Below are 230686 nucleotides of genomic sequence, written 5' to 3'. Positions count from 1 at the left end.
GCACAGCACCCTGCCGTTCGGTCCTGGTGCAGAACCATTCCAGACTCACACCCGCACAGAGTCCGGCGCGTATGATGCACAGTCCAAGGTGGCCGCCAACGTGAGCGACCAAAGCGCGCCGGTCACCACTACCAAGCAGAGCGTCGAAGGTGCCGAGCAAACCATCGACACCACAAAAGCTAACTCCCAAAAGAACAACTCTCGCCTCATCACCGTCATGGGTGTGACCTGGGAAGGTAAAGGTGAACGCGACGTTCAGTACCGCACGCGCCACACACAGGGTGACAACTGGGGCGACTGGGAACAGATGCCTGTCAGCGATGATGGTAGCGACCCTAACTCTCAGGACCACAGCGAGTCCACCGACGCTGTCGTGGTAGCTCCATATGAAGTCGTTCAGGTGAAGTCCGACGCTCCCGTCACCGTCTCGGTTTCAGTCACGGAGCGCACGCAGGTCGACGACATCATTGCCGGTCACGCGATCGACCGTCCACTGCATGACACTGACACCGTGACCCCAGAACACCGCGACCAAACAGGCGACCTGGAGGCGACCTCGGCGACGAACACCGCCTACAACACCAGCGGCACACACGGCGCATACTCAGCTCAGAACGTCGCAAACGTTGACGGACTCGAATACGTGACCCGCAGCCAATGGGGCGCAAGCAAACCACGTTGCGACATCGACCACGCCAAGCGCAACGAAGGCGTGGTCATCCACCACACCAGCGGTGCCAGCAAGTACTCACAGGGCGAAGTGCCCGGCATTTTGCGCGGTATCCAGGCCTACCACCAGAAGAGCCGCGGATGGTGCGACATCGGGTACAACATGCTCATCGACAGGTTCGGCAAAATCTACGAAGGCCGTGCAGGTGGGCTCGACAAGGCGACTGTGGGCGCACACGCGGTCGCAGTCAACGAAGGTACGTTCGGCGTTGCCGTTATGGGCACGTATAACAAGCCGGCACCTCGGGAAGTTCTTGACTCACTTTCCAAGGTGATTCGCTGGCAGTCACACAAGTGGGGCTGGAAAGTCGACTCTGACATGAAGATCCGTTCCGCCGGTGGCCCTGGCGCTCTCAAACCGGAAGGCGCAATGTTCACACTGCCACGTGTAATTGGTCACCGTGACGTGGGGGAAACTGACTGCCCCGGTGACGGCTTGTACGGCCAGATTCCGGAAATCCGTCGCATGTCGACCAGCAGTCCAATCGACGAGTACGCGAACAAGCACAAGCTTGGGAAGCCCAGCTCGGACGTGAAGACGCTCAAGGACCGCAAGGACACGCAGGCACGCGCATACGGCTCGCGGTTGGTGCTTTCAAACGAACGCGGAACATACCGGATCGAAGGCGCTATTCTCAACGCGTGGAAGAAGATGGGCTGGGAACGGTCTCACGTGGGCCTACCGACTGCTGATGCCGTCTGCGGGCTTCCAGGCGGGGGCTGCTACCAGAAATTCGAAAAGGGCGTTGTCCACTGGTCGAAGGGTTCGGGTGCGCACGCCACCTCTGGCGCGATCCACAACGAGTGGGCCAAGAACAAGTACGAGCGCGGACCGTTGGGCTACCCGATCGCTGAAGAAGTGACCAAGAAGGGCGTGGCTTCTCAAAAGTTCCAGTACGGGTCCATCACCTGGACCAGTAAAAACGGAGCCAAGGTCAAGGTGGCCAAGGTGAGTGGAAACGCGAAATAAGGTCTTAGCACAGCGCTGAAAACACTGAAGCTGGCGAACCGTAAATGGTTCGCCAGCTTCAGTTTTCCCGAGGTGGGAGTCGCCAACGCGCTGGCAATGCGCGTCTATGACATGTGATTAGTTCAGGGCGCTCAAAGCAGCGTCGTAGTCAGGCTCTTCCCCAATTTCTTCGACCTGCTGTGAGTACACGATCTTGCCGTTTTCGTCGATCACGATCACTGCGCGGGAGTACAGGCCTTTGAGAGGGCCGTCGGTCATTTCCACACCGTAGTCGTCACCGAACGGTGAGCGGAATCCGGAGCCGGACACGACATTGTCGATTCCCTCTGCCCCGCAGAACCGGCCTAGTGCAAATGGCAGGTCCTTTGATGCACAGATCACGACCGTGTTCTCAAGTTCCGTGGCTTTTTCGTTGAACGTGCGCACCGACTTTGCACACACCCCAGTGTCGACCGAAGGGAAGATGTTGAGGACCACGCGCTTGCCCTTGTAGTCCGACAGTGCGACTGGTTCGAGGTCGGTTCCGGTCAGTTCAAATTCTGGAGCCGATCCGGTTGGCAGGTTTCCGTTAGTTGTGACTGGGTTTCCTTGAAACGTGATAGTAGCCATACCCCCAGTCTTACGTCCTGCTCTGCTCCACGCAAGAGGGTAAAGTGAACTCGTCACGAACACACTTCACATTCACAGAAGGGGCCCGATGAGTGGTGGTCTTGTAGCTCTACTCGACGACATTGCGGCAATCGCGCGCATGGCAGCAGCTAGCGTCGACGACGTTGCCGTGGGCGCTGCAAAAACCAGCGCGAAAGCGGCAGGCGTGGTCGTCGACGACGCAGCCGTGACTCCGCAGTACGTCTCTGGGGTCGAGCCTGCCCGTGAGCTCCCCATCATCCGCAAGATCGCAACGGGTTCGATTTTCAACAAACTCGTCATCATTCTGCCTTTAGCACTTCTGTTAAGCGCTGTCGCTCCGTTTCTGCTCACCCCACTCCTCATGGTGGGAGGCACGTACTTGTGTTATGAGGGCGCTGAAAAGATCTGGCACAAGCTCACGCATCGTGGCGACGAAGAAAGCTCCACCACTGACCAGGACGCGCACGCAAAGGCTTCACAGGAAAACGAGCAATCGGGCAAGGGTGGTGATGCTGAAAAGCAGCTGGTGCGCTCCGCGATCGTCACCGACTTCATCCTATCGACAGAAATCATGGTGATCTCACTCAACGAGGTCATTTCCGAGCCACTCCTCATGCGCACAGCCATTCTGATCGCCGTCGCGCTTTTCATCACTGTTGCGGTTTATGGAGTGGTGGGGTTGATCGTCAAAATGGACGACATCGGTCTTCGCCTCGCTCAGAAGCCCGCCACGCAGAAGTTCGGAAGGTTCCTGGTGAACGCAATGCCCAAGCTCCTGAGCATCCTGACGATCGTGGGAGTTTTTGCAATGCTGTGGGTGGGTGGCCACATTCTGATCGTGGGGGCCGATGAGCTGGGATGGCACATGCCACTCCAGCTTGCTCACGGCTTAGGTCATCTTTTCATTGACATCCCCGCTGTGGGCGGGGTCCTCAACTGGCTGGGCGAGACCGTTGTCGCAATGATCGTTGGCCTGCTGTGGGGCCTTGTGGTTATTGAGTTGTGGCTGCGGTGAAGGCGACTGTACGAACTTTTCGATCACAATCATGACCACCACGATCACGCCACCTACAAGCATGAGCACCACGGGCCCAGCAACCGGCGCGTAAGGTGCTACCAGCGTTCCAGGCGCGGACGGGTCCGGAGATTCTTGCCATGGCCACAGGGCTCGCACCGACCCCAACATCAGTCCAGCCATAGCCATCAGCGTGACCAAACGGAAACGCTTGAGCAGGAACTGAAGAAGCTGCACAAAGGACGCTAAACCAATGACGGCTCCCAGCATGAAGATGGCGATGTAGCCCCAATCGCGCTGGTGAACTGCCTCAAGTGTGGTGGTGTACAAGCCCACTGCTAACAGGAAGAACGACCCAGATACTCCCGGAATCACCAATGCGCAGATCGCGATAGCAGCTGCTCCAATAACAATCCACGCAGGTGGGTGCGCAACAGCACCTCCGCCTGCCTGACCCACCAAGACAAACGCAACGATCGTTGCAATCACGAATGCGACCGCACCACCTATCCATGTTTTGGCGGTGTTGATGTTCCGCTCAACAGCACTGTCATACGCCATGGAAACAGGAACATAGATCGACACAATCACCAGGCCAAAGAACAGCCCGCGTGCGTGTTCCGGAGAGTTCGTCACAAAAGAACTCATGATTCCAGCGATCGAAAAAACCGCCGTCACCATTCCCAGGAACACCGGAATGAGAAGTCCCCATTGCACATTGCGCAGTTCCTGCATGAACCCTTGAACTCGGACAGGCCCCGTCACCAACCGCTTGACAGCATGGAGAACGGCGACCGCGGAGGCGATGAGTTCATCGTAGATTCCCGTCACAAGGGCAACCGTGCCTCCGGAAACACCGGGAACCAGTTCAACAAGCCCCATAAGGAAACCGCGCACAAAGTCGAACGGCATGAGCTTGATCGATCGTTTGGGCTGCGTCACAGTTGAGCTTTCTCCTTCACCTGTCGCTGAACACGCTTCAGCATTCCGGTCATGCCGTTTAGCCTCAGCGGACTCACCAGAGAGGTGAGCGATAGTTGTAGTGCAAAATCTTCCGGCACTGCCTGGACCTGACGAGCCGTAGCACCGTCCAGCCCTTCCGCTAAGATCCCTGCGAATCCACGCGTCGTAGGAGCTTCGGCAGGGGCGGAAAAGAACAGGGAAACTCGCGCGTCTTCTCCCGTTCCATCGACCTCGGCAATAAAGAAGATTGGTGACTGACACTCCGGAACCGGTTCCAACGCCTCGGGATCATCCGCATACCGCTGCGGCAGGTCCGGAATCTCATCGGAAAACTCGAGCAACAACTCCAACCGTTGTTCCTCTGGCGTTTGTGCGAAATCGCGGACAATGTCGTGCAGTTCCGACGGAACCTCAGCAGAAAGTGTCACGGTCACTCCTCTTCATTTCCGTTCCAACGATAAGCCACTAGGCCGGTTGAACCCCCGCTTTTCCGTACGTGTCAATCGTCACCTGCAAAGAAGAACGCGCGCACAGCATCAACAAACACCTGTGGTTGTTCCGAATGGACCCAGTGCCCTGCATCGCGGATCACAAGACGTACGGCCCTGGGGAAATACTCACGCACAACAGGCAAGAACTTGGGGTCACCGTAAGCGGACTTCTCCCCCACCATCCACAGCACTTTGCGATCGTACGTGGCATCAATTGATGGGAAGTCGCCAATCTCTTTAAGACTGTCAAAAAGGAGGTTGAGGTTTGGTTGCCATTCAAACCCGTCACCGCTCCTACGAAGGTTCTGTAACAAGAAACCACGCACCGACTCATTGGGAATATCTTCAGCGATGCGCTCGTGCGCTTCCGCACGCGAGGTCAAACTGTCCAGGTCAAGCTTCTTCAGGGTGCCCAGCAGGTGAACAAACTCGCCCATGTCGCCACCGGCCTGGGGAGAAATGTCCTCAATAATCAGCTTGTCAACGAGCTCCGGTTGGGTGAGGGCAAGCGTCATCGCCACTTTTCCACCCATCGAATGCCCCAGCAGATACACCGGCGCGTCCGGTTCGATCTCTTTCGCTACCGCCTGTGCCATGTCCGTGTAGCTGAACGTGTCGGTCCACGGCGATTCACCGTGGTTAGGCAGGTCAATCAGGACCATTCGGAAGTCTTTGCTGAGCTCTTTTGCAACCCCAGTAAAGTTCTTCCCACGCCCCATGAGACCATGCAGAAACACCAGAGTTGGGCCTTGGTCCCCCATGCGCGTGACGTTCAGTGTGTCCATGTTTCCCCTCCATGTTTCCGTGGCCTCACGACGCTCCTCGTAGAATGTCACCGTGACCACCACTCCTGCTTATGACCTGTTGCGATGCCCCGTGTGCGCCCGCCGGGGAGAACCAGCAGCGCGTTTGCAGGTGCAGGATTCGCAAGTGGTGTGCAGTCACCGGCACTCGTTTAACATAGCGCGTCAGGGCTACCTTAGTCTGCTTTCTGGCCCCGCTCCCACAAGTGGGGACAGCACAGACATGGTGTTGGCCCGGGACCGGTTCCTCGCCTCCGGCGCGTACACGCCGTTGAAGGATTCCCTCGCCGAGGTCGTCGCGGCTCTGCCTCACACGCACCTTCTGGACGTTGGTTGCGGAACCGGGTACTACCTCGGCGGTCTGATGGAAACCCTGGAGCCACCAACGGTGGGATTGGGGTTCGACACTGCTACTCGCGCCGTGCGGTTAGCCGCCCGCGCCCACCCGAATATCACTGCGTTTACATGGGATGTTTTCCGGGATTTTCCGCTTCTGGACAGCACGATTGATGTGGTGCTCGACGTGTTCTCGCCACGCAATGGAACGGAGTTTCACCGGGTGCTCTCCCCCGGCGGACACACGGTAGTCGTGACACCCGAACCGCAACACTTGCAGGAGCTGCGCGCAAGCACTGACATGGTGGGAATTGATCCGAACAAAGGCGAACGCTTGAACCGGGCTCTGCACATGTTCGAACCCGTGGGTGAATCGGTAGTGTCGTACGACTGCGTGCTCACCCCAGACTTGGCACGCGACCTCATCTTTATGACACCATCTGCCCGGCATTTATCAGCGGAAACGGTCGCAGATTCCCAGCTCCCCACCTCGGCGACGGTAGCCGTGAAAATATCCGTCTGGCGAAAACCTACAGCGCAGCAATAACCCGTTGAGGTTCGGTAACTGGGAACATGTGATCGGCACCTTCTGCGATGTGCAGCTCAGCTCCAATTAGGCGCGCCAGCCGGCGCTGTTTTGCCACAGACACCGCACGGGAAGTCCCTGAGGAGCACACGATGATGGGGCGCAACCTGCGGTCAAGCACATGGTTCGACATGAGCAGTGAACTCAATCGGTATTCCTGTTCCCAACTCGAAAACCACTGGTCCACCACTGTCTGCAGGCCCGGACGAGTCACGTATCGGTGAGTGGCATGCGTGCGTGGCAAGTGGTCGGCCAAGCCGGAAGCGCGGGTAAAGAGGTGTGTGCGGATTTGAGCACCCCACGGTGTGAGAGCCCGGGCAACTTTTTCCACTACCGGGGCCGAATACCGTTCAAAAACGGTTCCGCGCGTAAACCAGCCACCAACGAAGGTCAGGGGCGCAGACGGGTCGAGTAGCACCAGCCGCGTAATGTCACTGGGGTGTTTAAGCGCCCACTCCAGGGCAGTAACTCCACCTACGGAATGACCAATGAGAGCAAACGGTTCACTGGTGTCGACTGCTTTTCTCAGGTCATCAATGTCCCCTGTTGGGTCTTGTTCCCACGCGTCGATCACTTCTACGGGACCGGGAAGAAGCTCACTTAAACCGCTGTAGTCTTCCGGTAAGAGGCTCAGCCCAGGAACGATTACCCACTTCACGGGTCTATTGTAATCCTCGCCACATCCACGGACGTTCTGGCACACAATACGACCCCAGTGTCAGTAAAGTTGCTGTATGACACAGCGCACGTCTCCACGCAAAACAGAAGTCCTGGCACGGGTGTTCATTTGGCTTTACGTTTTAGCCGCTGTGTGGACAACGTTGACGATCCCCATTCGCCTGAGCAATGTAGCCGACGCGGGGTACATTCTCTTTTCGCTGTTCACGGTTCCAGCTGAGCCGTCCTTGGTGGCAGTGGTTTTCCTTATCGCTGTAGCGACCACCGCCGCCCGACGACTGCGGATCGCTCACACTGCCATGCTGGTGGTCGCGTCGCTGGGCGTGCTCGCATCGGTGCTCAACACCAGCGCAGTCATATCGCTGGGACCTAACAGTGAGCTGCACATTTCAGTGACGAGCCCGCTCGACGCACTGTTCTTCAGCCTCCCTTTCAGGATTGCGGGTTTTGTGCTGAACGTCGTGTCGTTAATCCTCATCATCATGATGCGGCCCGCGTTTCCGGGACGAATCCGCAAAGCTAATTTCCTCAAGGCGCTGGGCATTTTGTTGTCCGGGTTGGCTGTGTCGTTTGTGGTCGCACTTATCGCCTCTTCCCTTACCCCGGTTGGGGTAGGTGAATGGAGTGATCGTCTGACATTTGCGCTTTCTGCGGCTTTCGGGTCTACCTCTGGGCTCAGTGCGATCACGGACGGACAGCACCCAACTACGTTCATCGTGTTCTACATCTGTGGTGCCATTTCAGCTATTGCACTGATTTGGGCACTCATTGTGATGTTTCGTATCAAGGCCAAACCGGCCACCGTCACGCCTGATGAAGAGCTCGAAATCCGTCGCATGGTGCTCGACTTCGGAGACCTGGACTCACTGTCATATTTTGCGACTCGACGCGACAAGAGTGCGGTGTTCTCTCCCGATCGCAAAGCCGCCGTTCTGTACGGCGCCGTGGGGAATGTTTTTGTTGCGAGTGGTGACCCTGTGGGGGACCCGGCATCCTGGCCACACGCAATCCAATCGTGGCACTCTCACTGCCGTTCCGTAGGTGCTCGTCCCGTAGTTTTGGCATGTTCACAAGAGTCAGCACGCCTGTACAGGACCTTGGGATTGGCGATCGTTGCGATCGGTGACGAAGCTGTCGTCAACACTGCCGACTTCAATGTTTCTAGCCCCGCGCTCGCTGACATTCGCAAAACCATCAGGCGCATGAACCGTGAGGGCATCACCGCGAAGGTAGCGCGCGTGCGTGACCTTCCTGCTGATCTTGTCACTCAGTTAGAAAACTGCCGCGACGCGTGGCGTAATCACGAGGTCGAACGCGGATTCTCAATGGCGCTGGGGCGAATGGGGGATCCAGCCGACTCCAACTCCGTCATCGCGTTGGCATGCGACAGTTCTGGCTACCCGATAGGGTTTTTAAGCTTCGTCCCGTGGGGGCGTAACGGGCTGTCACTCGACGTCATGGTTCACTCCCCCACAGCCGTCCCCGGAGTGACGGATTTCTTGGTCGCTCAAACTGCCTTGCAGGGCCGGGAGATAGGCATCAAGCAGATATCTTTGAATTTCGCCGTTTTCCGTGACGTGTTCGTCGCCACCGATGAACTGCGCGCCGGACCCCTGACCCGGGCAAGCGACAAGCTGCTGAAGGTCGCATCACGATCCTTCCAGATCGAATCGCTGTACCGGGCTAATCAGAAGTACCAACCACAGTGGTCTCCCCGATGGGTCGCCTTCGACGACACCATGGTTGCCTTCCACGCGCTCTATTCGATGGGTGTCGCCGAAGGCTTCATTCCCCCACCCAGTCTGCGCGCCATCCTCGCCTGGATGTGGGCCAGCGTCACCCAAACCACCCCCACTCCCCTTTTCGGCGCCCAGCCCACGATCACCTCGGCGGACTTCCTCAACCGTGTAAAAGAACTCGACGAGGAATTCATCCGCCCGCCGTCACCCCAGTACACCTGGTCGCCACAACAGCGCCACCGGATAGACCACAAACGCGCGTTGGAGTCAGCGGGCGTCGAGACCTACCCGGTTAAAGGGCCGGTCTCTACCACCTCGGTGTTGGACCTGAACGCGCAGAACCGCCCGGTTCCAGCGCCCGGGACGCTCACCCACGCCGAGGTGACCATCCGTGGCCGTGTCCGGTCACGCAGGCGGTTCGGCGGCTTGGTCTTCATGGATGTCGAACAGGATGGCGCGTTCGTGCAAACCGTGTGGGACCGTTCAGAGGTCAGCGACTGGCATGTGGGGCTACTCGACGTAGGTGACTTTGTGAGCGTCACCGGACGCGTGGGAACCACCGATCACGGTGAGCTGTCAGTGTTCGTCAAACAGGCAACAGTTTTAGCCAAAGCCATCAGGCCCACCCCTGCTTTGGGACACCCGGTGGGAGAAGAGGAGCGCCGCACCAACCGGTCACTTGACCTGCTCACCGATGTGGAAGCGCGCGACATTTTGGTGGCACGGTCATCAGCGATCCGCTCATTGCGCGACACTCTGCATGCACAGTCGTACATGGAAGTCGAAACACCCATGTTGCACACAGTTCATGGAGGTGCGGCCGCCCGGCCATTTACCACCCACATCAACGCGTATGACATGGACCTGTCCCTGCGTATTGCACCCGAGCTGTATCTCAAACGCCTCATGGTGGGCGGCATGGACAGGATTTTTGAGATCGGCCGGAACTTCCGCAACGAAGGAGTAGATGCCACCCACAACCCGGAGTTCACCTCGCTTGAAGCGTACGCTTCAGGGCTGACGTACCACGATATGGAGCGCCTCACGATCGCTCTCATCGAGAACGCGGCACGGGCCGTCAACAGTGAACCGGTTGCCAAGTACCGTGATGCGTCAGGCAAGGTGCAAGAGCTGTACTTGCCCGGCTCGTGGCGGTCCATGACAATCCACGAAGCAGTGTCACACGCCGTGGGTCAGGAGCTCACCTTGGATACCTCTCCCGAGGTGTACCTCGCAGAGTGCGCACGTGCCGGTATTGAAGTTCCTACCGACGCTTCCCAGGCTTACATGCTCATGGAGCTGTACGACGAACTGGTCGAAAAGCAGACCGTTGAGCCCACGTTCTACTACGACTTCCCAGCCGAAAAGTCGCCGCTGGCCCGCCCGGGTCGGCGAGACAGTCGCGTATCCGAACAGTGGGACCTTGTGGCTTTTGGAATGGAAGTTGGAACCGCGTATTCGGAGCTCATCGACCCGATGATCCAGCGTCAACGGCTTACCGAACAGTCGTTGGCGGCTGCCGCTGGTGACCCCGAGGCGATGGAGGTCGACGAAGCGTTCCTCACTGCCCTTGAAATGGGTGCCCCACCTATGGGTGGGCTGGGGCTGGGCGTGGACCGCGTGGTCATGATGCTCACGGCCACGACGATCCGCCAGACGCTCACCTTCCCGTTCTTGAAACCTACAGGAAGCTGACCAGTACTGAAGCGATCACCACTGATCCCGCGCTCACCGAGGTGAAACCTCCTACCAGCATGGGTGGCAGCATCGCTTCGCTCAGGGCCTCACGTTCTTCGTCTGTGCGTCCTACCGAACGCACAACTTCGTTGGTGAGGAGGTAGTCGGCTGGGAAACCGTACATAGCGGTCAGCGCCACCGACATTCCAAGGGTCGTCTTCCATTTGAGGAGCTTGGTGGCGATCGCACCACCAATCATGATGCCCACAGCACCCACTGCCAGAATGACAGCCACTGGTAGCAGAGCAGCCAGAACATCCGACAGGGAGGCCGCAACCAGAGGTGCCATCACAATAGCGACAACACTGGCCATGGCGATTCCGAACGAGCTGGATTTCTCCATTGAGCGTTCTGGAGTCAGGCCAATTGCGGTCGACGCAACACCCAGGACCAGGGCGATGATTGAGGATGGAATGTGCGTGGGCATAGCCAGAAGCGTTGCAAGTGAACCACCCACCAGAATGAGGAACAAGACGAAGAGTTCGTTGTCAACAAGCATGTCGGGAAGCGTGATCAGCTTCTTACCGCTGCCATTTTCCTTTTCGACTTTCTTTTGCTTGCGAGCCAGTTCTTCCAGGTCACCCGAATCACGGAGTGTAATCGCGAACTTGCGCAACAGCAGGTTGGTCAAGGGCATGGACGGCAGGGACTGAAGCATCAGCACAAGGGCTGGCAACACTACGATTGCGGAGTCCACGTTGGCAGCTTTCAAGCCATCGGTGGTCAGACCCGTTGATACGATCCCACCAGCCAGAGGACCAGCTCCGGCCACAACGTACTGGAAGCCAAAGATTGGGCCCACCACTGCAGCGATCATACCCACGGCGACGATCATTCCAGCAATCGAAATCACTACACTGCGCCACTGAGCGAGCATCGTTTTCAAAGGGATCAGCGAACCCATGTGGAACAGCAGAGGCGCTACGAGAATCGCGTAGATCTGTGGGAAGAACGAATCGTCGATGATGGTGTTGGGAATGATCTTGAGTTGAACTGCAATAAACGTTCCCAACATGGCGATCAAAAGTGCCGGGATGCGGGCTTTTGACCACAGGGACATCAGCTCGCCCAACGCAATGAAGGCGAGAATGATTGTTGCGGCGAAGATAGGGGTCATGAGTTGTCACCTCGAACGTTGTACGCCCACGCAATGTGGGCAAGCGCGGCGGCTTGATCAGCCAGCACGGCGTCGTCGAACAGGACATGTGGCGAGTGGTTGTAGGCCGCTGTAGCCGGATCCACCTCGGACGGGCTCGCCTGGAGCATCAGGTATGCGCCGGGCACTTCTTGTAAAACGAACGAGAAGTCTTCTGAGCCCATAACCGGTTCTGCCGGTACTCGAAAGCGTTCCTCACCGAACACCTCGGTCAACGTTGAACGCACAAGCTCAGCTTCTTCACGCGCATTGACCGTGACGGCATAAAAGGTCTCCCAGTCAAAGTCGACTGTGCAGTTATGTGCCTGGGCGATGCTCTCCGCCAATTGCTTAGCGTATTGCGGAAACTTCTCGGTTGTTTCATGTGACAGTGTTCTGACCGTTCCTCCCATTGAGGCAACAGGTGGAATCACATTCAGGGCTTCTCCACCCTGCAGAGTTGTGATGGAGAGAACTACGGGGTCAAAAACACTGAAACGTCTGGTGATCATGACCTGAACGGCCTGACAAAACTCCACAAGCGGTGGTACTGGGTCGGTGGCTGCGTCGGGCCTTGAACCGTGGCCACCTTCGCCGTGGAATGCCACGCGCAGGTAGTTCGACCCAGCCATCGCGGTTCCTGGTCGGCATTCGAATACGCCCTGTTCGCCTGGGAGAACATGAAGTGCGAACGCAACATCGACTGGTGATCCGGCCACGGTCAACAGTCCCTCTTCGAGCATCGGCTTCGCTCCGCCTGGCCCTTCTTCTCCCGGTTGGAACATAAAAACAACAGTTCCTGGAAGTTCTTCTTGGTGGGCGCTTAACAGTCGAACCGCTCCAACCAAGCCTGCGGTGTGGAGGTCATGACCGCACGCGTGCATGTTGCCGTTTGCGGCAGCAAACGGCAGGTTGGTTTCTTCTGCAACGGGAAGCGCGTCCATGTCACCGCGCAGCAACACCGTGGGCCCGGGCTTGCCACCACGCAAAACTGCCGTGATTGAGGACAGCTCCTTACCCAGGGTGATTTCCACAGGAAGGCCTGCCAAAGCATCGAGCACACGTTTTTGGGTACGTGGCAGATCGTTCCCCAGCTCTGGGTCGGCGTGGAGCTCTCTACGTAGCGCAATCAGGTCCGGAGCTATTTCCTTCGCCTCTGCGACAAAATCGATCGTCATCGTACCCCTCTTATCGGTCGGTTCTATAACGTGGCTCACAAATTAGCAGTCCCGAATATGCCTGGTACGCCAGTTTTGCTATATGAAACTCGGGCAGGCTGTTCCCCCTGAGCTGTGAGTGCCCAATACCCGGAGTACTGTTACTCATATGATCGAACGTTTCACTCCTCCGCAGGGATGGGCGACTGCTGCTGGTGAGGTGTTCGGAATCGACCTGTGGCGAATTCCGTTCGTCATCGTGTCAGCAGTCATCATCTACGTCGCATTTCTGGTTCTCGTCAGAATTTTTGGTATCCGCATTTTGGGAACCATGAGTTCCTTCGACGCCGTTGTCATCATCATGTTCGGAGCAGTGGCTGGACGCGTCATCCTGGGCCACCCGCCCACTGTCATGGTTGGGGTGATCGGCTTAGCCACGTTAATGGTGATGGAAGCGATCTTTGGAGCAGTCCAACACACATTTGGTTTTAGGCGTGCTGTGAGTGCTCGCCCGCGCATTGTCATGGCTCACGGCAAGATGATCTCTCATGCAATGCGTCGCGCCCACATCACCGAGGCCAATCTGTATGTGGCAATTCGTGAAGCCGGTATTGCATCCCCGGAGATGGTTCAATGCGTGATCCTCGAAGCGACTGGCCGGCTTTCAGTCATTCAAGAAGGCACACCGATTGATCCGCGTCTTCTGGAAAATGTTGAAGGCCGGGAGTTTGTGCTCAACACTCCCGGCCAAGATGCTGATTAAGTTTCGGCACTAGCGTGACGTCTACTGACCGTCTAATGCCCTGTCGTTAGCCCACTTTTGATAACTGCCTTCCAGCTCTGCGACCTCGAATCCCGCCCGGCGTAGAGCGGATGCCGCAACCGAATTACGCACGCCAGACTGACAGTACGACACGATGCGTGCGTCCTGTGGCAGGTCTTGCGTGCGCCACAGAACACGTCCTCCGTTGATGTTGTGAGCGCCCGGAATATGCCCGGAGTCGAACTCGCCCCGCCCACGCACGTCAAGGAGGTAGTCGTCTTCAGTGACGTTTTCGAATGGAATGACGGTTGGCACGTACTCTGGAAGGCCGTCCATGTCTGTCACGTAGCCAACGACCGTGTCGATTCCCACGCGCACCAGGTGGTCACGCATGTCGTGCGCTTCGTCGAGTCCGCTCGCCAGGATCACCAGCGGAGTCGAGTCCTTTTGCGGATCGTATGCCCACGCACCAAAGCTCGCCGCTTTGTCCGGCCCAGGTATGTTGAGTGATCCACTCACCGCCCCTGCGTGTACGGCACTGTGGTGGCGCGGATCCACAACAACCACCTCGGCGGTTTCTACCAACGGCGCCAATTCCGCCGAGGTGTACTCCACCAAATCTTTGACCTCACCAATGACGGCCGGCCCGTCACGGTTTTCCGTCTTCATACGGGCGAAGTATGCGTGGGCGTCCGGCTGCCCGTCCAGGAGCTGGTTGACGAATCCTTCTCGGTCACCATTCTTGACAAACGGCGCCCACCACGCGTTGTGCTTTTCGTAGCCCACGGTCGATGACGGAACGGCACCCAGGGCCTTTCCGCACGGGCTGCCTGCTCCGTGTGCGGGATACACCTGCACGTAGTCCGGCAAGGTCACGAACTCGCACGCCAGGCTGTCGAACTGGTCTTGCGCACCGCCAAAGCGGGTGTCTTTGCCACCGGCTGCCTCATCTAACAGATCTGGACGGCCCAGATCACCGGCAAAAACGAAGTCGCCGGTGAAGGCGTACCCGGGTTCGTCGGAAAACGCGCCGTCGGTGAGCAGGAACATCAGGTGTTCTGGCGTGTGGCCGGGCGTGTGACGGGCCTCGAGAGTGAGATTACCGATCGTGATGGTGTCGCCGTGGCCAATCAGTTCAGCATCGAACCCGTATGTCCAGTCGACACCGCCTTCTTTGGACACGTACGCGGTTGCTCCCATGTTCTGAAGTTCGCGGGTGCCTGATAGGTAGTCGGCGTGGATGTGCGTTTCCGTGACGGCGACGATCTTCATTCCGCGTCGCTGGGCCAGCTCGGTGTATACGTGGATATCCCGGCGTGGATCGATGACGATCGCCTCGCCCGATGCTTGGCAGCCAATAAAGTAACTGGCGTGCGACAAGTCTTCATCGTAGAAACGTTCAAGAAGCATGTTTACCTTCCAGCTTGACCGAACGGGCCTTCAATCACTCTAACTGACTCTGTGCTCCAAGCCACACGTCTTATCGGTGCGACGGCTGGAACGAGTGAGCGCTGGCGGCGTTCCATGCCTCTGCCCAGGACTCGGGCACATCGCTGAGCAGTTGCCCTTCTCCCACATGGTCAAACAGTTCGTTAAAGCTCACGGTTTGTTTGTGCGAGATGCGCTTACGCAACATGGACCGGTCTAGCTCGCTGGGGTCCTGCACGCCCATAGAAGCCATGAGGTGAACCGCTTGGTACACAGTCGCTTTGTGGTAGCGGAAAACACGCATGGACTTGTCTTCGACATCCAGAGCGCGAGCGCGACGCGCGTCTTGCGTCGCAACACCCACTGGGCATTCGCCGGTGTTGCACACTTGCGCCTGGATACACCCAATAGCCATCATCATGGCGCGAGCCGACATCGTGAAGTCGGCTCCCTGGATGAGGCGTTTCACGATGTCGTTTCCGGCTGCGACCTTTCCTGCAGCGCCTAGTTTGATGCGATTGCGAAGTCCGGTCCCCACGAGTGCGTTGTGGACCGTAGACAGGCCCTCGGTCAAAGGCATTCCCACGTGGTCTTCGAACTCAAGTGGCGCTGCACCTGTTCCGCCTTCTGAACCGTCAATAATGATGAAGTCAGGTGTGGTGCCCACCTCAAGCATGGCTTTGCACACTGCAAGCACTTGGGTGCGAGAAGACACGCACAGTTTGAACCCGGCGGGCTTGCCACCCGACAACTCACGCATACGGGCGATGAACTCGATGAGTTCCACCGGCGTGCTAAACACGCGGTGCATGGCCGGCGAAATACAGTCCTTACCTACCGGAATCCCACGAATTTCGGCGATTTCCTCTGTCACCTTGGGTCCAGGCAACATGCCACCCAGGCCTGGTTTGGCTCCCTGTGAGAGTTTGAGTGAAACGCATTTGATCTGTTCGTCTGCGGCACGGTCGCGGAAACGTTGCGGATCAAAGTTGCCGTCCGCGTCGCGCGCACCAAAGTAACCAGTACCCAGTTCCCACAAGAGATCACCGTTTGCTTCTTGGTGGTAGGACGAGATCGCGCCTTCACCCGTATCGTGCAGGAACCCACCCAACTCTGCGCCCTTGTTTAGCGCGCGGATCGCGTTGTGTGAAAGCGATCCGAAACTCATGGCAGACACGTTCATGAGCGACATGCTGTACGGTTGCGAGCAGTCTTCTCCCCCGACCATGACACGTGGCGGGTCCTCGGGTGTGGCTACTGGCACCATGGAGTGGACTAGGTATTCTGCCCCGATCCGCGACACGTCGAGTTCAGTGCCGAAGGCACCTTCGTCTTCTTCGCCTTTTGCGCGAGCGTAAATCAGACTACGCGTGTCACGGTCGAATGGCCTGCCGTCCCAGTTGCGTTCAATAAAGTACTGCTGGATTTGTGGTCGGATTCCTTCAAGTGCGTAGCGTGCCCGCCCCACGACTGGGTAGTTGCGCAGTAGTGAGTGCTTTTTCTGCAGAATGTCTCGCACTGCGAGTCCGGCGGTAGCTGTTGCCGTCACGGCTGCTGCAAGGCTGATGATTTTTGATCGGGAACCCATGGGTGACCTTCCGTGTGTGCGCTATCCGTTTTAAACATAGCCCTGATGTGACAGGGACGCATGTTCCACACGCGTGAGCGTTGTGAATGGTGCTGTCTAGTCCTTTCCTTCCCTGCTTTGGGGAAGGAAAACCCCGAGGTCGTTCCACCTCGGGGTTGTCACGCCAGTTTTGGTTACAGGACTTTGGCTAGGAAGTCTTGCGTACGTTGGTGCTCCGGCTTGTCGAAGACTTCCTCGGGTGGGCCAGACTCGACGAGTTCCCCGTCGGCCAGGAAGAACACCCGGTCGCAGACTTCGCGAGCGAAGCCCATTTCGTGAGTCACCAGGATCATGGTCATGCCCTCTTTTGCGAGGTCTCGGATCACCTGGAGTACTTCGCCAACCATTTCCGGGTCGAGCGCCGAGGTGGCCTCGTCGAAGAGCATGATCTTCGGTTCCATAGCAAGAGCACGCGCGATTGCGACGCGCTGTTTCTGTCCGCCCGACAATTTGTGTGGACGTTCGTCGGCTTTGTCTGCAAGGCCTACTCGTTCCAGGAGTCGCATCGCATAGTCACGCGCGTCCTTGGAGCTCTTCTTTTTCAACTCAACCGGTGCCAGCATGATGTTCTCAATCACTGTCATGTTGGGAAACAGGTTGAAGTGCTGAAAAACCATTCCAATGTGTTGACGCACCGAGTTGAGATTGGTTGCAGGGTCCGTAATGTCGGTTCCCTCGATCGCAACCTTCCCCGACGTGGGGTCTTCCAAGCGATTCAGCATGCGAAGAATTGTTGACTTACCTGAACCGGACGGCCCAATAAGCGAAATGACTTCACCGTGAGCCACTTCGAAGTCGATTCCTTTAATCACTTCGTTGTCGCCAAACGACTTGCGTAGCCCGCTGACCTTGATTGCAGGTGACTTTTCCTTACTCACTTGTTGAGCCTCCTGTCGACGATGTTGGCAATCCAGGTGAGCACCGTAATGATGACGAAATAGATCACACCCACGATGATGAGCATTTCAGTGGTGCGGAAGTTTGAGGCGTACACCTGTTGTGCTTGGTAGAGAAGTTCAGCAAATCCAATGGTCAGAAGGAGCGAGGAGTCCTTCAGTGTAATGACCAACTGGTTGATGATGGACGGAGTAGCGATCTTCACTGCTTGAGGAACAACGACTTTTTGCATCGACTTGCCCCATGGCAGACCCAACGAACGAGCCGCTTCCATCTGTCCGACATCAACGGCCTGGATACCTCCGCGCACAATCTCGGTGAGGTACGCGCCAGCGTTGAGCGCCAAGGTGGCTACACCGGCGAGGAACACGTCACCTTTAGTGCCCATGAGTTGTGGCAGGCCAAAGTAGAAGAAGAACGCCCAGACCAGAAGCGGGGTTCCACGGAAAATCGCGACGAATGCTGAAGCAATGCCGGTGAGCACACGGTTCTGTGACACCTTCATAAATCCGAAGATCAGACCCAGCACCATCGCAATTGCAAAGGACACGACGGTAATAGCCAAGGTGTTCCACAGACCCTTTGCAAGTGCTGGCCATGTCTGTTGCGCCAGCGAAAAAATATTGCCCGGTTTTGAGTCTTCTTTGCCGGCACCACCTAGGTAGGAGTCGACAATTTTGTCGTACTCCCCTGAGTCCCGCAGGTTTGTAAGCCCTGCGTTAAAAGCCTCAAGAAGTTCGGTGTTCTCGCCTTTCTTAACGGCGAATCCGTACTTGGATCCGGGCACTTTATCGGTCACGATCTTAAGCCCGTTGCCTTGTTCGACGCCGTAGGCAAGCACTGGGTAGTCGTCAAAAACCGCAACAGCGGTTCCATTCTTAACGGACTCGTACATCGTTGCCGACTGGTCGAGTCCCTTGATCTTGAAGTTATGTTCTTCTGCCAGTTCTTTAGCTACCGCTTCGCCTTCGGTCCCCGTTTTAGCAACGACGGTTTTACCCTCGAGGTCCTCATACCCCTTGATCTCGTCGTCGTTTTCGGAAATGGCCATCTGGATTCCGGAGTCGAAATACGGTTCGGAGAAGTCGAACTTTTGTTTGCGTTCGTCGGTGATTCCCATTCCGGCGATCACACCATCAGCTTGACCAGCATCGACCGCAGTGACAGCAGCTTGGAAACCTACGGACTGAATTTCAACTTCGAACCCTTGGTCTTCAGCAATGGCCCTGAGCAGGTCCATGTCGATTCCCGTAAGTTTGCCAGTGGCGGGATCGCGAAATTCAAATGGGGCGAACGTGGTGTCGGTCGCAATGGTGTATTTCTTACCTTGAGCACCGCTAGCTTGAGCCGCTGGCTTCGAAGCGTCCGATTGAGCATATGAGGGAGTGAGCCCTGCGACGGTCAGTACCCCAACAAGAAGCGCCATGACGACCCATGAGAGAGCCCTCGTGAAGCGTCGTTGGATGTGAACGTACACTGTAAATCCTTCTCTGTTTACGTTGCATGAAAGATGTCTCAGAGTCTCCACCATAACGAGTGTGCCCAAAGTCACTTTCACCACCCCCTTGATTGGAGTCTTCCTGCTCAGTACGGGTTGGATTGCGTTGGGCTACGGAATAGCAAGAATCGTAAGAGTGTGTGCGAATTGAAGGAATAGTGTGTGTAGGCAGTACCCTCGAACCATGTCTGAAAAATCACACCCGATTTCCGCGACGAGCACGCGAGCGCCACAATCGCTCGGACGCTCAGTCGCCAACACCCTCAAGGGGTCCGCAGGAAACCTCGTTGAGTGGTACGACGTATATGTCTACTCCGTCTTCGCTAAAGCTTTTGAACACCAGTTCTTTTCAGAAGAAGACTCAAACTCCACCATTTACGTGTGGGCGATTTTCGCCGTCACCTTCGTGATGCGCCCCGTTGGGTCCTGGTACTTTGGTCGCTTCGCTGACCGTCACGGACGCAAGGCGGCTCTGACCTTCTCGATCATGGTGATGGCCGGTTGTTCGTTCGCCATCGCACTAACCCCTACTCGCGAATCAATTGGCGTATGGGCAGCGGTCATTTTGATTCTGTGCCGCTTGATCCAAGGTTTTGCAACCGGTGGTGAATACGGAACCTCTGCAACGTACATGTCCGAAGCCGCCGTTGCTAAGCACCGCGGGTTCCTTTCATCGTTCCAGTACGTGACGCTGGTAGGTGGTCACGTACTTGCACAGACCGTATTCTTGGCCATGTTGCTCTTTGCCGACATGGAATGGATCTCGGGAATGGGTTGGCGTATCGCCTTCCTCATTGGTGGTTTGGGCGCTCTTGTTGTTCTGTGGTTGCGCCGCACCATGGATGAGTCGATGACGCAGGAGTCGATTGATGCCGCGCGCTCCGGTGAGTCGAAGGAATCAGGTTCCCTGAAGGAACTCGTCACCGTGTACTGGCGCGAACTGCTCGTGTGCTTCCTGGTCACCATGGGTGGAACACTTGCGTTCTACGGTTACTCAGTTAACGGGCCCAACGTGGTGAAGGCTTCGTTTAGTGAGGACGCCATCACTGGTTCCGTTATTTCACTTATTGCGTTGACATTGCTTATGATCCTGCAGCCCATTGGTGGAGCGATTTCGGACCGTGTGGGACGACGCACGTTGTTGGTGTTCTTCGGTGTAGGCGGTGTGCTTTTCACCTGGGTGTTGTTCTTGGTACTTCCTGGCGTTACCAACCCGGTTGTGGCTTTCCTTATTCTCGCGGTTGGTTTCGTCATCCTCACGGGATACACGTCCATCAACGCGATTGTTAAGGCCGAGATTTTCCCTGTTCACGTGCGTGCGCTGGGTGTTGGCCTGGGCTACGCACTTGCTAACTCGATTTTCGGTGGAACGGCACCCTTGATCTGGTCGGCGGCAAAAGCTAACCACGCAGGCCTATTCGTGGTGTATGCGACCGTCACGATTGGTCTGTCGCTCATGGTGTACCTGTTCATGTTGCGTAACCGAGGCCTGAACTGGTTGGACAACCCTGAAGAGATGACCGAACGGAAGAACGGCCCGGACCACAAACACTTCCCTATGGGAGTCTGATTCGGCCCACTCAGCTGGGGCTCTTCCTGTTTTCAGGAAGAGCCCCAGTTTTGCTTGAAGCTACACAGCGGGTTTCAGTTCTGTGTCATGCACGCGAATTGCATGCGCCCCAAGCTATCTAGACTCTAAGTATGGCCCGGATCAAGCAACGCTACCTCGACGAGCTCGAACACGAGTTCAACACAACAGGACAAGTGACGCTTCGCGTCCGTCCCATTGCGAAAATCCTTCGCTGGGTTGTGTATTCTCTTGGGGCCCTGGTCGCGTGGCCGGGTTCGGTCATTGCCTTATGGGTAAACTACGTGGAAGGCACGTGGAAAGACCCTCGAACGTGGATCATGCTGGTGTGCATCGTTGCCTTCGCACTCCTAGTTCCAGTGGGCGTCGTGATCGAAATAATTCAGTTTATTAGGCCTCGCCCCCAAGACAGGCTTGAAACTCGCGACTGGGTCATCACACGCGAGGGAATCTGCCCACCGGATGCCGCCCGCACCTCGGAAGAAATACCGCCCCTTTTCTACGCATGGGACGGCATCCACGACATCGATGCCAAGCAGTTCCCGCACAAATGGCCGTGGCCACCATACACAGCGATCATTGCACCAGACGTTCACACGGTTGAAAGAGTTCAAACAGAACGCCCATACATCAAAGGCAAGTGGCTTTACGTCCCGCTCAACGGAATCCCATGGTTTGCCCACTTTTCCAGGACGATACGACCGGACAGCCACATTACCTGGGTACACACGCCAGATGCCCGCACACTGGCAAGCTTCCTGCAAACGTGTAAAAAACGCTACTCACTGTCCGCACAAAACCACTAGGAAACCCACGATGACCCGGATCAAGCAACGCTACCTCGACGAGCTCGAACACGAGTTCAACACAACAGGACAAGTGACACTTCGCATCCGTCCCATTGCGAAAACCGTTAACTGGGTTGTGATGCCCCCCGGAGCCTTGGCCTTGTGGGTGGGTTCCGTCGTCTACTTATGGCTCAACTACGTGGAAGGACCCTCGAAAAACCCTCTCATGTGGTTAGTTCTAGCGTGTTTTGCTGTCTTCGCCATCATGGTTCCAGTGGCAGCCGTGCAAGCGGTAGTTCTGCTTCTTAAGCCTCGTCCCCAAGACAAACTGAAAACAGTGGACTGGGTCATCACACGCGAGGGGGTCTACCCGCCAGACTTCGCTCGCACCTCGGAAGAAATACCACCCCTTTTCTACGCTTGGGACGGCATCCTTTACATCGATGCCCAACAGTTTCCGAACAAATGGCCGTGGCCACCATACACAGCGATCATTGCACCAGACGTTCACACGGTTAAAAGACTTCAAACGGAACGCCCACACATCAAAGGTAAGTTGGCGTACTACTACCTCAACGGAAACATACGATCGGCTCACATCACCTGGCGACACACACGCGATGCTCGCACCTTGGCAAAATTCCTGCAAGCGTGTAAACAGAGCTACTCACTCTCCACACAAGACCACTAGGAAACCCACGATGGCCCGGATCAAGCAACGCTACCTCGACGAGCTCGAACACGAGTTCAACACAACAGGACAAGTGACACTTCGTGTCCGTCCCATTGCGAAAACCTTTAACTGGGTTGTGTTGCCACCTGTAGCACTGGGCATGTGGACGGGTGCGGTTGCCACTTTATGGGTCACCTACGTGGAAGGACCCTCGCACAACCTTCTCGTGTGGTTGAATCCTGACGTGTGGTTGATTCTAGCGTGTCATGCTGTCTGCGCCATCATGATTCCAGTGGCAGCCGTGAGAATGATAGTTCTGCGTCTTAAGCCTCGTCCCCAAGACAAACTGGCAACTCGGGACTGGGTCATCACACGCGAGGGCCTGTACCCGCCTGACTTCTCCCGCATCTCGGAAGAAATACCGCCCTTTTTCTACTCATGGGATGGAATCCTTCACATCGAGGCCCAGCAGCGCTCGGACACATGGCCGTTGCCACTATACACAGCGATCATTGCACCAGACGTTCACACGGTTGAAAGATTTCGAACGGAACGCCCACACATCAAAGGTAAGTTGGCGTACTACTACCTCAACGGAAACATACGATCCGCTCACATCACCTGGAGACACACACGGGATGCCCGCACCCTGGCAGAGTTTTTAAACCGTTGCAAGGCGCAGTATTCGTCCACCACGAGGCGATGATCACGCCCCTACAGACTCGTTACATCCAGTCAGATTTTCGGAAGAAGTAATACAAAAGAACGCCAACTCCCACCATCATCCCGATCGCCATGGGGTACCCAAAGGCCCAGTGAAGCTCAGGCATATGGTCAAAGTTCATTCCATAAATCGCACCAATAAGAGTGGGAGCAAAGAGAATCGCAGCCCAACCTGAAATCTTCTTCATGTCCTCGTTTTGGCGTTGCGACACCAGCGTTGCGTTCACGCTCAGAATCTGCGCAAGAGCATCACGGAGATCAGCCGTCTGCCGAAGCGCATGCAGCAGATCATCTTCGACGTCATCGAGATATGTGCGCAAGTCTTCTGGAATTTCATACTTTTCGAACCCGTCGCGCAATGAGTCAATCACTTCATTCAGAGACGCAATCGTGTGTTGCATATCGATGACCTCTTGGCTCAGACGGTAAATACGTTCCGCAACCGCCGCGTCACCGGAAAACACCTGCCGTTCGATTTGCTCACGGTCAATCGCAATCCCCCGTAGCACTGGCGCGTAACCCACCACAATGGCTGCGAGAAGGCGATAAATGATGGCTTCTGGCCCGTATGACAACATCCCCTGGTTCGCAAGAACGGTCTTGCCGTGTTTGCGTGCAACCAGCGCGTTATACACGTCCATCTGCAAGCCGTCTTCCCCGTCGATCCAACGCCCGTCTTGGCACAAGACAACAACCACGCCATCCTTCATCAGGACGTGAAACTCCGAAAACCTCACCTCTTCTTGTTCGTCGATGTAACTGGCAGCCCGGGCAACCAGGAACATGACGTCACCGTAGCGTTCTACTTTCGGACGTTGGTGTGCATTGAGCAGGTCATCGGTGAGCAGAGGGTGAAGGTCCCACTCGTTTTCAAGCTCACGAATCTCTTCTTTTGTGGGTGACGGGTACAGCAACAGCACCATGTTGTCTGGCGATGAATTGGTCAAATCCATGGCCTGTTTGAGCGACATTTCGCCTTCAACACGGCACGGAACACCGTTGTCAATTTCCGTGACCACAGGAGACTTGGTACGGGCAGGAGCAGTAGTAGTCGTTGCAACGACTTTTCTACTTCGCGGAACGCGGAAACCTCTGCTTAAGCGACGACTAGGCATTGCTTCCTCCTCCCGAGTCCATGGGGCGCAGTGTGCGCGTTAAACACACGCGGTACGTGTGCTCAATGAGAATACCAAGAGCCAGCGTATTTCATCGCTACATCAGTAGGTGCGAACTTGCCTGGTGATGTGGGCTGAGCAAACTGCCATCATGCACGTTGCCGATACATTCCCATAGACTTTCGCATAACCAAGTGCGCAATACGGAAATTCTGCGTACATCTGGCGACATTGGAGGGAGCACAATGACTACACCCGATTTTGAGGTCGACTTAGACTCCGCCGATTCGATCCTGGAAGTCATCGGCCGGTGCCTGCGTGTTGACAGGAAACTCAATCAGCGCAAACCGTGGGATGGCTTTGTGGTTGTGTCCGGTTACGAACCGGGGCATTCGGCGCACCAGGCGTGGCAGTTTATCGGTGGAGAAACTCGGATCACCACGGTGTCCGGGATGAATCCGGCGTTCAACAATGCGCTGATAGCGCGGCTGCGGGAACTCACTGCCGATCCCGAGCGTGGCGATTGGCAGACCTGGATTGCCCGATACGACCTCGCCACCGACAGCTTCGACCACACGTTCCTATGGCCTGGGGAAGACGACGGGTATAACGTGCTTGCCTATGACACCCCGATGTCAACGATCGAACGACTGAACCCAGCCCATCAGGCCAAATAATCTCAACCGGCATACCCGTGACTGTGCTTGAATACAGACATGACTTCAGCGCTTGATGCTATTCGCGACGGATACTCCTTTTCTGAACCAGCAATTGAACTCGGCTCCGCCCTCGACGGTGACAAACCCGTCACCGACGCGCGCGTCCGAATTCCTTTAAGCATGCTCAACCGCCACGGCCTGATCGCCGGTGCGACCGGAACGGGAAAGACCGTTACTCTGCAGGTGCTCACAGAAGCGATCACTCGCGCTGGGGTCCCCGTGTTCGCCGCTGATCTCAAGGGCGACCTCTCCGGTATGGCGTCAGAAGGCGAAGCGTCAGAAAAACTTTTAGCCCGCACCAAGGCAAACGGACAGGACTGGGAGCCTGCCGCCTCGGCGGTCACCTTCTACGCGCTGGGAGGCGAAGGCACCGGAATTCCGATGCGCGCAACCGTCAGCTCTTTTGGACCGCTCCTCCTCGCCAAGGTGCTGGGACTCAACGAAACCCAAGAGTCCGTCCTGGGGCTGATCTTCCACTACGCCGACTCCAACGGCCTGGCCCTGCTGGACTTAAGCGACCTCAAAGCCGTGCTCATGTTCCTCACCTCTGAGGAAGGAAAAGCGGAACTAAAGAGTATCGGTGGGGTGTCAACGGCCTCGGCGGGGGTGATTCTGCGATCCATTGCCAACCTCGAGGCGCAAGGTGCGGAAGCCTTCTTTGGCGAACCAGAATTCGACATTTCCGACCTACTACGCACCGAGGGTCCCGCCGGTGTCGTCTCGATGTTGGAACTGCCTGCGGTGCAGAACCGCCCCGCACTGTTTTCGACTTTCCTCATGTGGCTGCTGGCCGAACTGTTCGAACAACTCCCCGAGGTTGGCGATGCGGACAAGCCTAAACTGGTGTTCTTCTTCGACGAAGCGCACCTGTTGTTCCAAGGCGCGTCGAAAGCCTTCATCGAGTCAGTGACACAAACCGTGCGCCTCATTCGTTCCAAGGGCGTGGGCATTTTCTTCGTCACGCAACGCCCCACCGATGTGCCGGAAGAAATCCTGGCGCAGCTGGGTTCGCGCGTGCAACACCAGTTACGCGCGCACACTCCCAAAGAGGCCAAGGCGCTGAAGGACACGGTCGCGACTTTCCCGGTAACGGATTTCGACCTGGGCGAGTTGCTCACCAGCCTGGGTACGGGGGAAGCGATTGTCACGGTCATGGACCCTGACGGCTCCCCCACACCCGTTGCGCCCACCAAGGTGTTTGCGCCCACGTCAAAGATGGGGCCCACCCCGCCCGAGGTCGTTGCTCAGATGGTCGCAGATTCTCCCCTAAGTGCCACGTACGGCGAGCGCCTGGACCGCGAATCCGCCCGCGAGATCCTGACGCAGCGCTTGGAGGAAGGTGCTGAAGATGACGCCCAGGCGAAGGACAACGCGGCTGACTCTGACGCCCGCTCCACAGAGGAACAACAGCAGCGGATTCCAGCACCACGGACATCGAACGAGTCGTCACAGTCGTCCCAGTCTTCGAAGCGACAAGACAAGTCGCTACTTGAGTCAGTACTGTCATCGTCCGAAGTTCGCACGTTCACGCGCACAGCTGCCCGCGAGATTGCTCGTGGAATCTTTGGGACGGGACGCCGCCGGCGCCGTCGTAGGTAACGTCGCAAAACTAGACAGCACACGCCCTCCCAGTCCCCTCACTAAAAGAGAACCGATGACACTGAACGAATTTGGCCAACCGATCGGCCCGGCACTCCCCCACTGGACCCCGGCGCAGCCGCCGCAACCGGTGACGCTGGAGGGCCAGTCGTGTACGCTTGCCCCACTGGTGGCAGACCAACACGCCAGCGACCTCTTCGACGCGTACGCGCTGGCACCCGACGACAGCGCGTGGACGTACATGAAGGACGGGCCGTTTGCCACCTCGGCGGACTACCTCACCTGGGCACGCAAGGCCCAGGCCAGCACCGACCCACGCCACTACGTGGTGCTCCTCAAATCGTCTGCGGACCAGCCAGCCGCAGAGCCCGCGGGCACTATGGCGCTCATGCGCCAAGACCCCAGCAACGGCGTGGTTGAAGTTGGCACTGTGCAGTTTTCGCCCCTGCTCCAGCGCACCCGCGCAGCAACCGAAGCGCAATTCTTGCTCATGCGTTACGTGTTCGATGACCTGGGTTACCGCCGGTACGAATGGAAGTGCGATGACCTCCACAGCGTGTCACGCCGGGCCGCCACACGTTTGGGATTCACATACGAAGGCACGTTCCGCAACGCTGTCGTGTACAAGGGTCGCAGCCGGGACACTGCCTGGTTCGCCATCACAGACGCAGAATGGCCCGCAGTCCGCGCAGGGTTTGAACGGTGGCTGGATCCCGCGAACTTCAACGCTGACGGTACGCAGGTGCGCACCCTTGCGCAGTGCCGCGAGGAACCTCGCTGCGTGTGAGTAGGCCAGCCCTCATAGACTACAAACATGATCCGTCGCCTCGTCGCCCGCGCATTCTGGTTCTTCTCCAGTTGGAAGCTCCGCACCGCCCCCGCGCCTAAACAGCCCACGATCCTCATCGGCGCTCCGCACACGTCGAACTGGGATTTCGTGCTCATGTTGGGAATCGCGTGGCGTTTGGGTATCCACATGCGGTGGATGGGCAAGCAAGAGCTGTTTACCGGCTGGAAGGGCCCGGTGATGCGCAAGTTGGGTGGGATTCCCGTGGACCGGGCTAATCCTGCAGGGATGGTCGCCGAGGTCGTAGATACCTTACGTAGTGGCGGCAACCTGAGCCTGGTGATTACTCCCGACGGAACCCGCAAAGGGCATTCGCATTGGAAGTCAGGGTTTTACCGGATTGCCCGTGAGACTGGTCTGCCGTTGGTGTTGGGGTATGTGGACCGGACAACCATGACAACTGGCCTGGGTCCCACGGTTGTGCTCACCGGCGATGTGAAAGCAGACATGGACCGGATCCGTGAGTTCTACTCAGACAAATCCGGTTTCTATCCTCAGCACAAAGTGGAGCCCCGCCTCAGAGACGAAGACTCGTTTCAGGGCTAGGTCACTCGTCGTCACCTGAAGCGATGTCGAACGTGACAGGTGTCCCGTGTTCCACAGTGCGCGATACTGTGCAGTACTTGTCATGCGACAAGTTCACCAGCCGTTCGATCATTCCGGTCGCTCGTTGCCCTGCTTCGTCATCCGGGAACGTAATGTCGAAGTTCAGGGTAATGGGACCTAGGCGTGAAGCGTCACCGTCTTCGACGACCTTCTCCGAACGCGCTGTAACCGTGAAGTTTTCAGGTTCAGTACGTCGCGAAGTCACTGTGTCTACGTCGATCGAAGAGCAGCCAGCGATCGCGGCGAGCAGGAGTTCGACGGGTGACATGAGGTCTTCGCCCCGCCCAAATTCGATGTGACCGCCTTTTCCGTTCGTGGCGACGTACCGGTTTTCAGCGGTGCGGGTCAGTTCGATGGCAAAAGGTTTGGGTGCTTCACTATTCATCTATGGTTAGTGCTAACTCTTTTATAAAATCACTTTCTACTCCACCATAATAGAGTTTGTCCTCATCTTTTAGGCTTAATAGTAGAAGTTTAAAGTAGATTATCGTGTAGGTATCTCCTCCCGATATTCTCCTTAATCTTTTTATCCTTTTGTCTGCGAACAATTCTTCTTTTAGTTTTATCCAATAATATCTTTTGTTTGTTGTCATTCCAACCCTCCTTGCAATAAAACCCGAAGCAGATTTATTCTCTACTTCTTCTTATGATTTGTTTTTCATCCTTCGCAAATTCTTTTATAATTTGCTAGCTAAAAATACGATATGCTCTTTATCGTCCAGATGGTATTCACACTTAAATCCTATCTTATTCAATGTTTCTGTAAGATATTCGGGAGAATAAACTTCAAAATCTAGCATATCCGCCCATTTTTTTATGTTTTTATGCTCTCTATATGCTCCTTCGTTGCATATTAGAAACTGACCGTCATTTACTAGAACACGATGGATTTCCCTAAAAGATACTTCTATATTCTTCCAAAAATAAATTGTTTCAAAGGCAGTTACTATATTTATGGATTCATCTTCAAACGGTAGTTTAGCCACGTCTGCTTCAATAATTTTACACCTGCCATCTTTTATAGCTTCGCTATTTACTGAACTTGCGATATCTACACTTGTTTTAGAATAGTCCATTCCATATACTTTTCTAGCCTTTGTTAAGAAGTATTGAACATTACGTCCACCGCCACATCCTAAATCTAAAACTACATCCGAGGTTTTAATATTCAGAAAGGATCTGCCCCATTTCGCAAATTTTTCGTGACCAATGTTCATGCCTTTTACCATGAGGCGACCGCCGAAATTATTTTTCGGATTTTTTACATTTTCAAAGAATTTTCTTAACATTTTCATCTCCTATTGATAACTATTATCAGTGTAGTTCTATCGTAAACTTTATGTTTATTCCATTTTATATCCTATCTACCTTGATATTTCCCAGATTTTCGATAATCGAAGTTCTTGATTTCCGATTTTCGGAATTCTAGACTTCTGCTTTTCGGAAGTCTTGTTATTGTGGGGGTCTAAGGGTGTAACTTATCGTTACTCCCTTAGATTTCTCTGGTCATATATTTTTTTGCTTGGTTTTACTTTTTCTTTTACTTTCCTTTTGACTTTTTCTTTGTCTTATCCTTGCTCTTAGATAGGCCTTTGTATTTCTTTATTTGTTTTAGTATACTCTCTTTTTCTCTTTTATTTTCTTTGGCTATGACTTACTTAAAGGCATATTCCATTACTTTTATGTCTTTGACCTGGAAAATCCTTCATAGTTTTGGGTTTCTTTGTTTTTATAACTGAAAACTTTACTCCAAATTTATTTAGTTCTCTTTTTAAGTCTTTGAGGTCACTTTGATCTATGCTTATATTTTCTAGTTGTCCTTTTTTGTAAGTGCTACCGTCTCGTCATGTTCACCACTCTAGATCGTTAACATGAGTTCATGAGTCCTGAACCTGACGCTGTTTCTCCACGTACAACTACCTCGGCGCGCGCAAACACCCCGTATCACGTGATTGACGACACTGCCCTCATTTTTGAAGGCGGAGGAATGCGAGCGGCATTGACATCAGCGGTTGTTGTCACCCTCATCAAGCGCGGTCTCTACTTCAACTGGGTGGCAGGTGTGAGCGCTGGCGCTAGCAACACTGCCAACTATGTGTCGCGGGACCCTGTACGCGCCCGACGCTGTTTTGTGGACTTTGCCGCCGACCCTCAGTTTGGCAACCTGCGCACCATGCTCGCAGGCAAGGGTCTGTTCAACGCTGAGTACATCTACGAGAACACAAGCCTGCCTCACCAAGCGTTGCCTTTCGACTGGGACACGTTTTCACGCTCAAGCACCCGCATCCGGATTCCCGCTTTCGACGCCGAATCGGGTGATCTGAAGGTGTGGACCGAAGACGATTTCCCTACCATGCGCGACCTCATGGTGCGCGTGCGCGCGTCCTCAACTATGCCGGTGATCATGCCACCCACTCACATTGATGGTCGCACCTACGTGGATGGCGCGTTGGGGCCCGACGGCGGTATCGCTTTGTCACAGGCTCGCGCGGACGGGTTCGAACGTTTCTTTGTAGTCCTCACGCAAGAACGCTCGTACAAGAAAACTCCTCAAAGGTTTAGCGAGTTCTACCGCCGTTACTTCCGACGTCACCCGGCCATCGCTGAAGCCCTCTTGACTCGGTGGAAGCGCTACAACGAAACACGAGAAGAGCTATTTGAACTGGAAAAACAGGGCAAGGCTTATCTGTTCGTGCCGGAACGTATGCCCATTGGAAACGGGGAGCGGAACCTCTCGAAGCTTGCAGCTGTCCATCGCGCGGGGCTGTCGCAGTCACGCCGTGAGTTACCCCAGTGGCTGGAATTCCTGGGTGCGCCCGCTGACCACTAAACACCGGTCAGTCTTCACACACCTCGGGCACCTGTGACTCCACTCACACCACCCGTGTGCCGCCCGACACACTCACAAGAACGCCCGCCTCACCTAAGTCACACTGCAAGACGCCAAATTTCAGCTTGAAAGATTAGGAGTGCAGGGCTTCAGGCCTCACTCACTCGCGACTACACTCATAAGTGAACAGCGATATAACCCCTGTTCATCACCGCAAGTCGGACTCATTCATCGTTAGGAAGTGAATATGAAGGCCGCACGTTACTACGACCAAAAAGATATTCGTATTGAAGACATCCCTGAACCAGAACTTAAGCCTGGCACCGTAGCAATCGACGTTGCTTGGTGTGGAATCTGCGGAACCGACCTTCACGAATACCTCGAAGGCCCCATTTTCGTTCCACCTAAGGGCAAGCCACACCCAATTTCCGGCGAAGAAGCCCCTGTGACTTTGGGCCACGAATTCTCCGGCACCATCACCGCCTTGGGAGAAGGCGTGACCGGACTCGAAGTTGGCCAGAATGTTGTCGTTGAACCCTACATTGTGGGCGAAGACGTCGACACCGGCGAAGGCTCCAACTACCAGCTTTCCGAAAACATGAACTTCATCGGCCTCGGTGGCCGAGGTGGTGGCCTGTCTGAGAAGATCGTCGTTGAGCAGCGCTGGGTACACCCTGTTGGTGACATCCCGCTGGACGAAGCAGCTCTTATCGAACCCCTGTCCGTGGGTCACCACGCATTTGTACGTTCGGGTGCCGGCGAAGGCGATGTCGCAATCGTTGGTGGAGCTGGACCGATTGGTCTTCTCACCGCTGGTGTTCTCAAGGCTTCTGGACTCACCGTTTACATTTCCGAACTGTCTGAAGCACGCAAGGAAATGGCTCGCACAACTGGCGTGGCTGACGAAGTCTTTGACCCACGCGAAGTTGACGTTGCCGAAAAGGTGAGGGAACTTACCGATGGCAAGGGCGCAGACGTTGGCTTTGAATGCTCATCAGTACCTGTTGTTCTGGACATGCTCATCGATGCTGTTAAGCCAGGCGGTGTGATCGTGAACGTGTCCATTTGGGGTCGTAAGCCAGAAGTCGACATGCCAAACCTGGTTCTCAAGGAAATCGACCTGCGTGGAACGATCGGTTACTCGAACGACCACCCAGCAACCATCAAGCTGGTGCAGGAAGGCAAGCTGGACCTGTCCAAGTTCATCACCGCCCGCATCAAGCTTGACGAACTGGTTGACAAGGGCTTCGACCAGCTCATCAACAACAACGAAAAGCACGTGAAGATTTTGGTGAACCCTAACGCCTGATCTGCTCCAGTAGCGCACCGCGCTCGAACATAGAAGATCCGGCCCGGCAGGAAACCTGAGTGGTTTCCAGCCGGGCCGGATCTTTGTATTAGACAGTCACCGGCAGTAGGCCAGTGCGTCCGCGCTGTTTTAGCGCCGAACGTATTGCAGGGTTTTCACGACTTGTTCTGTCGTTTCGCACCATGCGAGCGCACCTGCGTCAACTTCTTTCAGCGGGTGAACAATGTCGGCTGAGTGTAGCGTGATGTAGGGCGTGCCCAGCGCGGCCGCATACCCGGCGTCAAACGCCGCGTTCCACTGCTTGTACTTGTCGCCAAAGCGCACAACCACGAGGTCTGCTTTTTCAATGAGGGTGCGCGTACGGATGGCGTTCACTTTGGCCGACTGGTTGTCTCGCCAGAACGATGTCTGGGTTTCTGCCAAGTGGTCACCGGCTGCATCGCTCGCGTCGTGATCTGTCACGGGGGCGGTAAAAACGACGTCGAGGCCAGCAGCGGTTGCACCGCGCTCGATTTCTTCGCGCCATTCTGTGTGGATTTCGCCAGAGAGGTACACGTTAAAGCTCATGATGCTCCTTTGTTAGTGTGTTTGCGTTCTCCATTATGCGCAAGGTCTCGCACTAGCATGTGAGCTATGAAACATCGGTTCATTGACCTCGCCATCATCCCTATTGGGGAGTACGCATTCCCTGGCCCACTCAGGGATGCGTTGGTCAGTGCAATCCTTTCGGGAGAAAAAACCTCAACAGCCACGCTTGTCGAGGAATTCACGCGCTCAGGTGAGCCACTTCCCTCCCCCTCTGGCGGAGACCTCGAAGCAGTGATCGACTCCGAAGGAAAAGTCGTGTGCGTGACGCGCACGACCCGAAATTACGTCACTACCCTGGCGCATGTCACCGATGAGCATGCACGTAAAGAGGGTGAAGGTTACGCCGACGCACACCAGTGGCGCGTTGGACATGAGCGCTTCTGGACCTCGGACGACTTCGTCACCGCGCTGGGCGACCCACCGCTCACCCTTACCGATGACACGCAAGTGCTGTGCTCAGAATTTGAAGTCATCGAAAAGTACGTATAGCCGGCTCGCTAGTCCTCTGGTTCTGGCCCGGCCAGGTGCGTGTAGTGGCGAGTTGCAGGTCGCCAGTACGCGGCCCTGAGCGCCGTCAGCTCCTTAAACCTGGTGGGAGTTACCTCTTCGAGTCCCCGCATGTAATCCGGCACCATCGCGCGTGGAATGCGCAACCCCACGGTCAGGTGCGGTATCCACTCAGTCCCCGCCCATCGGGGTTGAGTGCGCAAATTTCACGCGCAGCCTCGGTCACGGCACTGTCCGTCTCTAACAGCCACGCGATTGTCTGTTTACTCCGCGTCCCAAAAATCACGGTCCCCACACGTGTGAACGTCGCTGGCACCACGGGAGGCAAGATTTCAGCGGCACGGGCGACCACCTCGGGCGACATGCGGGGCGCGAACGTCACCGTAATGTGCGGGCGTTGGTTTTGTTGCGGAAGGCCGAGGTCGTTGAGGGCAGAGAAAATGTCCCGCACCTGCTGCTCCTGGTCAGGTGGCAGATAAAAAAGAATGTTGTCTGGTGAACGCACGCTCATATGCTGTGCAGTTTAGTGGTTTGCGCGTGGAGGAACAGTGGCACAAAGCCAGGTCACATGGTCCTTTGCGTCATCGAGGGTCAGCGTCTTCGCCCCCAGCTGGAACATGAGACCATCGCAGGTAGCGGACAGCAAAGAAGCAACACGCGAAATGTCCGCTTCGTCGATGTGCCCCTCCTGCGCCAAAGCCTGAAGCCATCCTGTAATTCGACCCAAGCCTACTTCGTACAAGCGCGACATCATCTGAGCGGGCCCGTCGCCAGACTGTGGGTCAAACAAGCGCGCCATTTGTGCGACCCACGCACTCACCATCGCTTCAACACTTTCATCAGTGGGAGGCAAGAACTGGATTATGCATTCGGCCAACCGCTCGTGCGGCGGCTGGGAGGAGTCGCGAATGTTGAGGTCCGGAGTCACGGAAGAAATGAGACGTTCTGCCACGGCCCGTCCGAGGTCGCTCTGGGTGGGAAAGTAGTATCGCAGAGTACTGGCTCCTATTCCCACGTGCTGCGCAACCGCTCGCACAGTCGCGGCTTTGGGCCCTTCTTTCTGCGCGAGTTCGATTGCCGCCTGGATGATGTCTTCTCGCCTATCCGTCACCGGAACAACACCTTTCATTTCATCTGAACGCTCCTCTTGACAGTGTAGTACATCGTACTAGTACACTGAGCTAGCACAATGTACTACTGAGGAGAAAAATGCTCGATGCACTTCAGAACTTCACACTTTCACTTCCCGAATGGGCCCGCTGGACCGGAGTCATTCTCATTTCAGCGATCCCGTTCGTCGAGTCTTACTTCGGATCAGTAATTGGAATCATGGCCGGCATCCACCCGGCAGTCGCAATTCCCGCAGCAGTCTTAGGCAACACCACCTCGATGCTGCTCTTAGTTTTTGGAGCACACACACTGCGCAAACGCGTGAGCAAAGACGAGGGGGCTTCTTTGAGCCCCAAGAAAGCGAAGCTGAAAAGACTTTTCGATAAATGGGGTGTTCCCGGCGTCAGCTTGCTGGGTCAGATGTTCCTACCCAGCCAAATTACGTCCATGACCATGGTGTCCTTTGGAGCGTCGCGCAACGCGGTGGCTAGTTGGCAGTTCGTGTCGATCGTGCTGTGGGGTGTATTGTGTGGCTCGCTTGCGGCCGCTGGGATCATGGTCTTTGGTTAAGCAAGGAACGTCCCGAGGTTGTTCCCAGTCGCGAATCCAACCCCCGGACTGCTCGCACACGTCGCACAGTGTGGAACACCTGATGGGCAAGGATCACGACGATTCCCCAGGCAGACCCCACGCCGAATCCCGCAATGACATCGGTGAGCCAGTGGTGACCTAAATACACGCGACTCAAACCCATCGTCAATGCGTAGGTGCCACACAGCAGAACGGCCAGGACCCGTGCACGAGTGTGTGACATCCACAGCACGAGGAGGTACGCAGTGACAATCATGATCGCGGTTGCCGAAAGCGTGTGGCCCGACGGAAACGACGGCGATACTTCATACGGAGGAATTGCATCAACACGGGGTGGGCGTTCACGCCCCACAATCTCTTTTCCCGCAACTGAAATGCACACAGACCCAAGAGCACCCGCCGCCAAAAGAATGAGAGGTCGCACCGAACGCATGAGACCCGACAGAACAACAATGAGCACGAGGCATACGACCACGCCACCAACCTTCCCACCGACGTGGGTGTAGGCGTTAACCGCTGAGTTGAGCCACGGCGCCCGGATCGACAGCATGAAATCGAGAACCGGCTGATCGATCTGGGCCGTGCCGTTTTCATATGCGACCTCTTCATAGACCTCACCCGTGAGTTTTGCCAACACAGCAAGAACCGTCACACCGACCGTGAGAACAATCGTCATCACAGTCCACGGCCCAAACTTGCGGGCCAACCACACAAGGGCGGAGTCTAAGATTTCCTGACCACGGGCAAAGAATGAGCGCATTCGGAAAGCGTATCCGACCAACCCCCATAGCTTTTATCGTCCAATTCCGATATCATCGACATATGTCGCTGATTAATCACGAGGGAACTTCCCGCGAAGACGCCCACACGGAGCTCGAAAGTTGGGCCACACTCTTTAAGAGCCTTTCTGACCCACACCGACTTCAGATCATCCAACATTTGCAGTTAGGCGAACACCGAGTTGCTGACCTTGTCGACCACCTCGGCCTTGCCCAGTCCACCGTGTCAACGCACGTGGCCTCGCTTCGGAACGCCGGCCTCCTCGCCAGCCACACTCACGGCAGAGCCACCTACTACACCCTGGCGCACCCACAGGAAACCGCACAGCTCCTTACGGCCGCCTCAGCAGTCCTGACTAGTGCAGACAAATGCATTGAGTCCTCTCAGCAGAAGGGCACCAGCCATGTCTGACCTGGTAAAGCAGTCCACACACGACCACGAAGGGCACAACCACAGCATCTCTGCCGACGCTGACCGCCGGTATCTGTGGCTGGCTTTGATCATTCTTGGCGCGTTTATGATCGCCGAGGTCGTAGTCGGTTTCATGACCGGCTCCCTTGCGTTGCTTTCGGATGCCGGGCACATGTTGTCCGATGTGGGCGCAATTGCGTTGGCGCTGTGGACCATTCGACTGATTGCCCAGCCCCCAAAAGGGGCGCTGACATGGGGGTTGAAGCGCGTTGAGATCATCTCTGCCGCAGCTAACGGCATCACGCTACTGGTTGTTGCCGGCGTTATTGCCGTCGAAGCGATCCACCGCCTGCTTGAACCGCCCGAGGTCGACGGCGGCCCTGTGCTGATCGTTGCCGCGGTGGGGGTGGCAGTAAATATCGTGGTCGCATGGTTGGTTGCGCGTGCAAACCGTTCGAGCCTTAACGTCGAGGGTGCATATCAGCACATTCTGACCGACCTCTACAGTTTCATCGGGACGATGATCGCCGCCTTGATCATCATGTTCACTGGGTGGGTGATAGCTGATGTCATTGCATCGTTGCTGGTATGCGGGCTCATGGTGTACGCGGCGTGGAATCTGCTTCGCGATGCCGGCCGGGTTCTCCTAGAAGCGGCTCCAAAAGGCATTGACCTGGAAGAAATCACGGAACACATCCTTGAGCTTCCCCACGTGCAGCGTGTACACGATTTGCACGTGTGGAGCGTCTCGACTGACCTGCCGGCCCTTTCGGCACACGTTGTTGTCGACGACGAGTGTTTTGAGGATGGGCACATCCCCCAACTGCTCGACCAGGTGCAGGACTGCGTTGCGGGGCATTTCGACGTTGAGCACTCCACCTTTCAGTTCGAACCGCCTAAGCATGGGACTCACGAGTACCACCCGCACCCCTAGTTTGAACTGTCACGTCATGGTTCATCTTTGTCTGGTTTCAAGGCATCGTTCACACCCCGCAGATGCGAAGAACCGTTTACCCAACACAGCTCAAACAGATGTGTTGACTACACACCCTTTCTGTTCGTTTTGTTCGCGTTTTCAGCCATAAATCGGCCAGTTACCCAACACAGCGAGTTCACAACCGAGCACTTGTGGTGAGCAACTGAGGGGTTATATGCCCAAGAACCCTCATGTACATATATGTCGATTTCATCGACATATTGAGAAGATATGTCGAAATTTCGCCGTTTTTTCGACATAACCCTCGTTTGATGCCCCACTCCTCGCGCTTAGAGGAGCAACTGTCAGAACGTGGCGTGGCCGAGGTCGATTGCGCCGAGCGCCCAAGAACCAGGACCCGATCACGCCATAGGATGGAAGCGTGCACATAAATGTGCAGTGTCAAACTCGAAGGAGGAGCGTAATGAGCGCAGAAGACAAGTTTGAAAACACCGCCGACAAAGTGGGCGGAAAGATTCAGGAAGGCGCCGGAAAGCTCACCGGGGACAAGGAAACCGAAACCCGCGGTAAAGCAGAAGCCGCTAAGGCTGATTTCAAAGACAAGATCGACGACGCTAAGAACTCGGCCAAAGACACGTTTGACGACGTCAAAGACTCCGTAAAGGGTGCTGTCGACGGCCTGCTTGGAAACGACAAAAAGTAAGACTCACTAAAGCTCCGAGGTTCCCGCTGGGCATTCTCAGCGGGAACCTCGGGGCTTCCACACTCACAGTCCAAACGGTCCGCACAATAGAAATCACCACATGCCACACGATTTGGTCGACCTTGTTTTTGACGGTCAGTGCGGTTTTTGCACACGTGCCGCCTACGCAATCAAGCGCTTTGATAGAAAAGCGCGCATCCGACTGCACCCCGCTCAACGGCCCGGCGTTCACGAACGGTTCAGTCTCACTGAAACTGACACACAGCAAGCCGCTTGGGCCTTCACTCACGACCGCAGTGCCTCCGGAGCGGAGTCCATCAACCTGGTCCTCGACGTGACCTTTGGAACTCGGCTGTTCACACAGCTCTACAGGATCCCCGGAGTTCGCTCCTTACAAGACCGCGCATATGGATGGGTCGCAGAACACCGCTACCTTCTTCGTGGCACAACACCCTGGTGCCAGTCGCACCCAAATGACTGCCACCTCGGGACCGGCACCGCAAGCTGCTCATTGCACTAGAACGATAAGCCGTGGGAGATCTCTCAAGGGTTTAAATTTCCATAAAACGGCCTAGAATCGTTGAACAAGCACTCTTTGGGAAACGGAACATGACGACCATCGACATCAACTCAGACCTGGGAGAATCTGTCGCCGGAGTTGCAATAAGCGACGATGACGCGATTCTTGATGTCGTTTCTTCTGCCAACGTGGCCTGTGGCTACCATGCCGGAACACCCCACGGAATCGCAGCGACAGTGAAGTCAGCTGCAAGCCGAAACGTCACGATTGGCGCCCACCCCTCATATAACGATCCCGCCGGCTTTGGCCGTCGCTTCATTGACTACGACCCTCACCAGCTCGCCGATGAGGTGCTCTACCAAATTGGTGCGCTCGACGCGATCGCACGTTCCCACGGCTCGCACGTGCGCTACGTCAAACCCCACGGTGCGCTCTACAACGAAATCGTGCACAACACCGCTCACGCTCAGGCGGTCGTGGACGCAGTGCGCGCCTTCTCCACAAACATTCCGCTACTTCTATTGCCCGGTTCAGTCGCGGGCGCAATCGCCCAGAAGGCCGGGGTCGACGTCATTACCGAGGCGTTCGCCGACCGCGCCTACAACCCGGACGGCACGCTGGTATCTCGTAAAGAAGCCGGAGCCGTCGTCACCGATCTTGACCACGTGTGCGCCCGCGTCATCGACATGGCCACAAAAGGAACCGTGACCGCCCGCGACGGGTCCACCATTCACATCGATGCCCAGTCAATCTGTGTGCACGGCGACTCCCCCGGAGCCGTCGAGGTGTCCCGGGCGATTCGCAGCGCACTCCAAGACGCCGGCGTGACGGTAGAAAGTTTCGTATGACCCCCGAGTTCCGCCTCATGGGTACCCGTTCGGTTCTCATCGACCTCCCCGACACCCGGACCGTCATGCGATGGCACGCCCACCTAAACGCGCACCCGCTCGACGGCCAAATCGAAGTCATCGCGGCAGCCAACACACTGCTCTTCAAAGCAGACACACGGCGAGCCCTCGATGCCGCTTTAAAAACCCTGCGCTCACTGCAGCCGCCAGAAGTGCGGGAGCAAGAAAACAAAACCGTTGAAATCGACGTGGTGTACTCCGGCGAAGATCTCGAAGAAGCCGCGAACCTGTACGGCATGTCACCGCAGGCGCTCATCGACTTCCACACGAGCGAGGAATGGACGGCTGCCTTTGGCGGGTTCGCCCCTGGCTTCGTGTACTGCACCTCGGCCTCACAGTCGTGGGACACACCCCGAAAGTCTTCGCCACGCCCCCAAGTCCCAGCTGGGTCCGTTGCCTTGGCTGGCCCGTATTCCGCCGTGTACCCCATCGACTCGCCAGGCGGCTGGCAACTGATAGGAACCACACCCACCCCTGTATGGGATGAAACTCAGAACCTACCTAACCTCATCCAGCCTGGCGACACCGTGCGTTACCGCGCTGTCACGGAACACATCAACGTGAAGCCGCCCACCACCTCGGCGGTCTCCCCGCACCCTGGGGAGCCCGTAGCAACCGTGACCGAGGTGGGACTCCAGGCCCTCTTTCAGGACCTGGGTCGCGTGGGGCACGGCGATGTGGGCGTGTCCACGTCCGGAGCCTTGGACCGCGGGGCTACCCGGCAGGCTAACCGCATCGTGGGCAACAGTTCGAGCGCGACGGTCATTGAGTGCCTGTTTGGTGGCTTCTCGTTCTGCGCGGATGTCGACGTGACGTGTGCGGTCACTGGCGCTCAGGCGCCTCTCACGGTCGATGGTCAGCCCACTCCCCTGCGGACGCCCGTTGTGATTCCGGCAGGTGCCAAGTTGTCTGTGGGCGCCCCCACGTGCGGGGCGCGTAATTATGTGGCAGTCCGAGGTGGTTTCGCCGCTCCCACTGTCATGGGATCGACCGCCACTGACACGCTTTCGAAGCTGGGCCCTGACCCCATTGTTGCTGGTCAAAAACTCAGCGTGGAAACCGATTCCGTACCTGCGGCTGTGGGGGAAGCCGAACCCCGCACTTTGCCCGAGCAACTTGACGCCGTCACGTTGCGTGCCGTTCCTGGACCGCGAGCGCACTGGTGTGCCCCCAGTGAGCTTGACACGCTTACCGCGCAGTCCTGGACGGTGAGTTCAACCTCGAACCGGATCGCGCTTCGACTTACCCCCAGTGAGGACGGCCGGGCACTGAAGCGGGCAGAAGACAAGGGGGAACTTGCGAGCGAAGGCATGGTGTCCGGAGCTATTCAAGTGCCACCGGAAGGCCACCCCGTGTTGTTCCTCGCTGACCACCCAGTCACGGGCGGATACCCCGTCATTGCTACTGTCGTGGCAGAAGACCTCGACCTTGCTGCCCAGCTTCCTCCGGGCGCACTCATACACTTTGACCTCGTCGATATTCCAGGAGAAGCAGTATGACGTTGAAGTCTGTTCTTATCGCTAATCGCGGGGAAATTGCGGTACGAATCGCCCGTGCTGCGGCCGATCATGGTCTGCGGTCTGTGGCCGTGTACTCCGATGCTGACGCGAACGCGTTGCACACCCGCGTCGCTAGCGAAGCCTATCGCCTTCCTGGAACCACACCAGCCGATACGTATATGAACATTCCTGCGATCATCGAGATTGCTCTTCGAGCGCAGGTCGACGCGGTCCACCCCGGGTACGGTTTCTTGGCAGAGAATGCTGAGTTCGCGGCCGCCGTCACCGAGGCTGGTCTGGCGTGGATTGGCCCGCCTGCGGATGTGATCGAAACCCTTGGCAACAAGGTAAAGGCACGCGAAATTGCGGTAAGCGTCGGCGCTCCGTTGGCTCCCGGTTCTGACGGGCCTGTGGAGCACTGGGAAGATGCGCACGCGTTCGCACAAGAGCACGGACTGCCGATCGCCATTAAGGCTGCTTATGGCGGTGGCGGACGTGGCCTCAAGGTTGTCCACGAACTCACAGACGTTGAAGACGCCTTCGCCGCAGCTGGGCGCGAGTCCCGTGCCGCTTTTGGACGTGATGAGTGTTTCGTTGAAAAGTTCCTGGTCAAGCCCAGGCACGTCGAAGCGCAGATTCTTGCTGACACACACGGCAACACTGTTGTTGTTGGGTTGCGCGACTGCTCTTTGCAGCGCCGCAATCAGAAGCTCTTGGAAGAAGCGCCTGCACCGTTCCTCACAAGCAATCAAGAGAACATGATCCGCCGAGCTTCCGTCGCCATTTGCGAGGCGGTTGGCTACGTGGGTGCGGGAACGGTTGAGTTCCTAGTTGCAGACGACGGAACCATCAGCTTCCTCGAGGTCAATACGCGCCTGCAGGTTGAACACCCGGTGACGGAAATGACCACGGGCGTTGATCTGGTTGGCGAACAGTTCCGGATTGCAGGTGGCTTGCCCCTGTCCTTTGTTGCTGAGGTTCGTGACGGGTCGCTTCCCCAAAACGGGCATGCGATTGAGTTTCGTCTCAACGCCGAGGACGTTACTGCTGGCTATGTTCCGTGCCCTGGCACGGTGACCCGTTTTGAAGCACCGACGGGGCCAGGCATCCGGGTTGACTCCGGTGTGACAACAGGGTCTACAGTTCCTGGAGCGTATGACTCGATGATGGCCAAGCTCATTGTGCATGGGTCAACGCGTGCGCAAGCGATCAGGCGGGCCCGGCAGGCGTTCCGTGAACTCGTCATTGAAGGCGTCGCATCGGTGGCACCCTTCCACCAAGCGGTTCTTGAGCATCCAGACTTCGTTGACGATTTCGCTGTCCACACCACGTGGATCGAGCAAGATTTCGCGGGTGACTTCGAACGTAGTCAGATCTATGCGGACCACAGTACTGACCAGCCACTCACACGTTTCGGTATCGAGCTGGACGGGAAGCGCTTAGAACTGGGCCTGCCTGCTCAGCTCCTCACGCAGATGGCCGCTTCCACCCACCCAGGTGACGGAACACGTGAATCTGGTGACACCTCGGCGGATGCCAACATAACAGAGAACACTGTCACCAGCCCTTATGCCGGCAACTTCGTCACCTGGAAGGTCACGGATGGCGAAGAGGTTAACGAAGGGCAGACGGTCGCCGTGATTGAAGCCATGAAAATGGAATCCAACGTAGTGGCGCCAACAGCAGGAACTGTGGAGTGCGAGCCCTTTTCTGCTGGCGATCAAGTGTCTGCTGGTGCAACGATTGCACGCATTGTGTAGGTTGTTCTGGCCCACCGATATGGACAGGCGTGCCACAGCGCATAAAGAGATGAGCATCTCGTAAACTGGACTGGTGCCTGTCAATTATGTTTCTGCTCATCAACGCGCCACCCGCACACTTCTCGACGAGATTTCGACTGGAAAACTGCTTCCGGGACAAAAGCTCAATGAAGTGGAGTTGGCGGCTCGGCTCAACGTTTCACGCAACACCTTGCGTGAAACGTTTATTGCGCTTGAAGACTACGGAGTTATTGTGCGACGTCCTCACAGGGGCGTCCACGTAACACTTCCCAACGAAGAGCTTATTGACGAGATTTTTCGGTTGCGGTCACTTCTTGAGCCAGCTGTTTTGCGTTGGTCAGTGGGGCTAGATACTGATGCTCTCCACGAATGTGTACACGATGGTCAATTGGCTCGAGAAGCCCACGATCACGAAGGCGTAGGAGACGCGAACCAGCGCTTCCACGCGATCATCATTGAAGGTAGTGGCTCAGCCTATGCCGAGGAAATGATGACGCGCGTCCTCGCCATGATGCGCCTGTTGTTCATTCAAGTGTCGACCGAGCACCACGGTTTCCACTACCCATATGTAGAACTCAACGAAGAACTCACCCTTCTTGTGGAGTCGGGACAACGCGAACAAGCCGCGGAGAAAATGCGGACGTACCTCGAGCAGTCGCGCAATGAACTGCGTGAACTTCTGAACGGCCCGGCTGAACGGCCTTAGCCCTGCCAGAGGGCCGCGATGCCGGTGAGCGACTTCCAGCCCAACCAGATAGTGAGGAGCCACGTGAGGGTTCCCACGACTGCAAGCCACTTGGGGTACGCATAGCCGTGGAGAAGGTCGCGGCGGGCCCACGCGACCCACATGACCACTGCGAAACCAATGGGCAGGATTAGGCCGTTAAATGCGCCGGCGAAAATCAATAGCGTCTGCGGCGCTTTGTTGAGAGCCAGGTATGCAATTGCGCATACCAGGATAAAAGCAACGGTGAGCAGACTGCGGACTCGCGCGCTGGTCTTCTGGGTGGTCACGAAGCTGATCGACGTGTAGGACGCACCGATCACTGATGTCAGGCCCGCCGCCCAGAGAACAACACCAAAGAACCGCAAACCGATTTCGCCGGCGGCAGCGCGGAAGGCGTCGGCGGCGGTGTTGTCGTTCGACAGGGCGACGCCTCCGGCAACAACACCCAGGATTGCCAGGAAGAGCAGGACGCGCATGATTCCTGTGACGATCACGGACATGACCGAAACACCGGTGATGTGACCGACGTTTTCAGCGCCTGTGATCTTGGAGTCGATCAGGCGGTGAGCACCTGCGAAGGTGATGTAGCCGCCAACGGTTCCACCGATCAGCGTGGTGATAACCAGAACGTCCACTTGTTCGGGGAGCACCGTGTTTTTCAGCGCTGCACCAATTGGTGGCTCAGAGACGATCGCCACGTACAGCATGAGCAGAATCATGATGGCGCCCAGCGCAACAACGATCCGATCAAGGGCGGCCCCGGCACTCTTGAAGACAAAAACCACGATTGCGATGAGCGCCGATACTGCTCCGCCGATTCTCGCGTCGACCCCAAGCATGGCGTTGATGCCTAACCCCGCACCGCCGATGTTTCCGATGTTGAAGATCAAACCACCCACGAATACAAAGGCAGCCATGACCCAACCGATTCCGGGGAGAACACGGTTGCCGAGTTCGTTAGCCCGGAGTCCCGTTACTCCTAGCACGCGCCACACGTTGAGCTGGATTGCGATGTCGACCAAAAGCGAAACAAGGATGGCAAACGCAAATGCGACGCCCAGCTGAACCGTGAAAACCGAGGTCTGTGTGATGAATCCAGGGCCAATTGACGAGGTGGCCATGAGGAACATCGCACCAAGGATGGCTGTGCGACTTGACCCGGTGAGCTTTGTGCGTTTCTTAGCGTCGCTCTGGGTGACCGCTTCTGGTGACGTCGTTGAGTCGTTGTTGACAGCTGACGAGCCACTGTCGGGTGTGGGCTCAGGGTTGGGCGTGTTCATGGTTGACCTTGCTACCACACTTTGTACTTCTTGGATGAGAATTGAATGCCGTGCGAGTCCTTTCGGCAAATGACGCCCAGGTCCTTATTCGTGGTGCATTCAAAGCCCTTGACGGCTAGCACTTTCCCGTACTCAAGAACCGAGGTCGAACCCTGGTGGTTGAGATATGCGGCGTCACTGACGGCAAACATCTCACCCTTTTTGCCTACTGGCAGACGAATAGCATTCGCTGGCTGCTCTTCTGGAGCGCCGTCTGCAGCGGGGACCATAGGCACATCGGCTGGAAAACGGTTGGACAGGCACCCGACTTCATCAGACGCGATCATGCAAAAGTGAACTTCTGAGGGCGTCTGGAAATAGTAGGCGTCTTCGTTCGAGTACATCAGCTTTTCGTGAAAGTCGGCCTTGTTGGCCTTGGGCCCACCAAAGTGTTCAGCAAACGGGGTCTTTGGCTTTGACGGCTCTTTCTTTGCGGATTTGCTGTCTACAATGTCGCTGGTTTTTGTGGGCGCAGACTCGGAAGGAGCGGCGTCGCTCTCTTCCGTTGACTGGCTTTGGTTCTCAACGGTCGATTCGCCTCCGGATGTTTGCGTAGAACCGCATCCAGCCAGGGCGATGATAGCAGCGGCGGCAAGGCACACACGGAGAAGATTCATAGTCCTATCGTAGGTCATTCGCAATCCGAAAAACGCCCGAGGTCGCACCCAGCTGGCAACGACCTCGGCGACCGTATTTGTCATAGGTGGCGACAGTGGAGGTGCCCCTGAGGAGTGAGCTAGATCCCAGTACTCACGAAACAGTCAGGCCATGTTGAGTTTATGTGGAGGGCGCGTTCAACAGTTGTTCACTGACCGTCCGTAACGTCGCAAACGTCTCACCAAGACAGTGGCTGACAACAACCAATAGCAGCCACTACATCCGTTCGCTCGAAAGGACCAGCTCAATGACTTTCCAGAACAACATCGACGAACTGCAGAAATCCACTGTTATCGACCGCAATGGCGACAAGATCGGCTCGGTCGGACAGGTTTACGTACACAACAGCACCAACACCCCGTCATGGGTCACCGTCAACACGGGACTCTTTGGCACAAAGGAAACCTTCATCCCACTGAACGAAGCCGAACTCAAGGGCGAGGAAATCCACGTGCCTTACGAAAAGGACTTCGTTAAGGACGCACCAAACATTGACGAAGACAGCGAACTGTCGCCTGAACAGGAGAACGAACTGTACCGCTACTACGGCGTGCAGGACGACAACGCTGATGCTGGTGTAGCCGGTGACGCTGACCGCGCAGGTGAAGCTGGTGACGCTGACCGCGCTGGTGAAGCTGGCGTGGCTGGAACCGCAGGTGTTGCTGGAACTGCTGGCGTTGCCGGTGCTGCTGGTGCTGCAGACGGACAGCGCGAGGGCGTTGTTGCTGATGACGCACACGCAACCGCTGACCGCGACGGTGTTGCTGCGCAGGAAGGTGTTGCTGCTGACGCACACGCTGCTGGAGACGTTAACGCTGACCAGAAGGTCACCTTGCACGAAGAACGCGTCAACGTTGGCAAGGAAAAGGTTGAAACTGGTCGCGTTCGCCTCCGCAAGCACGTTGTGACTGAAACCAAGAGCGTTGAAGTTCCTGTTGAGCGCGAAGAGCTGGTTGTTGAGCGCACCCCTGCTACTGGTGACGCACCTGCAGGCACCGTTGGTGAAGAGGAAGTAGAAGTTTCACTGTCTGAAGAACGCCCAGTCATTGACAAGGAAACTGTTGCAACCGAAGACGTTCACGTAGGTACCCGCACCGTGCAGGACACCGAACGCGTTTCGACCGACGTTGCACACGAAGAAGTTGACGTTGACAACGTTGACGGTGGCACAGTAGACCCTAACCGCACTGACAACCTGGGCTAAACGGCACTGACCGTTTCCCACCGGGGACATCACGTGCACACACCAGTGGCACATCGCTTTTGCGGTGTGCCACTGGTTTTTGTGCGTTCGGTTTGGCGAAAGGAGAGAGCCTGCCGTTAGGCTAAAGCACGACGAACACTTGGACCTGAAATACGTTGACGTCCCTGTTCTGGATTCAACGCCACTACCGTTATTGCGTCTGCACGTGTGACCGTAAAGAATCAGTACGGTTGCTCATTCAATATCCAGGTCGGCTTTGACCTCGTCCCAAGGAACCGCACCGTCGGCCTCGACCTCAGCACGTGAGGCTCGCGCCGCTGCAATGTCGGCGCGATCCTCCGTAGCCTCAATCTGTCGTTCCGTGTCACCCGCATCGGTGACGAGGGCGCGCTCTTCTGCAACGACGAGCACCTCTGCTCCATTGAGAGCTTCACCGAGGACGTCGTTGACTGCCCATTCGAGGGAATCAAGTGCATCTTCTCCCCCGCTGATCGCTTCGGCCTCCCGGTCGTTTACCCGAATGAGTGCAGCGCCACCGATCGGCACAACACCGTCTTCGTCAGTGCCGTGTTCCTCAACGATTCGCGCCCATGCGGAGTCCAAAGCGCCTGGCGTCAAGGCTCGCACCCGAACTCGATAGGTGAGATCTTGCGTGGTGTGTCGATCGAACCAGTCGTTGGATAACGTCCAAATTGTCATGTCTTAAGTATCAGGCCGGGCACCTGGCGTCGCAAACAGTGCGCCTCATTTTTGAAGTGCTGGAATAAGGCGCCGACGAGCTCTGAAAGTCTCATCGATGTTCGATGCGCGGATTGCCTAGCTGACCGGCTCCACCCGGCGTCGAAGACCGCTGGTGAACAGTTGAAGCTAAACCGGAAACTATGCTGACTGACGTGAACACGTTTCTTCTAACATGGAACCCCGTGTACGGTGGCCTCAATGAGTCGACGATCCGACGCAACGTCGAGCTCACCGCTCAGGGCAAGCATGCACCCGGCAGATGGAACACCGGTGGCACCACGCGAAAGATTAAATCCGGCGACCGCGTATTTTTGCTTGTTCTGGGATCCGGCGATCACGGCATATTCGCCAGCGGGTTCACCACAAGCGAGGTGTACAAAGAGGTGCATTGGAATGACCCTCGGAAGTTAGCCAACTATGTCGACCTCGAGTGGGACGAATTTCTAGAACCGGCCGATGCGCTCCCCGGCGATGTACTGCAGACAGTTTTCACCGCTAATCGTTGGCGCCCACGTTCAAGCGGAACACAAATTGTTCAGGGTCGCGAAAACGAGCTGGAACATATGTGGAGCGAGCACACCCAAGAGGTGCGAGCTCAGCGGACGTAGTTTAAGAGCTGGTCGCCACGGATACACTGGAAACCATGAGTGAAGCAGCATTCAGAATTCGCCAGGTCACCTTCGACTGCCACGACCCTTCTAAGCTAGCCCAGTTCTGGTCAACTGCAACGGGATGCGAGATCGTCGCCGACTACGGCGATTTCGTAATGGTCAATTCCACACCAGCTCTGGGGTTTCAGCGAGTTGAGCGCCCCACACCCGGGAAAAACCGTATGCATATCGACGTTGGCGGGGTTGAACGCAAAGCTCTGGTGGAGCGTCTAACATCCTTGGGCGCTACCACACTCAGTGACCACGAGGCACCGGGACTCGTATGGACAGTTATGCAGGATCCGGAAGGCAATGAGTTTTGTGTAGGCAATCCCGACTTATAGGTTCGAGGCTGACCATTCGGACCCCAACTTAGATCCCCCCCGCGAAGTCCATGGGAAGCGGATGGGGTCGTTTGATGGCCATGCGAATAACGTCTGCGCGATGGTTGTGGAAAGCCTGGTACTCAGGCGAGTGTCACTCGTCGAAAATAAGCTCGATCGGCTCCGTTTCCCGCAGTTCGTGATCCCAGACGTAAAAGCGGTCGTCGCCGGGTAGCTTGCCCTCCTGGTCCTCGGCGACGGGGACGGCGTTCTGCGGGAATCCGTCGGCTTCGGAGCGCCACGTTTCGGTTTCTTTCACTACGTGATCTGCTGAGCGGGCGAGACGGCGACGGTCGGAATCGTCATACACCGGTTAGAGGAACCAGTATCCCTCATCGGTATCGTCGATTTCGCCGCCGTTCTCCGACATCAGACGCTCGCGCAAAACGACTGTGAATGCGCGCCCCAGTGCTTCTTCGGCGGCGCCAATTCGTGATTCATCAACGGGAAAGACCATACAAGAAGTAAATTGGGCACCCTCAGCCCTCGGCAACACCCTACACCTGCAATAGCGGCTCTGTGTGGAGCGCACTAGGGGTACTGTTCAAGCATTAAGCGCCACGAACTCATCAATGGCAACATAAGTTATTGCCTAATGTAACGAACACTCATGACATTCGGCCAACATTAAACAATTCGAAATTCTTCGTACTCACACGCCATGCGACCGCACATACGCCCTGCCGAAATCAGCGAAGCGTGTACTTCTGCGAAGAGACCTGAAGCCCGTGTTCACCCTGTATGCAGATGACACCGAGCTTCATGTCCGTAGTGCACTGGAAGTCCTCGACATCCAGAACTTCGCCGTAGCCGAGCACCTTTGCCTGTCCATCCTGCTTCATGAACTCCGTGTCGCTCATTCCGAACATTTCGGCCTTTTTGCCGGCGTACATACGGGAAGCATTAGCGGGCCCGTAACCGCCATCCGCTTGCTGGACCTCAGGGGCATTGGGCGGAGTGGCACCCATGTGCATACAGCCGACGAATTCGCTGGTGATCACACACTGGTGCTTACCCGACTGAGTCTGGAAGTAGTACTTGCCGTTGGCAGCGAAGCCCGCGGGGTCGACTTTCTTGCCATCGAAGGATGCACCCATCGCGTTTTTACCTGCAGGTTTTTCTTTTTCCTTCGGCTTTTGCGGCTCGTCAGAGTCCTGCGTTGGAGTGCTCTCCGTGGTGGCCTCACTCGGGGCTTCCTGCGCTGGTGTGCTGTCGCCGGTTGATACCGACGCTTTATCTGAACCACAGCCGGCAAGGGTCAGTGCAGCGGCAACAGCAATGGCAATGCGAACAGTCTTCATGCATTCACCTTTCGGGAACTTTCCACGACTTTCGTACAGAATACCTGCCCGCAGACACTTCTGGCAGGTCGCCCAAGATCACCCAATACCGGTTTCATTTAATGAGATGGCGGTTGCGCAGACCAGGGTTCAAACACTCATCGAACCCGCGCCTGCTGACTTAGAGGATCGCAATGATGCAGACCCCGAATACACCCAGGAGAAACCGGAAGCTGCTCAAGAGCAAAGGCGACTTCAGCCGTGAAGAACTGACGGCCTTCCTTGTATGCCTTGCTGAGCGCGTCCGCGCCGACGACGTCCATCCCCGATCTCGAGATTTACCGCCGAACAAATGCGGGCAGTGACAAGGTATCGCCGTCGCAGGATGGTGCTTTGTGTATCCTTTGGGTGTCGTTGACGCCTTGAAGGAGCAAGCAAGTCCCATGACCCACCCACGCGCCGTGTCAAAGGAAGGCTTCGGAGCCCGCGCCCTGCGTTTCCTACCGCGCCGCTCGGACTGGTCGCGCGCGACGATTGGGCGCGACCTCTCGGCAGGGCTCATGGTGGCCCTCGTCGCGCTCCCCCTCGCGCTGGGCTTCGGCGTTGCGTCCGGCGTCGGCGCGGCGGCCGGAATCACGACAGCCATCGTCGCGGGCATCCTGGCCGCGGTCTTCGGCGGTAGCAACGTCCAGGTGAGCGGTCCGACCGGCGCAATGACCGTCGTGCTTATCCCCATCGTGGCCACCCACGGCGCCGACGGAGTCCTCGTCGTCGGAGTATTGGCGGGCCTCATGCTGCTCGTGCTAGCGGTCACCGGTGCTGGGCGGGCGATGAAGTACATGCCGCTACCGGTCGTCGAAGGGTTCACGGCTGGCATCGCGGTGATCATCGGCCTGCAACAGCTACCTGCAGCACTCGGGGTCGAGGCGGAAGGTGAAAAAGTCCTCAGGTTGGCGTGGGACGCAATCACAGCTTGGCTAGGCGCTCCGGCATGGCAGGCACCCGTGATGACCCTCGCGGTGGCGGTCGGAATTGTGGTTGCTGCGCGCGTTCGTAGTGGCTTTCCCGCAGCACTGGTGTTGGTAGCTATCGCAACGGCCATCAACGTGCTGGCAGGTAGCGGGCTCAAGACCATTGGTTACATCCCGTCGACCTTGCCTGCTCCGCGCTGGCCACAGATCCCGTGGGAGCACCTGGACTCGTTGCTGTTGGCGGCAGTCGCTGTTGCTGCTCTCGGGGCGTTGGAATCGTTGCTTTCTGCGACGGTCGCCGACGCGATGACCGTCGGCGACCGACACGATCCCGACCGAGAGCTCTTCGGCCAGGGCATCGCCAACGTCGTCGCTCCCCTGTTCGGCGGGATTCCCGCGACGGCAGCGATCGCTCGAACTGCCGTCAACGTGCGGGCAGGCGCAGGCACACGCTTGGCAGCGGTGTTCCATTCGCTACTCCTGCTCGTCGCCGTGCTTATCGCGGCCCGGTGGGTGGGCGAGATCCCCCTCGCCGCGCTCGCCGGCGTGCTCATCGCCACTGCGGTACAGATGATCCACCCGCGGAACATCGGCTCGGTGGTGCGGGCCACCAAGGGTGATGGGGCCACCCTGCTTATCACGGCCGCCGCCACTGTCGTGTTCGACCTTGTCGTCGCCGTGCTCATCGGCCTTGTTGTGGCAGGCTTCTTCGCACTGCGCGATACCGCCCGCACGGCGGTATTCGAAGCGACCCCACTGGACAAGGGAGATCACCGTGACGAGGAACGCGAGCTCCTCGACGAACACATCGCCGCCTTCCGTGTCGAGGGCCCACTCTTTTTTGGCGCGGCGCACGATTTCCTCCTCGAACTCGCTGGGGTCTCGACAGTTAAGGTCGTCGTGCTCCGCATGCGCTACGTCACAACCATCGACGCCACTGGCGCCCAGATGCTCGCCGACACGATCGGGCGCCTCGAACGCCGTGGCATTCGGGTCTTACTTTCCGCCACGAAGCCTGAGCACGTTCCGGTGTTACGCGAACTCGGCGTCTTCGATCAACTCGCGCACGAGAATAACGCCTTCGACAACACCCTCGACGCCATCGCTCACGCCCGGTTGCACGTCGCGCGCATTCAGCATGAAGAATCCGATGACGCACCAGAGCCTCCCCAGAGTGACCAGCACAACAAGTAGCGCTGTCGCAGGACTATCATTCGAAGTACGCCACCCCTGCGACATCGTCGCGCGTCGGAATCGGCAACTCATCGACCCGACCGACATCCCGCGCCACATCCAGAAGAGCCCTGCCTATGTGAGGCCGCCGGGCCGCCTTTGTCAGGATGTCGCGAACCTCGGCCTCCATAGATTGCCCGTGCTCCTTCGCCTGAGATGCGAGCTGTTGCTTCACGTGGTCATCGATACCACGCACGATGATGAATGCCATCGGAGCCACCTCCTTCTGTTATCAACCATGAACGCTTTGCTGGAGATGGGGCCAGGCCGGATCGTCGACGGCGACGAGTCGTTCGAGGTCGTGCACAGAGATTCCTGTGCTTGTCAGATTTACATTTCCAGTTGCAGAGCAGTCTCTTCCTCGTCGACGATGCTCGACTGCCCGGACGTCGGGATCTTGTCGTGCTTGTCGCGGCCTAGGTCCCAGGTGGGGATTCGACGCAACTAAATGGGCGGGTATCTCAGTGGGATGATGGCTGGTTTCCAGCCGATGCTTTTACTCCTTAAGCTTAGCCGTTGCTTTCGGTGCTGTGTTTGGAAAGTGCACGCAGCCACACCCGGGTGACCCACTACCCTGGTCGCGATCATCGCCTCGTCGAACCCGGCCGAGATGGCTTGGTCTATCGCGAGCTTCCTCAAGCTGAGGAAGCCCCTTCCTGGGGCTCGTTCATCAACCTGCAGATCGCAGACGAGGACATCCCGCTTTCCATGTTGGAAGCCGGGGCGCTCCCTGTGCCGGAACCGCATGCTCGGAGGGCCGATTCAGCCAAGATTCACCTCGCATGCGGTGACGATCGCCGATGCTGCGCTGATCGCTTCCCTGACGTCCTGGAGGGTCGCCGTCGGCTGATCATCGCTGGGATATTCTGTCGCGTTCCGCACCTGGCGCATCCATTCGAACTCCTCGAGTGCAGCGTCCTCGATGAACTCGGCGGCAGCCACTCCCGTGTTCCGGTGGGCTCCGCCAACCGGGCGCACCCGCAACCCCTTCGTGGCCAGCACGGCGACGAGCGCCTTGCGCGCAGCGTCGTAGGCCGCCGTGAACGCCATGGCCTGGTCATCGGAGCCGGCCAGCGCCTCAGCGGTGCGCACATGTTGTTTCGCCATCTCGATCACTGTCACCGCATAATCCCTGTTTACCGCGACCCTTTCCAGCCGGCGGTTCGCGAGCATCCGAGCGATGACGTCAGACATGAAGATTCCCAGTCATCACGTCAAGGGTGGGGCGTGAGCGCAACGTCGCCACGAACGGCGTCGGGTCATCCGTCTCCCAATCCTCGGTGGAAAGTCTGGTGACGTTCACCGGCACATCGAGTCGCTCCCCGGTTTCGGAAGCGATCGCCGCCAGCACCCGGCGCGGAGCAGAACCTAGGACGAGGACATCGATATCGTTAGGGAACTGCCCTGCTTCGCCGGCTCGTCGGGCTGCCCAGGATCCGTAGATCAGTACGCGCTCGACCCCCTCCACCCCGTCGAACTGCTCACGGAGAACGGGCACAGGCCCATAGGTGGCCTCGATAATCTCGCGCATGGGCCTGAACAGCGGATGCTCATCATCGGCTCGCACAAGTCGATTGCGTCCTTCATGACGGTCCCGGAGAATGCCACTCTCCACGAGCCGCCCCACCTCACGATGAACCACCGGGCTACTGACGCCGGTGCGGCGGCCGAGCTCAGCCAGTGAGAACTCTCGGTCGGGATGACTCAGGGATTCCGCAAGGATTGCCCCGACCGCGTCGGAGCGCACAAATGGAGTCAACTGTGAGCCGGGAACCTTCACAGAACGAGAATATATCTTCCACTTATGGGAAGTGTCAATGGTGCACGTCAGACGTTAAACCTGAGCTCGACGACGTTCAGGCGGTTAGGTACATCACGACCGCGTCACTTGCGGACAATCGCCGAGGGCCGCCAGCGTGCGAAACCACCCTCGGAACTGGGCACCGGCACTTTTGTCAACGTCTACTGGTTGAGGGGTAAGTTAGGACTCAAGTCGCCAATCAAGCCCGTCGCGGAGGAACAAGATCCGCACATGGCGTCGATCCGCTGACCCCTGCCAGAACTCCACGCGAGTGGGAACCACGCGCCAGACGACCCACTCGTCTGGATTAACACCCTCCTGCGCCGCAGCGCTTCGAGCGCGCAGGTCGGCCAAGCACTCTTCTCGCGAAGCCTCGATCACGGGACCACGCACTCGCACGGAGCGCATGATTGGCTGCCACCAGAAGGTGAGCGCCGCATGTGAACTAGCCTCCAGTTGGATGGCCTTGGCGCTCGTACGAGTGCTGGCGAATGCCCACCCGTTAGCGCCCACGTCTTTCAACACCAAGACCCTGGCATCGGGCACCCCCTGCGAGTCGACCGTCGAAAGGGTCATCGCGTGCGGCTCAGCGACCCCGCACTGGCGAGCGTCCTCCAACCAGTCGAGGAATAGGGCAACCGGATCGTCAGGCACGTCATCGAGGTTTAGCGGCGGTGCAGCTCCCGTCAACGACGGGATCGAACGCAGCAAGGACCTGGTCTCGTCGGTCATGCGACCTCCAAAGGGGAAATCGTCGCGATCGTGTCCTGAAGAGCCCGGCGTTCAATCCGCAGCTCGTAGTTCGACTGCAAGTTCATCCAGAACTCCTCGGACGTGCCGAAGTACCGCGCCAGACGGATTGCCGTATCGGCCGTAATCCCGCGCTTACCGTGCACGATCTCGTTAATACGTCGCGGAGGCACACCGATCGACACGGCGAGCTTATTCTGAGTGATCCCGAATCCCTCAATGAAGTCTTCCATCAGAACCTCGCCAGGGTGAATCGGCGCGTAAAGCTTCTCAGTCATCATGCACCTCAGTGGTAGTCCTCGATGATCACATTCTCCGGGCCAGCCTCGGTCCACACGAAGCAGATCCGCCATTGGTCATTGTCGCTTCGCGTTAAACCTGAGCTCCATGATATCGCCGTATAGACCTTATTTGGCACGAGCCAGCGGGAATCGTTCTATCACCCTTGTAGCCAATTCTTCGGTGCGCTTCTCGATGTCGTCAGCCGTCCAGGACTCCTTCACTGCCAGGTCGGCGTTCAGTGAAAGCCCGTTTCGATAGCCAATACGCCGACCTTTCGAATCCTGACGGTCACGCTTCTCCAGGAACGATTTATTGCCGAGGTTGCTGTTGTATGCGGTGATGGTGAGATTACCGAGCTTATGCTTGTGCTTATCCTGAATCTCGGCAGCTGTATCCTCGCCCCCGAGCATCTCCAGCCACCCAGTCGGAAGGTTATCGCCCTGAGGAAGGATGTGTTCGATCGTCCAGACGAATCGGTTCTTTTCCTGACGCCATAGGTCGACACGTGTCTCCTTGGTCATAGCATCCTCGGCCAACGTCGCAAGGACGAATCGAGCAACATCGCTATTCTCTTCGTAGATGTGTCCCAGAAGCCGTGTACGGAATACCTCATCGGACACAGAGACTGCGTTCAGCCTTTCGCCGACGATCTCCACCACTTCGTCCCCTCGGGCATCACCAACAGCGTCGATGGTCGTCATGAACAGTCTCGCCAGCGCGTGAGTCTGTGGAGACCCCGTGAGGTTGCGCCTGACAAAGAAGCTCGTTAGGAGGTCCACGACGGTCTCAATGTGTGAATCCGTCAAGCCCAGATCAGACTGCTTCGATATCAGCCACATGAGGAGTACATACGACGGCGCACCCTGAGCTCGCATCAAGCGTTGAAAGGACCGGTCGAGGGCCGTCGGCTGGTCGGGTTCAATGACGCAATTGATTCGACCGTAGATCTTGCTTGATGCCACCAGCGAATCGACTACGCACTCAAGGTTTTGCTCGAGGAGTTTCTCATATACCCGAATGAGGTTTGACTTCGTGGCGAGCGTTGCGTTCGGGACTTCGGGCAGCGCTGCCTTAAACGCGTTGTAGTAGTGACGGAGGAAACGTTCCTGGGTCGAGTAGTTGTCACCGAGGTTAATCAACATCTCGTTCCAGTGATCAAATGCCTCGTCAACGCCCATGATCTTTTTCTTCTCTGACTCCGCGAGAAGGTGGTTCTTGATCAGGTCCACCGGCGAGAGGGGCATCCCACGGTTGTTCAGGGATTCAAACAGCACAAATGCATCGGCGTGGTTGGCCACCTCAATCTTCACGATCACCGCCTGCAAGGCCGCCTCATACACCCGCAGAGCAGCCTTCGGCTGTGTAACTTGCTCGGTCTCGGCCAGCTCATGGATCGCGGAGCGGAAATAGTGATAGCACTTAGCGATCCTACGAACCGGGAAATACGGCTTCCGTTCCTCTTCAACCGGCAAACCGGCCTTTTCGAGCACCGCTCGGTAGTCGGAGAGGTTGTGACCCTGCTTCTGCGGCCACACCCTCGGCTGCTGGTCGGCCTTGCGCACCAGCTGACGTCCAAGGTTGGTGACATCCGTTCGTGTGTCGTCGTCGAGATCGTCGAGGTGTTCCTTCAACACTGAATAGACGGCAGCCAACAACAGGGTGAGTGTCGTCAATCGCTGCTGACCATCGATAACCTCCAGGATGTTGCCCTTGAGCGTGTCCGTAGTTTGGTCGAGCGTGATGATGGTTCCCAGAAAGTGCGCACCTTCGGCTTCGATGAGATCGTCGAAGAGGTCTTCCCAGTGAGGCTTATTCCAGGTGTATTCGCGCTGGTAGGGCGGGATCCGATACAGCACGTTGGCTTCGTGACTGAAGAGCGTGTGCACAGGATACTGGTTGGCAGACTTAATCATCGAACACCTCGTTGCTGACGCGCCCACATGCGCTTGGCCTGTCCGTCGATGATATCGCGAACCATAACGGACGGGGCACGTGATTCCGTCACTTCCTACCCCAAAGGTAGGTCCACTATACATTAACCTGAACTCGACCACGTCTCCATCGGCCATAACGTAGTCCTTACCTTCCATGCGGACCTTGCTAGCCGCTTTCGCCTCGGCCATCGAACCCAGTTCATCCAGGTCCTCAAACGACACGATCTCAGCCTTAATAAAGCCCTTCTGGAAGTCCGTGAATGACACCTGCCGCCTCGGGAGCGGTCCACCCCTTACGGATAGTCCACGCACGAGCCTCCTTCGGGCCCGCCGTCAGATAGGTCTGCAAGCCCAGCGTGTCGAACCCAACCCTGGCCAGCTTGTCCAGGCCAGGTTCATCCTGACCCGTGGATTCAAGCATTTCAGCAGCTTCTTCAGGATCCAGCTCAATGAGTTCAGCTTCAAACTTCGCTTCCAAGAAAATCGCCTCGGCTGGCGCAACGAGTTCGCGCATCTTCGCCTGCATGGCTTCGTCGGCCAGCGCGGGCCATCTGCGGAAAGATCGCCAAGACTCATCTGGAGGTCGCCCAGGCAGCGGACAAAATCGGCGTGAACAACGCGCCCTTCCGTGTCCACCGCTTTGTGCCGCGGGCCTCCGCCCCGATGCCGCCGCTGGGTGCTGTCGCGGCCACAACCAATCACATCGAGGTGGGCACCGGGGTCATCGACATGCGCTATGAAAACCCGCTCCACCTCACCGAAGAGGCCGCATCGCTGTACCACATTTCCGGTGGCCGCGTGGCGCTGAGCGTCTCACGCGGCGCCCCCGAGGTGGCTGACCGCGACTGGGAGGCCCTCGGCTACAAGGGCGAAGCTCCCAACGGCGCGGACGTGGCACGCGCCCACCTCGAGGCGTTCATGGCTTCAGTGGACGGCAACGGGTTCGCCACCGCTGGACCGGCAGTACCCCAACATGTTCCATCCCGGCTCCGCCCTGCCGGTCTTCCCCATGGCACCAGAGCTGCGCAAACACATTTTCTACGGCTCCGGCACCCACACCTCGGCGGAACAGGCCGCCAAGGACGGGCTCAACCTAATGTCCTCCACCCTGGTTTCCGAGACCACCGCCGAGACCCTGGGCGAAATCCAGGCGGATCAGATCAGCCGCTACCGCGCCGCGTGGAAGGAGGCGGGCCACGATTGGACGCCGCGCGTGTCGGTGTCGCGATCTATCTTCCCCATCGTCGACGGCGCGGACATGCAGTTGTTCGGCATGCAGGCCTCCGGCTCCGACCAGGTGGGCACGCTGCCTGACGTCGGCGCCTCCACCTTCGGCCGCACCTACGCCGCCGTCATGTCCGCCGACACCCTGCTCATCACCATCCCCGCCGGGATGGGCGTGGACGTCAACGTGAAGATCTTGGACAACTTCGCCACGCATGTCGCCCCCGCGTTGGGTTGGCAGCCGAATCGCGAAGGCCCAGTTACCGGCTATCCCATCGCCTAATTCCCGCAGGTCGCAAACTCTTCGCTTCAATGTCAGTTCAGTGTGTTTTGAATAGTTCAGTAGTTGCTGTATAGTTCAGCACATGCTGACTATTGCTTCACGCCTCGATGTCATGAACCGGCTCGGCCGGGCCATGGCGGATCCGACGCGCTCCAGAATCCTGATGACCCTACTCGACGGCCCGAGCTACCCGGCTGTGCTTTCGCGCGAGCTGGACCTGACCCGCTCGAACGTCTCGAACCACCTGACCTGCTTGCGTGACTGCGGCATCGTCGTCTCCGAGCCGGAGGGCCGCAAGACCCGCTACGAAATCGCCGATCCGCACCTCGCGGCAGCGCTCAAGGCGCTAGTGAACGCGACGTTGGCTGTCGACGAAAACGCCCCGTGCATCGACCCTGAATGCTCGGTGCCCGGCTGTGGCGAGAAAGGTGCGGACGCATGAGTTCAGCATGTGGATGCGAACACGAACCAGCCACGGAAATCGAAGATCTCGATCGGCCATGGTGGAAGGACCCCGAACTACTGCTACCGATCTTCTCTGGCGTAGCCCTCGGTATAGGCCTGGCGCTGGACTGGGCCGGATTGGAGACACCCGCGACAATACTGTTCTGGGTCGGCCTGCTGCTAGGGGCGTATACGTTCGCGCCTGGAGCGATCCGGAACCTTGTCACAAAGCGCAAGCTCGGCATTGGGTTGCTGATGACGATCAGCGCGGTCGGCGCGGTGATCCTCGGCTTCGTCGGAGAGGCCGCGGCTCTAGCGTTCCTGTACTCGATCGCTGAGGCACTGGAGGACAAGGCGATGGACCGGGCCCAGGGCGGACTGCGGGCACTGTTGAAGTTGGTGCCGCAGACCGCGACGGTGCTGCGCGACGGCACGGCGGTCGAGGTCGCAGCGAAGGACCTCGTGGTTGGCGAGCTGATGCTCGTTCGCCCCGGGGAGCGGATCCCCACGGACGGCATCATTCGTTCCGGACGCTCCAGCCTTGACACCTCAGCGATCACCGGAGAATCCATTCCGGAGGAGGTCGCACCCGGCGACGAGGTGCCCGCGGGAGCGATCAACTCCGCCGGTTCGCTGGAGGTCGAGACGACCGCAGCTGGAACGGACAACTCGCTGACCACACTCGTGGACCTAGTCGAGCAGGCGCAGGCGGAAAAGGGCGACCGCGCCCGGATCGCCGACCGGATTGCCCGACCCCTCGTGCCCGGGGTGATGATCCTGGCGGTGCTAGTCGGCGTGATCGGCTCGCTACTGGGCGACCCCGAGACGTGGATCACCCGAGCACTGGTGGTCCTGGTCGCAGCGTCGCCGTGCGCGCTGGCAATCTCCGTGCCGCTGACAGTCGTGGCCGCCATCGGGGCAGCCAGCCAGTTTGGCGTGGTCATCAAGTCCGGCGCAGCGTTCGAGCGGCTCGGCGGCATCCGTCACCTAGCGGTGGACAAGACCGGAACCCTCACCCGCAACCAGCCCGAGGTTACCGACGTGGTCCCGGCAGACGGATTCAATCGGGCGCAGGTGCTTAATTTCGCGGCGGCAGTTGAGCAGCAATCGACGCACCCCCTCGCCGCGGCGATCGCGGCGGCGGGGCCCGAAGCGCCCGCTGCCCTGGACATCAGCGAGGAAGCCGGGCATGGCATCGGCGGCACCCTCCAAGGTCGACGGGTGCTGGTGGGCAGCCCCCGGTGGATCGACGCCGGGCCACTGAAGGCCGATGTTGAGCGCATGGAGTCCGAGGGGCAGACCTGCGTCCTGGTCACCGTCGATGACGCCCTTGCCGGGGCGATCGGAGTCCGCGACGAGCTGCGGCCCGAGGTGCCCGAAGCCGTGCAGACCCTGCACGCCAACGACGTGGAAGTGAGCATGCTCACCGGCGACAACACTCGCACCGCCCGGGCACTGGCTGAAATCGCCGGAATCGACGACGTGCGCGCCGAGCTGCGCCCGGAGGACAAGGCAAACATCGTCGCCGAACTCTCCTCCAAGACGCCGACGGCGATGATCGGCGACGGCATCAACGACGCGCCGGCACTGGCGGGCGCGACGGTGGGCATAGCGATGGGAGCGACTGGCTCCGACGCCGCGATCGAATCCGCTGACGTCGCCTTCACCGGCCATGACCTCCGGCTGATCCCGCAGGCTCTGCAGCACGCCCGCCGAGGCAGCAGGATCATCAACCAGAACATCGTGCTATCTCTGGCCATCATCATCGTGTTGATGCCGCTGGCGATCAGCGGTGTGCTGGGCTTGGCGGCCGTCGTGTTGGTTCACGAGGTCGCCGAAGTCATCGTGATCCTGAACGGCCTGCGGGCCGCGCAAGCGAAGCGCTGAGCCACACTTTCACCCAGCGCGCTGGCTCTCCAACGCGGATCTTAGAAGGATCGAGCTGCTCAGGAACCAAGCGTCATCTCAAAACTTTTGATGCCGAGCTTCATCGACACGGCCCGCGACTACCTGGGCAGCGTGTTTGGCAAAGGGCCCCACACCCATCAGCGTTGCAGATCCGTCGCCGGTCCAGTAGCCGTAACCGACTAGATGCAGATTCTCCACTTCAGGTTCGCGGTCGCGCATGAGGTGGCGGAATGGGGCAAGGGCCGGACGGAAACCAGTGCACCAGATCAAGTGGTCGTGGTCGAGCTCGCTCAAGCTATCGAAGATGGGGGTAGCGGTGAGCTGACCGGAATTGCGGAGTTCACGCAGATGAGGAAGTGCGACAATGTCCCCGAGGTCCGGGCCGGAATCGCCGCCGAGAATCCGGCGGCGGCTGTTGAGAAAGAGATCGCGGCCATCGACATCATCAGGCATCCAGCGCGGTTGCTCACGTGTGAACCATGTGACCTCCGACGCCCCAATGAGGTCTGCGGCGATCTGGGCACCCGAGTTCGCCCCGCCGACCACCGCGACCTTCGCGCCGCGGAATGGTTCGGGACCAGGGTAGGTCGACGAGTGCCACTGGCGTCCCTGGAAAGTGCCGGGATAGTGGGGCACGAAGGGCGCGGACCACGTGCCGGTAGCCGCGATAACGTGTTCCGCTGTGAATTGACCGACGCTCGTACTGAGGTAGAACATCCCTTCCTCATGGGACACGCTGTGAACGTGCACCGGGCGCCTAACCGGGAGGTCATAGCGTTTTTCGTAGTTTTCCAGATAGTCGATTACATGGCTTGCCGGCGGGTACCCCGGGTACCGCGGCATAGGCCAGCCGGGCAGATTGGAGAACTCCGCGGCGGAGAAAAGCGTCAGTGAAGGCCACGTGTGCAACCACGCTCCACCGGGTTCCTCTTGGTTGTCTAGGACCAAGAAGTCCACTTTGAAGCGCCGCAAGTAGTACGACGTGGCTAGGCCGGACTGGCCACCACCGACGACGATAGCCGTGTGATGCTCAGCCACTCGGTCATCCCTCCATAGTCTCCCGGAAGCAACGCTCCGTGTCGCTTCTCACCTCACCGGGCACATGCCCGCCCAGTCGTGTCTCGGCGAGCTCACCAACGGGAGGGAGCTTGTCAATGGTATTCAACAATCTCCGCCTCAACACCCTGCGTTACACGTTGAACTTGAACTCCACGGCATCTCGTTGCAAAGTTACTCCCTCTCGTTAACACCATCAAAAGGAGTGTTATCCAATGAAAGCGTTCGGCTTCTTAAGCTCCGGGCATTACGCTTTTGGCAGCTAGCAGGGGCGATCTGCGGAAAAGATCGCCAAGACTCATCTGGAGATCACCCAGGCTGCGGACGAAATCGGCGTGAACAACGCGTCCTTCCGAGTCCACCACTTCGCGCTGCAGGCCTCCGCCACGATGCCGCTGCTGTGTGCTGTCTCGGCCACCACCAAAAACGAGGTGGGCACCGGCGGCATCGACATGCGCTAGCGCATATCGGGGTTGTAGCGTTTGAGTCATTGACTCCCGTCGTCTACAAGTACCTACACACTTGATCGGTGCTGCACGTTTCAGGGTCCGGGTGCGCGGCGTCCTGTCTGAGATCCGCGATAGTGTCGCGTAGCACGGAGAGCTGCGCGATCTGCTGCTCGATCTCAGCGAGGCGCACGTCAAGCAGGTCGCGCACGTGCTCGCAGGGCGCATGGCCGCCGTCGCGGATGTCGAGGATCTGGCGGATCTGGGCGAGGGTGAGGCCCGCGGCCTGGCCGCGGTGGACGAAGTCGATCCGAGCGACCATCTCGGGCGCATAGTCGCGGTATCCGGACGGCGTGCGCTCGGTCGGGGGCAGAAGGCCCTGTTCCTCGTAGAAGCGAAGGGTCTTCGCGGTAGTGCCCGCCCTCTCGGCGAGTTCTCCGATCCGCATTGCTGTCTCCCTCCGTGGCCGCGCTTGACCTTCCCCTGCACTGGAAGGTCCAGTATGGCTGAGACAGAGCAGAAAGCCAAGAGTTGACAGGAGCAGCGATGCCTACGAAGTACGATCTCGCCATCATCGGATCGGGAGGCGGCGCGTTCGCCGCTGCGATCCGCGCCAGCACGCTCGGGAAGTCGGTGGTGATGATCGAGCGCGGGACGCTCGGCGGCACCTGCGTGAACACGGGCTGCGTCCCGTCGAAGGCGCTCATCGCCGCGGCCGGCGCGCGGCACGTCGCCGTCGACGCCGCAACCCGGTTCCCCGGGATCGCGACGACGGCGGATCCCGTCGACATGCCCGCGCTGATCGCTGGGAAGCAAGCGTTGGTGGAGTCGCTGCGCGGCGAGAAGTACGCCGACGTCGCCGACTCCTACGGCTGGCAGGTCCTTCGCGGCGACGCCTCGTTCGTGGGCACCCCTGATGCGCCGGTTCTCGATGTTGCCAGAGCCGACGGAAGCGTCGAGACCATCGAGGCCCACCACTACCTGGTCGCGACTGGTTCTCGCCCGTGGGCACCGCCGATCGACGGCCTGGAGGAGACCGGATACCTGACCTCGACCACGGCGATGGAGCTGACGGAGGTCCCCGAGTCGCTGCTGGTGCTCGGCGGCGGCTACGTCGCCCTGGAGCAGGCGCAGCTGTTCGCCCGCCTCGGTTCGCAGGTCACGCTGCTCGTGCGGTCTCGGCTCGCCTCGAAGGAGGAGCCGGAGGTGTCGAAGGCGCTCCAGGAGGTGTTCGCCGACGAGGGCATCCGCGTCGTCAGCCGCGCAGTGCCCACCCGGGTCTCCCGCGGCACGGGAGGCGAGGCCGTCGTGACCGCCGCCGTGTCCGGCGGCTCGCAGGAGTTCCGCGCCGACCAGGTCCTGGTCGCCCTCGGACGCCGTCCCGTCACCGATGGCCTGAACCTCGATGCGGTCGGGGTGAATACCGGAGACTCCGGCGAGGTGGTCGTCTCCGACCGGCTGCAGTCCTCGAACCCGCGGATCTGGGCCGCGGGCGACGTGACCGGGCACCCCGAGTTCGTCTACGTCGCCGCCCACCACGGCACCCTCGTCGCCGAGAACGCGTTCGCCGACGCCGACCGGTCCGTCGACTACGCCCGCCTGCCGCGGGTGACGTTCACCGGGCCCGCGATCGGCGCGGTCGGGATGACCGAGAAGGACGTCCTCGCTGCGGGGATCCGCTGCGACTGCCGCGTCCTGCCCCTGCACCACGTGCCCCGCGCCTTGGTGAACCGCGACACCCGAGGGTTCATCAAGATCGTCGTGAACGCCGAGACGTACGAGATCCTCGGCCTGACCGCCGTCGCCAAGGACGCCGGGGAGCTCGCCGCCGCAGGCGTCCACGTGCTCGGCAGGACCGTCGCCGAGGTCGCCGACGCCTGGGCCCCCTACGTGACCATGGCCGAGGGCATCCGGATCGCCGCGAAGGCCTTCACCACCGACCCGTCGCTGCTGTCGTGCTGCGCATGAACGGCAACGCAGGCAATCGGGGAGATCTCATCCTGAAGAGATGCAGACGATGAGCGCCGATCAGGACCGCGACGAAGGGCGCGCCGGTCCCGTCGTCGCTACAGGGACCGGGCTGCTCTTGCTGGCATGCTGCGCGCTTCCGTCGCTGCTCTGCTGCGGCCTGCCGTTCATCGCGGCGGGCGGAGCGGGAAGGAATCGTCGAAGCGCGCAAGGATAGATTGGAATCGACCACCCGCCGTTTGCTCGCGATGGATTCAGCCATCCGCGATGCAGCCAAACTGAGCAATCAGGTCTGGGTGACCAGCCCGATTCGCGCACACCACATCACCGCACACGCGAACAGTATTCACGACATCATCAACGCGTTCGCGCAGCATGTGCGGATGAATGTGGAGGATGCGGAACGTCTCCAGGTCCAGGGCCGGCGTCAATCTGTGATGTCGCGAGCGGGAGACACGGTCAATGCTGCGAATCGCGCCCGTCAGTCTGCGGTGGAACAGGCGCAGAAGGCCACCGAGAAAATTCGCGACATGAACGAAGACCGGCTGCTTGCGAAGGCCGCTGAAATCGAAGCCCGACGGGAGAAGGAGGAGCAAAAAAGCGTTCGAATCAACCGGTGACGAGGATAATACTGAGGCTGGATCCCGGCCGTCGCGACGCGGTCTCCGCTTCCGCCGAGACGAGAAAGGGTTGTGGGCACCTAGGCTGGGCGGCATGAACGACCTGACCATAGCGCCCGGCCCGGGGATCCCCGACGGTGCGGTCATCGCCGCCGCCGATCTCGCGGAGCGTTTCGCGAAATCGTCGGCTCCAGGCGGCCAGGGCGTCAACACGACGGACGGCAAAGTCCAGCTTTCCATCGATGTCGCCGAATACGCATCGCTTACCGACGCCCAGCGTCACCGTATCTCGCGCAACCTCGAGCACCGCCTAGACGGCTCCGTCTTTACCGTGACTGCGTCGACTCAGCGGTCTGTGTTTCGCTCCTGGTCCTCTCGCTTGCACCTGCGACACAGCCTCGTGCCCCCGGGCCGTAGCATTCGGGGGAGCACAATAGCCCCAGTCCTCATCACGTCCCGGGATCAAAGAGTTCATCGCAGAGGTTAAGCACTACACGTTAAACCGGAACTCGACCACGTCTCCATCGGCCATAACGTAGTCCTTGCCTTCCATACGGACCTTTCCAGCCGCTTTCGCCTCGGCCATCGAACCCAGCTCATCAAGGTCCTCAAACGACACGATCTCAGCCTTAATAAAGCCCTTCTGGAAGTCCGTGAATGACACCTGCCGCCTCGGGAGCGGTCCACCCCTTACGGATAGTCCACGCACGAGCCTCCTTCGGGCCCGCCGTCAGATAGGTCTGCAAGCCCAGCGTGTCGAACCCAACCCTGGCCAGCTTGTCCAAACCAGGCTCGTCCTGACCTGTGGACTCCAGCATTTCGGCGGCTTCTTCAGGATCAAGCTCAATGAGCTCCGCTTCAAACTTCGCGTCCAAGAAAATCGCCTCAGCTGGAGCAACAAGTTCGCGCATCTTCGCTTGCATGGCTTCGTCGGCCAGCCCATCCTCATCAGTGTTAAACACGTAAATGAACGGCTTGGCGTAGGTGCTGTTCGGTGTCGTCACGTCCGGATCGCAGTCCTTCAACCAACCGGTCCAGTCAGTGCATCTGATATAGGTGTAGTTCTTGTCAAGAGGGCAAGACGATGCGCCACCGGGCTGGATGCCTGGTGGCGCATCGTCCTTTATTGACCCGAAGTGGTGTTGATGAGAGGTTTCGCGTGTCTGTCGACGGCAATGTCAGCCTGATATTCGCGGGTTGGTTACCGCAGGACGGTGCTTTCGGCTCGGCACCCCACGCCTGTCTAGCATCGAGCGTCACCGCCGGTGAGGGTGGCTGCTCATAGGTGTATCGCGAGTCGTTCCGTTCGCTGCGTCACCCCTTCGCTAACCGGTCCTCGGGCCAAGTTCATGGGGGCCTCGGGGCTTATTCCTCGAGGACGGCCAGCGACCAGCACCATCCCGCCAACTCGCGAGCGATCGCGGCGTTGGCCACGTTGTTGGGCTTCTTACGCTTCTTGAACTGCATCCAGCGTTTGTTGAGGCGCCGGTTGCCCAGGTCCCCGCGGGCCCTCGCCGCTGGGGAGGCGAGGTCCCAACGGTCACGGACCATCTTGCCCACCACGTAACGGTGCTGATGATGCCGGGCGACCTCGACCAATAGCCGACGCGCATGACCATCGCCGGTCTTGTTGATCGGCCCCAACGACCGTGACTGTCCCGAGGAGTTCTCCGAAGGAACCAGGCCCAGGTAAGAACCGATCGAGTTGCCGCTGAGCCTGCTCCAGCCGCCGATCTCGACCGCCAGCCCTAACCCGGTCAGCGTCGAGATCCCCCGCAAACACCCGAGCCGGCGCACGACATCGGTATAGGGGCTGTTCTCGGCCATGGCGGTGATGCATTCATCGAGACGATCGCGGCGCGCGGTGATCGTGACAACACTGTCGTAGGCCTCATCGAATGCGGCCTGCACCAAAAGCGAGTCGAACCGTTGCCTTCGCAACCAGGCACCGTGGGCACCCACCCACGCCTGCCCACCGGAGTAGACGATCCCCTGACGCAGAACAGATTCGACAATCGGTGTCTGGATCTCATCAAGTCACTGCGGTGAGCGCGTCCAATCGGAGAAGGGTCGAGGAGATGCTCGGCCTCAAGCGCGTCGGTCTTCACCCTCGATCCCGAAGGCCGTTGCAGTTTGGATGCAGCCGAGACCACGGTGCGAATGTCGCTGCCCTGCAAGGTTCTGGCCAAGCCATAACCGGTCGGGCCGGCTTCGTAGATGGCCACCGCTGGGCCGGGCAGGACCTTGATCCAGGCCAGCACTCGTACGCTCAGTAAACAAACGGGGCCTCCCACGTATGTCGGAAAGGCCAGACGGGCCGCTCCTGTCCGGCAACCCACGAATCGTTACGCGGTGAGGCCCCGGCCTGCCCGAGCCTCATCCCCGATCGGTGTCACCCATACCGTCTAGTTGACACCCATGAACATGTAGACCGTAGTGACCTTGCCCTGTTCATCACGGAACACGAGGTCGGCGCCACGGCCCACGGTCTCAGCGTTCGAGGCGAGCATCGACCAGCGCAACAGCGTCGCGTCACCTGACTGGATCTCCTGGTCGTACACGAAGCGAAGCCCCTTGCCTGCGATCATCTCCTCATGCACGCGACCGATGTGAGCGACGATCGCGTCGACGCCCTCGATGGTGATTCCGAGTGAAGAAACCGACATCTTCCCCTCTGGCGTCCAGACCTGTTCGATCACGGCCTTGCGGCGGTCGGCGTCGGGCTCGATCCAGGTACGCAGGTACTCGACGGCAAATCCGGTGGTGCTGTCTGCGGTCATGGCAGAGATCTCCTTGTCGGATAGATTGTTATGCTGACATTGTCAGCATAACACGTTCGTGGACAGCGTCAACATCACGGGTTAACCTGGATCCATGAGCCCTCGTGATTCCGCGCCGACCATCTCAGCGATCCTCTCGTCAGCCGATGAACTGCTGGAATCAGGAGGACCTGAGGCCGTCACGCTCAGAGCCGTAGGCGAAGCGGCGGGCGTCTCGCGCATGACGCCTTACCGCCACTTCACCGACAAGGCAGCCCTGATGCACGCTCTAGCAGAACGCACGCTAACCGAGATGGCTCAACGCATCCGCTTGGCCGCAGCCGAAGAGGACGATGCCCGCGCGAGGCTTCGCGCGGGTAGCATGGCCTACATCGAGCATGCCCTTGAGAATCCCCACCACTACCAGCTCATCTTCGGCGATGCGCCACTGACCCAGCCAAGCCCGGAGCTGGAGGCCGCAGCCGACGACGCTATGCACGCGATCGAAGAGATTGTCGGCGACGCGCAGGCCTCCGGCGCGCTCCGCAACGCACCGCGCCGAGAACTCGCGACAGTGCTCTGGGTGCTCCTCCACGGGCTCGCCGCTCTCCAGATCACCCGACATCTGCACGAACCACGCACCATCGACGGCGACCAGCACCTCGGCACCCTGCTTGATCTCGCGCTCGAACAGCTCAACCCGGCCACGCAGTAACTCCACGAGTTCGGCACCCCGTGGGGCCGCAAAAGTAGTTCAGTCCTAGTCTGCGCTTCTTTCGATTCCGAGCCTATCCGGTGCTTCTTGATGCGCGTGTCGCGAGAATTGCGCCATGCGGCCGGGTGGTGCGGTCGGTGTGTGTCTCGATGTGCGTGACGGTGAAGCCGGCCGCTTCCACTTTGGCGGTCAAGAGGTCGATTGGCCAGTAGTACGCCGTGGTGATCGCGTGTTCGAATGGTTCCAACTTCGGGCCAGTGAAGAAGCCGAGTGCGAGGCCACCGCCCGGGTGGATGCCCCGCGCAAATTCGGTGAGCGTGGTACTGATCTGCTCGGGGGCGGTATGGATAAGCGAGTACCAGGCGAGTATCCCGCCGAGCGAAGCGTCATCGACGCCGAGGGATTCGGCTTTACCGATCCGGTAGCGCACGCCGGGATAGGTTTCTCGCGCATTCTCGATGAACTCCGAAACTGGGTCGACGCCCTCGGTGTCGATTCCGAGGCCCACGAGGTAGTGCGTCCACTGGCCCGGGCCGCATCCCACGTCGAGCACCGGCCCCTTGATGTTGCGCGCCCATCGTTCTACGAGTGCCAAGTCCGGCGCGGCTGCATGCTCAATGCTCCCGAGTGCTTCGATGTACTCGGTTGCCCGATCACTGTAGGAGGTTCGGACGGATTCAACACGATCGGTCATGAGCACCACTTTCTCGCGGGTAGTTGAGGAGGGCCTGACGTTGCCGGTGGCAGACAGAGGAGAGGAGCGAGGCGCGTCCCGCACATGGCGCCGAAGAAGGAACTCTGGTATCGGCGTAGTTCCTTGTCGCGCTTTCACTAACCGACTTCACGTTCGTGAACGGATCGGACGGACGGTGAAGAACGCGAACCCGGTCAGGAACACCGCGTTCAGGGCGGTACCCACGAGCAGGGTCGAGATGGTGTGCCGGTCGGCCAGGCGTGGTCCACGACGACGAAACGGCCGTCACCAGTGCCGGGGGTGCTGGAGCGCGCCACAGCCTGGTTCAGAGCCAGAGGCTGAACGACGCACTCGGCTACACATTAAACCTAAATTCAACCACGTCTCCGTCGGCCATAACGTAGTCCTTGCCTTCCATGCGGACCTTGCCGGCCGCCTTCGCCTCGGCCATCGAACCCAGCTCATCCAGGTCCTCAAACGACACGATCTCAGCCTTAATAAAGCCCTTCTGGAAGTCCGTGTGAATGACGCCGGCCGCCTCGGGAGCGGTCCATCCCTTGCGGATAGTCCACGCACGCGCCTCCTTGGGGCCCGCCGTCAGATAGGTCTGCAAGCCCAGCGTATCGAACCCAACCCTGGCCAGCTTGTCCAAGCCAGGCTCGTCCTGACCGGTGGATTCGAGCATTTCGGCGGCCTCTTCAGGATCAAGCTCAATGAGCTCAGCTTCGAACTTCGCGTCCAAGAAAATCGCCTCGGCTGGCGCTACGAGTTCGCGCATCTTTGCCTGCATAGCTTCGTCGGCCAGTCCGTCCTCATCAGTGTTAAACACGTAGATGAACGGCTTGGCAGTCATGAGCTGCAGTTCCTTGAGCTGGTCGACATCGATACCAGCCTTCTCTGCCCCCTGAAACAGCGTGGTGCCACCTTCCAGCAGCTCCTTCGCCTGGTCCATTGCTGCAAGGACATCCGGCTCCACAGTCTTACGCTTCACCTCTTTTTCAATCCGAGGTCGTGCGTTCTCTAGAGTCTGCAAGTCCGCAAGGATAAGTTCGGTCGAAATCGTGTCCATGTCGCCAGCCGGGTCTTTCGAACCCTCTACGCGCGTCACATCCGGGTCGCTAAACGCGCGGGTCACCTGGCAAATCGCGTCAGCCTCGCGGATGTTGGCCAGGAACTTGTTCCCCAGCCCTTCACCCTCAGACGCACCCTTCACAATGCCCGCAATATCAACGAAGCTCACCGTTGCAGGCAGGATCTTCTCGGAGCCGAAGATCTCAGCCAACCGGTTCAGGCGCGGATCCGGGAGCGGAACCACACCCACGTTGGGGTCGATCGTCGCAAACGGGTAGTTCGCTGCGAGTACTTCAGCACGGGTCAAAGCGTTAAACATGGTCGACTTACCCACATTGGGGAGTCCCACAATTCCAATAGTTAAAGCCACGGGATATAAGTCTAGTCGGTTGCGAACGCTAGGTTCTACCGCACTGGTCCAGCGCCCTTGGTGCGATGGCCGCCAGCGCATACTTCCACGGGATTCTCTCCTGTTCCAAGCGCACGTTACCTTCCGCTCGCACCCGCGCTAACGCGCTCTCCTCCGAACTGGTCAACCCCACAACCGACCCGACATGTGGTTTCGGCTCCTCCACCCACAGGTCGCGGTGAGCCATGAGCGTTTCAACGTCCATGAGTATCGAAACCGCGCCCGGCACCTGTTTTCTAAACTTTGCGAGAATAGAGAACCCGTGGCTATCCAGGTCACCCCAGTACACCACGCGCGCAGCGTATAACCACGGAAGTCGCGCAAGCAGGTCCACCGAATAACCGCCACCATGAATCACAACAGCTCCTGCACACCTCGGCATCGACAGCACCGACTCCAAGTTCTCAAACACGAACACCGTCTCCGGCTCAATCTCCATGCGCGCTAACTCGTCAACGGGCGCCGTGACATCGCATAACGCATCGCACGGCGCTAGCTGAGGGTCCAAAAACCTCACGTGCAAACGAGGCTCCGATTCAAGAACTGAAACGGCATCTTCCCGTCCACACGCCTTCAACAAGGCCGTCACCACAGTTTTGTGCGTAGAAAACCACTTCGAGTCAACACCGCGAATAGGTAACTGCCGAGGTCGCAGCTGCCCCACTGGGTTGTTGCCTAACCAGGTGACGACTTCGAGGACCCGGCCGAAATTTTCGTCGCTTAAGCCCACGATGCGCTGTCCGTTCGCGCGTATGGCCCCAGCGACCGCAGCAGACTCCCCGCACACCTCTCGAATACGCGTAGCGCGGTCTTTCATCCGCCTAAAACGCGCCGCAGGTTCCCCACCAACAAAACTTGCAACGACCTCGGCGTTCTTCAACACAAACCGCACGGGCACACTTTGCCTACCTACCCGCGACCACGCACGTTCTTCCCACGTCACAGTCCCCGCAAATTCAGGGTTATCACTCACGTGACGCCACTGAACGACCCAGTCAATGGCCGCCTGCTGATCGACAATTGCTTGCTTTTCCGTAGGCGGGTGGAGCGCAAACTTGATAGGCGAAAACTTGTCAGGCGAAGCAGCCCACCCGGACATGTTCCGTTGAAGACGCTCTCGCAAAGTGGACCGCGTTTCCTCAACTCCGCGCATCGCTGTCCCCTGCCGCATGGCCCGACCAATCGATATCGGCAACCGTACTCAATTGCCTCGTGGGGTTATCAATTTCAGTCACTGCTCCCACATACGGCTCGATCGTCTGCAAAAGCTTCTGCGGAGTTGCCAACACCAAATGAAACCCAAACTCGACAAAAATATCCAGAGCCATCCGTGTGTACCTGGTATCTGCTTTATCGAACGCTTCGTCCAAGATCACGGTGCCGTACAGAGGCACATCGTCGTCACGCTGTGCAAGCTGATAACGCAACGCGGCCGCCAAACAAAACACAACCAACTTTTGCTGCTGGCCACCTGACATGGCTGCCCCAGAGTCGTACGTTGCTCTCACCGTGTCGTGTTCGTCGACCTCATCGGCCAGGAACTTCACATGCGTTCGCGTATCCAAACACTGTCGCCGCCACGCCGTGTCAACGTGCTCACCAGAGTCAAAGCGCCGCATGATCTCTGCCAACACCGCGTACTTGCTTTCTGCGGTCTGCATATCCTGGTCATCCCAACTACCGTCCACGATCGTGCGGAGCTGTCCCATGAAGTCTTCAACGACCGCGCTTCGTTGGGTTTTCACGCGCAAGTGCAAAAACCGGGCCTCATCGAATGGTTTCCGAGCCAAGGCCGAATTAATGGGCACGACCCGGTCTCTGATTTCGATGGGCGCGGACATGATTTCGTGCAGCAGCTCGCCCACCAAATCCCGTGAACGTTCCTGCAATAACTGCCTAAACCGAGTCTCATACGTAGGCAGCCCGTTCGTGAGGATTTCGTCCAGAATCCGCAAGAACCCCGCCCGGTCTTCCACCCCAGGCATCAAATCGCTGGCAACCGCTTCCCACCGTTCTTTAAATTCGGTCGTCAGTTGCGTGACTTGGTGGGAAGCCCGGTCAGCAGCATCCCGCGCTGTGTCCTTTTCTTTCTGTAGTGCTGTGGACACGCGTTGGCCCACCTCGTGAATGTTGTCCAAACGGATGGCCCGCTTTTCGCGTCGTAGCCGCTCTTCTAACCGTGTAGCCGTGTCTTCTGGCACATCTTCGAGTTCGCCTGCCGCAATCCGCGCCTGGATCTCCCTGGCTTTCTCTTCGCACAATTTCAGGTCACTTTCGGCCACGCGCACCTCGTGCCTCGTCTCCTCCGTGGCGCTCCTTGCGGCGTCGTAAGCCGCCTTCGCTTTCTGCTCTGCTTGCACTGCCCGGCTGAGAGTCTCGTCTCCCGAGGTGAGAGTCGCCAAGCGCTGTTCGATCGAGTCGACGTTTTTCTGGCTTGAAATGGTGTCGTATTCCGCCCACGACCCGTCAAGGATGCTTTCAAGGCGACCCCGCCGAATATTGCGTTCCTGTTCTTGCCGGTTGGCGGTGTCCACAACCTCTTGGGCTGCGTTGAGTTCCTCCTGCGCTTCTTTCAGTCGGTCTGCGAGCGCGGAGAGTTTACCTGCTCGGTCGCCCAGCACCCAGTGGCTACGGTCGTTGATGCCCCGGCGGTCATCTTTTTCGTAACGTGTAGCCGAGGTTTTCATCTGCCCGCGGATCGTGACTGCCCGTGAGTGGTCCCCCATGCCGTCAGGGGTTTCTACGCACACGTAGTTGTAGCGCACAGAAAGTGCCCACGAAACCCACGCGCCTACTGCTGAGTCTGCTATTTCGATGCGGTTGATGAGCGAGTCGCGGTGAAGCACCGGCTGTGGTCGTTCAATGCCGTCAGCAACTTCTTCGTAGACGAGTCGGCCGTGTATTTCGTTGTTATCTACCCACTCACGCACCGCTGGGAGATACTGGCTCCGCACCAGCATGGTGAGCGCAAACGGGCGTAGCACCCGCTCAATCGCGCCTGTCCATTCTTTAAAGTCTGGTTTCACTTCAATGAGTTCCGCCGCAAACGGCATCGACTCGGCGGGAATTCCTACACGGGTTGCAATGGCTTGGCGCACACGTTGCAAGTTGTCTGGAACTGTTGAACCGGACTGTCGGAGCGTGCGTATCTGGGCCTCGATTTCACGCACGTCACGCCTCGCTTTTGCAAGCCGGTCATTGTCTTCGTAAGACGCACCTACCGACTGCTCTTGAGACTTGGTTTCGGCAGCAATTTCCGTGTGGAGTTCAGCAAACTCTTCTGCGGTCTGTGGCATGCGCGTAATCCCAACCGACTGCAGTTGCGATTCGAATCGACGTCGCCGGTTTTCAACCGCATTGTGATTGTTCCTGGCAGCGTCCAGCCTGTCCTGCAACACTTCAACTTGTGAACCGCCGCTTTTTCTAACAACCCGTGAAGCCGTATCAAGTTCTGACGCCGCTCTACTTTCTTCCGCGCGATTCTCTTCGAGTTGTGCTCCCTTCTGCGCGAGCGTGCGCCGTAGGTGCTGTTGCTGATCGTTCAGCATTGTAAGTTCGCGCCGCTTTAAGAACGGGCTGAGTAGATCGTTCAGAGTGTTGAGATCAACGTGTTTGGCCCAGCAGGTGTCGTACTGTTCCGAGGCGGTACGCAGTTTGAGAAGAAGGTCCCGCTGTTTCCGCAGTTCGACAACGTGCGCGTGCGCGTCCCGCAGGTCACCAAACTGTTGAACGGCCGTGTCAGCAATTGCGAACGTGTCCGGCACAGGCAACATGAAATCGCGAAACAACCGGTCGAGGTTGTCGAGGCTTTTTGCTGACTGTGTCCTGTGGAGGAGTTGCAGGGCAGTTTCGTTTTCGATCCCGAACGTGCGGCGCAACCGGGCATAAAACTTCCCGTGTGTGCCATTGGAAGTGACCATTGCGGCGGGGTGATCGGCTTTGAGTTTTTTGGTTTCCAACCCACCGGCCGCGTACTTTTGCAGGTCAGTCAGCTCAAGCTCAGCCTCTTCAAGGACGCAAATATCGCCGAGGTCGCGCGCACTGACGCTGGACCCTTTGAGGAAGAAAAGGCGGGCTAGGCTCAGGGTCTTGCCCTCACCGTCGTGAAAGCGCAACACGATCCCGCTCCACGTAGAACCAGGGCGCAAATACTTACTTACCACCCGGTCCTGGTCGTCATCCGTGACTCTGGTCCACGCACCTCGGACGTAGCTGACCAAACTGCGTTGATCGGTACGCGAGGTTGACCCTTGTGCCGCCAAGTTAAATCGCAGCCATTTGTCCGGTGTGAGCACACACGCGATCGCATCTAGCAGGGAAGACTTTCCCGACCCCGAAGGTCCAGTTATCAGGTGACCTTTGCGCGCAATATTGACAATGGAGATCTGTTTGTCGAACGTTCCCCAATTGGCAAGTTGCACTTGAGCCAGCCGCCACTGTCTGGGATCCGTGTGCTCACTCACTGTGCATCACCTTGCTCTTTTGACTTCTGATTTTCACGAGCGATTCGTTTATACGTCTGAGTGAGTTCTTGTACCCGGTCTTCGTCAACGAGGAAACGTACGATCGGCGAAATCTCATAGCGGTCCTCACTCGCCTTGTGCAGCACGCGCACAGTGTTGATCATCCGCCTCCACGAAGCGTTCAGATTTCGCTGAAAGGTTGTTTCGTCACCTGTCCGGAAGACTGAAAGCTGTTCGTAGATTTCGCTCTGATCAACGATCACTCGGCGAACACCTTGCGCTGCCAGCAACCGTTGGCGCAACGCTAGGAGCATGGCAGTGTCAAGAAACTTGAGGCTTTCAGTTCGTAGTGCGACCGGAACTTTGATCTCATTGGTCACAACCTGTCGGGTGAACGCAAACGAAGCACTGTGGTCGATCACAAGGTCGAGAAACACATCGTTCAAACGCGACCTAATCAATCCTTCATCTGCCACCAAAGCCGCCCACAGCTGAGGTTTTTGTTCCCCTGAAACGTAGGGCCCCTTCAACAGTTCGAGAAGCACCCGGCGAGTGTCGAACGCCAGCTGTCCTTCGTCGCCATTCCACAGACCACCGTCTGATGCGTCTTCGCTCATGCACGGATCCTTTCGGTAAAGCGCCAACGCGCGACAGTGGCAGCGCGCGCCACGTCATCCAATCCAACCCACTCCAGAGAATCACTCTCACCCGGCACACACTCACCATGGTTGACCGCCAAGGACACCAACCCAACCACGCTGGCAACCCCCTGGGTGGCCGGAAACTGGGCTAACACCTCGGCGACGGTCACTGGACCGCTTTCATCCACAGCCGCATTGACATTGCCAACGAGTTCAACGATATCGATTTCAGACTCACGGGCCAGCGCAACCAAAGCTCGGTAGTCGACCTCAGCAGCCTCAGCGACACCGAGTTCGTCGCCAGTGATGTACTCGTCAGGATCGTGTAGCTGAATGTCACCCACACTCGTCATGCGCACTGAAGGGAGCTCAAGCGTGATGCCTATGTCCGTCGTTGGTTTGCACACGTCCGTAATGCTTGCGGCCTGCGACATCGCCTCCCTGGTGAGAGCCAGAAGCACCCGGTCTGTTTGAAACTCACGCGAAAACACGTAGTTGCGCAAGCCTCGCGCGAACTCCGACAATGTTTGTTGAACGTCCCGCGCCCCAGTCTTCATGTGCCGCATGAGTAAACGCAGAGCTTGCCGTTCATCCCGGTTAAGTTGTTCTGCGAAGTCCCTGTCCAAAATGCGCGAAATGTCTTCGTCAAAGGACGCGGCATGCTCAGGTTCGCGCAACAACTTCGCAAAGGCTGCGAATGTCCGGCCTTCATCGGATGACGCGATCAAGTCGACACCACGAAAAATCTCGTCAAGGACCCTCGACTGCGACTCGTCAGACTCCAGGATTGAGACCCGCAATTCGTGGTTGAGTTCCTCAAACCGCGCTCGAACACGCGCGAAGTCACCGGGGAGGCCTGCTGCCTGTTGAAGAATATCGCTCACACGTTCACGCGCCATGCGGTCGTCGAGCATCGCCTCGTCGCCGTTCCCTTGCTGAATCAGCTCGATCTGCCGGTCAATCCGGCGTTTTTCTGCTTCTAGCTGGGCAAGCCGGCGTGATTGGTCTGGGTCGGTTTCAAGTGCCAGGTTGTGAACGGCTTGCGACAGGCTCCTGAGCCGCGACTGTGTTGTGGTTTGAGGAGGCGTTCTCAGCTGGTCAAGAATGCGGATAGCGTCAAATCCGGCTGCAGACAGTTCGTAGATTTCGCCACGAACGGCTGTTGCTGGACGTCGCACTAGAATGCCTTTTCGTCGCCAGTCGTCGCAGAACGCTTTTCCGCGCTTGTCACCCGTATCAAAGTAATCGCGAAGCTCTTCAAGGTCTGATTCGATTCGTTCGTGCAGTTCGTCCGTGGGCATCACGGCCCCTGGTTTCCCGAGGTGTGTGCCCAGGATGGTCGCCATGATTGGTAGGTTGTCGGCCCGGAGCATTGACAACGCACTATCGGACTCCATGAGGCGTTTAAACGCCAGAGCAGAGCTAAGCGCAGGCATAGTGACAGTATTGCAAATCGGGGACGGTCATGAGCCGGATTTCTAATGTCTTGACTGTTAGTTAGACACAGTCTCTTTTTCGTGACAATGACACAATCAGAGCATGGTCACTTCTGCCATTCGTGAGCGTATCGCGCAACAGCTTCGCACGCACAAGGACACACTTCTTCCGGTCATCATTGACTATGTGCGCAAAGAGTGTCCGCTCTACATCGATGTCACGGACAAGGAGATAGAAGAGTCGCTAGAACAAAACATCGAAATGTGCATCCGTGCAGGAGTGACTCGTACCGGAAACTCGGACTCGCACTTTCTTAACTGGGCACAGATTTCACGTTCCCGCTTCGAAAAATCGGTGCCCATGGAAGAGATTTTTCAGACCTATCGCTTCAGCATCGAGCTCATCGTCGCTGAGTTAATCGTTCTGCTCAACGATTCCGGTTGCACCGCAAGCGAACAGACATCTGCAATCACCCAAGTTTGGAAGTCCGCCAATGCGTATACGGTCAAACTCGCTCAGGTATACAACCATCATCAGCACATGCAAGCCTCACAAGACCAAGCGCAGAAAGCGATACTTTTTGACGCAATCAAGAACGGCACCCCACTGGACAGGCAGTCCCATCAAGCTGCAGACTTCTTCCAACTCAATGAGCGCACACTTTACAGCTACTTCATCGTGGCAATCCCTAAGAATTCAACGCTACCGGCGCATGAGGTTTTAAGGACCTTAGAGTCACGACTGACCAACGGACGCGGACTATGCATGGCAACCAGATCAACCATCGAAGGGTTCTCCACCGACTCCGTCTCTTTTCCGCACACAAGTATCGCAATTGGCCCGCCACGCAGCCTGAATGAGCTCCACTACTCCTACAACATGGCACATCAGATATCCCGCACGTCCGTGGGTCAAAAAATAGGAACACACTTCATCTCGGATGTAGGCTGGCGCGTCGCCGTTCTCTCACACCCCGAGGTGCTCCTCCCCTACAAAGAGAAATATGTAGCTCCGCTGGAACGCTCAGGCGCAGACGTTTCGACACTTCTTACATCGCTTGAGGCTTATCTCATCAACGATGCACATGCGACAGATGCCGCACGCGTCTTGCACTGTCACCCAAACACACTCAGGTATCGGATCGCGCGCTTTGAGGAATTAACTTCGTGCTCAGTCGATCACTCTGAAACCCGCGTTGAGCTCGCCTGGCTGTTCGAAGCGTTAAAAGTACACGAACTTCACCAGTTGTCATGACGCACAAACACCGCCTGTAAGTTTTGTGCGCCGGAACAAGGTTTACAGGCGAAGCGACTCCTAGCATTGAGACAACGTTGATGTAGACGGTCGATTGCAAAGGAGCAACCGTGAAATCACTTTCTCGAAGCCTCAACATACTCGTTGAAAAATACTTACCGAGCGCATTCCTTTTCGCCCTCATCCTGACAATCATTGCAGCCGCAATGGGGGTGTTCTTGGGCGGATCGAGCCCCCTTGAAGTTGCCGACATGTGGTACGCCGGCTTCTGGAAGTTCCTCGAATTCGGCATGCAAATGGTTGTCGTTCTTGTCACCGGGTATGCCCTAGCCAAGGCTCCTTTAGTCAATCGACTGCTAGCCAGGTTCGCCACTATCCCAAAAACACAGCTCACTGCCCTCACTGTCGTAATGATTGTTTCCGGTGTCCTCGGAATCATCAGTTGGGGGCTCGGGTTCGTAGGCGGAACTATCATCGCGATTGAAGTCGCCAAGCGCACAAGAGAAGCGGACTTCCGACTTCTCGTGGCATCTTCATACTCAGCGGTAATTGCAACCCAACCCATGTCATTGGCGCTCACTGCTCCTCTCCTCGTCAACACGCCGGGTCACCCGCTCGAAGAGAAAATTGGCCTCATCCCTGTCACGGAAACAATCTTTAGCCCCACCATGCTTTTGGTGTCGATCTTGGGCTTTATTGGTATCTATGCAGGCTTTGCTTTCATGGCCCCAAAGCCTGATGAGGTTGTTCCTCTTAGTGGTGAAATATCCGAACCGGCTGAGGAAGCGAAGCCCCAAACCGTAGCCGAAAAGATCGACAACAGCATCATCGTCAACACCATTGTTGTCATCTTTGGAATCATCGCAATCAGCCTTTATTTCATCGCGAACGGCTTCAACCTCGAACTCAACATCATGAACTTCATCTTCCTCATGGTTGGAATTGGCTTACATGGCAGCCCGGCAAAGTACGCTAAGTGCATCACTGAAGGCATCCCTGCTGCTTCCGGAATTGTCCTCCAGTTCCCGTTCTATGCAGGCATCATCGGGATCATGGCTGGCTCTGGCCTCATCGTCATGATCGGTCAGTGGTTCGCTTCCATCTCCACCGAAGCGACGTTCCCACTTTTCACATACATCGCCGCGATGATCGTCAACGTCTTTGTTCCATCTGCCGGTGGCCAGTGGCAGGTTCAAGGGCCGGTCATGATTGAAGCTATCCAAAACATGAACATTAACCCTGCCACCATTGTGAACGCCGTTTCCGTTGGTGACATGACAACCAACCTGTTGCAACCGTTCTTTGTGCTCCCCACTTTGGGTCTAGCAAAACTGGGCCTCAAGGACATTTGGGGATACTGCATGACCGCAATGCTCATTTTGATGGTCATTTCCGGAACAATTTTCCTCCTCGTACCCGTTCTAGGATGGTGATACACGTGACCGAAAACATCCCGACCCATTTCTGGTCCCCCACCCAGGAATCCATTGACCAGAGCCACCTCGCGCGCTTCACACGGTTCATCAACGACTCATACGACGCTGCCGTCGACCTCGGCGACTACCAGGCACTGCACACGTGGACGGTTGAGCACAGCGACCGCTTTTGGTCAGCTGTGTGGGACTATTTCGACGTTCGCGGGCAACGCTTCGATGCACCCGTTTCGCATACCGTCAGTGACACAGAAACCACGTGGTTCAGCGGATCACAGATCAACTACGCTGAAAACATTCTTCGCTGGGCCCACGAACGCCCCGATTCTCCCGCACTCATTGGGCTCCACGAAACCGCGCAACGCGAAGAGATCAGTTGGAAAGAGCTCGTTGGCCAGGTAGGCGCGCTCGCACAGCATTTCCGCGCCCGAGGTGTCCGTCCAGGTGACGTTGTTTGCGCAGTTCTGCCGAATATCCCGCAAACGGTCGTCGCTCTCCTTGCCACCGCATCCGTTGGCGCGATCTGGACCGTGGTCAATACAGACTTTGGTACCCACGGAGTCAAAGAACGCTTTGAACAACTCCAGCCAAAAGTGCTCCTCACAACCGACAGTGTTCACTTCGGCGGAAAACTCGTTGACAAAACATCGCAGCTCCCTGAACTTCTTGAAGCACTGCCTACTGTTGAACATCACGTGCTCGTCGACACAGACGTAGACAGTGGCACAACATTGCCAGCAGCCTCTGCACGTTTAAGCGACATCCTCACGTCACCCCAAGAACCAGACTTCACCCGCGTGGAGTTCAACTCGCCCTTGTGGGTTCTCTATTCTTCTGGAACAACGGGCAAGCCAAAAGGAATCGTGCACTCCCACGGTGGTGTCGTGCTTGAGTCACTAAAAGCGAACGCACTTCAATACGATGTCCGCCCCGGTGACCGTACACACTTTGCTGCGTCGACCACGTGGGTCATCTGGAACATGATGATCGCGACACTCTTCGTGGGAGCAACCGTCGTCACCTACGACGGCTCTCCTGCCCACCCACATGCTCTTCAACATCTGAAGATCGTGTCTGAGGAGCAAGTTTCTTTCTTTGGCACGGGTGCCGCCGTTTTAACCATGGGAGAAAAGTCTGGCCTGTCTGATGCTCACGACTGGGACTTCTCGCATTTGCGGTTCGTCCTCTCTAGCGGTTCGGCACTCCCACCTACAACGTGGAACTGGCTCCGGGAACAGATCGGAACGGACTTCCATTTGGGTTCCGACTCCGGAGGCACCGATATCGCCACCGGCATCATTGGTTCAAACCCGTGGGACGTACAAAACATCGGGGAACTGCAAGGCCCGTATCTGGGTGTTGACGCGCGCTCCATTGGACCTGACCAGGAAACCATCATTGATGAAGTTGGCGAGCTCATTATTGCCAACCGGATTCCGAGTATGCCCATCTACTTGTGGGGCGACACCGACCGTTCCCGCTACACCGAAACCTACTTCTCCACCTACAAAGGAATTTGGCGCCAAGGAGACTGGGTAACAAACACCTCGGCGGGAGGGTGGATTGTGCACGGCCGCTCAGACTCGACCATCAACCGTGGCGGAGTGCGCATGGGGTCTGCTGATATCTGCCGAGTTGTCGACGAGGTCGACGGAGTCACGTCCTCCATGGTCATTGGCGCAGAACTCAAGAACGGCGGCTACTACATGCCCCTGTTCGTCGTCACAACGCGTGATGAGGCTGAACACGACGCGCTAGAAAAAGAAATTGTGGCTGCGATCCGGCAAAAGGTGTCTCCGCGATATGTGCCCGACGCCGTCATCTTTGCACCAGACGTCCCCCTCACACGGACCGGAAAGCTCATGGAGGTACCAGTCAAGCGCCTATTCCAAGGAGCCTCCCCGGACTCGCTGAACCGCACGGCAAGTCAGAACCCCGAGGTGCTCGACTGGTATTCGGAGCAAGCTACCAAGTTCGCGCAATCGGAGGACTGATATACAGACTGGAAATCAAAAACTGTGTCAGTGCCTCATGACACAGTGAGAACATGAGCATTTCAGTTGTCGCCGTTGTATTTGGGGCACTCACTGTGGGCCTCGTTGCTGGGGCCGTGTTGGGTCTTTTAGCTGGGTCAGCACGGGCACGGTCACGTTACTCTGTTGAACTTGCACAAGCTCAAACAAAAACAGAGCTACTCACCGAACGGACCGCCAACCTCGAGGCTGACGCAGCTATCGCCGCTGAGCTCACCGCCGCTGTTGGTCCACTCGCCGCGAGCGTACGTGATCTCAAAGCCCACATGCACCAACAAGACCACGAACGTATCGACCAGATCGCTCGGCTGTCGGAAAACATCACGTCACTGACCCAACAAAACGCTCAACTCCACGCATCAACCGCACAACTTTCAAACGCGCTACACTCCACGTCCGCACGAGGCGACTGGGGCGAAGTGCAGCTCAAACGCATCGTCGAATACTCCGGCCTGCTCCCCCACGTCGACTTCGACACCCAAGTCACCACCCAACACGGCCGCCCCGACATGGTCGTCCACCTACCCGGCGGAGGCACCATCGTCGTCGACGCGAAAGTCCCACTTTCCTCCCGGCTTGGCGAGGGCAATAGCGAGTCAGCCAAACGGCACGCTCAAGCACTCTTACGACACGTCGACGCACTCGCCAGCAAAACCTACTGGAAATCCTTCGACCAATCCCCCGAATTCGTCGTGTGCTTCATCCCCACCGACGGCCTCCTCTCACACGCCGCAACCACCTACCCGGCCCTCATCGAACAAGCACTCAGCAAGAACGTCGTCATCGCCTCACCATCAACCCTGCTCGTCCTCCTCAAAACAGTTGCTCTCAATTGGCGCCACTACAACATCTCCACCTCTGCGGCCCAAGTCCTCAAGCTAGGCACCGAACTCTACGAACGCACCGGACTACTCACCGACCGACTCACCAAACTCGGCACCGCACTCGACCGCGCCACCCAGGAATACAACAACTTTATCGGCTCATTCGAAAACAGATTCCTCGTCACCGCCCGCAAACTCACCCACACCGGCATCACCACCACACAACTCGACGAACTCAACAGCATCACCACGTCCACGCGCAACATCACCGCACAAGAACTCGCCTACCCCACCATCCCAGAAACCCTTCCGCAACACCGCGACACCGGCACCTGACCCGCCACCAACTCGCTACCTCGCCAACCTCACTACCCACACACAAAAAGGGCGCCTCCGAAACCTCGGAGGCGCCCCACAAATAAACTCAGAACTATTCAGACTCAGTTCCAGAAGACGTACGCGAACCCAGCTCCGCGTCCAAACGCAACAAGCCATTACCATCGTCACCAGCCAACACCAGCTGGTCAACGATCTCACCCACCGTTGCCTCTTCCTCAATCTGCTCATTCAAGAACCAGTTCAACAACGGACGCGAATCCAAATCACCCTGCGCATCAGCCGCACGATACAACTCACGAATCGCCTCGCTCACCTTCTCCTCGTGCGCCAACGCAGCCTTGAAAATATCCACCGGCTTCACATCAGCAGCCACCTTAGGCGCCGGAATGTCACCAATTTGCGCATGACCACCACGGTCAACCACATGATCAATGAACTTATTCGCGTGCACAATCTCCTCATCGGCCTGCGCACGCAACCACTGCGCCATACCCGGGAAGCTCTGCGCATCAGCAACAACCGCCAACTGGCGGTACGTCATCGACGCCTCAAACTCCAACGTAATCTGCTCGTTAAACTTCGCTTCCAACGCATCAGCAAGCTTCATGCTTCCTCCTCAAACTCAAAACCCAAGACAGCCACACGACACCGCGTGCTTAGCGCAAGTCGTGCTCGCGGTTTGCCCCATTCTTCTTATTCGACGTGTTCTCACCAGCCGCCTTCAAATCAGCACGCAACTCACGAGGCAAACTAAACATCAAGTCCTCCTCAGCAGTACGCACCTCATCAACCTCGGCATACCCGTACTCAGCCAAAAGCTCCAACACGCTCTTCACCAACAAGTCCGGGACACTCGCACCACTCGTCACACCAACAGTGGCCACACCGTTAAACCAGTCCTCGTCAATCTCACGCGCAAAATCCACGCGATACGACGCCTTCGCCCCATGCTCCAAAGCAACCTCAACAAGCCGCTTGGTATTCGACGAATTATTCGACCCCACCACAATCACCAAGTCACACTGTGGCGCGATCTTCTTCACCGCCACCTGACGGTTCTGAGTCGCATAACAAATGTCATCACTAGGCGGATCAATCAACTGCGGAAAACGCTCACGCAGAATCGACACCGTCTCCATCGTCTCGTCAACACTCAACGTGGTCTGCGAAATCCACACCAGCTTCTCCGGATCACCCAGATCAACCTCACGCGCCTCAGCCGGGTTCTGCACCAGCACAATCGACTCCGGTGCCTCACCCATGGTGCCTTCGACCTCTTCGTGGCCTTCGTGCCCCACCAACAGAATGGTGTACCCCTGCTTAGCAAACCGCACGGCTTCCCGGTGTACCTTCGTCACCAACGGGCACGTCGCATCAATCGTCTTCAAGTCCCGCGCCGCGGCTTCCTCATGCACTGCCGGCGAAACACCATGCGCAGAAAACACCACCCGCTCACCCTGCGGAACCTGCTCAGTCTCATCCACGAAAATCGCGCCGCGTTCAGTCAACGTCTCAACCACGTGACGGTTGTGCACAATCTCCTTGCGCACATACACCGGTGCACCATAGTGCTCCAGCGCCCGCTCCACAGCAATCACAGCCCGGTCAACACCAGCACAGTATCCGCGCGGTGCTGCCAGAAGAACCTTCTTCTCACCATCAGGCTGTTCAATCTCATCAGGCGCTTTACGAGTTCTGGGCATTGACGGCATTGGCATAGTTACAGTAGACACATAACCATTCTAAGAAACCCCGGCACCAAGAGCCAGGTTAAACTGCCCACACACGAACATTCACACCACGAACGGACGAGTCATGGCCCCACGGATCAGCGGCACACCCGGCACAGTCGGTGCTGAACCTTCCCCCAACCTGCCCGCCACCGCGCTCGAAACCACCCCCGAAAACCCGTGGCCCGTCTCGCTTCTTAGCCAAAACATCAAGAACTACATCGACCGCATGTCCGTCGTGTGGGTCGAAGGCCAAATCATCGAATTCAACCCCCGCGGACGCGCCTCATACCTCACCATCCGCGACCTCAACGACCAAGTCTCACTACCCGTCCAAGTGTTCTCCGACGTCCTCGACAGACTCGAAACCCCCATCAAAGCCGGCGACCACGTGGTCGTACAGCTCAAAGCAAACTTCTGGCTCAAAGCCGGTCGCCTGTCCATGCAAGCCCGCGACATCCGGCACGTTGGCCTCGGCGAACTCCTTGCCCGCCTCGAACGCCTCAAACGCATGCTGGCCTCAGAGGGCCTCTTCGACCCCGCGCTCAAGAAACCTATCCCGTTCCTACCCACCAAAATCGGGCTCATCACCGGCCGTAACTCCGACGCCGAGAAAGACGTCATCCGCAACGCCACCCTGCGCTGGCCGTCCGTTCAATTCGACATCATTAACACCGCTGTCCAAGGCACTGGCGCTGTCACCCAAGTGATCGCCGCTCTCGAAGAACTTGACGCTCACCAAGACGTTGATGTCATTATCATCGCCCGAGGTGGTGGCAGCTTAGAGGACCTCCTCCCCTTTTCGAATGAGTCCCTCATCCGAGCCGTCGCAGCCGCACGCACCCCAGTCGTTTCGGCGATTGGTCACGAAGCTGACCACCCAATCCTTGACGAAGTCGCAGACCTCCGAGCCTCCACCCCCACAGATGCCGCCAAACGCGTCGTTCCCGACTTCCACCAAGAAGTCATGGGCATCATGCATGCCCGAGCCGTCCTCACCGGCACCCTGGAACGCTTCATCACCAACGAACAACGGGGCCTCGACAGTGTCCGGAGCCGCCCCGTACTGGCTAATCCGCACACCATGATCACCACCCGGGCTGACGAAATCGCCGACTGGCGCACACGCGCCACCTCACTTGCCATGAGGGCTCTCCACCACGGGGAAGCCACCATCGAGCACTTGCGCACCCAGGTTCGCGCCCTCAGCCCGCTCAACACGTTAGCCCGCGGTTACGCGATCGTGCAGGACACCTCGGGCACAGCAGTGCGCAACACCAACGACCTCAACGCTGGCGACAAACTCACCGTCACAGTAGAACACGGCACCTTCGACGCCACCGTCACAACAATCCACCCACAACGGCCAGACACACCCCAACCAAAGGACACACCATGACCAACATCAACGAAATGAGCTACGAACAGGCTCGCGAAGAACTCATGAACACGGTCAAGGCTCTAGAAGCCGGCAACCTCAACCTCGAAGAATCCCTAACCCTGTGGAAACGCGGCGAACAACTCGCTGACCGGTGCCAAGCGTGGCTCGACAGCGCACGCGACGCACTCGACAAAGCCCAGGCCAAACAATCCGGCGAAAACGAAACTAACTCAGAGCAAGAAACAGAGTAAGCTCAACGAACCGCGCAAGCCGCGCACACGTCACCTAGTGTTTCTCTAGAGCACGTTTCACAAACATGTCAACAGACTCACCTGTTGCAACCGCCTGAACCACAAACCAGGTCCCATTAGCCTGACCCACGAACGCTTGTTCACGGTTCTTGCCCTCGTACGTTGTGAAGTTCACGCCTTGGATATTCTGCTCGCCAACAGGGGCGAATTCCTTGACAAATGACTTCGCCCAGTCTTCGTCAGCCTGAGCCTGGCGAATCGACAACCACTGATCGTCCGGCCCCACATATGATGCGTACCACGTCTGAACCGACGGCTCACCCATTGGCGCCAGTCGGGCCTCGTTTGAGTGCCAGTCCTGCGGTGTTTCAAACCACGCAACCGGCCACTCAACTGCATCATCGGCCGTCTTACCAATACCCTCAGCATCCACCTTTCGAATGGGGTCGCCTTTAGGCTGAGGCGCGATCATCAGCGCCAGCACCATGATGAGAACACACGCCAATAACGCGATCACCATGTTCATCCAGTTGGCTTCCAACCGGATTTTCCGCATTTCTGCGCGCGATCCAGGCTGAGGTTGGGCAGATTTTTCAGTCACCCCAGTATTGTGCCCACACTGTGTACAACTGACAAACGCACCCTGATAAACCTCCTCAGCCAACGTTCTCTTATACCCACCACAAACTGAAGCGTCGTTAGTGGCACAATGAAGGTATGACAGAGCTGAACGCGTCACAAGAAAAGGCTCACCACAATGGCGGGCGTGCAGAAACCGAACCCGTTGCTGTGACCGACGAATGGTCCCAGCGACTCCGTATCGAAGAAGGCGAACCCGATCGTAACCTCGCGCTCGAACTCGTTCGCGTGACCGAGGCGGCAGCAATTGCCGCTGGTCCGTGGGCTGGCCGCGGTGAAAAGCTCGCCGCTGACGGGGCTGCCGTAGCAGCAATGCGCAACGTGATCTCGACTGTTCGCATGGACGGCACCGTCGTCATTGGTGAAGGTGAAAAAGACGAAGCCCCCATGCTGTTTAACGGCGAAAAAGTCGGTGACGGCACAGGCGCTCACGTTGACGTCGCCGTTGACCCCATCGACGGAACCACCCTGACCGCTAAAGGTATGCCCGGCGCAATCGCCGTGATGGCTGTTTCCGAAGGCGGCTCCATGTACGACCCATCTGCCGTGTTCTACATGGAGAAGCTGGTCGCCGGCGCCCAGTACGCCGACGTTGTTGACCTGCGCCTGCCCGTAGGCGAAAACATCCGTCGCGTCGCCAAGATTAAAGGTAGCGCCAAGGACGCCTCGGCCGTCACTGTCGTTATTCTGGACCGCCCACGCCACAAGGAACTCATCCAAGAAGTCCGTGACGCTGGCGCGCGCATCAAACTGATCTCAGACGGTGACGTCGCCGGTGCAATCGCAGCGTGCCGCCCCAACACCGGAACCGACCTCCTCATGGGAATTGGTGGAACCCCAGAAGGCATCATCACCGCATGCGCAGTAAAAGCCATGGGCGGGGTTATCCAAGGACGCCTGTGGCCACAGTCTGACGAAGAACGCCAAGGCGCAATCGACGCAGGTCTTGCACTGGACACCGTCCTCTCCACCGACGACCTGGTCAAGAGCGACAACTCGTACTTCGTCGCAACGGGTATCACTACCGGCGACCTGCTCGACGGTGTGCGCTACGAAGGCCAGCACGTCATGACCCACTCACTGGTCATGCGTTCCAAGTCAGGCACCGTGCGCAACGTGTACGCCGAACACCGCGTTGAAAAGACCCACTCATACGAAGAAGCTGCCCGCGAAGCAGCCCGCAGGGGTCTCGTTTAATGCCGAACTCTCGCGCATACGCCACCCCACAAGCTGCGTTCGACCGTCTCATTGACGGAAACAAACGCTTTGTGGCCGACACCCCTGAACACGCCCAGCAAGACTCCACGAGGCGTCGCGAACTGCGCACAATTCAGCTCCCCTACTCGACCCTGTTCGGTTGTTCTGACTCTCGTGTCGCAGCTGAACTGATCTTCGACGTTGGTCTAGGTGAAATGTTCGTGGTTCGCACCGCCGGGCAGGTGACCGATTCGGTCACCATCGGCAGCCTGGAATACGGCGTCGAACAACTGGGAACACCTCTTGTGATTGTTCTGGGGCACGACTCGTGTGGCGCCGTCACCGCGTCCGTCGACGCCTACCAAAACGGAACGTTCCCCGGCGGTTTCGTCGACGACGTCGTATCCAACATCCTTCCCGCCGTCGCCCGCGCCCACTCAAAAGGCAAGAACGACATCGGGTCAGCTGTGGAGCAAAACACCGTCGACACGGTGGAACGCCTCTACGCACGTTCCTACACCATCCGAAAAGCAGTAAACGAAGGCCGTACCGCACTCGTGGGGCTCACCTACGCCCTGGCGGACGGAAAAGTGAATGTTGTTGCCGTTCGCGGCGACCTCAACACCGACAGCAAGGAGACACAGTGAGCCAAGAATTCCGCATTGAACACGACACCATGGGCGAAGTGAAGGTCCCCGTCAACGCCCTGTACCGTGCTCAAACCCAGCGCGCAGTTGAAAACTTCCCCATCTCTGGCAAACCACTCGAAGCTGCCAACATCGCCGCCCTGGGGCACGTGAAGAAAGCGTGCGCACGCGCCAACAACGACCTCGGCGTTCTTGACGACACCCGCGCTAAGGCGATCATCGCCGCTGCCGAGGAAGTCATCGCCGGGACCCACAACGGCGAATTCCCCATCGACGTGTTCCAGACCGGTTCAGGCACCTCGTCGAACATGAACACCAACGAGGTCATCGCGACCCTGGCCAACCGCACTCTTGAAGGCCAGGACAGCGAAATCCACCCCAACGACCACGTCAACGCGTCGCAGTCGTCCAACGACGTCTACCCCACCTCGGTACACGTGGCCGTCACCCAGGCACTGGTCAACGACTTGGTTCCTGCCATGGACCACCTGGCGAGCGCGCTGGAAGAAAAGGCCACCGAGTTCCGCAACATCGTCAAGGCCGGCCGCACCCACCTCATGGACGCCACCCCAGTGACCCTGGGGCAGGAGTTCTCCGGTTACGCAGCACAGGTTCGCAACGGAATTGAGCGCATCGAATCCTCGCTTCCGCGTGTGGCTGAAGTTCCTATGGGTGGAACCGCAACCGGTACCGGTATCAACACGCCTCAGGGCTTCCCTCAGGCCGTTGTGAAGTACCTGGCTGAACAGACCGGCCTGCCTATCACGGAAGCACGCAACCACTTCGAAGCACAGGCCAACCGCGACGGTCTTGTCGAAGCATCCGGCCAGCTGCGCAACATCGCGTACTCGTACATGAAGATCAACAACGACATCCGGTGGATGGGTTCGGGCCCCAACACGGGTCTGGGTGAACTGCACATTCCTGACCTGCAGCCTGGTTCGTCGATCATGCCCGGTAAGGTCAACCCGGTCATTTGTGAAGCGGTCACGCAGGTGTGTGCGCAGGTCATCGGTAACGACACCACCGTGTCGCTGTCCTCGACCAACGGGGCTTTCGAACTCAACGTGGGTATTCCGGTCATGGCATCGAACCTGCTTGAGTCGATCCGCCTGTTGGCTAACTCCAGCCGTGTCATGGCAGACAAGATGATCAAGGGGCTAGAGGCCAACGAAGAACGTTGTCGCTTCCTCGCAGAGGCTTCGCCTTCGATCGTGACCCCGCTGAACAAGGTGATCGGTTACGAAGCCGCCGCCAAGATCGCTAAGCACGCCGTCAACAACAAGATGACCGTGAAGGAAGCAACGGTGGCGCTGGGCTACGTAGAAAACGGCACCATCACGGAAGAGGACCTGGACAAGGCGCTTGACGTGACCACCATGCTGGGTGAGTTCAACCGCTAAGAAGCGTCCAGGTCGTAGAAAGCCTGGCGCCCAAAGAAATACCCGAGGTGTCCTGCAGTTTCGCAGGACACCTCGGGTATTTCTGTGGTATCAAGACCCTCATCAGCAACCTTGCCACATATACTGTACCAGTGGTACACTACCAGTAAGAACAAAGAAGGAGGAACACCATGAAACCGCAACTAGTCAACTCAACTCGAACACTTCTCCCATTCACGGTGGCACTCATCGCAGGCATGACAATCATCCAAATCATCATCGTCTTCACCCCAGGAGGACCCGGAGTCTTGGGGGCCCTCCTCACCGCAGCCGTGGCCATCGGGTGCATGCTCTGGCAATGGCACAACATCAAGACAATTGCAAAAATCCGGTTCGGTAAAGCTATCGTCCATGCAGTGATGTTCGGGACCATCACAACGTCATTTAATTTGCACGCGCTGATACATTTCGCAATCGCAATGCGCGCCGGTGACGCTACTTCGGTAGCCCAAGAGTTCTTCACAACGTCGTGGGTTGGCGCAACACTGTGCATGAGCGCACTGTGGGGAGCAGGCTTCGTCGCTTCGCTAATCGGGGCCATTGCACAGCGAGGCTGGGAGGACTGACCTATGGCACCCAATCATCAGCCCGAACTAGACGAATGGTTGGAGCACAAAGTGTCATCCTGGGTCGAAACGTACAAGAAAGCGATGCTCACACCCACCGTTCTCGCCATACTCGAGGCCCACGAAACCCTCACAGTTCAAGAACTCAACTCCCACATCGAGGTGGATATAGGCTGGCAACTCACCGAACGCGGACTCTACCGCACTATCAAACGCCTCGAGGACAGTGAGTTCCTGTCTGTTACCAGCGAAGAAGCACCCCGCACGGGAGCCAAACGAAAAGTCATTTCGCTTTCTCCCCTCGGTTCACGCATGCTCGCTGGTGTCCGGCAAAACCTCGTCCAGTTACCTTCATAAAACCACCCCGAGGTGTCCTGCGAAACTGCAGGACACCTCGGGTATTTCTGTGGAAGGTTTGGCTACACGAGGTCGAAGTCTTCGAGCACGCTCGTCACCAGTGCCGCGATCGCGGAACGCTCCGAACGGGTCAGGGTGATGTGCGCAAACAGCTTGTTACCTTTGAGCTTCTCGATGACGGCGGAGATACCGTCGTGACGACCCACCCGCAAGTTGTCACGCTGTGCTACATCGTGCGTGAGTACCACCCGGGAATTTTGCCCCAAGCGTGAAAGCACAGTGAGAAGGACGGTGCGTTCCAGCGACTGTGCCTCGTCGACAATGACGAACGCGTCGTGCAACGAGCGACCTCGAATGTGCGTAAGCGGGAGAACTTCCAACATGCCACGGTGCATCACCTCATCAATAACGTTGCGGGAGACCAGTGCTCCCAAAGTGTCGAAAACTGCTTCTGCCCACGGGTTCATCTTGTCTGACTCATCGCCGGGCAAGTACCCCAAGTTCTGACCACCAACGGCATACAGTGGCCTAAACACCATGATTTTTTCGTGCGTGCGGTCCTCCAGGACCGCTTGCAAACCGGCCATGAGAGCCATCGCCGACTTACCAGTTCCAGCACGCCCACCCAGGGACACGATGCCCACTTCTTCATCGGTGAGCATGTCCAACGCGATCCGCTGTTCAGCCGACCTTCCGTGGATCCCAAACACGTCACGGTCGCCACGAACCAGCTTGACCGTCCCCGTGCCAGCCTGCTCGTTGAGCGCTACCACGCGCCCCAAACCGGAACCACGCGGAGAGGACAAAACCAGCCCGGTATTTAACACCTCGGCGCCGGCAGCCTTAGTCTCAACGAAACCAGAGTCAAACAGCTGAGCCATTTCCGCCTCATCCAGCATGAGCTCGCTCAGACCCGTGTAACCGGAATCGACGGCCAATTCAGCCAAGTACGCTTCCGCAGCCAAACCAAGAGCAGACGCCTTCACACGCATAGGCACGTCCTTGGTCACAACAACCACCGAATGTCCTTCAGCCTGTAAATTACGCGCAACGGCAAGGATACGGGTGTCGTTCTCGGCGCGGTCGAAAGCCACCGGCAAACCAGACGCATCAACGTGATTGAGTTCGACACGCAACGTGCCACCTTCAGTACCAATCGGAATCGGCTCATCCAAACGGCCGAACTCCTCGCGCAACTCATCCAGCAACCCCAACGCTCGGCGCGCTGTGAAACCGAGTTCTGAATGATGCCGTTTCGCTTCCAACTCACCAACAACGATGAGCGGAATCACAACATCGTGCTCGTCGAAACGAAAGATCGCACGCGGGTCAGAAAGTAGAACAGAAGTATCGAGTACGTACGTGTGAACAGTGGTAGTCATGGGCTCCCCTGAACTCGTGTTCCAAGGTGCCCGACTCAATCCTTCCCCGACGAGGCTGACACCTCGGGTTGGTCCCTCACCAACTGTTTCCAACCTAACGTGAGAATCCATGCCCGAGGCGGGGCGCACCTCGGCGGGTCGGTGACGTTTAGATGAATGAGTTGTTAACTGGTTTATTTGCCGTAGCGGCGCTGTCTTTGGGAGTAGTCGCGTACGGCCCGCAAGAAGTCAGTCTTCCTGAATGCTGGCCAGTATGCCTCGCAGAAGAAGAATTCGGAGTATGCGCTTTGCCAGATGAGGAACCCGCTCAACCGTTGTTCTCCCGAGGATCGGATGATGAGGTCGGGGTCCGGCTGGCCCTTGGTGTACAGGTGTTCTGCCAGGCGTTCTTCCGTGAGCGCGTTAATGGCGGCTTCCATGCTGGTGCCCGCGGCGGACTCTGCCCGTAAATACGACTTGATCGCGTTCACGATTTCCTGGCGACCGCCATATCCCACAGCAACGTTGACGTGGACGCTGGGATGACCGCCCCGTGAGCTCTCTTGCGCGTTTTCCAACCTGGCGCGCAATGGCTGGGGAAGAACGCTCAAATCACCAACAAGGTTTACCGCGTACTTGTCGGACTGAGCGATCTGCTCAACCATGTCCGAAATGATGGCGACCAGGGTTTCAACTTCTTCCGGTGTGCGCTGCAGGTTTTCCCGTGACAGCACGTACAAGGTGACCACTTCGATGCCAATTTCATCGCACCAGCCCAGGAACTCAACGATCTTCTGGGCCCCGGCCCTGTGTCCCTGCTCGGTTGTGGCACCGAACTCCTTGGCCCACCTGCGGTTGCCATCGGTAATCACACCCACATGCCGTGGAATCCGGTCAGAAGGGGCGAGTTCGCGCACGATCTGACGGTTGTACAACCGGTACAGCCAGCCTGCGATTTGCCCGCGCACGCGCCCTCCTCTCACTCTCTACGGCTAGTTTATAGCCTGATTATGGACAGGGTCTGTGGCCCTGGGCCCACGGCCTAGAATGGAAGTATGGGCGCACATGACACACTCGATCCGGTTGAAGACAGAAAACTAGCAGCAGCGAATTCTCAACGCGTCCGCCGGTTGCGCAATTTGCGCGTCGACATCACCCGGTTCATGGAGATCCGCCCCAGTTGGCGCGGTTGGATTCACGCAGGAGCGTTTCCTTTGGCCGTCCTTGGCGGACTGGCCGCCGTCATTTTGTGCCCCACAGTCCTGTCACGTTTAGCCTCCGCGATTTTCGCCATCACAGGCATGATGCTCTTTGGCACATCCGCCATGTATCACAGGGGCTCGTGGCGTGTCCGCGTGCGCATCTTGTTGCGCCGGCTCGACCACGCAAATATTTTCCTCATCACGGCCGGAACGTACACACCACTTGCCGTGTTGCTGTTGGACCCGCCAGCGTCGTGGTGGCTTTTGGGCATCATTTGGACAGGCGCCATCTTGGGCGTGATTTTCCGCCTCATCTGGATCAGTGCCCCTCGCTGGCTTTTCGTCCCTGTCTACATTGGCATTGGAATCGCCGGAATTGGTTTCATCCCGTCCATGTGGATGCACAATCTGGCCGCAGGAATCCTCATTGTGATCGGAGGGGCTTCCTACATTACAGGCGCAGTCATTTACGGTTTGAAGCGCCCCAACCCGTTCCCAGCGCAGTTCGGTTTCCACGAAATTTTCCACACTGCAACCGTGATTGGTTACGGGTGCCACTTGGCAGCGATCCTCGTATCAGCGGTGGCGGCCTACTAAGGCGTCGTTTGTGTGGGCTCCACGTGTTGGGGCTCAGTGAAGGGCCGCCGAGGTCGTTCCCGACTAGGATTCGTCCTTCTGGTTGCGCTGTTTTTGCTCCAGGATCGATTCTGCTTCTTCACGCGATTGACGCGGGTCCACACGAACGGGCAAAACGTTGGACTCAACGGCACCGTCACGGGCACGAATCTTCCGCACTTTGCGCGCAGCGAGGTTTGCCAGCACGACCCCTGCAATGACAACTGCGAGCGTGACGAGGAACCCGATAGTCCCAGGCGTCACGAGCTCTTCGTCTGGAATGGGTGCTTGCGAGGGTGGAGCAGTCGCTACCCACAGAGCGATGGCGGCCATTGTCATGACTGTTCTCCTGAACGTTGGGCGCACGCTCTCTTCAGTTCGTCGTCGCCCACGACCGTACCGTCTTCTTGGGTGACTCCTGCGAAGAGATCGCTTTCGGCAAAGTCAGTGCGGGGGTCGAGGTCTCGCCCGGTGTTATCGACTGCGAGCTCAAACTCCTCTGTTGGCCAGTACTCCGAGGCGAGTTTGCGGATGTCAGAGAAGAACCCACCGTTGGGGTCGATTTGAGTTGCGTGGGCCAAGAGCGCCCGGCGCGCTGTATCCATGAATTCTTGCGATTCGATGCGCGCGGTCAGCCAAGTTTCCCTGCCGGGGCGTTCTTGGTACTTCTTGACCATGCCTTCTAAGGGCGATTCCAGTCCTTTTTCCTCCAGCAGAGCGTGAACTCGCATCCACTTAGCTGGCGAAAGATCCTGGTTGTAATACACCTTTTGTACGTTCCACGGTTCACCCAGTTCCGGAAGTTCGGTTTGATCAGCGGCAGCTCGAACCGCTTCCATTGTCACGGTGTGCGTGTGGATGTGGTCCGGGTGTGGGTAGCCACCAAGTTCGTCATACGTGGTGATGACATGTGGCTTAAATCGACGAATGATGTTGACCAGGGGGCGTGCAGCCACGTGCGCAGGAACCCGATAGAAGCAGCCATGCGGCACTTGGGTTTCAAAGTCGCCTTCCGGAAGACCGGAATCGACAAAGCCGACCCACTGGTGTTCAGCCCCAAGAATTGAGGCCGCGTTGGCCATCTCACGGCGACGCAGTTCCGCAATGTCACGTTCTGCTGCCGGTGAGTCAGCTAAAGCAGGGTTGAGAATGTCGCCGGCTTCTCCCCCAGTCATGGTTGCAATCAGAACACGGGCACCCAGGGAAGTGTACAGAGCTGTTGTCGCAGCTCCCTTTGACGATTCGTCGTCTGGGTGCGCGTGAACGGCAAGCAGCCGGAGGCCCGAATACATGTATCCCCTTAGAGTTCTTTTCTGAAAGCAACTATCATAGATTAGTCCTTTTATCTCGCGTTTACGAAAGCTCCCATGGACTCACTTGGCATGGACTCACTTGACTCTCGCTACGGTCGCACGGCTCAGGGCAATAAGAAGCGCCCGCTGCTGTTCATGCTCGCTGGCGTCGTCATCGTCCTGATAGCTGGAGCCGCGTTTCTCGCGTTCAAACCACGCGCTCACCCGCACGCGCCTGAGACGTCAAACTTCACCGCTCATGACGCAGGGAACGCATCTGTAACTTTTTCTATCGTCCCTGACGCTGACCGGGACATTAAGTGCGCTGCGATTATTAAGAACCAGTACGAAGCAGTCGTGGGATATAAGGAAATCACGATCCCAGCTGACCCCCAGGCGAACTCCGCTTCTATGCACCACGACCGCGTTGACGTTCGCACTACACAAAAAGGCGCGCAAGGAAACGTGGAATCTTGCGTTTTTGTAGGGTAGACTAGCGGTTTAAATATATCCCGAGTTCCACCAAAGGAACCCGGGATATGTTTTGTTCCAGCTAGCCAAACGACCACTGGCGCAGCATAGAAAGGCACAATTATGACCGCGGAAAACACCGCAGACCAGACGTGGCTCACGCCCCAGGCTTTTGAGCGTCTCTCTAAGGAGCTCGAGCATCTGTCGGGTCCCGGTCGCACGGAAATTGCCGAGCGCATTGAAGCTGCTCGTGACGAAGGCGATCTGAAAGAAAACGGCGGATACCACGCAGCGCGTGAAGAGCAAGGAAAACTCGAAGCACGTATTCGCGAACTCGAGCACCTGCTTCAGAATGCGAACGTGAGCGAACCAGACGGCGACGAGTCAACCGTCACCCCCGGCAAGCTCGTCACTCTGAAAATGGGACGTCGCAAAATCGAGTTCCTCTTGGGTTCACGCGAAATCATTTCAGACGAAGACAAGATCGATGTCTTTTCTGAGAAGTCCCCGCTGGGCGCAGCTGTGAATGGCAAGAAGGTCGGCGACAAGGTGGAGTACGAAGCTCCTAATGGTCGCACGATCGAAGTCACCATCGAATCGGCAAAAGCTTACTGAGTCTGTCGTACGAAAAAGCCGTGGAACCTGCTTGGTTCCACGGCTTTTCGCATTCGTCGAACTTATGACTCAGACGAGGTTTTCGCGCGTTCCTTCGCCACTTGAGCTTCCACATGCTCTGACGTTGCTTTCTTGGCTTTCGTCAGCGCTTCACTGTCTCCTTTGAGATGAGCCAGCGCCTCATGAGCCTTCTTCATGTACTCGTCGTTCCCGCTGAGTGTAAGTACCACCGTGTTGAGCATGGCGACGAACGGAACCGCAAACAGGGCACCCGGGATACCGAACAGGACACCACCGCCGGTAACCGCCAGCACAACAGCCAGTGGGTGAACCGCAACGGCCTTACCCATGAGGAACGGTTGCAACACGTTTCCTTCCAACTGCTGCACCGCCACCACAACGATGAGCATGATGATGGCACTCACCAACCCCTTGGACACCAGCGCCACCAACACAGCGATTACACCTGTTAGCACGGCACCGACCAACGGGATGAACGAGGCCAAGAACACCAACACGGTCAACGGAAATGCCAACGGGATCCCCAGGACCAAGGCACCGATGCCAATACCTACCGCGTCAATTGCCGCTACCAGCACTTGAACGCGCACGTACTGCACGAGTGAGTTCCAACCGTTAACGGCTGCAGCCACCGACTTGGGCTGAGCCGGTTTTGGAAGCAACCGTACGAACCAGTTGAAAATGCGCCCGCCGTCAAACAGGAAGAAGAAGGAGGCAAACAGCGTGATCAGCAAGCCGGTAACAAAGTTCCCAATGCTCGAAGCTGCGCCCAGCGCTCCAGAAGCGATCTTGCCCTGTGACTTCTGAAGCCAGTCAAGCGCCTTGGTGTTGAACTCGTCCAGGTAACCCGTAATGACGGTGGAGTCGATACCAAACGGGTTGTTCTGAATAAACGCGTTCAGTTTGTTCACACCCAGAACGACCTGATGAGCAAGAGCGGGGAAACCTACGACGATTTGCTGACCCGTGAATGCAAGCAACCCCAAGACCACCAAAATGAAGCCAAGAAAAGTCGTCGCCACCGAGAGCGCATGTGGCCATTTGTGGCGGTCAAGAAAGCTCACAACCGGCGCCATCAGAGCGGCGAGCAACAACGCGATCAAGCACGGAAGCACCAAGATTGAGACTTTGGACAGTCCCCAAAACGCAACCGCAACAGCAGCGACAACGACAAGGAAACGCCAGCTCCATGCCGCTGCCAGCTTCAAACTTGGTGCAACGTACGGCGGCTTCTGGCTCTCTTCACGCGCCTCTTCAATTTCACGATCACTAAAGTCATCCAAACTGATGGCCTGAGTAGCCTGAGGTTCTTCTTCGCGAACGTTGTTCACGCTACGCAACCACTTCCCCAGAATGGGCTTTCGACGTCGCTTCGAGTTCATATGGAATAGCTTACCGGTGCTTTTATTCATAGACTCAAACCGATGAAGGCTTCCACCAAACTTCTTGTTGCATCGCTCTCGCTCCCCCTCATCGCTGGGGCGGGTGCAGCTGTGTTGCGCATGCAGTCAAACCGGATGCGTGACCTCTTCGAGCGCGACCTCAACCTGCCTGGCGAAGACATCGCCATGACGATCGGTCCAGACGACTCGTCAGCGGAAGCCGGAACGACCTCGGCGCCCTTAGACACTACTTCCGAAGACCTACCCGCCTTGGTGGTGGTTGGTGATTCGTGGATCGCGAAAATGGGCCGAGGTGCCCCGTCCCCAGCCGTCCTCATGGGCCGAGGTCTTTCTGCGTTGCTGGGTCAACGCGTCCGGGTGCGTGCCTGCACCCAGCCCGGGGCGCGAGGCGAAGAGATGAGCGAACACATTTCGGCAGTGTTGGCAGATTCGCGGATGCGCCGTTCGCGTTCGGGCTCATCGGGGCCACGTTTTGCGGTCATTTCGATGGGCTCAGCGGACATTGTTCGCCCCAGCGTGTACCGGAGTGGTGTGGCTGTTTTCAGCCGCGCTATTCACCGTTTGGAGCGTGAAGGCGGGTACCGGGTTGTGGTTCTCACGTGCCCTAACCTGGGTCTGCTTCCGGGAGTTCGGCGACCGTTGCGCACAATTCTCAGGCGGTCCTCTCGCGTTGTGTCAGGTTCGCAGTGGCTCATGGCGGTCAGTTCGCACGCGCTACCTATTTCCCTGAATGAGGTCTTGTCGGGAACGTCGCAGGTTGGGTTGCTTGCCGATTCGCGTCGCAACCCTTCTCCCCTGGGGTATAAGCAAATCGTGGCGGCCGTCCTGGCACGCATCGCAGCCGATCTCGATTCGCAAATTCTGTCCACTCCAGACTCTGAGGAGCATAAGTGAGCACCGTCGTCACCGTCCTTGCCTCCAGTTCACCCAGCAGGCTGTCACTTTTACGGCAGGCGGGAATCGAACCGGTTGTCATTCGCCCTGAAGTCGACGAGCACGCCGTGGTTGAGCGCGTTGCTCCGGGGTCGGTCGTCGAAGAAGTGGCGCTTCTGGCCCAGACCAAAGCCAGTGCCGTCATCGACGCCCTCGCCCAGGATCCGCATGAGGGGCTCATCGGTTCGGCAGACACGTGCGTTCTGATCGCGTGTGATTCGCTCCTTGAGTTAGACGGTAAAGCTGTGGGCAAGCCGGGTAACGCGCGGGCCACGACCGAGGTGTGGAAACGTTTGCGTGGAAAGTCGGCTGTGCTTCACTCAGGACACTCAATAGTCCTGATGCGCCGAGGATCTTCGGGCTGGAGTCTTGTTGACCAGGAAGATGCAGTCGGCTCTACGACGATTCGCACCGCTCACATCAGCGACGATGAAATCGCAGCATACTGCGAAACGGGCGAACCATTCCACGTAGCTGGCGCCCTCACGATCGACGGGTACGGCTCTGCCTTTGTTGAATCGCTTGAAGGTGACCACACGAACGTCATTGGGCTGAGCATTCCGCTCGCTCGCACCCTAGTCACCAGGCTGGGTGTCTCCTGGCCAGATCTGTGGAAAATAACTCCCGCGTAGTTTTGTAGCGTTTCTACAAAAGATTTGGAGCTAGTAGCGAGCTCTCATAGATTTGCTTCGTCAGATTTTCGTGACGGGAGATTGAATGAGCGCCCAGTTTTCAAAGGTTCTTATCGCTAACCGCGGTGAGATCGCACTACGCATCGTTCGTGCATGCCGTGACCTTGGACTGCAGTCGGTTGCCGTATACACCAGTGCTGAGTCCAACGCCGATTTCGTCCGGTTCGCCGATGACGCGTGGCTCCTCCCGGGAACGGGCGCGGCCACGACGTACCTGGACATGCGGGCGCTTATCGACATTGCTCACCGCGCCGGCGCTCAAGCCATCCATCCCGGATACGGTTACCTTGCCGAAAGCCCTGAGTTCGCACGTGCCGTGACCGAGGCCGGACTCACGTGGATCGGGCCCGCTCCAGAGGCGTTGGAAGCGTTGGGCGACAAGGCTGGAGCTCGCGCTGTTGCCGACGCCGTTGGAGCTCCTACCACGCCAGGATCAGGGCGTGCGGTCAAAGACATTGAAGACGCGCTCAACATTGCCGACACAATCGGTTACCCAGTCGCCGTCAAGGCTGTTCACGGCGGCGGTGGACGCGGATTCCGCACTGCCGCTAACCGAGAAGACCTTCCAACGGCTCTCGAGTCCGCCAGCCGCGAAGCGGTTGCGGCCTTTGGCCGTGGCGAATGCCTGCTGGAAAAGCAGATTGTGCGACCACGCCACATTGAAACCCAGTGCTTGGCTGACTCACACGGCAACGTCGTCGTGGTTTCGACCCGCGACTGCTCACTCCAGCGTCGTCACCAGAAAGTCGTTGAAGAAGCCCCAGCCCCGTTCCTGACAGATGAACAGAACCAGATTCTGGTTGACGCCTCCCAGAAGATTCTGTCCCATGTGGGATACGTTGGCGCTGCCACGTGTGAATTCCTTTTGGGCCAAGACGGCACCATCACCTTCATGGAAGCAAATGCCCGCATTCAGGTTGAGCACACGATCACGGAAGAAGTCACCGGGGTTGACCTGGTGGCGTGGCAGCTGAAAATTGCCCGCGGCGACGAACTGCCTTCGTCCATGCCCGCCCCACGTGGCCACGCTTTCCAGTTCCGCATCAACGCCGAAAACCCTGCTAACCGTTTCATTCCAGCTACCGGTCGCATCGTTGAGCTCCACGAACCAGCTGGGCCCGGTATTCGCATGGACTCCGGGGTCAAGGAAGGCACAACGGTAGGCACCGACTTCGACCCCATGCTTGCCAAGCTGATCGTGACAGGTGAAGACCGCGAACAGGCTCTTGCACGGGCTCGACGCGCACTGGACGAATACATTCTCAACGGCGTAGCCACGCTACTCCCCCTGCACCGCGAACTCGTGCGGACACCAGCGTTCACCACCGATTTTTCGGTGTACACACTGTGGCTGGAACAAGAGTTCATGCCATCGTTCTCAGCGCCGCAAGAACTCACGGCAGAGACCAGCCCTGAAGACACCACCACCGACGTTGTGGTGGAAGTCGACGGTCACCGCCTCACCGTGAAGGTCCCTGCGAGTCTCACAACCGGTGGACAACAGACCAAGGTGAAACCACCTCGGCGACGGAAAACCAGCCGAGTTTCTGCAGACTCAGGTGACCTGACCGCTCCCATGCAGGGCACGATTGTGACTGTGGACGTTCAGCCCGGTGACACCGTCAATGAAGGTGACCGTTTGGCAGTAATCGAAGCCATGAAGATGGAACAGCCGCTCACCGCCACGCGCACCGCCACTGTAAGCGAAGTATGCGTGGAAGCCGGTTCGGCAGTGAAGTCCGGAACGCCTCTGGTGAAGTTCCAGTAGGCACAAACAAAAGGTGGGGCTCGGAGTCATTCCGAGCCCCACCCTTTGTTTGTGGCCTTTAGTCGCGGAATTCGCGACGGTGGTGCAAACGACGTGCCGCTTCTGACAGCGAACCACTCACCGACGGGTACACCATAAACGTGGACGACAACTGATCCACCGTCAACCGGTTTTCAACAGCCAACGCAAGTGGGGTGATGAGTTCGCTCGCCTTAGGACCAACGACAACACCGCCCAGTACCGAACCGGATCCGCGGCGTGCAAACACCTTGATGAATCCTTCTTCGTTGCCCTGCATCTTGGCGCGTGGGTTCGTCGCCAGCGACACCATTGACCATTCGACGTCGTGCCCCGAGGTCGCAAGATCAGCCTGGGTGAACCCGACTGTTGCGATTTCAGGGGCCGTGAAGACGTTTGAGGCCACATTGCGCAGTTTCAGAGGAGCAACCGCATCACCCAAGGCGTGCGACATGGCGATGCGTCCCTGCATAGCAGCAACGGATGCCAATGGGAACACGCTGGTGCAGTCACCGGCCGCGTAGATTCCCGGGACCGAGGTGCGAGAAACCCCGTCTACCACGATGTGTCCACTGTCCTCAACGTGGACCCCGGCTTCTTCCAGTCCCAAGTCGGCCGTGTTCGGGATCGAACCCACAGCCATAAGACAGTGGCTGGCGCGAACCTTACGACCGTCGGCCAAAACCACCTCGACACCGTCTTCAGTGCGCGTCACCGAGTCGGCACGCGAACGCGACAACACGTTCATTCCACGGCGACGGAAAGCCGACTCAATCACCTCGGCGGCGTCTTCATCCTGCCCCGGAAGCACACGGTCACGGCTGGACACCAGCGTCACCTCGCTACCCAGGGCCTTGTACGCGGAAGCGAACTCAGCACCAGTCACACCTGAACCCACCACGACCAAGTGTTCAGGCAGTTCCTGCAAGTCGTACAGCTGAGTCCACGAAAGAATCCGCTCACCGTCCGGCATTGCCGACGGAAGCTCACGCGGGTGCGCACCCACAGCCAGCAGGATGGTGTCGGCAGTGAGTTCATACTCAGTGCCGTTGTTTTCCTTCACATGGACTTCAGAATCACTCGTGAGGCGGCCTTCACCGGAAATCACCTTCACACCTTCGGACACCAGCGAGTCATGAATATCGCTCGCCTGCGCATTGGCCAGCTTCATAATGCGGCGGTTCATAGCAGCGAGGTCAACCCACACTTGGCCATTCTGGTCGGTCTCTCCGTCGCCCACTCGCAACCCAAGTTGCGAGGACTCGGTGAAGTCAACCATGACCTCGGCGGTTGCAATCAAGGACTTAGACGGCACCACGTCAGTGAGAACAGCCGAACCACCCGTGTGGTTCTTCTCGATGAGCATGACGTCGGCACCAGAACGAGCGGCAACCAGAGCGGCCTCGTACCCGCCCGGGCCTCCACCAATAATGACGACACGGTTTTGCGAGGGGTCAAGAACGTTTTTCACGTCTCCATTGTGTCAGTCAATGTGACTATTCCAAAGAGCAGGGCTACTCTTAAAGAGTCGAAGGCGATTCAAAGGCACGCTTGGGCATTATGCGCAAGAGTTTTGTGCTGTCAGAAATTTCACACCACGGACCCCTTGTATCAAACTTGCCATTGTGTGAATCTTAGGTTAATCGAAATTTTCTTCCCGTCCCGTGCACGCCGATCCATTCGCACTATGCACGTGGAAAACCTGAGAAAGGACACCATGGACTGGCGTCACCGTGCAGCTTGCCTCAACGAGGACCCCGAACTTTTCTTTCCCATCGGCAACACCGGCCCAGCCCTCCTCCAAATCGAAGAAGCCAAAAGCGTATGCCACCGTTGTGAGGTTGCAGAAACGTGCCTCCAGTGGGCGCTTGAAACAGGACAAGACGCCGGCGTCTGGGGTGGCTTGAGCGAAGACGAACGTCGCGCACTCAAGCGTCGCGCAGCCCGCGCACGTCGCGCGGGCTAACGACACCGAGCGGGCGTGCTTTAGGTTCCCGACCTCAGCGGGAAGTCCAGAACCACCTCGGTACCTCCACCTTCACGTGGGCGCCACTCAATCGTTCCATCCAAATCAGTTGTGACTAGAGTCTTCACGATCTGAGTACCCAAACCGGTTCCCGGAACCGCATTGTCGCCGATTCCGATTCCGTTATCTGCAATGACGACTTCAAGCCGGCCTTCGTACCTGCGGGAACGGATCCACACATTTCCATGAACAGGCTCATCATCTGCCTCAGCAACGAACCCATGCTCGATAGCGTTCGTGACAAGTTCGGTCACAGCCAAAGCTAGCGACGTAGCATCAGCAGAGGAAATCGTTCCTATTTGGCCGTCCTGCTCAAGCTCAATGTGTTTGTTTGGGTTCGCCAAAGACGGCCCCAAACGCACGCCCTTGCTAATCACTTCGTCGAAATCGACCTCGGGATCCACACCCTGGCTCAGAACGTCATGCACAACGGCAATCACCGAAACTCTGCGCATCGCTTCTTCCAAAGCCGACTGCGCAGCCGGTGACTCAACCCTGCGTTTCTGCAACCGCAAAAGTGCGGACACGGTTTGGAGGTTGTTCTTCACCCGGTGGTGCATTTCCCGGATCATTGTGTCTCGCGACAACAGATCCCGCTCGCGCCGGCGAATCTCAGAAATATCCCGGACCAGCAAGAGCGCCCCAGTTCGGTACTCTCCACGACGGAACGGAATGGACCGCAGGGCCACTGAAACCTTCTTCGACTCCAATTCCGTTCGCCAAGCAGCGCGCCCAGTGAGAACCAGAGGAAGGATCTCGTCAACCGGTCGAAGCTTCGACAACAGGTCCGACATCAGTTCCGCAAGATACCGCCCCTCAATCTCGCCCTTGTAGCCCAGGCGGTACAAGACCGAAATCGCGTTGGGTGACGCATACCGGACGCGCCCTTCACGGTTCAGCACGAGCATGCCATCACCCACGCGAGGCTCACCACGACGCACACCGGAAGGGGCCTCCATGTCAGGGAAATACCCTTCAGCGATCATCGACAAGAGCATCACTCCTGCCGAACGATAATTACGCTCCATCCGCGAGTAGTTAGCCTTGCGTTCCACATCCGAATGGATGGTGAGGACCGCAATTACGCGACCGTCGCGCACAACTGGAACGGCCTCGGCCCCTTGCAGCAAACCGTCTTTGGCAGTCGACTGGCAGGTTTTCGCATTGTCCATCGCTTCGGAAATCAATGCCTGCTCGTCATCGTTAGCCATCGTGCCGATCTCGTCGTGCGGGTACACGGTGGATCCCGTGTTAGGCCGGCAATGCGCCACCACAGTGAACTCTTTGTCCACTTTCACCCACAAGACGAGGTCGGCAAAGGCGAGGTCAGCGATCATCTGCCAGTCTTCGACCAGCCGATGCAACCACTCGATGTCGTCTTCGTCAGTGAATCCCTTGCTGGTCAGCAGATCAGCAAACGCGCTCATCAACTAGTCCAGCTGAGATTGGTACACGGTCGAACGCACCAGCGAACGGATCATCCGCAACAGCACTGACAAAGGCGCTTGGTCAACATGTTCAAGCGACAAGACCTCATCAGCCGTTTCTCGAACCTTCCGCAAGGACGTTTCGTTGTGAACCTGCCATTGAGCAAGTCGATCGTCGGAACGATCCTGAGCGGTGGCCTTATCCGACTGCGTGGAGCCCAGAACTGCATCCACGATCGCAGCGGTGGCCTGGTAATAGTCATCGCGAAGCGCTCCGCGAGCCAGTGCGGTCCATCGCGACGAGCGATCCAGCGCACCGATGTTTTCCAAGATCTTGACTCCGTGGATCAGCTCAGTCACACCGAAGTAGATTTCGGCGATTTCATCCGCATCCGTCTCCGATGTTGCCGCAAGCTGAGCAACCGTGAGCAATGCGTACTCGTCGAGCATTCCCGCAGCACGGTACGACAAGTCGGTAGGGACACCGCGACGTACAAAGTCGCCGACGCGACCCTCGAGCTTGTCGCGGTCGCCTCCACGCACCAAGGTTGGAAGATGCGGACGTAGTTCTGTAATCGTTGGGCGGTAGCGCGCAATCTCGTCTTCGACCACGAAGAAGTCAGGAGCCTGGTTGACGAACCAGCGCGACGCACGGTCCAGCAGACGAATGTAGTTATTCTGCAGGGCAACTTGCGTAACAGTGTCAACCTTGTTGTCGAGTGCACAAATTTCCTGGAAGTGCTCCTCGAGGTCGAACACTTCACTCACCGTGGTAAACACACGAGCGATGTGCGGAATCGAGGCTCCGGTCTCTTCCACAAGGCGGAAGATATACGTCAAACCACCTCGGTCAACCATGCGGTTCACCAGGTGTGCTGTCGCAATTTCACGGAACAGCGGGTGCGATGTGAGCTGGTCGCCGTACTTCTCGGTCAGCGTCTGAGGGAAGTACTGCAACACATGCTTCTTCATAAACGGTTCGTCTGGAACATCCGATTCGAGAATCGCATCGGCCGCGTTCATCTTGACGTACGCAAGCAAAACAGCCAGTTCAGGCGAGGTGAGACCCACTCCGCGTTCTGACACGCGCTTGTTGAGTTCCTTGCTGGTTGGCAAGAACTCAACCGCCCTATCCAGGTGCTGGTTGCTTTCCAGGTACTTCATCAGGCGGCTCAGAGTACCGCTCAGACGAAGGCTGTTGCTCCGGGCCTCCCCCATCGCCACGTTCTGTGTGTAGTTGTTTGACAGAACCAGATCGGCGACTTCGTCAGACATCGACTCCAAGACGTCCACACGTTCGTCTGCAGGGAAATGCCCATGTTCAATCAGAGTGGACAACAACAGCTTGATGTTCACTTCGTGGTCGGAGGAGTCCACACCGGCCGAGTTGTCCACAGCGTCCGTGTTGATCTTCTGACCGTTCAACGCGGCTTCGATACGTCCCAACTGGGTAACACCCAGGTTCCCACCTTCGCCCACGACGCGGGCACGCAGGTCTGCTCCATTGACACGAACCAAGTCGTTCGCTTTGTCGCCCACCTGCGCGTGGGTTTCGTCTTGCGACTTGATGTACGTACCGATTCCGCCGTTGTACACGAGGTCAACTGGTGCGCACAGAATTGCACGAATCAGTTCAGGTGCCGTGTACGAACCTGCCCGCATTCCCAAAGCTTCAGCTGCTTCGGGCGACACTTCGATCGACTTCGCGGAACGCGAGAAAACCCCACCTCCGGCAGAAATCAAGTCGCGGTTGTAGTCCTGCCAGCTAGAGCGTGGCAATTCAAACAAGCGCTTGCGTTCCTGATACGACGTGGCCGCGTCAGGGTAAGGGTCGATGAAGATGTCACGGTGGTCGAACGCGGCAACCAAGCGAATGTGTTCGGAGCGCAACATACCGTTACCAAAAACGTCACCGCTCATGTCACCGATACCAACGGCCGTGAAGTCGTCGGTAGCAGTGTTGACACCCAGTTCACGGAAGTGACGTTCAACCGACTTCCACGCACCTCGGGACGTAATCGCCATCGCCTTGTGGTCGTAACCCGTGGAACCACCAGAAGCGAAAGCATCCTGCAACCAGAAGCCACGGTCAACAGCGATCCTGTTCGCAACATCCGAGAACCGCGCTGTACCCTTGTCCGCTGCGACCACCAGGTATGTGTCGTCTTCGTCGTAGCGAACCGTGCGCTCAGGGTACACGGTCTTTTGCTGGCCGTCTTCGACTACCAAGTTGTCTGTGACGTCCAGCAACGCGTTGATGAACACTTCATACGCAGCCTGTCCAGCTGCACCCCACGCTTCGCGATCCAGGGCTGGGTCCGGCAGACGCTTAGGGTAGAAACCGCCCTTAGCTCCCGTAGGCACAATGAGCGCGTTCTTAACCATCTGGGCCTTAACCAAGCCCAGGACTTCAGTGCGGAAGTCATCGCGCCTGTCCGACCAGCGCAGACCACCACGGGCCACGCGACCAAACCGCAAGTGAACACCTTCCACTTCCGGGGAGTACACGAACATTTCCAAAGCCGGACGAGGCTTGGGACTGAACTCGAGAAGCTCCGGCTTGATCTTGAAGACATTCGCCCGTCGAGGCTGCCCGTTCTCATCACGCTGGAACACATTGGTACGTACGGTAGCTGCGATCACCTCGGCGGTGGCACGCAAAATCCTGTCAGCGTCCAGGGAGGACACCTGCGCCAACGCTTCAAAGATTTCTTCTGTCTTGGTTTGGACCGCACTCTCACGGTCCCCCGTGAAGTCCGGGTCGAACTTAACGGTGAACAGCTCAACCAACAGACGTGAGATTTCCGGGTGGCTGGAGTAGACGTCACCCATGTTCTTTTCGGACAAGGAGAAGCCGCTCTGACGCAAGTAGTGCGAGAAACCACGCAACAACGCGACGTCTTGCCACGACAGACCAGCCACAATGAGCTTGTCCATGCGACCGTGCTCGCGCTTACCCTGCCAGCCCGCCTTGAACGCGTCCTCAAAGCGCTCAAAGTCAGACTCGGGAACGTCCTGCGGGAACTCCAGACCAAAGTCGTAAATGTACCTGCTGGTCCCGTCGGCAAGTTCCAGGTGGTACGGACGCTCATCAACGACCTCGGCACCCAAATTAGCCATGTACGGCAAGATGTCACTCAAGTTGGCTGGCTCAAAGCGGTATAGCGCCAGTCGAATGCGACGGCCGGACGAGCCTTTCGCGCGCGTGACGTGTACATACGGAGTTTCGTCGCTCTCCATTGCTTCGAAACGCTGAACGTCGGCAACCGCGTCGTGCGGAGTGAAGTCGTCCTGGTAGGACGGTGGGAAAGCCTGGCCCCACAGCCCACCTCGTTGTGCTACGGCGTGGCTCAAACGTTCTGACGATGGCGACAAGAATTCGTGTACATCTTCATTCCACGACCGCAAGGCTCCACGGATCCGATTCGATACCTGAGCTGGCGGAATGTCCGGCAACAAGTCCTTGGGGTTGACACGCACAACGAAGTGCAAGCGCGCAAGTGCCGAATCAGAGAGCAACACGTCAAAGTCGACACTGCTAGCCCTGTACAGTTCGCGAAGCACGTTTTCAACGCGAGTCCGAGACGCCGTGTCGTACAAGTCGCGTGGAACATAGACCAGGATGGACACGTAACGCTCGTAGGTGTCCCGACGCATAAACACAGAAGCTTCGCGCTTTTCCTGCAGGTTGACCACCGACATTGCAATGTCGAGGATCTCTTCCTTATCCGCGTGGAACATGTCGTCACGCGGATACGTTTCAAGGATCGACACCAGTTCGTCACCAGAGTGCGTGTTGCGTGAAATGCCGGATTCGCGCAGGATCCATTCACACTTTTCGCGCACAACTGGAATGGTCAGCACTGATGCCGTGTACATCGACGACGTGTACAGACCCACGAAGCGGCGTTCACCGATGATGCGACCGTTTTCGTCGAACATTTTGATACCCAGGTAGTCCAGGAATCCGCGACGAATCAGTTTGGAGCGTGAGTTCGCCTTTGTGAGCACCAGGACGTGACGGTCCGAGGCGTGTGACGCGACCGCACGCGACAGTGGCGACGCTTTTGGCTCACGCAGAGCGCTAATACCCCGGGCAGTTCCGGGAACCGGCTCAAGCGAGGTGGTTTCGCCGTTGTTTTCCAAGCGGTACTCGCGGTAACCCATGAACGCGAAGCGCCCGTCCAACCAGTCCAGAAGGTCCGCGGCTTGAGCGGCTTCCGAACGCAGGTCGATTCCCGGAGGCTGGTTGCGCAATTCTGCTGCGATTTCTTTGGCTTTGGCTGCCATGTCGTCGCGATCGCGGTCTGCAGCTTCGACAAACTCAAGAGTTTGCGAGATTTTTTCGCGCAACGCGCCGAACTCGGATTCCGGGATCGCATCAATTTCGATGTGGGTCCAGGACTCCAGTGTTTCGTCTTCTTTGGTGACGTCGGCGCTGATGATGGGAAGTACCGAGGTTGTTGTCTGGGTGGTGTGCGCCGTCCCCTGGGGGGCGATGATGCGGATGTCTTCACCCGACCGTGACGTGATGACCTGCGGGTGGTGAACTGCCCGCAGGGCGTATCCCTCTCCTGTGAGGTCTGAGGTCAGTGACGACAACAGGTAGCGCATGTCACGGACGACGATGTCAATAACGGTGCGACTACCGGAGTAGTCAGGGTCAGAGGACTCTGGGTTGTGAATGTCGATGACCGCTTGTTCACCGGTGTACTGTGCGGCTACTTCCCAGTGACGGACAGCTACGGCAGCGAGGGTTTTAGCCCCGTAGGTTTCGAAGTCCGAAGAAGCAATGCGCGGGTAGTAGGTTTCAAGCAGATTGGCGGGCGGGGTGTGCCCTGTCAATGAGTGCCATTCCTGGGCGATCTCGGCCGGGTAGACCTCGGTCACTTTTTCACCTCTTATGTAGGGTTGTTTCCACTTGTTCATCCTTGAACTTGTTTCTACCTTACGCCGAATGTGTGTCTGGTTCGAAGTATTCAGCCGGGTCTTCGTCAGAAATAACTCTGACGTGCAACACTTGCATCATGAAGTCCTTTCGCATGCAACAAAACTACGACCGCTCGCCTGAACAACTCCTCGAAATACTCGCCTCTGAGGAGTTCTGGAAAGAGAAGGATTTCGAGTTCACTCGCGAAGGTGACGCGAACTCGGGTTGGCATATACGTGTGTCGAGTCCCGTGAACAAGGACCAGGTTCCTTCTCAGTTTTCGCAGTTCGTTACGCCCGGACTGCGCATCAAACATGACGCTCGAGTGCCGGCTGCACACAACAGTGGCGGAACCGTCACGTACAAGGCACATGCGCCCGGCGCCCCAGCCACGGTAGAAGCCGATATCGCTGTTGAAGGCAAGGACGGTTCGTCGACCGTCACGGTCGATGCCACACTCTCAATCAAGGTGCCGTTCGTGGGCTCCATGCTCGAAGGAAAAGCTGAACCCACCGCCCGCAAACTACTTCGACGTCAGCTCGATAAGCTCGCCAAACTCTGAAGCGTCGTACCACACCAGAGACGCTTCACGCAGAACAGCCATGTTGTTCTGCGCGTCGTCGGTGAGCCGGCCCAACTCATCAGGGTCGTCGATGTGGGCGCTCACGACTTTGGTCGGATCGAACTGTGCCGGCTCAAACGCCAACACGTCTCCCCCGGCCTCGGTCGTGTTCGTGGGTGCTGGGATGTCGGCGGCTAGGACCACGCGCCCTTCGCCGGTGCGTGCTGCTTCTTCTTCCAGAGCTGTGGCCGCATAGGCCATGGCGAGCCATTCGACTTCGTCGAGCGCGTCGCCTTTGAGTCCGTGGGTGCGCGGGTGTGGGGTAAATCCGATCGAGGGGGTGATGTTTGGCCAAGAGTGGAATTCGGACACTGTCAGTGGGAAGTACGCTCGAACGCTCATACTGTCATCTTCCGCTTTCGGCGCCGTGCGCGCGAAGGTTCCGCTCGGCGTGGCGCAAACCGCTCGCTAAGTTCTGTGATGGCTAGGGAAAATGGCGCCCGAGGTGTCAGTTCCGTGACCGTGCGTCCGGCGAGTACCGCTCGGTCGACGTCTTTGACGGATTCTGGAATGAAAACTGGGTCGTTGACATGCGTGAACTTGGCAAGTGTGGCCGAAATCGTCTTTTCGGGTGCCTGCCCAACTGCGCTTGCCCGCACCCGGTTAATCACCGTGGTGAAATCGGGCAGGTTGCGAATGCGGTCAGTATCGAGAAGCTCAACGAGACGCTTGAGCCCCATGGGATCCCCCGTCCCCACAACAGCCGTGTGGTCTGCACTATTCAACACGACTCGAGTTGCGCTGTGCCGGTCATAAAACGGGTCGGCAAAGTCGTCGTCGGGGTCGATCCGGTCGGCAACATCCACCACGATCCAGGTGTAGTGGGAGCGCAAGGCTTGTAACACCTCGGCCAGATGCGCCGGTTTCACTTCCGGCCACCGCATTGCCCGCGATAGACCTGTCACAACATGGAAGCGTGGCTCTATCACCGTGACGGACTCTTCAATGGTGTTCGCGGTGAGACCCTCGACATGTCGACACAAGGTAACCAGTTGAGGAGTGTCCGACAAGACCCCTAAAAGCGCGGCTTGAACAGAGTTCACGGTGTCGGCGTCGACAAGAACCGTGGAATCCTGCTGTGAGAGCGCATGAGCCAGATTCGCTGCGACGGTTGAACGTCCCGGCGCTGAACCAGTCCCCCACACGGCAATGATTTTCCCGTTCGCTTTGTTTGAAGGCACTGGGGCGAAATCCGGTTTGGGTGGGGCTTTCACGGATGCCGATACGCGACGGAGCGCCGCGGCAAGTTCATTGGGCGATGCCCATGGCGACACGTGTTCGTCCACATCCCACGCTGTGACAGCCGATTCGGCCTCGCCAAACCCCAGGACTTTTCCGGAGTTTCCGCGTACTCTGCGGACGAGCTCACGGTCGGCTCCTGTAAAGTATTCGCCCAGAATTACCACGTCGCCCGTTCCCGCAACAACGGCAGCAAGTAGCTCAGTTTCATCCGCGGGTCTCGCCTGAACTGAGACCCCGTCCAAATCGTTGAGCACGGAGACGAGTTGCGCTTCAAACTCCACGTCCACCGCGACAATGACGTTGATGGTCATTGGGACTCCTTGGGGTACGCCACAACTGACACCCGGTGATCCGTCGCAATGACTTCGAGTACGTGTTCCAGTTTGCCGTTGGGAACAAAAATTTCGATGCGTGTGTCAGCCGTCGATGTGAAGCCACCTTCGTCTCGCCCTACCGCATGCACATGGGCACGTGACAGCACTTCTATGGGTTGGGCTTCGTCGTCCTTGACATCAGTGGCCCACACGTCGACGAACGCCCCGGCTTGAACAGCTTGGGGAAGGCTACCTGGGATATCCAGAGCAATCACACGGCCATCCAAGTGAGCCGGATCAACCAAGACCGAGGCGGGCACCAGTTCCCCTGCAGCGACTGCCCCTGTGACGGACATACCCACTGGTGATGACTGATCTGCGCGCACGTACTTCTCTTCTGTATCCGGGAGTCGCACTTCGACTGCCGTGAGCGAGTCCTGGTCAATCGTGGTACCGGACGCGAGTGGTTTAGACGCCGCCCACACGGTGACGGTGTCAGCTACACGAGTGACAACCGCCCATGTACCTAAGAGAGAAACGATAACGAGGATGATTCCCACAAGCACACGCGGATCACGCATACGTGGAAGGGCAAACCGGGGTGACTCTTTCATGGTTGTTCTCCGTTGAACTGCATGAGGGTGTACAGCACTTTGGTGTCAAATGGTAGTATTTGATACTAAATAGTGCTTCTTTATCTAATTACATTTATTCTACGTACGCTTCACACGAAAGGGAACCCTCATGGCTGTAGAATCTCGCTTTCTACCCTTGACCGATGTCGCGGAAATCTTGAGCGTTTCGATCGCACAGGCCCGCGCCCTAGTCCGCTCAGGCGAACTTCGCGCGATCAAAGTAGGTGGGCGCGGACAATGGCGCGTCGAAAAAGGAGAACTGGAAGACTACATTCAACGCATGTACCGCCAGACTCAAGAAGAAGTCGAATCGCTCTCATAGCCCACTACTCGGGAAGCGCCCATACGGCACGAACTCCCGAAAGTGGCACAACGTCGAATTCTCCACCTGAACGCAACTGCACATAGTCGCTCCCCACGGCGTCGATACTCCCCTCGGTGAAACCACCAGCAAACTCCACCCGCACGGGAATTCGCTCTCGAGCCCAAGCGCGTAGAACCGACATCGGGCTCATCATTCCTGGCTCACTATGTACACGCGACGTCATTCGCACCAGCTCCACATGAGCGAGCATGACCAAGACAGTGCGCGACTCTTGTGACAACACGACCCACGATTTACCGCATCTGTCGACGACTCCTCCGATTCCACGCTTTTCCACCCACAGCGTGACTGCCTTGCCTTGCGCACCCGAAAGTCTTTCCGCCAGACTTCGCTCAGCAAACGCTTCTTCTACTAGATCAGCCTGCTGCCCCATGCGCTCATGCGCATCGCTAGCGTCGACCTGCGCCGCCATGTCGTCAAAAAGCTGATCCCACCGATCCGTCATACCGCCATACTGCCATACCCTTATATTCCTTATTAGAACATCATTGACTTTTAATTACCTGTCATGGGTATAGTGAATTATTGATGTTTCAAGGAGGAAACATGCTTCATCGAATAATCGGAGTCTCAGCGGCTCACGCAACTCTCTGTTTCATGGCGGCCGCATGGCACCAGCACGCTCTACACGCGATTCAGTCAGGTGACGTGAGCATGATGCTCATCGCTGTCTGCGTGTGCTTAGCAATCGTTGCGGGTATCCGGCTTCAGCTTGCCGTCGTCACCCTGGTCATCGCTTCATGCGTTCGCCGGTTCGCGCCAAGTTTGGGCCACACCCTTTCGCAACTTGCGATCTGGCTGGCACCTTCACACTTTAAGAAAGGTATCGCTGTTGCTGTCGGACTCGTCATCGCAAGCGCAACACATGCCACCGCGGCACCCATGTGGCCCACAAGCGCCCCATCAACACCTGTCGCCGAAACACCACAACAAGCGACTCCATCACCGATCTGGCCTACCAGTACCTTACCGTCACCACATGTGGAAACACCTGGACCGGCGCTTCCCTCACCTACATGGCCCACGACCAACTCTGAACGACCTCGGGAAAGTGTGGCACCCGCGCACTCACCGTCGCAGCAGAGCGAACCCACACCCAAGGAGAAACCAACACCTAATCAGAACACTGAGCATAAGAAGGAACCAGCGCCCAAAGAGAAACGCACCTACACCGTTCGTAAAGGCGACTCACTGTCGAAAATTGCACAGAAGATGAAGGTCGACCCCGACGCGTTGTACAAAGCGAACCGCTCAACAGTAGGCAAGAACCCCAACTTGATCTTCCCCGGACAGGAACTGATCGTGCCATGACCGCACAACTCGAAGCGCCCGTTATTCGTAAACCGCACGCGCGCACATCTCACACCAGGCCCACACCTGCAACACCACGCAAGCCACGCACAGAAACGAGCGGCGTCGACAATGTCGTGACCGCGCTTGCCGTCGCCTGCGTAGAAATCATGCAAGGGCGGCGCTCTGCTTCAACGCTCGTCAGATGGGCCACCCCAGAACTCATCGACCGCTTGCGCACGTTCGCGCAGGTGCGCACCAAACTTGCCCGCACACGCCCTGCCCCAGCAACCCGCATCTCGCCGGGAGCCGTGAGGGTGTGTCACTTGCGCGCAAACGTAGTTGAAGCAAGCGTCAACATCATGAGCCCAGATCGGCGACGCGCGGTCGCGTTGCGCTTGGAGAGCACCTCCGGACGGTGGATCCTCCACGAGCTCGTCATTGTGTGAAGCTCGTTCGCGTCGAGCTTCACCGCAACGAGTACTGCCTAGCGCTTCTTCTTTTTCTTGGCCTGCCGGCGCTGCTGGCGGTTCTTTGGAGCTTCGTCCTTGGGTTCGTCGTCAGGGGTGACTTCGGTACCGCCGTCTTCGGAAGGCGCAGACAAAAGCAACCTGGTCTTCTTCTGCTTGAGCTCTTCCGCTTCGACCTCAACAAAGTCATCCGACGGATCCTCTAGGTCCTTACCTGGGTTCACCGTCACCTTGACTTCCAGCGTGTTGGTCAAGCGAACGACGTCCTCCTTGATGCCTTCCTGCATCTGGTTGAACATGTCGAAGCCTTCACGCTGGTACTCCACAAGAGGGTCGCGCTGTGCCATTGCACGCAGGCCAATACCGTTCTTGAGGTAGTCCATTTCGTACAGGTGGTCGCGCCAGCGCTTGTCGATCACGCTGAGGATCACGCGACGCTCCATTTCGCGGGCGCCTTCTTCACCCAGCTGTTCCTCGCGTTCACCGTACGCAACTTCCATGTCAGACAAGAGCTCAGTGAACACTTTGTCGCGGGTCAGTGAAGTCTTACCACCGGCATCTTCGATGAGTTCCTCAGCCGTGATAGTGGGTTCGTACAGTTCACCAATAGCGCTGAAGAGTGCGTCCAGATCCCAGTCTTCTGGGCTTCCAGCCGTTGCACCGTTGACATACGCCTTCACAACGTCTTCGCGGAAGTTCGAAACCTGCTCGTCGAGGTCTTCACCTTCAAGGACCTTGTTGCGCTCACCGTAGATCACCGTGCGCTGGCGGTTGAGAACGTCGTCGTACTTCAGAACGTTCTTACGCTGTTCAGCGTTGCGCTGTTCGATCTGCGTTTGCGCGGACAAGATCGCGCGAGTCACAAGCTTCGATTCAAGAGGTTCGTCTTCCGGAGCCTTGGTCATGGTCAGAATGCGTTCGGCGGCATTCGCACCAAACAGACGCATCAGGTCGTCGGTCAGCGACAAGTAGAATCGCGACTCACCAGGGTCACCCTGACGGCCTGCACGACCTCGGAGCTGGTTGTCGATACGGCGTGATTCGTGACGTTCGGTACCCAGAACATACAAGCCACCGAGTTCACGAACTTCCTTGGCTTCTTCTTCTACACGCTCTTCAATCTCCGCCAGGACGTCCTGCCACGCTTCTTCGTACGCTTCGGGATCCTCGTGCTGGTTGTAACCGCGCTTTTCCATTTCGGCAACGGCCAGGTGTTCGGCGTTACCGCCCAACATGATGTCGGTACCACGACCGGCCATGTTGGTGGCCACAGTGACCGAACCCTTACGGCCTGCAAGTGCAACGATCGCAGCTTCGCGTTCGTGGTGCTTGGCGTTGAGCACTTCGTGGCGGACTCCACGCTTGGCCAGCAAGCGCGACAGGTATTCACTCTTTTCCACGCTGGTGGTACCCACCAGGATGGGCTGACCTTCTTCGTGGCGCTCGGCAATGTCGTCGACAACCGCGTTGAACTTGACTTCCATGTTGCGGTACACGATGTCGGTGTGGTCAACACGCTGGTTGGGCTTGTTGGTAGGGATAGGAACAACACCCAGTTTGTACGTGGAGTTGAATTCTGCCGCTTCAGTTTCCGCAGTACCGGTCATTCCGGACAGTTTGTCGTACATGCGGAAGTAATTCTGCAGTGTGATGGTGGCCAGAGTCTGGTTCTCGGCCTGAACCTTCACGCCTTCCTTAGCCTCAATTGCCTGGTGCAGACCTTCGTTGTACCGGCGACCTTTAAGAATACGTCCCGTGTGTTCGTCAACGATGAGTACTTCACCGTCAAGAACCACGTAGTCCTTGTCGCGTGTGAACAGTTCCTTTGCTCGAATCGAGTTGTTGAGGAAGCTGATGAGCTGGGTGTTTGATTCGTCGTACAGGTTGCCAATACCCAGGTAGTTTTCGACCCGCTCGATACCGGCTTCCATGACACCCACGGTGCGCTTCTTTTCGTCGACTTCGTAGTCGCGGTCGCGCTTCAAACGCTTCACCACGGTCGCGAAGTCGCCGTACCACCGGTCAGCGTCACCTTCAGACGGGCCAGAAATGATCAGTGGTGTACGCGCTTCGTCAATCAGAATCGAGTCGACCTCATCGACGATCGCGAACGCGTGGCCACGCTGCACCTTGTCGTCTGCAGTCCACGCCATGTTGTCGCGCAAGTAGTCGAAACCAAATTCGTTGTTGGTGCCGTATGTGATGTCGGCGGCGTACTGCTTACGACGTACGTCGGGGGTTTGCTGAGAGAGGATGCACCCCGTTTCCATTCCCAAGAAACGGAAGACGCGACCCATCAGTTCAGACTGGTAGCTGGCCAGATAGTCGTTCACGGTCACTACGTGAACACTGCCCCCAGTCAAAGCGTTCAGATACGCCGGAGCAGTCGCAACCAGTGTCTTACCTTCACCGGTCTTCATTTCAGCAATGTTGCCTAAGTGCAGAGCGGCACCACCCATGAGCTGCACGTCGTAGTGCTTGAGCCCCACCGTACGGGAGCTCGCTTCACGGACAGCCGCGAACGCCTCGGGAAGAATTGAGTCCAGCGATTCACCGTCTTCGAATCGTTCTTTAAACCGGTCTGTCTCTTCGCGTAGTTCGGTGTCTGACAGCTTTTCGAACTCTTCCGACAGATCGTTGATCGCCGTGGTGTAGTTACGCAGTTTTTTGAGTGTGCGTCCTTCACCCCTCCGGAGCAACTTCTCCAGGATATTGGCCACGATTCTCCTCGACTGGTAGGTGGACGATTTACCGCATGATAAATCCGCGCCTCAGTTTAGCGCGGTTGAACGGTGAACACACAATGTGGCCGGCTCTCAGGCCGGCCACATGCGCGTTTGTTACTCTTCAGTCATTTCTGGGTCCAAGGCGATAACGCCATAGCTCCATCCACGTCGTTTGTAGACCACCGATGGCTTTTTGGAGTCTTCATCAATAAAGAGGTAGAAGTCGTGCCCAACCATTTCCATGCGGTTAATCGCTTCATCGAGCGCAACAGGAGTTCCAGCGAAGGTCTTTTCACGCAAGACCACAGGTGAGTCACCTTCTGACGGGACACGGCCACCCGTGTGATCAACATTCTGCTGGTCCTGTTGAGCTTGGCGCTGCTCTGCTTCATCCTCAGCAGGAATCACAGGGTCAATGACTTCCATTTGGGAAAGTACTTCAGCGGTTGACGCGTTCCGGTGCTTACCCTGGCGCGAAATCTTCTGGCGGTCCCGTGCGCGACGCAAACGCTCAAGCAGTTTGGCCCACGCAAGGTCCAGGGCAGCGTACTTATCGGATGCCGTGGCTTCTGCGCGCAACACGGGCCCTTTAGCAATCACCGTAATTTCAACACGCTCAGTGTTTTCTGGCTGACGCACGTTGGGGTCGTGTGTGAGAACAACTTCAACTCGGAGGGCGCGAGGTGCGAGCTGTTCAACCTTGGAGACCTTGTCCTCTACATGCGCCCGGAAGCTCTCAGAAAGGGTGACGTTGCGTCCTTTGACTACGATGTCCACGATGCTCTCCTTTGCACCTCGAAAACTGATCACCATAAATGGTGATAGTTCATTCTTCCCTATTTTCTTCGCAGTTTCTATTATCTGAGCCCGTTATCCCGATACTCGCAACAGCAGTGACATCTATATGGGATTCGCGCAAAACTCGCGCTGACTCTGCCACGGTCGCTCCGGTCGTCACAATGTCGTCCACGATGATCACCCGAACATCCCGTGGCCACCTGGCAACGACCTCGGGCTGGGAAACACGGTGCGTCCCCCGCACGTTCCGACGCCTCCCGTGCGCCCCGGAACCCACCTGATCGCCACGGCCACGGACCGCCAGCACCGGGGCGACGCGCAGTGGAAAACCGTCGCGGATGAAGTGTTCGGCGGCATTGCGGGCAAGCACCTCCACGTGGTTGCCCCCGCGTTTCCGGGCCGAGGTGGCCCGGGCCGGGACTGGAACCACGAGTACCGGCGCCGAACTTACAGGAGCGTCGTCCAGAGCGCTCGCGATTGCACGCGCAAGCATGAGCCCCAGAACTGGGCCCAGATCGCGGCGGTCGTGTTCTTTGTAGTTGACGAGAACATTCCGCATCACGCCCTCGTACGGACCTGCCCCATAGGCTTTGACGGTTCCGTACCGTGGCATGGAGGAGATTGGGTCGGTGTCGAGGCTTCTGACGCAGGCCCTGCACAGGGACACTGTTTCACAACCGCACCCGCCGCATGCGCGCGGAATCAGTAGGTCGACAAACTCCGAGAGCATGTGTCACCCCGGGTAGGCGGGGTCCCTGATGTCGGAGTCCAGGAGGCGTTGCCACGATCCGGATGTGTAGGTGAAGAGTTCCCCGTTGCGCGTGCCCACGCGGACTGACGAGGTGTCCCCGCCCGAGGTGATCGAAACCCCTTCTGACACCGTTCCCAGCGCTTCCGCGGTTCCGCCTACCTTCTGAATGTACGGCTGGGCGGGTTCTTCTGCAGTGCGCGCTGCCAGCATGGCAAGGTCTTGCGAACCCGCCCATGAGACGTCTTCAATTTTCTTGAATCCCGTTGCGACTTTAAGCGTTGAGTCGCCGGTGAGTTTGGTGGGTTTGTTGTCACCATCGCGCGAAATTCCCACGACGTCCATACGGGATTGGTCCTTTGAGTGGGAGAGGACGATGATTCGGGTTCCGTCTGGCGAGACTCGCACGGCACGAACGTCTTTGTTGTTGACGAAAGAAAGCTTGATGCGTGCGAGTTCGCCCGATGAGCGGACGGCAAGAAGGTCGCTCCCGTCGCGGTCTACTGTCCATACCCACCCAAACCGGTCGAAGCTGGGCCCAACGAAGTTGCGGCCCACAAGAATCTGGTTCGACGACCCATTTTCCCGGTCAAAGAAGCTGATCTCTTTGTTCGTTTTGCTCAGCCACGCGATCGATTGCCCGTCCATGCTCACGGCTGGCGACTTGCCACCGTCCATGCGCGGAGATTTGTCGATGCTCTTGCGTTCGTTTCCGCTGAGCAAGACCAGGGAGTCTTGCGAAATCGCGACGGCAATGTTTTCGGTAGTGGTCTTCGTGCTTGCCGGCACCCCGCTGGTGAGCGAAGCGTCGGGAGTCTGGAGTTCAAGCGAAGTCACGGACCCCAACGACAGAAGTGTCGTTTCAAGTTGAGTGAAGATCCGTTCTCGCGTTTTGCTGTCGAGGCCGGTTGCGCTGAGTCCCACATCGGCTTGTCCGTCGTGGGTTGTGACCGACTGCGGTGTCAACGAGGTGTTGTCCGGGATGGGCGAGACAACTGCACCTGCCAGGTAGCTGGCGGGCCCGTCCAGGGTTGCCCGCACCATGTCCGTTGCGGTTGAGGAGGTGCGGAGGAACCACCGCAGGTCTGGGACCAGGTAGTTGAAGTCGGGCGTGTAGAAGTGCAGTGGCAACGGGCGGAACATGTTGTCGAAGTTGGTGCGGGACACCAAGAGCCCGTCGGGTGCTTCTGAAATGCGCCACTCACCGTTGACTTGGCGTAGGTGGAATTCCATGGTGGCCGAGGTGTCCGCCTCGTTTTCGTGGAAGACACCCCTTTCGTCGAGCCCCGCGCTGACGGGGATCTCGAAGGACACCGTCTGTGAGTCGGTTGCGATGTTGGTGGTGACCGAGTCCAGACTGACTTCGCGTTTCACAATCTTGACGCTGGACGTTGGGTTCCATTCTGCTGCCAGCGAGTCGGTAAGGAAGGACCGGGCAACGCTGAAGTTGTTGTTGAAGCTCGCACCTGCGGTGATGAAGCCACGCACGATTGCGTCTGGCCCGTCGCCGGGTTTGGGTCCTTCTGCGTCGACTCGGGTTTGGGCGCCTGAGTCGGGGTCAACGGTAATGGTTCCCACTTGGCTGTCGGAAGGGATGCGGGCGCACGCGCTGACGCCTGCCAGCAGGACAATGCAGGCGAGTACTGCAAACAATCGGCGCATCAGCTGTCCTCCTCTTCAACCACGATAGGGATACTGCCGGTGTGAACGCGAACAGACCCGTCCGAGGTGGATGGTCCTGCCACAATTGACGCGCCTTGAACTCGGGCGTCGGCCGGAGGAAGTGGCAACGGTGACCGGGTGATGGTGCTACCTGACCGTCGGGGAATGGTGAGGCGGAAGCATGTTCCGTCTCCTTTGCGTGACCAGACTTGTAGCCACCCGTTGTGGAGGTGGGCGTCTTCGAGCGAGATCGCCAGCCCGAGTCCAGAACCGCCAAGCGTTCGCTTACGGGATGGGTCTGCTCGCCAGAACCGGTCGAAAACGTTTTCGAGCTGTTCGTCGGTCATTCCGATTCCGTGGTCGCGAACTGAAACGGCAACCGCTTGGGCATTGGACCCCACGTACACGTCGATCCGGTTTTCTTCGCCGTGCTCTACCGCATTGACAACCAGGTTGTTGACGATTCGCGAAATACGGATCCTGTCGGCTTCGGCCATCACCGGAGCTGACGGGGCGTGGATGAGGATCTCCGTGTTCGCCTGGTCGGCAACCATCGACACACTTTCAACGACCTCGGACACAATCTCTGTCATATCCACTGGCTTAGCCAGCAGATTCGCGGCACCAGCGTCGTGGCGGGAAATTTCGAGGAGGTCACCCAACAGGGTTTCGAAGCGTTCGACCTGTGAGTTGAGGAGTTCGGCTGAACGTCGCGTCGATTCGTCGAATTCGTCACGTGACTCGAAGATCATGTCTGAAGCGATGTGGATCGTGGTCAGGGGCGTGCGGAGTTCGTGTGACACATCGGAGACGAACTGGCGTTGCAAAACAGTGAGTCGCTCCATGCGTTCAATCTGATCTTGCAAGTTGTCGGCCATGTCATTGAATGACTGTGCGAGTGTTGCGATTTCGTCGTTGCCGGAAACCGGCATGCGCTGGTTGAGGTCGCCGTCAGCAATCTTGCGGGCCACATCGGACCCAGCTTTGACAGGCACCACGACGAACCGGGTGACCAGCCATGCGACGCCACCCACCAGGACAATGAGAACCACGCCTGACACGGCCAGTGCGCGTTGCACAAAGTCCAGGGTGCCTTGTTCTTCTTTGAGGTCGGCAACCGTGTAAAGAACGAAATCGCCTTGCCCGTTGACGGTGAGACGCTGCGCGACGATCAGTCCTGGGCCTTCCGTACCTTCCAACTGAACAGACTGGAACTTCTGGTATCCCGCAGGTGATTCACGGATCGATTCGCGCAACTCCGGGCTGATGTCCGAAACGGAGATCGGTTCATACCCCGTTGTGATGGCAACAAGAGGCGGCACTTTTGAGTTTCCGACTGGTTCAAGTGCGATGGACTGTAGCTGCAAGGACGAACGCGACAACATTGAACGCAGTTGCGCGTTGAGCGCGTCGGCTGCCTCTTGCGAATCGGACAAGCCCGACAAGGCTTCCAGCTCAGCCACATAACCGTTGGTTGTGGCAGACACGTCTGACTGTTTGGACTCAAACAGTCCACGGGCGATCTGTTGCGACAAATACGCACCCACCCCGTAGATTGCGACGATGGTGAACACGATGGTCACCGATACGACGCGAACCTGAAGCGAATGCGTAAAGGTCCGAACTACCCACCGAAACAGGATCCGGATCCACGCCTGAACCCGGCGCCAACTCACTGGCTGTGACCAGCCTTGTAACCCACACCTCGGACGGTGACGACGATGTCAGGCTTTTCCGGGTCCTTTTCAATCTTGGACCGCAAACGTTGTACGTGAACATTCACCAACCGCGTGTCAGCCGCGTGGCGGTAGCCCCACACTTCTTCAAGCAGGGTTTCACGCGAGAACACCTGCCACGGTTTCCTAGCCAAGGCCACCAGAAGTTCAAACTCCAGTGGCGTGAGGCTCACTGGTTTGCCTGCCTTTTCCACCGTGTGACCGGCAACGTCGATCGACACGTCGCCCACCTTCAGAATCTCCGGTGCCGACGGTTCGCTCATGCGGAGGCGGGCACGCACACGGGCCACGAGCTCTTTGGGCTTAAACGGTTTAGGCACGTAGTCATCTGCACCGGATTCAAGACCCTTAACGACATCCACAGTGTCGGACTTGGCCGTCAGCATCACGATAGGAACGCCCGACTCTTCACGAATTTCACGGCAGACTTCTAGGCCGTCTTTTCCGGGCAACATGAGGTCTAACAGAATGAGGTCGGGACGCACGGATCGGAATGCTTCCAGGGCACCGTCACCTGTTGCGCAAAAGTGGGGTTCAAATCCCTCACTTTTCAAAACGATACCGATCATTTCAGCAAGGGCGGTGTCGTCGTCTACGACCAAGATTCGAGCGTTCATACCCCTATTGTCCAATACTGTGCGCCCGTTCCCAATTGTTTGCGTGTTCTCGCGTGTGCGGGAACATTTTGCGCCAACATATTACAGTGTCTCAAGTGACATTCACCTGCGTGGTTCCACCTGCGTCTACGCTGAAAGTGCGCATGAAAAGTTTGTGTAACCTTGAGGTGGATCTGTCAGTGACACGTGTGAGGAGGCGACATTTTTAATTCGCAGAACTCCTCGTGGACTGTCACGACGGACTGGCGAACCGGTCGCCACACACACGAAGTTCCCACACCGCTCTCTGATGCGTGGACTCCCCCAGTTGCAGCAGGCACTATTCCCAAACGCCCCCTGACGCTGGGAGAAGTTCTAGACTGCAGTGTGCGCCTCATGCGCACGGCACCAGCGGTGAATTTTGGTTTGCCGATCATCGTGTCCACCCTGCTCGCGCTTCTTGCAGGCGCAATTGGCGCGGCCATCTTGGCCTTCACGTTCGACTTCCTCAACACCATTTCTCAAAACGACGATGCCGCCAACGGCGTGTTTGTCATAGTTGAAAGCTTGACCGCGGTGGTGTCGCTTGCCTCCCTGGCCATTATTCAGTTCTTCGCAGGAATCGCCGCCACGTCCGCGCGTGACGCTTTCGACGGAAAGAAAGTGACCCTGGCGCTGGCGTGGAAACGGTCCCGAGGTCGTCGCTGGGCGCTCATCGGAATGACCGTTTTGATGGTGAGTGGTTTTGGAGTGTCAGCCGGCGTTTTCTTTGCTCCGTCGATCATTCTCGCGCTAACAGTGAACGAGATCATGGGTGTTTTGGCATTCTTTGTGGGCGGTTTGATCTGGGCGGTGCTCATCGCGTTCTTCTTGATCAAGTTCGCGTTTGTGGGCCCCCTCATCACATATGAACGGCTGCCATTGAAAGACGCGGTCAAGCGATCATGGAAACTCACGAATAAAGGATTTTGGCGGATCCTTGGCGAACTGGCGTTGGGATATTACTTGTCTAGCCACGTGGTTCAGATCATGATCACGCCCATTATGATTCTCTTTCCTATCGTCATGATCATTCTCACCATTGCAACTGGCTTCCAGTCCGAGGCGTTTGCAGCAGTGGTTCTTGTCATATTCGGGTTGTTTTTCATCGCTCTGACCATTGCAGTGTCTGGACTCATGCTGGGCTATTGGTCAGCGCTTGTGGTGGTTGTGTTTTTCGACCAAAAGATGCGCCTTGAAGGGTTCGACCTGGTGATGTTGCGCGAAGCTGAAGATGAGATTCGAGCCCGTACACGCAACGAGGGTGAGTCGGTGACAAAAGATCAGTGGCTAGCGATTCCACAGGAGGCCACGTGATTCACGCGCTTGTCTTCACCTTGACTCCAGGCCGTGATGAGGCACGCAGGTGGGCCGAAAAAGAATTATCAAAACCGGAGTACCGCGATTCAGACGTGTCGTTCTTTGAACGGATTGGCCGTGCCATTCAACGCCTGTTCAACGACGCTCTGGACAAAGCTTTTGACCTCAACAATCCGTGGTTCATCATTGTGTTTGGCCTGGTCATCGTGGGAATCATCGTGTTCTTCGTGTGGCGGGCCAACCGTGGAACCGGAGACGCCTTCTCCCCTCAGCTGTTCGACAAGACAGACGCTGCTGGAGTCGAGAACCCCGACACGTACCGGAAGCGTGCCGCTGATGCAGCTGCACAAGAGGACTGGGATACCGCTGTCCAAGAAATGGTTCGCGCCAGTGTCGCCCATCTGGCTCGAACGGGAGCTATCGAACTCAAAGCGTCCTCGACCGCGCACGAACTCACGAAGACGGCTGCCACCACCTATCCGCACTTGGAACACGACTTGAGCGGGGCCTCGAACTTGTTCGATGCCGTGAGCTTTAGCACCTATCACGCGAGCCAAGAAGACTACGCGTTCACGCAAACGGTTGATTCCAAAGTCCGGCGCGTGACCAAACCAAGCCCTGAGAAGGTCGACGCATGAGCGCACATCTCGACGTTGCAGTGCGGGGAACAGTGGGTGACACCTCGGCGAGCGCAGGACAGAGAATCGTTGCCTTCGGAAAGTCCGCAGTGGTGTGGATCGTGGTGGTCGCAATCGTCCTCATTGCTGCGATTATCGGTTTTCTAACCTCTACCGACTCTGGCGAATACCGTAATCTGCACTATGGCAACACGGGCGAAGACGGCACTGCGGCACTTGCAGGAGTGCTTCGATCTCACGGTGTGAAGGTCTCGACGACCGAAGATTACGACACGGCACTTGTAGCTGCTCAAGACGCTGACACCACGCTTTTCGTTCTCAACCCACACGTCGCTGATCAGGCTCAGCGCAACAAGATCCGCGACGCTGTACAGACACATGGTTCACATGTCGCGTTGGTCAACCCTGGGTTCGCAGTCGCAGGCTACACCTCTCATGTGTCATTTGAGACCGGCTCCATGTACTCGAATACCCACCCAGAGCCGTCGTGTGATTTTGGCCCCGCCAGCAGAGCGGGAAAAGTCGAACGTAGCGGTGCTGGTTATCGCGTTCTTTCTGACAAAGACTACGAAGGTTGCTACCCCATGGACGGGGACGCCTATTCGCTCATTCACACGCCAGAAGGAAAAGGATCCGTCACAGTATTGAGCGAAAGCTCGTGGGTCACAAACACGAATCTTCGCGAAGACGGCAACGCTGCCTTATCAACAGGTGTGGCGGGTTTGAAACCCAAAGTGGTCTTTTACTATGCGATGTCCGACTCCGACGAGCCCGACCCGCTCAGCACTGTCCCGGGCTGGTTCTACATGACCCTTCTGTGGCTCCTGCCCATTAGTCTTGTCGCAGTCGTCTGGGCCGGACGCAGGTTCGGCCCGCTGGCGGTCGAAACGCTTCCGGTCACCGTACCGCCCATTGAAACGGTCACAGGTCTAGCTGGGCTCATGCACCGCACGGGCAACCGTGCAGAAGCACTTAGGATTCTTCGCGCATCGGCGCTCGTCAAGATGGGCCGCACACTGGCGGTGCCGGCGCATGCAGATACCGCCGAGGTGTGTCAGGCTGTCGCTACCCGCACAGGGGTCAGTTACGCCGAACTTGAATACCTTTTCATCACAGCCGCGCCTACAAATGACGCGCAACTGTCCGAACTTGCTACCCGTATTGCTGATATCGAAAGAGAGGTCCGCGCACTATGACCACGCCTGAAAAGCCACAGACTCCCCCAGGTCAGCCACCTCAGGGTCAGCCTTATCAACAGCAGGCGCCACAGCACCAGCCGGCGCCCTACCAACAACCGGCGGCCTCGGAACACCCTCAGAACGCTGCGAACCACCAGCAGTTCCAGCCCCAGGATCAGCAGTTCCAACCTCAGGGTCAGCAGTACGGCCAACCACAAGGCCAACAGCAGCCACAGGACCACGCGAACCACAATGCACATCAGGAACAGTCTGAGCAACGCTGGGCGTCTGAACACCAACTGGACCAAACCGATCATGAGCTTCGCGAACGCTTCGAGAAGGCGCGCGCTGAAGTGGGCAAGGCGGTTGTAGGACAGACCGAGGCGGTTGAAGGGATCATGGTTGCCCTCCTGTCCGGCGGGCACGTGCTTCTCGAAGGTGTCCCAGGTGTCGCTAAAACCTTGCTGGTCCGGTCGATTGCCGGTGCTCTTGACCTCGACTCGGCGCGTATCCAGTTCACTCCCGACCTCATGCCCGGCGACGTGACGGGGTCCATGATTTACAACGCGCAGACGTCGAGCTTCGAGTTCCGCGAAGGCCCCGTTTTCACCAACATCCTCATCGCCGACGAAATCAACCGAACACCTCCCAAAACCCAGTCCGCACTTCTCGAAGCGATGGAAGAACGCCAAGTGTCGGTTGACGGTCTCACCCGGAAACTCGACGAACCGTTCTTGGTTGCGGCCACTCAGAACCCGGTCGAATACGACGGAACGTACCCGTTGCCTGAAGCTCAGTTGGACCGTTTTCTTTTCAAGCTCATTTTGGACCTGCCACAACGAAACACCGAGGTCGAAATCCTCACCCGCCACGCGGCCGGTTTCAGCGCCCACGACCTTTCACGCATCGAACCGACACTGAACCGCGACACCATTTTGGAAGCCAGCCAGCGCGCCCAAAACGTGTACTGCGCACCAGAAGTTCTTGAGTACATTGTGGATCTGGTGCAGGCCACTCGCCGCGCACCGTCGTTCGCCCTGGGGGTCTCTCCCCGAGGTGCCACCCGCCTTCTCGCTGCCACTCGCTCACGCGCGTGGCTGCACGGTCGCGCGTTCATCACGCCCGACGATGTCAAGGCACTCATGGGCATTACGTTCCGTCACCGCGTCCAGTTGCGCCCTGAGGCTCAGATGGACGGTATTGGGATTGACCAGGTACTCGACTCGATTGTGTCGACCGTGGCGGTACCCCGCTAATGGCATTTACGTGGCGTTTTCTGGTACTCACGGTCCTGCTCACGATCCCCGTTGCTTTGGGCGGATCGTGGGAGTTCCTTGTTGCCGGATTAGCGTTCCTCATCCTTGTGGGAGTAGGTGACTTCTTCTTAGCCCCCTCCACTAGGTCGATCCAAGCCTTGCGCTCGCCCGGTGACAGAATCCGCTTAGGGTCGCCCACCTCGGCCATCTTGACCCTGGTCAACACCGGAAAGCGCACGGCGCGCCTGCACGTCAGGGACGCGTGGGCACCCACCGCTGGTGCCAGCGACAACCGCTTCCGTACGGTCATCAAACCTGGTGAGACTTTTGAGAGGGTCCAGCACCTGCTACCTGTCCGCCGCGGTGTCCTGCCTGCTGACAAACTCACCTTGCGGTCCACATCGGTTCTTGGCTTTGTCGCACGGCAAAAGAGTTTCGACGTGCCTGCGAACATCCGGGTGATGCCACCGTTCCATTCGCGCAAGCACTTACCTTCCAAACGCCAAAAACTGCGTGAACTCGACGGGCGAACAGCACTCATGGTGCGCGGGATGGGCACCGAGTTCGACTCTCTTCGCGAATATGTTCGCGGAGATGACATCCGATCGATCGACTGGCGAGCTACCGCGCGTGCTCAAAAACTCATGACAAAGACGTGGCGTCCTGAACGGGACCGGCGGGTGGTCATTGTGATCGACTCGTCGCGGTTAGCGGCACGCCGGGCCGACACCGGAACCGTTTTCGATGCGGCAGTCGAATCGGCCATGTTGCTTGCCGCTCTGGCGGCTGGAGCCGGCGACCGGGTCGATGTCATCGTTGCCGATGCGCGCGTCCGCCTGAGCGTGGGTCCCCTTTCCGGTAAGGACCCCCTGGGCGTGCTCACCAACAAACTCACCCCCATCGACCCCGAACTCATCGATACAGACTGGGCGACTCTCACCTCGGCGGTCATGGAGACCTCTCCCAACCACGCATTCGTCGTGTTCGTCACCAGCTTGGACGCGCTTACGATCGCCGAGGACTTGCTCCCGGCTATCCCGCTGTTGCGTTCGCGCCACACGGTCGCTTTTGCCAGTGTTGAAGACCCTCAGCTGGGGCCCATGAGTCACAACACGTTCACCCCAACGCAGACGTATCAGGCCGCGGCGGCCGCTCAACAGCTCATGACCGAGTCCTCGCTTCAGGGCGCGCTCACACATTTAGGAATTCATACGGTGAGCGGATTCCCCGAGGACCTTCCACCACGCCTAGCTGACCTTTACATTCACTTGAAGTCGACCGGACGCTTGTAAACAGCTACGCTGCCGTCACCACGCGGTACCCCGCCCGGCTTTCTTCCATGTCACCCGTCAAGCCTTGCTTTACAGCGGGGCGACCCAAACCAATTGCGTACGCACAGATCCCCACAGTGAGGAGTGCTCCAAAAAACATCTTGATGGGGAACGGCATGTTGGAAGGTGTCACGAAACCTTCGATCAGACCCGAAAGAAACAGCATGAAGATCAGGCCCACGCCCACCGTAATAAGGGAGCGGGCGGCGTGCGCCAATGACTGCATGCGCGACATGTTGACTGGAATCATCCACGACGTGAAAATCTTGAGACCGGCAGCTGCCGCAATGAGGATACACGTGATCTCCGGGACACCGTGGGGCAGGATGTATCCGAAGAAATCGCCTGCGCGGTCAAAGTGGAACATGACCGCACCTGAAACTCCCACGTTCACGGCGTTCATGACCAGACCCACGATCACGTAGATTCCGGTCACGCCCAAAACCACCCACTGAAGGGCAATCCACGCGTTGTTGGTCCACACACCCACAGCAAATACGCTGTTGGGGTTCTCTTTGTAATAGTTCACGAAATCGTGTTCGGCCAGACGCTTCGCGTCGTCGTACGGCACCATCGTGAAGAGAGTCTGGGTATCGTTTGCCAGCCACACAGTGGTCAAGACGCTCAACGCGACAAACGCAATGAACACGCCCACGAAGTACCAACGGATCGAATACAGAGCTGCTGGAAGTGAGGCTCCAAAGAAGTCGAGCACTGTAGCTTTCGCACCCCGAGGCACCCCTGTGAGCTGCATACGTGACCGGTGGATGACATTCGATAGCCGCACTGCCACATCGGAATCGGGGGCTACCGACTGGACACGTGAGAGATCCTTAGATGCTCGCCTGTACAGTTCGCGAAACTCGGTAGCTTGTTGCGTGGTGAGCTTCCTCTTGCCCGCGAGGGCAGAAAGTCGGTCCCACTGACTTCCATGCATGTAAGCGAGCAGATTTGGGTCCATTTGGCTATCGTATCTGAGGTTCTCCCAGTTCGAATACGCGTCACTGGTGTGGCAATATACACACGTGGACAATCTTGTGACTGGGGAAGCTGTTGAGCTGAGCATTCGCCCTGCTTCGCTCATGTCACGAGCCGTAGCATGCGCGATTGACGCCTTTATTTACACGATCGTGTACATCACGCTTCTCATCTCAATCCTGTACTTTGTCCTCAAATTCGCGGACATTCAGGAGCTCCTGGTTAATTCGCTCATCATCATTTTCATGGCGATCACAACGATCATGGTTCCGTGTACCGTTGAGATCCTGACCCGTGGACGGTCACTGGGAAAGCTCATCATGGGACTACGGATCGTGCGCGAGGACGGTGGAGCGATTTCATTCCGTCACGCGTTCTTGAGAGCACTTATATGGGACTTCGAAGTTCTCTCAAGTGGCGGCGGAATTGCCGCGCTCGCCGGTTTCTTGTCGCCACGCACCAAACGTCTAGGCGATATGTTGGCAGGCACCATCGCGGTGAGTGAACGGCCCCGAAAGATCGTCCACCGCCCGCTTCCAGTTCCTCCTCAGTTGCACCAGTGGGCACAAGGCGTGGACCTCACTCCTTTGCCACCGGGCTTGATGTACCGCCTCACACAGTTCCTTGACACCAGCACAAAGAACACTGCAGAGTCGCGTCTGGAACGCGCAATTGAGCTGGCTACCGAGGTCAACCCGTATGTGGCTCCCCCACCGCCAGAAGGTACACACCCTGAGGACTTCCTTGTGACTGTCGTCGAGCTCACCCGAACGGCACAGTTTCACAAGCTCCGCAAAGCAGAAGCAACGGCCCACGCCTTCACCGATCGCGTAGGATCCCTGCCCTACTCACAACGCGTCTAGGTTGTTAGACGCCACTACCCCAGTAGCCCAGCAGCCACGCGCACTTATGCCGTGCGGATTATCCGCAAGACACGTTCCGTGAGGTCACGTGTGGCAACAGGGTCTGAGGATTCGGCGTTGAACCGCACGAGTGGTTCCGTGTTGGACTTCCGTACGTTGAACCAAAAATCTTTTGCGGTAAACGTGACACCGTCGAGGTGGTCAATACGCCCCTCCCCAAACGTGCCCGCTTGGCATTCAGCTTCGACACGCTCTAACACGCGGTCCGGGCACTCTACTTCAGAGTTGATCTCGCCACTCAGCGCACCCGCGCTGAAAGGTTCCAAGAGGTGTGACAGTGGACGGCCCGTTTCACGTAAAGCCGCAATAACGTGGCACGCCGCCAGAATCCCAGAGTCTGCGCAGAAGAAATCTCGGAAGTAGAAGTGCGCTGAGTGCTCGACGGCAAAAACAGCGTCCTCTATTCGCATCCGCTGTTTGATACCGGAGTGGCCCACTGGTGTGCGAATGGAACGCCCGCCGGCTTTCTTAATCGACTGGGGCACTGCGCGCGTGGTCAGCGCATTGTGAATGACAGCAGGATTGTCTTCGCCCAGGTTGCGTGCGCGCTGGATTTCGCGCGTGGCTACCAAGGCACCAATCGCAGACGCCGAGGTGGGTTCACCTCGTTCGTCGATGACAAAGCACCGATCGGCGTCACCGTCAAAGACCAGGCCAATATCCGCGCCGTGGGCACGGACTGCTTCCTGTGCGTCGCGGAGCGTACTGGGGTCTAAAGGGTTTGCTTGGTGGTTGGGAAAGGTGCCGTCGAGGTCGGTAAACAAGCCCACCAACGTCACTGCGTCACAGTCGAAGACGCGGTCCAGGAAGTTCCCTGCCATTCCGTTACCGGCATCTGCCACCACAGTGAGTGGCCGTGAGGCGTCTGCCAGACCTGTCAGCACATGAATACGCTGAGCGAACTGTTCAGCCAGTTCTGAAGCCCGCTCGCGATCAACGGGCCATGGCGCACTGTCAACAACGACCTCGGCGGTTTCTGCAACCGCGACAATTTCACCCAACGCGTCCTGACGCGAGATACCCCGGGCCTGAGGACCGCACACCTTAAACCCGTTCCAGTCAGCTGGATTGTGGCTTGCCGTGACCATGATTCCGGGCATATCCAGCACGCCGGATCCAAAGTACAGCTGGTCCGTCGATGCCAGCCCGATGTTGACCGGCGTACCCCCGGCTTGCGCAACACCGTGGCACAAAAGCGAGGCGAACTCAGAGGACTTTTCGCGCATGTCGTGGCCAATCAGCACGTGACTGCTCTGATACTGAGCACGCATGACTTCGTGGGTCGCATACCCCACCGCTGTCACCAGTTCGTCGCTGAAGTCTGTGTGAGTGCGTCCGCGCATGTCGTATGCGCCGCAGAGGTGAGCGAGCTGCGCTCGTCTGGTCATTCACGTCCTCCGATGACCCTCAGGTGACCGTGCTTCCGACCCTGCGGTTGCTCCTGAGGTTTGGCGGCTTCGCGTACTGCGTCAGCAATAGCAAGAAGATCGTCGCGACTACGTTCGGGCGGGCTTTCACCGGGTTCGAGTGAGATCAGTTGCCAGCCGACCGGCGCTTTGAGCCGCTGCGCGTGCTCTGCGCACAGATCGTGTGCCCCCGGTTCAGCGCGAACCGCCAGTGGCCCGATCACGACGCACGCGTCAGCGTGGACATACGTGAGGGTACGTGTTGCGGGCGCCCCACAGTTGGGTTTGTTACAGGTTCGAAGCACGCTCTCCAGTCTATTACACCGCTATACAATGTGCTCATGAACGCCCGCTTGCGCCGTGACCGCCGAGGTCGTAGCAACGCCCGCTTACTGTTGCGTTCCGCGATTCCGGCCCGTGTTTCTCGTCGTGAACGGTTCGAGCGCATAGCGGTTTCGGTAATGAACAAGGTGCGTGCCAGAGCCCAGGGCGAGCTGGATGATGTGCGGCTCACGATTGACTGCGTCCCACCGCTTTCGGCAGATCTCAGTCATGTTTTTGAGGCCACACGCCACACCCCTGCAACCATCGTCGTGTACTACATTCCCCTGTCGCGCTTGGATGCCGATTGGAATGAGTTGTTAGGCGAGGTTGTGTCTGAGCAGGCGGCGTTGCTCTGTTCTTACTCAGCTGAAGAGTTACGGCCGTAAGCCTAGGCGTGGCTTACGCGCCTGCTTTGGGGGTTGCGTCGGATTCAGGTGGTGCGTCCGCGCCCGCTTTGGTGCTCTTACCTTTTAAGGCGAAAGCGATAGCTAAACCGATTCCTGCGCCAATAGCGAGCCCATACCCTGCACTAACTGGCACATTCAGATCTGCGATTAACGCAACTGCAATGCCCACCACCAGGCCAATAGCATCTCCCACGAGCATTGCAACGTAATAGATCTTGCTATCTTTATGCGCCATCATCGAACTCCTGACTGTACGCGAACGACGAGATAGTGAGGTGACTAACTGTTTCAAGCATAACCTTAGGGCCCGCGCATTGTGTCATGCGCGGGCCCTAGGTGTAGTTCCTCGGGAGGTTGTGAACGGGATTTGAGGTCAGAGAAGACCCCCGGTATCGAGGTGGGTAACGACACGCACCCTGACCCGGAGGTCTTCCATGACACACCGTAACGCCCCGATGACCATCGAGGGTAGGCGCCGGCTCGTCTGTCTTGTTGTCGATCACGGCTGGCCCCAGCGACGCGTTGCTGAACGCTTCCAGGTGTCCCCGGCAACGGTGTCTCGCTGGGTGAGCCGGCATCGGGCAGGGACCGGTTTGGCTGACCGCTCGAGCCGTCCGCACTACAGCCCGAACAGGCTCAGCGCACGTACCGAGCGACGGATCATCGCGCTGCGGTTCAACCGCCGATGGGGGCCGCACCGGATCGGCTATCACCTGCGCGTGCCACGCTCGACCGTCGGGCGGGTCCTGGCCCGCTACCGGATGCCGAAGCTGGACTGTATCGATCAGGCCACCGGCCTGCCGGTCCGCCGGCCGGCACCTCACCGGTATGAGGTCGATCAGCCTGGCAAGCTGGTCCACGTCGACATCAAGAAGCTTGGCCGCATCCCTGACGGTGGCGGCTGGCGGGCTCATGGCCGCGGATCGGGCCAGGACCGGAAGGTCCAGTCCTCACGGGGCAAAGCCGCGCGTGCCGGGCAGCCTTCGTCGCGGGGGTATCGGTACCTGCATCACGCCGTCGATGACTACTCCCGGCTGGTGTACTCCGAGATCCTCAATGACGAGAAGAAACACACCGCAGCAGGCTTCTGGAAGCGGGCGAACAGGTTCTTCACCAGTATCGGTGTCGCGATCGAAGCAGTCATGACCGATAACGGGGCTTGTTACCGGTCAGGAGACTTCCAGCAAGCCCTCGGAGATGGGGTCAGGCACAAGCGGACGAGGCCTCGCCGTCCGCAGACGAATGGGAAAGTCGAGCGGTTCAACCGGACGCTGATGAACGAATGGGCCTACGCGAGACCGTATGCCAGTGAGAGTGCTCGCGAGGATTCGTACGCAGCGTTCTTACATGACTACAATCACCACCGAGCCCACACCGCCATCGGGGGACTCTCACCAGCCGACCGCGTTCACAACCTCACGGGGAAGTACAGATGAAGCGATCCGCCCGGTTGAGTTCGCCCGCTGTTCACTCTCGCGGCGGTGCTGCCCGCAAAGCCCGGGTGTAATCTGACCGTGACGGAAATTGCAGGTATCGCCCGGTTCGGGCATGTGATCCCGGCAGGCATGTACCGCTCCCCTCGCTCGAAAGGTTCGACCATGGCCAAGAGTCCCTACTCCACGAAGAACGCAGCATGGATCGTCGTTCTCATCGTCATCGGCATCGCCGTCGTCAGCATGTTCTTCGGCATCGCCGGTGAAGAGCTTTGGCGGCAGCTCCTCGGTGCCGGCATCCTCATCATCGTCGCACTCGTCGTCATCTACTTCTGGCGCCGCGACACCGGAAAGCGCTCGCGCACCGACGACACCACCGTGTGAGTTCCATCCTGCTCTGTCAGGTGCTGCGGAGGCTCGGGGGTCTAGCTGTGAATGACGGCCCGCAGTGACGTCCACGCTCGACCGTCGGGCGGGTCCTGGCCCGCTACCGGATGCCGAAGCTGGACTGTATCGATCAGGCCACCGGCCTGCCGGTCCGCCGGCCGGCACCTCACCGGTATGAGGTCGATCAGCCTGGCAAGCTGGTCCACGTCGACATCAAGAAGCTTGGCCGCATCCCTGACGGTGGCGGCTGGCGGGCTCATGGCCGCGGATCGGGCCAGGACCGGAAGGTCCAGTCCTCACGGGGCAAAGCCGCGCGTGCCGGGCAGCCTTCGTCGCGGGGGTATCGGTACCTGCATCACGCCGTCGATGACTACTCCCGGCTGGTGTACTCCGAGATCCTCAATGACGAGAAGAAACACACCGCAGCAGGCTTCTGGAAGCGGGCGAACAGGTTCTTCACCAGTATCGGTGTCGCGATCGAAGCAGTCATGACCGATAACGGGGCTTGTTACCGGTCAGGAGACTTCCAGCAAGCCCTCGGAGATGGGGTCAGGCACAAGCGGACGAGGCCTCGCCGTCCGCAGACGAATGGGAAAGTCGAGCGGTTCAACCGGACGCTGATGAACGAATGGGCCTACGCGAGACCGTATGCCAGTGAGAGTGCTCGCGAGGATTCGTACGCAGCGTTCTTACATGACTACAATCACCACCGAGCCCACACCGCCATCGGGGGACTCTCACCAGCCGACCGCGTTCACAACCTCACGGGGAAGTACACCTAGGTTTCGATCTTCAAAAGTGTGAGCTATGTGATTAAACGATTTGCTTCTTCAAGCGACGGCGTTCGCGTTCTGACAGCCCACCCCAAATACCAAAGCGTTCATCGTTTGCGAGCGCATATTCCAAGCATTCGCTACGCACTTCGCACGACGCGCACACGCGCTTAGCTTCGCGTGTTGAACCACCCTTTTCTGGGAAGAAGGCCTCTGGATCTGTTTGCGCGCACAGAGCTTGGTCTTGCCACGCAACGTCATCGTCAGCTTCACCCAAAAGAAGTTGCAGCGGCGATACGCTTGCAACAGATGGACTTCCGCTTATTGGTAAAAGTTCTGCTGGATCTACGTCGAGTGGATCTGCCGTGGTTCCCGGCGCACCCTGCGGATCAACGAACCAGTCTTGAGCTGTTCGGCTACGCACGCCAAGCGTTTGAGTGCGCAGACTCTCTACGTACTTACGCGCTTCTGACACGTGTTTCCCCTTTCCTCGGCGGCTCTCGCCACCATGTTCCCCACTAAAATTACACGCGTGTCATTACGGTTTCGTCAAGTGCGCAAGTGATATATGTAGGCCACTAAGAGGAGTATTAGAACAGACGTTCACTCACTCATCGCCGTATGCCACTACATCTAGTGGTCACGCGACACTCGAGGCACTACTTACTGTGCTTGGGCGTGTCGGTTGAAGAATCTAATATTTTTTTCGGCGCACGGCGTGAATGAGACGTTTGCTCCCACCTCTTTGAGAAAATGGGCGCGAGCGCACTCACGCACACGATCGACAACTAGGTACGCATGAACTCACTTCTCACCGCCCTGTCCTTGAACCCTGGAACCATTACCCAGGGGGCAGACTTAGCGCGCATTCTGATCACCACGATCGACAATGCGCGGGTGAGCATCAAAGACGGCGACGTGATTGCTATCGACCACAAGCTGGTCGCGATTGCACTTAACGGAACCACCTCGGGTGCGGGCGCAGAGGAGTTCGCTCAAGCTATTCGCGAGCACTCCCGCGAAACGATCGCGGCCCGCACCTACGGCTATCCCCCTTCTACCATGCGACTGGTGCGCACACCGCACAACACTGTCGAACTCAACGCCGGAATCAGTGTCACCAACGGCACTCTTATTCTTCCCTTGGACGACCCGCAGGCCTCGGCCGAAAAGCTTCACGACACCTTCCGTCGGGAATACGGCGTACGTATGGGGCTCGTTCTCACCACCTCCCTCCCCCACCCCTTCCGCCACGGGCAACGCCCAGCCGCTCTCGCCTCGGTCGGAATTGAAAGCCAGCGCGCAGCCGATGAAATTGCCAGCGCGGCGTCGCTCACCGACATCAGCATGGGCTTGGCTGTCATTCGTGGAACCGACGCTGGCATGACCAATGAAGCGATCGATCACGACACCCTGGGCCCGTTTGCCGACTGGTTCGCCCACGGCTCCGCCGAATCCGTATACCTAGCCATGGGGATCGACCCCCAGAAAACTCCGGCACTGTCAGGCGACGACACCGACGACATCCTCACCAAGGTCACGCGCGCCATCTCCGCAGTCCGCTTGGGCACCCCGCGTACACCTGGTGAGAACGCGTGGCGGATCCGGCCGGCAGGGTCGGGCTCGCGTATCGAAATCGACCCCGCGAACATCGAACTGACCTCCCACGCCGGCGGCCACCCCATGATGGAGGCAACCGTTGGGCTGGGAGCACTCATCGACCGCCTCACAACCGCGCTGGCCGTCGAAAACCTCGACGTCAGCGTCGATTACGTGTGGGGCGAACGCGGAACCACGGAAGGCGCGCACGTCGACGTCAGCTTCCGAGGTGCGTCATGATCGCGCGCACCGTTGAAGCGATCGCTGGACGGCCCGACCCCGTTATCGAGTGGATTGACGAATACGGACGCTTAGAGCTCACGGGGCGCGTGTTCGCTAACTGGGTGTACAAGTCTGCCGGGCTCCTGCGCGACACGTTCCCGGATGCGCTTGTGCTCAACCCGGAAGGCCCTCTCCACTGGCGTGAGCTCGCGTGCATTTTTGCTGCATGTGGCAGTGATGTGCCCGTCATGGTGGGCACCGAGGTGACACCCCCTTCCGCTGATTCGTGGGTGGGTATGGTTGCTGTTGGCAGCGACCTTTCGCCGTTTGAAGATGCGGAAGAGTTGTGGGTATTCGACCCCGCCCCGCTGGCGCTATCCACTGAAGTGGAATCGGGCGACACCGACTACATTTCAGCTGTGCGCTCATATCCCGATGTGACCCCGCTTCTTGACGGTCCATTTGAGTACTCTCGCTTTGGCACTGCAGTTCGGGCGCACTCAGTAGACGGACCCGCGCGGCTGGCGACCACCTCGGTCCCGGAAACCGACCAGCAACTCTCCGAACTTTGCCACGCACTCACATACGGACAACTCACCGTCTATCTGTCTTAGCTATGTGATCTGCGTCGCATGTGTGGCAGAATGCAGACATGGACAAAGTAGTTTCGTCAGCAGCAGAGGCCGTTGCCGACATTTTTGATGGTGCTCGCATTGCAGCCGGCGGGTTCGGAGTTTGTGGAATCCCTTCCGTCCTCATCGATGCCCTGAAAGAACAGGGCGCAAAGAACCTGACCGCCGTTTCTAACAACTGTGGAGTCGATGGGCAGGGCTTGGGTGTTTTGCTCGAGTCGAAGCAGATCGACACCGTGATCGCGTCGTACGTAGGTGAGAACAAGGAGTTCGCACGCCAGTACCTGTCTGGTGAGTTGCGCGTTATTCTCACTCCCCAGGGGACGCTCGCCGAAAAGTTGCGGGCAGCCGGGGCCGGAATCCCTGCGTTCTACACCGTTACTGGAGTGGGAACTCAGGTGGCCGACGGTGGCATGCCCCTCAAATATGACTCGGACGGCCATGTGATTGAAGAGTCCAAGCCCAAGGTCACTCGCGAACTCGACACATTCGGTGAAACCGAAACATATGTGCTGGAGGAATCGTTGCCGTGTGACTTTGCGCTGGTGCGCGCCGCAAAGGCCGACCGCCACGGCAACTTGGTGTTCCACGCGTCAGCACGCAACTTCAATCCGCCCGCCGCACAGGCTGGTCGCATCACGATTGTGGAAGCAGAAGAAGTAGTCGAACCGGGCCAGCTCGACCCCAACGAGATACACCTGCCAGGTGTTTACGTCCACCGGATTGTGGAGCTGACGCCCGAACAAGCCAAAGACAAGTCGATCGAGAAGCGGACGGTGAGGAACTCATGAGCCTGACACGCAACCAGATGGCCGCCCGTGTTGCCCAAGAACTTGAAGACGGTAGCTATGTGAACCTGGGAATTGGCCTGCCCACCCTGGTACCCAACTACGTGCCCCAAGATGTTCACGTTGTTCTGCAAAGTGAAAATGGACTTCTGGGTGTGGGGCCGTACCCCACAGAGGACCAGGTTGACCCTGACCTCATCAACGCGGGTAAAGAAACCGTCACCATGCTTCCCGGGGCATCGTACTTCGACTCGGCCACCAGCTTTGGAATGATTCGTGGCAAGAAGGTGGACTTCGCAGTTCTGGGCGCCATGCAGGTGGCCCGAAACGGTGACATCGCCAACTGGATGATCCCCGGCAAAATGGTCAAAGGTATGGGCGGGGCCATGGACTTGGTCCACGGCGCTCGTACCATCCTGGTGGTCATGGAACACGTTGCAAAAGACGACTCACCTAAGCTTCTAGACGCGTGTTCTCTTCCGCTCACCGGTAAGGGTGTGGTCCAGCGAATCGTGACCGACCTGGCAGTTATCGACGTGCGTGACGGCGAATTTGTTCTTGTTGAACGCGCCCCTGGCGTCGACGTCGACACGATTGTCGAAAAGACTGGGAGTCCACTTAAAGTTGAGGGCGATATTCCAGAAATCCAAGTGCCGCAGGTCTAAGGCACTGCAACCGTGTAGGCGTCACTGATGTGGCGCCTACACGTGTATGTAAGGCGTTCCTACACCGAGGCGATGAACAGCTTCCCGTCTCCACGCACGGTGAGGTTTCCGTCCGTGGCGGGGATGAAAACGGATTCCCCGGTGTTGACGGTTGCGCTGTCCTGGGTTTCCGTGGTCAGGGCGTAGGTGCCTTCAACGCACAGCGCGATTGCCGGCCCGTCCAGTTCAACCGTGGTGTCGGCACTCGTCAGTGGCATGAGTTTGAAGTCGTCGGTCGCCCCTTTAAACCACTGCCCTTCGTCAGCGTTCACACGGTCGGGTGCGGTGGGCTCATACGTGACGACTGCTTTGAGTTCATCGATGTCGATGTGCTTGGATGTGAGTCCGCCACGTAGGACGTTGTCGGAACTGGCCATGATTTCGATTCCCAGGCCGCCCAAATATGCGTGCAAAATACCTGCGTTTAATGCAATTGCTTCACCGGGGTTGAGCGTGAGCATGTTGAGCATGAGGGCAACGAGGGCTCCCGGGTCTGTGGGGAAGTCGGTGTTCACGCGTTTGAGCGTGGTGACCGGATCCTGCGCCGATCCTTCCAACGACGGGTGGTGTGCGTCCACAGGCTCGTAGGTCAGCTCTGCCAGTTGGTCTGCGAGTTCTCCATACCCAGGTTCCGTCAAGATTGTCGAAAGTGTCGTTTGGAGAGGGGCGGGTCCGTCCAAGGTCTCGATCACCTGGGTAAGAAGGGAGCTTCCCGAGGCGGTGTCCAGGCGTTCGAAAGTGGCCTTGATTGCGTGGGGTGAGCGGAACCCGCACAGCGCGTCAAACGGTGTGAGCGCGTACATCATTTCGGGTTTGTGCCACGCGTCCTTGTAATTGCGGTGAGGCGCGTTCATGCTGATACCTTCTGCATTCTCGCGTTCATATCCCGCTCGCGCTTGGTCGAGAGTGGGGTGGGCCTGGATGGATAGGGCGGTACGAGCTGAAAGGATTTTCAGAAGAAAAGGGAGACGGTCACCATATGTGTGACGTGCTTCTTCGCCGAGGTGTTCAGGGTGTGCGGACACGTGTTCGAGAAGTGTGGAATCAGCAGTGCGAGAAGGAGCTTTAGGGTGAGCACCTAGCCAATACTCGGCCGCTGGCGTTCCATCCACTGGGATTCCCACGATCTGTTGGATCCCTTGCGTGTTGCCCCACGCATAGTCTTGTACTGTTCCGCGAATTTCGAACATTGTCCTCCTTGCATCCACGCCTAGCCTAGGCAGATACGGGCAAAAAACCAACGTGGGCGCTAAAGTTCGCACTCCAGCGCCCACGTGGCATTCACCTGAACTGTTAGTCGTCCAAGTAACGGACGAATTTCGCTCCGCGCCTCTTCATCCAGTCGTAGCTACGTTCGGACGTGTTCGTCCTCCGCGAACCAGCGTCCAGCATCTTGCCCTTCTTGTCGGAGACGATCCCCACGTGACCTGGCGCCCAGATAATGTCGCCTGGCTTTGCTTCCTTCTCTGAAACAATACGGCCAGCGCGCATCTGTGCACTTGAGTGACGTGGAATCTTGATGCCAATCTTGTTGTACACGTAGCGGGTGTAGCCGGAGCAGTCCCATCCGTTCGGAGTGTTTCCGCCCCACACGTACGGAGTACCTAGGCCCTTTCTAGCCTCCTTGATCATCTCGCGACGAATGTCGTCAGTCGATTTCTTTTTTGGCTTTTCCTTGGGCTTGTCTTTCGGCTTGTCCTCAGCCTTGTCCTTGGACTTTTCTTCAGCCTTTTCATCCGGCTTGTTGTCCTGCTGAGGTGCCTCCGAACGCTCCGGTTCAGGTTGCGGATTCTGGTCGTTGGCCCCTCCGCGCACCGCTGGGCCGGGTGCGTATTCCACCGTCCCAAACCCATCGGTGTGCTGTACGCGAGCACCTTCGAAGCGCTGTTCCAGCTGCCCATCGGACTTCGTCACGTCAGACGTAGGGAAGCCCATGTGGCCACGCTCGAAGCCCTTGTCCTTCCAGTACTTCCAGATGACGCCCCACGTAGCATGCGCTCCGTTGTTAGGCGACCAGTGCGTAGCCCCACGCTGGAAAGATTGGTAAGAACCGTGCTGAAGTGGCTTTTCGTTCTGGGTAGGCAAGCCAATGTCGTCACGGTTGCGCCACCAGGCATGCGCCATGCCGTCGCGTAGAATCACCGCACCGGTTTGTTGAGTCCAGGTGATGAAACCACGGTCGTAGTTCTGAACGTAGCCGTCGCCCCATTTGTGTTCGTTACCTCGTGGCTGTCCAAGGGCCGTTTCATTGCCTTTGTATGCCTTTTGAATGGGGGTCAAGTTTTCTTGCTGAGGTTCGTTCTTTTCAGGGGTTTGAACGTTCTGACCATTCTGCAGTTTGGAAACTGCGCTACGGATTTCTCCCATCCGAGCGTAGAAAGCGTCACCGGGGCAGTCTGTGTCTCCCACATCGCGGTGTGCGGAGATCGCACGGATTGAACGACCGTTGACATTTGCTCGTCCGTTCGCGTCGACTCCGTCAAGCTTCCACGCGATAGCATGTTCAACTGCGTTCAGAGCTTCGGCACTAGGTGCTTGCTTGTCGTAGTCACCCATGACCGAAATACCAAATGTTCCGGAGTTAAACCCCTGTGCGTGCGCACCAACGACAGGACGGTTGATGTCACCGGCACGTCCCTGCCACATGCGACCGTACTTGTCGACGAGCACGTTGTAACCCACATCGGCCCAGCCACGTCCCTTGGTGTGGAACGTGTAGATACCGCGAATGATTCCAGGAACATCGCCTGCAGAGTAGTTGTTGGATCCGGCGGTGTGGTGAACCACTGCCGCTTTGACCTTAGGGGCATAGTCAGGGCTGCCCTTGCGCAGGCTCTCGTTGGCTCCCCAGTCCTTACGGCTTGCAATCGGTGGTTTGTCGACTTTTCCAACCGACACGTTGGATGCTGCGAATGCGACGTTCGTCGCGTTTTCAACTCCTTCGCAACCATTGTCGTCGCATGTCACGTTCGAGTTGGTGCCTGCGGCTGCTTCCCCAGCAGTCGCAGGAACGGGAGAGTTGCCAGCGACGGCTGCTGCGTCACCAGAAGTTTTCTTTGGGTCAACCAGGACGAGCTTTGCATCGGATGCGGCCGTATCCCCAAGGACACGCATCTGGATGTTTGAAGCTCCAGCAACCACGTATGGTTCGGTTCCCGGGCGACCTTCACCCGTGTTCTCTTGGTCGATTTCTTTCCAAGCACCCCATGATCCACCGGTCTTGGTGCGCACCTCGAAGGTCACCTTGGCGTGGCCCGTGTAGGAAACACCCACAACCGAGGGGTTGCCGGCTGGCACTTTAACGACCTTGGAGATCGAAGCGATATTGACACCGTCTTCGGTCTTGTCCTTGGCTGATCCGTTGATCTCCGGCGCCGAGGTCTCAGGGGCCTGCGTTGGAGACGGCTCCTGAGAAGGGGCCGGCTTTTGAGAAGGTTGCGACTTCTGAGCGGGTGTTGGTTTTTGTGAAGGTGTCGTTGAATCGCTCTTTGAGCCACCTAGACCCGGCTTTTCCTTGGGTTGTGAAGTTCCGCCGGAGTTTGCGCCCAGCCCCATGCTTTGCGCCATGAAGATGCCGGGCAGGTTGCGTGTACTGCGGTTCTGCACACTGGAAGTTGTGTTCGAAGATTCGCGCGCACCAGGTTCGTCGATGCCTTTTTCATCAACACTTGTAAGTGGCATTTCGTCCACGCTTGGACGGGCCGTTGAAGCCTGTGCGTTCTGTGGCGCACCGAATGCACTGACCGCTACGGATGCGACGGCTAGCGCCGCTAAGGGCGTTCTTATTCTCATTGTTCAAGCCTTTTCGAGGAAGTCGGGAAGTGAGGCTAATGCGGAGACTGTCGCTGGCAACGACGCTCCAACATTTCAAAATTGTTACATATATTTTCGGCGTGTCGAATTGAGAATAAGAAAATGAGTAAATTACAAGGATGTCGTTCCGCGTGTTGACGCGCAACACGCGGAACAGAAAAATTGTTACTTTACTTCGCAGATCTCTTTGTCTTTTGCATCATCGTCGTTACTTTCGGGCGCTGCGAGCGTATCTGCTCCCATCGCGTAGTACGACACATCTGCGGGGGCACCGAGTCCCTGCTTGTCTTTTTGAGCGTTTTCTTCGCTCTTCTTAATCGCCTCTTGCACGAGGCTGTGTGCTTTGTCGAAGTCGGGGTGCGACGGCTTCACACGAGGTGGGCTCAAGTTCAGCTTGCCCAGCTTGTGGTCACGCGTTTTTTGCGCAAGGTCAACGAAGTAGTCGAGCTGACTCCGTGGCACGTCAGTCGACACCACGTTCGGCGCAGCGCCCGCAATTTTTTGGAATCGAGAAAGCACAGTGGCCGGATCCAGCTGTGTCAGCATGGCCTCTTGTACGCACCGCTGGCGCGTCATGCGTTCGTAGTCAGATGCGAATTCACGGGATCGCGCGTACCACAGGGCATGGTAACCATCGAGGTGAATGTTCTCTCCAGGCTCGATCCACCCTTTAGGCGGACCGTGTTTTCCTGTCCGCTTGTTGGTCTTGGAAGAGATAGGCACACGCACATGGCTGGTGAGCTTAATACCGCCCATCGCATCGATGAGCTGTTCGAAACCCTTGAGGTCGATCATGGCGTAGTACTGAATTTTCAGGCCGGTCACACCTTCCATGGCCTGTTTGGTCGCCTGAACTCCCGCAGGTGGTCCGTCATCAGGGAACAGCGACGCGTTGTCCTCGCCAAGTTGGTAGACGGCGTTGAGAAGGCAGTCGTCCCCACAGTTGTAACCGTTGGGGTACTCCTTCGCTAACGGACTCCCCTTGGGGAAAGGAACGTTCTGCATGTTGCGAGGCAAACCGATCGATACTGCAGCCCCAGTTTTTGCATCAATAGAAACAACAGACAGAGAGTCGGGACGGACACCGGTTCGCCCTTTACCTGCGTCTGATCCCAAAAGAGCAATGTTGTATCGACCGTCGACGGCTTTTTCGACTTTGCGCGAATTGAAAATGTTATTCAGAAGCTGACGACCGGAGTTCAGCGTGGTAACACCGTAGGTGAAAGCGCCTCCCACAACAAGCACACTGACCAAGGCAGCTGACAGAAAAACCGGACGCGTTCGTTTACCCAGAGACGCCACACGTATTAGCCGAACGGTATCCAGCAGACACAGGACCCACACAACACCCAAAAGCACCGCAAATGCCATGAGCGGTATCAACACGAAACTGCTGGTAGCCAAAGAGATGAGCCACTGCTTGCGGACAATCGCAAGAACAAGAACGACGAGCAGGAGTGCCCACGTAACGAGGGTCACGCGGAGCGCAAAGCGCCCCATTTTCCGGTTGCCCAGCATGGTTTGGACTGAGCCCGGAATAAGAGCGCTTGTGAGCAACAGCACCCAACCACGCCGATTGCGAACTTCTTCAGAAGCGAAGCGCGGATTTCGCAGAGGGTCGACGTACTTGAGCTGTCTGCTCACAAGCGTCCTTTCTTTCCAGTTAAGGCTTGATTAGCCCAGCAGTTTGCGGCCCATCACCAAGCGCTGAACCTGGTTGGTGCCTTCGTAGATCTGGGTAATCTTAGCGTCACGCATCATGCGCTCAACTGGGTGGTCAACCACGTACCCGGCACCACCCAAAAGCTGAACGGCATCCGTGGTGATTTCCATAGCGACGTCGGAAGCGTACGCCTTTGCGGCAGCGCCGAAAAAGCTCAGGTCGTCATCGTTTCGTTCAGACTTTGCTGCCGCGGCGTAGGTGAGCTGGCGTGCCGCTTCGAGCTTGGTTGCCATATCGGCGACCATGAACTGGATCGCTTGGAAATCAGCAATGCGCTTACCGAACTGCTTGCGTTCCTTGACATAGTCGATTGCGTAGTCGAGCGCACCCTGTGCAACTCCCACAGCCTGTGCGGCGATGGTCACGCGCGTGTGGTCCAAAGTCTTCAGCGCAATCTTCAGACCCTGTCCTTCTTCGCCAACCCGGCGGCTATCCGGGATCCAGCAGTCTTCGAAGAACAGTTCACGCGTAGGCGAACCTTTGATGCCCAGCTTGCGTTCCTTCTCGCCAAAGCTGAAGCCTTCGTCGCCTTTATCCACCACGAATGCCGTGATGTTGTTTCCGCGCTTGCCTTCAGGGTCAGTCACGGCCATGACCGTGTAAAACTCGCTGACACCTGCGTTGGTGATCCACGTTTTTACACCGTTTAGCACCCAACCGTCACCGTCGCGCACTGCGCGCGTCTTCATTCCAGCGGTGTCGGATCCAGCTTCACGTTCAGACAGGCCGTAGCTAAAGCCTTCGCCGCGTGCCAAACGCGGAAGGTATGCCTGCTTGACTTCTTCGCCACCGCCAATGATGACCGGCATTGAACCCAGCTTGTTCACCGCCGGGATGAGCGAGGACGACATACAACCGCGGGCGACTTCTTCGATCACAATCGCGGTGGCCAGTGCGTCTGCTCCCACACCTCCGTATTCTTCGCCCACGTGTGGAGCGTAGAAATCGGTTGCGACCAACGCATCGTGAGCTTCTTGTGGGTAGCGTGAGTCGGCGTCAACTTCGGCTGCAAATGGCGCGATCTTGTTTTCGACAACATCGCGTACTGCTGCACGAATCTCTTCGTGTTCTTCGCTGAGCTTGTACAGATCAAACATGAGGCTCCTTCTGTGTACCTTCAAGCTTCTGAGTGAGCGCCCGCCCTTTGTCGCGCGCCTGGGTGTACAGATCTTTACGATATGTGTCGAGACGAGCGCGCAGTGCGTTCGCTTCGTCATCTGCACCTGAGGCAAGAATACGGGCAGCGAGCAACCCGGCGTTCTTCGCTCCACCAATCGACACAGTTGCCACGGGCACTCCCCCTGGCATTTGCACGATCGATAGAAGCGAATCCATACCGTCGAGGTATTTCAGCGGGACTGGAACACCAATAACGGGCAGGCTTGTCACGGACGCAATCATTCCCGGCAGGTGAGCAGCTCCTCCGGCGCCGGCGATGATGACCCGGAGTCCACGTTCAGCCGCGCTACTCCCCCACTCGATCATGTCGTGGGGCATACGGTGAGCTGACACGACCTCGGCGGTGAAATCGATTCCCAACTCACTGAGCACATCAGCGGCAGCTGACATGACAGGCCAGTCCGAATCGGACCCCATCACGATTCCTACAGTCATGCTTTCTCCGTTCGATTGGGCCAAGGGTTGTCGTCGACCCCGGCAATGAATTCGGCGGCGTGGAGAGCGCGACGGGCAACGTCCTCGGGGTCCTCCCCTGTCACATTCACGTGCCCCAGCTTGCGCCCTGGGCGCACCGACTTACCGTACATGTGGACTTTTGCGCGCGGATCGTGGGCAAGCACGTGAAGGTACGCGTGGTACAGGTCGTCGCGGTCAGCACCCAGAACATTTCCCATAGCGGTGTACGGCGCAAGTGGGGCAGGGTCCCCGAGTGGCAAATCCAAGACTGCGCGCAGATGCTGTTCAAACTGGCTGGTCACCGAACCGTCTTGTGTCCAGTGCCCGGTGTTGTGCGGGCGCATGGCCAGCTCGTTGACCAGGTAACCGTCTTCGGTCTGGAACATTTCAAGGGCCATGACACCGGTGACGTCGAGCGCGTGCGCCAGCGTCAAAACATCCTGCGTGATAGTCCGGGACAGTTCTGCGTCCAGGCCAGGTGCGGGCGCGACCGCCTCGTAACAAATCCCGTCCTTTTGCCGGGTTGCGACAACCGGCCACACGGCGGTCTGCCCGGAAGGCGAGCGCCCCACCATCACTGCCAGTTCACGCGTGAAGTCGATCAGTTGTTCCGCTAACAGGGGCCCTGAGCCAAACCAGTCGGAAACGGTATCGAGGTCTGATTCAGAGCGGACAAATGCCACGCCGTGCCCGTCGTACCCACCTGTGGGGGTTTTCAGAACGGCTTCCCCGTGCTCCCGCACAAACACGCCGAGGTCGTCCACAGTTTCAATCTGCGCCCAGCGCGGGTTCGGGAGCCCCAGCTCGTCGATTTTGGCCCGCATTTTCAGCTTGTTCTGCGCGTACTTCAGGGCGTGTGGACCGGGGTGGACGTTGAGTCCTTCGTCAATGAGACGTACCAAGTGCTCATTGGGAACGTGTTCGTGGTCAAACGTGATGACATCCACCGTGCTGGCGAACTGTTTGAGCGTCGCGTAGTCCGTGTAGTCACCCACTGTGACGTGTGAGGACACGTGGGTCGCGGGACCGTCGGCGGATTCGGCTAGAACGTGAAAATGAACACCAAGAGCTTCGGCTGCCGGCGCCATCATGCGCGCAAGCTGTCCAGCTCCGATTACACCTACTCGTGGAAAAGTCACGTTCTCACTCTAGCTATCGCGTGGCATGATCTCGCGGTGGCCCGCCGGTCTACTCACGTATCTTGTGTGAAATTGTCAGAGCTTTCCACATGTACGCACTAGAATCAGCGTGGACGTTTTTCCAGTTGCAAGGGATGTACATGAAGTTTCGCCGTGAAACGTTGCGGGTCGCCAAGTTTTCGGCAGTGGGCACCGTTGCGTTCATCGTGGACTTCTTAGTGTTCAATCTTTTGCGTTTGGAGGTCTTCCATTTAGGCCCGGTGTGGGCCAAGATCATTTCCGTGATCATGGCGACGACGGTGTCGTGGCTGGGTTCAAGGTACTGGACGTTCACGGATGGCCGGAGTAAGTCCAAGACTAAAGAGGCCGTTTATTTCTTTTCCGTGAACGGGGCTGGCCTGCTGATTGCTTTGGCGTGCTTGTGGGTGTCGCACTATCTTCTGGGGTTCCGTTCAGCGCTGGCTGACAACATTTCCGGCAACGTGGTGGGCGTGTTGCTGGGGAATGTGTTCCGCTACTTTATGTACCGCTTCTTCGTGTTCAAACCCGCACCTAAGCGACAACGCCTGGACGTCTAGTTACCGGCAAACGACAGCGTTACCGGCGAAGCACGATGAGTGGGATCGCCAGTTCTTCGGCCGTGATGCCACCGTGGTGTCCCCTCAGCCTCAATGCTGACGGGCTGTCGTTGCGCGAGTCCACGATCGCCGTTCCGGCTTCGCTAATGGCCACGACGTCACCAATCCGGCCAAGGTTTTGAGTGCGTACCGGCCCGAACCACCCGTCTGCCACCGCCTGCTTGCGGACCATCGCATGGACGCGTCCGGCCCCAATTTCGTTGATCGCCGAGGCGGTCTCCTGTGGGTGCGGGGTGTACAGGTGGGTTGCGCGCGGCTCCCCGCCCACAGCACTGACCAGTTCACACACGTCCGGGTGGTCAGCCAGGTCAATCCGAGCGTCGTAGTCGACATTGACCATGCCGTGATCGGCGGTAATGAGCAGTTGCGCGTCGCCGGGAAGGTTGTTGGCCAAGCGGGCTAACCCTGCGTCGACTGCTTCAAGTTCATCTGTCCACGAATGGGAGTCTGTGCCTTTGCCATGCCCGGTTTTGTCCAGCGCTCCCCAGTAGAAGTAGATGAGTCGACGGCCTGGTTTTTTCGCTTCTTCCACCGCGTGTTTGACTCGTTGGTCAAACTGGTGCGAACCACGGAAGGTGCCTCCTCGCAGAGAAGCCGCGTTGAGACCTCGGCCTACAAATTTAGGTTCACCCAGGCTGACCACGTCTACCCCGTTGGAGTACAGACGTTCAAACAGCGTGGTGTCCGGGACCCACGTGTGCGGGTCGCGGGTGGTGTTCCACGAAAGTTGGTTGAACACGTCGCCGGTGTCCGGGTCTTTCAGCTTGTACCCCATGACCCCGTGCGCTCCCGGCAACAACCCGGTGCCCAATGACGACAAGGAGTTGGCTGTTGTGGACGGGAAGCCGGCGGAAAATTCGCTGACGGAATCCCGCACTGACCGCAAGAACGGCGCATATGCCCACGAGGCTTTGAGGAGTTCGAGCCCCATCCCGTCGATGAGAGCCACAACAACCACCCGGGCTTCGAGGTCCAGGCCCACTTTCTGGGCGCGCTCGCGCTGGCGGTCTTCCAGGATCTGGCCAGCACCCAAAGTGACGGTGGCCGCGGGCACAATATCGGACAGGAGCCCTGCGTCCGCATAATCCGGTGGCTGCATTTATGAGGCGTCCCGTCGAGCGCGGTAGACGAGTTTCTTCAACGTCAGTGCGAAACGTTCTGCCTGGTCGACAGCGGCTTGTCCTTCGGCTTGCGCGGAAACCCGCAGGTTCACATCTTCGGGAACCGAGGTTCCGCCGTAGCCGTGGTCGGCATCGCACTGTGGGTCGGCACACGACTCGGGGAACACCTCGAGCCTGCGCACCGATTCCCATCCTAGGCTGACTCCCACTTCCACGGGTTTGTCACCTGGTTTGAAGTGGGCGGGGTTCTCATAGATCCGGCTGAGAATCACTGTGCGGATCCTGTCGAACGGAATGTCTTCGACACTCGCCACGCCCCGCATGGATTGGGGCGAACCGGCGGGTTCGTCGTCGACGTGAACCAGGATCAGCCGGGTTTCCGTGAGCACGAACGCGGTCACGTGCCGGTGGATCGACTCGAAGTCCATGTGCGTTTCCATGTGTACGCAGTGTTCAACCACGGGTTCGTCGAAAAGAACATCACCAATGATGTTCGCAGCGAGGTGAGGGTAGTACCCCGCGTCTTGCAAGTCACGAAGAAGCGCACCGGAAACAGACATGCAACCATTGTGCCAGTCACCCATCGTTTGCGGAAAAGACTATGCTTGAGACATGGTTACCTACCCGAAGAACTGGGAAGCCGATGTTGTCTTGCGTGACGGTGCGACGGCGCACGTCCGCCCGATTGTTCCTAGCGACGCCGACGGTATTCAGCTCATGCACTCCAAGCAGTCGCCGGAGTCGATCTACCTGCGTTTCTTTGCCCCCATGCCCACGATTCCCCAGCGGGACCTGGAGCGGTTCGTCAATGTGGACTATAACGACCGCGTCGCGCTGGTGATGATCGCGGGCGAAGAGATCATTGGAGTGGGCCGGTACGACCGTTTAGATGAAACGTCCGCCGAGGTGGCGTTCAACATTTCTGACGCCCACCACGGTCGGGGTATCGGGTCGATTCTTCTTGAACACCTCACTGCCGTGGCCCGGGAGCGTGGTTTGAGTGTGTTTACCGCCGAGGTGCTCCCCCAGAACCGCTCCATGTTGCAGGTTTTCGCGGCCGCCGGCTACGAGGTCTCACGCGAATTCGACGACGGGGTCGTTGCAGTGCGCTTCGAGATCGACCCCACGGAACGTTCAAAGCAGGTACTCGAAGCTCGTGAACACCGCGCGGAGGCCCTGTCGGTCCGTTCTGTCCTCAACCCCGCCTCGGTTGCCGTCATTGGAGCGTCACGCAAGCGCACCTCGGCCGGTAACCTCCTTTTGCGCAACCTGGCCTCAGCCGGGTTCAAAGGGGCGTTGCACATTGTCCACCCGCACGCCCCCGTGGTCGCCGGAATGCCCACAGTGAAGTCGCTCGATGAGATCGAAGGGTCGATCGACTTGGCGATCATCGCCGTCCCCGCACCTGCGGTCATTGACGTGGTGAGGGACGCAGCTACCCGAGGTGTCCGCGCGGTTGTCGTCGTCTCCTCCGGGTTCGCGGAAACCGGCCCGGAAGGTCAGGAGCTGCAACGTGAGGTTGTTGCGACTGCGCGTTCACACGGAATGCGCGTAGTGGGGCCCAACTCGTTTGGAATCGCAAACACCAGCGCCGATGTCGCCCTCAACGCCTCTTTGTCACCGTTCTTCCCTGAACCTGGACCTTTGGGACTTTTCAGTCAGTCCGGAGCGCTGGGCACGGGGCTTCTCGCGGCGGCGAAGAGTCGCGGTTTGGGAATCTCCACATTCGTTTCTGCTGGTAACCGCGCCGACTTGTCTGGCAATGACCTACTGCAGTTTTGGGAAGAAGACGAAGCCACCCAGATTGTTGGACTGTACCTGGAGTCGATTGGTAACCCACGGAAATTCGCACGTATTGCCCGTCGCGTCGCCCGGCAAAAACCCGTCATCGTCATCAAGAGCGACCTCACGGGACGCGAACTGCCCCCTGGCCACCAAGTGCGTGTGTCCAGCTTGTCGGGTTCTGCGCTTGATCAAGTACTCACGCAGGCCGGTGTAATCCGTGCTGATTCGATCCACCAGATGTTCGACGTCGCGCAGGTTTTTGCAACCCAGCCGTTGCCCAACGGCGCCCGCGTGGGCGTGATTGGTAACTCTGCAGCACTTTCCACGCTGATTGTGCAGCGAGCTCGCGCGGAAGGCCTGCGAATCGACACTCCCCCGGTTTCATTGCACCCGGAAGTGACCACGGACGAGTTTGAAGAGCACTTGGCCAAGATGTACCAGAATCCGGCCGTGCAATCGGTGATCGTGACGTTTGCCCCGTCGGCGCGCGGTCACGAACGCGAAATCACCCAGATCCTGGCAGAACAAGCCGCGGTTTCGGGTAAAACCACGGTGGCCTGTTTCCTTGGTCTCACAGGTGCGCAAGAAGAACTCACGGCGTACACGCGTAGCGCTGAAGGCACGCGAGAAATTCACACCGTACCTAGTTACATGGGTCCCGAAGATGCCGTGTGGGCGTTGGCCCGCGTCACCGAGTACGCCCAGTGGAAACGTTCCGACCACGGGAACTACCCCGAACTCGAAGGCTTCGACAAACGCGCCGTGCGCACCCTCATCGAAAAGGTTCTCCAGCGCGACTCTGAGCACGACGCAGACGACAGCACCACCTCGGCGACGGTACGCCTATCACGTGACGAAACCCAGGAACTTCTCCAGGCGTGCAGCATTCAGGTGCTCCCCTACCACCCGTCGTCCACGGTGGAGGAGGCCAAGGACATTGCACGCGAAATCGGCTACCCGGTAGCGCTCAAGGCCGTGGACTCGCGCTTGCGTCACCGCTTGGACTTGGGTGGCGTGCGCCTGGACATTTCCAATGACGAAGAAATGGATGTCTACTGGAACTCGGTGCGCGAGGTCATTGCTGCCCGGCTGGACGATGACGCAGACACTCGTATCGACGTCCAGACCATGGCAGCCCCCGGGGTGGCCTGCGTAGTCCGAGGTGGTGAAGACCCACTGCTGGGACCCATGGTGTCGTTCGGGTTGGCGGGAGATTCCTCGGAGTTGCTCGACGACGTGCAACACCGCGTGGCCCCACTCACCGACGTGGACGCTAAGTCGATGGTGCGCTCGCTGGGGTCCTCGCCACGCCTGTTTGGTTACCGAGGTGGGCCCGTCATGAACGTGGCACCCCTTGAAGAAACAATCCTGCGGGTGGCGGCCCTGATCGACGAGTTCCCTGCGATTCGCCTGGTGGAGTTTAGGCCCATTTCGGTCACTGAAGGTGAGCAAGACATTTTGTCGGTTCGCATCGAGCTCACCCGCGAATCAGACCGGATCGATTCCCCACGACGACGCATGAGTGCCCACTAAATCCACGGTTTTTGGGCTCCTGGCCTATACCATGAGGGGAGTCTAATAAAGGAGCACGTGTGGCTGATCACATCTTAGATGTCGATGTTTCGCAGGAAATGGAATCTTCGTTCCTCGAATACGCGTACTCGGTGATCTACTCACGGGCTCTCCCCGATGCTCGCGACGGACTTAAGCCCGTTCAGCGACGCATCATCTACCAAATGGGTGACATGGGCTTGCGCCCCGACCGCCCACACGTGAAGTCATCCCGCATCGTGGGTGACGTGATGGGTAAGCTCCACCCCCACTCCGATGTGGCCATTTACGACGCGCTAGTTCGACTGAGCCAAGACTTCGTGATGCGTGTCCCGCTCGTTGACGGTCACGGTAACTTTGGAACCTTGGACGACGGTCCGGCTGCGCCCAGGTACACGGAGGCGCGCCTCGACGACGCAGCGCTCACCATGATCGCCGGACTGGATGAAGACGTCGTCGACTTTGTCCCCAACTACGACAACTCGCTGACGCAACCGGAAGTTCTTCCCAGCGCTTTCCCCAACCTTCTGGTCAACGGGGCCAGCGGAATTGCGGTGGGAATGGCCACGAACATGGCACCGCACAATCCGGGCGAAGTCATTGCGGCAGCCCGTCACCTCATCGAGAACCCGCAGGCCACGGTCAGTGAACTCATGCGGTATGTGCCAGGCCCCGACCTGCCCACAGGTGGTCGCATTATTGGTCTCGATTCGATCCGTGAGGCATACGAAACCGGGCGCGGAACCTTCCGGACCCGCGCCACGGTGAAGTTCGAAAACATTTCAGCCAGGCGCAAAGGCATCGTGGTCACGGAGCTTCCGTACCTGGTGGGCCCGGAAAAGGTCATTGAGAAGGTCAAAGACCAAGTACAGGCCAAACGTCTGACCGGAATCGCGTCGATCGATGACTACTCCGACCGCAAGCACGGTCTGCGACTGGTCATTGGGATTAAGAATGGGTTCAACCCTGAAGCCGTTCTGGAAGAACTGTACCGGCTCACTCCTATGGAAGATTCCTTTGGAATCAACAACGTGTGTCTGGTAGAAGGACAACCGCGCACGCTTGGTCTCAAGCCTCTTCTCGAGGTGTTTGTGGACCACCGCCTGTCTGTCACCCGACGGCGCACGGCCTTCCAACTGGGGAAGGCAAAAGACCGCTTGCACTTAGTCGAAGGTCTTCTGATTGCAATCCTCGATATTGACGAGGTTGTTCAGCTCATTCGTTCCTCAGATGACGCTACGCAAGCACGTACACGCTTGATGGACGTGTTCGACTTGAGTGAAATCCAGGCCACGTACATTCTGGACCTCCAGTTGCGCCGACTCACCAAGTTCTCGCGCATCGAACTCGAGGCTGAACGCGATGAGCTCAAGTCCCGCATCGAATACCTGCAGGACATCCTCGACCACGACGACAAACTCCGCGCCCTGGTATCTGACGAACTCCAAGAGACCAGCGACCGGATTGACTCTCCGCGTCGCACAATCCTGGTCGAAGGAAATCTCAAAGAGCTTCGTGCAGCCAAGAAGGGCACAAAGCTCACTGTTGCCGACGAACCGTGCTGGGTGTTGTTCTCGACTTCGCAGCGGTTAGCCCGCACCACTGGTCAGGACCCCTTGTCTGCTCAGGGCCGACGCGCATCGCACGATGCTCTTGTGAGCCAAATAGCCACCACCTCGCGGTCGACGATCGCCGCCGTGACCAACACGGGGCGCGTGGTGGGTGTCGACGTTGTGTCACTCCCCCAGCTTCCACCGCAAGCTGCCCGCCCCACCGTTGCCGGTGGTGTTCGGGTGAGCGAGTATTTCACCCTTGAAAAGGGTGAAAAGATCATGGGGCTCATTGACCCTGAACGGGAATGCGTTGTGGGAACCAAACAGGGTGTCATTAAACGCATCAATGGCAACGACCAGTTCAAGGACGGGGCCACTCTCATCAATCTCAAGCCCAAAGATGAAATCGTGGGACTTGCCCAACCTGCAGATCTCGACACGCACTCCGCAGTGTTCATCACGTCGAACGCACAGCTCCTCACGTTCGATCTCGAAGGCGTACGCGCTCAAGGCTACGCAGCGTCCGGGGTTGCTGGTATCAGGGTTGCGAATGACGCACACGTGATCGGGTTCTACGCGGTCGACTCGCACCAGCCCAACCAGGTTGTGACTATTGCTACAGGCGTGAACTTCGACGGCAAACCCACACAGTCCATCAAAGTTTCTGACTTCAACGAATTCCCCCACAAGGGCCGTGGAACCGGCGGTGTGCGCGCACACCGGTTCCTCAAAGACGAAACAGAATTGGTTCTGGGGTTCGCCGGCCCATCGCCACAGGCTTCAGCCGCAACGGGTGGAGCGCGACAGTTGCCAGCCGAACTGTCCAAGCGCGACGCATCGGGACAGCCACTCGACTCCAAGATCGACGCGGTTGGAACCGTTCCCCTGGCCACCTCATCGCAGGAAACCACAGAGCCACCAGACCGAAGTCAGGAAGCTGCTGCGACCTCGGCGACCAACACCGGCATGGCAACCGGCGGTCCAAACTTAGGGGATGACCCCACTGCCCACATTGGGCGCGAACGCGAAGACGACGACGGGTCGCTGTTCTAAAGCGCCTGCTGGGTCAGTTCATTCGCCCTTCGGCCCCCGAGTAGACCTCACTGGCTTCGCACCAGCCCCACTTGAGCGTGCGTGCAGTGACCACCGACTCGACCATCTTCGTCAACTCTTTTCGCGCATACTCTTCGTCACCGCGTAGCTGATCCGCGAACACGCGAACGTATTCGTCGGTGACTTCTTGGGGTAGCATGTCCAAGTCCTTGGGTCCCACGGTCATTCCCACGCAATAGTTTCCGGGGGTCCAGTTCTCGGCCTGGACAGTGAGCCCGGGCAAGCGCGATTCAAGCTTGGCCGCCAGCGGAAACCGGTCACCGCCCCAAAAGCTAATCGAAGCGATCGTGTTTCCGCGCGACATCCAGCCGGGACTGTGTGAAACCACATTCACGGTGAAGTTGAAGCAGGCCCGTTCGAGAAGTTCGGTGTTCGACTGGTCGCCAGCGGAATCGGGGGCAGGGTCGCTACCTCGGCCAGACTCATAAGCCTTCACAGCACTACGGAGCCTGTCCAGCTGTCCGCAAACCTCGTAACGTAGGTCGTCTGGTGTCAGACGCAACCAGTCATCACCGGGGTCGGACTGTGCAATAAGCGCGTCGACATTGGGCTGGTCGTGCCAGATAGCCCGCAGGTTTTCACGAGCCAGATCGTCGACGTTCGCAGGGCTGGAACCGAGCCACTGCTGCACGCGCGCGGCAACTTCGTCTGCAGTCTCGCCTGCGGTCAGGAATGGTCGCCCCCAGACGTGAACGGTAGATTCCAGTGCCCCTTGCCGGGGCGCTTTGAGTGCCCAAGCCTTGGCGCGGTGGCGGATGACACGCATCATCATGGCGTATTCGGCCCATGGTCGTAGGTCAATTTCTGACGCGTCGCCCAGCACATAGGCCGAACAGACTTCGACTGCACGAGGATCCAGGAGCAGGAAGTTGGTGTCGTATCCCATATGTACTATTTTGGCACAATCGGGAGTGGTGTGGAGTACGTCGAAACGCTTTACTGAGTCAAGTCCAGATCGAGCGCACGCGCTGTTCCGCGGGTCATTTCGGCAACTGCGACCGTGCCCAGACCCTGCAGGGTGACGTTGCGACGGTTCGCAAAAAGGTAGTCGTCGCTGCGCTGAATGATCGAGGCGGTGTCCAAGTCGGTCATGACCGTTCCCGGTTCTGTCATCGCGGTCAACCGTGACGCCAGATTGACGGTGGAGCCAAAGATGTCACCCATGCGCGACAACACTTTGCCCCACGAAAAGCCCACGCGGGCATCGGGAAGTTCGGGGTCTACGCTGATCTGTTCTTGCAGGGACATCGAGATTTCGGCACCTGCGTGGGGAGTTTCGGCCGCGTAGTAGACCTCATCGCCCACGGTCTTAATGATGCGGCCACCACCCGTTGCCACGATCGCGTAGGCCAAGTCCTGGAACTTCTTCACCAGTTTGGCGAGCTGTTTGGGCTCCATTTGCTGCGACAAACGGGTGTAGGACACCAGGTCGACAAATCCCACCGCACGCGCCAGCGGCATAGATGAGTCGAACCAGCCTTCGCGGTTTTCCATGGCAAGGCCGTTACCCACATTGACATTCAGCCGGCTGAGCACGTTGGACATGTTGTGTTTCCACGAATACACCAACAGGTTTTCGAGCGGCTCGAGTAGCTTTTCAAGAAGCGGCATGACCACCGAACGGGCTTCTAGGTCAGAATAGCCCCTGGTGTCGGTGAGGAATTCCACCAAGGATTCCATCTGCCACACCACTAAGCGGTCGGTAGTGTGCCCCACAGCACGGACGAGGGCCATTGCGGTGTCTTCGTCGAGAATTTCCTCGTCAACCAAGCTGGCGACGGCCGAGATCGCGCCCACGTCGTGCATTGTGTAGGCAACTTTCCCAGCAGGAATTTGTGGCAGACCTAGCGCACGCCAGAACTTGCGCGCAGAAAACGTGGACACACCTGCCAGCTGAGCGACTTCCTTGCGTGTGAGAACGCGCTTTCCACCAATCAGCGCTTCTTCGAGGTTCAGAGCGTTGGCGCGCAACTGAGCTTCGGGCTCAAGATCTTCGTGACGTGGTTCTTCTGTTCCCAGATCCGGTTTTGCCAAACGGCCCGAAAAGTCAGTCATGCAGGCCTCACATGGATCACGTCCCCAGCACTCACGTCTACCACACCGGAGTCGGTGCGAACACGTAAGTCAGCTGACGGGGAAATCCCAACTGCTTGGCCTTCTAAGGTTGTGTCACCTGGCAAAGTCACGCGCACGTGCTGCCCGACGGTCGAAATCAGCGAACAGGCTTGGGCCACCGCTTGCGTATGTGCCGGCTGGTCACCTGCGAACGCCTGCGTCAGGGCGCTCTGCAGATGCACCATGATCCGGGCCAAGAGTTCAGCACGATCAACGTCGTTGTAGTGATGGATCGAGGTCGCGGTGTCGACGGGCACGTCACTCATGTGGACATTGATACCGGTTCCAATCACCACCGCACCGACTTCGCCCACGTACCGGCACAAGACGCCACACACTTTCTTGCCGTCGATCAAAACGTCATTGGGCCACTTGACGGTTGCGTTCACGCCCAAATCGCGAATGGCTTGTGCGACAGACCATCCGGTGAGAAGCGGAACCCACCCCAAATTGTCAGACGGTTTGACTCTATACACCGTCGAAAAAGTGAGTGCCTCGCCTGGTTGCACGGTCCACTGTCGATCCATGCGTCCTTTACCCGCACTCTGGAATTCGGTGCCGTAGATGGAAAAATCTGGCCATGCGTGGGGGTCGCGCATGAGTTCGGACACGAGCTCATCATTCGTCGAACCTACGGATTCGGGCCACACCACGTGCGCAGGCTCGAAGCCAGACGCGTGCGCTGCACGCTCGAATGCAAGAGAAAAATGATGCGAAGACACTACTCAACTGTATTTTGTTTTGGTGCCCATACACAATGGCCGGTCACCTGCAGATAGTCTGGGAATATGAGTTCAGCAAAAACCACTGCGGCGAAATTGGCCGAATTTATCGAACGGCGGCGTGTAGCTCACGCCGGTAACGAACGGTCGGTCGCCAATCAACACAAGCGAGGGAAGCAAACCGCCCGCGAACGTATCGACGCTCTTCTTGACGAAGGCACGTTCCAAGAAATCGACGAATTCGTCAGGCACGACTCCACCGCGTTTGGAATGGAAAAGAACCGTCCCGACGGCGACGGAGTGGTATGTGGTTTAGGGACAATCGCTGGTCGCACAGTTGCGGTCTTCGCCCACGACTTCACTGTTCTGGGTGGGTCTCTAGCTGAAGCCAACGGTAAAAAGATCGTTAAAACACAGAAACTCGCGCTCAAACTCGGGTGCCCCATCATCGGGATAAACGACTCAGGTGGAGCTCGCATTCAAGAAGGCGTGGCCTCGATTGCGCTGTTCGCCGAAATCTTCCACTGGAACGTGCAGTCCTCCGGTGTCATCCCTCAGATCAGCCTCATCATGGGGCCCTCGGCGGGAGGTGCCGTGTACTCACCGGCCCTCACCGACTTCACGATCATGGTCGACGGCACCAGCCACATGTACATCACCGGCCCGGATGTCATTAAGACAGTCACAGGTGAAGAAGTCGGGCACGAAGAACTGGGCGGTGGACGCACACACAACACCACCTCGGGCAATGCCCACTACTTGGCACAAGACGAAGCCGACGCGTTGGACTACGTGCGCGACCTCCTGTCGTTCCTTCCACAGAACAACATGGATCCGGCCCCACACTACCCGCAGCCGGCCGATCTGGAGCTCACGGAAGACGACTACGCGCTCGACTCAATCATGCCGGACTCCCCGTCGACCCCGTATGACATCCTCGACGTGGTGCGCGCCGTCGTCGACGATGAAGACGTTCTCGAAGTTTCAGAACTCTTCGCACCCAACGTGGTGACGGCTTTTGCCCGCGTCGAAGGACACTCGGTGGGCATCATTGCCAACCAGCCCATGCAGCTCGCGGGAACCCTCGACATCGATGCTTCGGAAAAAGCTGCGCGTTTCGTCCGCTTGTGCGACGCGTTCAACCTGCCGATCCTCACGTTCGTCGACGTTCCAGGCTTCCTACCGGGAACCGACCAGGAACTGGGCGGCATCATTCGACGTGGTGCCAAGCTCATCTACGCATACGGTGAAGCCACCGTTCCGCTCATCACGCTCATTACCCGCAAGGCGTACGGAGGCGCGTACTGCGTGATGGGATCCAAGCAGTTGGGTGCCGACATCAACCTGGCGTGGCCCACCGGTCAGATCGCGGTGATGGGCGCCCAAGGTGCCGCCAACATTGTGTACCGTCGCAAGCTCAAAGCAGCGGGCGAAGAAGGTCAAGACGTCGAAGCCCTGCGCGCTGAGCTCATCGAGGACTATGAGAATGAGCTTCTCAACCCTTACAAGGCCGCCGAGGCGGGGTTCATTGACGCTGTCATCGCACCTCGGGAGACCCGCGAGCGGATCGTCAGGAGCCTGCGAGCCCTGCGAAACAAGCACGTTCGTGGACCCGAACGCAAACACGGAAACATTCCGCTATGACCAGCTACCCCACGCGACCACCACTTACGGCTGCCGAAGAACTGGCGCTGGCAAAAGAAGCGGCGCTGGCCGCTCTGGTGGCTTTGCAGCCCAGCGACAACGACACCCAAGAAGAACCACGCCGGTGGGCCGACCCTCGCCGTCGGGTTCGTCACTCGCCACGTGGGTCGTGGGCGAACCGCGCATAACTATAGTTGTGTGCGTCGCCGGGTGGTCATGACATAGACAACGGCGGCGCACGCCACCAATACGACAGCGGCCCAGTACATTGAACGGGGACCCCACATGTTCGCCAGACCACCGATGAGGACTGGCCCTAAACCGGTGCCGGTGTCGAGGAAGATAAAGAACGTCGCTACCGCGATCCCGTAACGCGCCGCCGGCGACTGGTTCACCACGATCGCTTGTGCGCACGGCATGAGGGATCCAAAGCCAAAGCCCAGAGGCACCGCTGCCGCGATGACCATTCCCGAGCCTTGGGCGGTCGCCAGGAGGATGTACGCGATCGCCATGCACACGAAGATCGGGTAGATCACCACGTCGTCGCCAAAGCGGTCTTGGATCCTCCCCACAAACATGCGTGAGGTGAACGTACACGCCGCCATCACGACGAAGAACCAGCTAGCCCCAGCCGACGCACCGATCGTGTGGGAATAGCTTTCTAGAAACGACAGCACCAGCGATATTGCGACCCCGCACAGTGCCATCATGCTGGCAATCGGGATGGAGCGCTGATCGATGAATGACGTGACGTGGAAATCCCATTTGAGCCGTTGTTCTTCTGGCGTGGGAGTGCGCTCGTCAATCTGTACGAACAAGGTAAGTATCGTACCCAAGCTCGACAGAACAACACAGACAACGAAAACCCAGAACATCCCGTATTTCTGGGACATGAGAACAGAAACAAAAGGCCCCAGCGCCATCGCCAGGGACACAGTCATACCAAAGTACCCGGTGCCTTCGGCCCTGCGTTCTGTTGGAATCATGGTCTGTACCGCGGCTGACACCACAGTGTTGTTGAGCCCAAACGTGGCTCCATGGAGCAGACGAATGACGATGAGCACCACGATGTTGTCGACGGGAATATACGCTGCACCCAGCGCCACGAACGCGATCATGGACACTAGCGCAAGACGTTTTCGTCCCACAAAATCCATGTATTTTCCGGCGAGCATACGCGCGAAAACCGCACCCAGGATGAAGGAACTGCTCGCAAAACCGGCAACCGCTTGACCGGCCCCGAACTCACGGATTGCGTATGAAGCCATCGACGTCATGAGCAGGTAGAACATCATGGCCGCGATGAAGTTCACGCAGCTCGCAAGAATGAAGTTACCCGTCCACAAACGGTTCATATGGCTTCTGCTCCTCACAATCTTTAGTTATCAACGCGTCCACGCTAAAGGGCGAACCGGCTTGTTAGCATACACCCATGACAATACACACACCTCGCACCCCGTCTGCAGTCGACAACGTTGCCGAAGAATACGCACGACAGGTGTACAAGAACTCCCCGTCCATGCGGATCATGTCTGGCGTCGACGGAGACCCATACGAACTCGACGACTACTCACCCGCTGCCGCTGCGCGGCATGACGAACTCAACGCCCGCACACTGGCCGAACTCGACAAAGCTGAAAGCACCTCGGCCAACCTTGACAGCGTTGACGCGGTCACACTTGATGCCATGCGTGAACGCTTGGGGCTCGAACGCGAGCTTCACGAACTCGGACTTGACTCCGGGGACCTCAACGTCATCGCTTCCCCCATTCAAGACCTCCGCGACCTCTTCGACCTGGTGCCCACTCAGACGGCAGAAGACTGGGACCACAACGCTGGCAAACTCGCCAACGTCCCAGCCGCTCTGGCCGGATACCGCGACGCCCTACAGGCTCGGGTCGCTTCCGGAAAAGCACCTGCGATCCGCCAGGTTAAGCGCGTGATCGAACAGGCCCAGGAGCTCGCTCAGAGCGATGGCCACTACAGCAAGTTCATCGACAAGGCACGCGGGACCGTCGACGACGCTCTACACACGCGACTCACGGAGGCTGCAACGGCCGCACAGGACGCGATGGCACAGATCGCGCAGTTCCTCAAGCTCGAAATCGCGCCACTTGCGGTTCAGAACGACGCGTGCGGACGCGAGGACTATGAACTGTTCTCCCGTCAGTTCTTGGGAGCCCAGGTGGACCTCGACGAAACCTACGAGTGGGGCTTGGACCAGTTGGCGCACATTGACGCTGAGCAGAAGAAGGTCATCGAGAAACTGTACCCAGGGGCCACGCTTGCCCAAGCGTTCGAAGCGCTGAACAACGACCCCAAGTACACCATCCACGGCCTCGACGCGCTCAAAGCCTGGATGCAGGAAAAGGCTGACGACGCCATCACCATGCTGGCGGATACTCACTTTGACATTGCAGAGCCACTTAAGACCATCGAGTGCATGGTGCTCGAAGACGGAACCGGTGGCATCTATTACACGGGTCCCACCGACGACTTCTCCCGCCCCGGCCGTATGTGGTGGTCCGTCCCCCGAGGTGTCGAAACGTTCGCGGCGTGGCAAGAGCTGACAACGGTCTACCACGAAGGTGTCCCCGGCCACCACTTGCAGGTAGCCCAAGCAACCTACCTGCGAGACACGCTCAACACGTGGCGACGCAACCTCTGTTGGGTTTCTGGTCACGGAGAAGGCTGGGCGCTCTACGCCGAACGGTTCATGTACGAACAGGGCTTCTTGGAAGAACCTGCGTACTACTTTGGGATGTTGGACTCGCAGCGTTTGCGTGCAGCGCGCGTGTGCTTGGATATCGGTGTTCACCTGGGCAAGGAAGCGCCTGAGTCGATTGGTGGTGGCACGTGGGACGCTGACAAGGCGTGGACGTTCCTCACCGACAACGCCGCAATGGACCGCAGTTTCTTGGCGTTTGAGTTGGACCGTTATCTGGGCTGGCCGGGACAGGCACCGTCGTACAAGGTGGGCCAGCGACTGTGGGAGCAGGCGCGAGATGCGGCAGGTGGTTCACTCAAGGACTTCCACACCCGGGCTCTTAACCTTGGATCGGTTGGTCTAGACACCCTGATGCGCGCTCTGTGACGCAGTGTGTACTGCTACAGCCGTCTGCGTAGGTCTTGGGCCAGGTGGAGCGCTTGGCGCGTTTGATCGTCGGAAGCCCCGTATTCGGGCTGGCAGTCCGTTAAGAGGACAACTATTTGGTCGGCGAGCACCCGGTCACTCAGGTGCGGAACGGTTCCAGTAGAACGCACATCGGCCAAGTCCTGCAGGCACATACGAATACGCTCCCGGCGCGAAACATTGTTCGCGTCGGGAGCGTTTAACTGTGCAGTTGTGAAACTGGAAATTCGGATTCGCAGACGGCGGATCTCTTCGTGAAGATCTTCCGCGTGCGTATTCATGTCAGTCTCGGAAGTACGAAAGAATACGCAGAATTTCGATGTACAGCCACACGAGCGAAGTCATGAGGCTGAACGCACACATCCACGAGTACTTCTCGGGGATACGGCCAACGCTCTTTTCGATCATGTCGAAGTCGCTCACCAAGGTGAGCGCCGCAAGAATGATCGCAACTCCGGAGATCAGAACACCCAGCGGCATGTTGATACCCGCGATGTTGATCTCGATTGCGCGAGCGTTCATGCTCCCACCGGAGAACATTGCGAAGGCAAAGTTAATGAGTGCGAAGATCGCGTAGCCACCCACGGCCAGCATGAGGAACTTGGTGAACTTGGGTGACATGCGAATGACGCGGAACTTAAACAGCACGAACATCAGTCCGAACACGGCCAGTGTACCCAGAACGGCCTGCATGACGATGCCTGCATACTGCGAGTTGAAAATCTGGGAGATTCCGCCCACGAACACACCTTCGAACACGGCGAAGGTGAGGATCAGGACGGGTGAAGGTTCGCGCTTAAATCCGTTTACCAGACCTAAGACAAGCGCAATGAGGGAAGCGGGAAGCGCGAGCATTGGGACGAACCAGCCAACGGCTGCACCTGCAAGCAGAACTCCGAATGACAGTAGCGACTTCATGTACACGTCGTCGTACGTCATCATGCGGTCTTGCTGAACACGGTGTTCCGTGGTCGCCGAAGGTGCCATGTACATCGAGTTCAGTTCATCTGCCGAAGGAGTCTGAACGGAGTTCATCCCCTGGCGAACTGAGCGGCCCATGAGAGGGTTACTCATAAAAATCCTCCTGTAATTGATATAACCAAGCCTAACTGAACGACCTATCTGTATGAAAAAACCACCGGGCGGGTGTTTTTGTTCCGCCCGGTGGTTTTTCTCAGCGAAAAGTCAGCGTGCTAGGGAAGCTCGTAGGTGGTCTGAGCGCCAGGACCCATGGGGATACCCGTTGCCCACCATCCGAAGAACAGAAGTCCCCATGCAACGAACATCGCGAACGCGAGCGGGATGGTCAACGACAGAAGCGTTCCGATTCCTGCATCCTTCTTGTACCTCTGCACGAAGCCCAGAATCATGACGAAGTACGGGCTCATCGGGGACACGATGTTCGTGGTGGAGTCACCAATGCGGTATGCCGCCTGGGTCACCTCGGGAGCAATTCCCAAGAGCATCAACATAGGAACGAGCACAGGAGCCATCAACGTCCACAGACCGGATCCCGAGGTGATGAACAGCGCCCCGATGGCGGTCAGGATGTACGCCCCGAGGAGAATCACGATAGCCGGGGTGTTGGCATTCTGGAAGAATTCGGCTCCCTTAATGGCCAGAATTTCGCCCAGCTTACTCATTTTGAACAGCGCCAAGAACTGTGACGCGGCAAAGAACAGCAAGAGCACGGGAACCATAGGTGTGAGTCCCTGGACGATCATCTCAGGCACGTCGGCTGGTCGTTTGATGGACTTGGTGACGATTCCGTACACAATACCCACGACAAAGAACCCGAACCCGATGATTGCGGCGATGCCTGCCATGAGTGGCGACTTTGGACCGAACGCGCCTTCTTCGTCACGCAGGAACGAACCTTGAGGCAGAGCCAGAAGGAATAGCAGTACACCGCACAGAACGGTTGTGATGACGGCATTCCAGATGCCGCGCTTTTCCAGTGGCGTGAGTTTTTTCGTGAGGTCGGCGTCGGTGGACGTGTCGCTGGTGTCGTTCTCTACCTCGTCGGGCTTCAGTTCCTCACCTCGCTTGTTCAGCAGGGTTTCGGTGACAAGCACAATTGCCCCAGCAACCACGAACATCGACACGAAGTTGAAGTAGAAGTTGTCGACAGGTGTGACCACGTATTCGGGGTCGATGATCGCTGCCGCACTGGTGGAGAGACCACCCAAGATCGCGTCGAGGCTGTTGACCATGGGGGCTGCCGAGTATCCACCGGAAGTCGCCGCATAGGCTACAGCACACCCAATGATGGGGTTACGTCCAACGGCTTTAAATGCGATACCACCCAGTGGAATCACGATCATGTACGCGGCGTCTGAAGCAATCGAGGACGCCGTTCCTACCAGCGCGACGATTGCGGTCACCCATTTTGGTGAGGCGTTCATCAAGGCCGCACGCATGATCGCTGGGATCAGGCCCGAGCGTTCCGCTACTGCCACACCAAAAAGAACAACCAGAACCAGCCCCAAGGCTGGGAAGGTGACGTAGTTTTCGACGACACCGGAGACGATGGCACCCAAGGACTCCGAGGACGTCAGGTTGACTGCGGTGACGGTTTCACCTTTTGCGGGGTTGACTGCAGACAGACCTGCTGCTGATGCCACCCATGAAATGAGCATGACGATGACGGCCAGGGACAAGAACAGCCAAAACGGATGTGGCAGTTTATTACCGGCCTTTTCGATGACGATGAGCAGGCGCATGAGCCAGTTCAAGTCATCCTTAGATTGTGTGGCAGGGGCTGACACGCAGAACCTCCTTAAGCGTTTTCGCAGAGTAAACCAGAACTTTACAGGAAAATCTAAGATTGTGTGCAAACAAACAAAAACTCGGAACGCCAGGGTGGCGTTCCGAGTTTCTGCAGGTGGTAGGCCTAGTAGGAGGTTTTACCCGCGATGAAGTCTTCGACGGCTTGACGTGCGAGGTCGTCGCTCTGTTGTTCGGGTGGCGACTTCATAAAGTACGAGCTGGCAGACAGCAAAGCCCCGCCGACACCTCGGTCCAAACCAATTTTTGCCGCCCGGACCGCGTCAATGATGACTCCAGCAGAGTTAGGCGAGTCCCACACCTCCAGCTTGTACTCCAGCGAAACAGGAGCGTCGCCAAAGTTTCGGCCTTCAAGGCGCACGAACGCCCACTTGCGGTCATCCAGCCACTGCACATAGTCGCTGGGGCCAATGTGGACGTCTCGGCTTTCTAATTTCGCCGAGGTGTTAGAAGTGACCGCTTGAGTCTTGGAGATCTTCTTTGATTCCAGACGTTCACGTTCGAGCATGTTCTTGAAGTCCATGTTTCCGCCCACGTTGAGCTGGTACGTGCGGTCAAGGATGACTCCACGGTCTTCGAACAGTTTGGCCATGACACGGTGAGTAATGGTGGCACCAATTTGGCTCTTGATGTCGTCACCAACGATGGGAACGCCAGCTTCTTTGAACTTGTCGTCCCATTCCTTGGTTCCCGCAATAAACACGGGAAGGGCGTTGACAAAGGCGACCTTGGCGTCGATGCAGGCTTGTGCGTAGTACTCAGTCGCATTTTGGGAACCGACGGGGAGGTAGCACACCAGCACGTCGACCTTTTCGTCACGCAAGACTTGTGCGACGTCGACCGGCTCCTCTTGAGACTCTTCGATCGTTTCGAGGTAGTACTTGCCCAGGCCGTCCAGGGTGGGCCCACGCTTCACAGACACACCGGTGGGTGGTACGTCTGCGATCTTGATGGTGTTGTTTTCGCTGGCCAGGATCGCGTCTGCGATGTCGAGGCCAACTTTCTTCGCGTCAACATCAAAGGCGGCGACGAATTCGAGGTCGCTGACGTGGTAGTCACCGAACTGAACATGCATGAGCCCTGGAATCTGTTCGTCCGCTTGAGCGTCCCGGTAGTATTCAACTCCCTGGATGAGGGAGGTTGCGCAGTTTCCGAGCCCTGCGATGGCTACGCGAATTGGGTTTCCCACTGTGCTCTTACTCTCCTTTAAACAACCGCGTCAAGCACCGTACAGGCACCGGACACTCTATCTTAACGTTCAATGTGTGGCGGGTATTCCTGTTCCCGCACTTCAACCGTGCGTGCGTTATGTCACAACCAGCGGTTCAAGTGTCAGGTTGGGGTGTTCTCGCTCAACTCCTTGGAGCCTCCACCTGTCAGAGAACAGGGCCAACAGAGTTCCGTCCGAGCGTTCCAGGACTTCGACACTGCGTTCGCGTGCGAGCGTGGGGATGTCCTCTTTTACCGTCTGTCGTGCAATTGTGTAGGCCAGACGTTCAAGCGTGCACGGGGCGTTGAATTCGTTTTGCATGCGATCTTCTGCAACTTCGAACTGCATGGGCCCCACAGCCCCCAGAACGGGTGCTTGGTCACCACGCAGATCTGAACGCAGAACCTGGATCACGCCTTCGTGGTCCAGCTGTTCAATTCCGCGGCGGAACTGCTTGTACTTGGACGAGTCCTTTGCGCGAATCACCATGAAGTGTTCAGGCGAGAACGACGGGATGGGTGGGAACGTCACGGGTTCGTCGAGGTACAGCGAATCCCCCACTCGCAAGGCTGATGCGTTGACCAGACCAACGACGTCGCCAGGGAACGCTGTGTCGATGACTTCACGGTCACGTCCAAATACCTGCTGAGCATATTTGGTGGCAAAGGGTTTGCCTGTGGCAGCGTGCGTGACTACCATGCCACGCTCAAATACTCCCGAACACACGCGCACGTATGCCAACCGGTCGCGGTGATTGGTGTCCATCCCTGCCTGCACTTTGAATACGAAACCGGAAAAAGGTGCGTCCACTTCACGCGGGTTCCCGTCCACATCAATTCGTGCGTGTGCTGGTGGAGCAATGTCGACCAGGGTGTCCAGAATCTTGTGTACCCCAAAGTTCAGAACAGCTGAAGCGAACATGACGGGTGTGGTGCGTCCGGCCAGGAAGGACTCTTGATCGTAGTTTTGGTCTTCGAGTTCAAGCAGGTCCGATTCGTCTACCGCATTTGTCCAGGCTTCTCCTTCGAGTGCTTCAGCGGCTTCCGCGTCCATGGATTCTTCACCGGCGATAGTGGCTCCACCGTCCGTGCGCGTGAACTTGGTGTACGTTCCGTCCTCACGGTTGAGAACACCTCGGAAGTCACCGGACTGACCCACCGGCCACGTCAGTGGCGTGGGCACCATCCCGGTGCGTTGCACAATTTCATCCATGAGTTCGAGCGCGTCAATACCGGGACGGTCCCACTTGTTGATCACGGTGATGATGGGAATTTCGCGGTGTTTACACACGTCGAACAGTTTCATGGTCTGCGTTTCCAGACCTTTAGCGGCGTCGACCAGCATGATGGTGAGGTCGACCGAAGACAGCACTCGGTAGGTGTCTTCCGAAAAGTCCGCGTGACCAGGGGTGTCGATGAGGTTGATGACGGTGTCGCGGTACTCAAACTGGAGCGCGGCTGACGAAATTGAGATTCCGCGGTCCTGTTCCATCTTCATCCAGTCCGACACGGTCGAACGCCGCCCGGCCTTGCCGTGCGTTGCACCCGCCTGCCCAATCACGCGAGCGTGTAGGGCCAGCGCCTCGGTCAGGGTCGACTTACCGGCGTCCGGGTGCGAAATCACCGCAAAGGTACGACGTCGCTGAGCCTGCGTGCGAATTTCTTTGGAGCTGAAGTCTGATGGAGTCACCGCACCATTCTATGTGTGCCCGGGTGTCTCCCGTACAGTGGAGGGCGTGGAAGAGTTCTCCAAGGTTCGAGTCGACCCGCACCGTAACCGCTTGTGGCCCGTTGTGGTCGCGGCGTTGGCCAGCATTCCCCTCTTGGTCGTGTCTGTGCGCTTTTCGCTCTTAGCAGCCGACTACATGAAGCCCATGGTGGAACTGGGCGTTGACTTCCCCGTGCTGGCGTTCATGTTTTTCTTGTCCTCTGCCGCGTGGCTGGCGATCGGCGCTGTCCTCATTGCCTTGTGGGTTGCTATTGCCCGCAAAACCTTCAAATGGCGCTTAGTGTGGAGCGGAATTGCTCTGGTAGTTGCCGGCCTTCTGCCTTTAAGCTGGGTGTTCTCGGGCGCACTGTTTTAGTGCTTTGAGGATCCGCTGTTCGGAAACTGGATGTGCCGCCTGAACCTGCGGTGCCCACAGTGAGATCCGCAGTTCCTCCACATCGAACACAAGGTCTTGCCACGCCGGTGGCAACAGCCCCACAGTTTCGCGCGTGTACGCCGGGGCCCGTTGAGTGATCGCGCCCTGCACCGTGTGAACGCGGTCCATGAACTGCCGGTCGCGGGCCGGTTGTTGCCCCATCTTCTCCGTGCGAATCCGCACGGCTTCCATGTACGCGGGGTAACGGTGCACAAACTTGGGGTGGACATGAGCGACCCATCCGGGGTGAATGAGCGATTCCACGTGTTCTTTCACATCGGTAAGTCCGGTCAGAATCTCCAGTGACGACGATGCGCTGATGAGCTTCGTCACCGCCTGCGCCACCGTGAGCGTCTGAACGACGTGCGCCAACGTTCGTTCCAACGCCGTGAGAATGTGGTCGTTGACCGCGCGCTCGCACGCTGAGTACGCATCGCGGTCCCGCACAGGTTCACGTTCAGCGACGATTCCCAGAACGGCGCTAAATACGCAGTCGCTCACAATGTCGTTCGGTTGAGCTGCCAGTACTAGTTTGTCGCTCTGTGCCAGCCCGCCCACTACATAGGCGCGCGCTTCGGAACAGTTGTGTGCGATCAGCCGGGCAACACCTCGGTCATGGAGGAGCCGGGCGCGGCCAGCATCTTCTACTTCCTCGAGGTCCACGTGCGTTCCCCGGTCTATCAGGGTGCCCTTGGCAGGCAGGCCGTCCCAGCGCCACTTCGTCACGCCTGTTTCGGGGATAAACGCCGAGGTCGCCCCCGCTCCCCGTTGTTTCTCGCCTGCCCGGGTTGCGGGTGCGACTTGTGGGGTGGGGGCAGGGCTCTTCGATTCGGCGCGGGCCTTGAGGAATTCCGCTAGTTGGCTTGGTTTCTTGCGGGATTGGTGGACGATGATGCGCATCCGCAAGTGTGGTGGGATGCGTTCGGTGTCGAAGTCGTGGGCGTGGACGTCGATGGGAATGAGGTCGGTGAGTTCTCCCCCGCCAGCGCGTGCGGTGAGCGCTTGCGCTACCGCGTCTTCGAGCGTGCCTTCATAGGGTTCGAGTTGCTGGTTGAGTTCACGCGCCACATTGGGGGCAGGCACAAAGTATTTGCGCTTTGCTTTGGGGAGCGCGCGGATAAGCGCGGTGATGAGTTCTAACCGAAGCCCCGGCACTTGCCACGTGAACTGTGCGGGGTCGGCGTGGGTGGCCTGCTGTTCGTTGAGGTGGATCGTGACGCCGTCGCTGTCGGCGCCTGGGTCGTACGTGTAGCGCAGCTTGGCATTGGGTTTCACGTTTTCGGGCAACCCGCGCAGTTTCCATTCGAGCGGGAACGCGGCGGCGGCAGTTTCTCGCGCTTCGAGCGTGTTCCCGGCAACCAAAGCATCCGGGTCGATGTTGAGCGCGACAGGGTTGGCTTGGCGGGCTTTTTTCCACCACGAATTAAATGACGGCGCGGACGTCACTTGAGCTGGAAGAGCCTGGTCGTAGAACTCGAAGAGAAGTTCGTCGTCGGCGCGCAGGCGGTTGTCGCGCATGCGGTCGGCCAGTTGGTGCGCGGTTCGGAGCGCTTTTTCGTTGTGGCGCACAAACGCGTGGTCTTCGTTCCATTCGCCGTCAATGAGGGCGTGGCGAATAAACATGTCACGGGCTTCAGCCGGGTTGATGCGCGCGTACCCCACCCGGGTGTCCGAGGTGAGCGCGACCCCGTACAGGCTCGTGTGGTCATACACGAACGCTTGGCCCTTCTTGGTTGACCAGTGCGGTTCGGAGTACTGGTGACGAATGAGCGGACCGGCAGCTTTGATCACCCAGTCGGGGTCGATCTTCGCCACGGTTCGCGCCCACAGACGTGAGGTCTCAACGAGTTCAGCAGCAACCACCAGATCCGGTTTGGTCTTAAACAACCCCGATCCGGGGAAGATGCGGAACCGGGTACCGCGAGCGCCCAAGTAGTCAGGTGAGTTATGGGTCTTGGCCCCGATCGAGGACAACAACCCGGTCAACAGCGCCGTGTGAATCGCAGGGTCTTGATCGCCTGCGCCCAATGCCCCACCGGGCTTCTCAATGGGGTGACCAGCGGTCTTGAGCATGGTACACAGCTGAGTGACCAGATCCATCCATTCGCGCACTCGCACGAAGTTAATGAATTCGTCCTTGCACAGCTTGCGCAATTTGGAGGTGGAAAGTTTCTGGGACTGTTCGTGTACGTAGTTCCACAGCGCGATGTAACTCATGAAGTCGGATGCGGGCCGGGCAAACCGGGAGTGTTTTTCATCCGCTTGCGCTCGCATCTCGGTGGGGCGTTCGCGCGGGTCTTGCAGGGACAGCGCTGCCACGATGACAACGACCTCGGCGGCAACCCCGTATTCCACGCCGGCCATCACAATGCGCGCCATGCGCGGGTCAATGGGGAGGGCACCCAGGGCGCGCCCCAGTTTGGTCAGGCGCAACCGACCGTTGTCTTTCCGGATCGCGCCCAGTTCGGACAGGAGCGCGGCACCGGAACGCACGGCGGCGGAGTCCGGTGGGGTGAGGAACGGGAAGGACAGGATGTCGTTTTCGCTCTGCACCAGCCCCAGCGTGAGCATTTGGAGGACAACGCTGGCCAGGTGGGTGCGCAGGATTTCGGGGTCGGTGTACTCCGGGCGGCTGTTGAAATCGTCTTCGCTGTAGAGGCGAATGCAGATTCCGGGGCTGGTACGTCCGGCGCGTCCGGCACGCTGGCGGGCCGAGGCTTGTGAGATGCGTTCGATGGGGAGTCGCTGGACTTTGGTGCGGTTCGAGTACCGCGAGATGCGTGCCGTTCCCGCGTCGATGACGTATTTGATGCCGGGCACAGTGAGCGAGGTTTCGGCCACGTTGGTGGCAAGGACCACCCGCGTTGAGTTATGGGGAGCGAACACGCGCTGTTGCTCAGCGGCTGACAGGCGGCCAAACAGTGGCACGATTTCCCACTGGCTGTACCGCGTTCCCTTTGTGCGCAGGTGGCCGTTGAGTGCGTCGGCGGTGTCGCGGATTTCGCGTTCGCCGGACAGGAACACCAGGATGTCGCCGGGTTCTTCGCGGGACAGTTCGTCGACGGCTTCGAGGATCCCGTCGGTCTGGTTGGCTGTTCCTGTGTCGTACGTGCCGTCGGAACCGGGACCGTCGGTGTCGTCGTCACTTCCGGCGCCGTCGAGTGGCCGGTACCGCATTTCGACCGGGTAAGTGCGGCCGGACACGCTCACGATGGGGGCGTCTTTGAAGTGTTGGGAGAAGGATTCGGGGTCAATCGTGGCCGAGGTGATAATCACCTTGAGATCCGGGCGTTTGGGTAACAGCCGGGCTAAGAACCCTAGAAGGAAGTCGATGTTGAGGCTACGTTCGTGGGCTTCGTCGATGATGATGACGTCATAGGCGCGCAGATACTTGTCGTGCTGGAGTTCCGCGAGCAGAATCCCGTCGGTCATGACTTTCACCCGGGTGGAGTCATCCGTGTGGGCGGTGAAGCGCACTTGGTATCCCACGCCTTCACCCAGTTCGATCCCGGTTTCTTCCGCGATCCTGGTGGCGACAGACCGGGCGGCGATTCGACGTGGCTGCGTGTGACCGATCATCCCGTTGATCCCGTACCCCAGTTCCATGCACAGTTTGGGTAACTGGGTGGTCTTCCCGGAGCCGGTCTCCCCGGCAACCACAATTACTTGGTGATCTTTGAGCGCTTGGGCGATTTCACCTCGGGCGGCACTGACCGGCAGTTCTTCTGGGTAATGAAATTTAGGGTCAACGGCTTTGCGCGCTTCGATTCGTTTCTGTACCAGAGCGTGGTTGTTTTGCGCGTGTGCTTTTCCTCGTCGCCTACCGCGACGCTTCCCAGGTGTGTTCATTGCGTCTCTAGGCTACCGTGTGGACATTCGAAGCATGAGATGTGGATGACCCCGTAACCTAGGTGGGCAGGAGGGAGAACGATGCTGGGAGCGCTCGAAGGATTCGGGGTCATCGGTTGCATTATTTTGGCCGGTTTCCTCTTGGGGCGTTCAGGTGTCTTGGGTTCGCATGGGCAGCAAGTGCTGGCGAACACCGTGTTTTTTGTGGGAACTCCGGCTCTGATGTTCACCACGATTGCGTCCACCCCGGTGTCGCAGGTGTTTACTCCCGCGTTGTTTGCCACGGCCGGGTCCGCGCTGCTCATGGCGGTGGTGATGTTCGTGTTTACCCGCGCCCGAGGTCGTTCTTTAGGAGAGGCGACCGTGGCTGGTTGGTCGGTGTCGTACGTCAATATTGGAAACTTGGGAATCCCCATTGCCACGTACGTGCTGGGCAGTTTGAATGCGATCCCGCCAGTCTTGTTGTTCCAAATCATTGTGTTGGCCCCGATTGGTTTTGCGATTCTGGATGCGACTCGAACCGTGGGGGCCGAGTGGTGGCGACCGGTCATTCGCGTGTTCACGAACCCAATTCTTATTGGGTCCGTTGCGGGATTGCTCGCTTCTATTACTGGGTTTGAACTGCCCAATGTTGTAGCTGACCCGATTGCGATGCTGGGTGCGACCTCAGTTCCGTTGACCCTCATGGCGTTTGGGATTTCGCTCAAGGACGGGTGGGCGTTGCCTCAGCCGGGTACGCGCACGCAGCTGACCGTCATGACGGCGCTCAAACTTGTCGTTCATCCGTTTGTGGCGTGGCTGATCGGTGGACCGCTTTTGGGTTACTCGGGCCATGAGCTCTTAGCGATCGTGGTGACGTCCACGCTTCCCACCGCGCAAAATGTGTACATCAACGCGCTTAAATACCGTCAGTCCGAGGTGGTGACCCGTGACGTCGTTTTCATCACCACGTTGCTGTCGATCCCTGCCGTTGTCATTGTGACCGGGCTGTTGTCATAAGCGTGTGACCCTGCTCGCCACAGGCTCTAAAAGGTGTGTCGATCCCCCACCGCCTGGCAAAAACCACGAACAATAGGTGTGTGGCTACTGACAAGAACTCTGACGACCTCGTGTCGCGACGCATGAACGCAACGGACGACGACCCCGAAGCGACCGCGCAGTTCGACGCGTTCCCACGCGAGAGCACACCCGAAAAACCCAGCATGCTCAGCGACGAAGAGTGGGCTCTTCTCTCCGACGGACCCGGCAAGAAGTCCCCGGAAACCCCGGACACCTCGGAGGTCGCTTCGAAGGACACCGCCGAGGCCACTAAGGACTCCACCGACACTCAGAAACTCGCTAAAACCCGGGAAACGTCGGTCAAACGCCAACACTCGTCGGCACGACCGGTCGACCGCGAGGAACCCACCCGCGTCATGCCCACAGCAGTACCCGCCGGCAGCTCCTCTGCAGCAACGACCACCTCGGCGCCTTCCACGGCGGCCGCAACCACCTCGGCACCTCAACCTGGTTTCTATCACCGCTTTGGATTCCTCGACTTCATCGCAACGGCGATCATTGTTGCGTCAATGCCGTTCATGCTTGTGGCGCTTGCCATCAAGATCGCGTCAAGCGGCATGTTCTTGCGGTTTGAGTACTTCATCAACCCGGTGTTCCCAAACGATAAGTACGGATTCCACTCAGAAGACCGCCTTCACTACGCGTCCTACGTGACGAACTACCTGTTCAACGGCGACTCGTCGCGCTACCTGGCCGATGTGGTGTTCCCCGACGGAAAACCTGTCTTTACCGACGGCGAAATCGCCCACATGTCCGATGTGAAAGGCCTGGTCACGCTCCTGTTCTTCATCGCGATCGTGGGCATGATCCTGTCGCTGATTTCAGCGGTGTACCTGGGACGCAAGTACGGCCCTGGCCTCCACCACGCGATGCGCTGGTCCGGGATCGTGACACTGACTTTCTTCGCAATTCTCACGGTCGTGGCGCTCCTGGGCTGGGAACAGTTCTTCACCGGATTCCACGACATGTTCTTCGCTTCCGGCACCTGGCAGTTCTACCTAGACGACTCGCTCATTCGCCTGTTCCCACCACAGTTCTGGATTGACGCAGGAGTCTTTGTCGCTGCCTTCGTGGTGCTGATTTCGATCCTGCTGATCGCGATCAGTCGCATTGGACACAAGAAGCGCAAGCTGGCACGCGAGGCCGCGAAAAAGGCATGAGTGCTTAGAGTCTCGCACCCTTAAGGCCCTACGCCTTTAGAAGCAGCCACTGAATGTTGAAGGCCCTCAGAGCATTAAGCTCTGAGGGCCTTACACGTAGCTCCTTAGTCGCCTACGGCATCGCGACCACGGATGACGATCTTCGGGTCGGGCGGATACACCACTGAGGTGTCTTTACCTTCGTATTCCACCGAGTTGAGGAAGTAGCGCATGGCGTTGAGGCGAGCGCGCTTCTTGTCGTTGGACTTCACCGTGATCCACGGAGCGTGGTCGGTGTCGGTGCGCAAGAAGGTCTGCTCTTTGGCTTCCGTGTAGTCGTCCCAGCGACCCAAGGACTCCAGGTCCATGGGTGACAGCTTCCACTGGCGAACCGGGTCGATCTGGCGGATCGCAAAACGTGTGCGCTGTTCGTGTTCGGTCACCGAGAACCAGAATTTGGTGAGGTGGATCCCGGACTCCACGAGCATCTTTTCAAACAGTGGCGCCTGCACCATGAACTCTTCGTACTGGCTGTCGGTGCAGAAGCCCATGACGCGTTCAACGTTGGCGCGGTTGTACCACGACCGGTCGAACATCACGATTTCACCGCGTGTGGGCAGGTGCTTGACGTAGCGCTGGAAGTACCACTGGCCCATCTCTTGTTCGGTGGGTTTGTTCAGCGCAACGACGCGAGCTGCACGTGGGTTGAGGTGTTCTGTGAACCGTTTAATGGTTCCACCCTTACCTGCTGCGTCGCGCCCTTCAAACACCAGGACGTGTCGCAGGCCGTTGTCCTGCCCGTAGTACTGGAACTTCAAGAGTTCGATCTGGAGTTTGTACTTCTCCTGTTCGTACTCGGAACGGGTCATCAAGGTGTCGTATGGGTAGCCTTCGCGCCACGTTTCAACGGCGCGTCCGCCCGGGTCGATGAGGTCAGGGTCGGGGGTGTGCCCGTTGACCACTGTGTAGCCTTCGGTACGGAGTTTGTCGATGTATTCGCGCAGATTTTCTTTCTGATGTGGGTGCATGACTCTCCTTTGCCCTATAGCTTCAGCCTAATCGATGCGGAACTTCTGCGATGTCAGTGAAGGTCGGCTTTTTTGGGGGTGACGGTGAACCCGTTGTCCTTGTGGGTACACGACACTCCCCCGTCGTCCGTGACAGTACACGTGGTGTCGTGGGCGGTGAGCTTCACACCGGCTGGCAGTTCCTGGCCACCTTCGGGTGCCTCTTCGGTGGCCATGTAGGTGTAAGTGGGATTGGTTGCGGCAATGAACTTCGCGGGCTTTCCATAATCAAACCCAACAGCGTTAGCCTTCTCTTTCTGCCCGTATGCATTCTTGAGTTCAGGCGCGTCGTCGGGGAGGTTCTTTGAGTTGCACCCCACGTATGTGTCCGCGATTGTGCATGAGTACGAACGGTCCGCGTTGCTGAAGTAGTAGTTGTCCTCGGTACCTTTGACGACTCCGCGATAGGCGTCCGCGTCTGCCTCCTCACCCTTGGGTTCAGGTGCAGGGGGCGCCGAGGTGGCAAGTGGCTTCTTTGCAGGGTTTGGGTTCGAGGGTTGCTCGTTGTCGCTTCCGCACCCTGCGAGCGCGAGGGTCAGGCAGGCGGTGGTGGCGAGTAGAGCACGGTGAGGTGAGAGGTTCATATTCCTATTTCTATGGCATGTTTTCTTATGGGGATGACAAAACGATGACGGACTGCGCGGGGGCCACGTAGTGATCCGTAAAGTCCCCGTGCGCGTCCTCATCTGTTGAGTCTAGTTCGAGGTGCCAGGAAGTCTGCGTAGGCAGGGCCACCTCCGTTTCGTCTCCTACGTTGAGGATGAGAAAAACGCAACCTGTCAGCTCTTCACCAGAGCGGTAGCCTGCAACACCTCGGATCTCGACACCCAGTGCCGTGAGTTCCGGGTCATGCCAGTCGTCGTCGGTGGGTGTCTGTCCGTCTGCCTTGAACCATTGGATATCAATGTGGCCGTCTTCGCGTGTACCACCGTGGAGGAAGTTCCTCTGTCTCAGTAGTGGAAGACGAGCCCGCATCGCGGTCAGTCGTGAAATGAACTCAATCTGGGAACGTTCTGTCCAGTCAATCCAACCGATTTCGTTGTCCTGTGCGTACGCGTTGTTGTTCCCGCCTTGCGAGTTGCGCAGTTCGTCACCTGCTAACAGCATGGGGACGCCCTGGGATACGAACAGGGTTGTGAGCATTCCTCGGATTCGACGCTCACGGGCCTCGTTGATGGCCGGGTCGTCGGTGAGGCCTTCTGCTCCCATGTTGTCGGAGACGTTTTCGTTGTGCCCGTCGCGGTTGTCTTCACCGTTAGCTTCGTTGTGTTTGTCGTTATAGGACACCACGTCGTTGAGGGTGAAGCCGTCGTGGGCGGTCAGTAAGTTGATCGAGGAACTCGCGCTACGTCCCGAGTGGTCAAACAGGTTTGCCGAGCCAGTCAAGCACGAACCCATGTCGGCGGTTCCTAGGCTTTCACCGCGCCATGCGCGCCGAACTTTGTCGCGGTAGCTGTCGTTCCATTCCTTCCACGGGTACGGGTAGTGGCCCAACTGGTAGCCGTCAATCCCTAGGTCCCACGGTTCAGCAATGAGTTTCACTCCCGCCAATAGAGGGTCTTGGCGCACGGTGTAGAAGAACGGCGAGTTGGGCGTGAAGTGGTCCTCTGTGCGTCCCAAGGTGCTGGCGAGGTCAAACCGGAAACCGTCGATTCCGTATCGAGTTACCCAGTGGCGCATGCTGTCCAACACGAGCCGGATCACCATGTCAGAGTCGGGGTTGAGCGAATTGCCGGTACCTGTGACGTCCACATAGTGCCGTCCGCCGTCCGTGAGCTGGTAGTACCCCGTGTTGTTAAGTGCGCGGTAGCTCAAGGTGGGGCCCATTTCGCTTCCCTCACCGGTGTGGTTAAAAACGATGTCCAAGATGACTTCGATTCCAGCTTCGTGAAGCGTGTGAACCGCATGCCGGATTTCAGCATCCGCGTCGCGGTGTGCGTATCGAGGCTCAGGGGCCTGCCACGCTACGGGCTGGTAGCCCCAGTAGTTGCGCTTGTCTTGACGCACCAAGAACTCGTCGTCAATAAACGTTTGAATGGGCAGAAGCTCCAGAGCCGTGACGCCCAGTTTCTTCAAGTGTTCCACAATGACCGGGTGCGCCAGGGCGGCATATGTCCCCCGAATGTCTTCGGGAATACCCGGGTGTAGCTGCGTCAAGCCCTTCACGTGCGCTTCGTAGATGACCGTGTCGCTCCACGGGTGAATGGGCCGGTTCGTCTGAGGGTCGGGACCTTCCGCCGGCCCCTGAACGATCGCTTTGGGTATCACTGGGGCCGAGTCACGGTCGTCTTGCACCATGTCGTCTCCCGGGCCCACCGCATATGCGTTCATGAGGCCGTCCCACGACACAGGCCCGGTCAACGCTTTTGCATACGGGTCGATCAGCAACTTGGCCGGGTTGAAGCGCAGCCCGTTTTCAGGTTGGTGCGGTCCGGTCGCGCGCAATCCGTAGCGCGTGCCTTGAGTGATTCCTTCTACGTGGGCGTACCACACACCGCCGTCACGGTATGGGACGGCAATTCGCTGTTCGTCTTCTGCGTCAGTGAACACGCACAGTTCGATCAAGGTGGCATCCGGGGCCCACACTGCGACGTTCGCACCAGTTTCAGTGAGAGTTACCCCCAGTGGCCACGACCGGCCCACACTGACTCGGAAATTTTGTTCAGTCACGCGGTAAGCCTTTCAAACAGCTCTGCGTACACTCGCGCAGAGGACTCCCAGCCCACCGGCGTGCGCATTCCTCTGCGCAGAATCGACCGCCAGACTTTCTTCAGGGCAAATAGTTCCGTTGAGTATGCGAGCGCTTCGGAAAGCCCCTGAGTGCTGATGTCAGAGAAGGTGATTCCGGTGGCGGTTTTGGCCTCAATGTTTTCCGCCGAGGCGTGGGTCACCGAATCTTTGAGACCTCCGGTTGCTGCCACAATAGGGACTGCTCCGTACCTGAGCCCATACATTTGGGTGAGCCCACACGGTTCGAACCGGGACGGCACCAAAACGGAATCGCCACCGGCGTACATGCGGTGGCTCAACGGTTCGTCATACCCAATTCGTACACCCACGGAACCGGGGAACCTGCGGGCCAAGTCGTGGAGCGCACTTTCATAACCGGGATCTCCCGATCCCAGAACAGCGAGGGAACCACCTCGGGCAACATAGTCAGGAACCGCGTCAATCAGCATGTCGATTCCCTTTTGGTGCGCCAACCTGGTGACCACCACGGCGAGTGGACCCTGTGGTTTAGCCAGGCCGAACTCAGCGATCAACGCCTTACGGTTCTTCCTCTTGCCTTCCTGGGTGGAAGCCGAATACGGGACCACGTGAGGGTCGTTTTCCGGGTCCCACACACGTAGGTCGATTCCGTTGAGAATCCCGAACATTTCACCGCGTTCCGCGCGCATTCGGATGACACCGTCTAGACCAAAACCCCACTCTGGCGACGCGATCTGGCGCGCATAGGACGGGCTCACCGTGTTCACTGCAGATGCATGCACCATGCCGGCTTTGAGCGCGCTGACGGTGCCGTGATATTCCAGAGCATCCGGGTGAAAGTCCCATGTAGGCAGGTTCACGCGGTCCAACTGGTCGGGGCCAAAAATTCCTTGGAACGCGATGTTGTGCAAAGTCATCACGCTGGGCACCGGGGTCCCAGCGTACTTCAGGTAGGACGGCACCAAGCCGGCTTGCCAATCGTGGGCGTGAACGACCTCGGGCACCCACCCATCCTTGGTACCTTCCACGGCCAGCCGGGAACCTACCCACGACAGGGCGGCGAACCGCACGTGGTTGTCCGGGTAGTCGTGACCGTCGACGTTGTAAGGGCCACCTTCGCGGTCGAAAAAGTGCGGGGCGTCCAACAGCAGGTACTCCACGTCGTTAAACGTACCCAACAGCACGCGGGCGGGACCGCCGAACAGGACATCGGTTTCCCACTGAACACTGGTGCTTTCCGCCCGGTCAGCTAAGCCCGGGTACGCCGGCATCAGGACGCGACTCTCCCACCCCAGTGGGAGAAGAGCGGAAGGAAGGGCACCAACGACATCGGCCAAACCGCCCGTTTTGACAAGTGGTGCCGACTCACTTGCCACGGACAGAACGCGACGCGCCATCACAACCCCAGTTCAGCAGCGCGCCGGTCCAACATGGGCTGAGTGATGAGAACGACACCGCTGTCCGTGCGCCTGAACCAGCGAGCGTCTTCCTCGGGGTCCTGCCCCACAACCAGGCCTTCGGGAATGACCACGCGGGAGTCAAGGACGCAGTCCGTCAGTTGTGCCGACCGGTGGATCTGGACACGGGGCAAGGCCACGACACGTTCGAGTGAGGAGTACGAGTGGACGCGCGACCCTGTGAAAAGCAGGGAATGACGAACGTCTGAACCGGAAATGATGCAGTCACCGGAGATGAGGGATTGAATCGCCTGACCGCGCCTGCCTTCGTCGTCGTGGATGAACTTGGCCGGTGGGGTCAGTTCCGAGTACGTCCAAATGGGCCAGGAGTTGTCATACATGTCCAGGGCCGGAATGAAGTCAGTGAGGTCGATGTTCGTCTGCCAGAACGAGTCGATGGTTCCCACATCGCGCCAGTACGGTTCGGTTTCCAGGCCACCCATCACGCAGGAGTCGCTGAACTTGTGAGCGTGCGCGTACCCGTTTTGCACGATGTGCGGAATCAGGTCGTGGCCAAAGTCGTGGCTGGAGTCCACGTTTTCTGCATCTTCCTGGAGGAGCTCGCGCAGGAACGACCATTTGAAGACGTAGATCCCCATGCTGGCAAGCGCCAGTTCAGGGTTGTCTGGCATTCCGGGTGGGTCCGCAGGCTTTTCGAGGAAGTCGATGATGCGCCCGGTTTCATCGGTGTGCATGACGCCAAACGCGCTGGCTTCTTCACGTGGCACGGTCAAACACCCAACTGTGACATCTGCCCCAGTTTCAACGTGCTGGCGCAACATGATTTCGTAGTCCATCTTGTACACGTGGTCACCGGCGAGCACGATGATGTACTCGACGTTGTAGTCGTCCACGATGTCGATGTTTTGGGTCACCGCGTCCGCGGTTCCCAAGTACCACTTTGTTTCGGCAACGCGCTGGCTGGCAGGCAGGATGTCGAGGTATTCGTTGCGTTCCGCGCGGAAGAAACCCCACCCGCGCTGCAGGTGCCGGATCAGCGAGTGTGCCTTGTACTGAGTGGCCACTGCGATCTTTCGGATTCCCGAGTTCACCGCGTTGGACAGCGGGAAGTCAATAATGCGTGACTTACCCCCAAAGTGTACGGCTGGTTTGGCACGCCGGTCGGTGAGTTCCTGCAGGCGTGATCCACGGCCTCCGGCCAAAACAAAGGCCATTGCCTGGCTGGTCAAACGGGGGGCTGCCCCACTCGAGTTTCCGATGACACTGGTTGGACTCATGATTGATCCTCAACAAAGTAGAGCGCGGACAGTGGTGGCAGGGTGAGTAGGGCGGATTGGGCTTCTGTTCCACACGGCACGGGTTCGGTGTCAATTGCTCCGCAGTTGCCACGGTTGGCCCCGCCGTAGTGGGAAGAGTCGGTGTTGATCGCTTCGTGCCAGCGTCCAGGCACGGGGAACGCGATCCGGTAGTTGGTGCGTTCAACAGGGGTGCAGTTGAGAACCACAACGACGTGCGGGTCTCCGGAGTTACCGCGACGCATCCACGCGATGACCTGATCGTCGACGGCTTCGAGCAGGAGCCACTGGAAGCCGCGCGGGTCCGTGTCCAGGGCATGCATCGCAGGCTGGTCGCGATAGAACAGGTTCAGGTCACGGACCATGTTCTGAACGCCCACGTGGCCGGGGTCGTTCAGGGTGTTCCAGTCCAAGCTGGCTGAGTGGTTCCATTCGTGGTGCTGCCCAAACTCTTGCCCCATGAACAGCAGTTTTTTGCCTGGGAACGCCCACATGTACGCGTAAAACAGCTTCAGGTTGCCCAGCTTGTCCTCGTGTGACCCAGGCATGCGCTGGTACATGGATCCTTTTCCGTGAACCACTTCGTCATGGCTGATGGGCAACACGTAGTTTTCCGAATACGCATACGTCATACCGAACGTGAGCTGGTTCTGGTGGTACTTGCGATATACGGGGTCCTTTGCGAAGTACTCCAAGGAGTCATTCATCCAGCCCAGGTTCCACTTGTAACCGAATCCCAAACCACCAGCGTGGACCGGCTTCGTCACACCGGGGAACGCAGTGGATTCCTCGGCTACGATCGCAACTGAATCATCAGCACCGTAGGCGGCGGTGTTGGTCCGCTGAAGGAAATTAATGGCTTCGTAATTTTCGCGTCCGCCGTCGCGGTTAGGCACCCACTCGTTATCCTTGCGCGAATAGTCCAGGTAGATCATCGACGCGACGGCGTCGACGCGTAAACCGTCCAAGTGGTACTCGCTGAGCCAATACAAGGCATTGGACACCAGATAACTCAACACTTCTGGACGGCCATAGTTGAAGATAAGTGTGTTCCAGTCAGGGTGGAAGCCCTGACGTGGATCAGCGTGCTCATACAAGGCCGTGCCGTCGAAGTTGCCCAAGCCGTGCGAATCGGTGGGGAAATGCCCCGGCACCCAGTCGGCGATCACGCCCAAGCCGCGCGCGTGTGCCGCATCAACAAACGCTTGGAACTCCTCCGGGGTGCCGTAGCGGATGGTTGGCGCATACAGACCAATTGGCTGATACCCCCACGAACCGTCGAACGGGTGCTCACTCACCGGCATGATCTCGATGTGGGTGAATCCCATGTAGTGGGCGTAATCGACCAGTTCTTCCGCAAGTTCACGGTAGGACATGAAACGTTCGCCGTGCTGGTCACGTACACGCTTCCACGAGCCTAAGTGGACTTCGTAAATGCTCACCGGCGCCGAGGTGGCAAAGGCTTCTCCACGGACCTCCAGCCAATCGTTGTCGGTCCAGGTGTGGGCGTCGATGTCGCGCACCACCGAGGCGGTGTGTGGCGCGTGTTCGCTACCGAACCCAACAGGGTCGGCCTTCAGGGGAAGTTGCCCGTTTTCCCCAAGAATGGAGTACTTGTACGTCTCCCCCGCCCCCAGACCAGGGATGAATAACTCCCATACCCCGGTAGCGCCTCGGGAGCGCATGGGGTGGGCCGTGTGGTCCCAGCTGTTGAAGTTACCAACGACCGAAACGCGCTTGGCGTTTGGCGCCCACACAGCGAAATGGACGCCGGGGACTTCTTCGTGGGTGATGAGGTGAGCTCCCAAGGCGCGCCACAACTGGTGGTGGGTACCTTCGCTCAAGAGGTATTCGTCGATTTCACCCAAAACTGGGCTGAAACGGTACGGGTCGTGACGTTCCTCAACGTGACCGCCGGGCCACTGGATGCGCAAGCGGTAGTAGGGCACATATGGCCCGTGGAAAACCGTAGGTGCGGACGCATACGGTTCGAGTTCGTGGGGCTCGGAGTCATTGACCGCCCACACACGTTCCGCGCCGGGGATGTGGGCCACGACCTCGGACTGGTCTGCGCTGGGCCCCAGAACCGAAAACGGGTCCCAATGCCTGCCCTCAACGACAGCCTGGATTTCAGCGGGCGCGGGACCGACCTCGGTCACACCGTCCGAATCTGAGGTGATATCCCTGGCCACGTTCTCTCCTCGTCGCTCGCCCCTACTGTCATTCAACCACAGCAGGTGACGGGGCACACGGAAAGTTCGATGAGTTCAGGCAAAGTTCACTCGTGGCTACAGCGTTACAGCGCCGAATCAACGTTCCAGATATTGGCCATGTATTCGCGTACCGAACGGTCCGAACTGAAGTACCCCATGTTCGCGATGTTGAGCACGCTTGCGCGCTGCCAGGCCCGGGTGTCCTGGTACGCTTCGTCGACTCGGGTTTGGGCCTGATCGTAGGCGTCGAAGTCGCTAGCGACCAGGAACCAGTCGGAGTTCCACATGTTGTCGACAAGGTCGCCGTAGCGGTGTGGTTCGTCCGGGCTGAACGCGCCCTCTGCAACGGCTTGCAGAATGTCGCGCATAGGCTGGCTACTCTCGATGGCCTTACGGCTGTGATCCGGTTCTTCCCTGCGTTGGGCCACTTCTTCAGTGGTCATGCCAAAGAGGAAGAAGTTGTCAGCGCCCACCTTTTCGCGGATTTCGACATTGGCGCCGTCCAGGGTTCCGATTGTCAGCGCCCCGTTGAGTGCGAACTTCATGTTGCCCGTTCCCGATGCTTCCATGCCTGCAGTCGAGATCTGCTCGGACAGGTCGGCGGCTGGGATGAGTTTTTCGGCCATGGACACGTTGTAGTTCGGTGGGAACACCACTTGGAGGAGGTCCTTGGTGTCTGGGTCGTTATTGACCACTGCCGCGACGTCGTTGATCAGGCGGATGATGTCCTTTGCCATGACGTAGCTCTGTGCTGCTTTTCCGCCGAACAGTTTGACGCGTGGCACCCAACCTGCGGACGGGTCGCGCTTGATGCGTTGCCATCGTGCGATCGTCCAGAAGATGTTGAGTAGCTGGCGCTTGTATTCGTGGATACGTTTGACCTGCACGTCAAAGAGCCCGGTGACGGGGATGTCGATGTCGTGGTGGTGGTTGAGCCAGTCTGCGAGCCGGTTTTTGGCCGCGTGTTTGGTTTCGCCAAATGCGGTGAGGAAGTCGTCGTTGTCCGCGTACTCAGCGAGCTGTGCGAGCCGGTCAAGGTCGGTTTCCCAGCCTGTGCCAATTGCTTCCGTAATAAGTGCGGAAAGTTCCGGGTTGGCAAGTTTGAGCCACCGCCGAGGTGTCACCCCGTTGGTAACGTTGATGATCCTTTCGGGGTGGCGGCTGTTGAAGTCAGGGAAAAGGTCACTGCGGATGAGGTCAGTGTGAAGGGCTGATACTCCGTTGACGCGGTGGCTGGTGAGGAATGCCAGGCTCCCCATGTTCACGTGGCCGTCGTCGATGATGGAGCTTGGCGGTTCGAGTGGACCATGCAGCTCAATTTCGCGGTGTTGGATCTTTTCGATGAGGTCCATGTGGCGTGGGAGGACGTGGCGCATGAGGTCAACTGACCAGCGTTCCAGCGCTTCTGGCAACAGTGTGTGGTTGGTGTAGCCCAGTACTTGTGTTGCGATGTCTGTTGCGGCTTCGAATTCGAACCCGTGATCGTCGATGAGCAGGCGGATGAGTTCCGGGCCTGCGATCGCCGGGTGTGTGTCATTCATTTGGATCGCTGCGAAGTCAGGGAGTTTACGCAGATCGTCGTGGGTGGAGAGGAAACGACGCAGAATGTCCTGCACCGAGGCCGAGGTGAGGAAGTACTCCTGGCGCAGGCGGAGTTCTTTTCCGGTGTCGGTGGTGTCGTTGGGGTAGAGAACTCGAGACAGGCTGCGTGCGAGTGCTTCAGCGAATGATGCGCGGGCCAGGTGCCCGGCGTTGAACTGGTTGAGGTCGAAGTACTTGGCGCTGGGTTTGGCCGCCCATAAGCGTAGGGTGTTGGCCCAGTTGCCGCCGTAGCCCACGATTGGGGTGTCGTGAGATTCTGCGACGACGTGCTGTTCGGGCACCCAGATTGTTGCGCCGTTGTCGTCTTGGAGGTGGCCGCCAAAGAGCACGCGGTAGGCGGCTTCGGGGCGGGTGAAGTTCCAGGGGCTGTCGTTGGCCTGCCAGTCTTCCGGTGTTTCGATTTGCACCCCGTGGTCAAAGCCTTGTTTGAACAGGCCGTGTTCGTAGCGGATGCCGTATCCGTAGGCGGGGCATGCCAGGGTGGCGGTGGATTCAAGGTAGCAGGCGGCCAGGCGGCCCAGTCCCCCGTTACCCAGGGCGGGGTCGGGTTCGTCTTCTGCGATGTCGTGGAAGTCGAGTCCCAGGCTTGTCAGTGCTTCGTTGACGATGCTGAAAATGCCCAGGTTGATGGCGGTGTCTTCCAGGAGACGTCCGGTGAGGAACTCCATGGACAGGTAGTACACGCGTTTGTGGTCGGTGTCCCATGTGGTGCGGGTTGCGCGGAACCATGGGCTGATTGCGCGGTCGCGCACTGCGTAGGACAGGGCGATTCGCCAGTCGAACTTTGAGGCGTGGGCTGGGTCTGAACCTACTGAGTACTGAAGGTGGTGAAGCAATGAGGAGCGGAAACCTTCAGCGGTGATTTCTGGAAGCTCCAGAGCATCGGTGTCGACGTTGTGAACTTGAAGGCGTTCAGACATGGGTCCCCTGACAGTAAAACCACGGTTGTTGGCGCGCGTTTTGCGCACGCGTTCTTATCGTAAATGACGTGGTGAGTGAAAAGCGCGTTAGCCACCGACCGTTCACACGGGGTTCACCCGAGCGGGTGACGCTACTGATCTCGCGGCCAGGAGGCAAACAGGACAACTGCGGCCACCTCGGGCATCAAAGCGCGTTTGGCTACACTCGAATCTGCCGAGTGTAGCCAAACGCCCACCAAATACCCCCATTTAGTGACCTACATCACTCTATGGGGACTTTTCGCTACACTCGAGCCCCAAAACCGAACCCGAGTGTAGCGAAACGACGCAACACATCAACACCCCCAGAGCTGTAGAGAAAACCACCAGACGAGTTTGCCGTACACCTGGCACACCCGCCCCATAACCCCCTGGCGGTAAGAAAAAGCGAGAAACACTGTGTTCAATTGCTGATGCACCGAATCACAACAGCTTGGTTAGACTGAAGTGGAAGTGGGGATACCCCCCGCGCAAGCCTTGCAATAACAGGCCGTCTGAAAGCGCGGGCAATGGACCCCACTTCGTTCATTCCAACAAACGCATTTCTTCCAGAATGCGCCCATCACTGCTTATAACGCTTAAGCGTCAGGCGGTGCAGTTGAAGTCTTCGCCTTGATTCTGCCTTGGCACTCCATGAACTCTTCAAATTCCTGCTCAAGCACGAACTTTTCACGAAGATCACGGAACTGCTCAACCAAATGATCCGGCCAAAGTAGACCCTCACCACAAGCCTGCGCGTACAGTCCCACTAGTGCCGCGTGCGTCTCGTTGTATTCAACCAGCGAATCAATATCTGACAGGTCTTCATCCGTGAGATTGAGTTTCTCGACAAGGAAAGCTCTAGCGTCGTCAGTGAGCTTGTCTAATTCATCTGACCTGCGCATCAGCTACCTCCTTGACTCATCGACACAGAATATGCTGGATATACGAGATTTGCCCTTTGCGTTTAATGCCAGAGCAACACGAACACAATGTCTGTTTATAAACCCAGCATACGAAACGCAATTAGGGTCCCGGCAATCTATCCGCGATGGCAACCGCAAAACAGACGCCGCTACCTCACCAATGCCGTGTTGCGACCGCCTCGGGCCCGGAAGCGCGTTTAGCTACAGCCGAATCTGCCGAGTGTAGCGAAACGACACAAAACAAACGACTAGGCCCAGAACCTGCAGTGGAAGTGTGGGCACAATGTGGGCAAACCGGGTAACCGACGGCCACAACCTGGCGCTCATGACCTTCTGACCAGGGGTTTTATTGGTTTTTAGTGTGTCCCCCCAGTGGGACTCGAACCCACACTGGATCGATTTTAAGTCGACTGTCTCTGCCGATTGGACTATGGGGGGCAGGGTTTTACCCTACAACAGTTTGAGAGGCGACCACACACGTGGTCGCCTCTCACACGTCTAACGCTTACTTGTTAGCTGGCTCCTTGCGAGGAGCTGGCTTCGAGTGAGCAGCTTCTACGAAGCTCTTGCGTGGCACGTCCAGGTCCTTCAACGCGGTGAGGTCGCGACCAGCAACGAAGTTGAGGAACCAGTTGGTGAACACGCGGAGCTTGCGGTCCACGGTAGGAATCGCGTAGCCGTGGTATCCACGGTGCATGAGCCATGCGAGGAAGCCGCGGGTTTCGAAGTCACCCATCTGTGCGACACCCTTGTACAGACCCATACCGGCAACCGCACCCAGTGACTTGTGGAAGTACTGACGGAATTCGGTTTCGCCACGCAGAGCAGCCAAGATGTTAGCGGCCAGAACAGGAGCCTGGCGCACAGCGTGCTGAGCGTTTGGCACACAGTACCCACCAACACCGCCACCGGAGAGGTCTGGAACAGCAGCGTTGTCACCAGCACCCCATGCGCCTTCAACAACACCGTTCTCGTCTTCAACACGCAGGTCAGCACGAACCGTGAGGCGACCGCGGTCGTCCAGCGGAAGGTCCGAGTCAACCAGCAGCGGGTTAGCCTTCACACCGGCGTTCCACACGATGGTGTCAGCGTCGAACTCTTCGCCGTTCGACAGCTTGCAACGCTTGTTGGTGCAGTCCTGCAGGAAGGTTTCCAGGTACACGTCAACGCCACGTTCACGCAGGTGGTCAACAACCCAGCGTGCCTGCGCTTCGCCAACTTCTGGCATCACGCGAGGTGCAGCTTCAACCAGAACAAAGCGAACGTCGGCTTCGGTGAGGGTTTCGTGCTGGGCAACAGCCGAACGCACCATGTCTTCAATTTCAGCGAGTGCTTCGATTCCAGCGAATCCACCACCGACGAACGCAAACGTCAGAGCCTTACGACGTTCTTCGTCGTTCTCCATGAGAGCGGCGAGGTCGAGCTGGTTGAGGATGTGGTCGCGCAGAGCAACAGCTTCTTCAATGCGCTTGACACCAATAGCTTCTTCGTCCAGACCTGGGATCGGCAGTGCGCGTGCAACCGAACCGGCGGCCAGCACAATGTGGTCGTAGTCCAGTTCAAATGCTTCGTCACCTTCAGGCTCAACAACCGCGTACTTCTTTGCGTGGTTGATGGAGCGCACATAACCGGTGACAACTTCTGCACCCTTGAGGTTGCGGCGCAGTGGAACCACAGCGTGGCGTGGTTCGATCGAACCGGCAGCAACTTCTGGAAGGAACGGCTGGTAAGTCATGTATGGGTTGGGGTCAACAACGGTGACCGTTGCTTCACCTCGACCCAGGTTCTTCAACAGGTTCTGGGCGGTGACCAGTCCGAGGTAACCGCCACCTACTACGAGGACACGTGGACGCAATTTGCTATTACGAATCAAAGCCATGGTCTCATGCTATCGCTTGATGCGATCTTTCACGAACGCGCACCCAAAATGTTCATCACGTCTTTTCCGTGGCGTTTTTTCGTCGCCGGTTTTGCGACTGCCACGCGACCGCCCCAACCACAATCAGCGTGGCTCCTACGCCCATGAGCGGCACGTAGAACCAGGGTAGTTCGTTTCGGTCGTGTGGGGTGGGTTGATGGGCCGAGGTGGTTCCCGGTTTGTCTGCTGAGTCGACGATGGCGTCCTGGCCGGGTTTGGGCGACTGCTGGGCGCGGCGGTGCATGCGTACCCATTCTGCGAGTTCGTCTTTTGCCGACGCCACTTTCTTGCCGGGCCCAGCTTCAAGAGCAGCCACGGGGTCGATCCGCCCGTACCCAACGATCGGATCGACAGGTTTCTTCTGGTCGTGGTCCTTGACGGGCTTCGCAGTAGACGTCATGACATCCACCACCTGATCGGCCGAATAGTCGGGATGTTTGGAACGAATGAGAGCAGCCACACCGGACACAAAGGGGGCGGCGAACGAACAACCTTCCGCCTCGGCGTACCCACCCTCATAGTACGGAACCGGAATTTTCTGGGCCGGCCCCATGAGATCCACGGCAATACCTGGAGCGGTTGATTCCGAATCAAGCGAGTCGTCTTTTTTCAGGCCCCCAACACCCACTACCCCGGGAACCGTGGCCGGCGACCATGCACGGGTCGCACCCTGGGAGGCGTTACCCACGCACGCAATGATCACGGCGTCCTTCTTGTATGCGTAAGCGAACGCTTCATCCCACTGTTCTGGCCACGCGGGATCTGCCCAACCTAAGGACATGTTGATGACTTTGGCACCGTTGTCCACCGACCATTTGATCGCGTCAGCCGCCTGCTCGCGCGAAGAAGGCGCATCCGACGGCCCGCCTGAACCCAGCCACATGGATGCCGAAAGAAGTTCAGCGTCTGGTGCCACACCTCGCGGCCCTAGATTGGAACCGTTTCCTGCGATCACACCCGCAACGGCGGTGCCGTGCCGCACGGTGTCTTTGGGCCCCACGGGCGTTTGACCGTCGGTATTTGACCCGGAGAAGTCTTTTGCACCCACAACTTTGCCCGTGAGGTTTTCGTGATCGCCTTTCACCCCGGAGTCAATGATGGAAACTTTGACACCTTTCCCAGTGGTACTTTCCCAGGCCTTGTCGATTCCGTACGACTCAATAAACCACTGACCAGGCGACGCTTTCGGGGCAGCCTGCGCCGGCGCACCGGGGCTCAACAGCGAACCACCCAGTGCCAGAATTGCGACCGAACACAGGATCTGGCGGAGTTTAGCCACGTGACCTCGCCACACCGAGCGCAATTCCGTCCAGAATGTCTGTTTCACTGGTGCGAATCGTGAGTCCCGGCGCATCGGCAACGATGCGAGTAATCAGGCGAGAGAACACGGTCGCACCGGCACCAATCACGTCGACGCGCCCGGGATGCATGTAAGGTAGCGCGGCCCGTTCCTCACGTGTCATGGCGGCGAGCTTCTGGCAGGTTTCCAGGGCACGGTCCACTTCAAGTTGTGCGCCGTGGATCGCGTGCGGGTCATACGCTGGCAAGTCCAAATATGCCGCCGTGACCGTGGTGATGGTTCCCGCGACTCCCACCAGGGTGCGTGCCTGCGACGTGTCGACCGTTTGGCGAGCGCGGTCATACCACTCGTCAATGTCGGCCACCGCCGCCGCGATTTCCTGCTCGGTGGGCGGGTTTGAGTGCATGTGGCGTTCCGTCATGCGCACGCACCCGATGTCCATCGAAAACGCACTGTCAACGACGTCCGTGCCCAGCACCAGTTCAGTTGAGCCGCCACCCAGGTCCATGACGAGTGCCGGGTAGTCCACGCTGGCACCCAGCCCGGCGGTTGCTCCAATAAAGGACAGTTCGGCTTCTTCTTCACCAGTGATGACTTCTGCGTCGATGCCCAAGCGTTCGCGTACGCCGGCAAAAAACGTTTCGCGGTTGGCGGCATCGCGGGTGGCCGAGGTGGCAACGAAGCGGACGTGTTCCGCACCGTGGTCTGTGATGAGTTCAGCATATTCGTCGATTGCTGCGAAGGTTCGTCCGAGTGCTTCTGGAGCAAAAGCGCCCGTCGCGTCGACGCCTTGGCCTAGTCGCACCACGCGCATCTCACGCACCACATCGGTTAGAGCGGTGCCATCTGTGTCGGCGACGAGGAGGCGGATTGAGTTGGTTCCACAGTCGATCGCAGCAACGCGCATTATCTTTGCACCCCCGGAACGTTGTTCATGCGTTCAATTGCACGGTCACCAATAGGGTTGACACCCGGCCCGGCAGCGAGCGCGTGACCAACTAGAGCGTGCAGGCACTTGACCCGGTTAGGCATCCCGCCGGCGGAAAAGTCAGCGATTTCTTCGACGAACTCAATACCGGCTTCGTCTCCCAATGTTTTGCGGTCGCTCAAGTACGCACGATGAGCCTCCAAGTACTGGGCAGCCAGCTCTTCGTCTTCTGCAAGCTCTTGAGTCCATTCCGACATGATCCCGGAGGCCTCGAGGCGGGAACACTCCGCAACATAAGCGGGGTGAGTCAAATAGTAGGTTGTGGGGAACGGCGAGCCGTCTTCAAGACGAGGTGCTGTTGCAATAACGAGTGGTTCACCGGTGACTGACCGAGCAGCGATACCAAGTACTCCCCTGGGGATACGGCCCAACTGTTGGCGCACAATTTCTAAATCTGCCTTACTGGCCAGGCCAACCATTGTTATTCCTCCGTTGCTAGCCCCACGGTCTTGAGAGAGTCCGAAAGTTCAACATACCAGGGACGTTGCCGTTCACCTTTATTTGCCTGGTTCGTTGAAGCGTGCTCGTTCTTGTCAGATTCTACGATAAAGATCTTTTCGCCCGGTTTGGCGTAGTGGTATTCGTCCCGCGCGCGCCGTTCCATGTACTTGGGGTCTTTAAGATCGCGTTGTTTCTTTTCGAGGTCTTTGATCTCTTGTTCGGTCGCTTCGTTATCGCGTTCCAAAGCACTGATCTGTTGTGCTTGCCGGATACCTGTGCTCACAGTGGGCACGAACATGAGTCCGACCAGAAGAAAAACTGCCGCGAGGGTCGCTTTGCGCCCAAAGCTCAAACGCTTGCGACGCGTTGGGCGACCAGAGGTTGATGTGCGACCGGAAGTTTCTGAGGACGAGGTCGCACGGCGACTCTGCGGTTTCTTGCTCATGGGACCTCGTCATTCGCGCGTAGGGGAAGGGAAAAGCACGACACTTGTAGTGTGCCGTGCTTTTCCGTAAACGCGAAGGCTATTCGCGGGTGTGTTGATTATCCGCGAAGCTGTTTATGCGTTGAAGCGTGGGAACGCGCTAGCTCCTGCGTAACGAGCTGCATCACCCAAGAACTCTTCGATCACCAGCAGACGGTTGTACTTGGCTACACGTTCCGAACGAGCAGGCGCACCGGTCTTGATCTGTCCGGCGTTGGTGGCTACTGCAAGGTCGGCAATCGTGGTGTCTTCGGTTTCACCGGAGCGGTGGGACACCATGGTGGTGTAACCGTTGGTGTGTGCCAGTGCAATAGCTTCCAGAGTTTCGGTCAGGGTACCAATCTGGTTGACCTTCACCAGAAGCGAGTTAGCGGCACCCTTTTCGATACCGGTCTGCAGGCGTTCAGGGTTGGTTACGAAGAGGTCGTCACCCACCAGCTGAACTCGGTCGCCCAAGGTTTCCGTGAGGTGGACGTATCCGTCCCAGTCGTTTTCGTCGAGTGGGTCTTCGATTGAAACAAGCGGGTACTTTTCCACGAGTTCGGTGTAGTACGCGGTCATTTCTTCCGCGGACTTCTGCGCACCTTCGAAGGAGTACGACCCGTCCTTGAAGAATTCACTGGACGCAACGTCGAGTGCGAGCGCGATGTCCTTACCTGGTGTACGACCGGTCGCCTGGATTGCTTCAATGATGAGGTCGAGTGCCTGCGCGTTGGATTCGAGGTTAGGTGCAAACCCACCTTCGTCACCCAGACCAGTTCCCAGGCCCTTGGCCTTGAGAACTTTCTTGAGTGCGTGGTAGACCTCGGCGCCCCACTGGAGTGCTTCGCGGAAGGTCGCTGCACCAATAGGCGCGATCATGAATTCCTGGATGTCAACGTTGGAGTCGGCGTGCGCTCCACCGTTGAGGATGTTCATCATGGGTACGGGCATGACGTGTGCGTTGGGGCCACCCAGGTAGCGGAAAAGTGGGAGGTCTACGGACCGGGCTGCCGCGTGAGCTGCTGCAAGTGAGGCTCCCAGGATCGCGTTGGCGCCCAATCGTTCTTTGTTTGACGTTCCGTCGAGGTCGATCAGCGTCTGGTCGATGATGCGCTGGTCGTCGGCTTCGATACCTGCAACTGCGTCGTGGATCTCGTCGAGGACAGAGTCAACAGCGGACAGGACACCCTTGCCGTCGTAGCGTTCTGGGTCGTTGTCGCGAAGTTCAACAGCTTCCCATTCACCGGTTGAGGCACCGGAAGGGACGCATGCGGAACCGATTGCTCCGTCCTCCAGAAGGATCTCAACTTCGACAGTGGGGTTGCCGCGGGAGTCTAGGATTTCACGAGCGTTAGCCGCGATGATCTGTGCCATGGTGTCTCCTTTTACACACGTCGAGAGGCTTCAGTCGTAACTCTAATCTACAAGCAGTTTCTGGCGGAGCAGTTCCGGCGTTTTTGTGTTCATTCCACCCGATAAAAGGAACTGCTCCACTCCCCCGAATTCGTCGTCTACTCGCCGCAGCATGTTGTCCATGTACACGCGTGGGGCTTGGGTTGCGGTCTCTGACAGGTTGGCCACAATGCCCGCGTTTGCGAAGTTTGCGCTGATTGCAACCAAAAACTCTGCGCCCAAGAATTGCTCTGTGGCGTTGTAGTCGGTCACCACGTCGTCGCGCGCAACCCCTACGAGTTCGTGGATGAACGCCGTGACCACCCCGGTGCGGTCTTTTCCAGCCGAACAGTGGTACACCAATGGCCCTTGGGCATTAGCAACCAGGTCAATCACGTGCGCGACGTTGAGGGCAAAGTGATCGAGCAGAACACCGTACAAGGTCTCCAAGTCACGCTTCTCAAGCACAATCCGGTCTGGTCGTTCACGGTCAGCGGGGTAGAGCCGGTTGCCAAACAGTGGCGCGTGAACGTGGTTGACCTGCAAATCCCCCAGCGCATTGGGCGCGTTAGTGCGTTCCCTCTCCTCACGCAGGTCGATCACCGTGCCAATCCCCAGCTCCTGCAGACGTGCTCGCGCGTCGTCAGTCAAAGAAGACAGCCCGTCCGAGCGGAACACTTTGTGTTGCGCAACTCGACCTGCGGGCGTGTCCCAGCCCCCGATGTCGCGGAAGTTAAATGTCCCGCCGATCTCAATTCGTGTCGGTTGATGCACGACTTCCTCTTTCGTCGATAAGTGCGTCGGTGGCGCGACGCAAAGCTCCTTCGGCGTCAATGCCGTGCGCGTGCGCTTTCTGGACAACTGCTAACAGTTCCTGGCCTATGGCGGTTTCTGTGACATCTTCGTCCGCAGGCTCCGGTGTACCGGGAACGTCCTGGCTGCGCCCTACGCTCAGGTCCACCCGGTCTAAGCGGCCCAGTACCGCTTGCGTCCGGGCGAGCGCCGGCATGCTGGCTGGGATCGACGCGCATGCGTCACGTGCCAAGCTATCACCCGCGTGCGCATCTTCAGTGACATCGTCTTCAGTGACGTCGTCGCGGGCACCCCGCTTTTCTTCTGCCTTGATGCGTTCGTAGGCCCGTTCGACGTCCTCGATGCTGGTAGGGCCGGTGGTCTCAAAGACGTGCGGGTGCCGCCGGACCACCTTCGCACGCAACCTGTCCGCCACCTCGGTGATGGCGCGGGGACTCACGTAGTTTCCGGTGGGTGGGCACGCCGAGGTGGGTGTCGCGTTGGGCTGGTCGAGCAACGCGGCGTGGAAAAGGACCTGATATGCCACATCGCCCAGCTCGCCCACGAGTTCCGAGCGGGTCGTGGAGCCGGGGTTTGTGGTGTACTCCTCGATCGCGTCGAGCAGTTCGTACGTCTCTTCTAACAGGTACGGGGCCAGGCTGGCATGCGTGTGGGCGGCCGCCCAGGGGCAGCGAGCACGCAAGTAGGCAACGACCTCGGCCGTTGACAGGGTTTCAGGGTCGACCGGCTCCCACTGCGTCACGACTCCCCCTTTTCGCCGCCGCCACTGTCTGGCTTCGCGCCAGCCGGCTCCTCACCGCTGTCCGTCTTTTCGACCGGCAGGATCGCGTTGAGGAACTTCATGCACCATTCCAGCAGGGCTACGTCCGTGACGTCGCTGGCGGCGAATCCCTGTCCCGAGGTGGGTTTGGGTACCAGCACGGAACGCACCGCGGGTTTGATGAGGGACCGCGGGTAGAGGCGTTTGAGTCGCACGACTTGCGAATCGGCGAGTTCCACGGGTCCGAATCGGATGTTGTTTCCTTGCGCAACGATGTCGCTGATTCCGGAGGCGCGGGCGCGGATACGCAGGCGGGCGACATCGGCCAGCACCGCGACTTCCGGCGGGTAAGGGCCGTAGCGGTCGGTGAGTTCGGCGAGGACTTCTTGCACAGCAGTCTCATCGGTTGCCGTTGCCAGTTTGCGATACGCCTCCAAGCGCAACCGCTCCTGCTCGACGTAAGTGGTTGGCAGGTGCGCGTCGATGGGGAGCTCGATCCGCATTTCCGGGAGCTCTTCTTCGGCTTCACCCTTAAAGTTAGCGACCGCTTCACCCACCATGCGCACATACAGGTCGAAGCCCACGCCTTCGACGTGCCCGGACTGTTGGCCGCCCAGCAGGTTCCCGGCGCCTCGGATCTCGAGGTCTTTCATCGCCACCTGCATACCCGCGCCCAGTTCGGTGTGGGCGGCAACGGTTTCGAGGCGGTCGTGAGCGGTTTCGGTCAGTTCGATGTCGGACGGGTAGAGGAAGTACGCATATGCCCGCTCGCGTCCACGGCCCACGCGGCCCCTGAGCTGGTGGAGTTGGGACAAGCCCATGCGGTCGGCCCGGTCCACGATCAGCGTGTTGGCGTTCGCAATGTCGATTCCGGTCTCCACGATCGTGGTGCAGACCAGCACGTCGTACTGCTTTTCCCAGAAGTCGACGATCACTTTTTCAAGCTGTTGCTCGCTCATTTTTCCGTGCGCAACAGCGATACGAGCTTCCGGGACAAGTTCTGCTAACCGGGTGGCTACCGCGTCAATGTCTTGGACCCGGTTGTGGATGAAGAACACTTGCCCTTCGCGCAAAAGTTCACGACGAATCGCTGCAGTGACCTGCTTTTCCTCATATTTGCCCACGTAGGTGAGCACGGGGTGGCGCTCCTCCGGCGGAGTGGCCAGCGTGGACATTTCACGGATCCCCGTCACAGCCATTTCCAGCGTGCGCGGAATTGGAGTCGCACTCATTGCAAGCACGTCCACATTGGTGCGCATCGCTTTGAGTGTCTCTTTGTGCTCCACCCCAAAGCGCTGCTCTTCGTCAATGATGACTAGACCCAGGTTTTTAAAACGCACTTCACCGGAAAGCAAACGGTGAGTTCCGATCACCACATCGAGCTTGCCGGAATGAATGTCGTCCTTGGTCTGCTGTGACTCCTTTGGAGTTTGGAAACGCGAAAGCTTACCCACTGTGACGGGGAATCCCGCGTACCGTTCCCTAAACGTCTCAAAGTGCTGCTGAACCAACAAAGTGGTGGGAACCAACACCGCCACCTGCTTGCCATCCTGAACTGCCTTGAAAGCGGCCCGGACTGCCACCTCGGTCTTTCCATAACCCACATCACCGCAGATCAGACGGTCCATGGGGAGAGGCTTCTCCATGTCCTCTTTCACTTCGTCGATCGTGGTGAGCTGGTCAGCGGTTTCGACGTACCGGAACGCGTCCTCCAGTTCCCGCTGCCACGGCGTATCCGGTGAGAACTGGAAGCCTTGCGAAGCCATGCGCGCTGAGTACAGTCGCACCAGCTCGCCGGCGATCTCCTTGACCGCCTTGCGAGCGCGCTGTTTGGTCTTCGCCCAATCGGCTCCGCCCATCTTGTTGACGGACGGGCTCTCTCCACCCACATAGCGGGTGACCTGATCGAGCGAGTCGGACGGCACGAACAAACGGTCGCCCGGGTGGCCACGTTTGGACGGCGCGTATTCGATCACTAAGTATTCGCGGGTCAGCGAGTCCTTACCCTTGCGAGTGGTGCGCTGAACCAGCTCCACGAATCGTCCCACTCCGTGCTGTTCGTGAACCACATAGTCGCCTGGTTTCAGGTCAAGCGGGTCCACCTGCCCACGGCGGCGCCTGCGCGGAAGGGACTTACGCCCTTGGCGACTGTTCTGAACGGAACGGCCCAACACCTCGGATTCGGTGAGAACAGCAAGTTTCGCGGTCTCACTCACGAATCCCGCGTACGTGGCGGCCGTGGTCACGGTGACGGTGGCCGCCGGCGCGGGAGCCTCGATCACCGGTTCAAAATGCGCTGGGATGTCCGCACTCGAGAACACCTCGACAAGCCGCTCGCCCGATCCTTTACCTTCCGTGAGCACGTACACGTTCCACTCGTGCGAAACGTGGTCACGCACGTCGGTGAGCACCGCTTCAACGTCGCCTGCGTAACCGCGCGGTTCGCGGGCGTCGATCGTGACGTGGTTGTCCGTGACCTCCACCAGCTCTTCATCGCGGGCGAACCCGCCCACTTCCCACCATGGAAGGCTGAGCTGGTCTGCGGCCGTGCGGGTCTCCTCCAAAGTGCGGAAGCTCGCCGGGGACAGGTCAATGGGGGCCTTTCCTCCCGAGGTGGCAGAGGTCCACGCGGCCGCCAAGAACTCGTCTGTTGTCGCCACGAGGTCTGCGGCCCGTGTTTCGACCCTTTCGGGGGAAAGCACCACAATGCGGGTGGTGCTGGGAAGGCGGGCGAGCAGTGGTTCCATGCCGTCGGCCAGCACGGGGGCCAGCGACTCCATCCCGTCCACTGCAACCCCGTCAGCAATTTTGGTGAGCATGTCGGCCGCGGCAGGGATCTGCTCAACCAAGTCCGCGGCCCGTTCGCGCACCTTTGATGACAAAAGAACTTCGCGACACGGAGGCGCCCACACGTGGGGCACCTCGGCACCTTCTTCAGCTTCGATAGAACGCTGATCGGCAACCGAGAACCGCCGGATCTCTTCTACCTCATCGCCGAAGAACTCGACGCGCAGTGCCGAATCTTCGGTGGGCGGAAAGATGTCGATAATGCCACCTCGGACGGCAAACTCTCCCCTTCGCGACACCATGTCGACGCGCGAATACGCCAAATGTGACAAGCGTTCCGCGAGTTCCGTCAGATCGTGTTCGTCACCCACTTTGATGGTGACGGGTTCCAGATCGCCCAGCCCTTTTACGATCGGCTGCAAGAGCGCGCGAACCGTGGTGACTACGACGGACAGTGGACGTTCGCCTGGGTGGCTGAGCGCGCGCAACACGGACAGGCGCTTACCCACTGTGTCCGACCGGGGCGAAAGGCGTTCATGTGGCAGGGTTTCCCAGCTGGGGAAGAACGCAACAGATGAGGGAGCCAGGTGGTCGGCGAGGGCTTCGGTAAGTTCTTCGGCCTCCCGCCCCGTCGACGTCACGGCAACTACAGGAGCGTTCGCGCTTGCCTGAGCGATGAGGAACGGCCACAGGCCCTTCACCACATCGATGGATCCTCCTGGATCTGTGTTGAGGGCATCGACGGCTTGGGTGAAGCCGGGGAGTTCGGACACGCTTGCAGAGATTCCCGTCAAAGACACGCCGTCAGTCTACCTGTGAAACACTTGTTACATGAGCCAGTCGCACAAATCAGGTGACGAAGACAGTTTGGGTGCAATCGGGGTCGATGTTGCGAAACGCTTAGCGTCTCCCCTCATCATGCTCGCGGTCATGTGGCTGATCCGCATTTCTGACTTTGTGATTCCTATCCGGTTCAACGGCGCAGGACTACGGTCGTGGGACTTTTCGCACTGGTATGGACTTTTCACCATGCCGTTCCTGCACTCGTCGTGGCCTCACTTGCTGGCGAACTCGCTTCCATTCCTGGTGCTAGGCGGGCTGGTCGTTGCCGACGGGGTTGCCCGATTCTGGGCCGTCACGGGGATCGTCATGGTCACAAGCGCTGTTGGCACGTTTTTTCTCAACGAACCGGGCACCGTCACGGTTGGGGCCTCTGGTTTGGTGTTCGGCTACTTTGGGTACCTTGCAGTCGCCGCGTTCTTCGCACGCACGTGGTCGGGCCGGATTACTCGCGGCGTCATTTCCCTGGTCGTTATTGGGGTTTATGGCAGCGCCATGCTTTTTGGCGTTCTCCCCCGGTTGGGCCACATTTCGTGGCAAGCGCACCTCTTTGGGCTCATTGGCGGGGTGTGCGCAGCCTGGGTCGTCCTCAAGTGGGGTGGAAACCGGAAGTCGCAACGACCTCGGGCCGGGGCCATTGGAGCGGACGCTGGGACAACGGCTGGCACCGGGGACCCGGAACTTGACGCGATACTCCGGAACCTGGACTAGCTCTGACGCGAGTGGTAGCGCTGCTGGGCTTCCGTGAGCCCTTTAAGCACCAAGTCTTCAACGGCGTCGGCACAGTCCGAGACAAAAATGGGCAGGTTTTTGCGTTCCGTGCTTGAAAAGTTCTGCAACACGAAGTCTGCCGTGTCCATGCGTCCGGGCGGTCGGCCCACTCCGGCGCGCACCCGCAAGTAGTCGCGGGTACCCAGGTGCTTGCTCATCGACCGGAGGCCATTGTGCCCACCTTCTCCCCCGCTCAGTTTGAGCTTGATCGAGTCGAACGGCAGGTCCACGTCGTCGTGAATAGCGATCACGTGGTCGGGATCGATCGAATAGAAGTCAGCCAGCTGGCGCACGGGAAGCCCGGATTCGTTCATGTAGGTTGCGGACTTCATCAGGACGGCCTTGGTACCCACAACCCCGCCGAGGTCGGCCACGCTGGCCGCTACCGCTCGAGTTTTCGTGGACCCCAGTGTGGCCCCGCACCTGCGTACGAGTTCGTCTAGCACCATGTGCCCAATGTTGTGCCGGGTACCCGCGTAACGTGGACCCGGATTACCCAGACCAATAATGAGGTAACGCATGCCGTCCTTCGATGTAAAAAAGTGGGGTGCGCCCCATGCGCACCCCACTCAGTTTACGGCGATTACTCGTCGTCAGACGATTCTGCAGCTTCGTCGGAAGGCTCAGCACCGGTCGATGCTGCAACTTCTTCGTCGACTGCGTCGGATTCGAGTTCAGATTCGAGCTCTGCCTCGGTCATTTCAGCGGCGACGTGGATGAGCATCATGTCTTCGTCGTCAACCAGTTCGACGCCTTCAGGCAGTTCCACGTCCTTCGCCAGGAGGTGGTCACCAACTTCGCGTCCTTCGATGGAAAGTTCGAAGTGCTCTGGAATCTGGGTGGCGTCTGCCAGAACACGCAGAGTCTGGGTTTCAACCGAAACAAGGGTTCCAGGAGCAGCGTCGCCAACTGGCGTGACTGGGATGTCGACCTCAATCTTTTCACCGCGCTTCACGATGATGAAGTCAACGTGGATGATGTCGCGGCGAACAGGGTGGCGCTGGATGTCACGAGCAACTGCGAGGCTCTTGAGCTTGCCATCAGCAGTCGAGATCTCGACCAGCGAGTTTGGGTTCTTCATCGCCATCATAATGGCGTGGCCGTCAAATGAGAGGTGAGCAGGTTCGGATCCGTGACCGTAGAGAACGCCAGGAACACGTCCAGCGGCACGGGTACGGCGGGCATACCCCTTACCGTAGTTTTCACGGAGTTCGGCTTCAAGCTTAATGTCAGCCATGATGTCCTTTCGTGTGGTTTATCCAAACCACGGCGACAGTTTTCGCGGTCAGATAACACCTTCACGAATAACCGCGTCGATAACGGAGAAGTCTTTCCTCCCTCGCCGAGGCGAGAAACATTCTATACGGTGACGCACTTTAAGCGCAAAAGCAGGCGCACGCGTCGATGGACGCGTGCGCTCAGGCTTGTTAAATGAAGTTGGTTAAATATTGAAGAGGCTCGTAACCGAACCGTCCTCGAATACTTCGTGAACTGCTCGGCCCAAGAGCGGAGCGATCGACAGAACGGTGAGCTTGTCGAAGATCTTTTCTTCGCTCAGCGGAAGCGTGTTTGTCACGATCACTTCGTTAGCAACCGAGTTCTTCAACCGCTCTACTGCAGGCCCGGAGAACACCGGGTGCGTCGCCACGATGACGACTCCGGTTGCACCGTCAGCCATACACGCCTCAGCGGCCTGCACGATGGTGCCACCCGTGTCGATCATGTCGTCAACGAGAACGCACGTGCGCCCCTTGACGTCACCCACCACGCGGTTGGCTTTGGTCTGGTTTGGACGGTCGATGTCGCGCGTCTTGTGGATAAATGCCAGTGGGCAGCCACCCAAAGCAGCCGACCAGTTCTCAGCGACCTTGATGCGTCCTGCGTCTGGGGAGACAACCGCGAGTGGTTGTTCGTAGTTGCTCTTGACGTAGTCAGACAGGATCGGCAGGGCGACCAAGTGGTCCACGGGACCGTCGAAGAAGCCCTGGATCTGGGCGGTGTGGAGATCCACGGTAATGATCCGGTCGGCGCCTGCAGTGCGGTACAAGTCAGCGACGAGGCGAGCGGAAATAGGTTCACGTCCGCGGTGCTTCTTGTCTTGGCGAGCGTATGGGAAGAATGGGGCGATAACGGTGATGCGCTTGGCCGATGCTCGCTTCAGTGCGTCAACCATAATGAGCTGCTCCATCAACCATTCGTTGATGGGTGCGCAGTGGCTCTGCAGAACAAACGCGTCACATCCGCGTACAGACTCAGAAAAGCGCACGTAGATTTCGCCGTTCGCAAAGTTGTACACATCAGCTGGAAGAAGCTCAGTGCCCAGATTCTCTGCGACTTGCTGGGCTAGCTCTTCGTGTGCACGTCCAGAAACGAGAACAAGTTTCTTTTCTCCTGCGGCGGTAATCGAGTTCACTGTTCGTCCGTCTCCTTGTTGGCAGAAGCAGCGTCGGCAGCGGGGGTTCCTGGTCGGTTCTTAACCACCCACTCTTCAATATTACGCTGAGGCGCAACGGTTATGGCCAGTGCACCTGCAGGAACATCCTTTCGAATGACAGTACCGGCTCCGGAATATGCTCCGTCGCCCACGGTCACAGGTGCGACGAACATGGTGTCGGAGCCTGTACGCACGTTGTCGCCCACTACAGTGCGGTGCTTGTTCACACCGTCATAGTTGACGAAAACACTTGATGCACCGATGTTGGAGTTTTTACCGATCGTCGCGTCACCCACATACGTGAGGTGCGGAACCTTCGAACCAGATCCGATCTGTGCGTTCTTCGTTTCGACAAATGTGCCGATCTTGCCGTTTTCACCCAAGTCCGTTCCGGGTCGCAGATACGCAAACGGACCTACCGTTGCACCTGCTCGCACCACGGCGAGTTGCGCGTGAGTCCGGATGACCTGCGCGCCTTCTCCCACCTCGGTGTCTGACAGGGTGGTGTCCGGGCCAATCACAGCTCCAGTAGCGATATCGCACGCTCCGTGAAGCTGAACGCCCGGAAGGATGGTCACGTCAGGGTTCAGGGTCACATCCGAGTCGATCCACGTGGTGTCAGGATCCACGACCGTAACGCCGGCACGCATCCACTTCTCGACGTTGCGTCGGTTGAGCTCTTTTCCAAGTGCTGCAAGCTGGACGCGGTCATTTGCACCTTCGACCTGCCACACGTCGTCAGTGGCCAAAGCAGCAACAGCCGACCCCTGCGAGCGGGCAATACCGATCACGTCCGTGAGGTACTTTTCGCCCTGTGCGTTGTCGGTTCCAACCGAAGCCAAAGATGAACGCAACACTCCGGCGTCAAAAGCGTAGATGCCCGAGTTGATTTCGGTGATTGCGCGCTCTTGTTCCGTGGCGTCCTTTTCTTCCACGATCTTCTCGAGTGTCCCGGTCGCGTCGCGCACGATCCGGCCGTAACCCCGAGGCTGCTCCACATGAGCAGACAAAACCGTAGCCGCGTTGGAGTGTTCTTCGTGGAAAGCCACCAAGTCGTTAATGGTGTCCGCTTCCAGCAGAGGGACATCGCCGTAGGTCACTACGACGGTTCCAGTGAGGTCTTGTGGAAGTTGGGTGAGCGCACACTCAACGGCGCGCCCGGTGCCCGGAACGTCATCTTGATCTGCCACCAGCACCGCGCATTCACGTGCCTGGGCGATCTGTGAAACGTGTTCACCCACTCGGTCACGCTCGTGGCGCAAAACGACGACCAGGTGATCGGGGTTGACACCCGCAGCCGCATCGACTGCGTGGTGCAACAGTGATCGACCACCAATAGGGTGCATCACTTTGGGCGTGGAGGACTTCATACGGGTTCCCGCTCCAGCGGCGAGAACGATTACGGCAGCTGGCGACTGCTGCGTCATGTGCACTCCTTGAACTAGCGGCGCTAGCTCCGCCCCTAGGATTCGAACCTAGACTGCACGGCTCCAAAGGCCGGCGTGCTGCCATTACACCAGGGCGGATTGTTCATACGATGAACAGGCTTTTCTATCTTGCCATTAAGATGGGAAACATGGAAATTCTGCGCTACATTCTACTTATTTTGCACCTAGTCGGAATGGCCATCATCGTTGGTGGCTACTTTACATACATGCGTTCACCACGCGTGGTAGCAGGCATGTTGCACGCTTCTTTCCTGCAGTTGGTGACAGGTCTAGCTCTGGTAGGCGTAGCTGAAGCGATGGGCGGCGCCAACCACATGAAGATCGGCATCAAACTGGTCCTTGCGATCTTGGTGACCGTGTTTGCGTTCATTGGTAACCGCAAACAGAAAGCTCACGACCAGGCCGACGGCCCTCAGCCGTCCGCCACAATGGCCCACCTAACAGGAGTGTTTGCGATCCTCGCAGTCATCATTGCAGTGGTTCTGTAACACCCTGTACTTTAACGAGCGACACCCGAGTGGTGTCGCTCGTTTGTGTATCAGCCTCCCGTCGCTTAAAAGTGAAACATCATGAACTTTGACTTCCTTGATTCGCAATCAGCCTCAGAACCCGAAAACCCGGTAGCCAACACCGCACCAGGGCAGGAAGAACTTCTCGAAAACCTCAACCCTCAACAGCGCCAGGCAGTGACGCATTCAGGCTCGGCGCTCTTGATCGTCGCAGGTGCCGGATCAGGGAAAACCACTGTCCTCACGCGACGGATCGCACACATCTTGGCCACAGGACAAGCACATCCGGGGCAGATCCTTGCGATCACGTTCACCAACAAGGCCGCGCGCGAAATGCTGGAGCGCGTCACATCGCTTGTGGGCGATCGTGCGCGTGGCATGTGGATCTCCACGTTCCACTCTGCGTGTGTGCGAATCCTTCGACGCGAGGCGCGTGACCGCACATCCAATTTCTCCATTTATGACGCGCAAGATTCTTTGCGACTCATCACACAGGTGACGAAAGAACTTGACCTCGACCCCAAGAAGTTTGCACCCAAGACCCTTCGGAATCGCATTTCGAACCTCAAGAACGAATGCGTGACCGCGGCAGACTTCGAGGTCAAAGCGCAAGAGAATAACCCGTTAGAGCAAGCTACTGCGCGGGTATACAGCCGGTATCAAGAACGCTTGGCTGTCGCGAACGCCTACGACTTCGACGACCTTATTATGGAGACCGTGAGGTTGCTGACGAACAATCCCGAAATCGCGCGGAACTACCGGGCGCGGTTCACCCACATTTTCGTCGACGAGTACCAAGACACGAACCCTGCACAATACGCGCTGATCCGGGTACTTGCCGGGGCGGACCTCCCTGAGCCCACCGGCCAGCTCACGGTAGTAGGTGACGCGGACCAGTCCATCTATGCGTTCCGCGGAGCCACTGTTCGCAACATCGTCGAATTCGAAAAAGACTTCCCGCATGCACAGACGATTGTGCTGGAGCAGAACTACCGGTCCACGCAGAACATTCTTTCGGCCGCTAACGCCGTCATTCGGAACAACGACGACCGTCGCGACAAAAACCTGTGGACTGACCAAGGTAGTGGCGAGAAAGTAGTGGGGTGGGTCGCGTCTACCGAACATGCAGAAGCTCAGTTCGTCGTTGACAGGATCGACGAGCTCATGGACGAAACCGATCTCACCTACGGTGACTTCGCTGTCTTCTACCGCACGAACGCTCAGTCACGAGCTATTGAAGATGCCCTGGTGAGAGCGGGACTCCCGTACAAGGTTGTGGGTGGTACACGGTTCTACGAGCGCAAAGAGATCAAGGACATCTTGGCCTACGCTCACGTTTTGTCGAACCCATCGGATGACGTGAATCTGCGTCGCATTCTCAACGTGCCCAAACGCGGCATCGGAGATCGTGGGGAAGCCCTCGTCGCGGCACTTGCAAACCGCGAACGCATCAGCTTTTATGAAGCACTCAAACGGGCGGACGAAGCACCGGGAATGACGAATCGCACCCTGGGCCCACTCCGGGCGTTCACACAGCTCCTCAACGACCTGCTCGAGGCCTGCCACGGCGCGCAACCGTCCCGCGTGCTTGAAGCGATCATGGAACAGACGGGTTACTTGGATGAGCTCAACCGTAGTACCGACCCCCAAGATGAGTCGCGCGTGGACAACCTCGCGGAGTTGGTTGCAGTCGCTGAGGACTTCCAGCACTCGCAACCGGAAGCAACCCTTGACGACTTCCTCGAACGTGTCTCGCTCACCGCAGACGCCGACTCAGTCCCCGACTCACAAGCCGGCGAAATCACTCTCATGACTCTGCACACGGCCAAGGGGCTGGAGTTCCCTGTCGTATTCCTCACTGGTTTGGAAGACGGCACGTTCCCCCACCAGCGCTCGTTTACGAACGCCACGGAACTGGCAGAAGAGCGGCGTCTGGCCTACGTGGGTCTCACGCGCGCCATGCAGCGCCTGTTTGTGTCCAGGTCAGAAACCCGGTCGATGTGGGGGCAGTCGTCGTACAACCCACCCAGCCGGTTCCTGCAGGAGATCCCGTCGGAACTCGTCGATTGGCAGTCGACCGGCTCGGTCACTGCACCCGTGACCAGCTCGGCTAATCGTTCGTTGTCAGCTGGGCGGTACACCTCGGGAGGGCGCACGGCGGCTTCCGTTGGAAGGTCGGGTTCGCGGATCCGGCCTCAAAGGGAGGTTCCCGAGGTCGCAGTCGGGGATACGCTCTCGCACGACTCGTTTGGTTTGGGAACTGTCGTCGAGGTGACGGGATCGGGCGATAAGACCGTTGCACATGTTGACTTTGGTTCAGAAGGTACCAAGCGTCTGCTTATGCGTTACGCGCCCGTCGAGAAACTGTAAAAGCTCTAGACACAAAACACGAGGGGCGGGAGCATGTGCTCCCGCCCCTCGTGTTCGAACGAGTGTTCTTACTCGTTTCCGAGCTTGCCGTCAGCAGCGTCGCGACCCTGGTTAACCTGGTCTTCGAACTTGCCACCGGTCTTGTCGTTAGCGAAGTCAGCACCCTTGTCGAGTGCGTCGTCGGTAACGCCTTCAGCCTGCTCGCTGTTAACTGCGTCCTTTGCCTTGTCTGCGAAGTCTCCGAGTCCCATTAATCCTCCTCGTATTACGTGGACAGTTGCGATCAGCAACCTGTCTCCAACATTTCCATCGAGTAGCTTGTGAGACAACCGCCCCTTAAGAAAACCTTGCGATTTTCACGTGACGTTCAGGTTTTCTTCGCCGTTCCTTCAGCTAACGGGTGAGCTGGCGCCCAATGATGGTCCGCTGAATTTCTGAGGAGCCTTCGTAGATCCGGAAGATGCGGACGTCACGAGCGTAGCGCTCGAGCGGAAAGTCCCTGGTGAAGCCGTAACCACCGTGGATCTGCAGAGCTTCGTCCGTGATGAACGCAGCGGCTTCGGATGCCACCAGTTTTGCGGTTGCCGACTTGATGGTGAAGTCTTCGCCCGTGTCACGTGAGTGCGCGGCGTCCATGGTGACGAGAAATGCCTGCTGGTAGCGCGCGTAGATGTCAGCGAGTTTGAAGGCGATAGCTTGCATAGCTGCAATGGGCTTGCCGTTGATGTGGCGAGTCTTGGACCATGCAACAGCGTGCTCCATAGCCTTGCGCGAAATACCGATACTCATCGCGGCAACTTCGATACGACCTCGGTCCAGGACCTTCATGGCGGTCTTAAAGCCCTGGCCCTCTTCACCCAGTAGGGCGTCTGCAGGCAGTTCGCAGTCGAACGAGATTTCATACACGGGTGATCCGCGCAGACCCATCGTCTTTTCGTGGCCACCGACCACAATGCCTTCGACCTTAGCGGTGTCGACCAGGAAGGCCGAGATTCCGCGGTGGCCGGCCTCGGGATCAGTGATGGCGTAAACGACGACAAAGTCAGCGAACCCAGCATTCGTGATGAAGTGCTTGGTGCCCTTGAGGTGCCAACCGTTGTCGGTGCGCACGGCTTTTGTGCTCATTTCGGCTGGGTTAGAACCTGCGCCGGGCTCGGTGAGACCAAATGCACCAATGACTTCACCGCTGGCAGCACGTGGCAAGTAGGCGTTCTTCTGTTCGTCGGTTCCGCCAATCAGCACAGAGTCTGTGGCCAGGTAGTGCGCGGTGACGATCGACGCGGTCGAACCACATCCGCCAGCGACTGCAGCGACCATGTGGGTCATCGCGACCGAGCTGATTCCTGGACCACCGTACTCTTCTGGCAGGTTGAGTCCCATGACACCCATGTTCGCGAGTGCCTTGATGACGTCGTGAGGAATCTCTTCAGTTTCGTCGGTTTTCGCGGCCTGGGGTTCCAGAACTTCGTTCGATAGCTCCTCGACGGCTTCGATGAGCATCTTCTCGTCGTCAGATACACCAAACATGTGCTTCCTCCTAAATTTCGTCGTTGTGTTCGCCCAGACGGGGAACTGGCAGCTCAGCGACTGGTCGCTCGCCGTCAAATAACAGTGGGTGGCCCGCATAGCGGTGCCCTAAACGTTCGTCAGTGCGGATGAGGTCGCGTTCCCGGCCGAGGTCGGACTCGAGGCTCTGCTTCAAGTCCAGTACCGCTGAGCACGGAATTCCGTTCGTTCCGAGGAGTTCTAGTGCCGAATCAACAGTGTGGGATTTGAGGGCTTCCTCGATTTCGGCGCGGAGCTCTTCTTCGTTCGCCTTCCGCTTGGGGTCGGTGAGGAATCGTTCGTCGGTTGCGAGTTGTGGCCGCTCGAGCGTTTCCGCCAAGTGAGCAAACAGACGGTCGTTTGCAACAGCGATGACAATGAGACCGTCAGAGACACGGTAGGTGTCGAAGGGTGCCGTGACGGGGTGTGCATTTCCTGAAGGAACTGGTGCTTCACCCGTTGAGTCGTACACCGCCACGTTAGTTGGCTGCATCGAAACCAACACGTCGTACATGGGAATGTCGACGTGGCTTCCTTCGCCAGTGACCTTCTGCTTGAACAGCGCAGACGCGATTCCAAAGGCCGCGAGGTTACCTGCAGCGACGTCGGCAATCGACTCCCCTACCCGGGTAGGTCCACTTTCGACCGTTCCAGTAGCGGCCATGAGTCCGCTACGTGCCTGGACCACAGTGTCGTATGCCGGGCTCTTGGCGAAGCTACCGGCCTGCCCGTACCCAGAGATGGACGCGTACACCAGCTCAGGGCGCTTCGCGCGCAACTGCTCAGCTGAGATACCCAGTTTGTGAGCCACGCCGGGACGGAAATTCTCAACCACAACGTCGGCGCGTTCCAGGAGGGTGTCCAGTCGAGCCCGGTCCTCATCGGACTTCAGGTCAATCTCAACGGACTTCTTGCCTCGGTTGAGACCGGAGAAGTAAACGCTCTCTCCGTCTTTGAAAGGGCCCAAGTGTCGAGCATCGTCACCCACTCCGGGGATCTCGATCTTGATCACTTCGGCACCTAGGTCCGCAAACATTGCGGTCGCGTAGGGACCTGCAAGCACTCGCGAAAAATCTACGATTGTGACGCCAGAAAACGGTGAATGTGACATATATCAATTGTCCCAGCCCACGTCAGCACATTCACTTTCGTACGCACACGAGTGTCCAGCTAGGCGGACAAATTGCTTTATACGCCGGGTACTGTAAGTGCGAGTGTCAAGATTAAGCCAGCCAGAATCATCAAGGTGGTGACGTCAGCGATCATGCTGCGATTGACCCACCATGAACTCCGCGGACTCAGGCGAACAATCGCTAAACCAACCAGGCAAACCGCTAAAGCGATTGCTGTATAGAGCACACTGACAAACGCCAGAGCACAGGCACCCAGAATCCACACCAGGGTCACCAACAGAACCCAGTCGCGACCCGTGGGGTTAGCGAATCGGCGTTTCCATACGATCCATCGTTTGGAAATCGGCCCGCGACCCTTACCTCGCCGTTTAAGCGTGGTCTTCTTAGTGGAAGAAATGGCGAGTACCCGTCAGGTAGAGAGTCAGTCCGGCCTTGCGAGCAGCCTCGATCACTTCTTCGTCGCGAATCGAGCCGCCGGGTTGTACCACCGCACGGACCCCGGCTTCGACGAGCACTTCGAGCCCGTCGGCAAAGGGGAAGAAAGCGTCGGAAGCCGCAACAGATCCACGTGCGCGTTCTTCACCAGCACGGCTGACAGCCAGACGCGCGGAGTCCACGCGGTTGACCTGCCCCATTCCGATTCCAACGGATGCACCGTCCTTTGCCAGCAGAATCGCGTTGGACTTCACTGACCTGACGGCGCGCCATGCGAACACCAAGTCTGCGAGCGTCGCGTCATCGGCTGCTTCCCCAGTAGCCAGAGTCCAGTTGTTCGGGTTGTCGCCTTCTGCCTGGTAGACGTCACGCTCTTGCACCAGAATTCCACCACTGATTGAGCGGAACTCCGTGGAAGCAAACGTCACGTCGCCCAGTTCCAGCAAGCGGATGTTCTTCTTTTTCTGCAGAACTTCAGCGGCACCTGCTTCAAAAGAAGGGGCGGCAACGACCTCGGTGAAAATGGGAGCGATCTGTTCTGCAAGCGCCACAGTCACCGGCCGGTTGGTGGCAATCACACCACCGAAAGCCGAAACCGAGTCACAGTCATGAGCGCGCTTGTGTGCTTCTTCAATCGTGGAACCTACCGCAACTCCACACGGATTGGCGTGCTTGATGATGGCTACAGCAGGTTCGTCGAAGTCGTAGGCCGTACGCACTGCGGCATCCGTGTCTTGATAGTTGTTGTACGACATTTCTTTTCCGTGGAGCTGTGTGGCAGTTGCCAGTCCCCCACCGGTTGCGTACACGCGGGCTTCCTGGTGCGGATTCTCTCCGTAACGCAGAGTCGATTTCAGCTGACCAGTGGCACCAAAGAACTCAGGCTTATCGCTGTGCGAAGCAAACCATGAAGCTACTGCCGTGTCATAAGACGCGGTGTGTGCGAACGCTTTTGCGGCAAGCGTCGTCCGTTCTTCAAGGGTGAAACCGTTGCCTTCAGCGGCCGCGACTGTGGACGCGTAATCGGCCGGGTCTACCACGATCGCCACGGATGCGTGATTCTTTGCCGCCGCGCGCACCATGGACGGGCCACCAATATCGATCTTTTCGATGCAGTCGTCGTATCCTGCACCTGATGCGACAGTCTCGCTGAACGGGTAGAGGTTCACGACAACCAGGTCAAAGGCCTCAATGTTTAGGTCTGCAAGTTGTGCGACGTGATCGGGATTGCGGGTGTCAGCGAGAATTCCCGCGTGAACACGTGGGTGGAGAGTTTTTACTCGCCCGTCCAGGCATTCGGGGAAGCCGGTGAGCTCTTCCACTTTGGTGACCTTTACGCCCGTTTGCGCGATCGTCGACGCTGTTGATCCTGTCGACACAATTTCGACGCCTGCCGTAGCCAAGCTCTGAGCGAATTCTTCTAAGCCGGTCTTGTCAAAAACGCTAATGAGTGCGCGACGAATGGGGCGTTGTTCAGACACGTGAGGACTCGCTTTCTACTGGTGTGAGTGTGACGCGACGGCCGTCAAGAGACAACGAATGCGTCGCTAGGTCGGATAGAAGTCGCACAAGCTGCGCTCGCTCAACCTCTTTAATTTTTTCGTGAAGAGTTTCTTCAGTGTCGGTGGGGCTGATTTCAATAGGAAATTGGCGGATGATGGGGCCGGTGTCCACGCCCTCGTCTATGAGGTGGATAGTCGTACCTGTCACGTGAACTCCGTGGGCCAGAGCGTCGCGCACCGCATGGGCTCCTGGGAAGCTGGGCAAAAGAGCGGGGTGCGTGTTAATAATCTTCCCGGCAAACCGCGAAACAAATTCCGGTCCCAAAATCCGCATGAGTCCTGCGGACACGATCCAGTCCGGCTGGTAGCCCTCAACAACCTCGGCAAGCGCCCGATTCCAATCTGACCGGTCTTCGTAGGACGAGAAGTCGACACAAAAGTCATCCACGCCTGCCTGCTGAGCACGGCGCAACACCGGAGCGTCGGGAAGATCGGAGCCCACTGCCACCACACTGTAGGGACCGGCAGCGTCTAAAACTGCTTGGGTCAACGTTCCTGAACCAGAAGCCAACAGAAGAATACGCACGACGCCATTCTAAGCCTTGACGCTTCCCGTTCGAATTCGTGTGCCACACTAAAGAACGTGATGCCTCCCAAGAATGAAACGACTGAAAACACCTCCATCGGACCAGACGTGAAGAAGCGCAGGCGTTTGGGCTACACGTTTTTAGCCCTGTGCGCCCTCTCCTTCATGTTCTCTTTCTACCGCTTGCCGTTTTCTTTGCTCGCGGGGCTGTTCTCGGTTGGAGCACTCATCTGGGGTATCCGCCTGTTCATCGCGTGCGTGCAGACAAAAGGTCCTGTCCCGATGCTCGTGTTCTCGGTCATTGGCGTGTTCGCCTCAGTGATGAGCATTTTCGCCGCCGCTGGAACGCTCATCATGTATCCGGTACAGAAATCATTCGAAGAGTGCACTACATCTGCCATCACTCAAGAGGCAAGCGTTTCGTGCCAAACCGAATATAAAAAGGGCGTCGAAGACCTTTTCAAGCAGGTGACTGGGCAACAGTTACCGAGCTGACTCTGAGTCAGTCTTTTGAGGAGTCGACGAAGAGACATAAAAGTCCCGCAATTTTTTCATCCCCAGGCCAATTCCAACGCCACCTGCAACCCAAATAGCGCTTGCAATCACGAACATCCACGGAATCACACCAGTGGTTTGCAAACCTCCAGGGCCGATTCCTCCGAAGAAGAACAGCGACGCCAACGCTAAGACAATGAATGCCTGAACCCCCGCGACAACTGCGTTGTGTAGCGTCGCAGACTCCGAAAACGCAATCACCAACGCAACGGCGACAAGGGGAACAGCCACCAACGCGATTCCTTCCGGAAACGATGTATGAGGAATGAGCGCAAAACTCGGAATAGCTGGTAGCGGCCCTTCAAAACCAGACATCGCCGAAGCGTGAATGTCGCCGCCTAAGCGAAGGGGGAAGCCAGTTACCCACGTCAGCGCTCCCGCCCACACGGTTGGAGCGAACATCAATTGAACGATACCCAGCCCAACAGCGGCAATTACGGGGGCGCTGTAAGCAGAAACCACCTCGGCGGCGGATGAAAAACTCCCCCACACGGCAACGGCAAGAACGACGTGCGCAGCCACGACCAGCGCAATCAACAGTCGTGACGCAAGCTTCAAGGAATCTTCGACCGCGTCGCCCCACGCAAAGCTCATGCGGTCATCGCACCACCGCGCGAGGTGTTCAGCGCCTATGCGAATGCCCCTCGCGGGTGCGAGGAAAAGAAGAATGATGCTCCGGCAAATACCAAAACCAGTGACAGGCGCGCCACTGATCACAAGCGCAACCACAATCACGATGAGAACGCTCAGTGACAAACCTGTGAGCCGTAACAACTGAGTTTTCAGAAGGTCGTCGGAAGACACGCGGTCGTCCGCGCGAAGCTTCTTGCCCGCCCGATACATCTGCCATGCAACCACGAGCGATAACAGCGACGGTGGCAAACTCAGAACAAAATCAGCCTGCTCAAACGGGAAACCGAAAGCAGCTAAAGCACCGCGCGTGGCCCAGTCTGGAATGGTGGAGATTGGGAGCATTTTTGCCACTGCCACCAGCCACATCACAAACGACAAACCCAGCGCGCTCAGAACAAAAATAAGGAGAACGCGGGCACCGGCCAGCGCTCCGAGCCCTAGTGGCCGAGCGAAGTCATTCAGTGATTGGGAGGTCTTTGGCACACATACATATTGCCGTCCCAGCAGCAGGTGTTCCAATTAAGACACACCCGAGATGAACCCACATGATACCTTAGTGAAGGTATATTTAGACGTTTTGTGAGGATTATATGAGTTCAGGGAACAACTTCCCCCCTGGCACGCCGCCCCAGCCACCCCGGCCACCGCAGCACAACGGAGCCCCCAACAATATGGGGTCCGCACCTCAAACGCCTATGGGCACGGGACCTAACCAGCCACCTCGGCCGGCACCCGCCCCAGGTTATGGACACCCTCAAGCCGGGCCTCAGAAGAAGAAGTCTTCTAAGGCACCGCTTTTCATTTCGCTGGCTGCAGTTGCGGGTGTCATCCTTCTTGTCGTCGCTGGGATCATTGTGGTCAATGTTGTCAACAAACAACAGCACAGTCCCCAAGCACTTGCTCAGTCATACGCTGACGCTGTTAACTCCGGCGACATGAAAAAGGCCAACGAAATTGCCAAGGTTCGCGTCCCTAAGGGGGCTCGTGAAGAACTCCTCGACCCACGATTCATCGAGTCCTCTCCTGACAAGATTAGTGACGTCAAGGTCGGCCAGGTTGACCGCAAGGGCGACACGGCACAGATCGACATGTCGTACACCATCAGCGGTCAAGAGCACAACATGAAGTTGCACGCTGAAAAGAAGGGCAAGAAGGGCCTGTTCTTCGATGACTGGCACATGCAGGGGCCTCAGGTTCAGCCTGTGACTCTCGACACTCCCGCTAATAAGCTCAAGGTCAACGGTGAAGAACTCGACGTCGAACCTGGTTCTGCCGTATACGCGATGTACCCAGGGACTTATGACCTCGAATCGCCTGACAGCAAGTTCCTGAGCGGAGACAAGCAGTCCATTTCCTTGGGCTACCTCAGCGACCAAGACAAACAGGAACCACAGGAAGTCCGTCTGAGGGCAGATGTCAAGGACGAACTGAACAAAGAGGTCGAAAACCTCGTCAACAAGAAGCTCGACGAATGTGAAAAGTCGGGAGATTTTGAACCTAAGGGATGCGGGTTCCGAGTTGATCCGGAGTCAAGCTCTCAAGGGGTCAAGTTCAAGGACGACGTTAACGAAGGCGACGTTCATTGGAAGATCGAAAAGCGACCCAAGATCTACGTGTCGTACTCCGGCACAATCGGAAATGGCGTGTACTTCTCTAAAGAAGAGGGAGAAGTTTCGTTCAAGGCCGACTCGAAAAAGGCCGGAAAGAATGCCTGGAAGTCAATCAAGAACATTCCGTTCAAAGTTTCCGGCAAAGTCTACATCGACGGCGAGTCCGTAAAGATCGAGGACTACTGACCGTAGTTCACACGTGTGAGCCCCTGGACGCTACGTCCGGGGGCTCACGTGTTTCTGGCTACACTCCCACAGTGCGCGCGGGAAGCTCCACGTCCAGGGCATGTTCCAACCACAGCGACGCCGACAAAACGATTGGGTCAGCAAAGCGTGGGCCCGCAACCTGTACGCCCACGGTCCGCCCATCGTCTGTGTAACCCGCATGCACGGTCGAAGCTGGCTGTTCCGACATGTTGTACGGAACCGTAAACGATATGTGCCCCATGCTCTGCGACGGGTCGTTAAACGGCATGGGCCACTCAGCCGGGAACGCGGCGACGGGAGCCACCGGCGACAACACCAGGTCAAATGGTTCGGTCGCACTCACGGTACGCTTGCGCATCGAATGAATCGAGTTGTACGCATCCATGAGTTCCGGGCCAGTCACATTCGCCCCCGCCTCACACCACTGTGCAACATACGGCAAGACGTGAGCACGGTCTTCTTCACTGAGTTTCATGAAGTCGTTATATGACCGCACGCGCCAAAACAGATCAATGAGGCTCAGCAACTCGTCATCCATGAATGGTTCAATCTGTTCCACCTTGGCGCCCGCCCGCTCGAACTCGCGCGCAACCCCAAGCACCACCTCGGCGACCTGCGGATCAACATCCATTCCGCACCCAGCATCCACATGCACGGCCACGCGCACGTTAGCCGGGTCAAAACGGGTCTGGTACGCCCCCGCATACGGAGGGAGTTGCGTGTAGTCACGTGCATCGGAACGCCCAATCACTTCCATAGCCGCGATCACGTCGCTCATCCGACGGGCAAGTGGCCCCGCGCAACGTCCCTGGTACGGCGCGGAAAGCGGAACGCGCCCAAAACTGGGCTTGAGCGTAGCCAACCCCAGCCAGGTTCCCGGCAAACGGATCGAACCACCAATGTCGCTACCAATATGTATCGGACCATATCCGGCAACAGCAGCTGCACCCGCACCAGAAGACGATCCTCCCGTTGTCAGGTCCGGGTTGATTGGCGAACGCGTGATCCCGTGCAGTGACGACACTCCAGATGACAACATGCCCCAGTCGGGCATGACCGTCGAACCCACGATGACGGCACCGGCTTCTTCCAGGCGGTCCACAATAGGGGCATTGCGTTCTTCCGGTGTACGTGAACCCGGCTTGGTGCCCGACGGCATGGCGACTCCGGCGCGCGCGATGTTTTCTTTCACGGTTACGACCACACCGTCCAAGCCGCTTAACGCTTCGCCACGTTGCCAACGCCCAGCAGAATCTTGGGCTGCTTTCCGCGTGCGCTCCGAAACGGGCCCGTCACCTGTAGCGTTGTCCCACAGCGCGTTGATGGTGGGTTCGCACGCAGCAATACGCTCTGCCACAGCATCGAGCACATCAACTGGGCTAAACTCCCCGTTTGCGTATCCAGCTGTTGATTCTTGAGCGGAAAGATCCGCCAGCATAATGTGCTCCTTTCTATAGATGCGTCGACGTGTATCGACGTATTTTGACTGCGTGGTGGCCCCGTCAGCCGGTCACCACGTGGTTGTTTAGGCGTGATGCGACAGTGCATCCTCGAGTTGTGGAGTCGCAGCTACGAGATTCTGCGTGTACGGGTGGGACGGTGCTTCATAGATCTGGTCGACTGTCCCAGTTTCCACAATCTCGCCACTTTTCATGACTGCAACATCGCTACACAGGTAGCGCACAACAGACAAGTCGTGGCTGACGAAAATCAAGGTGAGGCCGTATTCCTCAACGAGGTCAGTGAGCAGGTTGAGGACCTGCGCACGAACCGAAACGTCAAGCGCTGAAACAGGTTCGTCGGCAACCAAAATCTGTGGCCTGCACACCAGTGCGCGCGCGATTGAGATGCGTTGCCTCTGCCCGCCAGAAAACTGGTGTGGGTACCGGTTTTCTGCTGTTTCGTCGAGCCCTACCGCGAGGAGCATTTCTCGTACTCGGGTGGCTCGCTCCTGTGCAGGAACTCCCATCGCGATGAGCGGTTCGGCGACGATTTCGCGCACTTTCATACGCGGGTCGAGCGACGCGAACGGGTCTTGGAACACGATCTGCAGGTCTTCTCTTACCTTGCGGATGTCCGCCTCGGCCCCGGCCGTGACGTCGTAGTCGCCCACGGTCACCTTCCCGCTTGACGCTGTTTCCAACCCAGACAGGATCTTCAACAGCGTCGATTTCCCTGAACCGGACTCCCCCACGATTCCGAACCGTTGCCCCGACTGGATCGTCAGGTCGATTCCTTTGAGCGCGTGGACTTTGTGGGGCCGGGCAAAAAGGCGGCCGGACTTGCGTTCGTAGTCCTTCTTCAGGTCGCGAACCTCAACGACTATTCCGGGTTTTTCTCCCGCCGAGGTGTCCCCCACCTTTGTGCTTCCTTGCGCGTTCGAGTTGTCCCCGGTTTTGGAACCTTCCGTCACCGCAACGTCGTCCCCAGCTTCCTCCCGTGCCGTTTCTTCGAGGCGGTAGTTCTGAGCTGTTTGGATGGTGAAGAGACGACCGTTGTCGTCAGTCGCGGACAGGTCCGAGGCGGCTAGGAGTCCGCGCGTGTATTCGTGTTGCGGGTTGGTGAAGACGTCCTTGACCGTTCCGCGCTCCACCAGTTCGCCCTTGTACATGACCAACACGTGTTCGCACACTCGTGCAACAACTGCGAGGTCGTGGGTGATGAACAAGAGTCCTGTGTTGTTTTTCTGCACGCTGTGCCCAATGAGGTCCAGGATTCCTGACTGCACAGTCACGTCGAGTGCGGTCGTAGGCTCGTCACAGATGAGAAGCCGAGGTGAGTTCGCCATGGCGATCGCGATCACCACGCGCTGTCGTTGGCCTCCCGAAAGTTGGTGTGGGTAGGCTTTTGCAGCGGCCTGCGGGTCAGGGAGGTCCACTTGGGTCAACAGCTCAATGACCTTGTCTCGTAGGTTTGCGGTGTTCCCGTGAAGTTTCATCACTTCGGCCACTTGGTCGCCCACACGCATGAGCGGATTGAGCGCGCTCATGGGTTCTTGGAACACCATCGAGATGTCTTTTCCGCGCAGTTTGGACATCCGCGCGTCACTGAGTGTGAGCAGGTTTCCGGCGTGGCCCTGAAGTTCAATGGTTCCTGAGGATTGAAGTTCGTCGGGCAGGAGCCCCATGATCGCCGAAGCGGTGAGTGACTTTCCGGAACCTGACTCACCTATCAGCCCCACGCGTTCGCCTGATGCAAGGTCAAATGAAAGCGGTTTCACCAGTTCGGTAGTTTCGGTTGCGATACGCAGGTCTTTGACGTGTAAAAGTTCTGACATCACGACCGTCCCTTCAGTTTGGGGTCGAGTCGATCGCGGAGGCCGTCACCTAGCAGGTTGAAACCTAACACCGCGATCGCAATGGCGATGCCTGGCCATATTGCTAGTCCTGGGTGGCTTTCCAAATGCTGTTGAGAGTCGTACAGCATGCGCCCCCATGAGGGAGTTTGCGCTTGGGTGCCTAACCCCAGGAAGGACAGACCGGCCTCGGCCAAAATAGCCAGCGCGAACGCAACCGAACACTGCACGATCACCATGCCACCGATATTGGGCAAGACGTGCGTGCGCGCAATCGCGAACGCGCTCCGGTTCGCAGACTTCGCCGCCATGATGAATTCGCGGCTCATCACCTGCAGGGTGCCAGAACGGGCCACGCGCGCAAATCCGGGGATTGACGCGATTCCCACCGCGATCATGGCAGGCAAGGTACCTGGACCCAGAGCAGCCGCGAAGATCATGGCCAGCAACAGTGCGGGAAAAGCCAACAGCAGGTCGTTGGTGCGCATGATCAAGCCGGACAACCAGCCAAGGTCGGTCATTCCGGCCAGAATGCCTAACGGGACGCCAATAACCACGGCGATTCCCACCGCGACGGCACCAACATACAGCGTGATCCGCGCACCCATCATGACCCACGTGAGAGTGTCGCGACCGTACTGGTCGGTCCCTAACCAGTGCTCAGGACTGGAGTCTGATAAACGAGTATCCAGGTGGTTGGGCGAATACGGAGTCCAAATGAAGCTGATGAGCGCGGTGATAATGATGAGAGCCACAAATACCAGGCCAACGATCAGGCTCATGTTCGAAAAGAAGCGCTTGTTCACTACGCTGCCCTCCTCACACGCGGATCAAGTACCGGGTACAACAGGTCAATGATGGTGTTGAGCGCCAGCACCAGAACCACCAGAACCAAAACGATTCCCTGAACCGTGATCAGGTCACGGTTGCTCACGGCCCGCACCAGTTCTGACCCCATTCCGGGGATCACAAACACTTGTTCGATCACCACGGCACCAATGAGCAAAGTCGCTAACTGCACACCCGCAACTGTGACAACAGGGATCGCGGCGTTGCGCAGACCGTGTTTCACCAACGCACGGCCCTTTGTTTGGCCTTTTGCACGCGCGGTCCGCAAGAAGTCCTCACCCATGACATCTAGAACCGCTGAACGCACATACCGCGTCAATATAGCCGCCTGCACCAAAGCGAGCGCACAGACGGGAAGCACCAAGCGGATGAGAAACTCTCCAAAACCTTCCGACGGCGCTTTCCACCCCGACGACGGGAACCATCCAAATTTGAGCGAAAACAGCATGACCAGCAGGATTCCCGCCAAGAAGTTGGGGATTGCAACCCCAATCTGGCTGGCACCGGAAATCAGTGAACCCACCAGGTTCTTGTGGTTGACAGCAGCCAACGTCCCCAGCGGAACGGCAACAGCAAGAGCCACAACCATCGACGCCAGCACCACAATGAGCGTCACCTGGATCGAGTCGGCAATGACCGGGGCGATCGGCGCTTGCGTCACGTACGACGTACCAAAGTCGCCCACGAGCACATGGCCGATCCAATCGAAGTATTGCACAACGATAGGACGATCCAAGCCGTACTTTTCTTCCAAAGCCGCTACCGCCTCGGGCGTGGCGCTGGTCCCCAACGCAACCTGCGCGGCATTACCCGGCAGGATCTGCATGAGTGCGAACACCACCACCGAGGCGACTGCCGCTGTCAGGACAAACTGAAGCAGTCGTCGGAGGATGTAGCTCGTCAAAACCGTTACTCCCAGCCGAGGTCGGCGATACGGAATGCGTCAGATACCTGGTTTTCGGCAACTCCCGTGACCTTCGAGTTGGTCACAACCAGGTTTGGGAAGAGGAAGAGGAAACCGGCCGCCGCGTCTTCCGTGATGGTGTGCGCAACCTGCTTCATGCCTTCGGTGTACTCTTCTTCGGATCCTTCGTCAGCTTTAGCAGCGATGTCGCTGATCTTCTTAGAGTCGTATCCGGTGTAGTAGCCCTCACCAAAGACTGTGAGGATGTCGCGGGCTTCGATGTGGTTGATGATGGACATGTCGTACTCATGGTTGGTGAACGTCTTGTCCAACCACACGGCCGGGAACTCTTGGGTCTCAATTTTCGCTTTCAGACCCACCGCTTCGAGCTGGGAAACAACAACGTTAGCTGAAGCAGTTGCGTATGGAAGGTTGGGCACCGTGAACTTCACGGTCTGGTCTTTCACACCGGCTTCTTCGATGAGCTTCTTGGCCTTTTCAACATCGTGAGGCCATTTGTTGGTCAGGTCTTCGTAGTACGGATCGGTGGGTGGAACCATCGAGCCAATAAGCGTTCCGTGGCCACTCCACGCCGTGTCGATGATGGCCTGCTCGTCGAGCGCGTACATCACTGCTTCGCGGACTCTCTTGTCCTTGAACACGCCGTCTGCGTTATTGAGAGCAAGCAGGACTTCACCGTTGGTGGTCCCTTCGACGACTTTGTACTTGTCGGATTCTTTTTCAAAACTCGACAGCAGGTCAGGCGCCTGCAGGCTAGCCAGGACGTCTACTTCCCCGGACTTCAACGCGTTAGCACTGGCCACGGGATCCTTAAAGTACTTGAACGTGACCTTGTCCAGCTTGGGTTCTTCACCCCAGTAATCATCACGGGCAGCGAATACGATCTTCTGACCACGTGTAAAGGTGTCGACCGTGAACGGCCCGGTTCCTACGGCCTTGTTGGCCAGGTCGTTGACGCCTTCTTCGTCAAATACGGCTCCCACAAGGGACGCCAAGTCAAACAGCCACCGGTTGGATGGGTGTGACAGGGTGATTTCAACCGTTGCGTCATCGACGACGTTGATGGTGTCGACAACGTCCATTTTCGCCTTCAACGCGTTCTTCCACGCGTCTGATTTGACTCGTTCATATGAGAACTTGACGTCCTCGGCGGTGAAGTCGGCACCGGATGAGAACTTCACATCCTTGCGAAGCTTAAAGGTGTACGTTTTGCGGTCTTCTGACAGGTCCCAGGATTCGGCGAGCGCAGGCTGGATCTGACCTTCTTGGTCAATCCGGACAAGCGATTCGTACACGTTTTCCATGAGTGCTTGCGGGACGGCAGCCCCGGCCGAGGTCGTGAAGTCCAGGTTGGCAGGTTCCGCCGTGTGCGCGATTACCATGTCGGTGCGTGCGTCAGACGAACCCGATGATGACGCTCCCGCGTTGCATCCCACCAGTGCGAGCGAACTTACGGTGGCTACGAGCGCTAGGCCAAAACGCGTTTTCATGTGACTCCTTCATCCAAACCTGGAGGTTTCAGCAACCCCCAACACTGTAATGAAGATTACAAAAGATTTAACGAATGTTCAGAAACTGGTTCACATACCGACACGCAGTGTCGTCCCAAGTCACAACGCACATTCCGGGACGCCGACGTTTTTGGTGGTGCGGGGCATCCCCAGTCCCCGCTCACACTCAGTGCTGCTAGCCCTCACGAACGACTACGGCGCGCACCTGCAGCTCGCATCTTGACCAACACGACAAACAGTAGCCAGGCCACAGCTGCCTGACCAAGGCGGACCGGCAGGCGATCCATGAATGTCAGATGTTGCACCCCTTGTGCTTCTGAAACGCAGAAACGGGTGACGCTGACGCTTGTTTCACCCTCGCTGTTTGTCCATTCGTCTGAGGTGCTGATGAGTTCCGCCCCTGGTTCTTTGCACAATAACGGTGCAAGTGGTGCGTCGAGAATGGGGAACATGAGCTCGACGGGGAAAACCACAACACATCCAACAATAATGTATGAGACCACGCCCGCTACAAGAAGCCCGCGGAAGCTATTTTTCTTGCTTTTAACGGGTCGAGATTTTTCTTGGTTTGTCCGTTGTTGTCCAACCGACGCTGACGAATTAATCACGAGAAATGACCTCCCCGGTCTGAGGATCAAATTCGAAGCTCACGAGTCCTAGTCGGGGACCATTCACGGTTCCGTGAAGTGACACGTTCGTTGTGCGTTGGGGAACAGGTGCGTCCTGAACCTCGCCCCCGGGTGCTGCTCCCTGCGCGTCAGCCACAATCGTTTCGTTGCCTACTCGCACCTTGAGGTCAAAGTTCGTGATTTCTGCTCCATCGACTTCGTCACGCATATTGCGGATGAGAGTGGCAGGATCCTTGCGAAAAATAGGCGGAATATCTTGTGCCAAGAAGTACGAGTCGATACTGTTTTCCCTTGGCGAAGCTTTGCGGGAGGGCTGTGAGTAAACCCCGTCGTTTTCTACCGGATTCTGTGCGTTGAGCACATCACCAACGAACGAAAAGTTTGAACCCTGGAAACTGATTCGCCGCAGTTGGGTTTTTTCGATGTCGTCATACCCACCGTGCTGCGCGAAGTCCTGGAGCGCCTGTTCGACCCGTGGCGCTGCGATGCCTCCTCCACGCTCAAACATCTGTTGAGCAAATTTCTCTTCGCTGATTGCACCGATTGCGCATGCGGAAGTAGCAAGAGCTGCGAGAGTAACTACGACAATTGAGCGAATGAAACGTGCCAACGATCTTCCCTTTCGAAAGGCCATACGAGTGTCCGTCAGCACATGCGTGCATTCGTGCAATCGTTTGACAAAAGAGTAACACCAATCTGGTGGCCCACTGCACCCAAATCCGCGCCTATTCCGCTGTCAGCACATCCGCTACGCAGGGGCGATTTCTGCCACGAGCTTCCGTAACGCCTTGCCCCTGTGACTGATCGCGTTTTTCTCTTCCGAAGACAGCTGTGCCGCACTCACGTTCACGCCGTCTGGCTGAAAAATCGGGTCGTACCCAAAGCCACCGTCTCCCACCGGTTCCCGCAGGATCGTGCCACGCATTTCCCCGGTACACACCACCTCGGCGCCGGCATTCACATACGCGGCCGCGCACACAAAACGGGCACCGCGCCCCCGCTCTGGAATATCGCCTAACTGCGCAAGGAGCAACTCCAGGTTCGCGCGGTCATCACCGTGCGCCCCCGCCCAGCGAGCAGACAGAATACCGGGAGCAGAACCCAGCACGTCAACAACGAGACCCGAATCATCAGCGATCGCAGGCAAGCCGGTCTCCCGGGCAACAGCGCGCGCTTTAATGAGCGCGTTCTCTTCGAACGTCAATCCATCTTCAACAACATCAGCCAACCCCAGCTCGCCAGCCGTGACGACCTCGGCGGTGGGAATCACCTGCGACAAAATCGCCTGCAACTCAACTTTCTTACCAGCGTTGTGGGTGGCGAGAACAAAACGAGTCACGGCTGGCCCCTTACTGTTCCGAACCGCTCACCAGACCCTGTGCCAGAGCACGGGCCTGAATCCGGGCGAGTTCCGCACACCCGTGCTCAGCCAAATCCAGCAACGAGCCCAGCTCAGCGCGGTCGAACGGAGCACCCTCCGCGGTCCCCTGCACCTCCACGAACGCGCCCGAGCCAGTCATGACCACGTTCATGTCGGTTTCGGCGGTCGAATCCTCTTCATACGGCAGGTCAAGCACGGGCTTCCCATCCACAATTCCCACACTGATCGCAGCCACGGAGTCCTTTAACACCTCGGTGTTCTTAGGAATCCACCCCAGTTCCTTGCCTTTCGCAACCGCGTCGACGAGCGCAACATACGCCCCCGTAATCGCTGCCGTGCGCGTGCCACCGTCGGCCTGGAGCACGTCACAGTCCACCTGGAGCGTGTTTTCACCTAGCTTCGACAGGTCAAGAACCGCACGCAAACTACGACCGATCAGCCGGGAAATCTCGTGCGTCCGTCCCCCAATTTTTCCCTTGACGCTTTCGCGGGAACTACGGGTGTGGGTGGCACGTGGAAGCATGGCGTATTCGGCCGTGGCCCAACCGCGCCCTTCGCCTTTCATCCACCGTGGGACACCTTCAGTCAGCGAAGCCGCGCACAGCACGCGCGTGCGCCCAAACTCCACGAGCACGGACCCTTCCGCGTGGTCGAGCCATCCGCGCGTAATCTTTACCTCGCGCAGTTCATTTGCTTGGCGTCCGTCAAATCGCACTGTTTTCTCCTTGGGTTGGTATGGGTTGGTTGGTGTCATTCCGGGCTAGCTGGCTAACTGGTTGGGGTGGGGTTTCCCGAGGTCGTCGCGGCCGGCGAGGTCGTTCAGGGAACCGTGTATGTGGACAGTGGTGATGCGAGTTCGGGGGTGTGTCCGAAGCTCTCCGTGGCTTCTGTGCGCACCTTGTCCTCACTGGTCCACGGCGGTATGTGGGTGAGCATCAGCCGCTTAACACCGGCGGTTCGCGCCACCTCACCTGCACGTTTACCCGTAAGGTGAATGCCACGAACGTTGTCGCGTCCTTCTTCGAATGCAGCCTCGCACACAAACAAATCTGCGTCACGGGCAGCGTCGACAAGTCCGTCGCAGGCGTCCGAGTCGCCCGAATACGTGAGCACCGTACCATTGGCGTGCTCGATCCGCAGTGCATATGTTTCCACCGGGTGATCCACCAAGTGCGAAACCACGGTCAGTGGCCCAACTGTGTGCCGTGAGCCGGGAGTGAGGTCCTTAAACTCGAACGCCGAATCAAGCGTTGAGTCATCCGCGCCTTTTCCGGCCCCAGCGGCCAGTCCGGCAGGTGTGTGGTGCGCGGATTGCAACCGGGCTTCGCTTCCAGCGGGCCCGTAAACGGGAAGTTGAGGGAGGGGCGACTCCTCGAAGAAAAATTTGGGATCGTACGTACGTAACACGTACAGCCCGGTGACGTCGAGGCAATGATCGGGGTGAAGATGTGAGAGGAACACCGCGTCGATCTGGGTGTGGTTGAGAACCGTTTGGAGCGGTCCCAATGCACCAGAGCCCAGGTCTAGCACGATGTTGGTGGTTCTTTCACCGTCGTGTGCGCTCACCACATAACAACTGGCTGAGGACGCCGGTCCGGGGTACGAACCGGAGATCCCCACCGCTGTGATCGAAAAGTCAGTCAATGTTGTGGCCCTTCGTTCCCGAGGTCGTTGTCCCCGTCCTCGTCGTCTTCGCCGAGGTCGGGGAGAGTTTCCAACAGAATAGAGGTAATGCGGTCCTGTGCCCAGGTGAGAAGTTCATAAACATGCACAGTCATGACCGTGCTTTCAGGCTGTTCGTCATTCGTTTCCAGCAGGTGTTCCAGGTCAGCGTCGGTTGCGATTCCCAGCCTGGTCGCAAGGATCAGACGCACGTCCCCCAAAGCCGTAGCCCATGAGCGCGCCTGTTCTTCGGTGAGCTCGGTACGCCCGGAACGTGACAGAGTGAAAAGCGCAGTTCGGAGGTTCGCGAGTTTCGATTCGCGAATGTCGCGTTCGGTCAGTCGCCTGAATTCTGCTGCACGTTCAGCATCTTCAGCGTCCACATCAGGAAGCAGCCGAAGCACCGCTGGGTCGGTGGGTCGTTCTCCGGAGCTCATTCCTACGAGCTTTGCCAGCTCATCGGCCTCAGTTTCGGCACCGTCGTCGAGAAGTTCTGCGGCATCAGAAAACAGTCCGCTTAAAATCCTGCGTTCAACTGGTTCGAGCTCAATGATTGCCGTTGAGCGAATACCGGGCGTGATCTTCATGCGTCCGCCTTTTTGCACGTGGCCCACAACCCAAAACCGTGCATCGCCGCCGTGTCACGTTCCATCTGTTCACGGGTGCCGGTTGCTACAACCGACTTCCCTTCGTTGTGGACCTCCATCATGAGCTTCTTTGCTTTCGCTGGCGAATACCCAAAATAGCTGCGGAATACATACGTCACATACGACATGAGGTTAACCGGGTCATTGAACACGATGGTCACCCAGGGCGAGTCCGTCGCAACGACTTCGTCGACCTCTGGTTCGGCTAGGGTGCTCATGGAACTGCTCACATATTCACCATATGCGAAACATCGTTGTGACTCGCAGACTGTTCGTGCAATAGGATCACTGTTATGAGTGATCTCACACGCCAGTCCACAGCGCTTCTGACCGACCAGTACGAACTCACCATGGTCCAGGCGGCTTTAGAATCCGGTCGAGCAGACCGCACCTGTCTCTTCGAAGTTTTTGGCCGCAGGCTCCCTCCCGGCCGACGTTACGGCGTGGTCGCTGGAACTGGGCGTTTCTTAGAAGCACTCGAAAATTTCACATTTGGCCCTGATGAACTCGCGTTCCTAAAGTCCGCGAACATTTTGGACGCCACCACGTTGGACTGGCTGGAAAACTACGAGTTCACCGGAAACATTCGGGGGTACGCAGAAGGGGACATGTACTTCCCTCACTCCCCCATTCTCACGGTTGAAGCGCCCTTTGCGCAGGCAGTAGTCCTCGAAACACTTCTCCTGTCGATCCTGAACTACGACACCGCCGTTGCATCGGCAGCGTCCCGCATGTCACGGGCGGCAGGAAACCGTCCATGTGCCGACATGGGTTCACGACGCACTCAGGAATACGCCGCAGTTGGTGCGGCCCGCGCAGCCGTGATCGCTGGGTTCGCCTCCACATCGAACCTTGAAGCAGGAAGGCGCTACGGACTCCGCACCATTGGAACCGCTGCACACGCGTTTACTCTTCTGCACAACACCGAACGCGAAGCATTCGACGCTCAAGTTAAAGCACTAGGCAAAGACACTGTCCTGCTGTTAGACACGTACGACGTGGACGAAGCACTCAAAACGGCGATCGAAGTCGCCGGAACAGAACTGGGCGGGGTGCGCATCGACTCCGGTGACTTGGGCATCCAAGCGACAGAAGTCCGCGACAAGCTCGACGCACTCGGTGCCACTAACACCAAAATTACAGTCACCTCGGACTTGGACGAATACGCGATAGCCGCCCTGCGAGCCACACCCACGGACTCCTACGGTGTGGGCACCCGCCTTGTCACAGGATCCGGCTCCCCCACAGCTAACTTGGTGTACAAACTGGTGGCGCGTTCTGACAACGGTGAGGACTGGGTGTCGGTTGAAAAGAAATCGGCCGGCAAGGGTTCACACGGTGGCTTCAAACAAGCAGTGCGCGCACTTGAAGGTGGCGTGGCAACCGAGGAAGCGATCGGAGTTCCCACGCTTCCGGAGGACGTTTCCAGCGGACGTCCTCTCACGGTTGACCTGGTCGTCGACGGTCAGATCGTCGACGGATACACCGGCCCTGAAGGCGTTGAACGGGCGCGCGCTCACTACCACGACTGCATTCGCGAACTGCCCCGCACTGCTCACCGTTTGCAAGACGGTGAACCTGCGATTCCTACCGTGTACTACAACGCATAACGCAAGCGGGGTTACAGGCTTTCACACCTGTAACCCCGCTTAAGTAGGTTCACTCAGTATTCGACAACCACACGACCGTCGATCTTGCCGTGGACCATCTCATCAAACACCGCGTTAATGTCGCCCAAAGGACGCTTAGTAAACGTGGGGTGGATGAGACCACGCGCGTAGAAGTCCAAAGCTTCTTCCATGTCGCGGCGGGTTCCCACAATCGAACCACGAATCGTCAGACCCTTAAGCACAATGTCGAAGATCGGTGCAGGGAACTCCCCTGGTGGCAGACCGTTGAACACAATGGTGCCACCGCGACGCGTCATTCCAATCGCTTGCCCAAACGCGTCTGGGTGCACGGCTGTCACCAGAACACCGTGACTACCGCCAACGGCCTCCTGGACCTCCGGGACGGGGTCGTTCGCGAATGCGTTGATAACCACCTCGGCGCCGTGCTTCTTAGCAAGCTGGAGCTTGTCATCTGCAATATCCACGGCAACAACGCGCATTCCCATGGCAACCGCGTACTGGACTGCAATGTGCCCCAGACCACCTACACCAGAAATAACGACCCATTCACCGGGCTTCACCTCGGTTTCTTTCAGACCCTTGTACACCGTGACACCTGCGCACAGCACCGGCGCGATTTCATATGGGTCCGCACCTTCTGGGATGAGAGCGCAGTAACGGCTGTCGACCAGCATGTACTCACCGAACGAACCATCTACTGAGTAGCCGCCGTTTTCCTGCTTCTCACACAGGGTTTCCCAGCCGGTTTCGCAGTGCTCACACTCGCCACATGCGCTCCACAGCCATGCGTTACCAACAATGTCACCTTCTTTTACTCGCGTGACATAGTCGCCTACCGCAACGACCTTTCCAACACCTTCGTGGCCGGGAATAAAAGGAGGCTGGGGCTTGACCGGCCAGTCACCGTGAGCTGCGTGAAGGTCGGTGTGGCACACGCCAGACGAAATGTTTTTCACAAGCGCCTGGTATGGGCCGGGTTTGGGGACGTCTACTTGTTTGACTTCGAGGTCTTTTCCAAATTCATTGACGACAGCTGCATTCATTGTGTCGGACATGGGGCTCAACTCCTTCGTCGCAATTGGTTGCAGACTTTCTGCAAGACACACATAGTGCATCTCTTATGAGATTCTATGGACAACTCGGGGTCCATGGGAATATCCGACGTGGAATTTATGAGCGACCCACAAACCACCGTTGCAGGGTTTTGATCCTGTCTTGGATTTGTTCGCGCGACGCCTGCGCTACGGCGGGACCACCGCACGCGCGTCGCAGCTCGATGTGGATGGAGCCGTGCGGTTTTCCTGTGCGCCTGGCCCACGCCCCCACTAGCGACTGCAGTTTGTTGCGTTCCTCTTTCATCGCTTTGTGCTCGATCTCGTCCGGGTCCTCAACGGGGGTGGCTCGCCCTTTGCGCTTGGACTGTTCTGTTTGGCGAGCACGCAACAGGTGGGACACTTGCTCTGGTTCAAGCAGCCCAGGCAGGCCAATGAAGTCCTGTTCGTCTTCCGAGCCCACTTCTCCCCCGGCTCCAAACGCACCACCGTCATAGAGCACGCGGTCAAAGGACGCCTCCGCCGAGAGCGCTTCGTAGGATCCTGTCGTCAGTTCCCCAGACGCGGATTCCTCACGGTTCGCCTCGTTGAGAGCCTGGTCGTCTAGAAGTCCTTGCTCATCGTCGTCTTCGTCGGGCCGTCGGACGTCAAGCGCGTGGTCGCGTTCAGCTTCCAGGTTATTGGCAAGGGCTAAAAGAACGGGCACGCTGGGCAAGAAGATCGAGGCGGTTTCCCCGCGTTTACGCGCGCGCACAAAACGCCCTACGGCCTGCGCGAAGAACAACGGAGTAGCTGATGACGTCGCGTACACACCCACAGCGAGCCTGGGCACGTCCACACCTTCAGACACCATACGAACCGCAACCATCCAGCGACGGTCGGAGTTTTGGAATTCCTCGATACGGTCGCTGGCTCCCGCCTCGTCCGAAAGCACCACGGTCACGTCTTCGCCCGCTATTTCCTTAAGCTGTTTGGCATACGCGCGCGCCACTTGCTGATCGGTTGCGATCACCAATCCCCCGGCGTCCGGCACGGTGCGCCGTACTTCGGTAAGCCTGCGGTCGGCTGCCCTGAGAACCGCGGGAATCCATTCGCCTGTGGGGTTCAGTGCGGTGCGCCAGGCTTGTGCATGGACGTCTTTTGTTGCGTCTGCGCCCAGGATGGCTTCCATTTCGTCTCCGGCTTTTGTGCGCCAACGCATGTTGCCGGAGTAGGTCATGAAAATAACGGGGCGCACCACGCCGTCGCCAAGCGCCCGCGAGTACCCGTATGAGTAGTCGGCTTGGGATGTGCGGATGCCTTCGTCGTCGGGGACGTAGGTGACAAATGGGATCGCCGAGGTGTCCGACCGGAAAGGCGTTCCCGTCAGGGCGAGTCGTCGGCGGGCGGGTTCGAAAGCGTCTCGTACGGCGTCACCCCAGGAAAGCGCGTCACCGGCGTGGTGAATCTCGTCGAGGATGACCAACGTGCGGTACTTTTCCGTGCGGTTTTGGTGGAGCACCGGTTTCGCTGCCACTTGCGCATACGTGACTGCAACGCCGTGGAAGCCGGGGGCTGAACGGCCTTGTGAGTTTTTAAAGTTGGGGTCGAGCTTGATACCTACGCGCCCAGCCGCGGCAGCCCATTGGACCTTGAGGTGCTCAGTAGGGGCTACGACGGTGACGCGGTCGACCTTGCGTTGCGCCAAAAGCTCAGAGGCTAATCGCAACGCGAAGGTTGTCTTTCCCGCTCCCGGGGTTGCGACTGCCAGGAAGTCGCGTGGTTCGTTGCGGAAGTACTGTTCGAGTGCTTCTGCCTGCCATGCACGTAATTTACCCGCTGTTCCCCACGCGGCGCGTTCGGGGAAAGCGGGAGAAAGATGTTCGGCGGCAGAGGTTCCTGGAACCCTACCAGTGTTCACTCGTCGTCAGGCTCCTGACCTTCTGGCATGGATTCGTAGATTTCTTTGCACAGAGGGCAAACCGGGAAACGCTGAGGGTCGCGGCTGGGGACCCAGACTTTGCCACAGAGGGCTACCAGTGGCGTGCCGGTTACCATGGATTCCATGATTTTCGCTTTGGGCGCGTAGTGTGAAAACCGCTCGTGATCACCGGGTTCAGTCAGCTGTTCTTGTAGCTCCCGGTCGAGTGTTGCCGTGCCACCGGTACTCGGATAGGTTTCAGTCATGCCCCCTATTCTATCCAGTGACTTCATTGACGACTACCGCAGGTTGAGTGATTCGATCGCTTCTGGCGTGGCAGTGGTCACTGTTGGTGGAGGCTCGAAGTTCACCGGGGTCACTGTTGACTCTTTTCTTGACGTGTCGTGGGATCCGCCCACCATGTTGGTGTCGATTCTTTCTTTGTCCCGAGTCATGGATGTGATGGAGTGTGCGCCGATGTTTACGCTCAGCGTGCTCAACGCTGGCCAAGAAGATATCGCTACATGGTTGGGCGCTTCAGGGCAACCGAATTACGGTTTGCTCAACGATATCCCCACTGTGGATGGTGAGTGCGGGCCCGCCCATATTGCTCAGGCGTGTGCATTCTTTGAGGTCGAGGTGACCGACCGTCACACTGTCGCAACGCACACGTTGTTCTCTGGTCCGGTAGTCGCACAGGGTGGCAACCCGGATACTCAGCCCTTAGTGCGAAGGAACCGGATCTACGGAACCTTTGGGTGAATTGCTTAAGGGCCTGACCAGTGTAGTGGTCAGGCCCTTAATGATAAGAGTGGTTTTGCGGCGGTGTCTTACTCTCCCACACACTCTCGTGTGCAGTACCATCAGCGCTGTCAGGCTTAGCTTCCGGGTTCGGAATGGGGCCGGGC

General features: G+C 58.0%; 213 protein-coding genes, 2 tRNA genes, 1 rRNA gene and 7 pseudogenes (1 of these 223 cut by a window edge). 89 read left to right on the top strand and 134 right to left on the bottom strand.

Annotated features, from left to right (window positions below; genetic code table 11):
- On the top strand, positions 1-1699 hold the 3' portion of the coding sequence (locus MHX53_RS05935; RefSeq protein WP_239271576.1) for an N-acetylmuramoyl-L-alanine amidase. The gene continues 68 nt to the left of window position 1, outside the view; 1699 of the gene's 1767 nt are visible here — the last part of the coding sequence; its start codon lies off the left edge, out of view; the stop codon is at positions 1697-1699.
- 117 nt (positions 1700-1816) lie between these two features.
- On the opposite strand, the gene tpx is transcribed toward MHX53_RS05935, so the two are convergent.
- Positions 1817-2308, bottom strand: a complete 492-nt coding sequence (gene tpx / locus MHX53_RS05930; protein WP_239271575.1) for a thiol peroxidase — start codon at positions 2306-2308, stop codon at positions 1817-1819.
- Positions 2309-2396: 88 nt separating this feature from the next.
- Between tpx and MHX53_RS05925 the strand changes: the two genes are divergently transcribed.
- On the top strand, positions 2397-3344 hold the full coding sequence (locus MHX53_RS05925) for a DUF808 domain-containing protein (protein WP_239271574.1): 948 nt from the start codon (positions 2397-2399) through the stop codon (positions 3342-3344).
- A gap of 144 nt (positions 3345-3488) precedes the next feature.
- Here the strand turns inward: MHX53_RS05925 and MHX53_RS05920 are convergent.
- From MHX53_RS05920 to MHX53_RS05910, 3 genes and pseudogenes are all read right to left on the bottom strand, one after another.
- Positions 3489-4226, bottom strand: a pseudogene (locus MHX53_RS05920) (DUF368 domain-containing protein); the annotation flags it as partial.
- A gap of 56 nt (positions 4227-4282) precedes the next feature.
- A complete protein-coding gene (locus MHX53_RS05915) occupies positions 4283-4735 on the bottom strand; it encodes a SufE family protein (protein WP_102238320.1) in 453 nt (150 codons plus the stop codon).
- Between the two features lie 71 nt (positions 4736-4806).
- Positions 4807-5583 (bottom strand): alpha/beta fold hydrolase, encoded by a 777-nt coding sequence (locus MHX53_RS05910; protein WP_239271573.1) that lies wholly within the window; start codon positions 5581-5583, stop codon positions 4807-4809.
- Between the two features lie 52 nt (positions 5584-5635).
- Here MHX53_RS05910 and MHX53_RS05905 point away from each other — a divergent pair, with 52 nt between their 5' ends.
- Positions 5636-6484 (top strand): methyltransferase domain-containing protein, encoded by an 849-nt coding sequence (locus tag MHX53_RS05905; protein ID WP_239271572.1) that lies wholly within the window; start codon positions 5636-5638, stop codon positions 6482-6484.
- On the opposite strand, the gene MHX53_RS05900 is transcribed toward MHX53_RS05905, so the two are convergent.
- A complete protein-coding gene (locus MHX53_RS05900) occupies positions 6468-7226 on the bottom strand; it encodes an alpha/beta hydrolase (protein WP_343212355.1) in 759 nt (252 codons plus the stop codon). The genes MHX53_RS05905 and MHX53_RS05900 overlap by 17 nt on opposite strands.
- Before the next feature lie 31 nt (positions 7227-7257).
- Here MHX53_RS05900 and lysX point away from each other — a divergent pair, with 31 nt between their 5' ends.
- Positions 7258-10635: a bifunctional lysylphosphatidylglycerol synthetase/lysine--tRNA ligase LysX gene (gene lysX / locus MHX53_RS05895; RefSeq protein WP_239271570.1), complete on the top strand. Its 3378-nt coding sequence runs from the start codon at positions 7258-7260 to the stop codon at positions 10633-10635.
- Here the strand turns inward: lysX and MHX53_RS05890 are convergent.
- Together MHX53_RS05890 and MHX53_RS05885 are read right to left on the bottom strand one after the other, a co-directional pair.
- On the bottom strand, positions 10622-11794 hold the full coding sequence (locus MHX53_RS05890) for a hypothetical protein (RefSeq protein ID WP_239271569.1): 1173 nt from the start codon (positions 11792-11794) through the stop codon (positions 10622-10624). The two genes, lysX and MHX53_RS05890, sit on opposite strands and share 14 nt — an antisense overlap.
- Positions 11791-12990 (bottom strand): M20 family metallopeptidase, encoded by a 1200-nt coding sequence (locus tag MHX53_RS05885; RefSeq protein WP_239271568.1) that lies wholly within the window; start codon positions 12988-12990, stop codon positions 11791-11793. The genes MHX53_RS05890 and MHX53_RS05885 overlap by 4 nt, the downstream gene beginning before the upstream one ends.
- 148 nt (positions 12991-13138) lie before the next feature.
- Here MHX53_RS05885 and MHX53_RS05880 point away from each other — a divergent pair, with 148 nt between their 5' ends.
- Positions 13139-13732, top strand: coding sequence for a YetF domain-containing protein (locus tag MHX53_RS05880; protein ID WP_239271567.1), 594 nt, complete (start codon positions 13139-13141; stop codon positions 13730-13732).
- 21 nt (positions 13733-13753) lie between these two features.
- Here MHX53_RS05880 and MHX53_RS05875 read toward each other — a convergent pair whose 3' ends face one another.
- The 4 genes from MHX53_RS05875 to MHX53_RS05860 all read right to left on the bottom strand — a co-directional run bounded on the left by MHX53_RS05875 (position 13754) and on the right by MHX53_RS05860 (position 19215).
- The gene (locus MHX53_RS05875; RefSeq protein WP_239271566.1) at positions 13754-15142 is read right to left on the bottom strand and encodes an MBL fold metallo-hydrolase; all 1389 of its coding nucleotides are present in this window, start codon (positions 15140-15142) and stop codon (positions 13754-13756) included.
- Positions 15143-15212: 70 nt separating this feature from the next.
- Entirely contained in the window at positions 15213-16748 is a 1536-nt protein-coding gene (locus MHX53_RS05870) for an FMN-binding glutamate synthase family protein (protein WP_102237673.1), read from the bottom strand.
- A gap of 173 nt (positions 16749-16921) precedes the next feature.
- Positions 16922-17665: an amino acid ABC transporter ATP-binding protein gene (locus MHX53_RS05865; protein WP_102237672.1), complete on the bottom strand. Its 744-nt coding sequence runs from the start codon at positions 17663-17665 to the stop codon at positions 16922-16924.
- Positions 17662-19215 (bottom strand): amino acid ABC transporter substrate-binding protein/permease, encoded by a 1554-nt coding sequence (locus MHX53_RS05860; protein ID WP_239271565.1) that lies wholly within the window; start codon positions 19213-19215, stop codon positions 17662-17664. Before MHX53_RS05860 ends, MHX53_RS05865 begins: the two co-directional genes overlap by 4 nt.
- 151 nt (positions 19216-19366) lie before the next feature.
- Here MHX53_RS05860 and MHX53_RS05855 point away from each other — a divergent pair, with 151 nt between their 5' ends.
- The 4 genes from MHX53_RS05855 to MHX53_RS05840 all read left to right on the top strand — a co-directional run bounded on the left by MHX53_RS05855 (position 19367) and on the right by MHX53_RS05840 (position 22937).
- The gene (locus MHX53_RS05855) at positions 19367-20752 is read left to right on the top strand and encodes an MFS transporter (protein WP_102237671.1); all 1386 of its coding nucleotides are present in this window, start codon (positions 19367-19369) and stop codon (positions 20750-20752) included.
- 131 nt (positions 20753-20883) lie between these two features.
- Complete coding sequence (locus tag MHX53_RS05850) at positions 20884-21576, top strand: hypothetical protein (RefSeq protein WP_239271564.1); 693 nt, start codon at positions 20884-20886, stop codon at positions 21574-21576.
- A gap of 10 nt (positions 21577-21586) precedes the next feature.
- Positions 21587-22249 carry a hypothetical protein gene (locus MHX53_RS05845; protein WP_239271563.1) on the top strand — a complete coding sequence of 221 codons (663 nt, stop codon included), beginning with the start codon at positions 21587-21589 and terminating at the stop codon, positions 22247-22249.
- Positions 22250-22259: 10 nt separating this feature from the next.
- Entirely contained in the window at positions 22260-22937 is a 678-nt protein-coding gene (locus tag MHX53_RS05840; RefSeq protein ID WP_239271562.1) for a hypothetical protein, read from the top strand.
- 19 nt (positions 22938-22956) lie between these two features.
- On the opposite strand, the gene MHX53_RS05835 is transcribed toward MHX53_RS05840, so the two are convergent.
- Complete coding sequence (locus MHX53_RS05835) at positions 22957-23973, bottom strand: magnesium and cobalt transport protein CorA (protein WP_239271561.1); 1017 nt, start codon at positions 23971-23973, stop codon at positions 22957-22959.
- Between the two features lie 341 nt (positions 23974-24314).
- On the opposite strand from MHX53_RS05835, the gene MHX53_RS05830 reads away from it, so the two are divergent.
- Genes MHX53_RS05830 through MHX53_RS05815 form a run of 4 tightly spaced genes read left to right on the top strand, consistent with a single transcriptional unit; the run spans position 24315 to position 27780 of the window.
- Positions 24315-24746 (top strand): hypothetical protein, encoded by a 432-nt coding sequence (locus MHX53_RS05830; protein ID WP_102237667.1) that lies wholly within the window; start codon positions 24315-24317, stop codon positions 24744-24746.
- 39 nt (positions 24747-24785) lie between these two features.
- Positions 24786-26387, top strand: a complete 1602-nt coding sequence (locus MHX53_RS05825; protein WP_239271560.1) for a helicase HerA-like domain-containing protein — start codon at positions 24786-24788, stop codon at positions 26385-26387.
- A gap of 55 nt (positions 26388-26442) precedes the next feature.
- Positions 26443-27174, top strand: coding sequence for a GNAT family protein (locus MHX53_RS05820; RefSeq protein ID WP_239271559.1), 732 nt, complete (start codon positions 26443-26445; stop codon positions 27172-27174).
- Positions 27175-27201: 27 nt separating this feature from the next.
- Positions 27202-27780 carry a 1-acyl-sn-glycerol-3-phosphate acyltransferase gene (locus MHX53_RS05815; protein WP_239271558.1) on the top strand — a complete coding sequence of 193 codons (579 nt, stop codon included), beginning with the start codon at positions 27202-27204 and terminating at the stop codon, positions 27778-27780.
- 1 nt (position 27781) lies between these two features.
- Here the strand turns inward: MHX53_RS05815 and MHX53_RS05810 are convergent, their stop codons facing one another.
- From MHX53_RS05810 to MHX53_RS05795, 4 genes and pseudogenes are all read right to left on the bottom strand, one after another.
- Positions 27782-28225, bottom strand: coding sequence for an OsmC family protein (locus MHX53_RS05810; protein ID WP_102237663.1), 444 nt, complete (start codon positions 28223-28225; stop codon positions 27782-27784).
- A pseudogene (locus MHX53_RS05805) lies at positions 28221-28433 on the bottom strand (phage replisome organizer N-terminal domain-containing protein); the annotation flags it as partial. The gene MHX53_RS05810 and the pseudogene MHX53_RS05805, both read right to left, overlap by 5 nt.
- 84 nt (positions 28434-28517) lie before the next feature.
- A complete protein-coding gene (locus MHX53_RS05800; RefSeq protein WP_102237662.1) occupies positions 28518-29129 on the bottom strand; it encodes a class I SAM-dependent methyltransferase in 612 nt (203 codons plus the stop codon).
- A gap of 251 nt (positions 29130-29380) precedes the next feature.
- A pseudogene (locus MHX53_RS05795) lies at positions 29381-29669 on the bottom strand (DUF3801 domain-containing protein); the annotation flags it as partial.
- A 50-nt stretch (positions 29670-29719) separates the two neighbouring features.
- Here MHX53_RS05795 and MHX53_RS05790 point away from each other — a divergent pair.
- A complete protein-coding gene (locus tag MHX53_RS05790) occupies positions 29720-30670 on the top strand; it encodes a patatin-like phospholipase family protein (protein WP_102237661.1) in 951 nt (316 codons plus the stop codon).
- A 247-nt stretch (positions 30671-30917) separates the two neighbouring features.
- Positions 30918-31979: a 2,3-butanediol dehydrogenase gene (locus tag MHX53_RS05785; RefSeq protein ID WP_102237660.1), complete on the top strand. Its 1062-nt coding sequence runs from the start codon at positions 30918-30920 to the stop codon at positions 31977-31979.
- Between the two features lie 129 nt (positions 31980-32108).
- Here the strand turns inward: MHX53_RS05785 and MHX53_RS05780 are convergent, their stop codons facing one another.
- A complete protein-coding gene (locus tag MHX53_RS05780; protein WP_102237659.1) occupies positions 32109-32546 on the bottom strand; it encodes a YtoQ family protein in 438 nt (145 codons plus the stop codon).
- 66 nt (positions 32547-32612) lie between these two features.
- On the opposite strand from MHX53_RS05780, the gene MHX53_RS05775 reads away from it, so the two are divergent.
- Positions 32613-33056, top strand: a complete 444-nt coding sequence (locus MHX53_RS05775; RefSeq protein WP_102237658.1) for an ASCH domain-containing protein — start codon at positions 32613-32615, stop codon at positions 33054-33056.
- Between the two features lie 172 nt (positions 33057-33228).
- Here MHX53_RS05775 and MHX53_RS05770 read toward each other — a convergent pair whose 3' ends face one another.
- Together MHX53_RS05770 and MHX53_RS05765 are read right to left on the bottom strand one after the other, a co-directional pair.
- Positions 33229-33585, bottom strand: a complete 357-nt coding sequence (locus MHX53_RS05770) for a 2'-5' RNA ligase family protein (protein ID WP_239271557.1) — start codon at positions 33583-33585, stop codon at positions 33229-33231.
- A gap of 12 nt (positions 33586-33597) precedes the next feature.
- Positions 33598-34203, bottom strand: coding sequence for a TetR family transcriptional regulator (locus MHX53_RS05765; RefSeq protein ID WP_239271556.1), 606 nt, complete (start codon positions 34201-34203; stop codon positions 33598-33600).
- Positions 34204-34283: 80 nt separating this feature from the next.
- On the opposite strand from MHX53_RS05765, the gene MHX53_RS05760 reads away from it, so the two are divergent.
- Positions 34284-34754: a hypothetical protein gene (locus tag MHX53_RS05760; protein ID WP_239271555.1), complete on the top strand. Its 471-nt coding sequence runs from the start codon at positions 34284-34286 to the stop codon at positions 34752-34754.
- Here the strand turns inward: MHX53_RS05760 and MHX53_RS05755 are convergent.
- The gene (locus MHX53_RS05755; protein WP_239271554.1) at positions 34738-35535 is read right to left on the bottom strand and encodes a phosphatase PAP2 family protein; all 798 of its coding nucleotides are present in this window, start codon (positions 35533-35535) and stop codon (positions 34738-34740) included. The two genes, MHX53_RS05760 and MHX53_RS05755, sit on opposite strands and share 17 nt — an antisense overlap.
- A gap of 62 nt (positions 35536-35597) precedes the next feature.
- Between MHX53_RS05755 and MHX53_RS05750 the strand changes: the two genes are divergently transcribed.
- The 8 genes from MHX53_RS05750 to MHX53_RS05715 all read left to right on the top strand — a co-directional run bounded on the left by MHX53_RS05750 (position 35598) and on the right by MHX53_RS05715 (position 43020).
- The gene (locus MHX53_RS05750; protein WP_239271553.1) at positions 35598-35966 is read left to right on the top strand and encodes a metalloregulator ArsR/SmtB family transcription factor; all 369 of its coding nucleotides are present in this window, start codon (positions 35598-35600) and stop codon (positions 35964-35966) included.
- On the top strand, positions 35959-36900 hold the full coding sequence (locus MHX53_RS05745) for a cation diffusion facilitator family transporter (protein WP_102237653.1): 942 nt from the start codon (positions 35959-35961) through the stop codon (positions 36898-36900). The genes MHX53_RS05750 and MHX53_RS05745 overlap by 8 nt, the downstream gene beginning before the upstream one ends.
- 466 nt (positions 36901-37366) lie before the next feature.
- Complete coding sequence (locus MHX53_RS05740; RefSeq protein ID WP_102237651.1) at positions 37367-37606, top strand: CsbD family protein; 240 nt, start codon at positions 37367-37369, stop codon at positions 37604-37606.
- A gap of 100 nt (positions 37607-37706) precedes the next feature.
- Positions 37707-38126 carry a DUF393 domain-containing protein gene (locus MHX53_RS05735; protein WP_102237650.1) on the top strand — a complete coding sequence of 140 codons (420 nt, stop codon included), beginning with the start codon at positions 37707-37709 and terminating at the stop codon, positions 38124-38126.
- An 89-nt stretch (positions 38127-38215) separates the two neighbouring features.
- Complete coding sequence (locus MHX53_RS05730) at positions 38216-38974, top strand: 5-oxoprolinase subunit PxpA (RefSeq protein WP_239271552.1); 759 nt, start codon at positions 38216-38218, stop codon at positions 38972-38974.
- Positions 38971-40533, top strand: coding sequence for a carboxyltransferase domain-containing protein (locus tag MHX53_RS05725; protein WP_102237648.1), 1563 nt, complete (start codon positions 38971-38973; stop codon positions 40531-40533). Before MHX53_RS05730 ends, MHX53_RS05725 begins: the two co-directional genes overlap by 4 nt.
- Positions 40530-42293: a biotin carboxylase N-terminal domain-containing protein gene (locus MHX53_RS05720; protein ID WP_102237647.1), complete on the top strand. Its 1764-nt coding sequence runs from the start codon at positions 40530-40532 to the stop codon at positions 42291-42293. Before MHX53_RS05725 ends, MHX53_RS05720 begins: the two co-directional genes overlap by 4 nt.
- Before the next feature lie 73 nt (positions 42294-42366).
- Positions 42367-43020: a GntR family transcriptional regulator gene (locus MHX53_RS05715; RefSeq protein WP_239271551.1), complete on the top strand. Its 654-nt coding sequence runs from the start codon at positions 42367-42369 to the stop codon at positions 43018-43020.
- Here the strand turns inward: MHX53_RS05715 and MHX53_RS05710 are convergent.
- On the bottom strand, positions 43017-44321 hold the full coding sequence (locus tag MHX53_RS05710; RefSeq protein WP_239271550.1) for an NRAMP family divalent metal transporter: 1305 nt from the start codon (positions 44319-44321) through the stop codon (positions 43017-43019). The genes MHX53_RS05715 and MHX53_RS05710 overlap by 4 nt on opposite strands.
- Positions 44322-44332: 11 nt before the next feature.
- Entirely contained in the window at positions 44333-44977 is a 645-nt protein-coding gene (locus MHX53_RS05705) for a hypothetical protein (protein WP_239271549.1), read from the bottom strand.
- Between the two features lie 287 nt (positions 44978-45264).
- Between MHX53_RS05705 and MHX53_RS05700 the strand changes: the two genes are divergently transcribed.
- Positions 45265-46221, top strand: a complete 957-nt coding sequence (locus MHX53_RS05700; RefSeq protein ID WP_239271548.1) for a PRC and DUF2382 domain-containing protein — start codon at positions 45265-45267, stop codon at positions 46219-46221.
- Between the two features lie 234 nt (positions 46222-46455).
- Here the strand turns inward: MHX53_RS05700 and MHX53_RS05695 are convergent, their stop codons facing one another.
- The gene (locus MHX53_RS05695) at positions 46456-46920 is read right to left on the bottom strand and encodes an XRE family transcriptional regulator (RefSeq protein WP_239271547.1); all 465 of its coding nucleotides are present in this window, start codon (positions 46918-46920) and stop codon (positions 46456-46458) included.
- Positions 46921-47114: 194 nt separating this feature from the next.
- Between MHX53_RS05695 and MHX53_RS05690 the strand changes: the two genes are divergently transcribed.
- Positions 47115-47570: a hypothetical protein gene (locus MHX53_RS05690; RefSeq protein ID WP_239271546.1), complete on the top strand. Its 456-nt coding sequence runs from the start codon at positions 47115-47117 to the stop codon at positions 47568-47570.
- Between the two features lie 35 nt (positions 47571-47605).
- Positions 47606-47956, top strand: a complete 351-nt coding sequence (locus tag MHX53_RS05685; RefSeq protein ID WP_204514593.1) for a VOC family protein — start codon at positions 47606-47608, stop codon at positions 47954-47956.
- A gap of 133 nt (positions 47957-48089) precedes the next feature.
- On the opposite strand, the gene MHX53_RS05680 is transcribed toward MHX53_RS05685, so the two are convergent.
- From MHX53_RS05680 to MHX53_RS05670, 3 genes are all read right to left on the bottom strand, one after another.
- Positions 48090-48305 (bottom strand): hypothetical protein, encoded by a 216-nt coding sequence (locus tag MHX53_RS05680; protein WP_204514594.1) that lies wholly within the window; start codon positions 48303-48305, stop codon positions 48090-48092.
- 3 nt (positions 48306-48308) lie between these two features.
- Positions 48309-48452 carry a hypothetical protein gene (locus tag MHX53_RS05675; RefSeq protein WP_204514595.1) on the bottom strand — a complete coding sequence of 48 codons (144 nt, stop codon included), beginning with the start codon at positions 48450-48452 and terminating at the stop codon, positions 48309-48311.
- Between the two features lie 232 nt (positions 48453-48684).
- On the bottom strand, positions 48685-49296 hold the full coding sequence (locus MHX53_RS05670; protein WP_204514596.1) for a hypothetical protein: 612 nt from the start codon (positions 49294-49296) through the stop codon (positions 48685-48687).
- Positions 49297-49718: 422 nt separating this feature from the next.
- Here MHX53_RS05670 and MHX53_RS05665 point away from each other — a divergent pair, with 422 nt between their 5' ends.
- Complete coding sequence (locus MHX53_RS05665; RefSeq protein ID WP_239271545.1) at positions 49719-51440, top strand: SulP family inorganic anion transporter; 1722 nt, start codon at positions 49719-49721, stop codon at positions 51438-51440.
- A gap of 16 nt (positions 51441-51456) precedes the next feature.
- Here the strand turns inward: MHX53_RS05665 and MHX53_RS05660 are convergent, their stop codons facing one another.
- The 7 genes and pseudogenes from MHX53_RS05660 to MHX53_RS05630 all read right to left on the bottom strand — a co-directional run.
- Positions 51457-51690, bottom strand: coding sequence for a toxin-antitoxin system (locus tag MHX53_RS05660; RefSeq protein WP_239271544.1), 234 nt, complete (start codon positions 51688-51690; stop codon positions 51457-51459).
- A 551-nt stretch (positions 51691-52241) separates the two neighbouring features.
- The gene (locus MHX53_RS05655) at positions 52242-52673 is read right to left on the bottom strand and encodes a HEPN domain-containing protein (protein ID WP_239271543.1); all 432 of its coding nucleotides are present in this window, start codon (positions 52671-52673) and stop codon (positions 52242-52244) included.
- On the bottom strand, positions 52666-53259 hold the full coding sequence (locus tag MHX53_RS05650; RefSeq protein ID WP_239271542.1) for a hypothetical protein: 594 nt from the start codon (positions 53257-53259) through the stop codon (positions 52666-52668). Before MHX53_RS05650 ends, MHX53_RS05655 begins: the two co-directional genes overlap by 8 nt.
- Positions 53260-53460: 201 nt before the next feature.
- Positions 53461-54012, bottom strand: a complete 552-nt coding sequence (locus MHX53_RS05645; RefSeq protein ID WP_239271541.1) for a pyridoxamine 5'-phosphate oxidase family protein — start codon at positions 54010-54012, stop codon at positions 53461-53463.
- Positions 54009-54308, bottom strand: coding sequence for a HigA family addiction module antitoxin (locus tag MHX53_RS05640; protein ID WP_239271540.1), 300 nt, complete (start codon positions 54306-54308; stop codon positions 54009-54011). The genes MHX53_RS05645 and MHX53_RS05640 overlap by 4 nt, the downstream gene beginning before the upstream one ends.
- Positions 54309-54437: 129 nt before the next feature.
- Positions 54438-56225: a DUF262 domain-containing protein gene (locus tag MHX53_RS05635; protein ID WP_239271599.1), complete on the bottom strand. Its 1788-nt coding sequence runs from the start codon at positions 56223-56225 to the stop codon at positions 54438-54440.
- Between the two features lie 126 nt (positions 56226-56351).
- Positions 56352-56787: pseudogene (locus MHX53_RS05630) on the bottom strand (DUF933 domain-containing protein); the annotation flags it as partial.
- Positions 56788-56855: 68 nt separating this feature from the next.
- Here MHX53_RS05630 and MHX53_RS05625 point away from each other — a divergent pair.
- From MHX53_RS05625 to MHX53_RS05610, 4 genes and pseudogenes are all read left to right on the top strand, one after another.
- Positions 56856-57026, top strand: a pseudogene (locus MHX53_RS05625) (alkane 1-monooxygenase); the annotation flags it as partial.
- A 193-nt stretch (positions 57027-57219) separates the two neighbouring features.
- Positions 57220-57753, top strand: a complete 534-nt coding sequence (locus MHX53_RS05620) for a flavin-dependent oxidoreductase (RefSeq protein WP_239271601.1) — start codon at positions 57220-57222, stop codon at positions 57751-57753.
- Positions 57754-57835: 82 nt separating this feature from the next.
- Positions 57836-58195, top strand: a complete 360-nt coding sequence (locus MHX53_RS05615) for a metalloregulator ArsR/SmtB family transcription factor (protein ID WP_239271539.1) — start codon at positions 57836-57838, stop codon at positions 58193-58195.
- Positions 58192-60084: a cation-translocating P-type ATPase gene (locus MHX53_RS05610; protein ID WP_239271538.1), complete on the top strand. Its 1893-nt coding sequence runs from the start codon at positions 58192-58194 to the stop codon at positions 60082-60084. Before MHX53_RS05615 ends, MHX53_RS05610 begins: the two co-directional genes overlap by 4 nt.
- 78 nt (positions 60085-60162) lie before the next feature.
- On the opposite strand, the gene MHX53_RS05605 is transcribed toward MHX53_RS05610, so the two are convergent.
- Positions 60163-61143, bottom strand: coding sequence for an NAD(P)-binding domain-containing protein (locus MHX53_RS05605; RefSeq protein ID WP_239271537.1), 981 nt, complete (start codon positions 61141-61143; stop codon positions 60163-60165).
- 353 nt (positions 61144-61496) lie between these two features.
- Here MHX53_RS05605 and MHX53_RS05600 point away from each other — a divergent pair, with 353 nt between their 5' ends.
- Positions 61497-61622 carry a monooxygenase gene (locus MHX53_RS05600; protein ID WP_102237628.1) on the top strand — a complete coding sequence of 42 codons (126 nt, stop codon included), beginning with the start codon at positions 61497-61499 and terminating at the stop codon, positions 61620-61622.
- A 43-nt stretch (positions 61623-61665) separates the two neighbouring features.
- Here MHX53_RS05600 and MHX53_RS05595 read toward each other — a convergent pair whose 3' ends face one another.
- Positions 61666-62055 (bottom strand): heavy metal-responsive transcriptional regulator, encoded by a 390-nt coding sequence (locus tag MHX53_RS05595; RefSeq protein WP_005884416.1) that lies wholly within the window; start codon positions 62053-62055, stop codon positions 61666-61668.
- A 98-nt stretch (positions 62056-62153) separates the two neighbouring features.
- Here MHX53_RS05595 and merA point away from each other — a divergent pair, with 98 nt between their 5' ends.
- Positions 62154-63575, top strand: a complete 1422-nt coding sequence (gene merA, locus MHX53_RS05590) for a mercury(II) reductase (protein ID WP_239271536.1) — start codon at positions 62154-62156, stop codon at positions 63573-63575.
- A 218-nt stretch (positions 63576-63793) separates the two neighbouring features.
- Positions 63794-64195 (top strand): hypothetical protein, encoded by a 402-nt coding sequence (locus tag MHX53_RS05585; RefSeq protein ID WP_219722342.1) that lies wholly within the window; start codon positions 63794-63796, stop codon positions 64193-64195.
- Here the strand turns inward: MHX53_RS05585 and MHX53_RS05580 are convergent.
- The 4 genes and pseudogenes from MHX53_RS05580 to MHX53_RS05565 all read right to left on the bottom strand — a co-directional run bounded on the left by MHX53_RS05580 (position 64185) and on the right by MHX53_RS05565 (position 66975).
- Positions 64185-64502 carry a hypothetical protein gene (locus tag MHX53_RS05580; RefSeq protein ID WP_239271535.1) on the bottom strand — a complete coding sequence of 106 codons (318 nt, stop codon included), beginning with the start codon at positions 64500-64502 and terminating at the stop codon, positions 64185-64187. The genes MHX53_RS05585 and MHX53_RS05580 overlap by 11 nt on opposite strands.
- A gap of 183 nt (positions 64503-64685) precedes the next feature.
- Positions 64686-65172: pseudogene (locus tag MHX53_RS05575) on the bottom strand (DUF933 domain-containing protein); the annotation flags it as partial.
- A 388-nt stretch (positions 65173-65560) separates the two neighbouring features.
- On the bottom strand, positions 65561-66106 hold the full coding sequence (locus MHX53_RS05570) for a transposase (protein ID WP_239271534.1): 546 nt from the start codon (positions 66104-66106) through the stop codon (positions 65561-65563).
- Positions 66107-66600: 494 nt separating this feature from the next.
- A complete protein-coding gene (locus MHX53_RS05565) occupies positions 66601-66975 on the bottom strand; it encodes a hypothetical protein (RefSeq protein WP_239271533.1) in 375 nt (124 codons plus the stop codon).
- Between the two features lie 94 nt (positions 66976-67069).
- Here MHX53_RS05565 and MHX53_RS05560 point away from each other — a divergent pair, with 94 nt between their 5' ends.
- A complete protein-coding gene (locus MHX53_RS05560; protein ID WP_102237624.1) occupies positions 67070-67669 on the top strand; it encodes a TetR/AcrR family transcriptional regulator in 600 nt (199 codons plus the stop codon).
- Positions 67670-67742: 73 nt separating this feature from the next.
- On the opposite strand, the gene MHX53_RS05555 is transcribed toward MHX53_RS05560, so the two are convergent.
- The 6 genes from MHX53_RS05555 to MHX53_RS05530 all read right to left on the bottom strand — a co-directional run bounded on the left by MHX53_RS05555 (position 67743) and on the right by MHX53_RS05530 (position 76383).
- Entirely contained in the window at positions 67743-68501 is a 759-nt protein-coding gene (locus MHX53_RS05555; protein ID WP_239271532.1) for a class I SAM-dependent methyltransferase, read from the bottom strand.
- Between the two features lie 217 nt (positions 68502-68718).
- A complete protein-coding gene (gene ychF, locus MHX53_RS05550) occupies positions 68719-69804 on the bottom strand; it encodes a redox-regulated ATPase YchF (protein ID WP_239271531.1) in 1086 nt (361 codons plus the stop codon).
- A gap of 28 nt (positions 69805-69832) precedes the next feature.
- The gene (locus MHX53_RS05545; protein WP_275433595.1) at positions 69833-70996 is read right to left on the bottom strand and encodes a Wadjet anti-phage system protein JetD domain-containing protein; all 1164 of its coding nucleotides are present in this window, start codon (positions 70994-70996) and stop codon (positions 69833-69835) included.
- The gene (locus MHX53_RS05540; protein WP_239271529.1) at positions 70983-74306 is read right to left on the bottom strand and encodes an SbcC/MukB-like Walker B domain-containing protein; all 3324 of its coding nucleotides are present in this window, start codon (positions 74304-74306) and stop codon (positions 70983-70985) included. Before MHX53_RS05540 ends, MHX53_RS05545 begins: the two co-directional genes overlap by 14 nt.
- Positions 74303-74923 carry a DUF4194 domain-containing protein gene (locus tag MHX53_RS05535; RefSeq protein WP_239271528.1) on the bottom strand — a complete coding sequence of 207 codons (621 nt, stop codon included), beginning with the start codon at positions 74921-74923 and terminating at the stop codon, positions 74303-74305. The genes MHX53_RS05540 and MHX53_RS05535 overlap by 4 nt, the downstream gene beginning before the upstream one ends.
- The gene (locus tag MHX53_RS05530; RefSeq protein WP_102237618.1) at positions 74920-76383 is read right to left on the bottom strand and encodes a DUF3375 domain-containing protein; all 1464 of its coding nucleotides are present in this window, start codon (positions 76381-76383) and stop codon (positions 74920-74922) included. The genes MHX53_RS05535 and MHX53_RS05530 overlap by 4 nt, the downstream gene beginning before the upstream one ends.
- A 103-nt stretch (positions 76384-76486) precedes the next feature.
- Here MHX53_RS05530 and MHX53_RS05525 point away from each other — a divergent pair, with 103 nt between their 5' ends.
- The 4 genes from MHX53_RS05525 to MHX53_RS05510 all read left to right on the top strand — a co-directional run bounded on the left by MHX53_RS05525 (position 76487) and on the right by MHX53_RS05510 (position 82264).
- Complete coding sequence (locus MHX53_RS05525) at positions 76487-77638, top strand: helix-turn-helix domain-containing protein (RefSeq protein WP_239271527.1); 1152 nt, start codon at positions 76487-76489, stop codon at positions 77636-77638.
- A 110-nt stretch (positions 77639-77748) separates the two neighbouring features.
- A complete protein-coding gene (locus MHX53_RS05520) occupies positions 77749-79071 on the top strand; it encodes a TIGR00366 family protein (protein WP_239271526.1) in 1323 nt (440 codons plus the stop codon).
- 5 nt (positions 79072-79076) lie between these two features.
- Complete coding sequence (locus tag MHX53_RS05515) at positions 79077-81065, top strand: acetoacetate--CoA ligase (protein WP_239271525.1); 1989 nt, start codon at positions 79077-79079, stop codon at positions 81063-81065.
- A 53-nt stretch (positions 81066-81118) separates the two neighbouring features.
- Positions 81119-82264, top strand: coding sequence for a DNA recombination protein RmuC (locus MHX53_RS05510; RefSeq protein ID WP_239271524.1), 1146 nt, complete (start codon positions 81119-81121; stop codon positions 82262-82264).
- Between the two features lie 94 nt (positions 82265-82358).
- On the opposite strand, the gene MHX53_RS05505 is transcribed toward MHX53_RS05510, so the two are convergent.
- Both MHX53_RS05505 and MHX53_RS05500 read right to left on the bottom strand, forming a co-directional pair.
- Positions 82359-82874 carry a ferritin gene (locus MHX53_RS05505; protein ID WP_102237616.1) on the bottom strand — a complete coding sequence of 172 codons (516 nt, stop codon included), beginning with the start codon at positions 82872-82874 and terminating at the stop codon, positions 82359-82361.
- 49 nt (positions 82875-82923) lie between these two features.
- Positions 82924-83979, bottom strand: a complete 1056-nt coding sequence (locus MHX53_RS05500) for a 4-hydroxy-3-methylbut-2-enyl diphosphate reductase (RefSeq protein ID WP_102237615.1) — start codon at positions 83977-83979, stop codon at positions 82924-82926.
- 103 nt (positions 83980-84082) lie between these two features.
- Between MHX53_RS05500 and xseA the strand changes: the two genes are divergently transcribed.
- Both xseA and MHX53_RS05490 read left to right on the top strand, forming a co-directional pair.
- On the top strand, positions 84083-85396 hold the full coding sequence (gene xseA, locus MHX53_RS05495) for an exodeoxyribonuclease VII large subunit (protein WP_239271523.1): 1314 nt from the start codon (positions 84083-84085) through the stop codon (positions 85394-85396).
- Positions 85393-85629: an exodeoxyribonuclease VII small subunit gene (locus MHX53_RS05490; RefSeq protein WP_239271522.1), complete on the top strand. Its 237-nt coding sequence runs from the start codon at positions 85393-85395 to the stop codon at positions 85627-85629. The genes xseA and MHX53_RS05490 overlap by 4 nt, the downstream gene beginning before the upstream one ends.
- 34 nt (positions 85630-85663) lie before the next feature.
- On the opposite strand, the gene MHX53_RS05485 is transcribed toward MHX53_RS05490, so the two are convergent.
- Positions 85664-86230 (bottom strand): DUF4245 family protein, encoded by a 567-nt coding sequence (locus tag MHX53_RS05485; RefSeq protein ID WP_239271521.1) that lies wholly within the window; start codon positions 86228-86230, stop codon positions 85664-85666.
- Between the two features lie 116 nt (positions 86231-86346).
- Between MHX53_RS05485 and glpX the strand changes: the two genes are divergently transcribed.
- The 5 genes from glpX to MHX53_RS05460 all read left to right on the top strand — a co-directional run bounded on the left by glpX (position 86347) and on the right by MHX53_RS05460 (position 90477).
- Positions 86347-87465: a class II fructose-bisphosphatase gene (gene glpX, locus MHX53_RS05480; protein WP_239271520.1), complete on the top strand. Its 1119-nt coding sequence runs from the start codon at positions 86347-86349 to the stop codon at positions 87463-87465.
- On the top strand, positions 87465-88112 hold the full coding sequence (locus MHX53_RS05475) for a carbonic anhydrase (RefSeq protein ID WP_239271519.1): 648 nt from the start codon (positions 87465-87467) through the stop codon (positions 88110-88112). Before glpX ends, MHX53_RS05475 begins: the two co-directional genes overlap by 1 nt.
- Positions 88109-89515 carry a class II fumarate hydratase gene (locus MHX53_RS05470; RefSeq protein WP_102237610.1) on the top strand — a complete coding sequence of 469 codons (1407 nt, stop codon included), beginning with the start codon at positions 88109-88111 and terminating at the stop codon, positions 89513-89515. Before MHX53_RS05475 ends, MHX53_RS05470 begins: the two co-directional genes overlap by 4 nt.
- Positions 89516-89685: 170 nt before the next feature.
- Positions 89686-90120, top strand: a complete 435-nt coding sequence (locus tag MHX53_RS05465; RefSeq protein ID WP_239271518.1) for a hypothetical protein — start codon at positions 89686-89688, stop codon at positions 90118-90120.
- Positions 90121-90123: 3 nt separating this feature from the next.
- The gene (locus tag MHX53_RS05460) at positions 90124-90477 is read left to right on the top strand and encodes a PadR family transcriptional regulator (RefSeq protein WP_239271517.1); all 354 of its coding nucleotides are present in this window, start codon (positions 90124-90126) and stop codon (positions 90475-90477) included.
- A 62-nt stretch (positions 90478-90539) separates the two neighbouring features.
- Here MHX53_RS05460 and MHX53_RS05455 read toward each other — a convergent pair whose 3' ends face one another.
- Both MHX53_RS05455 and MHX53_RS05450 read right to left on the bottom strand, forming a co-directional pair.
- The gene (locus tag MHX53_RS05455; RefSeq protein ID WP_204514632.1) at positions 90540-91859 is read right to left on the bottom strand and encodes a PhoH family protein; all 1320 of its coding nucleotides are present in this window, start codon (positions 91857-91859) and stop codon (positions 90540-90542) included.
- Between the two features lie 173 nt (positions 91860-92032).
- Positions 92033-92806 carry an isoprenyl transferase gene (locus MHX53_RS05450; RefSeq protein ID WP_102237606.1) on the bottom strand — a complete coding sequence of 258 codons (774 nt, stop codon included), beginning with the start codon at positions 92804-92806 and terminating at the stop codon, positions 92033-92035.
- A gap of 87 nt (positions 92807-92893) precedes the next feature.
- On the opposite strand from MHX53_RS05450, the gene MHX53_RS05445 reads away from it, so the two are divergent.
- Positions 92894-93637, top strand: coding sequence for a hemolysin III family protein (locus MHX53_RS05445; RefSeq protein ID WP_239271516.1), 744 nt, complete (start codon positions 92894-92896; stop codon positions 93635-93637).
- 63 nt (positions 93638-93700) lie between these two features.
- On the opposite strand, the gene MHX53_RS05440 is transcribed toward MHX53_RS05445, so the two are convergent.
- Together MHX53_RS05440 and mca are read right to left on the bottom strand one after the other, a co-directional pair.
- Positions 93701-93994: a hypothetical protein gene (locus MHX53_RS05440; protein ID WP_239271515.1), complete on the bottom strand. Its 294-nt coding sequence runs from the start codon at positions 93992-93994 to the stop codon at positions 93701-93703.
- On the bottom strand, positions 93991-94947 hold the full coding sequence (mca, locus tag MHX53_RS05435; RefSeq protein ID WP_239271514.1) for a mycothiol conjugate amidase Mca: 957 nt from the start codon (positions 94945-94947) through the stop codon (positions 93991-93993). The genes MHX53_RS05440 and mca overlap by 4 nt, the downstream gene beginning before the upstream one ends.
- 75 nt (positions 94948-95022) lie before the next feature.
- Between mca and MHX53_RS05430 the strand changes: the two genes are divergently transcribed.
- Positions 95023-95439, top strand: coding sequence for a DUF4307 domain-containing protein (locus tag MHX53_RS05430; protein WP_239271513.1), 417 nt, complete (start codon positions 95023-95025; stop codon positions 95437-95439).
- Between the two features lie 102 nt (positions 95440-95541).
- Positions 95542-96033, top strand: coding sequence for a transcription elongation factor GreA (gene greA / locus MHX53_RS05425; protein ID WP_239271512.1), 492 nt, complete (start codon positions 95542-95544; stop codon positions 96031-96033).
- A gap of 62 nt (positions 96034-96095) precedes the next feature.
- On the opposite strand, the gene MHX53_RS05420 is transcribed toward greA, so the two are convergent.
- Positions 96096-97436 carry an AI-2E family transporter gene (locus MHX53_RS05420; RefSeq protein ID WP_239271511.1) on the bottom strand — a complete coding sequence of 447 codons (1341 nt, stop codon included), beginning with the start codon at positions 97434-97436 and terminating at the stop codon, positions 96096-96098.
- Positions 97437-97478: 42 nt separating this feature from the next.
- On the opposite strand from MHX53_RS05420, the gene MHX53_RS05415 reads away from it, so the two are divergent.
- From MHX53_RS05415 to MHX53_RS05405, 3 genes are all read left to right on the top strand, one after another.
- Complete coding sequence (locus tag MHX53_RS05415) at positions 97479-98351, top strand: SGNH/GDSL hydrolase family protein (RefSeq protein ID WP_239271510.1); 873 nt, start codon at positions 97479-97481, stop codon at positions 98349-98351.
- Complete coding sequence (locus tag MHX53_RS05410; RefSeq protein WP_239271509.1) at positions 98348-99022, top strand: Maf family protein; 675 nt, start codon at positions 98348-98350, stop codon at positions 99020-99022. Before MHX53_RS05415 ends, MHX53_RS05410 begins: the two co-directional genes overlap by 4 nt.
- An 85-nt stretch (positions 99023-99107) precedes the next feature.
- Positions 99108-100850 (top strand): biotin carboxylase N-terminal domain-containing protein, encoded by a 1743-nt coding sequence (locus MHX53_RS05405; RefSeq protein ID WP_239271508.1) that lies wholly within the window; start codon positions 99108-99110, stop codon positions 100848-100850.
- A 58-nt stretch (positions 100851-100908) separates the two neighbouring features.
- Here MHX53_RS05405 and MHX53_RS05400 read toward each other — a convergent pair whose 3' ends face one another.
- Positions 100909-102339 carry an NAD(P)H-quinone dehydrogenase gene (locus tag MHX53_RS05400; RefSeq protein ID WP_239271507.1) on the bottom strand — a complete coding sequence of 477 codons (1431 nt, stop codon included), beginning with the start codon at positions 102337-102339 and terminating at the stop codon, positions 100909-100911.
- 246 nt (positions 102340-102585) lie between these two features.
- On the opposite strand from MHX53_RS05400, the gene MHX53_RS05395 reads away from it, so the two are divergent.
- On the top strand, positions 102586-102834 hold the full coding sequence (locus MHX53_RS05395) for a WhiB family transcriptional regulator (protein WP_040348529.1): 249 nt from the start codon (positions 102586-102588) through the stop codon (positions 102832-102834).
- 20 nt (positions 102835-102854) lie between these two features.
- Here MHX53_RS05395 and MHX53_RS05390 read toward each other — a convergent pair whose 3' ends face one another.
- Both MHX53_RS05390 and MHX53_RS05385 read right to left on the bottom strand, forming a co-directional pair.
- Positions 102855-104321, bottom strand: coding sequence for a histidine kinase N-terminal domain-containing protein (locus MHX53_RS05390; RefSeq protein ID WP_239271506.1), 1467 nt, complete (start codon positions 104319-104321; stop codon positions 102855-102857).
- 3 nt (positions 104322-104324) lie between these two features.
- On the bottom strand, positions 104325-109211 hold the full coding sequence (locus tag MHX53_RS05385; protein WP_239271505.1) for an NAD-glutamate dehydrogenase: 4887 nt from the start codon (positions 109209-109211) through the stop codon (positions 104325-104327).
- Between the two features lie 137 nt (positions 109212-109348).
- On the opposite strand from MHX53_RS05385, the gene MHX53_RS05380 reads away from it, so the two are divergent.
- Positions 109349-109813 (top strand): DUF2505 domain-containing protein, encoded by a 465-nt coding sequence (locus MHX53_RS05380; RefSeq protein WP_239271504.1) that lies wholly within the window; start codon positions 109349-109351, stop codon positions 109811-109813.
- On the opposite strand, the gene MHX53_RS05375 is transcribed toward MHX53_RS05380, so the two are convergent.
- From MHX53_RS05375 to MHX53_RS05365, 3 genes are read right to left on the bottom strand one after another with little or no spacing between them, the layout of a single operon-like run.
- Positions 109775-110215, bottom strand: a complete 441-nt coding sequence (locus MHX53_RS05375) for a hypothetical protein (protein ID WP_239271503.1) — start codon at positions 110213-110215, stop codon at positions 109775-109777. The genes MHX53_RS05380 and MHX53_RS05375 overlap by 39 nt on opposite strands.
- Positions 110212-111426, bottom strand: a complete 1215-nt coding sequence (locus MHX53_RS05370) for a DNA-binding response regulator (RefSeq protein WP_239271502.1) — start codon at positions 111424-111426, stop codon at positions 110212-110214. The genes MHX53_RS05375 and MHX53_RS05370 overlap by 4 nt, the downstream gene beginning before the upstream one ends.
- Positions 111423-112043, bottom strand: a complete 621-nt coding sequence (locus MHX53_RS05365; RefSeq protein ID WP_239271501.1) for an SAF domain-containing protein — start codon at positions 112041-112043, stop codon at positions 111423-111425. The genes MHX53_RS05370 and MHX53_RS05365 overlap by 4 nt, the downstream gene beginning before the upstream one ends.
- A 130-nt stretch (positions 112044-112173) precedes the next feature.
- On the opposite strand from MHX53_RS05365, the gene MHX53_RS05360 reads away from it, so the two are divergent.
- Positions 112174-112386 (top strand): helix-turn-helix domain-containing protein, encoded by a 213-nt coding sequence (locus MHX53_RS05360; protein ID WP_102237590.1) that lies wholly within the window; start codon positions 112174-112176, stop codon positions 112384-112386.
- A gap of 4 nt (positions 112387-112390) precedes the next feature.
- Here MHX53_RS05360 and MHX53_RS05355 read toward each other — a convergent pair whose 3' ends face one another.
- A complete protein-coding gene (locus tag MHX53_RS05355; protein ID WP_239271500.1) occupies positions 112391-112894 on the bottom strand; it encodes a hypothetical protein in 504 nt (167 codons plus the stop codon).
- 101 nt (positions 112895-112995) lie between these two features.
- Here MHX53_RS05355 and MHX53_RS05350 point away from each other — a divergent pair, with 101 nt between their 5' ends.
- Both MHX53_RS05350 and MHX53_RS05345 read left to right on the top strand, forming a co-directional pair.
- A complete protein-coding gene (locus MHX53_RS05350; RefSeq protein ID WP_239271499.1) occupies positions 112996-113760 on the top strand; it encodes a LysM domain-containing protein in 765 nt (254 codons plus the stop codon).
- Positions 113757-114188: an Rv3235 family protein gene (locus MHX53_RS05345; RefSeq protein WP_102237588.1), complete on the top strand. Its 432-nt coding sequence runs from the start codon at positions 113757-113759 to the stop codon at positions 114186-114188. The genes MHX53_RS05350 and MHX53_RS05345 overlap by 4 nt, the downstream gene beginning before the upstream one ends.
- Positions 114189-114226: 38 nt before the next feature.
- On the opposite strand, the gene secA is transcribed toward MHX53_RS05345, so the two are convergent.
- From secA to mtrA, 6 genes are all read right to left on the bottom strand, one after another.
- Positions 114227-116929: a preprotein translocase subunit SecA gene (gene secA, locus MHX53_RS05340; protein ID WP_239271498.1), complete on the bottom strand. Its 2703-nt coding sequence runs from the start codon at positions 116927-116929 to the stop codon at positions 114227-114229.
- Between the two features lie 120 nt (positions 116930-117049).
- Entirely contained in the window at positions 117050-117712 is a 663-nt protein-coding gene (gene raiA, locus MHX53_RS05335; protein WP_239271497.1) for a ribosome-associated translation inhibitor RaiA, read from the bottom strand.
- Between the two features lie 49 nt (positions 117713-117761).
- Positions 117762-118346, bottom strand: a complete 585-nt coding sequence (locus MHX53_RS05330) for a ComF family protein (RefSeq protein ID WP_239271496.1) — start codon at positions 118344-118346, stop codon at positions 117762-117764.
- Positions 118347-118466: 120 nt separating this feature from the next.
- Complete coding sequence (locus MHX53_RS05325; RefSeq protein WP_239271495.1) at positions 118467-120143, bottom strand: LpqB family beta-propeller domain-containing protein; 1677 nt, start codon at positions 120141-120143, stop codon at positions 118467-118469.
- Positions 120143-121819: an MtrAB system histidine kinase MtrB gene (mtrB, locus tag MHX53_RS05320; RefSeq protein WP_239271494.1), complete on the bottom strand. Its 1677-nt coding sequence runs from the start codon at positions 121817-121819 to the stop codon at positions 120143-120145. Before mtrB ends, MHX53_RS05325 begins: the two co-directional genes overlap by 1 nt.
- Positions 121816-122496 (bottom strand): MtrAB system response regulator MtrA, encoded by a 681-nt coding sequence (mtrA, locus tag MHX53_RS05315; RefSeq protein WP_102237582.1) that lies wholly within the window; start codon positions 122494-122496, stop codon positions 121816-121818. Before mtrA ends, mtrB begins: the two co-directional genes overlap by 4 nt.
- Positions 122497-122871: 375 nt before the next feature.
- Here mtrA and MHX53_RS05310 point away from each other — a divergent pair, with 375 nt between their 5' ends.
- From MHX53_RS05310 to MHX53_RS05290, 5 genes are read left to right on the top strand one after another with little or no spacing between them, the layout of a single operon-like run.
- Positions 122872-123831: a glycerophosphoryl diester phosphodiesterase membrane domain-containing protein gene (locus MHX53_RS05310; protein ID WP_102237581.1), complete on the top strand. Its 960-nt coding sequence runs from the start codon at positions 122872-122874 to the stop codon at positions 123829-123831.
- Positions 123828-124472: a DUF4129 domain-containing protein gene (locus MHX53_RS05305; RefSeq protein WP_102237580.1), complete on the top strand. Its 645-nt coding sequence runs from the start codon at positions 123828-123830 to the stop codon at positions 124470-124472. Before MHX53_RS05310 ends, MHX53_RS05305 begins: the two co-directional genes overlap by 4 nt.
- A complete protein-coding gene (locus tag MHX53_RS05300) occupies positions 124469-125668 on the top strand; it encodes a DUF4350 domain-containing protein (RefSeq protein ID WP_102237579.1) in 1200 nt (399 codons plus the stop codon). The genes MHX53_RS05305 and MHX53_RS05300 overlap by 4 nt, the downstream gene beginning before the upstream one ends.
- Entirely contained in the window at positions 125665-126906 is a 1242-nt protein-coding gene (locus tag MHX53_RS05295) for a MoxR family ATPase (RefSeq protein ID WP_239271493.1), read from the top strand. The genes MHX53_RS05300 and MHX53_RS05295 overlap by 4 nt, the downstream gene beginning before the upstream one ends.
- Positions 126906-128198, top strand: a complete 1293-nt coding sequence (locus tag MHX53_RS05290; RefSeq protein WP_239271492.1) for a DUF58 domain-containing protein — start codon at positions 126906-126908, stop codon at positions 128196-128198. The genes MHX53_RS05295 and MHX53_RS05290 overlap by 1 nt, the downstream gene beginning before the upstream one ends.
- Positions 128199-128202: 4 nt before the next feature.
- Here MHX53_RS05290 and MHX53_RS05285 read toward each other — a convergent pair whose 3' ends face one another.
- The gene (locus MHX53_RS05285; protein WP_239271491.1) at positions 128203-129198 is read right to left on the bottom strand and encodes a stage II sporulation protein M; all 996 of its coding nucleotides are present in this window, start codon (positions 129196-129198) and stop codon (positions 128203-128205) included.
- Between the two features lie 64 nt (positions 129199-129262).
- Here MHX53_RS05285 and MHX53_RS05280 point away from each other — a divergent pair, with 64 nt between their 5' ends.
- Entirely contained in the window at positions 129263-130078 is an 816-nt protein-coding gene (locus tag MHX53_RS05280) for an RDD family protein (protein ID WP_239271490.1), read from the top strand.
- 44 nt (positions 130079-130122) lie between these two features.
- Here the strand turns inward: MHX53_RS05280 and manB are convergent, their stop codons facing one another.
- Together manB and MHX53_RS05270 are read right to left on the bottom strand one after the other, a co-directional pair.
- Positions 130123-131526, bottom strand: coding sequence for a phosphomannomutase/phosphoglucomutase (gene manB / locus MHX53_RS05275; RefSeq protein WP_239271489.1), 1404 nt, complete (start codon positions 131524-131526; stop codon positions 130123-130125).
- Positions 131523-131849: a DUF3499 domain-containing protein gene (locus tag MHX53_RS05270; protein ID WP_102237574.1), complete on the bottom strand. Its 327-nt coding sequence runs from the start codon at positions 131847-131849 to the stop codon at positions 131523-131525. The genes manB and MHX53_RS05270 overlap by 4 nt, the downstream gene beginning before the upstream one ends.
- Positions 131850-131885: 36 nt before the next feature.
- On the opposite strand from MHX53_RS05270, the gene MHX53_RS05265 reads away from it, so the two are divergent.
- Positions 131886-132254, top strand: a complete 369-nt coding sequence (locus MHX53_RS05265; RefSeq protein ID WP_239271488.1) for a hypothetical protein — start codon at positions 131886-131888, stop codon at positions 132252-132254.
- A gap of 13 nt (positions 132255-132267) precedes the next feature.
- Here MHX53_RS05265 and MHX53_RS05260 read toward each other — a convergent pair whose 3' ends face one another.
- Positions 132268-132513, bottom strand: coding sequence for a hypothetical protein (locus MHX53_RS05260; protein WP_239271487.1), 246 nt, complete (start codon positions 132511-132513; stop codon positions 132268-132270).
- Positions 132514-132709: 196 nt separating this feature from the next.
- On the opposite strand from MHX53_RS05260, the gene MHX53_RS05255 reads away from it, so the two are divergent.
- The 3 genes and pseudogenes from MHX53_RS05255 to MHX53_RS05245 all read left to right on the top strand — a co-directional run.
- Entirely contained in the window at positions 132710-133711 is a 1002-nt protein-coding gene (locus MHX53_RS05255; RefSeq protein WP_239271486.1) for an IS481 family transposase, read from the top strand.
- 78 nt (positions 133712-133789) lie between these two features.
- Complete coding sequence (locus MHX53_RS05250; RefSeq protein WP_204515272.1) at positions 133790-134092, top strand: hypothetical protein; 303 nt, start codon at positions 133790-133792, stop codon at positions 134090-134092.
- Between the two features lie 74 nt (positions 134093-134166).
- Positions 134167-134877: pseudogene (locus MHX53_RS05245) on the top strand (IS481 family transposase); the annotation flags it as partial.
- Between the two features lie 31 nt (positions 134878-134908).
- On the opposite strand, the gene MHX53_RS05240 reads toward MHX53_RS05245, so the two are convergent.
- Positions 134909-135157 carry a WhiB family transcriptional regulator gene (locus MHX53_RS05240; RefSeq protein ID WP_180965293.1) on the bottom strand — a complete coding sequence of 83 codons (249 nt, stop codon included), beginning with the start codon at positions 135155-135157 and terminating at the stop codon, positions 134909-134911.
- Between the two features lie 509 nt (positions 135158-135666).
- Here MHX53_RS05240 and MHX53_RS05235 point away from each other — a divergent pair.
- From MHX53_RS05235 to MHX53_RS05220, 4 genes are read left to right on the top strand one after another with little or no spacing between them, the layout of a single operon-like run.
- The gene (locus tag MHX53_RS05235; protein WP_239271485.1) at positions 135667-136707 is read left to right on the top strand and encodes a coenzyme F420-0:L-glutamate ligase; all 1041 of its coding nucleotides are present in this window, start codon (positions 135667-135669) and stop codon (positions 136705-136707) included.
- On the top strand, positions 136704-137303 hold the full coding sequence (locus tag MHX53_RS05230; protein ID WP_239271484.1) for a hypothetical protein: 600 nt from the start codon (positions 136704-136706) through the stop codon (positions 137301-137303). Before MHX53_RS05235 ends, MHX53_RS05230 begins: the two co-directional genes overlap by 4 nt.
- Positions 137304-137341: 38 nt before the next feature.
- The gene (locus tag MHX53_RS05225; RefSeq protein WP_239271483.1) at positions 137342-138112 is read left to right on the top strand and encodes a CoA transferase subunit A; all 771 of its coding nucleotides are present in this window, start codon (positions 137342-137344) and stop codon (positions 138110-138112) included.
- Positions 138109-138774, top strand: coding sequence for a CoA transferase subunit B (locus MHX53_RS05220; protein ID WP_239271482.1), 666 nt, complete (start codon positions 138109-138111; stop codon positions 138772-138774). The genes MHX53_RS05225 and MHX53_RS05220 overlap by 4 nt, the downstream gene beginning before the upstream one ends.
- 59 nt (positions 138775-138833) lie before the next feature.
- On the opposite strand, the gene manA is transcribed toward MHX53_RS05220, so the two are convergent.
- The 6 genes from manA to MHX53_RS05190 all read right to left on the bottom strand — a co-directional run bounded on the left by manA (position 138834) and on the right by MHX53_RS05190 (position 147123).
- Positions 138834-140003 (bottom strand): mannose-6-phosphate isomerase, class I, encoded by a 1170-nt coding sequence (manA, locus tag MHX53_RS05215; protein WP_239271481.1) that lies wholly within the window; start codon positions 140001-140003, stop codon positions 138834-138836.
- Between the two features lie 103 nt (positions 140004-140106).
- Positions 140107-142605, bottom strand: a complete 2499-nt coding sequence (locus tag MHX53_RS05210; RefSeq protein ID WP_239271480.1) for an NlpC/P60 family protein — start codon at positions 142603-142605, stop codon at positions 140107-140109.
- Positions 142606-142791: 186 nt separating this feature from the next.
- Positions 142792-144270 carry an LCP family protein gene (locus MHX53_RS05205; RefSeq protein ID WP_102237565.1) on the bottom strand — a complete coding sequence of 493 codons (1479 nt, stop codon included), beginning with the start codon at positions 144268-144270 and terminating at the stop codon, positions 142792-142794.
- Positions 144271-144300: 30 nt separating this feature from the next.
- Entirely contained in the window at positions 144301-145446 is a 1146-nt protein-coding gene (locus MHX53_RS05200; RefSeq protein WP_239271479.1) for an acyl-CoA dehydrogenase family protein, read from the bottom strand.
- Positions 145439-145963, bottom strand: a complete 525-nt coding sequence (gene purE / locus MHX53_RS05195; protein WP_239271478.1) for a 5-(carboxyamino)imidazole ribonucleotide mutase — start codon at positions 145961-145963, stop codon at positions 145439-145441. Before purE ends, MHX53_RS05200 begins: the two co-directional genes overlap by 8 nt.
- On the bottom strand, positions 145960-147123 hold the full coding sequence (locus MHX53_RS05190) for a 5-(carboxyamino)imidazole ribonucleotide synthase (protein WP_239271477.1): 1164 nt from the start codon (positions 147121-147123) through the stop codon (positions 145960-145962). The genes purE and MHX53_RS05190 overlap by 4 nt, the downstream gene beginning before the upstream one ends.
- 140 nt (positions 147124-147263) lie before the next feature.
- Between MHX53_RS05190 and MHX53_RS05185 the strand changes: the two genes are divergently transcribed.
- Positions 147264-147701 (top strand): GtrA family protein, encoded by a 438-nt coding sequence (locus tag MHX53_RS05185; RefSeq protein WP_239271476.1) that lies wholly within the window; start codon positions 147264-147266, stop codon positions 147699-147701.
- Between the two features lie 19 nt (positions 147702-147720).
- Here MHX53_RS05185 and MHX53_RS05180 read toward each other — a convergent pair whose 3' ends face one another.
- Both MHX53_RS05180 and MHX53_RS05175 read right to left on the bottom strand, forming a co-directional pair.
- A complete protein-coding gene (locus MHX53_RS05180; protein WP_239271475.1) occupies positions 147721-148860 on the bottom strand; it encodes a nucleotide pyrophosphatase/phosphodiesterase family protein in 1140 nt (379 codons plus the stop codon).
- On the bottom strand, positions 148861-149442 hold the full coding sequence (locus tag MHX53_RS05175) for a DUF5998 family protein (protein WP_239271474.1): 582 nt from the start codon (positions 149440-149442) through the stop codon (positions 148861-148863). It abuts the gene before it with no gap.
- A gap of 52 nt (positions 149443-149494) precedes the next feature.
- Here MHX53_RS05175 and MHX53_RS05170 point away from each other — a divergent pair, with 52 nt between their 5' ends.
- Together MHX53_RS05170 and MHX53_RS05165 are read left to right on the top strand one after the other, a co-directional pair.
- The gene (locus MHX53_RS05170; protein WP_102237560.1) at positions 149495-152200 is read left to right on the top strand and encodes a GNAT family N-acetyltransferase; all 2706 of its coding nucleotides are present in this window, start codon (positions 149495-149497) and stop codon (positions 152198-152200) included.
- A gap of 98 nt (positions 152201-152298) precedes the next feature.
- Positions 152299-154824, top strand: a complete 2526-nt coding sequence (locus MHX53_RS05165; RefSeq protein WP_239271597.1) for a DNA topoisomerase IV subunit A — start codon at positions 152299-152301, stop codon at positions 154822-154824.
- A gap of 13 nt (positions 154825-154837) precedes the next feature.
- Here MHX53_RS05165 and MHX53_RS05160 read toward each other — a convergent pair whose 3' ends face one another.
- The 3 genes from MHX53_RS05160 to MHX53_RS05150 are packed head-to-tail and all read right to left on the bottom strand — an operon-like array spanning position 154838 to position 157721.
- On the bottom strand, positions 154838-155770 hold the full coding sequence (locus MHX53_RS05160; protein ID WP_102237558.1) for a hypothetical protein: 933 nt from the start codon (positions 155768-155770) through the stop codon (positions 154838-154840).
- Positions 155771-155820: 50 nt separating this feature from the next.
- The gene (locus tag MHX53_RS05155; protein WP_102237557.1) at positions 155821-156939 is read right to left on the bottom strand and encodes an adenylate/guanylate cyclase domain-containing protein; all 1119 of its coding nucleotides are present in this window, start codon (positions 156937-156939) and stop codon (positions 155821-155823) included.
- A complete protein-coding gene (locus MHX53_RS05150) occupies positions 156936-157721 on the bottom strand; it encodes a biotin--[acetyl-CoA-carboxylase] ligase (protein ID WP_102237556.1) in 786 nt (261 codons plus the stop codon). Before MHX53_RS05150 ends, MHX53_RS05155 begins: the two co-directional genes overlap by 4 nt.
- A gap of 66 nt (positions 157722-157787) precedes the next feature.
- Between MHX53_RS05150 and MHX53_RS05145 the strand changes: the two genes are divergently transcribed.
- Positions 157788-159365 carry an acyl-CoA carboxylase subunit beta gene (locus MHX53_RS05145; RefSeq protein ID WP_102237555.1) on the top strand — a complete coding sequence of 526 codons (1578 nt, stop codon included), beginning with the start codon at positions 157788-157790 and terminating at the stop codon, positions 159363-159365.
- On the top strand, positions 159362-159553 hold the full coding sequence (locus MHX53_RS05140; RefSeq protein ID WP_102237554.1) for a hypothetical protein: 192 nt from the start codon (positions 159362-159364) through the stop codon (positions 159551-159553). The genes MHX53_RS05145 and MHX53_RS05140 overlap by 4 nt, the downstream gene beginning before the upstream one ends.
- On the opposite strand, the gene MHX53_RS05135 is transcribed toward MHX53_RS05140, so the two are convergent.
- On the bottom strand, positions 159554-160720 hold the full coding sequence (locus MHX53_RS05135; protein ID WP_239271473.1) for an MFS transporter: 1167 nt from the start codon (positions 160718-160720) through the stop codon (positions 159554-159556).
- A 77-nt stretch (positions 160721-160797) separates the two neighbouring features.
- Here MHX53_RS05135 and MHX53_RS05130 point away from each other — a divergent pair, with 77 nt between their 5' ends.
- Entirely contained in the window at positions 160798-162459 is a 1662-nt protein-coding gene (locus MHX53_RS05130) for a DUF885 domain-containing protein (RefSeq protein WP_102237552.1), read from the top strand.
- Positions 162460-162473: 14 nt separating this feature from the next.
- Here the strand turns inward: MHX53_RS05130 and MHX53_RS05125 are convergent, their stop codons facing one another.
- The 5 genes from MHX53_RS05125 to MHX53_RS05105 all read right to left on the bottom strand — a co-directional run bounded on the left by MHX53_RS05125 (position 162474) and on the right by MHX53_RS05105 (position 168184).
- Positions 162474-162779, bottom strand: a complete 306-nt coding sequence (locus tag MHX53_RS05125) for a hypothetical protein (protein ID WP_239271472.1) — start codon at positions 162777-162779, stop codon at positions 162474-162476.
- Between the two features lies 1 nt (position 162780).
- The gene (locus MHX53_RS05120) at positions 162781-163572 is read right to left on the bottom strand and encodes a Bax inhibitor-1/YccA family protein (protein WP_102237550.1); all 792 of its coding nucleotides are present in this window, start codon (positions 163570-163572) and stop codon (positions 162781-162783) included.
- 119 nt (positions 163573-163691) lie between these two features.
- A complete protein-coding gene (locus tag MHX53_RS05115) occupies positions 163692-165266 on the bottom strand; it encodes an AbgT family transporter (RefSeq protein WP_239271471.1) in 1575 nt (524 codons plus the stop codon).
- A 125-nt stretch (positions 165267-165391) separates the two neighbouring features.
- Positions 165392-166474 (bottom strand): inositol-3-phosphate synthase, encoded by a 1083-nt coding sequence (locus MHX53_RS05110; RefSeq protein WP_102237548.1) that lies wholly within the window; start codon positions 166472-166474, stop codon positions 165392-165394.
- A 117-nt stretch (positions 166475-166591) separates the two neighbouring features.
- Positions 166592-168184, bottom strand: a complete 1593-nt coding sequence (locus MHX53_RS05105) for a peptide chain release factor 3 (protein WP_102237547.1) — start codon at positions 168182-168184, stop codon at positions 166592-166594.
- 46 nt (positions 168185-168230) lie between these two features.
- Between MHX53_RS05105 and MHX53_RS05100 the strand changes: the two genes are divergently transcribed.
- Positions 168231-168578 carry a hypothetical protein gene (locus MHX53_RS05100; protein ID WP_102237546.1) on the top strand — a complete coding sequence of 116 codons (348 nt, stop codon included), beginning with the start codon at positions 168231-168233 and terminating at the stop codon, positions 168576-168578.
- Here the strand turns inward: MHX53_RS05100 and hrpA are convergent.
- Positions 168546-172487: an ATP-dependent RNA helicase HrpA gene (gene hrpA / locus MHX53_RS05095; protein ID WP_102237545.1), complete on the bottom strand. Its 3942-nt coding sequence runs from the start codon at positions 172485-172487 to the stop codon at positions 168546-168548. The genes MHX53_RS05100 and hrpA overlap by 33 nt on opposite strands.
- An 81-nt stretch (positions 172488-172568) precedes the next feature.
- Between hrpA and MHX53_RS05090 the strand changes: the two genes are divergently transcribed.
- Together MHX53_RS05090 and MHX53_RS05085 are read left to right on the top strand one after the other, a co-directional pair.
- Complete coding sequence (locus tag MHX53_RS05090; RefSeq protein WP_102237544.1) at positions 172569-173486, top strand: AEC family transporter; 918 nt, start codon at positions 172569-172571, stop codon at positions 173484-173486.
- A gap of 80 nt (positions 173487-173566) precedes the next feature.
- The gene (locus tag MHX53_RS05085; protein WP_102237543.1) at positions 173567-174706 is read left to right on the top strand and encodes a TIGR01906 family membrane protein; all 1140 of its coding nucleotides are present in this window, start codon (positions 173567-173569) and stop codon (positions 174704-174706) included.
- A 104-nt stretch (positions 174707-174810) separates the two neighbouring features.
- Here the strand turns inward: MHX53_RS05085 and ppk2 are convergent, their stop codons facing one another.
- From ppk2 to mfd, 18 genes are all read right to left on the bottom strand, one after another.
- A complete protein-coding gene (gene ppk2, locus MHX53_RS05080) occupies positions 174811-175713 on the bottom strand; it encodes a polyphosphate kinase 2 (RefSeq protein WP_102237542.1) in 903 nt (300 codons plus the stop codon).
- 53 nt (positions 175714-175766) lie between these two features.
- Complete coding sequence (locus MHX53_RS05075; protein ID WP_239271470.1) at positions 175767-176336, bottom strand: hypothetical protein; 570 nt, start codon at positions 176334-176336, stop codon at positions 175767-175769.
- Between the two features lie 25 nt (positions 176337-176361).
- Positions 176362-178422 (bottom strand): glycogen debranching protein GlgX, encoded by a 2061-nt coding sequence (gene glgX / locus MHX53_RS05070; protein ID WP_239271469.1) that lies wholly within the window; start codon positions 178420-178422, stop codon positions 176362-176364.
- Positions 178419-179858 (bottom strand): glycogen synthase GlgA, encoded by a 1440-nt coding sequence (glgA, locus tag MHX53_RS05065; protein ID WP_239271468.1) that lies wholly within the window; start codon positions 179856-179858, stop codon positions 178419-178421. The genes glgX and glgA overlap by 4 nt, the downstream gene beginning before the upstream one ends.
- Positions 179858-181156, bottom strand: coding sequence for a glucose-1-phosphate adenylyltransferase (gene glgC, locus MHX53_RS05060; protein ID WP_239271467.1), 1299 nt, complete (start codon positions 181154-181156; stop codon positions 179858-179860). Before glgC ends, glgA begins: the two co-directional genes overlap by 1 nt.
- On the bottom strand, positions 181153-183366 hold the full coding sequence (glgB, locus tag MHX53_RS05055; protein ID WP_239271466.1) for a 1,4-alpha-glucan branching protein GlgB: 2214 nt from the start codon (positions 183364-183366) through the stop codon (positions 181153-181155). Before glgB ends, glgC begins: the two co-directional genes overlap by 4 nt.
- A 104-nt stretch (positions 183367-183470) precedes the next feature.
- Positions 183471-185909 carry a glycogen/starch/alpha-glucan phosphorylase gene (locus MHX53_RS05050; protein ID WP_239271465.1) on the bottom strand — a complete coding sequence of 813 codons (2439 nt, stop codon included), beginning with the start codon at positions 185907-185909 and terminating at the stop codon, positions 183471-183473.
- A 617-nt stretch (positions 185910-186526) separates the two neighbouring features.
- Positions 186527-186832, bottom strand: a complete 306-nt coding sequence (locus MHX53_RS05045; protein ID WP_239271464.1) for a hypothetical protein — start codon at positions 186830-186832, stop codon at positions 186527-186529.
- Between the two features lie 385 nt (positions 186833-187217).
- Positions 187218-187291, bottom strand: a tRNA-Leu gene (locus MHX53_RS05040).
- A gap of 67 nt (positions 187292-187358) precedes the next feature.
- The gene (locus MHX53_RS05035; protein WP_102237535.1) at positions 187359-188732 is read right to left on the bottom strand and encodes an NAD(P)/FAD-dependent oxidoreductase; all 1374 of its coding nucleotides are present in this window, start codon (positions 188730-188732) and stop codon (positions 187359-187361) included.
- Between the two features lie 55 nt (positions 188733-188787).
- A complete protein-coding gene (locus MHX53_RS05030; RefSeq protein WP_239271463.1) occupies positions 188788-190050 on the bottom strand; it encodes a S8 family serine peptidase in 1263 nt (420 codons plus the stop codon).
- Positions 190043-190978 carry a Ppx/GppA phosphatase family protein gene (locus MHX53_RS05025; RefSeq protein ID WP_239271462.1) on the bottom strand — a complete coding sequence of 312 codons (936 nt, stop codon included), beginning with the start codon at positions 190976-190978 and terminating at the stop codon, positions 190043-190045. The genes MHX53_RS05030 and MHX53_RS05025 overlap by 8 nt, the downstream gene beginning before the upstream one ends.
- Positions 190978-191478 (bottom strand): DUF501 domain-containing protein, encoded by a 501-nt coding sequence (locus MHX53_RS05020; RefSeq protein ID WP_239271461.1) that lies wholly within the window; start codon positions 191476-191478, stop codon positions 190978-190980. The genes MHX53_RS05025 and MHX53_RS05020 overlap by 1 nt, the downstream gene beginning before the upstream one ends.
- A 2-nt stretch (positions 191479-191480) precedes the next feature.
- Positions 191481-191945: a septum formation initiator family protein gene (locus MHX53_RS05015; protein WP_102237531.1), complete on the bottom strand. Its 465-nt coding sequence runs from the start codon at positions 191943-191945 to the stop codon at positions 191481-191483.
- Positions 191946-192059: 114 nt separating this feature from the next.
- Positions 192060-193340, bottom strand: a complete 1281-nt coding sequence (eno, locus tag MHX53_RS05010; RefSeq protein WP_102237530.1) for a phosphopyruvate hydratase — start codon at positions 193338-193340, stop codon at positions 192060-192062.
- A gap of 42 nt (positions 193341-193382) precedes the next feature.
- A complete protein-coding gene (locus tag MHX53_RS05005; RefSeq protein ID WP_239271460.1) occupies positions 193383-194132 on the bottom strand; it encodes a tyrosine-protein phosphatase in 750 nt (249 codons plus the stop codon).
- Positions 194110-194913: a MazG nucleotide pyrophosphohydrolase domain-containing protein gene (locus tag MHX53_RS05000; protein ID WP_239271459.1), complete on the bottom strand. Its 804-nt coding sequence runs from the start codon at positions 194911-194913 to the stop codon at positions 194110-194112. The genes MHX53_RS05005 and MHX53_RS05000 overlap by 23 nt, the downstream gene beginning before the upstream one ends.
- Entirely contained in the window at positions 194910-198518 is a 3609-nt protein-coding gene (mfd, locus tag MHX53_RS04995; protein ID WP_239271458.1) for a transcription-repair coupling factor, read from the bottom strand. Before mfd ends, MHX53_RS05000 begins: the two co-directional genes overlap by 4 nt.
- Positions 198519-198549: 31 nt before the next feature.
- Here mfd and MHX53_RS04990 point away from each other — a divergent pair, with 31 nt between their 5' ends.
- Positions 198550-199269 (top strand): rhomboid family intramembrane serine protease, encoded by a 720-nt coding sequence (locus MHX53_RS04990; protein ID WP_239271457.1) that lies wholly within the window; start codon positions 198550-198552, stop codon positions 199267-199269.
- Here the strand turns inward: MHX53_RS04990 and pth are convergent.
- The 5 genes from pth to MHX53_RS04965 all read right to left on the bottom strand — a co-directional run bounded on the left by pth (position 199266) and on the right by MHX53_RS04965 (position 203289).
- Complete coding sequence (pth, locus tag MHX53_RS04985; RefSeq protein ID WP_239271456.1) at positions 199266-199850, bottom strand: aminoacyl-tRNA hydrolase; 585 nt, start codon at positions 199848-199850, stop codon at positions 199266-199268. The genes MHX53_RS04990 and pth overlap by 4 nt on opposite strands.
- A 62-nt stretch (positions 199851-199912) precedes the next feature.
- Positions 199913-200566 (bottom strand): 50S ribosomal protein L25/general stress protein Ctc, encoded by a 654-nt coding sequence (locus MHX53_RS04980; protein ID WP_239271455.1) that lies wholly within the window; start codon positions 200564-200566, stop codon positions 199913-199915.
- 204 nt (positions 200567-200770) lie between these two features.
- Positions 200771-201742, bottom strand: a complete 972-nt coding sequence (locus tag MHX53_RS04975; RefSeq protein ID WP_239271454.1) for a ribose-phosphate diphosphokinase — start codon at positions 201740-201742, stop codon at positions 200771-200773.
- Positions 201739-203190: a bifunctional UDP-N-acetylglucosamine diphosphorylase/glucosamine-1-phosphate N-acetyltransferase GlmU gene (gene glmU, locus MHX53_RS04970; protein ID WP_204514713.1), complete on the bottom strand. Its 1452-nt coding sequence runs from the start codon at positions 203188-203190 to the stop codon at positions 201739-201741. The genes MHX53_RS04975 and glmU overlap by 4 nt, the downstream gene beginning before the upstream one ends.
- Before the next feature lie 27 nt (positions 203191-203217).
- Positions 203218-203289 (bottom strand) — tRNA-Gln (locus MHX53_RS04965).
- 50 nt (positions 203290-203339) lie between these two features.
- Between MHX53_RS04965 and MHX53_RS04960 the strand changes: the two genes are divergently transcribed.
- Together MHX53_RS04960 and pcrA are read left to right on the top strand one after the other, a co-directional pair.
- A complete protein-coding gene (locus tag MHX53_RS04960; RefSeq protein WP_102238306.1) occupies positions 203340-203699 on the top strand; it encodes a hypothetical protein in 360 nt (119 codons plus the stop codon).
- A gap of 81 nt (positions 203700-203780) precedes the next feature.
- On the top strand, positions 203781-206090 hold the full coding sequence (gene pcrA, locus MHX53_RS04955) for a DNA helicase PcrA (protein ID WP_239271453.1): 2310 nt from the start codon (positions 203781-203783) through the stop codon (positions 206088-206090).
- Between the two features lie 68 nt (positions 206091-206158).
- Here pcrA and MHX53_RS04950 read toward each other — a convergent pair whose 3' ends face one another.
- The 5 genes from MHX53_RS04950 to purN form a co-directional block, all read right to left on the bottom strand.
- Complete coding sequence (locus MHX53_RS04950) at positions 206159-206341, bottom strand: antitoxin (RefSeq protein WP_204514716.1); 183 nt, start codon at positions 206339-206341, stop codon at positions 206159-206161.
- Positions 206342-206483: 142 nt separating this feature from the next.
- The gene (locus tag MHX53_RS04945) at positions 206484-207617 is read right to left on the bottom strand and encodes an acyl-CoA dehydrogenase family protein (protein ID WP_239271452.1); all 1134 of its coding nucleotides are present in this window, start codon (positions 207615-207617) and stop codon (positions 206484-206486) included.
- Between the two features lie 10 nt (positions 207618-207627).
- A complete protein-coding gene (locus tag MHX53_RS04940) occupies positions 207628-208746 on the bottom strand; it encodes a CoA transferase (RefSeq protein ID WP_102237519.1) in 1119 nt (372 codons plus the stop codon).
- A 405-nt stretch (positions 208747-209151) separates the two neighbouring features.
- A complete protein-coding gene (purH, locus tag MHX53_RS04935; protein WP_239271451.1) occupies positions 209152-210684 on the bottom strand; it encodes a bifunctional phosphoribosylaminoimidazolecarboxamide formyltransferase/IMP cyclohydrolase in 1533 nt (510 codons plus the stop codon).
- Positions 210677-211291, bottom strand: coding sequence for a phosphoribosylglycinamide formyltransferase (gene purN / locus MHX53_RS04930; RefSeq protein WP_102237516.1), 615 nt, complete (start codon positions 211289-211291; stop codon positions 210677-210679). Before purN ends, purH begins: the two co-directional genes overlap by 8 nt.
- A gap of 57 nt (positions 211292-211348) precedes the next feature.
- Between purN and MHX53_RS04925 the strand changes: the two genes are divergently transcribed.
- Complete coding sequence (locus tag MHX53_RS04925; RefSeq protein ID WP_239271450.1) at positions 211349-211786, top strand: hypothetical protein; 438 nt, start codon at positions 211349-211351, stop codon at positions 211784-211786.
- Here MHX53_RS04925 and MHX53_RS04920 read toward each other — a convergent pair.
- Complete coding sequence (locus MHX53_RS04920; protein ID WP_239271449.1) at positions 211775-212962, bottom strand: DUF6350 family protein; 1188 nt, start codon at positions 212960-212962, stop codon at positions 211775-211777. The two genes, MHX53_RS04925 and MHX53_RS04920, sit on opposite strands and share 12 nt — an antisense overlap.
- Before the next feature lie 188 nt (positions 212963-213150).
- Between MHX53_RS04920 and MHX53_RS04915 the strand changes: the two genes are divergently transcribed.
- On the top strand, positions 213151-214275 hold the full coding sequence (locus MHX53_RS04915) for a hypothetical protein (RefSeq protein WP_239271448.1): 1125 nt from the start codon (positions 213151-213153) through the stop codon (positions 214273-214275).
- A 58-nt stretch (positions 214276-214333) separates the two neighbouring features.
- Here MHX53_RS04915 and MHX53_RS04910 read toward each other — a convergent pair whose 3' ends face one another.
- From MHX53_RS04910 to clpS, 12 genes are all read right to left on the bottom strand, one after another.
- Entirely contained in the window at positions 214334-215734 is a 1401-nt protein-coding gene (locus MHX53_RS04910; protein ID WP_239271447.1) for an amidase, read from the bottom strand.
- Positions 215735-215821: 87 nt separating this feature from the next.
- Positions 215822-217573 (bottom strand): ABC transporter ATP-binding protein, encoded by a 1752-nt coding sequence (locus tag MHX53_RS04905; protein WP_239271446.1) that lies wholly within the window; start codon positions 217571-217573, stop codon positions 215822-215824.
- Positions 217573-218397: an ABC transporter permease gene (locus MHX53_RS04900; protein ID WP_239271445.1), complete on the bottom strand. Its 825-nt coding sequence runs from the start codon at positions 218395-218397 to the stop codon at positions 217573-217575. The genes MHX53_RS04905 and MHX53_RS04900 overlap by 1 nt, the downstream gene beginning before the upstream one ends.
- Entirely contained in the window at positions 218397-219344 is a 948-nt protein-coding gene (locus MHX53_RS04895) for an ABC transporter permease (RefSeq protein WP_239271444.1), read from the bottom strand. The genes MHX53_RS04900 and MHX53_RS04895 overlap by 1 nt, the downstream gene beginning before the upstream one ends.
- 5 nt (positions 219345-219349) lie before the next feature.
- A complete protein-coding gene (locus MHX53_RS04890; protein WP_239271443.1) occupies positions 219350-220855 on the bottom strand; it encodes an ABC transporter substrate-binding protein in 1506 nt (501 codons plus the stop codon).
- A 203-nt stretch (positions 220856-221058) separates the two neighbouring features.
- The gene (locus tag MHX53_RS04885; RefSeq protein ID WP_239271442.1) at positions 221059-221484 is read right to left on the bottom strand and encodes a hypothetical protein; all 426 of its coding nucleotides are present in this window, start codon (positions 221482-221484) and stop codon (positions 221059-221061) included.
- Positions 221477-222115: a hypothetical protein gene (locus MHX53_RS04880; RefSeq protein WP_239271441.1), complete on the bottom strand. Its 639-nt coding sequence runs from the start codon at positions 222113-222115 to the stop codon at positions 221477-221479. The genes MHX53_RS04885 and MHX53_RS04880 overlap by 8 nt, the downstream gene beginning before the upstream one ends.
- 138 nt (positions 222116-222253) lie before the next feature.
- On the bottom strand, positions 222254-222844 hold the full coding sequence (gene rdgB / locus MHX53_RS04875; RefSeq protein WP_239271440.1) for an RdgB/HAM1 family non-canonical purine NTP pyrophosphatase: 591 nt from the start codon (positions 222842-222844) through the stop codon (positions 222254-222256).
- A gap of 10 nt (positions 222845-222854) precedes the next feature.
- Entirely contained in the window at positions 222855-223640 is a 786-nt protein-coding gene (gene rph / locus MHX53_RS04870) for a ribonuclease PH (protein ID WP_275433566.1), read from the bottom strand.
- Between the two features lie 65 nt (positions 223641-223705).
- Positions 223706-224530: an MBL fold metallo-hydrolase gene (locus MHX53_RS04865; protein WP_239271438.1), complete on the bottom strand. Its 825-nt coding sequence runs from the start codon at positions 224528-224530 to the stop codon at positions 223706-223708.
- Entirely contained in the window at positions 224527-225135 is a 609-nt protein-coding gene (locus MHX53_RS04860) for a DUF2017 domain-containing protein (protein ID WP_239271437.1), read from the bottom strand. The genes MHX53_RS04865 and MHX53_RS04860 overlap by 4 nt, the downstream gene beginning before the upstream one ends.
- Positions 225132-225413: an ATP-dependent Clp protease adapter ClpS gene (gene clpS / locus MHX53_RS04855; protein ID WP_180965230.1), complete on the bottom strand. Its 282-nt coding sequence runs from the start codon at positions 225411-225413 to the stop codon at positions 225132-225134. The genes MHX53_RS04860 and clpS overlap by 4 nt, the downstream gene beginning before the upstream one ends.
- Before the next feature lie 75 nt (positions 225414-225488).
- Here clpS and MHX53_RS04850 point away from each other — a divergent pair, with 75 nt between their 5' ends.
- Complete coding sequence (locus MHX53_RS04850; protein WP_239271436.1) at positions 225489-226805, top strand: nicotinate phosphoribosyltransferase; 1317 nt, start codon at positions 225489-225491, stop codon at positions 226803-226805.
- Between the two features lie 53 nt (positions 226806-226858).
- Here MHX53_RS04850 and adhP read toward each other — a convergent pair whose 3' ends face one another.
- The 3 genes from adhP to MHX53_RS04835 all read right to left on the bottom strand — a co-directional run bounded on the left by adhP (position 226859) and on the right by MHX53_RS04835 (position 230044).
- Positions 226859-227881 (bottom strand): alcohol dehydrogenase AdhP, encoded by a 1023-nt coding sequence (gene adhP, locus MHX53_RS04845; protein WP_239271435.1) that lies wholly within the window; start codon positions 227879-227881, stop codon positions 226859-226861.
- Positions 227882-227996: 115 nt separating this feature from the next.
- Positions 227997-229778 carry a DEAD/DEAH box helicase gene (locus tag MHX53_RS04840; RefSeq protein WP_239271434.1) on the bottom strand — a complete coding sequence of 594 codons (1782 nt, stop codon included), beginning with the start codon at positions 229776-229778 and terminating at the stop codon, positions 227997-227999.
- The gene (locus tag MHX53_RS04835) at positions 229775-230044 is read right to left on the bottom strand and encodes a DUF3039 domain-containing protein (RefSeq protein ID WP_005886356.1); all 270 of its coding nucleotides are present in this window, start codon (positions 230042-230044) and stop codon (positions 229775-229777) included. Before MHX53_RS04835 ends, MHX53_RS04840 begins: the two co-directional genes overlap by 4 nt.
- Between MHX53_RS04835 and MHX53_RS04830 the strand changes: the two genes are divergently transcribed.
- Positions 230043-230540: a flavin reductase family protein gene (locus MHX53_RS04830; RefSeq protein WP_239271433.1), complete on the top strand. Its 498-nt coding sequence runs from the start codon at positions 230043-230045 to the stop codon at positions 230538-230540. The genes MHX53_RS04835 and MHX53_RS04830 overlap by 2 nt on opposite strands.
- Positions 230541-230595: 55 nt before the next feature.
- Here MHX53_RS04830 and rrf read toward each other — a convergent pair.
- Positions 230596-230686: ribosomal RNA gene (gene rrf / locus MHX53_RS04825) — 5S ribosomal RNA — on the bottom strand; the annotation flags it as partial.

Source organism: Brevibacterium sp. ACRRH (assembly GCF_022346365.1).
GTDB classification, from domain to species: domain Bacteria; phylum Actinomycetota; class Actinomycetes; order Actinomycetales; family Brevibacteriaceae; genus Brevibacterium; species Brevibacterium paucivorans.
This window is presented reverse-complemented; position numbering and strand designations above follow the sequence as displayed.

What these genes read in the sequence shown, in the direction of transcription:
- MHX53_RS05675 (WP_204514595.1), bottom strand. Translation starts at nt 48,452, where the DNA reads ATGGTCTTTCCCGTTGATGAATCACGAATTGGCGCCGCCGAAGAAGCA.
- lysX (WP_239271570.1), top strand. Translation starts at nt 7,258, where the DNA reads ATGACACAGCGCACGTCTCCACGCAAAACAGAAGTCCTGGCACGGGTG.
- MHX53_RS05910 (WP_239271573.1), bottom strand. Translation starts at nt 5,583, where the DNA reads ATGGACACACTGAACGTCACGCGCATGGGGGACCAAGGCCCAACTCTG.
- MHX53_RS05610 (WP_239271538.1), top strand. Translation starts at nt 58,192, where the DNA reads ATGAGTTCAGCATGTGGATGCGAACACGAACCAGCCACGGAAATCGAA.
- MHX53_RS05365 (WP_239271501.1), bottom strand. Translation starts at nt 112,043, where the DNA reads ATGAAAGAGTCACCCCGGTTTGCCCTTCCACGTATGCGTGATCCGCGT.
- MHX53_RS05695 (WP_239271547.1), bottom strand. Translation starts at nt 46,920, where the DNA reads ATGACAATTTGGACGTTATCCAACGACTGGTTCGATCGACACACCACG.
- MHX53_RS04910 (WP_239271447.1), bottom strand. Translation starts at nt 215,734, where the DNA reads ATGCTGGCGGATCTTTCCGCTCAAGAATCAACAGCTGGATACGCAAAC.
- MHX53_RS05740 (WP_102237651.1), top strand. Translation starts at nt 37,367, where the DNA reads ATGAGCGCAGAAGACAAGTTTGAAAACACCGCCGACAAAGTGGGCGGA.
- MHX53_RS05355 (WP_239271500.1), bottom strand. Translation starts at nt 112,894, where the DNA reads ATGACGGATCGGTGGGATCAGCTTTTTGACGACATGGCGGCGCAGGTC.
- MHX53_RS05510 (WP_239271524.1), top strand. Translation starts at nt 81,119, where the DNA reads ATGAGCATTTCAGTTGTCGCCGTTGTATTTGGGGCACTCACTGTGGGC.
- adhP (WP_239271435.1), bottom strand. Translation starts at nt 227,881, where the DNA reads ATGTCCGACACAATGAATGCAGCTGTCGTCAATGAATTTGGAAAAGAC.
- MHX53_RS05035 (WP_102237535.1), bottom strand. Translation starts at nt 188,732, where the DNA reads ATGGCTTTGATTCGTAATAGCAAATTGCGTCCACGTGTCCTCGTAGTA.
- MHX53_RS05535 (WP_239271528.1), bottom strand. Translation starts at nt 74,923, where the DNA reads ATGAGCGAAGACGCATCAGACGGTGGTCTGTGGAATGGCGACGAAGGA.
- MHX53_RS05130 (WP_102237552.1), top strand. Translation starts at nt 160,798, where the DNA reads ATGACAATACACACACCTCGCACCCCGTCTGCAGTCGACAACGTTGCC.
- MHX53_RS05200 (WP_239271479.1), bottom strand. Translation starts at nt 145,446, where the DNA reads ATGTTTGATCTGTACAAGCTCAGCGAAGAACACGAAGAGATTCGTGCA.
- MHX53_RS05180 (WP_239271475.1), bottom strand. Translation starts at nt 148,860, where the DNA reads ATGCAGCCACCGGATTATGCGGACGCAGGGCTCCTGTCCGATATTGTG.
- MHX53_RS05785 (WP_102237660.1), top strand. Translation starts at nt 30,918, where the DNA reads ATGAAGGCCGCACGTTACTACGACCAAAAAGATATTCGTATTGAAGAC.
- MHX53_RS05775 (WP_102237658.1), top strand. Translation starts at nt 32,613, where the DNA reads ATGAAACATCGGTTCATTGACCTCGCCATCATCCCTATTGGGGAGTAC.
- MHX53_RS05420 (WP_239271511.1), bottom strand. Translation starts at nt 97,436, where the DNA reads ATGAACTCGAAGCGACGTCGAAAGCCCATTCTGGGGAAGTGGTTGCGT.
- MHX53_RS05405 (WP_239271508.1), top strand. Translation starts at nt 99,108, where the DNA reads ATGAGCGCCCAGTTTTCAAAGGTTCTTATCGCTAACCGCGGTGAGATC.
- MHX53_RS05165 (WP_239271597.1), top strand. Translation starts at nt 152,299, where the DNA reads ATGGAATCTTCGTTCCTCGAATACGCGTACTCGGTGATCTACTCACGG.
- tpx (WP_239271575.1), bottom strand. Translation starts at nt 2,308, where the DNA reads ATGGCTACTATCACGTTTCAAGGAAACCCAGTCACAACTAACGGAAAC.
- MHX53_RS05210 (WP_239271480.1), bottom strand. Translation starts at nt 142,605, where the DNA reads ATGAGAATAAGAACGCCCTTAGCGGCGCTAGCCGTCGCATCCGTAGCG.
- MHX53_RS05375 (WP_239271503.1), bottom strand. Translation starts at nt 110,215, where the DNA reads ATGAGCGTTCGAGCGTACTTCCCACTGACAGTGTCCGAATTCCACTCT.
- MHX53_RS05325 (WP_239271495.1), bottom strand. Translation starts at nt 120,143, where the DNA reads ATGCGCCGATTGTTTGCAGTACTCGCCTGCATTGTCCTGCTGGCAGGC.
- MHX53_RS05820 (WP_239271559.1), top strand. Translation starts at nt 26,443, where the DNA reads ATGACACTGAACGAATTTGGCCAACCGATCGGCCCGGCACTCCCCCAC.
- MHX53_RS04980 (WP_239271455.1), bottom strand. Translation starts at nt 200,566, where the DNA reads ATGGCTGACATTAAGCTTGAAGCCGAACTCCGTGAAAACTACGGTAAG.
- MHX53_RS05500 (WP_102237615.1), bottom strand. Translation starts at nt 83,979, where the DNA reads ATGCCGTCAATGCCCAGAACTCGTAAAGCGCCTGATGAGATTGAACAG.
- MHX53_RS05160 (WP_102237558.1), bottom strand. Translation starts at nt 155,770, where the DNA reads ATGGGATACGACACCAACTTCCTGCTCCTGGATCCTCGTGCAGTCGAA.
- MHX53_RS05260 (WP_239271487.1), bottom strand. Translation starts at nt 132,513, where the DNA reads ATGATGGCGCATAAAGATAGCAAGATCTATTACGTTGCAATGCTCGTG.
- MHX53_RS05710 (WP_239271550.1), bottom strand. Translation starts at nt 44,321, where the DNA reads ATGAACACGCCCAACCCTGAGCCCACACCCGACAGTGGCTCGTCAGCT.
- MHX53_RS05170 (WP_102237560.1), top strand. Translation starts at nt 149,495, where the DNA reads ATGGTTACCTACCCGAAGAACTGGGAAGCCGATGTTGTCTTGCGTGAC.
- MHX53_RS05685 (WP_204514593.1), top strand. Translation starts at nt 47,606, where the DNA reads ATGAGTGAAGCAGCATTCAGAATTCGCCAGGTCACCTTCGACTGCCAC.
- MHX53_RS05830 (WP_102237667.1), top strand. Translation starts at nt 24,315, where the DNA reads ATGACTACACCCGATTTTGAGGTCGACTTAGACTCCGCCGATTCGATC.
- MHX53_RS05780 (WP_102237659.1), bottom strand. Translation starts at nt 32,546, where the DNA reads ATGAGCTTTAACGTGTACCTCTCTGGCGAAATCCACACAGAATGGCGC.
- MHX53_RS05760 (WP_239271555.1), top strand. Translation starts at nt 34,284, where the DNA reads ATGCTCGATGCACTTCAGAACTTCACACTTTCACTTCCCGAATGGGCC.
- rph (WP_275433566.1), bottom strand. Translation starts at nt 223,640, where the DNA reads ATGACACCAACCAACCCATACCAACCCAAGGAGAAAACAGTGCGATTT.
- MHX53_RS05395 (WP_040348529.1), top strand. Translation starts at nt 102,586, where the DNA reads ATGGACTGGCGTCACCGTGCAGCTTGCCTCAACGAGGACCCCGAACTT.
- manA (WP_239271481.1), bottom strand. Translation starts at nt 140,003, where the DNA reads ATGTTCGAAATTCGCGGAACAGTACAAGACTATGCGTGGGGCAACACG.
- MHX53_RS04835 (WP_005886356.1), bottom strand. Translation starts at nt 230,044, where the DNA reads ATGACTGAAACCTATCCGAGTACCGGTGGCACGGCAACACTCGACCGG.
- MHX53_RS05640 (WP_239271540.1), bottom strand. Translation starts at nt 54,308, where the DNA reads ATGACTGAGAAGCTTTACGCGCCGATTCACCCTGGCGAGGTTCTGATG.
- MHX53_RS05415 (WP_239271510.1), top strand. Translation starts at nt 97,479, where the DNA reads ATGAAGGCTTCCACCAAACTTCTTGTTGCATCGCTCTCGCTCCCCCTC.
- MHX53_RS05720 (WP_102237647.1), top strand. Translation starts at nt 40,530, where the DNA reads ATGACGTTGAAGTCTGTTCTTATCGCTAATCGCGGGGAAATTGCGGTA.
- MHX53_RS05645 (WP_239271541.1), bottom strand. Translation starts at nt 54,012, where the DNA reads ATGACCGACGAGACCAGGTCCTTGCTGCGTTCGATCCCGTCGTTGACG.
- MHX53_RS05255 (WP_239271486.1), top strand. Translation starts at nt 132,710, where the DNA reads ATGACACACCGTAACGCCCCGATGACCATCGAGGGTAGGCGCCGGCTC.
- MHX53_RS05800 (WP_102237662.1), bottom strand. Translation starts at nt 29,129, where the DNA reads ATGTTAAGAAAATTCTTTGAAAATGTAAAAAATCCGAAAAATAATTTC.
- MHX53_RS05140 (WP_102237554.1), top strand. Translation starts at nt 159,362, where the DNA reads ATGACCAGCTACCCCACGCGACCACCACTTACGGCTGCCGAAGAACTG.
- MHX53_RS05545 (WP_275433595.1), bottom strand. Translation starts at nt 70,996, where the DNA reads ATGCGCGGAGTTGAGGAAACGCGGTCCACTTTGCGAGAGCGTCTTCAA.
- MHX53_RS05440 (WP_239271515.1), bottom strand. Translation starts at nt 93,994, where the DNA reads ATGACAATGGCCGCCATCGCTCTGTGGGTAGCGACTGCTCCACCCTCG.
- MHX53_RS05290 (WP_239271492.1), top strand. Translation starts at nt 126,906, where the DNA reads ATGGCATTTACGTGGCGTTTTCTGGTACTCACGGTCCTGCTCACGATC.
- merA (WP_239271536.1), top strand. Translation starts at nt 62,154, where the DNA reads ATGCCTACGAAGTACGATCTCGCCATCATCGGATCGGGAGGCGGCGCG.
- MHX53_RS05330 (WP_239271496.1), bottom strand. Translation starts at nt 118,346, where the DNA reads ATGCCACGGTACGGAACCGTCAAAGCCTATGGGGCAGGTCCGTACGAG.
- MHX53_RS05265 (WP_239271488.1), top strand. Translation starts at nt 131,886, where the DNA reads ATGAACGCCCGCTTGCGCCGTGACCGCCGAGGTCGTAGCAACGCCCGC.
- MHX53_RS05185 (WP_239271476.1), top strand. Translation starts at nt 147,264, where the DNA reads ATGAAGTTTCGCCGTGAAACGTTGCGGGTCGCCAAGTTTTCGGCAGTG.
- MHX53_RS05225 (WP_239271483.1), top strand. Translation starts at nt 137,342, where the DNA reads ATGGACAAAGTAGTTTCGTCAGCAGCAGAGGCCGTTGCCGACATTTTT.
- MHX53_RS04990 (WP_239271457.1), top strand. Translation starts at nt 198,550, where the DNA reads ATGAGCCAGTCGCACAAATCAGGTGACGAAGACAGTTTGGGTGCAATC.
- MHX53_RS05875 (WP_239271566.1), bottom strand. Translation starts at nt 15,142, where the DNA reads ATGCTTCTTGAACGTTTCTACGATGAAGACTTGTCGCACGCCAGTTAC.
- MHX53_RS05860 (WP_239271565.1), bottom strand. Translation starts at nt 19,215, where the DNA reads ATGGTGGAGACTCTGAGACATCTTTCATGCAACGTAAACAGAGAAGGA.
- MHX53_RS05840 (WP_239271562.1), top strand. Translation starts at nt 22,260, where the DNA reads ATGGCCCGGATCAAGCAACGCTACCTCGACGAGCTCGAACACGAGTTC.
- MHX53_RS05475 (WP_239271519.1), top strand. Translation starts at nt 87,465, where the DNA reads ATGCCGAACTCTCGCGCATACGCCACCCCACAAGCTGCGTTCGACCGT.
- MHX53_RS05880 (WP_239271567.1), top strand. Translation starts at nt 13,139, where the DNA reads ATGATCGAACGTTTCACTCCTCCGCAGGGATGGGCGACTGCTGCTGGT.
- pcrA (WP_239271453.1), top strand. Translation starts at nt 203,781, where the DNA reads ATGAACTTTGACTTCCTTGATTCGCAATCAGCCTCAGAACCCGAAAAC.
- MHX53_RS04860 (WP_239271437.1), bottom strand. Translation starts at nt 225,135, where the DNA reads ATGAAGATCACGCCCGGTATTCGCTCAACGGCAATCATTGAGCTCGAA.
- glpX (WP_239271520.1), top strand. Translation starts at nt 86,347, where the DNA reads ATGACAGAGCTGAACGCGTCACAAGAAAAGGCTCACCACAATGGCGGG.
- MHX53_RS04940 (WP_102237519.1), bottom strand. Translation starts at nt 208,746, where the DNA reads ATGTCACATTCACCGTTTTCTGGCGTCACAATCGTAGATTTTTCGCGA.
- MHX53_RS05765 (WP_239271556.1), bottom strand. Translation starts at nt 34,203, where the DNA reads ATGAAAGGTGTTGTTCCGGTGACGGATAGGCGAGAAGACATCATCCAG.
- ppk2 (WP_102237542.1), bottom strand. Translation starts at nt 175,713, where the DNA reads ATGCACCCACATCAGAAAGAAAATCTGCGCGAATACATCGACAAACTC.
- MHX53_RS05145 (WP_102237555.1), top strand. Translation starts at nt 157,788, where the DNA reads ATGAGTTCAGCAAAAACCACTGCGGCGAAATTGGCCGAATTTATCGAA.
- MHX53_RS05855 (WP_102237671.1), top strand. Translation starts at nt 19,367, where the DNA reads ATGTCTGAAAAATCACACCCGATTTCCGCGACGAGCACGCGAGCGCCA.
- clpS (WP_180965230.1), bottom strand. Translation starts at nt 225,413, where the DNA reads ATGAGCACCCTAGCCGAACCAGAGGTCGACGAAGTCGTTGCGACGGAC.
- MHX53_RS05725 (WP_102237648.1), top strand. Translation starts at nt 38,971, where the DNA reads ATGACCCCCGAGTTCCGCCTCATGGGTACCCGTTCGGTTCTCATCGAC.
- MHX53_RS05615 (WP_239271539.1), top strand. Translation starts at nt 57,836, where the DNA reads ATGCTGACTATTGCTTCACGCCTCGATGTCATGAACCGGCTCGGCCGG.
- MHX53_RS05015 (WP_102237531.1), bottom strand. Translation starts at nt 191,945, where the DNA reads ATGAGCAAGAAACCGCAGAGTCGCCGTGCGACCTCGTCCTCAGAAACT.
- MHX53_RS05430 (WP_239271513.1), top strand. Translation starts at nt 95,023, where the DNA reads ATGGACTCACTTGGCATGGACTCACTTGACTCTCGCTACGGTCGCACG.
- purE (WP_239271478.1), bottom strand. Translation starts at nt 145,963, where the DNA reads ATGACTGTAGGAATCGTGATGGGGTCCGATTCGGACTGGCCTGTCATG.
- MHX53_RS05025 (WP_239271462.1), bottom strand. Translation starts at nt 190,978, where the DNA reads ATGCGCGTTGCTGCGATCGACTGTGGAACCAACTCAATCCGCCTCCTC.
- MHX53_RS05530 (WP_102237618.1), bottom strand. Translation starts at nt 76,383, where the DNA reads ATGCCTGCGCTTAGCTCTGCTCTGGCGTTTAAACGCCTCATGGAGTCC.
- MHX53_RS05460 (WP_239271517.1), top strand. Translation starts at nt 90,124, where the DNA reads ATGGCACCCAATCATCAGCCCGAACTAGACGAATGGTTGGAGCACAAA.
- manB (WP_239271489.1), bottom strand. Translation starts at nt 131,526, where the DNA reads ATGACCAGACGAGCGCAGCTCGCTCACCTCTGCGGCGCATACGACATG.
- MHX53_RS04890 (WP_239271443.1), bottom strand. Translation starts at nt 220,855, where the DNA reads ATGAAAACGCGTTTTGGCCTAGCGCTCGTAGCCACCGTAAGTTCGCTC.
- eno (WP_102237530.1), bottom strand. Translation starts at nt 193,340, where the DNA reads ATGGCACAGATCATCGCGGCTAACGCTCGTGAAATCCTAGACTCCCGC.
- MHX53_RS05380 (WP_239271504.1), top strand. Translation starts at nt 109,349, where the DNA reads ATGAAGTCCTTTCGCATGCAACAAAACTACGACCGCTCGCCTGAACAA.
- MHX53_RS04950 (WP_204514716.1), bottom strand. Translation starts at nt 206,341, where the DNA reads ATGGGACTCGGAGACTTCGCAGACAAGGCAAAGGACGCAGTTAACAGC.
- MHX53_RS05295 (WP_239271493.1), top strand. Translation starts at nt 125,665, where the DNA reads ATGACCACGCCTGAAAAGCCACAGACTCCCCCAGGTCAGCCACCTCAG.
- MHX53_RS05665 (WP_239271545.1), top strand. Translation starts at nt 49,719, where the DNA reads ATGACCCACCCACGCGCCGTGTCAAAGGAAGGCTTCGGAGCCCGCGCC.
- MHX53_RS05120 (WP_102237550.1), bottom strand. Translation starts at nt 163,572, where the DNA reads ATGAGTAACCCTCTCATGGGCCGCTCAGTTCGCCAGGGGATGAACTCC.
- MHX53_RS04945 (WP_239271452.1), bottom strand. Translation starts at nt 207,617, where the DNA reads ATGTTTGGTGTATCTGACGACGAGAAGATGCTCATCGAAGCCGTCGAG.
- greA (WP_239271512.1), top strand. Translation starts at nt 95,542, where the DNA reads ATGACCGCGGAAAACACCGCAGACCAGACGTGGCTCACGCCCCAGGCT.
- MHX53_RS05020 (WP_239271461.1), bottom strand. Translation starts at nt 191,478, where the DNA reads ATGGTTGGCCTGGCCAGTAAGGCAGATTTAGAAATTGTGCGCCAACAG.
- MHX53_RS04830 (WP_239271433.1), top strand. Translation starts at nt 230,043, where the DNA reads ATGCCCCCTATTCTATCCAGTGACTTCATTGACGACTACCGCAGGTTG.
- MHX53_RS05090 (WP_102237544.1), top strand. Translation starts at nt 172,569, where the DNA reads ATGCTGGGAGCGCTCGAAGGATTCGGGGTCATCGGTTGCATTATTTTG.
- MHX53_RS05235 (WP_239271485.1), top strand. Translation starts at nt 135,667, where the DNA reads ATGAACTCACTTCTCACCGCCCTGTCCTTGAACCCTGGAACCATTACC.
- MHX53_RS05220 (WP_239271482.1), top strand. Translation starts at nt 138,109, where the DNA reads ATGAGCCTGACACGCAACCAGATGGCCGCCCGTGTTGCCCAAGAACTT.
- mca (WP_239271514.1), bottom strand. Translation starts at nt 94,947, where the DNA reads ATGTATTCGGGCCTCCGGCTGCTTGCCGTTCACGCGCACCCAGACGAC.
- MHX53_RS05125 (WP_239271472.1), bottom strand. Translation starts at nt 162,779, where the DNA reads ATGAATACGCACGCGGAAGATCTTCACGAAGAGATCCGCCGTCTGCGA.
- pth (WP_239271456.1), bottom strand. Translation starts at nt 199,850, where the DNA reads ATGCGTTACCTCATTATTGGTCTGGGTAATCCGGGTCCACGTTACGCG.
- MHX53_RS04915 (WP_239271448.1), top strand. Translation starts at nt 213,151, where the DNA reads ATGGGGTCCGCACCTCAAACGCCTATGGGCACGGGACCTAACCAGCCA.
- MHX53_RS05300 (WP_102237579.1), top strand. Translation starts at nt 124,469, where the DNA reads ATGAGCGCACATCTCGACGTTGCAGTGCGGGGAACAGTGGGTGACACC.
- MHX53_RS05360 (WP_102237590.1), top strand. Translation starts at nt 112,174, where the DNA reads ATGGCTGTAGAATCTCGCTTTCTACCCTTGACCGATGTCGCGGAAATC.
- MHX53_RS05635 (WP_239271599.1), bottom strand. Translation starts at nt 56,225, where the DNA reads ATGATTAAGTCTGCCAACCAGTATCCTGTGCACACGCTCTTCAGTCAC.
- MHX53_RS05345 (WP_102237588.1), top strand. Translation starts at nt 113,757, where the DNA reads ATGACCGCACAACTCGAAGCGCCCGTTATTCGTAAACCGCACGCGCGC.
- MHX53_RS04850 (WP_239271436.1), top strand. Translation starts at nt 225,489, where the DNA reads ATGAGTGATCTCACACGCCAGTCCACAGCGCTTCTGACCGACCAGTAC.
- MHX53_RS05135 (WP_239271473.1), bottom strand. Translation starts at nt 160,720, where the DNA reads ATGAACCGTTTGTGGACGGGTAACTTCATTCTTGCGAGCTGCGTGAAC.
- MHX53_RS05810 (WP_102237663.1), bottom strand. Translation starts at nt 28,225, where the DNA reads ATGAATAGTGAAGCACCCAAACCTTTTGCCATCGAACTGACCCGCACC.
- MHX53_RS05045 (WP_239271464.1), bottom strand. Translation starts at nt 186,832, where the DNA reads ATGCGCAGGTCAGATGAATTAGACAAGCTCACTGACGACGCTAGAGCT.
- MHX53_RS05390 (WP_239271506.1), bottom strand. Translation starts at nt 104,321, where the DNA reads ATGAGCGCGTTTGCTGATCTGCTGACCAGCAAGGGATTCACTGACGAA.
- MHX53_RS05850 (WP_239271564.1), top strand. Translation starts at nt 20,884, where the DNA reads ATGGCCCGGATCAAGCAACGCTACCTCGACGAGCTCGAACACGAGTTC.
- MHX53_RS05285 (WP_239271491.1), bottom strand. Translation starts at nt 129,198, where the DNA reads ATGGACCCAAATCTGCTCGCTTACATGCATGGAAGTCAGTGGGACCGA.
- glgA (WP_239271468.1), bottom strand. Translation starts at nt 179,858, where the DNA reads ATGGCGCGTCGCGTTCTGTCCGTGGCAAGTGAGTCGGCACCACTTGTC.
- MHX53_RS05870 (WP_102237673.1), bottom strand. Translation starts at nt 16,748, where the DNA reads ATGGGTTCCCGATCAAAAATCATCAGCCTTGCAGCAGCCGTGACGGCA.
- MHX53_RS05755 (WP_239271554.1), bottom strand. Translation starts at nt 35,535, where the DNA reads ATGCGCTCATTCTTTGCCCGTGGTCAGGAAATCTTAGACTCCGCCCTT.
- MHX53_RS05560 (WP_102237624.1), top strand. Translation starts at nt 67,070, where the DNA reads ATGAGCCCTCGTGATTCCGCGCCGACCATCTCAGCGATCCTCTCGTCA.
- MHX53_RS05620 (WP_239271601.1), top strand. Translation starts at nt 57,220, where the DNA reads ATGTTCCATCCCGGCTCCGCCCTGCCGGTCTTCCCCATGGCACCAGAG.
- MHX53_RS05155 (WP_102237557.1), bottom strand. Translation starts at nt 156,939, where the DNA reads ATGACTGACTTTTCGGGCCGTTTGGCAAAACCGGATCTGGGAACAGAA.
- MHX53_RS05310 (WP_102237581.1), top strand. Translation starts at nt 122,872, where the DNA reads ATGCGCACGGCACCAGCGGTGAATTTTGGTTTGCCGATCATCGTGTCC.
- glmU (WP_204514713.1), bottom strand. Translation starts at nt 203,190, where the DNA reads ATGACGCAGCAGTCGCCAGCTGCCGTAATCGTTCTCGCCGCTGGAGCG.
- MHX53_RS05455 (WP_204514632.1), bottom strand. Translation starts at nt 91,859, where the DNA reads ATGACTACCACTGTTCACACGTACGTACTCGATACTTCTGTTCTACTT.
- MHX53_RS05505 (WP_102237616.1), bottom strand. Translation starts at nt 82,874, where the DNA reads ATGAAGCTTGCTGATGCGTTGGAAGCGAAGTTTAACGAGCAGATTACG.
- MHX53_RS05490 (WP_239271522.1), top strand. Translation starts at nt 85,393, where the DNA reads ATGACCAACATCAACGAAATGAGCTACGAACAGGCTCGCGAAGAACTC.
- mtrA (WP_102237582.1), bottom strand. Translation starts at nt 122,496, where the DNA reads ATGAACGCTCGAATCTTGGTCGTAGACGACGACACCGCCCTTGCTGAA.
- MHX53_RS05825 (WP_239271560.1), top strand. Translation starts at nt 24,786, where the DNA reads ATGACTTCAGCGCTTGATGCTATTCGCGACGGATACTCCTTTTCTGAA.
- MHX53_RS05655 (WP_239271543.1), bottom strand. Translation starts at nt 52,673, where the DNA reads ATGTCTGACGTCATCGCTCGGATGCTCGCGAACCGCCGGCTGGAAAGG.
- MHX53_RS05770 (WP_239271557.1), bottom strand. Translation starts at nt 33,585, where the DNA reads ATGAGCGTGCGTTCACCAGACAACATTCTTTTTTATCTGCCACCTGAC.
- MHX53_RS05730 (WP_239271552.1), top strand. Translation starts at nt 38,216, where the DNA reads ATGACGACCATCGACATCAACTCAGACCTGGGAGAATCTGTCGCCGGA.
- MHX53_RS05885 (WP_239271568.1), bottom strand. Translation starts at nt 12,990, where the DNA reads ATGACGATCGATTTTGTCGCAGAGGCGAAGGAAATAGCTCCGGACCTG.
- MHX53_RS05670 (WP_204514596.1), bottom strand. Translation starts at nt 49,296, where the DNA reads ATGAAGACTGTTCGCATTGCCATTGCTGTTGCCGCTGCACTGACCCTT.
- MHX53_RS05050 (WP_239271465.1), bottom strand. Translation starts at nt 185,909, where the DNA reads ATGTCTGAACGCCTTCAAGTTCACAACGTCGACACCGATGCTCTGGAG.
- MHX53_RS05175 (WP_239271474.1), bottom strand. Translation starts at nt 149,442, where the DNA reads ATGTCTGTTTCCGGTGCGCTTCTTCGTGACTTGCAAGACGCGGGGTAC.
- MHX53_RS05735 (WP_102237650.1), top strand. Translation starts at nt 37,707, where the DNA reads ATGCCACACGATTTGGTCGACCTTGTTTTTGACGGTCAGTGCGGTTTT.
- MHX53_RS05925 (WP_239271574.1), top strand. Translation starts at nt 2,397, where the DNA reads ATGAGTGGTGGTCTTGTAGCTCTACTCGACGACATTGCGGCAATCGCG.
- MHX53_RS05700 (WP_239271548.1), top strand. Translation starts at nt 45,265, where the DNA reads ATGACTTTCCAGAACAACATCGACGAACTGCAGAAATCCACTGTTATC.
- glgC (WP_239271467.1), bottom strand. Translation starts at nt 181,156, where the DNA reads ATGAGTCCAACCAGTGTCATCGGAAACTCGAGTGGGGCAGCCCCCCGT.
- MHX53_RS05350 (WP_239271499.1), top strand. Translation starts at nt 112,996, where the DNA reads ATGCTTCATCGAATAATCGGAGTCTCAGCGGCTCACGCAACTCTCTGT.
- MHX53_RS05565 (WP_239271533.1), bottom strand. Translation starts at nt 66,975, where the DNA reads ATGACCGCAGACAGCACCACCGGATTTGCCGTCGAGTACCTGCGTACC.
- MHX53_RS05595 (WP_005884416.1), bottom strand. Translation starts at nt 62,055, where the DNA reads ATGCGGATCGGAGAACTCGCCGAGAGGGCGGGCACTACCGCGAAGACC.
- MHX53_RS05445 (WP_239271516.1), top strand. Translation starts at nt 92,894, where the DNA reads ATGGGCGCACATGACACACTCGATCCGGTTGAAGACAGAAAACTAGCA.
- MHX53_RS05075 (WP_239271470.1), bottom strand. Translation starts at nt 176,336, where the DNA reads ATGAACCTCTCACCTCACCGTGCTCTACTCGCCACCACCGCCTGCCTG.
- MHX53_RS05890 (WP_239271569.1), bottom strand. Translation starts at nt 11,794, where the DNA reads ATGACCCCTATCTTCGCCGCAACAATCATTCTCGCCTTCATTGCGTTG.
- MHX53_RS05465 (WP_239271518.1), top strand. Translation starts at nt 89,686, where the DNA reads ATGAAACCGCAACTAGTCAACTCAACTCGAACACTTCTCCCATTCACG.
- hrpA (WP_102237545.1), bottom strand. Translation starts at nt 172,487, where the DNA reads ATGAACACACCTGGGAAGCGTCGCGGTAGGCGACGAGGAAAAGCACAC.
- MHX53_RS05745 (WP_102237653.1), top strand. Translation starts at nt 35,959, where the DNA reads ATGTCTGACCTGGTAAAGCAGTCCACACACGACCACGAAGGGCACAAC.
- MHX53_RS04960 (WP_102238306.1), top strand. Translation starts at nt 203,340, where the DNA reads ATGGAAATTCTGCGCTACATTCTACTTATTTTGCACCTAGTCGGAATG.
- xseA (WP_239271523.1), top strand. Translation starts at nt 84,083, where the DNA reads ATGGCCCCACGGATCAGCGGCACACCCGGCACAGTCGGTGCTGAACCT.
- MHX53_RS05230 (WP_239271484.1), top strand. Translation starts at nt 136,704, where the DNA reads ATGATCGCGCGCACCGTTGAAGCGATCGCTGGACGGCCCGACCCCGTT.
- MHX53_RS04905 (WP_239271446.1), bottom strand. Translation starts at nt 217,573, where the DNA reads ATGTCAGAACTTTTACACGTCAAAGACCTGCGTATCGCAACCGAAACT.
- MHX53_RS05815 (WP_239271558.1), top strand. Translation starts at nt 27,202, where the DNA reads ATGATCCGTCGCCTCGTCGCCCGCGCATTCTGGTTCTTCTCCAGTTGG.
- MHX53_RS05370 (WP_239271502.1), bottom strand. Translation starts at nt 111,426, where the DNA reads ATGACCATCAACGTCATTGTCGCGGTGGACGTGGAGTTTGAAGCGCAA.
- MHX53_RS05790 (WP_102237661.1), top strand. Translation starts at nt 29,720, where the DNA reads ATGAGTCCTGAACCTGACGCTGTTTCTCCACGTACAACTACCTCGGCG.
- MHX53_RS05705 (WP_239271549.1), bottom strand. Translation starts at nt 44,977, where the DNA reads ATGAATCTTCTCCGTGTGTGCCTTGCCGCCGCTGCTATCATCGCCCTG.
- MHX53_RS05525 (WP_239271527.1), top strand. Translation starts at nt 76,487, where the DNA reads ATGGTCACTTCTGCCATTCGTGAGCGTATCGCGCAACAGCTTCGCACG.
- MHX53_RS05660 (WP_239271544.1), bottom strand. Translation starts at nt 51,690, where the DNA reads ATGGCATTCATCATCGTGCGTGGTATCGATGACCACGTGAAGCAACAG.
- MHX53_RS05845 (WP_239271563.1), top strand. Translation starts at nt 21,587, where the DNA reads ATGACCCGGATCAAGCAACGCTACCTCGACGAGCTCGAACACGAGTTC.
- MHX53_RS05750 (WP_239271553.1), top strand. Translation starts at nt 35,598, where the DNA reads ATGTCGCTGATTAATCACGAGGGAACTTCCCGCGAAGACGCCCACACG.